This window comes from Nonomuraea sp. NPDC049269 (assembly GCF_043197155.1).
Classification (GTDB): domain Bacteria; phylum Actinomycetota; class Actinomycetes; order Streptosporangiales; family Streptosporangiaceae; genus Nonomuraea.
The window spans coordinates 56,974-281,226 of sequence record NZ_JBICSO010000012.1 but is presented as its reverse complement, the minus strand read 5'-3'; the positions used below and the strand labels follow the sequence as shown (position 1 = coordinate 281,226).

The window sequence follows — 224,253 nt, the reverse complement described above, 5'->3', positions numbered from 1 at the left end:
TGATTGTGCCGGATGCCGGGGTTGTCCGCTCGGACCGCGTCGATCCGTGAGACCAGCGCAGTGTCGCGCGCCACATCAACGCGAGAAGTCACTTTCACGTAATCCGCATATGTCATGATCCACGGGATTTGTGGACTTTGTGACAGGAGAAGGATGATCGCACTGGCACGTCGTACGCTGCACGCCGCCCTCGCGGGTGGTCTGGCCGCCGCGGCGGTCTGGACGGCGGGCGTACCGGCGGAGGCGGCCGTGGCCGCCACCGTCTCGGTGGACTTCACCAAACCGATCCGGACGATCGCACCCACTGACTTCGGCATCGGGATCACCGGCTACGGCGAGGGTTCGTACATCACCAACGACCCCAAGCACCAGGCCCGGCTGCGCGCTTTAGGCGTGGGCCGGATGCGGATCGAGCTCCACTACCAGGAGCCGGGCAACCATGACAGCCCGATCATCTGCGGCGGCTACGAATGCGCCACGGAGGTCTCGGGAGACGCCTGGATCAACGCGATCCGCGACCTCGGCGCCGAACCGGTCGTCATCCTCCAGGTGGACGGCCGGCAGAGCGCGGAGGTGAACCGCGGTGACGCGGTGGCCCTCTACAAGCACTTCGCGGCGACCGGAAAGCCGGTCCAGCGGTTCATTCTCGGCAACGAGCTCAACTGCGCGTGCACTCCCGACAAGCCGGAGATGACGGCGGCGGAGTACAGCAGCCGCTTCAACCTGATCACCGACGCGCTGCGGGCCGAGAACCCCGCGGTCAAGGTGGGCGGCCCCGCCACGGCATGGGACGACCACGACTACATCAGAACGTTCCTCCAAGGCTCCGGCAGCCGCGTCGACTTCGTCGACTACCACGACTACGGCAACGGCTTCGATGAGATCACCGACGAGGCGCTCCTCGGCAGCGTGATCCGCGACTACGAGAGCGACATCAAGGAGGTGAGCGCGCTCGCGGAGTCCGTACTGGGCCGGAAGATCGACCTGCAGATCGGCGAGTTCAACTCCGACTTCAACGACCCCGACGGCCACCGTACGCTCACCCACTTCAACACGCTGTGGGGCGCGGCGGCGCTCGGGCAGATCCTGCACGCGGGCGCCAGCGCCTACCAGTACGGCGACAAGAATGGGCAGCTCGGCCTGACCAGCACGAACGGCGAAGGCAACATTCCGCGCAGCGAGCCCCTGCCCATCTACCACGGCATCGGCATGTACACCGGTGAGGGGCTGTTCCGGCCCTTCGGCAAGACCGTCGTCCAGGCCAGCGCGAACAACGACAAGCTGCACGTCTTCGCCTCGGACCAGAGCAAGAACGTGGTCCTGGTCAACGTCGGCGCCGACCCGATCGAGGCCGGTCTCGCGCTCACCGGGCTGACGGCGGGGACCGCGGCGATCTGGCAGAGCACGTCGGACGCCTGGACCCCGCACCGGACCGGAACCGCGGCCATCGCCGGCGGCAAGGCCACGGTGACGCTGCCGGCGGGTTCGGCGACGACGCTGGTGATCGACCAGCAGGGGCTGTCGGCGACGTACTTCGACAACGCCGACCTCACCGGCGCCACGGTCACCAGGATCGACCCCACCGTGAACTTCGACTGGGGTTCGGCCGCCCCGGACCCGGCCATCGGCGCCGACACCTTCAGCGTGCGCTGGACGGGGAAGGTCGTGGCCGACAAGGCGGAGACCTACACCTTCGTCACCACCACCGACGACGGGGTACGGCTGTGGGTGGACGGCAAGCCACTCATCGACAACTGGACCGACCACTCCAAGCGCGACGACACCGGCCAGGTGGCGCTGAGCGCCGGGACGCACGACATCAAGATGGAGTTCTACGACAGCGGCTATGACGCCATCGCCGAGCTGCGATGGGAGAGCCCGAGCATTCCCCGCCAGATCATCCCCGCGGAGAAGCTGCTCACCGGGTGAGCAGGCCCGCGCCCACCCCGCTCCTGGGGTGGGCGTCCGGGCTAGAACCGGATCCCATGGGTATGGCCTTCTTACCCTTGAGAACAGGTATCCGGATGATCACCAAGTTGGCGCGGCTGTGCGGCTTCGGGGCCGAGGCCGTCGAAACGTTCGCCCGCAACGGTCTGCTGCGCCCTGTGCCGCCCGCGGACCTGGCGCGTATGGTGGAGGCGTTCCGCCACTTCCACGTCACCCCCGCCACGGGCGTGGCCATGGCCGCCGCGCGCTGGCCGGATCGCCCCGCCATCCTCGACGAGGACGGCTCCCTGACGTTCGCCGAGCTCGACGCGCGGGTGGCGGCGCTGGCCTCGGCCCTGTACGACCGGTTCGGCGTACGGCCGGGCCGGACCGTGGCGATCATGTGGCCCAACCACCGCGGCTTCGTCGAGGCCGTGGCGGCCGTTTCGCGGCTGGGCGCGGACTTGCTGCTGCTCAACACCGGCCTGGCCGGGCCGCGCCTGCGTGACATCCTGCGGCGCGAGGACGTGCACACCCTGATCGCCGCGCCGGAGCTGCCGCCCGTGGACTTCGCCGGGACCCGCGTCGGCGACCTGGATGAGCTGATCGCCTCCGCGACGGCCTCCGCGACCGCGACCGCCACCGGGCCCGAGCCGCCGGCGCCGCGTCGGCCGGGACGCCTGGTGCTGCTCACGTCCGGGACGACCGGGGTGCCCAAGGGAGCGACGCGACGGCTCTCACTGACCGCGCTGGCCGAGCCGTTCACCTCGATGCTGGCCACCGTGCCGCTGCGCAGCGGCGAGCCGATCCTCATCGCGCCGCCGCTGTTCCACGGTCTCGGCCTGCTCTGGTACGGCGTGGCGCTGGTGCTCGGCTGCCCGGTCGTGCTGACGCGGCGCTTCGACCCCGAGAAGGTCCTTCGCGCCCTCGACCGGCATCGGGCCACGGCCATGGTCGCCGTGCCCGTCATGCTGAGGCGGCTGCTGGCCCACGACGTCCAGCCGCTGCCGCACCTGCGGGTGGTGGTCTCCGGCGGGTCGGCGCTGCCGCCGGACCTGGCCACCGCGTTCATGGACGCCTACGGTGACGTGCTCTACAACCTCTACGGCTCCACCGAGGTCGGCTGGGCCACGCTCGCCACCCCGGCCGACCTGCGGGCCGCCCCGGACACCATCGGCCGCCCCACGCGCGGGACCACGGTGGTGATCGCCGGCCCGGACGGCCGCGAGCTGCCCCCGTACGAGGTGGGCCGCGTTCTCGTCGGCGGCGGGCTCACCTTCAGCGGCTACTCGGGCGGCGGCGGTGACGCGAGCACGGAAGCTGGCGGCCGGCAGAGCACCGGCGGCCTGCTGAGCACCGGCGACCTCGGGCACCGGGACGGCCGGGGGCGGCTGTTCATCGACGGCCGCGAGGACGACATGATCGTCTCGGGTGGTGAGAACGTGTTCCCGCAGGAGGTCGAGAACCTCCTCGGCCGGCATCCGGGCGTCGCCGACGTGGCCGTCCTGGGCGTACCGGATGAGGAGTACGGCCAGCGCCTGGCCGCCTACGTGGTCCGGGAGCCCGGCGCGAGACTGTCGGCCGACGAGCTCAAACAGGCTGTCAAGGCCGAGCTGGGCGGCTACAAGGTTCCGCGCGACATCGAGTTCGTGACGGCCGTGCCCCGCAACCAGACGGGCAAGGTGGACCGGCGGAGACTCGGTGGCACGATGAGCTCATGACGATCCCATCACTCGGTCTCGATGAGCTGCTCACCACCACCCGGAGCGTGCGCAAGCGCCTCGACCTCGACCGCCCCGTCCCGCTCGAACTGGTGCGGGAGTGCCTGGACATCGCGCTACAGGCGCCCAGCGGCGGCAACCGCCAGGGCTGGCACTGGATCGTGGTCACCGATCCCGAGCTCCGCCGGCAGATCGGGGACTACTACCTGCGCTCGGCGCAGGCGTACTTCGGGTCCGGCGCCTCGGGCGCGCACCTGTACAAGGACGACCCGGCCCGGGCCGAGGTGCAGCGGCGCGTCTCGGTGAGCGCCGTCCACCTGGCCGAGCACATGGGGGAGGTGCCGGTGCTGGTGATCCCGTGCATCCAGGCGTCCAAGCTCCCCGAGGGCAACCAGGCCGGGCTGTGGGGATCGCTGCTGCCCGCGGCGTGGAGCTACATGCTCGCCGCGCGGGCGCGCGGGCTGGGCACGGCGTGGACCACCCTGCACCTGGCCTACGAGAGCGAGGTGGCCGAGCTGCTCGGCCTCCCCGACGACGTCCGCCAGGGCGTGCTCATCCCCACCGCCTACTACACCGGCGACACCTTCAAGCCCGCCTCGCGCCTGCCGCTCGACGACGTCCTCCATCTCGACCGCTGGCGGGGCGCCATGTGACGGAGCCGGGGGCTTATCGGTGGCCTTAATTTATGCCTTGACATAAGTGGGAAACATAAGTTGTCTCGGTGTACACCCCCCAATGTCACCGAGGAGCCCCCCGTGACAACACCACACAGGCGCGCGGTCCAGGCCGCCCTGGCCGTATGCCTCGCCGCCGGAAGCCTGATGGCCGCCCCGCAGGCCTTCGCCGCCAACGAGCCGGTCAACATCTACCTGACCACCACCTCCGACGCCGGCGGCCGGACGGTGACCCGGGGCCTGCAGCAGCAGGCCCCGACCGCGTTCGCGGCGAGCAGCGGCGCCGCCACCCACACGATCACCGTGAACGAGGGCACCCGTTACCAGACCTTCGAAGGCGGCGGCGCGTCCATCACCGACACCACCGCGTACCTGCTGCGTGGCGGCGCGGTCAGCGCCGCCACCCGGGACGAGGTCATGCGCCGGCTGTTCAGCCCGGCCGACGGCATCGGCCTGTCGTTCGTCCGCAACCCCATCGGCGCTTCGGACCTGTCCCGGCCGGGCAACGTGTCGCTCGACGACACCTGCTGCGACCTGAACGACTTCGGCGCCAACGGCTATGACACGAACGTGCGCCTGCTGACCCAGCAGGCCAGGCAGCTCAACCCGCAGCTGCGCATCATGGCCGTGCCGTGGAGCTCTCCCGGCTGGATGAAGGACAACGGCCGGATGGACCAGATGGGCTGGCTCAAGTGGGAGTACTACCCCATGTACGCGCAGTACCTGGTGAAGTACGTCCAGTCCTACGCCGCGATCGGTGTGCCGATCGACTACATCTCCGTGCAGAACGAGCCGAACTGCTGCCAGGCCGGCAACCCGACCGCGATGAACTACCCGGGCATGAGCTGGAACCCCTCCGGGCTGGTCGAGTTCACCAAGAACCACGTCTACCCGGCCTTCCGCGCGGCCGGCATCTCCAGCAAGGTGCTCATCCACGACTGGAACTACGGCGACTACGCCAACAGCGGCGCCCCCATCCTCGGTGACGCCGGGGTACGCGATGACCCGCTGTTCGGGGGCATCGCGTGGCACGGCTACTTCGGCGACCCGGCGGTGGGCACCCAGGTGCACAACCAGTATCCGGCGGTACGGCAGTTCAGCACCGAGCACTCGGGCGGCACCTGGATCAGCAACCAGCACAACGAGGACATGGCCGACATCGTGACCTACGCCAGGAACTGGAGCGGCAGCCTGGTCAAGTGGAGTCTGGGCGTCAACCAGAGCATGGGCCCGCACAACGGCGGCTGCGGCACCTGCACCGGCCTGATCACCGTGCAGGAAGGCGGCTCGCGCGCCGGGCAGGTCGACTACACGATCGAGTACTACACCACCGGGCACCTGACCAAGTTCGTCCGGCCCGGGGCGCAGCGCGTAGACTCCACCGCCAACGCCACCGTGCAGAACGTCGCGTACCGCAATCCGGACGGCTCCAAGGCCCTGCTCGTCCACAACGGCGGCACGTCCGCCCAGTCGGTCAAGGTGATGTGGGGCGGCCAGTCGTTCACCTACACCATGCCGGCCCGTACGACGGCCACCTTCACCTGGAGCGGCACGTCGACCGGTACCCCGACCGGCACGGTCAGCGGGCTGGGCGGCCGGTGCCTGGACGTGACCGGCGGCAACAGCGCCGACGGCACGCCCGTGCAGATGTGGACCTGCTTCGGCGGGGCGAACCAGCAGTGGACCCGCGCCTCCGAGGGCACGCTCCGCTCGCTCGGCAAGTGCCTCGACGTCTCCGGCGGCTCCACGGCCAACGGCGCCCGCCCGCAGCTCTACTCCTGCAACGGGTCGGCCGCCCAGCAGTGGAGCTACACCACCGGCCGCGACCTGGTGAACCCGGTGTCCGGCAAGTGCCTCGACGTGGTCGACAACGCCGCCACCGACGGCGCCCGGCTGCAGATCTGGACCTGCACCGGCGCGGCCAACCAGAAGTGGACGGTCCCGGCCTGACGCCTCAGGGTTGGCCTCGTCCTCAGGCAGGGCGTGTACAACAGTGCGTATGTCAGAGGGTAATGCGGATCAGGCGAACCGGGAGGACTTGGCCGCCGTCGTCGCGGCCGTCCTCACCGGTTCGCGCCTGCTCGTCTCCATCGCCGTCCGCTCGCTCGGCGCGGTCGAGGACAAGGTCACGTTGCCGCAGTTCCGCATGCTGGTGGTGCTGGCCGGGCACGGGGAGACCAAGCTCGTCACCATGGCCGAGCTGCTCAACGTCAACCCCTCCACAGCCATGCGGATGGCCGACCGGCTCCTCGCCGCCGGGTTGATCGTGCGCGAGGTCAATCCGCGCGACCGCAGGGAGAGCCCGATGCGCCTGACGGACGAGGGTCAGCACATCGTGGACCAGGTCACCGCCCGCCGCGGCGAGGAGATCGCCGCGATCGTCTCGCGGATGCCGATCGAGCAGTGCCGGGCGCTGGTCACGGCGATGACGGCCTTCACCGAGGCGGGAGGTGAGCTGCCCGAGGACGCCCTGCACCCGCTCGGCTGGCCCGGCATCTGAGGGCCGATCTTTGCCTAGAGCAAATTTTGCATGCTGCCATGAACGCTCCCGCCCGGCGCTGCGTACCTCCTTCTGAACCGTCCGAGGACCCATGAAGGGGGTGACGGCGTGCGACTGCGACAGCGCCGTCCCGTTCTCGCCATCAGTGGCGTCGCCGTGCTCCTGGCTCTCGGCGCGTGCGCCGGCCTCCCCGGCGCGCAGCTCCCCAGCGCTCAGCTTCCCGCCGCGACGGTCGTGCCGGGCGTCAGCAGCGCGCCGCCCGCCGCGGCGGCGACGGCGGTCGACACCAGTACGTGGGCCACCAAGTGGGGCCCGTTGTCGGCGGCGGACAGGGAGCTGATCACCAAGGTCCGGCTCGCCACCCTGTGGGAGATGACCATGGCGCAGCAGGCCACCACGCGGGCGAGCACCGCGCGGGTGCGGAAGATCAGTGTGGAGATCGCGGCCCAGCACCACGTCCTGGACGAGAAGGGCCTCGCTCTGGCCGCCAAGCTCAAGGTGCAGCTGCCGATCAAGCCGACGGACCTGCAGCAGGAGTGGATGGCCGACATCTCCAGCCGGTCCGGCAAGCAGTACGACTCGACGTTCGTGAAGTGGCTGCGTCTGGCGCACGGGCAGATCTTCGCCCTGATCGGCGCGGTGCGCGGCAGTACGCAGAACAGCCTGGTACGGCGTTTCTCCGAGGAGGCCAACGCGGCGGTGCTGAACCATCAGCGGCTGCTGGAGAGCACCGGCCTGGTCAACCCGGACGCCTTCCCGTCCCCGCCGGCCGCCTGACAGCGGCCGGCGTTCCCGTTAGGGCAGGCGGCCCACCTGGGCGAGCGCCTGCTTCAGCAGCACTCCCTGGCCGCCGGTCATCTCCTGCTGGACCAGGGGGGAGGCGGCCTCCTCCGGCGTGAACCAGACGAAGTCGAGGGCGTCCTGGCGGGGGCGGCAGTCACCGGCGACCGGGACGATGTAGGCGAGCGACACGGCGTGCTGGCGCGGGTCGTGATAGGGCGTGACGCCCGGCGTCGGGAAGTATTCGGCGATGGTGAACGGCTGCGGCGACGCGGGCACCTGGGGCAGCGCCGTGTGGCCGAGATCCTTCTCCAGGTGTCGCAGGAGCGCGTCGCGGACCCGCTCGTGGTGCAGCACGCGACCCGAGACCAGCGCCCGGCTGACCGCTCCGTCTGGGTCGATGCGGAGCAGCAGGCCGACGCGGGTCACCACGCCGGTCTCGTCGACTCGCACCGGCACGGCGTCGATATAGAGGATCGGCATCCGCCCCCGCATGGACTCCAGCTCTTCCGGAGCGAGCCAGCCGGGCACAGTTTCGGTCTTTTCGGTCATCTGACGATCGTACGTCCCAGCGTCCCTTGATCCATCCGGACTCTCCAAGCTTCGGTAAAGCCTATCGTCACCGGCGTCAGGTGTCCGGCCGCCCGGTAATGAACCCCGCATGAGCGATGTGTGGCGCCGGACCCCGATCGCCGCCGACGGCACGCTCGGCGCCGCCGCCGAGCATCCTGGCCGGCGCGACCCGCTCTACCTCGCCCGGCGCCGCGCGCTCGCCGAGCTGGCCCGTGGTCACCAGGTGGGGGATCCGTCGCCGACGGTGGAGTACACCGAGGGCGAGCACGCCACCTGGAGCAGGGTCCATCGCGCGCTCGACGACGCGCATCGGGCGTACGCGTGCCGGGCCGTGCTCGACGCGCGGGAGGAGGTCCGCGTCCCCGCCGACCGCATCCCCCAGCACGCGGAGGTCGGGGCCCGGCTGCGGCGGTTGACGGGGTTCGACTTCACGCTGGCCGGGGGAGTGGTGGAGAACGAGCGCTTCCTCGGCTCGATGGCCCGGGGGTACTTCCATGCCGTGCAGTTCGTCCGTCATCCGGCCGTGCCGCTGTACTCGCCGGAGCCGGACATCATCCACGACGTGTTCGGCCACGGCATCCACCTGGCCGCACCGGAGTTCGCCGCGATCTACCGGCTGATCGGCCAGGCGGCGGTGCGGGTGGAGACCCCTGGAGCGCTGCAGATCATCAGTGATCTGTACTGGTTCACCCTGGAGTACGGGGTTCTGGAGGAGGGCGGGACCCCCAAAGCGTACGGGGCGGCACTCCTGTCCTCCTACGGCGAGCTCGGCCGGATCGACCGGAGCCGGATCCGCGACCTGAACGCGCTCGACGCGCTGGCCACCCCCTACGAGATCTCCGGGTATCAGCCGGTGCTGTTCGGCGCCCGCTCGCTGACCCACGTCGCCGACACGCTCGCCGACTTCCTGGACGCCTTCGACGACGACGCGGCCCTGCGACTGCGGCCGCATGGCTGAGAATCCGCCTATCGCCGCGCTGTGGCGTGGACCAGGGGCAGGAACACCTCGTCCACGATCTCGACGAGCGTGCTGTCGGGAACGGGGTGGCGGGCGAACAGGATCTCGTGGCGCAGCAGGTTGGTCGCCGTGGAGACGACTCGGGGGCTGAGCTCGGCGGAGGCGATCTCCCCCCGTCGGGCGGCTCGTTCCAGCACCCCGGTCATCACTTCGCTCATGATGGCGAACGGGCCCGGATCGAGGTCGGGGGCCTCGGCCAGCAGGCCGTGGATGACGTCCTGACCGATGTCGCGCTGCCGCTCGACCATCCGGCGCAGCACGGCGAGGACGTCGCCGCGTAGCTCGCCGGTGTCGGGGGGCTGGTCGGCGATGGATCCGGTGCTGTGGCGCATGGCGGCGACGACGAGCTCGGCCCGGTTGCGCCAGCGGCGGTAGAGGACCTGCTTGCCGGTGCGGGCCCGGGCGGCCACGCCTTCCATGGTCAGGCGGGCGTAGCCGACCTCGGCCAGCTCCGCCCAGGCGGCCTCGAGGATCGTCTCCTCCAGCGCCGCGCCGCGCCGGCGCTGGCTGGTCTGCTGCGGCACGAGAACCTCCGTTAGAGACGTTGCGTCTCCTGCTGTGATGAGCCTATCGTACGAATTGGAGACGGTTCGTCTCTAATCGACCGGGGAGACGGAACATGACCACGACCACCTCCGAACGGCTGGACCCCGCGGTGCTCAAGCTCGCCGGGATCCTCGTCCTCGGCGCGCTGGCGCCCCTGCTGGACAGCACCATCGTGAACGTCGCCCTGCACACCCTGGGCCGCGACCTGGACGCGCCGGTTTCGGCCGTCCAGTGGGTGAGCACCGGCTACCTGCTCGCCCTGGCGATGGCGATCCCGATCACCGGCTGGGCCGTGGACCGCTTCGGCGCCAAGCGGATGTGGCTGGGCGCGCAGCTGCTGTTCCTGGCGGGCTCCGTGCTGTGCGGCGTGGCGTGGAACCTCGGCTCGCTCATCGCCTTCCGCGTGCTGCAGGGCGTCGGCGGCGGGCTGATGCTGCCGATCCTGCAGACCCTGCTCATGCGGGCGGTGGACGGCAGGCAGCTCGGCCGCCTGATGGCCGTCGTCAGCCTGCCCGCCCTCGTCGGCCCGATCCTCGGCCCGGTCGCCGGCGGCCTGATCGCGGGCCACCTGAGCTGGCGCTGGATCTTCTACGTCAACGTCCCCATCAGCCTGCTCGCGGTGCTGCTGGCCTGGCGCGGCCTGCCCGCCGACGCTCCGCGCGACGGCCACCGCCTCGATGTGACCGGCCTGCTCCTGCTCTCGCCCGCACTGGCCGCCCTCATGTACGGACTGACCCGGGTGGGCACCGAGGGCGGGTTCGGCCACGCGGCGGTGCTCGGCCCGCTGGCGGCCGGGGCGCTGCTGCTGACCGGCTTCGCCTACCGCGCGACGCGCACCGCGGACCCGCTCATCGACCTGCGGTTGTTCCGCACGCGGGCGTTCGCCGTGTCCTCGGCGCTGCTGTTCCTGTCGGGGTTGGCGATGTTCGGGTCGATGCTGCTGCTCCCGTTGTACTACCAGCAGGATCGCGGCGCGAGCGTGGTGGCCGCGGGGCTGTTACTGGCGCCGCAGGGGCTGGGCAGCCTCCTGGCCAAGGGGCTGGGCGGCGTCACCGACCGCGTCGGCCCCCGGCCGGTCGTCCTCGCGGGCATCGCCATGACCGCACTGGGCACCGTCCCCTTCGCCTTCGCCGGCCGGCACACCGGCGGCCTGATTCTGGGCGCCGCGCTGGTCGTCCGGGGCGCCGGGCTGAGCGCGGCCAACATGGCCATCATGGTCGGCGCCTTCCGCGGCCTGGACCGGGCGCGGATCCCGCACGCCAGCAGCACCACCCGGATCATGCAGCAGCTCGGCGGCTCGTTCGGCACCGCCGTGCTCGCCGTCATCCTGCAACGGCAGTTGGCCGACCATCCGGGCGCCGCCTTCGGCCACACCTTCGCCTGGGCGTTGGCGTTCACCGTCCTCGCCGTCGTACCGGCTCTCTGGTATCAGCGCACGTGATCACGGCAGTGGCTTGTCGTACAGCCACGAGCAGAGCAGCGGCACGACCGACGGGTCGGCGTAGCGGCCCACATGGGCGATGAAGGCGTCGGTGGTGACGTTGCCGTGCCGGTGGGTGTCGGTCCAGGCGCGCAGGATCAGGAAGAACGCCTGGTCGCCCAGCTTCCGCCGGATCGCGTGCAGGGTCAGCGCCCCGCGCTTGTAGACGCGGTCGTCGAACAGCAGCGCCGGGCTCGGGTCCCCCAGCACGAAGTCCTGGGGGAGGATCTCCAGGCGGCGCCGCCAGCGGCCGGCCAGCTCGTCGGCCGTCGGGCCGCCCGACGCCTGCGACCACAGCCACTCGGCGTACGTGGCGAAGCCCTCGTGCAGCCAGATGTCCTGCCAGGAGGCCACGGTCAGGCTGTTGCCGAACCACTGGTGCGCCAGCTCGTGCGCGACCAGCCGCTCGTGCCCGCGCCGGCCGTCGACGTGGTTGCGGCCGAAGATGGCCATGCCCTGGGCCTCGATCGGGATGTCGAGGTCGTCGTCGGCCACCACGACGGTGCCGGCGGCGAACGGGTACGGCCCGAACCGGTCGACGAACAGCGCCATCATCTGGTCCTGGCGCCCGAAGTCGTGCCGCACCCGCGTCCCGAGCCGGGGCGGGTGGGCCAGCCGCGTGCCGCCCACGTCCGAGAACTGGTAGCGCCCGATCTGCACGCTCGCCAGGTAGCTCGCCATCGGCTCCGGCTGCTCGTACACCCAGGTCGTGGTGCCCGCGGACCGGTATTTGTGGACGAGCAGGCCGTTCGCGATCACCTGGTACGGCGAGGCGGTGGTCACCGTGATCCGGTAGGGCGCTTTGTCGCCGGGCTGGTCGTTGCACGGGAACCAGGAGGGCGCGCCGATCGGCTGACTGGCCACGAGCGCGCCGTCGGTCAGCTCTTCCCAGCCCAGGCCGCCCCACACGCTCCGCACCGGCCGGGGACTGCCCGTGTAGCGGACCTCCACGGCGGCGGTGGCCCCGACGTGCAGCGTCCAGGGCAGGGCGACGCGCAGCTTGCCGTCGCGGTGCGTGTAGCGGGCGCTGACGCCGTCGACGGTGACGCCCGCGACACGGAACTGGCCGAAGTCCAGGTCCAGGCCGTCGAGCGGCTCGTGCGCCACCACCGACAGCAGGGCCGTGCCGTCCAGCCAGTTCGTGGACACGCGGTACTTCAGCGTCAGGTCGTACTGCGCGACCCCGTACCTGAGGTCGCCGTGCGAGGGGAAGTACGAGGTCATCGCCAGGCCGCGATGGGATTGCCGAACCAGCGGGAGCCGTCGGGAACGTCCTCACCACGCATGACCAGAGAGGCGGGGCCGATCGTGGCGTCGGCGCCCACTCGTGCCGCGGGCAGGATCACGCCGTGCGGGCCGAGCGTCGCGCCCCCGGCCAGCGTGACGGTGTCCATGCTCATGACCCGGTCGTGGAACAGATGCGTCTGCAGCACGCAGCCCCTGTTGACGCTGGCGCCGTCGCCGACGCTCACCAGGTCCGCCTCGGGCAGCCAGTAGGTGTGAAGGGTGACCCCATGCCCGATGCGTGCCCCGAGTGAGCGCAGCCACACGTTCAGGGGCGCGGTTCCCAGCCACGGTTCGGCGAACCAGGGCGCCGCCAGCACCTCCACGAAGTTGTCCGCGAGCTCGTTGCGCCACACGAACGAGCTCCACAGCGGCCGATTGCCCACCGCGATCCGGCCGACCAGCGCCCACTTGGCGGCGGTCGCCACCGCCGCGGCGACCACCCCGGCGGCCAGCATCAGCACGCCGCCCAGCAGCGCGGCCACCCCGAAGCCGTACGACGCCGCGACCCACTCCATGGCCCCGGCGGTCAGGAGGGCCAGCGCCACCGTGCCCATCGCGGGCACCAGACGGCAGACCTCGACCAGCGCGCGGGCCGCCTTCAACCGCGCGGGCGGGTCGTAGGTGCGGCTCCGGTCGCCTTCCTCGGTGGTCCGGCGCAGCTCCACGGGCGGCATGCCCAGGTACGACGAGCCGGACTTCGCCTTCTTCGGCGTCGCCGACAACACGCCCACCAGGCCGTCCTTGGGCACCTTGCGGCCGGGCGCGGTCATCCCCGAGTTGCCGAGGAAGGCCCGCTTACCGATCCGCGCCGAGGCGATGCGCATCCAGCCGCCGTCGAGCTCGTACGGGGCGACCATCGTGTCGTCGGCCAGGAACGCGCCGTCGCCGACCGAGGTCATGGTGGGCAGCGCGAGCACGGTCGACAGCTCCACGCCACGGCCCACCCGCATGCCGAGCGCGCGCAGCCAGGCCGGCGTGAGGATGCTGGCGTACAGCGGGAACAGCCAGACCCGGGCCGCGGACATCAGCCGGCCCGTCGCCCACGCCTGCCACGCCTGGCGGCTGTGCACCGGATGGTTGCCGGGACGCATGCGGATGCCGAGCAGCCGCACGATCACCAGCGTGACCAGCGCGAACACGGCCATCCCGACGACCGTCGCGAGCGGCACACCGATCAGCGCGCTGGTGAGCGCCGCGCCGAGCGTGCGCGCGTCCTGGGCGTACCAGCCCAGGACCGCCAGGCCGGACAGGACGGCGACCGCCGGCAGCAGGCTGAGCACGACGGCCGACAGGCCGTACATCACGACCCAGAACCGGGAGCGGGCGGCCCGCTCGGCCGGCCGTGACCTCTTGCCCTGCCGGGAGGCCGGCGCTCCGGCCCAGCGCTGCCCGGCCGGCACCGCGCCCGCGATCGCCGAGCCCGGGGCGACCTGGGCGTTCTTTCCGATCTTGGTGCCGGGGAGCAGGGTCGACCGGGAGCCGACCGTGGCGCCCGCGCCGATCCGGATCTCGCCGACGCGCAGCACGTCGCCGTCGTACCAGTAGCCGCTGAGATCGACCTCCGGCTCGACCGAGGCGCCCGCGCCCAGCCTGAGCAGGCCGGTCACCGGGGGAGCGGAGTGCAGGTCGGCGTCGGCGCCCACCTGGGCGCCGAGCAGCCGGGCGTACAGGCCCATCCAGGGCGCGCTGGCCAGGTCGGGCACGCCGAGTCTGGCGGCGAGCTGTTCGGCGAACCACAGCCGCAGGTGCACGCCGCCGCCGCGCGGATGGCGGCCCGGCCGTACGCCGCGCAGCAGCAGCCGGGCCGACCCCGCGGCCAGGCCCATCCGCCCCGGCGGGGTGACGAACACCAGCCAGCCCAGTGCCACCCACCACCACGACAGGGTGGGCGCCCACGGCGGCGCGAGCAGGTTGCCGACCGTCGCGAGCAGCACGATCCAGCGCATGGCGCCCGCCGTGAGCAGCGGCACCATCAGCGTGGCCTGCGCGAGCGCGGCCCGCGCGGGCATCGGTTTCACCGCACGGCGCGCCGACTTTGCCGGGCCGCGGGAGGCGAGCAGCTTCGCGAGCCCGGCCAGGGTCGGGTGCGCGTAGACGTCGCCCACGGCCACGTCCGGGTAGTCGGTGCGCAGGAGCGACACGAGCCGTGCCGCGGCCAGGCTGGTACCGCCGTCGGTGAAGAAGTCGGCCTGCGGTCCGTCCGGCGCGACGCCGATGACGTCGGTCCACCGCTCGGCCAGCCACGCCTCGATCGGGCTCAACTCACCCTTCGCCGCGTCCGGCGCACCTGGCTCGGCCAGCGGCCAGGGCAGCGCGTCGCGGTCGATCTTGCCCGAGGTACGCGTCGGGAGCGCGTCGATCAGCGTCAGCCGGGGGACCAGGGCGGCGGGCAGCGATTCGGCCAGCAGCTCGCGGGCCTGCCCGACGTCGAACCCGTCGTCCGCCACCAGGTAGCCGACGAGCAACTGGTGGCCGCCGCCGGCGGTCCGCACCGCGGCGGCCGCGCCCGTGACGCCCGGCAGCGCCTGAAGGGCGGCGTCCACCTCACCGAGCTCGATCCGCCGCCCGCCCAGTTTCACCTGGTCATCGGCCCGGCCGATGAAGTAGAGCCCTTCCGGCTCGGCACGGACGAGGTCGCCGCTGCGGTAGGCGCGTTCCCAGCCGAGCGACGGCAGCCGCGGGTACTTCTCGGCGTCCTTCCCCGCGTCCAGGTAGCGGGCCAGGCCCACGCCGCCGATGATCAGCTCTCCGGTCTCGCCCATGGCCACCGGCTCGCCTTCGGCGCCGACGACGGCCAGATCCCAGCCGTCGAGGGGCAGCCCGATGCGTACCGGCTCCGCGCCGGTGAGCCGCGCCGCGCACGCGACGACGGTCGCCTCGGTGGGGCCGTAGGTGTTCCAGACCTCTCGTCCCGGTACGGCCAGCCGCTCCACCAGCTCGGGCGGGCACGCCTCTCCACCGAAGATCAGCAGCCTGATGCCGTCGAGCGACTCCACCGGCCACAGCGCCGCCAGGGTCGGCACGGTCGAGACGGCCGTGATGTCCTGCTCGGCGAGCCAGGGCCCCAGGTCCATGCCGGTACGCACCAGCGATCGGGGGGCGGGCACCAGGCAGGCGCCGTGCCGCCAGGCCAGCCACATCTCCTCGCACGAGGCGTCGAAGGCCACGGACAGCCCGGCGAGCACCCGGTCGCCGGGGCCCAGCGGCTGGTCCTGGAGGAACAGGCCCGCCTCGGCGTCGACGAACGCGGCGGCGGAGCGGTGCGTCACGGCGACGCCCTTGGGCTTGCCGGTGGAGCCGGAGGTGAAGATGATCCAGGCGTCGTCACCGGGCACGGGCGGCTGCGGGCGCGGGTTCCAGTCGTCGCCGGGGGTCAGCGGTTCCGGCGACATCGTCCGCACGATCAGGTCGCCGATCGGCCGGTCGGTCGCCGCGCCGGTCGCCTGGTCAGCCGGTCCGCCGGTCACGCCCGCGGCGTCGGCCGTCCGTTGGCCGGTCACGCCCTCAGGGCCGGCCGTAGGTTTGCCGGTCACGATCGCGGAGACGTTGGCTTCGGTGAAGACCAGCTCGGCGCGTTCCTCGGGGTCGTCGGCGTCGACGGGCACGTACGCGGCGCCCGCGGCGAGCACGGCGAGGATCGTGACGTACAGCTCGGCGGTGCCCGACGGCACCCGCACGCCCACCCGGTCACCACGGCCGATCCCGGCCTCCCTGAGCTCACCCGCGACCCGCGCCACCTCGGCACGCAGCCGCCGGTAGTCGAACCGCGTGGTCCCGTCGTCGAGCGCCGGCTCGTCCGGATGGACCCGCGCGGTCTCGTCGAGGACGTCGAGCAGGGTACGGGGCGCCGCCGCCAGCGGGCCCGCGGGATAGACCGCACGCGAGGCGAGCTTTAACGGCTGGAGATCGGCCATGTACGGACTCAAACGTTGCTCCTCGAGTCGGGCGGAGCTGGTCCTGTCGCACTGAAGAGCACACACTGCTTCCGCCGCCACCTGTGGCGATTACGCCACCGCGATACCAACAGCCGCATATCGGGCGTCTATTCCAACCTCTCCGAAGTCACCGAGTCGCGCCAGGCCCTTCGGCCGGTGAACTTCGGGGCGAAGCGGGCCAGGTGGCATCAACACCGTGTTACCGTCCCACACCTGGCAGTTGTCGATCGAGCGTTGGGGGATGCGTGGAACGCAGGTTCGCCGTGCGCGAGCAGTTGACGGGTGTGGTGCGAGCGGCGCTGGGTGCCGAGCACCGGCTGGTCGATGTGCTGCGGCTTCGGGGCGGCACCAAGAAGGGTGTGTACCGGCTCGTTCTCGACGACGGTTCGACCGCCATCGCCTATATCTGGGACGCGACCGAGAATTACTGGCCCGGTCTCCAGGTCGAGGATCACGCGGACGCGTTCTCGCCCGCTTCCGGTCTGGAGCTGTTCGAGGCCGCTCATCGGCGTCTGGAGGCCGCCGGGGTCCGGGTGCCACGGATCTATCTGGCCGACCGTGGCCGGGAGCTGTATCCGGCGGATGTCGCGGTGGTCGAGGACGTGCTGGGCGGCACCCTGGAGGCGCTGCTCCAGCGTGATCCGGCGGCGGCGGAGCCGGTTCTGGCGCGGCTGGCCGAGATGCTCGAGGTGATGCGGGGCCACACGGGGCCGGGTTTCGGCAAGGTGGCCCTGGTCGACGGTGGCGGGGTGGCCACGGGCCGGTCGTGTGAGCAGGTGGTCTTCGAACGAGCGCTCGTCGATCTCGAGGAGGGCGCCGCGCGGGAGCCGCGGCTCGCGGCCGCTCGTGATCGGCTGGAGGGGGTGCTCCGCGAACTGGCGGCGGGGGTGCGGCCGCGCTCGGCGCACGTGCTGGTTCATGGGGAGCTGGGGCCGGATCATGTGCTGGTGGACGGCGATGGGCGGCCGGTGCTGATCGATATCGAGGGGCTGCTGTACTTCGACGTCGAATGGGAGCACGCGTTTCTGCGGCTGCGCTTCCACGAGGATTATGCGCCGCTGAGCTGGGACGGGCTGGATGAGCGGCGAATGTCGTTCTACACGCTGGCGATGCGCCTGTCGCTGGTGGCCGGGCCCCTGCGGTTGATCGAGGGGGATTTTCCGGGGCGGGAGGCCATGCGGGGGATCGCCGAGCACAATCTGCAGCAGGCGCTGGCCTTCGTCGGCGGGTGAGGTGTCACGCGGACTTGTCGTGGCGTTCCGGTCGCCGGTCGGGGTGGTCACGGGGCACCAGGGTGGGGTTGACGTTGCCGAGCACGGTGTCGCGGTCGATGACGATCCTGGCCACGTCGTCGCGCGTCGGCATTTCGTACATGAGGTTGAGCAGCACTTCTTCGAGAAGGGCGCGGACGGCTCTGGCGCCGGTGCGGCGGGCGAGCGCCTGGTCGGCGATGGCGGCGATGGCCTCCTCGGTGAATGCGAGCTCGATGCCGTCGAGTTCGAAGAGCCGCTGATACTGCTTGACGATCGCGTTGCGTGGTTCGGTGAGGATCCGGGTGAGCGCGGTCCGGTCCAGCGGGTGGAGGGTGGAGATCACCGGCAGCCGGCCGACGAGTTCGGGGATGAGGCCGAAGGTCAGCAGGTCGGCGGGAGTGGCGTGGGGGTCGGGGGCGGGTTTCCCGGTCGTCGTGAAGCCGCTGCTGTTGTGGCCGGTGCGTTGCTCGATGATGTGGTCGAGGCCGGTGAAGGCGCCGCCCGCGATGAACAGCACGTTGGTGGTGTCGATCTGGAGGACTTCCTGGTGGGGGTGTTTGCGGCCGCCTTGGGGCGCGACGCTGACCGTGGCGCCCTCCAGGGTTTTGAGCAGTGCCTGCTGGACGCCTTCGCCTGAGACGTCGCGGGTGATGGACGGGTTGTCGCTCCTGCGGGTGATCTTGTCGATTTCGTCGAGGTAGACGATGCCTGTCTCGGCTTTGGCGATGTCGTCGCCGGCGGCCTGGATGAGCTTGAGGAGGATGGTCTCGACGTCTTCGCCGACGTAGCCGGCCTCGGTGAGCGCGGTGGCGTCGGCCATGGCGAAGGGCACGTCGAGCATTCTGGCCAGGGTCTGGGCGAGGTGGGTCTTACCGCTGCCCGTAGGGCCGATGAGCAGGATGTTGGACTTGCCGAGTTCGATGTCCTCGGTGTGGCGGATGCGTTTGTAGTGGTTGTAGACGGCGACGGCGAGCGTTCTCTTGGCGGCGTCCTGGCCGATGACGTAGTGGTCGAGACGTTCGTGCATGTCTCGTGGTGTGGGCAGGTCGCGGGGCGGGGCGATCTCGTCGGCGTCGATGAGTTCGGTGCAGAGTTCGACGCATTCGTCGCAGATGCAGATTCCGGCGGGGCCCGCGATGAGCTTGCGGACCTGCTGCTGGGTCTTCCGGCAGAACGTGCATGTCGGCTGGTCGCGGACCACGGAGGTAGCTCCTCGATGATCAGAGGGTGACGGTCAGGGAGGACAGACGCCAGGTGCCGGGGTCGGGTGCGCGCGGCGCGGGCTCGGCGAGCGCGAGGCCGGGGTAGCGGCGGAGCAGGGTGGCGAGGGCGACTTCGGTCTGTACGCGGGCGAGGGCGGCGCCGATGCAGAAGTGCGGCCCGTGGGAGAAGCCGAGGTGCCCGGGTTGTCCGGCGGGCCGGGTGATATCGAAGCGGTCGGGGTCGGTGTAGGCGCGGGGGTCGCGGTGGGCGGCGGCGACGGAGGCGGTGACGGCGTCGCCCTTGGCTATGGGGGCGCCGCACAGGTCGACGTCTTCGCGGGCGTAGCGGGGGATCGTCAGCAGGGCGGGGCCGCACCAGCGGATGAGCTCCTCGATGGCACGGGGCATGAGGCCGGTGTCGGCGCGCAGCGCGGCGAGCTGGCCGGGGTGGGTGAGCAGGGCTTCGACGGCGTTGGCGATGAGGTTGGTGGGTGTCTGGCCGGCCATGACGAGGTGCCAGATGAGGGTGACGAGCTCGGTGTCGCTGAGCCGGTCGCCGTTCTCCTCCTGAGCGTGGATGAGGTCGGAGATCAGGTCGTCGGCGGGTTCCGCCCTTCGACGGGCGACGGCCGCCTTGGCGCCGTCGATGATGGCCGGGATGGCGGCGGCGAAGGCGGGGCCGGCGCTGGTGACGACGGTGGCGCCGTACTCGCGCCAACGGAGGCGGTCGGCCTCGGGGATGCCGACGAGCTCGCAGATGACGTCCATGGGCAGTGGCCGGGCGAAGCGCGTCATCAGGTCGACGGCGCCGTGGCCGGGCAGGTCGTCGAGGAGGGCTTCGACGATGGACGCGATGCGCGGGGCGAAGTCGGCGGCGCGGCGGGCGGTGAAGGCGGGTGCGGCGAGCCGGCGTAGCCGCAGGTGTTCGGTGCCGTTCATCTCCGCCATGGTGCGCATGTAGGGCAGGCAGTCTTCGGGGACGTCGGGGCGCATGAAGCTGTCGGTCCTGATCTCGAACCGGGGGTCGCCGAGCATCGTCCTGATGTCGGCATGCCGGGTCACGACCCACATGGGGCCGAAGCCGGGGACGCCCACGCGGGCGATGGGGGCCAGCTCGCGGGCGCGGCCATAGGCGGTGAAGGGGTCGCGGGACACGCCGGGGTCGGTGAGGTCGATCTGCGGAACGTCGCTGGTCACGCATCCTCCTGGAATTTCAGATGTTTAGATCAGATGATCTCATCATACGAATGGTGACGGTATCTTGGTTGCCGATGTACGGCAAACGCCGGAGCGAGGAGGACGATGGGCCGGCTCACCAGGGCAGAGACGCAGGAGCGCAACCGTGCCAAGGTGCTGGCCGCGGCCAAGGACGAGTTCGCCGAGCACGGTTTCCGGGACGCGAAGATCGACAGCATCGCCGAGCGGGCGGAGCTCACGCGGGGCGCCGTCTACTCCAACTTCCCCGGCAAGCGGGCGCTGTATTTCGCGATGCTGGCCGATCTGGCCGAGCGCGCCCCCGAGCCGCCGCACCCGGAGCCGGGCCTGACCGTGGCGGAGGCGCTCAGCGCGTTCGCGCGCGCGTGGGTGACACGGCTGCCCCTGGCCACCGACGATCAGTACGGCGCCGGCCGGCTCGGGATGGATCTGCTGCCGGAGGTAGGCGCGGACGAGCGGATGCGCCGGCCGTTCGCGCAGCTGATGATGTTGGACGCGATGTTGCTCGGGCTGGCTCTGGAACGGTTGCGCCCGTCCGCCGGCCGGCAGGTGCGGGTGGCGGAGATGGCGCTGACGATGCTGCACGGCGCGAGCCAGCTGGCGGCCGTGGCGCCCGGTTTCGTGGACCCGTTCAACGTGGTCAGCGCGTGTGAGCAGCTGGCGGAGCTGGATCTGGGTGACCGGTGGCCGCAGCCGTCGATCGTGCCGCAGGCGCGGGTGGTCGATGAGCGGTGGGCGCCGCCGGTGGCGGTGGATCTGGTCCGAGGCGAGCCGGTGGAGCTCGCCGGCGACGGGGTGGTGGCGGTGCTCGGGCTGCACCGGTTGTCGGCGGCGGAGGAGGCGGTGCGCGCCGCCGCGCCGGCGGCCGAGGTCACGGTCGTGCTGGTCACGGGGGTGGTGGACGAGCTGGCGCCGCTGGCCCGGCTGGTGATCGCCGACCTGCGTTCCTGCCTGCGTCAGGCTTTCCCCGCGGCGGCGTTGCCGCGACTGCGGGTGGTGTGCGACGAGTCGGGAGCGCTCGCGGCGGCGGCGGGCGTGCCGGCGGTCAGTGACGCCACCGAGACGGCGGTACGCGTGGCGTCCGGGCGGATCGTGACCCGGGCTGACGGCTACGGCGCCTGCCACGCCGCCGCCTCGGCCGGTCCGCCGTTCGAGCGGCACGAGCAGGAGTCCGCCTAGTCGACGTCAGGTCCAGGCGATGCCGCCTCTGGTGGGGACATCCGGACCGGTGGCTGTTCCACCCGGCGCAGCCCGAGCTCCCGGCGGATGTCGGCGGCCGGGCGGGCCCGCGCGCGGGCCGCGAGGTCCTCGAAGAAGACCATGTAGCCCATGCCCCTGAGCTCGGCCTCCTTGCGGATGTAGGGCTGCAGGATCCGCCAGAACTCCGGGATGCTCTCGCCGAAGAAGCTGAGGACCAGGTCTTCCGGCACCGTCCGATGGGCGATGAGCAGCCCGGCGTTGTCGAACAGGAACCCGACCTTCCGCACCGCGGCGCGGGCCGGTTCCGGCAGCCCCGTGACCCCGCCGTCCGGCGGATGGTCGGTGGCCAGCCGCTGGAAGATGAAATCACGGGCCTCGAACCATTCGGTGCTGCGCGCCTCCTGGAAGGTCCCCAGCACCACGGGCAGCAGGGCGTGCCGGGACACCGCGCGGGCCTGCCGTATCGACAGCGCGACCGCCGCCACTGCCGCGACCGCGCTGGCGAGGCTCACTAAGAGGGAAACGTCCATGGTCCCTTCGATACGCGTGCTTTCGCCGTTACGCCACTCCGCCCGGGCGGCGGCAAAATCGGTTGCCCCGTTCGGCGGCCGTCTGTTGTACTCCCGGCATCTGTCCGTCGATCCCAGGAGCCTGAAATGCGTGAAGCGTTCTTGTCCCCCTTTACGGCAATTGCCACCTATCTAGAGGACAGAACGCTTGATGCGAACGTTGAACTTGGGGATCTTGGCGCATGTAGACGCCGGTAAGACCAGCCTGACCGAGCGGCTGCTCCACGCCGCCGGGGTCATCGACGAGATCGGCAGCGTCGACGACGGCAGCACCCAGACCGACTCCCTGGCCCTGGAACGGCAGCGCGGCATCACGATCAAGTCCGCCGTCGTCTCCTTCGCCATCGGCGACGTCACGGTCAACCTGATCGACACGCCCGGCCACCCCGACTTCATCGCCGAGGTCGAACGCGTGCTGAGCGTGCTCGACGGCGCCGTGCTGGTCATCTCCGCGGTGGAGGGCGTGCAGGCCCAGACCCGCGTGCTGATGCGGACGCTGCAGCGGCTGCGGATCCCCACCCTGCTGTTCGTCAACAAGATCGACCGCCGTGGCGCGCAGGACGAGGGGTTGCTGCGGGCCATCGCCGAGAAGCTGTCGCCCGCGATCGTGGCGATGGGCTCGGTGCGTGACCTGGGCACCCGCGATGCCGCCTTCGCGCCGTCCGGGGCCGTCGACGCCGCCTTCACCGCGCGGCTGGCCGAGCTGCTGGCCGATCAGGACGACGCCTTCCTGGCGGCGTACGTCCATGACGAGACGGCCGTCTCCTACCGGCGGCTGCGCGGCGAGCTCGCGGCGCAGACCGGGCGGGCCCTGGCGCACCCGGTGTTCTTCGGCTCGGCGATCACCGGCGCGGGTGTGGACGCGCTGACCTCCGGCATCGCGGAACTGCTGCCCGCGGCCGCGTCCCAAGGCGACCCCGTCTCGGGCACGGTCTTCAAGGTCGAACGTGGCCCGGCGGGGGAGAAGATCGCCTACGTCCGGATGTTCTCCGGGACGGTACGCGTACGGGACCGGCTGCGGTTCGGCGGCGGGACTCGCGACAAGGAGGGCGGGGCCCGCGACAAGGAGCGCGGGGCCCCTGACAAGGAGCGCGAGGCCCCCGACAAGGAGAAGGTCACCGCGCTGAGCGTGTTCGACCAGGGTGCCGACGTCCGGCGTTCCTCGGTCACGGCCGGTCAGATCGGCAAGCTGTGGGGCCTGGCCGACATCCAGATCGGCGACTCGATCGGCGAACCGCGCCAGAGCCCCGGCCGCCACCACTTCGCCCCGCCCACCCTGGAGACGGTCGTCGTCCCCGCGAGCCCCGCCGAGCTGGGCGCCCTGCGCGTCGCGCTCGCCCAGCTCGCCGAGCAGGATCCGCTGATCGACCTGCGCCAGGACGACCTCCGGCAGGAGATCTACGTCTCGCTCTACGGCGAGGTGCAGAAAGAGGTCATCCAGGCGACGCTGGCCGCCGACTTCGGCCTCAAGGTCGCCTTCCGTGAGACGACCACGATCTGCGTCGAACGGCCGATCGGCACCGGCGCGGCGGTCGAGTTCAACGGCAAGGCGCCCAACCCGTTCCTGGCCACCGTCGGGCTGCGCGTCGAGCCCGCCCCGACCGGCACCGGCATGCGATACCGGCTGGCGGTCTCGCCCGGGGCGCTGCCGCTGGCCTTCCAACGGGCGGTCGAGGACACCGTACGGGAGACCCTGAGCCAGGGCCTGCACGGATGGCAGGTCACCGACTGCACGGTCACCATGACGCACTCCGGCTATTCGCCCCGGCAGAGCCACTCCCATGCCGTCTTCGACAAGAGCATGTCGAGCACCGGCGCGGACTTCCGCAACCTGACGCCGCTGGTCCTGATGAACGCGCTGAGGCAGGCCGGCACCAGGGTGCACGAGCCGATGCACCGCTTCACCCTGGAAGTGCCGGCCGACACGATCGGCACCGTGCTGCCGGAGCTGGCCCGGCTGCGCGCCGTGCCGCGCACACCGGCCATGCGGGGCGCGTCCTGCCTGGTCGAAGGGGACATTCCAGCGGCGCGCGTACACGAGTTGCGTCAGCAGTTGCCCGCGCTGACCCGCGGCGAGGGCGTGCTGGAGTCGGCCTTCGACCGCTACCAGCCCGTCTCCGGCGCGGTCCCGGTCCGGCCGCGCACGGACCACAACCCGCTGGACCGCAAGGAGTACCTGTTGCACGTCATGCGGCGGGTCTGAGTTGGGTTTCCGGCATCCGGGAAACGGCGTTCCGCCGCCGGTATGACGGAGGTCACCATCGGTCTCACTCGCCTACCGAAGGAGCCGGCCGATGTCGAGCATTCCCCGCGATCAGTGGTACGTCGCCGCGTACGGGCGTGAGATCGGCCGGGAGCCGTTCGGGCGCACCGTCTGCGGTGAGCCGATCCTGTTCTGGCGCACACGCGCCGGGGCCGTCACCGCCATGTCCGACCGCTGCGTGCACCGGCGCTTTCCGCTGTCCCAGGCGCCGAGCCGGGTGGTGGACGACCAGGTGGTGTGCGGTTACCACGGGTTCACCTACGGCGCCGACGGCGTTTGCGTCGCCGTTCCGGGCCAGACGCGGGTGCCCCGGACCGCGCGGCTGACCGGCTACCCGGTCGTGGAGCAGGACTCGTTCGTCTGGGTCTGGATCGGCGACCCGGCCAAGGCCGATGCCGCGAGCATCCCGCGGGCGCGATGGCTGGTCTCGCCCGAGTACACCACGGTGTCCGGGATGGAGCCGCTGAAGGCGCGGTTCGGGCTGCTGGTGGACAATCTGCTCGACCTCTCGCACGAGACGTACCTGCACGGCGGCTACATCGGCACCCCGGAGGTCGCCTCCACACCGATCACCACCGAGGTGGACGAGGAGGCCGGGATCGTCTACGTCAGCCGGCACATGGACGACGCGGAGTGCCCGCCGTTCTACGCCAAGTCCACCGGGCTGAGCGGGCGGATCATGCGCTGGCAGGACATCGAGTACACGCCGCCGTGCCTGTACAAGCTGCACTCGCGCATCGCGCCGCCCGGCGTCCTGCCCCGCGCCGACGGCAGCGACCCGGACGCCTTCCACGTCGAGGTCGTGTACGCCATCACGCCGGAGACCGAGCACACCACGCACGACTTCTGGGCCGTGGCCCGCGACTTCGCCCTCGACGACCAGGGCGTGTCGGACTTCCTGGCCGAGCAGAACCGTACGGTGGTGCTCCAGGACGTGGCCGCGCTCGACGTGCTGGAACAGGTGATCGCGGCCGAACCCCCCGGCTACCAGGAGCTGTCGATCAACATCGACACCGGCGGACTGGCGGCGCGGCGGCTGCTCGCCCGCCAGGCCGGGCAGAGCGCGTCCGGCCGGGTGTGACCGGCATGGCACCCGACCGCATGCTCACCGGCCGCGAGGTGCTGAGGGTGGTGTGGCTGCCCGGCAGCGACCTGCTGGAGGGCACCTGTCACTGCGGCGCCACGCAGGTCGCCGAGGGGCCGATCGAGGTGTGGGAGTGGCTGCTCGCCCACCCGATCGGCCATACGGCGCAGGCTATTGAAGGAGCGGCGCGATGACCGAGCGCAAACTGACCGCGCGAGGCACGGGAGCGGCGCGATGACCGAGCGCAAGCTGGTCGTGGACGCGCGCGGGCAGGCGGCCGACGGCGTCGTCGTCCTGGACCTGCGTGACCCCGCCGGCGCCGAACTGCCCGAGTGGACGCCCGGCGCGCACATCGACCTCGTTCTCGGGGACGACCTCGTACGCCAGTACTCGCTGTGCGGCGACCCGGCCGAGCGCACGACCTGGCGGATCGCCGTCCTGCGCGAGCCCGCCGGCCGGGGCGGCTCGGCGTACGTCCACGACGAACTCCACCCCGGCACGGCGGTCCTGGTCCGCGGACCGCGCAACCACTTCCCGCTCCACCCCGCGCCCCGCTACCTGTTCATCGCCGGCGGGATCGGGATCACCCCCATCCTGCCGATGATCGCCGCCGCCGGCGCCGAGTGGGAGCTCGTCTACGGAGGCCGCACGGCCGCGTCGATGGCGTTCGCCGGCGAGCTGCGCGCCCGATTCGGCGACCGGGTGACCCTACGGCCCCAGGCCGAGCACGGCCTGCTCGACCTCGACGCCATCCTGGAACGCACCCCGCCCGAGACCCTCGTCTACTGCTGCGGTCCGGCCCCGCTGCTGGCGGCCGTCGAGCGCCGCTGCGCGAACCGCCCCCTGCACGTCGAACGCTTCTCGCCCCAAGACCCCGGCGATCCCGTACGTACGGCGTCGTTCGAGGTCGAGCTGGCCCGCACCGGCCGCACGCTCACCGTCCCACCGGAGCGGTCGGTCCTGGAGGTCGTGGAGGAGGCGGGCGTACAGGTCCTATCCTCATGTCGTGAGGGGACGTGCGGCACCTGCGAGACCACCGTGCTCGCCGGCACGGTCGACCATCGCGACTCGCTGCTGACCCCCGAAGAGCAGGCGGCCCACGACACCATGTTCCTGTGCGTCTCCCGCGCCGCCTGCCCGAGACTCGTCCTCGAACTCTGACAGGGGAGCCACCGATGCCGACGGGCGAACGGACCGGGCCCGTGGTGGCACGCGCGCTGCAGATCCTCGGCGCGTTCACGCCCGACCGGCGCGCGCTGACGCTCAGCGAGCTGTCCCGGCACTCCGGGCTGCCGGTCTCCACCGTGCACCGGCTGGTCGCCGACCTGGTGGCCTGGGGCGCGCTGGAGCGGGACCCGGCCGGCTGCTACCACATCGGCCTGCGCCTGTGGGAGATCGGCTCGCTCGCCCCGCGCGGCCTCGGCCTGCGTGAGGCCGCCCTGCCCTACCTGGAGGATCTGTCGCAGGTCACCCGGGAGAACGTGCAGCTGGCCGTGCGGGAGGGCACCGAGGTGGTGTTCGTCGAGCGGATCGCGGGCAGCAAGGCCGTCCCGGTGCTCACCCGGGTCGGCGGCCGATTCGCGCTCACCGCGACCGGCGTCGGACTCGTGCTGCTCGCCCACGCCCCGGACGACGTGCGGGAACAGGTGCTGTCAGCGCCCATCAAAAGCTATACCGAATGCACCATCACCAACCCGCACCGGTTGCGCGCCGCGCTCGCCGACACCCGCGCCCGTGGTTACGCCGTCAGCGACCGGCAGGTGACCATGGACGCCGTGTCGGTGGCGGCGCCGATCCACGGCGCCGGGGGCGACGTCGTCGCGGCGGTGTCCCTGGTCGTCCACCACGGCAGCGTCTCGCCGCACGCGCTCGCCCCGCTGGTGCGCACCAGCGCCCGCGCCATCTCCCGCGCGCTCATGACCGCACGTCCGTAACCTGCGGGCTCATCCCCGCCTCCCTCTTCGGCCGCATTGATGTTGGGCACATCTTTGACTGCAGTCATTGAACTGCCCTACATTTGACCAAACACCGTCCTTCCTTGGGGTGACATGGTGGATCTGTCAGGAAAAGTGGCTGTTGTTACCGGTGCTGGTCGCGGCCTCGGTCAGGCGTACGCACGTGCTCTGGCGCGAGCGGGCGCGGCGGTCGTCGTCAACGACGTGGACACGGAGGCGGCCGGCCAGGTCGTCGAGGGCATCACCGCCGAGGGCGGCAGGGCCGTCGTGGCGGCGGGCGCCGTCGGGGGGACCCAGATAGCCCAGCGGCTGGTGGACACCGCCGTCAAGGAGTTCGGGCGGCTGGACGTCATGGTCACCAACGCGGGCATCCTGCGTGACCGCGTGCTGTGGAAGATGTCCGACGAGGAGTTCGACGCGGTCGTCGAGGTGCACCTGCGCGGCACGTTCAGCTGCGCCCGCGCCGCGGCCGTGCGCATGCGCGAGCAGGGGCAGGGCGGTCGCCTGATCCTCATCTCCTCTCCGGCCGGCCAGCGCGGGAACTTCGGCCAGACCAACTACGCCGCCGCCAAGGCCGGGATCGTGGCGATGGCCCGTACCTGGGCGCTGGAGCTGGCCCGTTCGGAGATCACGGTGAACGCCGTGGTGCCGGTCGCGGCCACCGAGATGACCAAGACCATCCCCGCCTTCGCGCCCATCCTGGAAAGGGGGGAGCCGTATCCCGACTGGGTGCGCAAGGACGAGGGGCTCGGGACGGTCGAGGACGTGGCCGGGCTCATCGTCTACCTCGCCTCGGACGCCTCCGCCGGGGTCACCGGGCAGGCCATCGGCGTCGGCGGCGACAAGCTGGCCCTCTGGTCGCATCCGGCCGAGAAGGCCGTGGCGTACGCGGACGGCGGGTGGAGCGCCGACGCCATCGCCGCCTCCTGGCACACCACGGTGGGCGCCGAGCCGGAGACGTACGGCATCCCCGCTCCCAAGGGGGCCTGAGATGGACCTCGACGAGCTCGTCGCGATCGACGTCCACACCCACGCCGAGGTGTCCAAGGACGGGCACGGCTCGCTCAGCCCGGCGTTGTTCGGCGCCTCCGCGGACTACTTCGGCTCGCACGAGCGCCCGACGATCCCTCAGATGGCCGCGTACTACCGGGAGCGGAAGATGGCCGCGGTGGTGTTCACCGTGGACGCCGAGCACGCCACCGGCCATCCCCGCATCTCGAACGAGGAGATCGCCGAGAGCTGCGCCGAGCACCCGGACGTGCTGATCCCGTTCGCCAGCGTCGATCCGTGGAAGGGCAGGGCGGGCGCCCGCGAGGCCCGCCGCCTGGTCGCCGAGCACGGGGTGCGCGGCTTCAAGTTCCACCCCAGCATCCAGGCCTTCGCCCCGAACGACCGGATGGCCTACCCCCTGTACGAGGTGATCGAGGAGGCGGGTGCGGTCGCCCTGTTCCACACCGGCCAGACCGGCATCGGCGCGGGCGTCCCCGGCGGGGGCGGGATCCGGCTGAAGTACTCCAATCCGATGCTGGTCGACGACGTCGCCGTGGACTTCCCGCACCTGAAGATCATCCTGGCGCATCCGTCGTTCCCCTGGCAGGACGAGGCGCTCGCGGTCGCCACGCACAAGCCGTACGTCCACATCGACCTGTCCGGCTGGTCGCCGAAATACTTCCCGCCGCAGCTCGTCCGCTACGCCAACACGCTGCTCAAGGACAAGGTGCTCTTCGGCTCCGACTACCCGGTCATCACTCCTGACCGCTGGCTGGCCGACTTCGCCAAGCTCGACATCAAGCCCGAGGTCCGCCCCAAGATCCTCAAGGACAACGCCGCCCGCCTGCTCGGCCTCACCTCCAAGGAGCAGCCATGACCATCACCGCGCACGGCCTGGAGGAGCTGAAGGCGCTCGCCGGCCAGGACCTCGGCCACACCGCCTGGCTGGAGATCACCCAGGATCGGGTGAACACCTTCGCCGGCGCCACCAACGACTACCAGTGGATCCACGTGGACGTGGAGCGGGCGAAGGACGGGCCGTTCGGGGGCCCGATCGCGCATGGGTACCTGACCCTGGCCCTGATCATCCCGCTGTTCAACGAGCTGCTGGACATCCAGGGCGTGACGATGAGCATCAACTACGGCCTCAACAAGGTGCGCTTCCCCAGCCCCGTCAAGGTGGGCGCCAAGATCCGCCTGGCCGGGAAGGTCGCCGAGATCGAGGAGGTCCCCGGGGGCGGCGTCCAGATGCTCATGGACTTCACCGTCGAGATCGACGGTTCGGGCAAGCCCGCCTGCGTCGCCCAGGCCGTCTACCGGCACTACGCCTGAGGAGCACCGATGCGGAATGCCGGAACAGGCGCCTGGCCCGCCAAGCGGGCCCAGATGACGCCGGACCGTACCGCCTTCGTGTTCGGCGACCGCTCGCTGACCTACGCCGAGGTCCATGAACGGGTGACCAGGCTCGCCGACCGGCTGCGGGGCAGCGGGGTGCGGGCGGGAGACCGGGTCGCCTACCTCGGCCCGAACCACACCGCGTTCGCCGAGACCATGTTCGCGACGCACGTGCTCGGCGGGATCTTCGTCCCGCTGAACTTCCGGCTCGCCCCGCCCGAGCTCGACTACATGCTGGGCCACTGCGGCGCGAAGGTCCTCCTCTACGCGCCGCAGTGCGCCGGTACGGTCCGCGCGCTGCGGCAGACCGCGGCGCTGGACGAGATCGTCGCGCTGGACGGCGCGGCGCCGGGGGAGCGGGACTACGAGAGCTGGCTCGCGCAGGGCGACCCCACGCCCATCGACCTGCCGGTGGACCTGGCCGACATCGCGCTCGTCCTCTATACCTCGGGCACCACCGGCCGTCCCAAGGGCGCCATGCTCAGCCACGCCAACCTGGCGTGGAACACCTTCAACATCATCATCGGCGTGGACGTCGCCGCCGACGAGACGACGCTGATCAGCGCCCCGCTGTTCCACGTCGCGGCGCTGAACCAGACGCTGCTGCCCACCTTCGCCAAGGGCGGCCGCTCGGTCATCATGCCGTCGTGGGACGTGGACGCGTGCTACGACCTCGTCGAGAAACACGGCGTCACCTGGATGTTCGGGGTCACCACCATGTTCGCCGCGCTCGCCCGCTCGCCCCGCTGGAGCGGCGCGGACCTGTCCTCGGTCCGTACGCTGATGGCCGGGGGAGCGGCGGTTCCGCCCGCCCTGATCCGGGCCTACCAGGAGCGGGGTCTGGTGTTCTGCCAGGGGTACGGGCTGACGGAGACCTCGCCCGGGGCGACCTTCCTGGAGGCCAGCCAGAGCGCGCGCCGGGCCGGGTCGGCGGGCGTGCCCGTGTTGTTCGCCGACGTCCGGGTCGTCCGGCCCGACCTCACGGACACCTTGCCCGGCGAACCCGGCGAGGTTCTCATCAAGGGCCCGAACGTCACCCCCGGCTACTGGGACGATCCGGCGGCCACGGCCGCGGCCTTCGTCAAGGGCGGCTGGTTCCGCTCCGGCGACCTCGCCACCCGCGACGAGGACGGTCACCTGTACATCGTCGACCGGGTCAAGGACATGTACATCTCCGGTGGCGAGAACGTCTATCCCGCGAAGGTGGAGGCGGCCCTCTTCGAGCATCCGGCGGTGGCCGAGGCGGCGGTGATCGGCGTGCCGGACGCGACCTGGGGCGAGAGCGGCCACGCGTTCGTGGTGGTGCGCCCCGGGCGGGCGGTCACGGGCGAGGACCTGCGCCGTTTCCTCCGTTCCCGGCTGGCCGCGTACAAGATCCCCGGCCAGGTCACCTTGGTCGACGCCCTGCCGAAGACCGGCTCGGGCAAGATCCTGAAGCCCAGGCTGCGCGAGCAGGTCAGGTCCGGCAGACAGGAAACCCAGAAACATCACGGTGCGGCGCGTGATCGCGCCGGGAAAGCGAGCGCGCTATGACCGACTCCGGGCTCCAGGACGTCCCGGCCGTGAGCCGGCCGCACGTCGAGCCGGGCAGGCTGTACATCGACGGCCAGTGGTGCGAGGCGAACGCCAAGGGCCGCAGGGACGTCATCGACCCGTCGACCGGGAAGGTCGTCACCACCGTCGCCGAGGCCGGTGCCGCCGACGTGGACGCCGCCGTCACGGCCGGGCGCCGGGCGTCCGGCCCGTGGGCGCGGATGTCCGGCCGCGAGCGGGCCCGCGTGCTGCACCGCGTCGCCGACCTCGTCAGGCGGCGGGCGGACGAGCTCGTCGCGGTCGAGAGCCTCGACGTCGGCAAGCCGGTGAGCCTGTGCCGCGCCGTCGACGTCGCCACGACCGCCGAGATCTACGAGTACTACTCGGGACTGGCGCAGACCATCCAGGGCGCGACCCGGCAGATTCCGATCCCCTCGCACGCCTACACGAGCCGCGAGCCGCTCGGCGTGGTGGGCGCGATCACGCCCTTCAACTTCCCGCTGATCCTCAGCAGCGCGAAGATCGCCCCGGCGCTCGCCGCCGGCAACGCCGTGGTGCACAAGCCCGCGGAGGACACGCCGCTCAGCGCGCTGCTGATGGCCGAGATCCTGGCTGAGGCCGGCGTGCCCGACGGCGTGCTGAACGTGGTCACCGGCGCCGGCGCGGAGGCCGGCGAGGCGCTGCTGCGCCATCCCGGGATCGACAAGATCGCCTTCACCGGTTCCACCGAGATCGGACGGCACGCGGCCCGCATGGCGGGGGAGGCGCTCAAGCCCGTCACGATGGAGCTCGGCGGCAACGCCGCGCAGATCGTGTTCGAGGACGCCGACCTGGACAAGGCGATCGGCTCGGTGATCAAGGGCTTCGTGTTCAACACCGGCCAGTTCTGCATGGGCGGGCCGCGGCTGCTCGTCCACCGCTCCCTGTACGACACCGTCCTGGAGATCCTGGCGGGCGCCGTCGCCGGGGTGCCGGTCGGCGACCCCTTCGACCCGGCGACCGTCGTAGGCCCCATGGCCGCCGAGCGGCATCTCGCCAAGGTCGAACGCTACGTGGCGCTCGCCCGTGAACAGGGCGGCCGGATCGTCACCGGAGGCGAGCGTCTGGAACTCGGCGGCGGCTACTACTACCGGCCGACGATCATCGCCGGCCTGGACGACGACTCCCGGGTCGTGCAGGAGGAGATCTTCGGCCCTGTGCTGACCGTCCAGCCCTTCGGCACCGAGGACGAGGCCGTGGAGCTGGCCAACGGCACGCCGTACGGGCTGGCGGCGGGCCTGCAGACCACGGACCTGGCCCGCGCCCATCGCGTGGCGGCCCGGCTGGAGGCGGGCATCGTCTGGGTGAACGACTGGGCGATGCTCGACCCGGCGATCCCCTTCGGCGGCGTCAAGCAGTCCGGGTACGGGCGAGAGTACGGGCCCGAGGCGCTGGAGTCGTACACCAAGGTCAAGTCCGTCGTCATCGCCCTGTGAAAGGTATGCCATGACCACCACCACAGCAGCGGCCGTCGTCGAATCGGCGGGCGCGGGCTTTCACCTGACCCAGGTCGAGCTGGCCGACCCGCGCCCGGACGAGGTCCTGGTCCGGATGGTCGCCGCCGGAGTCTGCCACACCGATCTGGGCGTCGCCGCCGGCGCGCTGCCGTTCCCGCTGCCCGGCGTCCTGGGCCACGAGGGCGCGGGCGTCGTCGAGGAGGTCGGCTCGGCGGTGACGCGTGTCCGTCCCGGTGATCAGGTGCTGCTCTCCTTCACCTCGTGCGGTAGATGCGCCGACTGCCGGGACGGGCACCCCGCCTACTGCGCGGCCTGGCTGCCGCTGAACCTGCTCGGCGGCGCCCGCGCGGACGGCTCGCCCACCGTGACCAGGGACGGCGCGGCACTCGGCGGCCACTTCTTCGGTCAGTCCTGCTTCGCCAGGCATGCCCTGGTGGACGAGCGCAGCCTGGTCAAGGTGCCCGCCGGCGCGCCGCTCGACCTGCTGGCGCCCCTCGGCTGCGGCGTGCAGACCGGCGCCGGGGCGGTGTGGAACGTCCTGCACCCCCGCCCCGGCGCCACCCTCGTCGTGACCGGCGCGGGAGCGGTCGGCCTGTCCGCGATCATGGCGGCCCGGCTCACCCCGGCCACTCGCGTCATCGCCGTGGACCGAGTGCCCGCCCGCCTGGAGCTGGCGGCCGAGCTCGGCGCCACCCACACCGTGGACACCACCACGGCCGATCTCGCCGAGGCCATCGGCGAGATCACCGGCGGCCGGGGCGCCGACGGCGTGGTCGAGACGACGGGCAACGTGACGGTCGCGAGCGCCGCCGTCGGCGTCCTGGCCGCCCGCGGGACCGCGGTCCTGGTCGGCGCCCCGCCGTTCGGCTCCACCGTCCCCGTTGACGTCAACTTCATGCTCCCGGGCCGCCAGGTGGTGGGCCTGACCCTGGGTGACAGCGAGACCGAGTCGCTGATCCCGGTACTCGCGAAGCTGGTGTCCGACGGCCGGCTGCCGATCGACCGGCTGATCAAGCATTACAAGTTCGAGGAGATCCAGCGCGCGGCCGGCGACATCGTCTCCGGCGCCGTCGTGAAGCCGGTCCTTCGCTTCTAGGCGGTGAGGCGGGGTGCTTTAGGCGGATCGGTAGGGGCTAGACGCTAGATGTCGCTATTGTTATGGTGCGCGCCCCATTGCCACCTCTGGCGCCTCTGGTAACCCCGGTCACCGGGAGCGAGGCCCGAGTGGCGGGCGGACGGCCTGGGGGAAGGCGCGCTACGACGTTCTGTCCGTCGAACGGGGATCGGGGACGGGGTCGCTCGTCCCAGGCTTGGATCCACGAAAGACGGGATGATCATGGCCAAGCGGCGAGAGCGTCTGCGCTATTGGTTCGACAACACGATGTCGAGGGGCACTCCGGCCCTGATCGGCTGGCTCGCGCTGGTGACCGTCGTGATGGTCGTGAGCTTCGGCGTGCTCGTCTATGTGTTCGCCGGCGACGACCTGCCGCACGACAGCTGGAGCGAGGCGCTCTGGGGCATGCTCATGCGGGCGATGGACGCCGGCACCGTGGCGGGCGACAACGAAGGCAGCACGCTCTTCACCATCCTGGGGTTCACGATCACTATCGGCGGTCTGCTGATCGTCAGCAGCCTCGTCGGTGTGCTCACCACCGGTCTGGACAACAAGCTTCAGGAGCTGCGCAAGGGCCGCTCCAAGATCGTGGAGTCCGGGCACACGGCGCTGATCGGCTGGTCGGACCAGATCTTCACGATCATCCCCGAGCTCGTGGAGGCCAACTCGAGCGAGTCGAAGTCCTGCGTGGCACTCCTGGGGGACCGCGACAAGCTGGAGATGGAGGAGGAGCTGCGCTCGCGGCTGGGCGACACCGGCAAGACCCGGGTCGTCGTCCGCTCCGGCAGCGCCACCGAGCCGACCGACCTCGACCTGTTGAGCCTGGACACGGCGCGGGCGATCATCGTGCTGTCCCCGGCCGGTGACGATCCCGACGCGCACGTCGTCAAGACGCTGCTGGCGCTCACGAACCGCAACTGGCGCCGGCGTCGCCCGCCGATCATCGCCTCCGTCGTCGACACCACCAACCTGGTGGCCGCCGAGCTCGCCGGGGGCGGCCACGCGCAGGTGGTCGACACCGACGACATCGCCTCCCGGCTCATCGTGCAGTCCTGCCGCCAGTCGGGACTGTCGGTGGTCTGCACGGACCTGCTGGACTTCGGCGGCGACGAGATCTACCTGCGGCCCGAGCCGAAACTGACCGGCTTCCCGTACGGGGAGGCGCTGTTCGCCTACGACACCGCCTCGCTCATCGGCATCCGGCACGCCGACGGGTCGGTGGTGCTGAACCCGCCGATGAACACGGAGATCATGCAGGGCGACGAGATGATCGTGGTCGCCGAGGACGACTCCACCATCCGGCTCGTGCGCAGCTTCCCGCCGATCGTCGAGAGCGCGATCGCCCACCCGGTCCGCCAGCCGACGCCGCCGGAGCGGACGCTGCTGCTGGGCTGGAACAGCCGCGCCCCCAAGATCGTGCAGGAGCTGAACCAGTACGTGTCACCCGGGTCGTCCCTGCACGTGGCGGCCGCCGCCGTCGAGGAGAGCGACAGCCTGGAACGGCTGAAGATGGGCCTGCAGAACCTGGCGGTGAACGTCAAGGAGTGCGACACCACCGACAGGATCACCCTGGAAGCGCTGGACGTGGGCACGTTCGAGCACATCATCGTCCTGGCCGACAGCAACCTCGAACCGCAGCACGCCGACTCGCGCACGCTGGTGACGCTGCTGCACCTGCGCGACATGGCCGCCAGGTCCGGGCAGCGGTTCGCGATCGTCAGCGAGATGAACGACGACCGCAACCGCCGGTTGGCCCAGGTCACCAAGGCCGACGACTTCGTCGTCAGCGACAAGCTGATCAGCCTGCTGATGACCCAGCTGTCGGAGAACCCGCACCTCGGGCAGGTGTTCCGCTACCTGTTCGACTCCGAAGGGTCGGAGATCTACCTCAAGCCGGTGACGGACTACATCCAGCCGGGGGTACCGGTCAGCTTCGCCACCGTGATCTACTCCGCGCGGATGCGCGGAGAGACCGCGATCGGCTATCGCGTGCTGGCCGAGGCCAGTTCCCCGCCTGCCTACGGTGTCGTGCTGAATCCCGGTAAATCCGACTCTGTCACGTTCGGCCCGCGCGACCTGGTGATCGTCCTCGCGGAGGACTGAAGTCATCGGATGAGTCAAACCGCCATGGGAGCGGTATGTCTTGACTCTGGAGTTTTTCTCATGTATTCGTCGGATGTCTGAAGAGAGCAGTCTTGTTGGCGTAACCCCCCGACGAGAGAGCGATCGCCATGCCGCGCCACCGCACCTCCGCCAGAGTCTTATCCGCCTGCGCCGCCCTCCTCCTCGCCCTGACCGCCTTCATCGTCGGGGCTCCGGCCGCCGGCGCGGAGGTCGAGCACCCGCGGCAGCAGTGGCTGCGCGAGTCCACCGCGGGGCTGTTCCTGCACTGGGGCATGTTCACCGCCCCCCGGCACCTCGACTGCGCCGCCTGGGAGCGGGACGTCACCGGGGGCGGCTGGAGCCCCGACTACTGGGTGGACGAGGCCCGCAAACTGGGCGCCTCCTACATCGTGCTGGCGACCTTCCACAGCAGGCTCGGCTACGCCCGGCCGTGGCCGTCGAAGATCCCCGGCAGTTGCGCCACCCAGCGCGACCTGCTCGGCGAGCTGGTGAAGGCGGGCCAGGCCAAGGGCGTACGGGTGATCCTGTACATGACCGACGACCCGCAGTGGCACAACGAGCAGGGCGTCGAGACGCTCGATTCGGCCGCCTACTCCGCCTACAAGGGCAAGCAGGTCGACCTGACCACCAGGAACGGGTTCGGCCAGTTCAGCTATGACCTGTTCGTCGAGGTCATGGAGAACTATCCGGACCTGGCCGGGTTCTGGATCGACAACGACAACGAGTACTGGGAGCAGAACCAGCTCTACGAGCAGATCCGGCAGAAGCGCCCGTCCTGGTTGCTGAGCAACAACAACGAGGACACGCCGATCATGGACACGGTCAGCAACGAGCAGAAGACCGGCATGACGCCCGCCTACGACTACCCGCAGGCGGCGTGGACCCCGATGCCGCGCCTGGTCGAGGCCGACTACAAGCTGCCGACCACCGGCGACTGGTGGTACGACGGCGGCAGCCACCCGGTCGACTTCCGGCTCAGCACCGGCCGGTACGTCACCAACGCCGGCTCGTCGATGAAGTCGCTGATGGCCGAGACCCCGATGGTCAACGGCAGGTTCCCGGCGCAGCAGGAGGAGTTCAACTCCTTCATGGCCGGGTGGGTGCCGCCGATCCGCTCGGCGCTGCAGGCGACCGAGGGCGGCGGCTACATGTACGGCGGCATGCAGCCGGGCTTCTGGAACGACGGCGCGCACGGCGTCGTCACCGTCGAACCCGGCGCGAAGATCCAGTACGTCCATGTAGTGACCAGGCCCAGGACCGATCTGGTACGCCTGCGCGACAACGGCTACCGCGTGTCGGCGGTCACCGACCTGCGTACGGGCCAGCGGATGCGGTTCGCCCAGTCCGGCGGCTACCTGACGATCCTCGGCATCACCCGGTGGGACACCTACGACACCGTGTTCAAGGTCGAGACCCACGGCCAGGAGCACTTCTACCCCCAGGCCGGGCTCAAGGCGACCGCCTCCTCCGCCCGCGCGGACCACCCGGCGAGCGCCCTGGTCGACGGGAGCTTCCAGGACTACTGGGACTCCGGCGCCAAGCTGCCCGTCTCGCTCACGCTCGACCTCGGCAGGCAGCGCAGGACCGCCTACCTGGCGGTCAACCAGCGCGAGTGGTCGCCGTCGTACGCCCGAGAGACGTTCGGCCGGCCCGAGGACTCGGCCCGGATCAAGGACTATCGGGTGTACGCGAGCGACGACGGTAAGCACTGGGGCAAGCCCGTACGTACCGGGGCGATGCGCAGCGCACGTGGCGTCCAGTTCGTCGACCTCGGCGACACCAGCGCCCGCTACCTCAAACTGGAGGTGCTGAACACCTGGGCCGGACCGCAGGCGCCGCGCTTCTACCAGGAGCTGCAGATCGACGAGATCAAGGTGGCGTCGGACTACCCGGTGGGCTTCGGGGCGGCGGTGCCGCTGGAGGCGGAACGGCAGGCCAGGAGCGGCTCGGCTCGGCTGGACCTGTGCCGGGCGTGCTCCGGGCTGACCCGGGTGACGGGGCTCGGCGGCGGCCCGCGTAACGCGGTCACCTATCGCGAGGTCACGGTGGCGGCGGCCGGGACGTACCGGCTCGAACTCGATCACACCGCGGCCGCGGCCACATCACTGTCGGTGAGCGTCAATGGCGCCACGGCGGTGGAGGTGGCGGTGAGCGGCGACAACGCCGACATTCCCGCCGCCACGGCGCTGGCGGTGCCGCTGAACGCGGGCGCCAACACGATCACGCTGTTCAGCACGGCCCGGCAGGGCCCCGGGCTCGACCGGATCGCCGTCGCGCCGCTGCCACCGGCCGCGGAGGTTCCGAAGACGACCATGACCGTGGACCCGTCCGGCCTGCAGTGGGTCGGCCCCGGGCAGCAGTCCATGAAGGTGTCGGCGAAGCTGCGGCTCGACGTCGACGACGCGCTCGACCAGGTCGATCTGGCCCCGGTCGCGCCGGTCGGCTGGACGGTGACGGGCGGCGCGGCGACGGCGGCCACGTTGCGGCTCGGGCAGACGCTGGCGGGCTCCTGGACCCTCACCTCGCCGCCCGGCCAGGACGTCACCGCGGCGGACATTCCCATCACCGCGTCGTTCCAGGTGCTCGGCCGTGCCAACCAGGTCACCAGGCCGTTGCGGGTACGGCTGCGCCCGGCCGACCGGGTGTTCGTGCGCGAGGCCGAGGACTCGCGCAACGGGCTCGGCAGCGCGGGCATCACCGGCTGCTCGCTCTGTTCGGGCGGGCAGAAGGTACGCAACCTCGGCGGGGCGGCGGACGCGTACGTGCTGTTCGAGAACGTCACCGTCGACGCCGCCCGCGAGTACACGCTGTTCATCGACTTCACGGTCAACGGCGACCGGTCGTTCTTCGTCACCGTCAACGACGCCGCGCCGGTCGAGGTGAAGGTGAGCGGCGTCGGCAACAGCACCCCGTACACGACGTCCGTGCCCGTCACCCTGCGGGCCGGCGCCAACACCATCAAGATCCACAACGACACGGCGGCCGCGCCCGACCTGGACCGGCTGTCACTCGGCTGAGGCCGGGGCCGACTCCCTGCCGCCGGGCTCCCCGGTGGCAGGGGCCGGCTGCCAAGGCCAGCGGCCCTCCAGCTCGACCTGGAGCGAGAAGCTGAGGAACGTACGGACCGCCACGATGATGGCAAGCACCCCGAGGCTTTGGAAGGTGGGGGAGACCGCCACGGTCTTGATGATGTCGGCCGCGACCAGGAACTCCAGCCCCAGCAGGATCGACCTGCCCACGCCGCGCCGGTAGGCCTGGTAGAGCCCGCCCACCCGCCGGGTGCGCGCCAGGTTCAGGGCGAACGTGGCGGTGGCGATGACCAGGCCAACCGCGATCACGGCCACGCCCACGACGTCCAGCACCGTGCCGATGGTCTCGATGACGTCATTCACCTGCACGGTGTCCCTCCCCGGCCCGCCGACCCGTCCGGATCATGGTCGCACACGCCACACGGCCCGACCTCAGCGGACGAACCCCGCCAGAAAGGCCCATGGCGCGCCAGCGGGTCATGCGAGGAGCAAGGCCAGCGCGAGTGTGAGCAGCAGGGAGTCCAGCCGGTCCAGCAGGCCGCCCGCCCCTGCCAGCCACGACGCCGAGTCCTTGGCCCCGGCCCCGCGCTTGACCATCGACTCCAGCAGATCGCCCAGCGGCGCACCCAGCGCCACGGCGAGCGCGAGCGGGACGGTGAACGCGCCCAGCAGTGCCAGCGCGCCCAGCCCCGCGACGGCGCCGGCCAGCGCGCCGCTCCAGCGCTTGGCCGGAGACAGCGGTGACAGAGCCGGCCCGCCCAGCAGCCGCCCGGCGAACGAGGCCGCGATGTCGCCCACCGACACCGCGACGAACACCGCCAGCACGACCGGGCCAAGCAGCACCACCCCCACCAGCGGCAGCAACCAGACCACCCCGAACACCCCCAGCGACGCCCTCCTGAGCCCGCCCGCCGCGTCGCCGCCGAGCAGCGGGACGAGCGTGACGGCCAGGGCGGCGGCGATCAGCACGCGCGGCAGGTACGGCAGCGCCAGCCAGGCCACAAGCGGTAACGCGACCACGACCACCACAAGCGCCGCCCGGTCAGGCACGGCCAACCCCATCAGCCCGCCGTACTCGAGCGCGCACACGACCCCGGCCACAACGGCCAGCGCCGCCGCCCCGCCCGGCCCGGCGTACAGCGCGGCGACCACCACGGGCACGGCCACCGCCCAGACACACCAACGCAGGATGTACTCCCGCCTGCGCGACAGCGCGACGGCGATCCCACCGACAACAAGCGCGCCCGCGATGTACGGGATCGCCGTGCCGGGGGTGATCAGATCCGCGGTGTGCGGGATCGCCCTGCCGGAGATGGCCAGGGCTGCGATGTGCGAGATGGACGCGTCGGGAGCGACGAGGGCTGCGGTGTGCGGGAGCCGCGCCCCAGGGATGATCAGGCCGACAGCGTGCGGGACGGTCGCGTCAGGCGTGATCACGCGATGGTCCGCAGGTGGTCCAGCGTGGCGGCGACGGTGGCGGTGATGTGGTCGTTGGCATCGGGGTCGCGTACCGAGATCCGTACCGTCCTGCCCTCGAAGGCGGGTGACAGCGGCGACAGGTCGCGCAGGAACACCCCGGACCGCCGGCACGCTGCCACCAGGCCGGCCGCGCTCGGGCCGGACCGGGGCAGCGTCAGCAGGACGAAGTTGGCGGCCGACTCGTGGACGTGCAGGTCGTCGCCGATCGCGGCGAGCCGTTTGGCGAGGCCGGAGCGCAGGGCGCGGGTCTGGGCCCAGTGTTCGGCGTAGTGGCCGGGGTCGCGCAGGGCGTGCACGGCGGCGATCTGGGCGGGCAGGCCGAGCCCCCAAGGAGGGGTCCAGCGGCGTAACTCGGCCGCGAGAGCCGCCGGTCCGGTGAGGTAGGCGGCCCGCAGGCCCGACAAGGCATACATCTTGGACAGCGACTTGCACACCACGGTATTGCCGGACGCCGCGGCGAACGTCTCCAGCGATTGCCCGGCACCGGCGTACTCGACGTAGGCCTCGTCGATCCAGAACCGCGTCCCGCCAGGCGCGTCCGCGATCACCCGGCGCAGGTCCCCGGCGTCGGTGTGGACGCCGGTCGGGTTGTTGGGATTCACGATGACCACCAGGTCGTAGCGCTCACGCAGCGCGTCTCGCAGGCGGCCGGGGTCCGGCCGCCAGCCATCCGCCCGGCGCAGCGGGAAGCGGTCGGCGCGGCAGCCGATCACCCGCTCGACGACATGGGCGTACTCGCCGTAGACGGGGTCGGGCAGCAGCACCCTGGAGGAGGGGCTCAGCCAGCCGCGGAACGCGCGGAAGATCAGGTCCGACGAGCCCGCCCCGGCCGCCACGGCCTCCGGGGGCAGGCCGCGGCGTTCGGCGATCTCCTCGACGAGCCCTTCGGGGTAGGCCGGGGGAGAGGTACGGGCGAGCCAGCCCAGATCGTCGCCCAGCAGCTTGACCACGGCGGGAGCGGGCGGATACCACGCGTCGAGCACGTCGGCGGGAACGACGTCGCCGCGCGCCGGCAGCGTGTCGAACCGGCGCCCCAGCGCCCCTATCGAGGCGCCGCCGTGCTGGCAGGCGGGCGGGCCGGGCAGGAACGGCATCTCCAGACTCCAGCGCACCCTCGGCTCCAGGGCGCGCAGCAAGGGGCCGTGGTCCCGCAGCGCCCGTTCGGCCAGGTCACTCACCTGCCCGGACAGCACCTCGAAGGTGACGGCCCCCGCGCGTACCCGCGTCCCGGTGCCGGTCAGCCCGGCGGCCAGGTACATACCGAGGATCTCGGTCCGTCCCAGCGCCACGACGGTGCGGCCGCCGTGCGCGGCCACCCAGCGCAGCGCCGCGTGCATGAGCAGCGGCGCCGCCGCCGAACCCCGCCAGCCCGGGTCCACGGTCAGAATGCGGATCTCGAACAGGCCGTCCCCACCCAGGACCGGGTGCCCGTCGCGGCTGAGGTACTTGTCGATCGAATAGCGGCCCGTCCAGGGCGGTGTCACACTGATGAACCCCACGGGCCGGTCGCCGTGGGCCGCGACGAGGTAGACGTTGTCGTCGTCGAGCGCGTCGGTCAGCCGTTCGGCCTGGTTGGGCGGGTGCTGGCCGAGCTCGTGCGCGTAGACCTCGTGCCGCAGCCGGTAGATCCACTCTCTGTCGGACGCGGACCCGGGGCGGATCTCCAGCATGACCATGTCTATCGGACGTACCCCGCGACCGGTCGGTTTCCCCTCCCGGACGACAGAAGCCCCCGCCTGAACTGCGCGGGGGCTTCTCATGCTCGTGCTCGCGATCGGCTATGGCCGGCGCCCGATGCCCGGATCACCTGCCCGCTGTCGCGTCATCTTTACCAGTCGACCACGTCGACCGTGTCGTTGTGCTCCGGAGGCTCTTCGAGGGATTCGCCCGCGGGCAGGATGCGCCGGACGTCGTCGTCGTCATCGACCAGCACGGCATCGGACTCGGTGTTGTTGACCCACGATGAGACGTTGTTGGCGGCGGACCGGCCGCCCATGGGTAGCCAGCGAAGGTCCACCCGGTAGCCCGCGCCGATGCCGTACGCGGGTCCCCGGCGCATGTAGTGCTGGTACAGGCACAGGGTCGCGGGTGGGCAGGGCTCGCCGTCGCTGAGCTGGATCACGCCGGGCGGGAACGCCGCGGGCGCCGTCGTGGCGGCGTGCGCCGCCGGCGGGATGATGAGGGCCGCTACGCTCGCGACGGCCAGCGTCACCACGGTGCGCGCGACGCGCAGTTGAGGTGTCGAGCGGTTCTTCGCCGGGATGGTCTTGTGCTGTGGCACTCCACGCATTGGTTACCCTCCGCTGTCTATTGCTCACTCTCTGTAAGCAACAATCTCATTAGAGCAACGAAAGCCCTGCTTGGTCGAGGGTTGACCAAAGATGGGGCTCCAGGTGGTGCTCAGTGGGCGGCGAGCAGGCGGCTGCGGCTGTTGCCCAGGTGGACGCGGGCCGCCGCCCGCGCGCCGTCGCTGTCCTGGCGCTCGATGGCCGCGTAGATGTTCTCGTGCTCGACCACGATCTGCTCGAAGTGCCCCTGCCCGGCGGGCGACAGCCGGTCGCGCGGCACGATGATCATGGACGGGCCGAACGAGGTGATCAGGTCGGCGAAGTGGCGGTTGCCGGTCGCCAGGGCGACGCGGAGGTGGAACTGGTAGTCGGCGTTCACCGCCGCGCTGGGGTTGTCGGCGCTCGCGGCGAACCGGTCGAGCGCCGCCCGCAGGTCCTCCAGGCGGGGCCCGCCGCGCCGGCGGGCGGCGAGCGCGGCGGCCTCGACCTCGAAGGCCGTGCGGAACTCGAGCAGGGCGACCACGTCGTCGAGGGTCAGCTCGCCGCTCTGCCCGAACTCGAACCTGGTCGAGCCCGGCCGGGCCAGCACGAAGCTGCCGCGGCCGTGCTGGGTCTCGACGAGCCCGGCCGCCTGCAGCCGCGAGATGGCCTCGCGGACGACCGTCCTGCTCACGCCGTACGTCTCCACCAGGCTGCTCTCGGTGGGCAGCTTGTCGCCGGGGTGGATGACGCCTTCCTGGATGCGAGCCGTCAGGTCGTCGACGAGGGTCTGGGTCAGGCTCGCCATCGAGGGTCAGTCCTTCCTGGTGCCGAACTCGCACTGGTCCGCGGTCCACTTGGCGGCCTGCTCGCTCGGAGTGCACCCGATGCCGGGACGGCCGGGCACGATCATCCTGCCATCGCGGATCTCCAGGCGCTCGTCGAACAGCGGCTCCAGCCACTCGAAGTGCTCCACCCACGGCTCCAGCCCGTAGGCCGCGGCCAGGTGCAGGTGGATCTCCATCGCGAAGTGCGGGGCCAGCTGCAGGCGGTTGTGCTCGGCCAGTGCCGCCAGGCGCAGGAACGGCGTGATGCCGCCGATGCGCGGCGCGTCGGGCTGGATGACGTCGGCGGCGCCCACGCGGATGAGCTCGGCGTGCTCGGCGACGCTGGTGAGCATCTCGCCGGTCGCGATCGGCGTGTCGAGCGAGGCCGCGAGCGCCGCGTGGCCGGCGCTGTCGTAGGCGTCCAGCGGCTCCTCGATCCAGACCAGCCCGAACTCCTCCAGCGCCCGGCCCATGCGCTGGGCGGCCGGCCGGTCCCACTGCTGGTTGGCGTCCACCATGAGGGGCACGCCGTCGCCCAGGTGCTCGCGGACCGCGCGGACCCTGGCCAGGTCGACGCGGGAGTCGGGGTGGCCGACCTTGAGCTTGATGCCGCCTATGCCGCGTCCGAGCGCGGCGCTCGTGTTCTCCAGGACCTGCTCGATCGGGGTGTGCAGGAAGCCGCCGGAGGTGTTGTAGCAGCGTACGGAGTCGCGATGGGCGCCGAGCAGCTTGGCCAGGGGGAGCCCGGCGCGCTTGGCCTTGAGGTCCCACAGCGCGACGTCGAGGGCCGCGATCGCCTGCGTGGCCAGCCCGCTCCGGCCGACCGACGCGCCGGCCCAGACCAGCTTCTCCCACAGGCGGGCGATGTCACTGGGGTCCTCGCCGAGCAGCTCAGGGGCGATCTCCCTGGCGTGCGCGTACTGGCCGGGGCCGCCGGCCCGCTTGGAGTAGCCGAAGCCGAAGCCCTGGTGGCCGCTCTCGGCGCCGATCTCCGCGAACAGGAAGGCGATCTCGGTCATGGGCCGCTGCCGCCCGGTGAGCACCTTGGCGTCACTGATCGGGGTGGCGAGCGGCAGGTAGACCGAGGAGAGCCGGACCCAGGCGATGCGATCGGAGGAAGTCATGGCAGTCATCGTACAACTCGCCATGTCGTCATACAACCGCTAGAACTCGCCCAGGTCCATGGGGGCCATGCGCTCGATGGCCAGCCGGGTGCGCTCCATCGCCTCGGTGATCTCCTTCGCGCGCTCCTCGGTGAGGTTGGTGATGGGCACCGAGCAGCTGATCGCGTCGGTCGGCGGGCTGGTGTAGCGCAGCGCGAAGCCGAAGCACATCACGCCGACGTAGTTCTCCTCGTCGTCGATCGCGTAGCCGCGCTTGCGGGTCAGCTCCAGATCCCGTTCGAGGGACTCGCGGTCCACCAGCGTCTTGGGCGTCAGGGGAGTGAACTGCTCGGGGATCGGCACCTCCAGGCCGGTGCCGAGCCGCTCGGCCAGCAGCGACTTGCCCATGGCGGTGCTGAAGGCGGGGAGCCGGCGCCCGACACGGCTGAAGGGGCGCAGGTACTGGCTCGACTCCTTGGTGGCCAGATAGACGATGTCGCCCCGGTCCAGGCGGCCGAAGTGGATGGTCTCGTCGAGGAGCACGCTGAGATCGTTGATGTGCGGCTGCACGATGCGCAGATAGGGGTCGGTGTCGAGGTAGGTGGTGCCGGCCAGCAGGGCGCGGATGCCAATGCTGTACAGCGTCCCGCTCGCGTCGGTGCGCACCCAGCCGCGCTCGACCAGCGTCCGGATCAGCGCGTAGATGCTGCTCCTGGGCGCGCCGAGCGCGTCGCTGAGCTCGCGCAGCCGGGCCGGCCGGTTCTGCCGTGAGGCCAGGAGCTCGAGGAGTTCGACGGTACGGGCGGCGGACTTCACGCCCCGCACGCCGCCCTGCGCCGTACCCTCGGCCTCGTCTAGGGGGAGTGTCATCGCACCTCATCTGTCATGGGAACGGCCGGTTGACACATTACCAATTTGCGAGCAAGACTGCTCGCCACGTAACAGGCATCTACATATGGAGACAGGATGACCGCTACGTATACAGTTGATGATGTACGCGCCAGGCTCCGCCGGGGTATGGAGGCCGCCGTGTTGTCGTTCCCGCTCACGCCGTTCGACACCGGTGGCGCCGTGGACCTCGACTCCTTCCGCGCCCATGTCCGCGATCAGGTCGCGGCCGGACCGGGCGCCATCTTCCCGTGCTGCGGGACGGGCGAGTTCTTCTCCCTGGCCGAGGACGAGTACGAGAGCCTCGTCACGGCCGCGGTCGAGGAGGCGGCCGGGTCGGTGCCGGTGGTCGTGGGAGCCGGGTACGGCTGGGCCCAGGCCGCGCGCTTCGCCGCCATCGCCGAGCGGGCCGGGGCCGACGCGTTGCTGCTGATGCCGCCCTACCTCGTGGAGGCGCCCCAGGAGGGCCTGGTCGAGCACGTACGAAGGGTCGCGGCCAGTACGTCGCTGCCCGTCATCGTGTACCAGCGCGCCCAGGTGAAGGTGGCGGTGCGCAGCATCGCCGCGCTGGCCGAGATACCTAATGTGATCGGTTTCAAGGACGGCCACTCCGACCTCGACCAGTTGCAGCGGCTCAAGCTGGCCGCGCCGCCGGACTGGCTGTTCTTCAACGGCGCCGCGACGGCCGAGATGCAGGCCCGCGCCTACCGGAGCATCGGCGTGCCCGCCTACTCCTCCGCCGTCCACGCCTTCGCCCCCGAGATCGCGAAATCCTTCTTCCGCGCCTTCCACGCCGACGACCACGAGCGGGTCGACCTGCTGCTGAGCCGTTTCTACATCCCGCTGGTCGAGCTGCGCGACAAGGGGATCGGCTACGGCGTCTCGCTGATCAAGGCCGGGGCGCGGCTCCGCGGCGTCCCCGTGGGCTCCGTACGCGCCCCGCTCGCCGACCCCTCCCCAGAGCACCTCGAAGAGCTCCGTGCCCTGCTGGACACGGGCCTCGCCCTCGTCCGGTAAGGAAGGAATCCCCCTATGTCGCAACCCATCCCCCGGATTGTCAGGGCGACCGTCACGCCGATCCTGATCAGCGACCCGCCGCTGCTCAACGTCCTCGGCGTCCACCAGCCGTACACGCCGCGCACCATCGTCGAGCTCGAGACCGACACCGGCGCCACCGGGGTCGGCGAGACCTACGGCGACACCGAATACCTCGAGGTGGCGCGGAACCTCGCCAAGGCCGTCATCGGCCGGCCGCTCACCGCGCTGAACGGGCTGCACGACCTGGCCTACGACTCGGCGGGGCTCACGCCCGGCACGGTCAACGAGTTCGACCCGGCCGGACTGCGCGGCGCACGGACGAACGAGAAGATCGTCCGCAGCGTGGTCTCGGCGTTCGAGGTGGCCAGCCTGGACACCCTCGGCAAGGCGCTCGGCCTGCCCGTGCACGCGCTGCTCGGCGGCAAGGTCCGCGACCGGGTCGACTACAGCGGCTACCTGTTCTACCGGTGGGCCGAACACCCGGTGGAGGACGCCCCGCGCGACGACTGGGGCGCCGCCCTCGACCCCGAAGGCGTCGTACGGCAGGCGCGGCGGTTCACCGACACCTACGGATTCCGCTCCTTCAAGCTCAAGGGCGGCGTGTTCCCGCCCGAGCAGGAGATCGCGGCCATCAAGGCGCTGGCCGAAGCCTTCCCCGACCACCCGCTGCGCCTGGACCCGAACGGCGGCTGGTCGGTCGAGTCGAGCGTGCGCGTCGCCGAGGAGCTCGACGGCCGGCTGGAGTACCTGGAGGACCCGACCACGGGCATCGACGGCATGGCCGAGGTGCGCGCCAGGACCGGCGCGCTGCTGGCCACCAACATGTGCGTGACCACCTTCGGCGAGATCCCCGAGGCGTTCGCCAAGGACGCCGTCCAGGTGGTGCTGTCCGACCACCACTACTGGGGCGGCCTGCACGCCACGCGCGAGCTCGCGGCGCTCTGCCGCACCCACGGGGTGGCGCTGTCGATGCACTCCAACACCCACCTCGGCATCAGCCTCGCCGCGATGACCCACGTCGCCAGCGTCATTCCGGACCTGGAGTACGCCTGCGACAGCCATCGGCCCTGGCAGACCGAAGACGTCATCACCGAACCGCACCGCTTCACCGGCGGCGCCCTCGAGGTGTCCGACGCCCCGGGACTCGGGGTCGAGCTCGACCGCGACGCCCTGGCCACCCTGCACGAACGCTGGATCGAGCTCGACGGCTTCCGCGATCGGGACGATGTGGCCGCCATGCGACAGGCCGACCCCACGTGGGTCCAGCCCCCGCTTCCACGCTGGTGAAAGAGAGAACACCATGAGAATGCCCTCCACGATCGGCCTGCGCATCGGTGGCGCCCTGCTGGCGGTGGTCGCGCTGACCGCCTGCTCGGTCAAGGGCGGCGGTGCCGGCGACGGCGCCGCGTACCCCAGCAAGGCCGTGGAGTTCACCGTCCCCACGGAGCCGGGCGGCAGCACCGACCTGGTCACCCGCGCCCTGGCCAAGAGCATCGAGAAGCCGCTCGGCAAGCCGGCCGTGGTGGTCAACAAGCCGGGCGCCAACGGCAAGATCGCCGGCAAGGACGTCTTCAGCAGCAAGCCGGACGGCTACCGGGTGGCCGTGATGCCGCAGTCGCTGTTCGCCATCGGGCCGCTGATGGTCCAGGACCCCGACGCCATCAAGCTGGAGGACATGACCTTCGTCAAGGGACTGGCCGTCGAGGACTACGCCCTGGTGGTGCCGGCGTCCTCGCCGTACAAGACGGTCAAGGACATCCTCGCGGCCGACAACATCAAGTACGGCACCACGGGCGCGGGGACGGGCAGCCAGCTGTCCCAGGCCCTGCTGTTCGGGGTGGCGAAGGTGAAGGCGACGCCCGTGCCGTTCGACGGCGGCGCCCCCACGATCACCGCGGTCCTGGGCGGCAAGGTCGACGCGGCGTCCGTGCAGATCGCCGAGGCGGCCAAGCACGTCCAGTCGGGCAAGCTCCGGGCGCTGGCCGTGTTCGGGAGCAAGCGCGTCGAGGCGCTGCCCGACGTGCCGACCGCCACCGAGTCCGGCTATGACGTCGTGGTGGACCAGCGCAGGTTCGTGGCCGCGCCCGCCGGGCTGCCGGCCGATGTGCGCGACAAGCTGGCCGGCGCCATCGACAAGGCCATCGCGACGCCCGAGTACGGCGAACTGCTGAAGTCCAACTACATCGGCCGCTGGGAAGTCGGCGGCGACGAGGTCAAGACGCAGCTCACCAAGGCCCAGGGCGAGTTCGCCGCACTGACGAAGAAGCTCGGGATCGACCTCACGGGCGAGCAATGACCAGCGTCACGCCGGAGGAAGACCTGCCGCGGGAGGACGGGCCGGAGGAAGAGGGCCTGCCCGTCCCGCCGAGCCCGGAATACGCGCGCCGGCAGAACATCGTCGCGGCGATCATTCCGCTCGTCGTCGGTGTGATCGCCGGGATCATGTCGTGGAATCTCGGCATCGGCTCGCTGTCCAACCCGGGCCCCGGCCTGTGGCCGCTGGCCGTCTGCGTCGCCATGGTCGTGACCGCGGCGGTGCTCGTGCTGCGGTCCGGGCCGACCGGCGAGGAGGAGATGTTCACCCGGGAGACGCTGATCGTCGTCGTGGCGGCCGTCTCCCTCCTGGGCTACGCGTTCCTGTTCGAGCGGATCGGCTTCGAGATCCCCACCGTGGCGCTGCTGGTGCTGTGGCTGAAGGGGCTCGGGCGGGAGGGCTGGCGGATGACGGCGATCATCTCGCTCGGCACGACCGCCGCCCTCTACCTGCTGTTCGTCACCGGGCTCGGTGTGTCACTCCCGCACATCCTGCCCTTCTGAACGAGATCGGCTGACCATGGATTTCTTCTCCCCGGTGATCGCCGGGTTCGGGGTCGTCTTCCAACCGGAGAACCTGTTCTACTGCCTGCTCGGCGTCACGCTGGGCATGCTCGTGGGCGTGCTGCCCGGCCTCGGCCCCGCCGCCACGATCGCCATCCTGCTGCCGGTCACGTACAACATCGAGCCGACGGCCGCGATCATCATGCTCGCCGGCATCTTCTACGGCGCCCAGTACGGCGGCACGATCACCTCGGTGCTGCTGCGGCTGCCCGGCGAGGCGTCCAGTGTGGTGACGGCCATCGACGGTCACGAGATGGCCAGACAGGGCCGTGCCGGCTCCGCGCTCGGCATCGCGGCGATCGGCTCCTTCATCGGCGGCACGGTCGCGGTCCTCGCGCTCACCTTCGTCGCCCCGCTGGTGGCCGGGTTCGCGCTGGACTTCGGCCCCGCCGAGTACACGGCGCTGGCCCTGCTGGGCATCCTGCTGGTCTCCACGCTCGGCACCGGCTCCACGACCAAGAGCATCCTGATGGCCACCCTCGGCCTGCTGCTGGCGTCCATCGGCCAGGACCCGCTGGCCGGGACCTCGCGCCTGACGTTCGGCAGCGACCAGCTGCTCGACGGCATCGACTTCGTCATCGTCGCGATGGGCCTGTTCGGCGTCGGCGAGATCCTCTACAGCATGGAATCGCTGCGCGGCAAGAGCGCCCCCGCTCCCACCGTCGGCTCCGTCTACCCCTCGCGCAAGGACGTCAGCGAGTCCAAGGGCGCCATCACGCGCGGCTCGCTGGTGGGCTTCGTGCTCGGCATCCTGCCGGGCGGCGGGGCGACCATGTCGTCGATGGTGGCGTACGCGGTGGAGAAGAAGGCCGCCAAGCAGCCCGAGAAGTTCGGCAAGGGCGCCATCCAGGGCGTCGCCGGACCCGAGACCGCCAACAACGCCGCCGCCACCTCCTCCTTCATCCCGCTGCTCACCCTGGGCATCCCGGCGAACGCGACCATGGCCATCATGTTCGGCGCGCTGCTGCTGCAGGGCATCACGCCGGGGCCGCTGCTGGTGCAGGAGAAGCCGGACCTGTTCTGGGGCGTCGTCAACTCGATGTACATCGGCAACGTGCTGCTGCTGGCCATGAGCCTGCCGCTGATCGGGATCTTCGTCAGGATCCTGCGCATCCGGGCGGCGATCCTGGCCCCGCTGACGATCCTGATCACCATGATCGGCGTCTACACCGTCCGCATGAACGTCTTCGACATGTTCCTCATGGTCGGCCTCGGCATCGTGGGCTACCTGATGAAGAAGGTCGGCTTCGAGCCGGGGCCGCTGGTGCTCGCCTTCGTCCTCGGCAGCCTCCTGGAGTCGTCCTTCCGGCGCTCGATGCGCCTGTTCGACGGGCAGCTCACCGGCTTCTTCGGCCAGCCGATCGCCGCGACGCTGCTGGTGGCGATCCTGCTCATCATCGTCGTCCCGCCGCTGACACGCCTGCTGCGCAGGCCACGGAGAAAGGCCGAAGCATGACCGTCATCGTGGGATATCTGCCCAACAAGCTGGGCAGGGCCGCGCTCCAGCAGGCGATCGCGGAAGCAGTGCTCCGAGGGGTGCCGCTGAAGATCCTCAACGTCTCGCGGCCCGGCGCCTACGTCGACGCCTCGACCGCGGACGCGGCGGAGCTCGGGCGCCTGGTCGCGGAGCTGACTCCGGGCGGGCTGGTGCATGAGTTCGAGCAGGTGGCGGAGGACGACGTCGCCGAGGCCGTGCTCGCGGCGGCGGAGGCGGCCGCGGCGAGCCTGATCGTCATCGGGCTGCGCAGGCGCTCACCGGTCGGCAAGCTGATCATGGGCAGCAGCGCGCAGCGGATCCTCCTGGAGGCCAACTGCCCGGTGCTCGCGGTCAAGGAGCCTCAGGCCTGAGCCGTAGCTACTGGACCGGCACCTGAAGCTCGCGGAAGGTGGCGATCTTGACCTTCAGGGTGGCCGCCGCCGCGGGTAGCTCGAACAGGCCCCAGAAGTCCCTGCCCTGGCCGGGCCCGAACTTCCCGGTGCTCAGGCGGACCCCCGACATGTCGGTGCAGGCGCAGTAGGAGTCGGTGCCGCCGTCGTCCGCGGGGACCTGGAGGCGGCCGGGCAGGTACTGGCGGCCGGCGGCGGTCAGCGTGACGTCGGTGGCCGCCTGGTACTTGAACGACATCCAGTCCCGCGCGTGGTGCAGCTCGTTGAACCACGCCTCGGTGTCACCCTCGTTGGTGACGCGGTAGGTCAGCAGGCCGAGGCCGCCGGGCAGGCGCCGCAGGCCGGTCACCGCCATGGAGATCGGCTGGCCGTCCGCCCTGGCCGTACCCGTCAGCCCGGTCGCGTCCGGCGTGCTCGCCGTCGCGGGGGTGGGTGCCTCGGTGGGTTCAGGCCTGGTGAACGTCACCGTGACGCGGCGATTGCGGCGTTTGCCCTCATCCGTGTCGTTGCTGTACAGCGGGCGGCGCGAGCCGTACCCCCTGGCCTGGAAGGTGACGCCCTTCCTGGAGAGCTGCGTGGACAGCGCCCGCAGCACCGTCTGGGCGCGGCGCGTGGACAGCGGGTCGTTGATGGCGTCGGTGCCGGAGGAGTCGGCGTGGCCCTCGACCTTCACCGTGGCGCCGGGCGAGGAGTCGATCAGCTTGGCGGTGCGCGCCAGGATCGCCGCGGCCCCGCGGGTGAGCGCGGCCTTGTTCACCGCGAACAGGACGTCGGAGGAGAGGTTGACCCGCAGATCCTTGCCGTCGTCCGCGGTCTCCTCCGACTTGTCGAGCGACTCCGACGGGGTCACGATCCTTCGGGTGATGGTGGTGACCGGTTCGGCGTCCGGGTCGGGGATGTCCATGCCCGGCACGGTGACCGGCGGGTCGTCGCTGATGGGCACGTTCGTCATGGGCGGGCCGACGGGGGTGACGACGGTGGCGGTGGGCGGGTTGCCGGAGGGGGCGGGCGTGACCGCGTACACGGTGATCGCCTGTCCGGGGTCGATGAAGTAGCCGAGGCCGTCCCGCCTCTGGTCGGTGCACAGGCAGGGGAAGTCGGCGGGTTTGTAGGGCAGGATCCACGTACGGGCCGGCGCGTCGAGCACCCCGATACCGGAGGCCCACCGGATCTCGCCCAGCGGGCGGGTGGAGTCGCCCATCTCGCCCGTCCACGGCAGGTGCTTGTCGGTGCCCGTGTTGGTGAGCCGGACCTGGATGACCAGGTGCTTGCCCTTGACCCGGTTGAGGCCGACGACCTCGACCTTGAGGTTCTGGGTGAGCGTGCTGCGGGTCTCGGCCAGCGCGGGCCGCGTGTCCTGCCGGGAGACACCGGGGCTTGCCGAGGCGCCGGGGGAACTGGCGGGCGGGGCGGACGACGGCGCCACGGTCGGCGCCGGTGGCGCGGCCTTCTGCGGCACCCCGCAGGCCGTCACCAGGAGCACGGCGAGGGATGGGACGGCGATCCGGGACATCACCCGGTCGATACTGTCGTATCTTCCGCCCTAAATTCAGCATTTCGGGCAGTATCTACGTCGCGACTATCTGGTGATGGTCCCCGCCGCGACGAGCCAGTCGACCGCCTCGGCGATGGCCTCCAGCGAGGTGTGGCGCGGCCGGTGGCCGAGCAGGCGCTGGGCTTTGTCCATGGAGCAGTGGGGGCTGTGCGCGATGTGGTCGTAGGTGATGCCGGCCTGCTCTTCGGACACCGTGTCGCGCCACTGCTCCCACGGCAGGTAGGCGAGCCGGGCGTCCTGCCCGAACCAGCCAGCCACCGCCTCGGCGTAGCCGCGCAGCGTCAGGGCGGTGGTGGCGACGGAGTGGAAGTTCTCGCCGACGGAGCCGGCCGGGTTGGCCAGCGCGTCCATGAACAGGCGCGCCACGTCGTCGGCGTGGACGTGCTGGACGGTCTCCATGCCCAGGTTGGGCAGGGTCACCTCCGTGCCGTCGGCCAGGGCCTGGAACACGGCCGGGTCGAGGTTGCCCGCCGGGTTGACCGGCACCCATCCCGGGCCGGTGATGTGGCCGGGATGGATGACGGTGGCCGGGAAGCCGTCACGGTGGGCGCGGTCGAGCAGGTGCGCCTCGATGGCGGCCTTCTGGCGGCCGTAGTGGGCGATCGGCCGCCGTGGCCGATCCTCGGTCGTGGGCACCCGGGTGCTGGGGCCGTGCACCCAGATCGTGCCGCAGTGCAGGAAGTGCCGGACGCGGCCGGTCAGCGCGGCCGCCAGGCGGCGCGCGCTGGACTCCTCGAAGCAGATGAGGTCCATGACGACGTCCGGCTCCAGCGCGACCATGCGCTTGCCGAAGGTGTCATCGGCCTCCTCCGCCTCGCGGTCGGCGGTGATCGTGGTGACCCGCTGCCAGGCGCCGTGCGGGGTGTAAGGGTCGCGCCGGCCCCGGCTCACGGCGACCACATCATGCCCCGCGTCGACGAGACGGGGAATGAGGTAGGTGCCGATATGGCCGCTGGCGCCGATCACCACAACTCGCATGAGCTACACGTTAGTCCACGTACTCGTAGGCGCCGGCTTCGATGTTGCCGTCCGAGCCCACCGTTACCGAGTCCAGGTCGAGGGGGTTGAAGGCGGTGATGCCGAGACCGATCGCCGGGCTGCCGCTCAGCAGGTGCAGGGGGTTGTTCGGGTCGAACTTGGGGTCCCGGCGCACGTTGGCGGTGCCGGCCGTCATCTGGTACTGGCCGCCGTAGAAGATGTTGTGGTCGTTGGCGGTGAAGGTGGAGTCGCCGTACGCGCTCTTCCCCGCGGCCACGATGATGTTCTGCGACAGCTTGAAGTGCGCGTTCGTGCAGCCCGCGTAGCAGACGACGCCTTCGGAGTCGGCGTTGGGCAGGTTCATCGAGTTGTTGCGGAACACGGTGCCGAACACCGGGCCGTTCGTCTCGATCTCGCCGTTGTCCTTCGTCGGACCGCGGGTGACGATGCCCGACCGGGACCTGTCGCCGTAGATGCCGTTGTACTCGAAGACGTTCCCGGAGGTTCCGTCGGGGTCGTTCGTCGATCCGTCGTCGTTGCGGCTGGTGCCCAGTTCGGTGAAGGTGTCGACGTCGAACGCGAGGTTGTGGTGGACGTAGTTGCGGGAGCCCATGAAGATCTCCACGGCCGCGCCGTCCCACTCGTAGTCGTAGCTGAAGGCCACCGATCCGGTGATGGTGTTCCAGCCGATGTTGGAGTCGTCACCCTGCACCAGCATCGCGAACGCGCCGGAGTCGTCGTTGCTGTTCTCCTCCTGCGGCGTGAGCTTGCTCATGAAGTTGTTGTTGACGAATTCGTTGCTGGTCACCGCGGTGCCGTTGGCGCTCGTCTCGATGTAGACGCCCGCCGCGGCGCCGGTGATGTAGTTCTGCTCGATGACGTTGTTGCTGCCGCCTACCTTGATGCCCGCCCACGAGCAGCGGCCCTGGTTCGAGTCGACGCCGATCTGCAGGTTGTAGACCTCGATGTAGTCGCCTTCGAGGTACAGGCAGGCCTCGGTGTCGTTCTTGAGCACGGGGCGGTTGCCCGTGCCGTACGCGTCGACCACGATCGGTTGCCCGTCCGAGCCCGACCCCGTGATCCACAGCTGCCCGGACCAGGAGCTGCCGCGCTTCAGCATGAGTTTGGAGCCGGCGACCATCTCCGCGGCGTTCGCCTTGGCGAGGGTCTTCCATGGCGTGGTGTCCGAGAGGCCGTTCGCCGAGTCTCTGCCGTTGACGCTGTCGAGGTAGTAGGTGTGGGGGGTGTCGTCAGCAGAAGCGGGGGCCGACACGGCCCCCGCCATCACTAATGCGAGTGCCGCCGCACTCGCCGCGCACGCCACTAATTTCCGGGTGGGTAAGTTCCAGGCACGCAACTGAGTTCTCAGCCTCCTGATCGCGGTGACGAGAGCCGGATGCCGTCCTCTGAGGACGAAGATCATCTGACTTCGGGGGTCACTTTAACCGTGATGCCCGGTTAATTTCGACACCCAAAATGATCATTTTGTGTCCGGAACGTGTCAGGAGGCCGAAAATCATCCCCAAAGGGGCGTCAGCGGATCACCCTGCACACCAGGGCGTCGGACGCGCCCCGCAGGGCGCTCATGACGACGTCCGTGGTGAGGTACTTGCACGCGAGGTAGGGATCGCCGGATCCGGCGTACTGCGGCGCGCCACCGGTGCCGCTGACGTAGCAGCGCAGGCCGCCCGCCTCGTAGAAGCCGAGCCACGAGGCCGAGTTGACCTTGGCGTGGCAGTATTCGCCGATCGAGGACGGCCCGAACGGGATGTCCACGACGGCCGCCTGGGCGGGCAGGGCGACGGCGAGCAGGGTGGCGGCGACGACCGAGGTCAGGGTGAGGACGCGACGAAGCACAGCGACTCCAGATTCGGGGGGTGAACACGTCATTCGGAGTATCTGTTAAGAAAGTTTCCTATGCAATATGTCGCCTCAAGGGAAAAGTCCCGTCATTCGGCGGAAAACCGGTACCGTACCAGCCATCTCTGACGGATCACCGCAAGACGCAGGCCGACAAAAGCCGCCTGCGCATGGCTCGCCACCCCACCCCCGTGCGCGCCGTCAGAGCGTCTGAAGCGGCCCGCCCGCCTTTGTCGGTCGGGGTCGCTAACGTTCGGCGCAGCACGGCGGCAGGGGCTGGAAAACCCCTGCTCATTTGGCGATTCATGCATGGTGAAAGGCGGGGACCGTTGGGTTGGCTGGCAGCGGGCGACGGCTACGAAGTCGCCCTCATAGAGGGCCGGGTGGCGGCGCGAGCCACCTCCGGCAGGGCAGCGGGACGGCAGCTGAAGTCGCTGCCGAAGGCGTTGCGGGATCATCCCGAGGTGGACCGGCTGCGCCGCTTCGCCGAATGGCTCGACCGGCACGCCGCCGCGTGCGTGGCGCAGGTGGACCTCTGGATGGTCTCGTCCCTGCCCGTGCCGACCGGGCTGCTGGCCCGCGTGTGGCCGGACGAGGCGTGGCAGACGGCCCTGCGGGACCTGGCCGTGGTCGGTGACGATCCCGACGAGGTCGGCTTCCTGCGGGACGCCACCGACTCCGGCGAGCTGCGAGTGGTCAACCTCGACGGCGAGACCGTGCGGCTGTCGCCGCGGACGGTGACCCTGCCGCACCCCGTGCTGCTGCCCGACCTGGACGACCTGCGGGAGTTCGCCGCGGAGCTGGGCGTGGTCCAGAAGGTCGAGCAGATCCACCGCGCCACGTGGCGCAAGCCGGCCGACCTCAAGGCGGGCGAGACCACCGTGTCGGAGTTCTCCGGCGGCTCGTACGACTCCTGGTTCGGCCTGGCCGCGCGGGCCACCTCGCTCGGCTACCGCGTCTCCGGCGGCTACGCCACGTGCCGGGTCCGCGACGCGGGCAGCCTGGCGGAGGCGGCCGTCTGGATCGGCGAGCCCTACTGGGAGGACGAGGTGACGACGGGCGGCCTGAGCTGGCAGGACCTCGACGGCAGGACACTGCCGCTGCGCGAGGTCGGGCCGGTGGCCTGGTCGGAGGGGATGCGGATGGCCGCGGCGCTCTACGCCGGGCGTCGGGTCGAAGAGGGGAAGGACGCGTGAGCATGTCTCAGGCCGAAGAGCTGCTGAAGGCCGGGGCCGTGCTGCCGCCCGGCACCGAGGAGACGGGCGAGCGGGCCGTGCTGATGACCGCGCGGCGCTACCGCCATCCCGGGCTGGACGACCGGGTGGTCGTGCGGCTGGTCGCCGGGGAGCTCGGCCCGGCCGAGGACCTGGCCGCGAGCTTCCTTGGCCTGGCGCCCGACGGGGAGCCGGCCGTGGTCGGGCTGGGCTTACAGCGCTCGCTCGGCTTCCCGGAATGGGTGCTGGTCAACCACCCCGAAGACGGGCATCACGCGCTCGCCGTCGTACCGGAGCTGGAGCGTACGGCCCGGCAGGCCAAGTCCAAGCCGAAGGCCGCGCTCGACACCTACCAGCGGCTGGCCCGTGAGCTGGCCGCCTCCGTTCCCCACTTCCTGCCCACGTTCTACGAGCAGAACGGCCGGGTGTTCCTGGGCGTCGACAACACCGGCTACGCCGCGCAGATGTTCGCCGCCGCGCGCCGGGCCGAGGCGGAGCACGGGCTCGACGTGGACGAGGACCGGCTCGACGCGGTGTTCCTGGAGTTCGCGCTGGCGGGGGCGCTGCCGGTCAAGGTGCTGTCCGGCTACGCCAAGGAGCTGGCCGTCCGGGTGCCCGCCGAGGAGGCGCTGCGCCGGTTCGCGCGGCTGTGCGTGCGGCGTACGGCGGGCGGGCTGCCGCCGTCGGCGCAGATGGCCACGGACCTGCGCCGCCTGGCCAAGGCCGCCGGGACCGACGCGGACGCGGCGGAGCAGGCCTACCTGGCCGAGCTGCTCGCCCTGCCGGCCACCCACCGGGCCGCGACGGGTTGGTGGAAGGCCCACCGCACGGCGCTGGCGGCCCTGGCCGCGCGGACGCCCGAGGTGCGCACCACGCTGCTCGACATCATGCCGGAGTCCATGGACGACGACCTGTCGGGCTTGTGGCTGGAGATCCTCGAGACGTCCGGCGCCACCGCCGGGCTGATCTCCGGCGAGGTGCCGGAGCGCCCCGGCGACGGCACCGCCGGCTGGCTCCAGCGGTTCCTGAAGGCGCGCAACCACGGCTGGGGTTCCCCGCCGCGCCAGCCCGCCCTCTACACCCTGGTGGAGCGGGCGGCCGAGCAGTTGCGGTCCGAGCTCACCGGGCCGGGGCGGACACTGACGATCGTCTACGACGTCGACCTGCTGGACCTGCTGCTCGCCCACGACCTCGCGGTGACCGATCCCGAGGAGCACGCCTCGCTGCAACTGGAGCGCTGGGCGAACGGGGAGGGGCAGCGCGACCTGGTCGCCCTGGCCGCCGACGCCCGGTTCCGGCCCTCGTTCGAGCGCGCGGCCTACTCCTTCAGCAACGACGAGTCCGGCCGGCGAGCCATCCGCCTGCTGGCCAAGTCACCCGGCGGGCGGCCGATGCTGGCCGAGTGGGTGGCCAAGGTGGCCCTGCGGTCGTCGGCCGCCGGGCTGCCGGAGCTGCCCGACGCCCTGAGCCGGCTGGCCTGGCTGCCGGGCGAGGCGCTGGCCCTGGCCGAGGACGAGGTGCGCCAGGCCGCCGCGGCGCAGGTCGCGCCGGTGCTCGCCCGCACCCTGCGGGCCGGGCTGTTCGACGAGCTGGGCTGGCCGGCCTGGGAGGAGGCGGCCGCGACCCTCGTCGCCAAGAAGGACGTCGACGACATCGTGGTCGCCGACGCCTGGCCGCACCTGATCACCGCGGGCTCCGCGCAGGTCCGGGTGCTCGGCCTCGAGGGCGCCGTGCTCACCCACGACCTGCGCGTCCCGGACAGGGACACCTGGAGCGACATCGGCCTGCACTATGTGGACGGCGAGTTGCTCGTCTACTGGCAGTCCCGCGACCTCGAGGGGCGGCTGCGCGGATACTGGCACACCGCCGCCGACCGCCTCCACCCGATGGAGGGCCGCGGCACCCGCGGGACGCGCATGGACTGGTACCGCGGTGAAGACGCGGTCTCCCTGTCGCTGCCCGGCGGCGGGCGGGCCACCGGCGCGGGGGTGCTGCATCGCGGGGACACGGCCGTTCCCGAAGAGCGGTCGATGATCTCCGACGGCACCTCGTTCTGGGTATGGAGCTGGGACGGGTCCGACGGCGCCACCGCCGACTGGTACGAGTACGACCCGGTCACCGGGCAGGAGGGCAGGCGGGGCGGCCCCGCCTTCTTCGCCGACGCGCTCCGCGACGCTCCGGCCGGCAGCACGTTCCACGCGGGCTGGGTGCTGCCCGCGCCCTCGGACGAGGTCACTCCCGTGGGCGCTCCCGCGGGCGGGCTGTTCGGCTGGCGTGTGGTGCGGCTGCCCGACGGGTCGATGCGCGGTCAGGACATCTCCGGCCGTACGGTCACCTTGCCGCCCGACGCCGGGAACCCGGTGCGTGCCCTGACGTTCCCCGGGGACGACCGGCCGCGGACTGTCGTCAAGGGGAGTTACCGGCTCAGCCTGGTCGACCCGGACGGTGTCGTCACTGCCTGGGCCAGGACGGACGACGCCCCCGGCCACTTCGCCATGGGCAGCCTCATCCTGCCGCCGCTGCGCTACTGGTGCTACCTGCGCCCGAGGGACCCGCAGGGCTCCGCCGCCCTGCGGGGCCTGGACCTGGACACCGCGGCGGCCCTGCTGGCGGCCGGCGTGGAGAGAGCGGTCGGCGTGGAGAGAGCGGCCGGCGCGGAGAAGGACCTGGAGGCGCGGATACGCACGCTGCTCCCCGAGGTGAGCCATGACGCGCTCGTGGCCGGCATCGCCGGGGTCGTGCGCTTCGCCGCGACCCAGGTGACCGTGCTGGACGCCGTCGCGGCCCGGCTCTCCGAGGCGCTGGCCGGCGGCCACCGGGAGGAGGCGCCCGCCGGTCCCGCTGACCACCTCCTCGACCAGGCGCTCAGCGGGCTCGGCAGCACCGGCGGATACTCGTGGCTCCAGCACCTCGACGGCGCGTTCCGGCAGATCCGGGCGATCGGCCAAGGGCTGGCGTCTGGGGCGGCCACGGGCTCCTCGGGATCGGACTCGTCGGGATCGGGCTCACCGGGGCCGGGCTCGTCGAGGCTGGGTGGCACCCACCTCGACCGGCCGGGACTGCCGGACGTGGGCGTGCGCTGGGACGCCTTGCTCGACGACACCGCCGCCCTGGCGTTCCGAGCCGGATCGGCGTCGGCCGAGGAGGAGCACCGCACCACACTGCACGAGCTGCTCCACGAGCTCCACCGCCTCGGTCTGCCCGTCACGGCCGATCCGTCCCGCTGGCGGCGGATGTCGCTGCACCTCGACAAGCCCTTCCTCACCAAGCCCGACGGCGATTGGCGCGAGGGCAACTGGCTCGGCACCCTGCCGCTGGACGGCGGCGGGTTCCTCGCCTTCGTGAGCGCGGAGACCCGGGAGAACTCCGGCTGCGTGTGGACGGTGCTGTTCCACGACCCGGCCGGCCGCTTCGACGTCCCCCACCCGTACACCGTCCGGTCCTCGGACCCGGTCGGCGCGCCGCGCGAGACGGGCTGGCTGGAGGCGTTCTTCACCGAACTGGCGGCGCGTGGACCGGCACCCTGGCGACCCGAGGCGGCCGAGGAGTTCGCCCGGCTCACCGGCGTCTCCCCGACGCTCGCCCGGCTCATCGTGGCGGGCCTGCCGTCCGTGGACACGTACGAGCGCAACTTCCTCGCCAAGGAGACCCGCACCACGCTCGGCGTGAAGCTGGCGGACGCCGCCGTCGCCAGGGACGAGCTGCGCAAGCTGGACGGCGGCATCCGGCGAGCGGTCGTCGCGGCGCTCCTGCCCGGCGACCCGGCCCGGCTCTGGACGGACGGCCCGGACGTGGCCGCCGCGGCGGCGGTGTGGAACGACAAGGTCGGGCCGCAGGCGGCGATTCCCGAATGGCTGCTGGGGGAGATGTCCCGCGCGGTGCGCACCGGCTGGGACACGAGCCGGGCGCTGCGCGCCCTCATCGACCCGGCCGCCGCGCCGGAGCTGGGCCGCGACCTGGCCTGGACCGTACGCGGCGACCGGGTCAGGCCCGTCGACGACAACGCCACCGGGTTCACCGCGAACGCGCTGGTCATGTTCGTCGCCACCGCGGGGTGGCTGGCGTACCGGCTGCCCGCCGGAGACCCGATCCGGGCCGCGCTGCCGGCGGCGCTGGCCGAGGTGCGCGCCCGGCTGGCCAACCCGGACCTGATGCTCGACCTCGACAGCTATGTGGACCTGCCCGCGTTCAGGAAGGCCGCCGGAGCCCCGACCGAGACCGGCCAGGGCTACGAGCGGTACGGCGCCCTCATCATGCCCACCCATGATGACCGCCCCTCCCCGGCCATCCGCACCGCGTTGCTGGACGCGGCAGGCGAAGACCCCTACCTGCGTGCCCTGCTCGGGTCCGAGGCGCCGTTCATCGCCGAGATCGCGTTGCGGATCGCCCGCGACCCGCGGTTCACGGCGCTGCTCGCCGATCCGGGCGATCCGGCGCAGGGGGAGCGGGACGCGGACGGGACGTGGTGGCCGCAGGATCCCACCAGGTCCGTGCCCGATCTGGTCGTCGAGGTGGCGAAGGAACACGGGCTCGGCGAGGACGCCGCGGCCACGTACCTGATGCTGCTGGCCCTGCCCGATCCCACCGACCGCAACATGGCCCGGTGGACGGGCTGGAAGCCCGCCCGGCTCAAGGCGGCCCGCGCCGAGCTGGCCGGCAGCGGCCTCGTCATCGAGGCCAGCCGGAGCCGGGCGGCGCGCACGCTGTTCCTGCCCGGCGGCTGGGCGGAGCAGTCGTCGCCGCGCCTGCCGGTGGAGCAGTGGAAGCTGGCCCTGTACGACCTGGGCAGCTACGACGGCACGCCGATCGTGCCGATCCAGCCCGTCGCCGACCTGTACGCCAGGGCGTGGCAGCGGGTGCGGGACGGCGACGTTCCCCGCTTCGAGCAGCTCAAGGTCAAGCGCGGACGGCGACGCTGAACACGCGTCGCCCCGACTCTCCTAAGGACTTCACTTCATGACCCTGACCGAAGACCGGGCTCCGGCCCGGCAGGTAATCTCCGCCGAAGAGCGATACGCCGACGAGCTCGCCTTCCTCGCCGCCCACGACACCGGCCCGCGCCCGCCCGGCTGGGCGCTGACCCCGCGCGCCGTGGTGACCTTCATCTGCGGCAGCGGTGACGAGACGCTGGTGGGGCCGGCGTCCAAGATGAAGGTGGCCGCCAAGTTCGTCGGCGAGCGCGCCCTCGTCGAACGCTGCGTGGTGACCCTCGCCGGCGAACGCGGCCTGCTGCTGGTCGGCGAGCCCGGCACCGCCAAGTCGATGCTGTCCGAGCTGCTGGCCGCCGCCGTGTGCGGCACCAGCGCGCTCACCGTCCAGGGGACCGCGGGAACGACCGAGGACGCCTTCCGGTACGGCTGGAACTACGCCCTCCTCCTCGCCCAGGGCCCCAGCCCCGCCGCGCTGGTCGACTCCCCGGTGCTCACCGCCATGCGGTCCGGCCGCGTCGCCCGGGTGGAGGAGATCACCCGCTGCCTGCCCGAGGTACAGGACGCCCTGGTGTCCATCCTGTCCGACCGGCGGGTCAGCGTACCGGAACTGGCCGGCACCGAAGACGCCCAGGTGGCGGCCACATCCGGGTTCACCGTGATCGCCACGGCCAACCTGCGCGACCGCGGCGTCTCGGAGATGTCGGCCGCCCTGAAGCGCCGGTTCAACTTCGAGACCGTCGACCCCATCTCCGACGCCGGGGCGGAGACCGCCCTCGTACGCCACCAGGCCACCGCCGTCGTCCAGCGGGCCGGCGCCGCCTTCGGCGTGGACGACGCCGTGCTCGACGCGCTGGTCACCGTCTTCCGCGACCTGCGCTCCGGGCGCTCGGCCGAGGGCTGGGACGTGGAACGGCCCGGCACGGTCATGTCCACCGCCGAAGCCGTGCAGGTCGCCGCCTCGCTGGGCGTGGCGGCGGCGTACCTGCCCAGCGGTGATGTCCTTGACCTGGTGCCGGGGCATCTGCTCGGCGTGGTGCGCAAGGACGATCCGGCGGACCACGGGCGGCTCCTGGGCTACTGGGACGGGCCGGTGCGGCGGCGGGCCGAGGACGGCTCCGCCATGTGGCGCCGGCTCTGGGACCTGCGGGAGAACCTCCGTTGACCACCCAGAATCTCGACGCGCGGTCCGCGCAGGGTGCCGGTGACGCTGATCCCAGGCAGGCGGTCGCCGCGCTGGCGTCCTCCGCGCGGCCGTACCTGCTGGGCGTCCGTCACCACAGCCCCGCCCTGGCCGTCGCCCTGCCCGCGCTGCTGGACGCCGCCGACGCCGAGGTGGTCTGCGTCGAGCTGCCGGCGGACTTCCAGCAGTGGCTGGTGCACCTGGCCGACCCGGGGACCATCGCGCCGGTCGCCCTCGCGGGGGCTCGTGGCGACGGTGGGCTGGGCTTCTACCCGTTCGCGGACTTCTCGCCGGAACTGGTGGCCATCCGCTGGGCCTGGAAACGCGGCGCGGAGGTCCTGTGCTGCGACCTCCCGCTGTCCGACCCCGGCTGGCACGCCACCGACCCCGCCCCGCTGGCGGGCACGGCCGAGGACGCCGGCCCGCCCGCGGGAACGACGGCAGCCGCGCCGGAGGACTCCGGCACGTTGCCGGGGGCGTCGGTGGGTGCGGCAACGTCCCGGAGGAGGTCCTTCGCCGAGGCGTTGAGCGCGGCGGGGACCGGCCGCGAAGGGGACGACATGTGGGACAGGGCCGTGGAGGTCCTGGCGCCCGGATGCGAGCCGGAAGCGGTCCGCCGCGCCGCCCTCGGCGTCGGCTGGGCGTTGCGCCGAGACGCCGTGGCGGCAGGCGGCGTACCGGCCATGGACCTGGCACGCGAGGCGCATATGCGCCGCGTCATCACGGGCGCCGCGGCCAACGGGCGGCGAGTCGTGGCAGTGGTCGGCGCCTTCCACGCACCCGCGCTGACCGTGCCCGACGCGGACGGCCCCGCGCTGACCGTGCCCGACCCGGATGGAGCCACCGGTCCGTCCAAGGGCGGCCACACTGTCGCCTCGTCCGGGACTGTCGCCTTGTCCGAGAGCGACGGGACAGGCGATGGCGTCACCCGGCCGTTCGCGGACGACGGTTCGTCGTCGGTCACCTCGCTCGTCCCGTACGCCTTCGACCTGCTCGACTCCCGGTCCGGCTACCCGGCGGGCATCCGCGACCCGCGCTGGCAGCAGGCGGTGTTCACGGCGGACGGCGATCCCGAGCGGGTCAGGGACGGCGCCGCCCGCGCCATCACCGACCTGTGCCGGGAGCTCCGCGCGGCCGGGCACACCGCGGGCACCGGCGAGGCCGTCGAGACGTTGCGGCTGGCCTGCGACCTGGCCCGGCTACGCGGCCTGCCCGCCCCTGGGCGGGGTGAGCTGCTGGAGGCAGTGACGACCGTGCTCGGCCAGGGCGAGCCCCTGGGCCGGGGACGGGCCCTGGCCAAGGCGCTCGACACCGTGTTCGTCGGCACCGAACGCGGGCGGACCGCGCCGGGCACACCACGTTCCGGGCTCGGGCCCGCGGTCGAGGCGGATCTCGCCGCGCTCCGGCTCCCGTGCCCGGACGATCCCGAACGCCGTGAAGTACGCCTCGACCCGCTCCGCTCCGACCTGGACGCGCGCCGTGAGGTACTCCTGAAGCGCCTGCTGGTCTGCGGCGTCGGCTACGGCGAACCGATCGAGGTGGTGGGTACAGGCGATTCCACCGCACTCACCACCAGGTGGCGGCTGGCCTGGACCCCGGCGGTCCCGGCCCTGCTCGACCTGGCGGGCGTACGCGGCGTGACCCTCGCCCAGGCGGCGGCCGGTACGTTGCGTGAGACCTTCCGCCGCGAGTCCGCGGAAGGAGGGCCCACCTGCGGCCTGATCCTCGGCGGCCTGCGTGCCGCGGCCGGTTGCGACCTGCCCGACCTGGTCGCGGACCGCCTCGCCGACGCCGCCGTCACACTGCCCGCCACCGCCACGCTCACCGAACTGCTCGAAGCCCTCGACCTGCTGGAGGCGCTGCGCCGCCGGCATCTCCCCGGCACCACCCCGGAAGGCCGCGAGCACGCCGCCGAACTGTCCGGCACCCTGCTGGAGGCCGCGGTCCGCGCCCTGCCCGGCCTGGCCGGCAGCGACCAGCCGGAGGACGCGGTCGCCCTGGTCGCCCTCGCCTCCCGGGTCGGCGAAGAGCGACTCGGGCTGCGGATGGACGACGCCCTGGCGGTGCTCGCGCGTACGGCGTCGCCGCTCATCCAGGGCGCGGCCCTGGCCGCCCGTGTGCTGCTCGACCTGGACGGGCCCGACTCGCTCGGCGAGCGGGCCGCCGGCTGGGTCGACACCGCCACCGGCCCCGACGGCCGCCTCCGCCTGAGCCGCCTGCTGACCGGCGTGCTCACGGCCGCCGGGCCGCTGCTCCAGTCGGCCCCGGCGGCGCTCGACCCGCTCATGGATCGAGTCGACGGCCTGGCCGACAGGGAGTTCCTCGACCGGCTGCCGGCGTTGCGGGGTGGGTTCGACACCCTCAGCCCGGCCGGTCGTACCCGGCTGCTGGGGGCTGTGTCCGAACGGCTCGGAGACCGGCTCGACCTGGCACTGGACGCTCCGGCCGCGCTCCTCGCCCTCTGGACCGCCGCCGACTCCGCCGCTCTGGAGGCCTTGCGCGCCCTCCGGCTCCCCATCCCCGCGCTGACCACCTCCGGCGATCCGGAGGAACGGGTAGCCGAGGTGACTCGCACCGACAGCCGGGCCCTACCGGAAGGGGAAGCCCGCACTGAGCGCCTCTCCTCGCTGGACGGGGAGGCGGACGCGGCTCGCGCCGAGCGCCGGTCCGAGGTGGACGGTGACGGTCGTGTCGAGCGGAGGCTGCTGCCGGTTGACCGGTGGCGGTTGCTGCTCGGGCGGGAGTCGGAGCGGCTTCCGGCCGGTGCTCGTGCCTACGCGCGGGCCCTTGACGAGCTGTACGGATCGGGACGCGGGGAAGGCGCCAACGACTTCGGCACGGGAGGCGACGCCGGTGGCAGGGAGAACCCCTTCCCCACCGCCCGTGAGTGGGGTGAGGAGCTGGAGAACCTCTTCGGGACCGAGGTACGCGAGGAGGTGCTGGCCCGGGCCGCCGACGCCGGCCGGATCGACGTGCTCAGCGAGCTCGATCCCGCCTCGGTGCGGCCATCCGTCGAGCTGCTGACCTCCGTACTGTCCCTGGCCGGCGGCCTGCCCGAGCAGCAGGTCGCCAAGTTGCGGCCACTCGTACGCCGCCTGGTGGAGGAGCTGACCCGGGAGCTGGCGACCCGGATGCGGCCCGCCATGACCGGGCTGGCGACCCCACGCCCGACCCGCCGTCCCGGTGGGCGGCTAGACCTGCCGCGTACCCTGCGCGCCAACCTGTCGCACACGCGCCGCCTCGACGACGGCCGGCTGGTGGTGGTCCCGGAACGGCCGGTGTTCAGCACCAGGTCCCGGCAGGAGGCCGACTGGCGGCTGATCCTGGTGGTCGACGTGTCCGGGTCGATGGAGGCGTCGGTGGTCTGGTCCGCTCTCACGGCCGCCGTCCTGGCGGGCGTGCCGACGCTGTCCACCCACTTCCTGTCGTTCTCCACGCAGGTGATCGATCTGACGGACCGGGTGACCGATCCGCTGTCCCTGCTGCTGGAGGTACGGGTCGGCGGTGGTACGCACATCGCCGCGGGCCTCGCTCAGGCCCGGTCGCTGGTCACGGTGCCGAGTCGTACGCTCGTCGTGGTCGTCAGCGACTTCGAGGAGGGCTACCCGATCGGGGGCCTGCTCGGTGAGGTACGGGCGCTGGCCGGGTCCGGTGTTCACCTGCTGGGGTGCGCGGCCTTGGACGACAGCGGCGTACCCCGTTACTCGATCCCCGTCGCTCAGCAGCTCGTCGCGGCCGGCATGCCCGTCGCCGCCCTCAGCCCGCTCGCCCTCGCCCGATGGGTCGGCGACCGCCTTCGGGGAGAGAAATGATGAATTCCCCCACCACGACCTCTGTCTCCTCGGCTGCCGGGCAACTGCCGCCGGCGGCGCCGCAGGTGGTCGCCGCCGCCGTCGAGGGCCTCACGTCCCGGCTGCGTAAGAAGCTGGACGCGGCGATCGAGCAGTACGCCGCCGTGCCCGTTGCCGTCGACGACGAGGGCGTCCGGATCAGCTGTGGCGAGGACGCGGTGGTCACGCTCTCGCCGGGGCCGTCCGGTGCGATCGTCGACGACGGCCAGGCGCGGTGCAGTTGCCTCCTGGCGCCACGATGTCTGCATCGCGCGGCCGTACTGAGTGCCTGCCCGGTGGCGGACCTGGAGCCCATCGGGACCGCCGAAAGCTCCGGCGCGGGTGATGCCCCACTCGGCGCCGATACGGTCGCCGGGTCCGCGTCCGACGGGACGGCCACCGACCCGGGCGCGGCGCCCGCTGCCGCGCTGGCGACCGCGGGGTCTGGCAACGCTCAGGCGACGAACGCTGGGTCAAGCGCCACAGGGCAGGACGCCGCCAAGGGCGCAGCGCCGGATACCGCGCAGGCGCCGAGTGCCGCGCAAGTGGCGGCGGCGGCGAGTCTCTGGCGTGCCGCCGCGGCCATCCTGTCGACCGGGGCGCCCGCGGCTGGTGCGGTGCCTCAGGCCGAGCTGCTCAGGGCCGCGCATACAGCCAGGCTGGCCGGATTGCCCAAGGCCGAGGCCGCCGCTCTGCGAGTGGTACGCGGGCTGCGCGCGGCTCGGGCCCGCCACGACGGGCATCGCCTCGCCGACCTGGTGTCCGCGCTGCGCGAGCTCCTGCTCACCGCGGGGCGGCTGGCCGGGGCCGATCCCGATCCGGCGCTGGTCGGCAGCGTGCGCCGGAACTATCAGCCGGGAGGGGGCCTGCGGGTGTACGGCGTCTTCCGGGAGCCGGTGATCAGCGCCACCGGCTACGGCGGCGTCGTCACCCACCTGGTCACCGACGACGGCCGGTGGTTCTCGGTGGCCGATGTCAAGCCGGGTGGTCCGGCCCGTGCCCGTGGGGCCGCCACCGCGCCCGTCTCCATCGGCCCCGCCATGCTGAACCACGCGCAACTGGCGCGGGCTGGGCTGCTGATCACCGGGGCGACGATCTCGCCTGATGGGCGTCTGGGGGCGGGCGGTGGCGTGCGGGCCACCCCGGTCTCGGGGATGTCGTGGACGGCGGGGCCGATGGCGGCGCTGTTCGCCCGCCCGCTGGCTGAGGCGGTCGGTCCCCGGCTCTCCGGGCACGCCTGGAGCGAGGCGGACACAGAGGATAAGGCTCGCGAACCGGTTGGATGCGACCTGGTAATCGTCGGCGCCGCAGGCGACCACGTACTCGCCCGCGAACTACTACCCACAGATGACCAGTCGGCCGTCCCTGGCCCTGGACCGCAGCCTGCGGACGATACCTCGCGCGCTCTGCCCGCGGACGATCAGGTAAGGGCTCTGCCGTCCGCTGGAGCGCCGCAAGCCGATCCGCAGGTCCCGGTACGCCCGGTCGGCCCGCTGATCCGGCTCGTTCCGGCGGCCCATCACCCCGACCTGGCTCACGTCGCCAACCTGCAGCGGCTCGCGTCCCGGCCCGGTCTGGTGGTGCGGGTGGTCGGCAGGGTGGATCCCGATCGGGCGGCCACCCTGCGTCCGCTGGCGGTGGGACCGGTGCCGGGGGCCGAGGCGACGCTGCGGCTTCCCGCCGAATGGCAGGACCGGGCCGATCTCGGGTACGACCGTCTGCAGGGCTCCCACCTCCCGCCGCCGGAGGCGTGCTGGCCCGTGCAGACGGAGGCCGGAAGCGAGGTGGACCCGGTGGCGAGCGCACCGCTCTGGCGGGTTCGTCGGCTGGTCGAGCTGGGCGTCTCCGGCGGGCGGCGAGCGGTCGCCGAATCGGCGCGCAACGGCGACTCCCACGCGCCGCTGCGCCGGGCCGGGTTCCGGACCGCCGCCGAACTCGCCACCACGCTCACCGCCGAGGCCGACCGCAGGACGCGTGACGTGTTCGGCCGGTTGGCGGACTCCGGCCCCGACCGGTACGCGTGGGCGTGGCTGGCCGCGGCGACCCACCTCGCGGCCACGGAACGAGCCATGATCCAGTCCTCCTGGCAGGCGGACCATCTCCTGTGAAGGGCGACTCTCCGTGATGGGCGGGCCTCCGTGAAGAGCGGCTGATCGCCGAGAACGTCTCCCCTTGAGCTGGACCGTTGTTCAGTGGTGCCGGTCCGCAAGGCGTGGAGCCTTACCCAGGCGATCGTTGGGCCTCCGCTGATCCGGCGGGGGCGCCGATCACGGCCACGAAGGCCCGCTCTCTTACGCCGGGCCAGAGGAGTATGGACAGGGGAGGGGCGAAGAAGGCCGCTGCGGACGCAGGGATCGGCGGGGTTGACGCCGACCGCGTGAATGCGGACGCGGACCTGCCCGGAGCCAGGGCCGGAGACCGCTGTACGGTCTCCGGCTGCGCTGAGGCTGGTCAGGTCGTGAAGATCTGGCGGCGGGCGTGGTCCAGGAGGGTCTTCCTGGGCGGGGCGGAGGTGACGAAGCGGGAGGCGCCGTGGGTGCTGGTCAGTGCACTGTCGTGCGCGGATGGTGCACCCAGCCGTTCGGGTCGGGGGCCCGGCCGGTCTGTACGGCCAGGAGCTCCTCGCGTAACAAGAGGGTGAGGGGACCGGGCTGGCCGTCGGCCATCTGCCAGGCGGTGGTGCGTGTGCGGGCCCGGCCGACGGGGGTGATGACAGCGGCGGTGCCGCAGGCGAAGACCTCGGTGATCGAGCCGTCCGCCGCGCCCGTTCGCCACTCCTCCAGACTGATGCGGCTCTCGCTGACGGGGTGGCCGAGGTCGCGGGCGAGGGTGAGGACGCAGTCGCGGGTGATCCCGGGCAGCAGTGAGCCGGTGAGGGCCGGGGTGATGATCTCGGCGGCAGGGCCGTGGCCGCGTACGAAGAAGAGGTTCATGGCGCCCACTTCCTCGATCCAGCGCCGCTCGATCGCATCGAGCCAGACCACCTGGGCGCAGCCGTGCTCGGCGGCGTCATTCTGGGCGAGGAAGGCGGCGGCGTAGTTCCCGGCGAACTTGGCGGCGCCGGTGCCGCCCGGGGCGGCCCGTACATAGTCCTCGGCGACCCACACCGACAGGGGTCTGATGCCTTCGGGGAAGTACGATCCGGCCGGGGAGGCGATGAGCAGGAACAGGTACTCGGCCGAGGGCCGGACGCTGAGCGTGCTCTCGGTGGCGAACATCAGCGGCCGCAGATACAGAGAATGCTCAGCGGCGTCGGGCACCCAGCACCGGTCCTGACTCACGAGCAGCTCGCATGCCTTCATGAACAGCTCGACGGGCAGTTCCGGCATGGCCATCCGGCGGGCGCTCGCCTGGAAGCGGTGCGCGTTGGCCTCGGGCCGGAACAGGGCGACCGTACCGTCCGGCTGTCGATACGCCTTGAGACCCTCGAAGATCGACTGGCCGTAGTGCAGTCCTGTGGCGGCCGGGTCGATGGTCAGCGGGGCGTATGGGCCCAGTGCGGCGTCATGCCAGCCCGCCTCGCCGGTCCACCGGATGGTGACCATGTGATCTGTCATGTACCGGCCGAAGCCGGGCGCGGCCAGAATCTGCTGCCGCTCGGTGTCAGAACGCAGGTGAGGATGCGGTTTGATGGTGAACTGAGGGAGCGTGAGGGGCATCGGGGTTCCCTAAAGGGCGAGTGCTCACCGTGGTGCGCGGTCAGCGGGTGCGGAACGGGCTTCGGAGGACTGGCTACGGGCCAGGGATGCGGGCCGTCGAGGAGCCTGCGCAGGGCGCGGCGGAACTCGGTGAAGAACCGCTCGCGTGTCTCGGCGGTGGTGCAGCCCAGTAACAGGCAGGGGGGTCGAGATCTTCCAAAACCATGAGCAAGCAACTGCCCGTCGCCCGTGCGTACAGCGTAGACCCGCTTGATGCCGGGGTGAATGGCGTCGACGAAGGAGAACGGCGCACCGTATCGGATGGAGGTGATCGCGAGTTGACCTCGAGCTCGGTTGAGGTTGCATGCTGGGGACGACATCAGCCGAACAGGGGAGAGCAACGTGCGCGCGGTGTGGTTGAAGGAGTTCGGCAGGCCCGAGGTGCTCATACCTGGAGATGCCCCCGACCCGGTCCCGGGGCCTGGGCAGGTGTTGATCGACGTCGCCTACGCCAACATCACCTTTGTCGAGACCCAGTTCCGGTCGGGCGCGCCGTCGCCGTTCAAGCGGGAGCTGCCGATGATCCCGGGCAACGGCGTCGGGGGCATCGTCACGGCGGTCGGCGAGGGCGTCGACTCCGACCTGGTCACCCGTCGGGTGGTGACCTCCACGGGCGGCTCCGGCGGTTATGCAGAACGGGCCGCGGTGGACGTGTCCGGGCTCTACACCGTCCCTGACGGCCTCGAACTGGACGACGCGGTCGCGATCCTGGCCGACGGGCGTACCGCGACCATGATGATCCGGGCGACCGCACCGCAGCCCGGGGAACGGGTTCTGGTCGAGGCGGCGGCCGGCGGCGTGGGCTCGCTCCTCGTACAGCTGGCCAAGTCGGCGGGTGCCACCGTCGTCGCGGCGGCCGGGGGTTCGCGCAAGACCGGCGTGGCCCGCGACCTGGGCGCCGACGAGGTGGTCGACTACACGGCTCCGGGCTGGTCCGACGGGGTCGCCTCCGTCGACGTCGTCCTCGACGGGGTCGGCGGCGACATCGCCCGAGCCGCCTTCGAACTGCTCGGCCAAGGCGGCCGGATGGTCAGCTTCGGGCTGGCGAGCGGAGAGTGGGCCGGCATCGAGGAGGAGGCCGCTGTCGCGCGCGGCGTCACGCTCGTCCAGGCGAAGCCCACCCCGCAGACGATGCGCGAGTACACCGAGAGCGCCCTCGCCGAGGCCGCTGCCGGACGGCTGCGGCCGCTGATCGGGCAGCGCTTCCCCCTTGAGCGGGCCGCCGCCGCGCATGCCGCCATCGAGTCGCGCGCGAGCGTCGGCAAGACCCTGCTCGAAGTGCGCTGACGGTCCAGCCGGTCGCGCGGGCCCGCCGCGTATCCACCCTCGCCGTCAGCGGGACCAGCCGTAGCGCTCCCTCACGTCACATGCCAGATGCATTCTTGGGCGACCCGCTTGGGGGCCAGGCCGGCGCCGGGCGAAACGCCATCAACCTCTGAAACGAATGCGCCCGGTGAACGGCCCCGCAGCCCGTCAGGAGAGGCCGGCGAAGAAGGCCCGGATGTCTCCGGCGAGCAGGTCGGGCGCCTCCATGGCCGCGAAGTGGCCACCACGCTCGAACTCCGACCAGCGCACGATGTTGTGGACCTTGTCGGCGAAGACCCGGATGGCGTAGTCGGTGACGAAGACGGCGACCCCGGTGGGGACGGTGCCGCGCGGCTTGGGCGCCCACATGGCGTGGTCGTGGAAGCGCTCGTAGTACGAGTTGGCCGTCGAGCGCGCCGTCCCGGTCAGCCAGTACAGCATCACGTTGGTCAGTAGCCGGTCCCGGCCGACGGCGTCCTCGGGGAGCTTGGCCGCCGGATCGCTCCACTCCTGGAACTTCTCCACGATCCACGCCAGTTGCCCGACGGGAGAGTCGGTCAGCGCGTAGGCAAGGGTGTCCGGGCGGCTGCCCTGCACCTGCATGTACGCGGCCCCCTCGTCCTGGAACCGCTTCATCGCCGCCAGACGTGCCTGCTCGGCCTCGGTGAGGCGGGCCATGTCGTCCGGGTCGCCCGTGGGGAAGGCGAACATCGAGTTGAGGTGCACCCCGATCACCCGCTCGGGCTCGGCCCGCCCCACCAGCGGCGCGATCAGGGCCCCGACGTCGCCGCCCTGCACGCCGTAGCGCTCGTACCCCAGCCGTTCCATCAGCCGCGCGAACGCCGCCGCGGCGCGCCCGTCGGTCCAGCCGGCCTCGGTGAGCGGGCTGGAGAACGCGAAGCCGGGCAGCGAGGGGACGACCAGGTGGAACCGGTCGGCGAGCAGCTCGATGACGTCGGCGAACTCCACCACCGACCCCGGCCAGCCGTGCAGCAGCAGGAGTGGCGTGGCGTCCGGGGCCGCGGAGCGGACGTGCAGGAAGTGGATCACGGCGCCGTCGATCACTGTGGTGTACTGCGGGTGCTCGTTCAGCGCGGCCTCGTTCGCACGCCAGTCGTAACCGTCGGCCCAGTAGCCCACGAGGTCCTTCAGGTAGGCCGCGGGCACGCCCCGGCTCCAGTCGTCGGCGGGAGAGGCGTCCGGCCAGCGCGTCTGCGCCAGCCGCCGGCGCAGGTCGTCCAGTTTCTCCTGCGGAACGTCGATCTTGAACGGTCGGATGTCGGACATGGCGCTCAGCTCTCTCTCAATGGTGGGGCGGTGGTTACGGCGGTCAGAATGCGGCGGCGTGGTCGATCACCCATTCGCGGTAGCTCCGCGCGGGGTGGCCGGTGACGTCCTCGACGCCGGTGGTGGTCGGTGCGGTACGGCCGACGGAGTCGGACCAGGCTTTGAAGATGCCGTCAAGGATGGGAGCCGGGACGTGTGCGCTCATGGCCTGCCGCACCGACTCGGGGGGAAGATCGGTGAAGCGGATCGGCCGGCCGAGCACCTCGCCGATGATCCGGGCCTGCTCCGCATGGGTCAGTGACTCGGGGCCGGTCAGCTTGTAGACGCGGCCGGCGTGCCCGTCCTGGGTCAGCGCCGCGACTGCGACGGCGGCGATGTCGGCCTCGTGCACCGGTGCGGCCGTCGCCTCGGCGTAGGCACCGCGCACCAGGTCGCCGGACTTGGTCTGCCCGGTCCACATCAGGGTGTTGGCGGCGAAGACGTCCGGGCGCAGGAAGGTCCACTCCAGGCCCGAGGCGCGCAGGGCCTGCTCGATCTCGGCGTGGTACGTAGCGATCGGTCCGTCCTGGACCTCCGCGTCGTCATCGACCCCTCCGGAGGACAGCAGCACCACCTTGCGCACTCCGGCCTGCCGCGCCGCGGTGACGAAATCCGGTCCGCTGCCGGGGACGGCGAACAGGAACACCGCGTCGACGCCGGCCAGGGCCGGGCCCAGCGACGCGGCGTCGGCCAGGTCACCGGCCACGACGTCGACTTCCGCCGCCCACATCGCGCGCTGCGGGTCGCGGGTGAGGGCCCGGACGGCTCGGCCGTTCTCGACCAGCAGGTTCAGCACGTGGCGGCCGACGTTCCCGGTGGCACCGGTGATGAGGATCATGACGTTCTCCCGTGGATCGCGTGCCCCGTTCGGGCTTGCAGGACAGACACTAGGAACCGTTGAGGACAGGTATGGTCCTCGAGGAACGTCGCCTCTCAAGGAGTTTTCGGACATGCTGGAGACCTCGGCGCGGCTGCTGCGGCTGTTGTCCCTGATGCAGTCGCGGCGAGACTGGCCGGGGTCGGAGTTGGCCGACCGGCTGGGCGTGACCACACGTACGGTCCGGCGTGACATCGATCGGCTCCGCGACCTGGGCTACCCGGTGGAGTCCGCGACCGGCACGGCCGGTGGTTACCGGCTGGGTGCCGGCGCCGCCCTGCCACCGCTGCTGCTGGACGACGAGGAGGCCGTCGCCATAGCCGTGGGGCTGCGCGCGGCCGCCGTGGGATCGGTCTCCGGAATGGAGGAGACGTCGCTGCGCGCGCTGGCCAAACTCGAACAGGTCCTGCCCTCACGGCTGCGCCACAGGGTGACGGCGATGCAGTCCGCGATCGTGCCGCTGACCGGCCCCGGACCGGCAGTGGACGCGAACCTGCTGGCGGCCCTGGCCGCGGCCTGCCGCGCCCACGAAGGCATCCGCTTCGGCTATCAGAAACGCACCCGCCGCGCCGAGCCGTACAGCCTGGTCCACACCGGCCGCCGCTGGTACCTGCTGGCCTTCGACCTGGACCGCGACGATTGGCGTACCTTCCGCGTCGACCGTATCGACGCCCCTCCACAGCCCGGCCCGCGTTTCACTCCACGGCCGGCACCGGCGGAAGACCTGCGTGCCTTCATGTCTGACGCGTTGTCCTCGGCGCCGTACCGATTCCAGGCGAAGATCCTGTTCCGCGCGCCGATCGAAGTGGTCGCCGAACACACCTCACCCACTGCCGGAAGGCTGGAGAAGCTCGACGAGCAGTCGTGCCTGTTCTACGCCGGCGCCGGCTCACTGGATCAGATCGCCGTGTATGTCGCGCTCAAAGGCATCGACTTCCAGGTCGTGGACCCGCCCGAACTCCGAGCCCATGTTCGGGCGCTGGCGGCACGTCTGACCCGCGCCGGCGAAGAGCCGGGTGATCGACCCACCAGGAGCACGTCCCCTTGCCCTTGACGTGCGGGTCAAGGGTTAAGGTCGCGACGCCCTTTGGCCGAACATCTGAGGAGTGCGACGTGCCGACCCTGCCGCGAACGTCAAGAGAAGTCCAGCTCGCCACCGTGCCCGACGGGCTGCCCAAGGCAGAGCATTTCGTGGTCGCCGAGGTCCCCCTGCCGGCGCCGGACGACGGCCACGTGCTGGTCCGCAATCGGTTCTTCCACGTCTTCGCCGCCCTTCGCACGCTGATCGGCGGGAGCGTGAAGGACGCGCCCATGCCGCCGGTGCGCCCCGGCGACACGCTGTTCGGGCCCGCGGTCGGAGAGGTCGTGTCGGCCACCGGGGACAGCGGGCCGAAGGTCGGCGACCTGGTCTCACACTGGCTGGGCTGGCGCGAGTACGCGGTCGTGCCGGTCGGTCAGGTCACGCCCTTGGGCGATGCGCTGCCCGACCCCGTCGCGCACCTGGGCCAGGGTGGGCTCGCCTACGCGGCGCTGACCAGGGACGCCGAGGTCAGGCCGGGGGACACGGTGTTCGTCTCGGGCGCCGCGGGCGGGGTCGGATCGCTCGCCGGGCAGATCGCCCGCCTACTCGGCGCCGGTCAGGTGATCGGCAGCACCAGCTCGCGGGAGAAGGCCGATCGGCTGATCTCCGAGCTGGGGTACGACGCGGCCGTGATCCGCGGCGCGGCGCCGATCGAGGAGCAGCTCGCGAAGGTCGCCCCGGACGGCATCGACGTCTACCTGGACAACGTCGGCGGCGACCAGCTCCAGGCGGCGATCGCCGCAGCCCGCCCCGGAGCCCGGTTCGTCCTGATCGGCGCACTGTCCGGACAGATGTCACCCCGCGGAACGGGTGGGACGGCGCCGGTCGAACTCGACACCTACCAGCTCATCCTCAAGCGCGTCTCGATGCGGGCTTTCCAGGGCTTCGACGAGCAGGCGCGATCCCAGTGGCTCGAACGCTTCGGCGGCTGGCTACGCGCGGGCGACATCACGTTCCCGTACGTCCGGATCGCGGGCATCGATGACGCGCCGCGGGCGTTGCAGGAATTGATCGAGGGACGGCATTTCGGGACCGTCATCGTCCAGCTGTAGGGCTTCTGGAGGATCGATGCGCATCGGCGACGCGGCAGCAGCGGCGGGCACCACACCCCGGGCACTGCGGTTCTACGAGCAGCGCGGGCTGCTGACCGCGCCGCCGCGCACGGCGACCGGGCAACGCGAGTACGGGCCGGGCGAGGTGGCCCGTGTGCGCGTCATCCGCGAGCTGCTGTCGCTCGGTCTGACGATCGAGGACGTACGTAGCTGCGCCGATCGCCTGCACCTGTTGGACGGCGACACACTGCCGCCACGCGGCGGCCCCGGCTGCTCCACGGAGAACGGCGTGGTGGAGCGCAGGCTCGCCACCCTCGACTCGGAGATCACCCGCCTGTCCCGGCTGCGCGACCAACTCGCCGCGCGGGCCGGAGTGGAGGAGGACGCGAACAGCGCGCTGTAGGGGAAGGCATGTGGCCCAGATCACTGTCACATCGCATGACCGTGTCCCGTCCGGTTGGTGAATGATCCACCGACTGAAAGACACCGATATGTGGACTCTCCGTCAGGCTGCCGCCGCACTGCTCGCCGCAGGCGCGATGATCACGGCCACCGCGTCCCCCGGCAATGCCGCCACAGCGCTCAAGACCACCCCTTCCCTCAACCAGGCCGACGCGGTGCCATGCGACCAGTGGTGCCAGACCGCCTGGGAACAGCAGCGCGCCAACGCCCTGCCCAGAACCGGCTTCTACGACCCGCCCACCCCGCTGCGCTGGGCCCCGGCGGGCACGCTGATCCGCAAGGAGGCGGCCACCGGCTACGCCGTCCCGGCCACGCGTACGCTCTACCACTCACGTGACTCCGGCGGCCGCGACGTCGCCGCCTCGGCCGTGGTCCTGGTGCCGCAGGGCACCCCGCCGTCCGGCGGCTGGCCGGTGGTCGTCGACGCCCACGGCGCCAGCGGCATCGGCCGTGACTGCGCCCCCTCGCTGATGCGCGACCTCTACCACGGCGACCAGATGCGGCGCTTCCTGGACAAGGGTTACGCCGTGGTCGCCCCCGACTACGCGGGCCTGGGCGCCGCCGGGCAGCACGCGCTCGGGGACAAGACCGCCGTGGCCAACGACGTGATCGGCGCCCTGCGTTCGGCCCGCCGGGCCGTGCCCGCGCTGTCGTACCGCTGGGTGCTGTGGGGCCACTCCCAGGGTGGCGCGGCGGCGCTGAGCGTCGCGGAACGCCAGCTCGACCGGCCGGAGCCCGGCTACCTCGGCGCGGTGGTCACCTCGCCCGCCGCCGACCTCACCCAGATCGTCACGCACGCCGCCACGCAGCCGGGTCTCGGCGGCTTCGTCCCGCTGATCGCCGCCGGCGCCAAGGCCGGCGACGACCGCGTCCGCCTGGACCGGGTGCTGACGCCCCAGGCGCTGGCCGCGCTGGAGGTCACGCGGACCGGCTGCCTGGGCGTGGTGGCGGCGGTCTACCGCGAGCTGACCGGGCCCGACCTGGTCCAGCCCGGCTACCTGGCCGAACCGGGCTTCGCCCGCTTCCTGGCCCGCAACACCACCGGTGTACGACCGGTCGCCGGGCCGGTGCTGCTGTTGCAGGGCGACGCCGACAGCGTCGTGACCCGGGCGATGACCGACCAGGTGGCCGCGACGCTCTGCCGTACCGGATCCCGGGTGGACTACCGCACCTATCCGGGACTGGAGCACGACACCTATCCGGGTGTGGTGACGGGCATCGACGACGGCGCCATGCCCGACATCCTCGCCTGGACCGCCGAGCGGTTCGGCGGCGAGCAGGCCGCCACGGCCTGCTCCTGACCCGGGCCGGGCTATGCCCGTAGCCGCATGGCGGAGTCGGCCGAACGGACGAAGCCCAGCGACCGGTAGAGCGGCTCGCCCTCGGGGGAGGCGAGCAGGTCGATCGTCTTGATGCCACGGCCGCGATACCAGGCGAGCAGCGCCGTCATGCAACTCCGGGAATGGCCGCGCCGGCGGTGAGCCGGATCGGTCACGACATTCAAGACGTATCCCATCTCACCGCTGGGGTTGACCGGTCCCGGGAGCCGACGCTCGACGGTGCCCACCGCACAGGCGGCCAGCAGCCCCGCAGGGACCGGCCGGTCCGGTTGCTCCGGCTGGTCGGGTCGGTCCGGGTGGACCGGCTGGTCCACGACGAAGGCGACCAGCGTGGGGTGCGGCTCGGCCAGTCGCTCGCGCAGCGTCGCGGCCGCGGCCTCCCGCCAGCCGTCCCCGGCCCCCTCGTGCCTGGCCAGGTCGTTCATCAACACTCCGCGCAAGCGGACCAGCTCCGCGGCGTCCGCCGCGGTCGCCCTGCGTGCCTCGTTCATCGGCCAGAGCCTAGCCACCGCCCTGGCCGTCCGGGAACCAGTTCTTGACTGATCTGTACAAAAGTCGCTAGGTTCAGCTCATGGGCAGACCCCGCGAGTACAGCGATCAGGCCGTCCTGGACGCCGCGATGGAGGTGTTCTGGGAGAAGGGCTACGAGGCGGCCACCACCCAGGACCTGTGCGAGCGCACCGGGCTCGGCCGCGGCAGCCTGTACAACGCGTTCGGCAGCAAGCACCGCCTGTACGAGGAGGCTATTCGCCGCTACGCCGCGACCCGGGCCGATGCCCAGTTGGGGATGCTGGCGGACCCGGAAGCCGGGTCGGTGCGGGAGCGGCTGCGGGAGATGATGCTGGGCGTCATCGACGCCGACCTGGCCGACCCCGGCCGGCGCGGCTGCCTGGCGCTGAACGCCGCCACCGAGTCGAGCGGGCGCACCGAAAACGTCGCGGCGCTGGTGCGGCGGCAGTTCGTGGACCTGGAGCAGGCGATCTGCCACCTGGTGACGGTCGGCCAGAGCACGGGTGAGCTGTCCGCCGACCGGCCGCCGCTCCAGGTGGCGCGGGCGTTCCAGAGCGCCTACTACGGCCTGCGCGTGCTCGCGAAGGTGACCGACGACAGCAAGGCCCTGCTGGACGTCGTGGACGGGGCGCTCGCCGCCCTGTGAGCGCCGGTGGCCGAGCGTCGCGGGCATTGTGCTGCCCGTTTTTTGTACTGATCAGTCAACTATTAGAGGTGGAACGAGTGGCGGTACTCTCCCTGATGCTGTGCGTGTTCGGCATCACGACCGGCGAGTTCGTGATCGCCGGCATCCTGCCGGACATCGCCGATGACCTGGCCGTGTCGATTCCGGCGGCCGGACTGCTGGTGACGGCCTACGCGATCGGGATGATCATCGGCGGCCCGGTGCTGACGGCGCTCACCGCGCGCTTCGCCCGCAGGCCGCTCATCCTCGTACTGCTCGCCGTCGTGATCATCGGAAATCTGGCGTCGGCGCTCGCACCGACGTACGCCGTGCTGTTCGGAGCACGGATCGTCACCTCGCTGGTGACCTCCACGTTCTTCGCCAACGCGATCGTCATCGCGGCCTCGACCGCCCCGCCGGGCAAGCAGGCCTCCACCGTGTCCAAGCTGGTTTTCGGGATGAACCTGTCGATGATCCTCGGTGCGCCTATCGGCACCTTCATCGGCAACGGGCTGGGGTGGCGGTCCACGTTCGTGGCCATCGCCGGGTGCTGTGTGCTCGGGTTGCTGCTGGTGCTGCGGTTCGTACCGGACGTACAGAAGGCCACGCCCGGCACGTCCGCGCTGGCCGAGCTCCGGGTGTTGCGCGGCAGTGACGTGCGGCTCGCCATCGCGGTCACGGCGGTGGGCAATGCGGGGCTGCTCATCGTGTTCACCTATTTCGCGCCGCTGCTCACCGGCGTCACCGGATTCCCCGGCGACGCGGTCGCCGTTCTGCTGCTGGTGTACGGCCTCGGCGCGGCGGTCGGCAACTTCGCCGGGGGCTGGCTGTCGGACCGGGCGCTGATGCCGTCACAGGTCAGCCTGCTCGCCGCCCTCGCGGCGACGCTGGTGCTGATGTGGACGGTCAGCGCCGGGACGACGATCACCGCGGTCCTGGTCTTCGTGATCGGCGCGCTGGGCTTCTCCGTCATCCCCGGCATGCAGACCAGGGTCCTGACCGCCGCTACCGCGGCGCCGACGCTCGCCATGGCGGTGAACGCGTCCGCCTACCAACTCGCCGCGGCCTTCGCCGCCTGGCTGGGCGGCCGGGTCATCGACGGCGGGTTCGGGCTGCGGTCCCTCTACCTCGTCAGCGCCGCTGTCACCGTGGCCGGGATCGTCGTGAGCTGCTATGCGTGGTTCCGCGATCGGGGAGTGGTGGAGCCGGAGTCACGCGTCGAGCCCGTCTGACGCGAGCGCGGGTCGCGCGGGCTCCAGGTGGAACTGCTCGGCCCGCTGCGGCACGACCACCGCGATCAGCGCGCCCAGCACGGTGGTGCCGATCAGCAGCCCGAACGCGGCGGTATAGGAGTAGTTGTCGACCAGCCAGCCCATCAGCACCGGCGCGATGACACCCGCCACCTGCCCGCCGACGTTGACCACGCCCATGCCCGAGCCGATCACCTCCGGCGGCAGCGCCCGCACCGGCATGCCCAGGATGCCCATCATCGACAGCCCGCCCACCCCCATGGCCAGCGTCTGGAACAGGGTGAACCCGGCCGCGGTCTCCGCGCGCAGCATCAGCACCAGCAGCACGGCGGTGCAGAGCAGCAGCGGGATGACGTACAGGCGGGCCCGGTCGTGGAAGTAGCGGTCGAACAGCCAGCCGCCGAGGATGACCGTCACGGTCATCACCAGGCCGGGGATGGCCGCGTACAGGCCCGTCTTCAGCAGCGAGATGCCCCGCGCCTCCAGCAGATAGCTGGGCACCCAGGTGATCATCCCGTACCCGAGCATGTTGGTCGCGCAGAACAACGCCGCGAACTTCCACACCGACGGCGCCCGCAGCACGGACCCGAGCGGGGGAGCGGGGCGGGACAGATCGCCGGACCCGTTCAGCCCGGCGGGCAGCGGCGCGGGGAGCAGCGCCCACAGCAGCAGCCCGATCGCCACCCCCGCGGCGGCCGTCACCCAGAACGTGTGCCGCCACCCGAACGCCAGCAGCAGCGGCGCCACGACCAGCGGCGCCAGGCCCGCGCCCAGCTGGCTGGCGGCCAGCATCGCGCCCGCCGCGGTGGCCCGCCGGGCGGGGGTGGTCCGCTCGGACAGGGCCTTGAAGGACGCGCCGGGGAACAGCCCCTGCCCCACGCCGAACAGCGCCCGGATCACCAGCAACGCGACCAGCCCCCAGGCCAGGCCGGTCAGCGCGGTGAACACCGACCACAGCGCGAGCGACACCACGAGCAGCCTGCGCGAGCCGAACCGGTCGGCGAGCAGCCCGCCGGGGATCTGGCACAGCAGGTACACCAGGGCGAACACGGTGACCAGCGAGCCCTGTTCGGTCTTGGTGAGCTCGAAGTCCGCGCCGATGAAGGGCAGGGCGACCGCGATCATCACCCGGTCGACGTAGTCGACGACCCACACGCCCATGAGCAGGCCGGCGGTGAGGACGGCGGTCTTCCTGACATCGACGGTGTACGTGCTTCCCAAGGCGACCTCCGGTGATGCGGGCGTTCCGCACTCTTCTTACAGACCAACCGGCGGCACTTCGGGCGGTTCGCCGAATCGTGGGGAGACGAGAGCTATGTCGCTTCGGTGAGGCTTTGGGTCATCCGGCCGAGCGTACGGTGCAGATCGGCCAGCTCGCTCATCCGCAAGCCGGTGGCGTCCAGTACGTGCTCAGGCACCCGCAGGGCGGACTCGCGCAGCGCCGTGCCCGCCTCGGTGAGCCGCACCACCACGGACCGTTCGTCGCTGGCACTGCGTTCGCGCAGGACGAGCCCAGCCGCCTCCAGCCGCTTGAGCAGCGGTGACAGGGTGCCGGAGTCGAGCCGCAACGCCACACCCAGCTCCTTGACCGTCACCGGCTCGCGCTCCCACAGGACCAGCATCACCAGATACTGCGGATAGGTCAGTCCCAGGTCGGCCAGTTCGCGCCGGTAGAAGCCGTCGAGCGCGCGAGACGCGGCGTGTACGGCGAAGCACACCTGATTCTCCAGCAGCAACGCGTTCATGACACCAGCATACCCGGGGTTGACGGCGAGCAATTTAATTGTGCACAATTGAGTTACAGGCAACCGATTAGGAGCGATCATGAGCACCCTCTACACCGCCATAGCCACCGCGACGGGCCGCGAAGGCCGCGCCGTCGCCTCCGACGGCCGCCTGGACGTGGCCCTCTCCCGGCCGAAGGAGCTGGGCGGCACCGGCAGCGGCACCAACCCGGAGCAGCTCTTCGCCGCGGGCTACGCCGCCTGCTTCGCCAGTGCCCTCGACCTGGTGGCCAAGCGTATGAAGGTGGACGCCGAGCAGGCGTCGGTCACCGCCGAAGTGGGTCTCGCCGCGAACGGCGACGGCGGCTTCACCCTGGAAGTCGCGCTCCGCGTCGAACTCCCCGATCACCTGCAGGGCGAGACCGGCCGCGCCCTGGTGGAGGCCACGCACCAGGTGTGCCCGTACTCGAACGCCACCCGCGGCAACATCCCGGTGGCGCTCGTCATCGAGTAGTGCGTCTTGACGGTCCGCTGCGGTCGGCGGCCAGCGCCTTCGACGAGGCGGCCGCCGGCGCGCTCCGGCTCCGCCCCCATGAGTTGCGCAGATAGAGGACCCCGGCCCGCCCTGTCCCAGGATGGCCGGACCGAGGTCGCCTACCGCAGGCCCGGCACCGCCGAGATGGTCATCGGCTACCAGAAACCCGCGGCGAGCGCCGGGTAGCCCCCGCTCAGAGCCCGGCGGCCGCTTCCAGGGCGCTGATGTCGATCTTCCGCATGCCCATCATGGCCTTCATGACCTGCTGCGCCTTGGCCGGGTCGGGGTTGCCCAGCAGCTCGGGCAGCGCCTTGGGGATGATCTGCCAGGACAGGCCCCACCGGTCCTTCAGCCAGCCGCACTGCGACTCCTCGCCGCCTTCTGTGAGCTTCGCCCACAGCTCGTCGACCTCCTCCTGCGACGCGCAGTCGACGTACAGGGAGATCGCCTCGGTGAACGCGAACTGCGGGCCGCCGTTCAGCGCGAGGAAGCGCTGGCCCGCCAGCTCGAACGACACCATCATGGCCGTCCCCGCCGGTCCCGGCCCCGCGTCGCCGTAACGGTTGACCTCGAGGATCCGCGAGTCCTCGAAGATCGAGGTGTAGAACTCGGCCGCCTCTTCGGCCTGGTTGTCGAACCACAGGTACGTGGTGATCTTCTGCATCGTGCGCTCCTCCGCGTTCGGGACAGTGCGTCCCGTGCTGTCCTATCGCTGACGCGTCGAACGGGTCGACGGCGATTCGACACGACGGAGCAAGAATTTTCCGGTGGATTTCACGACGAAGATCCTTTGACCCCGGCGATGATCAATTCGAGTCCCTCGCGGAAGGCGTGGTCGCGGAACTCCCTGGGCTGGGTCCCGCGGGCCTGTTCCTCGGTCGTGTAGCCGTTGACGTAGGCCATGACGGTGTCCACGGCGACGGCGGCCGTGCCCGCGGGGACGCCCGCGTCCGTCAGGGTGGCGATGAGGGCATGGTAGAAGGCGACGGCCTCTTTGCCCGGGTTCTGGAAGGTGGACAGCAGGCGCGCGCCATCGCGGTGGGCCAGCATGAGCTCACGCGTGCCGATGGCGAGGCCGCGCAGCTGCTCGTCCCAGGGGCCGTCGAGTGGCGGGACGGCGTCGGCCGGTGGGATGACCAGGTGCGCGACCATGGCGTCCAGCAGGGCCTGCTTGCTGGGGTAATGCCGGTACAGGGCGCCTGCCTGCACACCGAGCCGCCCCGCCAGCAGGCGCATGGTGAGACCGTCCAGGCCGACCTCGTCGAGCAGCTCGATCGCCGCCTGAAGCACCTCGGCACGCCGCTGCCCCATCGAATCCTCCCAAAGTCCCGGTTGACAACCCGGCTCCGCGTACGTGAACAATGTACACGTGAACGTTGTTCACGTCGGAGACGGGAGGGTTTCATGACCGAGCAAGGCGTGGGACGGGTGCTGGTGATCGGGGCGGGCCTCGGCGGGCTGACGCTCGCGCACGCGCTCGTCCGTGCGGGCATCGACGTACGTGTGTACGAGGCGGATGACGGCAGCGGCGAGCGGTCCCAGGGATACCGGATCGGGCTGGCGGAGCCCGGGTTGTCCGCCCTGCGCGCGAGCCTGCCGCGGCGGCTCTACGACCTGGTCGAGGTCACCAGCGGGAGCCTTACGGGGCCGGGACTGCTGTTCGACGAGCAGCTCACGGTGCTCAGCCGCGACCTGGAGGGGCCGTCGGCGGAGACCAGGGCGGTGGACCGCCAGGTGCTGCGGCGGATCCTGCTCGGCGACCTGGGCGACCGGGTCGCGCACGGCAAGCGGCTGAGAGGTTTCGCGGAGAAGCCGGATGGGAGCGTGACCGCGAGCTTCGCCGACGGCACGCAGGCCACCGGTGCGGTTCTGGTCGGCGCCGACGGCGCGAACTCCGTGGTGCGGCGGCATCTGGTGCCCGAGGTGGGGTTCGTCGACTCGGACCTGTGCGGGGCGATGGGGCGCACGCCGATCACCGACCGCTTCCTGCGGCTGGTGCCGGGGCGCGGCACGATGGTCAAGGGTCCCGGAGTCACGCTGATGCTGGGCCGGATGCAGTTCGGCAGGGAACCGTCCGAGGCCGCCGCCGAGCTCGTTCCCGGGCTGGACCTGCCCTACCGGGACAGCTACGTACGGTGGGTGCTGCTGGTCCCGCCGGGGCACCCGGGGGCCACAGAGTCGGGGGACGCGCGCGAGCTGGTGCTGGACCTCATCGACGGCTGGCACCCCGACCTGCGGGATCTGGTGCGCTCGGCCGACATGAGCGCCGTAGGCCGGTCCAAGATCTACGACCGGCCGATGCCGTCCTGGCCGGTGGGCCGGGTCACGCTGCTCGGCGACGCCGCCCACCTGACCCTGGCCAGCGGCGGGAACGGCGCGAACACCGCCATGCAGGACGCCGTCCGACTGTCGGCGCGGCTGGCCGAGGTCGATCGGGGCGAGCGGGACCTGACGTCGGCACTGGGGGAGTACCAGGCCGATCTGCTCGACCGCGGGAACGCGGCAGTGGCGCACGGCAAGGAGGCGCTGAAGAGGTTCGTCCCTCCGCAGCCGCAGGAAACGCCGTGAAGGAGCCGGTTCACCGGCCGTGGACGCGGCGGCCGGTGATCTGGTGCGGGACGATGCGGATGTAGAGCCGGCGGTCGCCGCCGGCCCACGGGGTGACGTCGGAGTCGGCGACCCCGGCCGCCTCGTCCGGTGGCACGTGGTGGGCGGGGCCTTGGATGAGGACGCTCCAGCCCTCACTCAGTGCCTCGTCCATCCGGTCGACCTCGAAGCCGACCTTGATCTCCACGTCCCGCAGGCCGGTGCGCAGATCCTGGTCCATGGGGCCGCCGTGTGAGGTGCGGAACACGATGGCGCCGTCGTGGAGCCGGTAGTTGACGGGCAGCACCGTCGGCCCGTGCGAGCCGTTGAACGCCACCCGGCCGATGCCGCCCGGCGCGACCAGGCGCAGGCACTCCTCGGGCTCCAGCACTTCCAGGACCGGGTCGGCCGCGGCGGGGCCGCCACCGGACGGGCGGTCCCGGCCGCCGCCCAGCAGATCTTGGACGGTGGTCTCCAGCGCGGTGGCCAGGCGGGTCAGCGTGCCGGCGTTCGGGGGGCTCAGGTGCCCTTCGAGGTACTGGACGTACCCGGGGGACATCTCCGCGCGGTCGGCGACCTGCTCGCGGGTGAGACCCAGCCGTTCGCGGTGGTGAATCATCCGACGTGCGAAGTCACCGGTGCCGGTCATGATCGTCTCCTTGTCCTCATGCCCATGACGGTACGCACAGGTCACGGGGGCCAACAGGGTCCTTCGGCTCTTGCCTGACGGACTTCCGGCCCTGCACCGGCGGTCGGTGAGCGGGGTGCGATGGGAGGGAGGCGAAGGAGGACAGATCATGATCGTCGTAGGAGTGGACGGCTCGGTGGCCGCGCGGGCCGCGGTGGAGTGGGCGGTCAACGACGCCTTCCGGATGAAGGAGCCGCTGCGGATCGTGCATGCGGTGGCCCGTTCGCCGTACCAGATCGGTAGGTTCCCCAGCTCGGCGTCGCCCGACACGCTGCTGCGTGAGGGGCAGCGGATTCTGCGGGAAGCGCTGGCCTTGGCCCGTGAGCGCCGGCCGGGGGTCGAGGTCATGACGGCGGACATCGAGGGCGCGCCCGCGCAGGTGCTGCGTGAGCAGGCCGGGGACGCGACCGAGATCGTGCTGGGCAGCCGTGGGCTCGGCGGGTTCGCCGGTGCGTTGCTGGGCTCGGTCAGTACGCACGTGGCGGGGCGGGTGCGTTGTCCCGTCGTGGTGGTGCGGGACGATCATCGGCCGGTGCTCGGGGAGATCGTGGTCGGGGTGGACGACTCGCCGCAGTCCGAGCCGGCGCTGGCGTACGCCTTCCGGCAGGCCGAGGTGCGGGGCAGCGTGCTGAGGGTGGTGCACGCCTGGCAGCTTCCGGTGCACGCGTTCGCGCCAGAGGTGGTCTACGGCATGGACGAGGTGCGTATCGCGCAGTACCAGGTGGTCCGCGACCGGCTGGAAACGTTCAGGAAGGACTACCCGCTGGTGACGGTGGTCGAGGACGTCCAACAGGGGCAGCCGGTGGAGGCGCTCACCGACGCGTCCGCCCGCGCCGACCTGCTGGTGGTGGGCTCGCACGGTCACGGCGCGCTGGGCGCGATGCTGCTCGGCTCGGTCAGCCGCGGCGTCCTGCACCACGTCCACTGCCCGGTGGCGATAGTGCGCGCGTGAAGATCAGCGCCTAGTCGGTCAGGTAACGCAGCCACAGGTACGGCGTCGCCACCGCCACCGTGACCAGGGTGACGACCAGACCGTACTTGGTGAACGCCCAGAAACCGATCCGCACGCCGTTGCGCTCGGCGATGCCGAGGATGACGACATTGGCCGAGGCGCCGATCGCGGTGGCGTTGCCGCCCAGGTCGGCGCCGATGGCCAGCGCCCACCACAGCACCTGCGAACCGGGGCCGAAGGAGTGGGCGAGGTCGGCGACGATCGGGCTCATCGCGGCCACGTACGGGATGTTGTCGATGATGGCGGACAGGCCGGTCGACGCCCACAGCAGCACCATCGTGGCCAGGCCCAGCCTGCCCTCGGCGGCGGAGGCGGCGGCCTGGGAGACCCGGCCGACCACGCCGGTCTCGACGAGGGCGCCGACCATGACGAACAGGCCCATGAAGAAGGCCAGAGTAGGCCACTCGACCTCGCGTAATGACTCCTCGGTCGTCACCTTGGTGGCGGCGACCAGCAGGCCCGCGCCCAGCAGCGCGACGACGGCGGGTTCGTAGCGCAGCACCGGATGCAGGACGAACGCCGCGATCACCACCGCCAGGACGCCCAGGCTCTGCCACAGCAGCGGCCGGTCCCTGATCGCCTCCCGCTCGTTCAGCTCCATGACCTCCGCGACCCGTTCGGGGTGGTAGACGAACGCGTCGCGAAACAGCCACCTGCACAGCCCGGCGAACACCGCGACCAGGACGATGATCAGCGGCGTGAGGTGGATGAGGAAGTCGTTGAAGGTCAGCCCGGCGCGGCCGGCGATGATGATGTTGGGCGGATCGCCGATCAGGGTGGCGGTGCCGCCGATGTTGGCGGCCATCGCCTCGGCGATCAGATAGGGCGCGGCGGGCAGGGCGAGCCGGTCGCAGACCAGGTACGTGACGGGGGCGACCAGCAGCACGGTGGTGACGTTGTCCAGCAGCGCGGAGGCGCCCGCGGTGATGACGATCAGCATGACCATGAGCCGGAACGGCCGCCCCTTGGCCCGTTTGGCGGCCCAGATCGCCAGGTACTCGAAGACGCCGGTCTGCCGCAGCACCCCGACGATGATCATCATGCCGAGCAGCAGGAAGATGACGTTCCAGTCGATGCCGGTGCGTTCGGCGAAGAACGCCGCCCGGCCGTCCACGGCGTGGATCAGCAGCATCATCGCCGCGCCGCCCAGAGCGGCGGCCGTGCGGTGGATCCGTTCGGTCGCGATGAGGACGTAGGCCGCGATGAAGATCGCCACGGTTGCGATCGCGATCACAGGCGGTCCTCCGGGGGCGGTGCGGTCTCGCGAGCACCCTAGACCAGCCGTTCAGGCGGTAACGGTCTTGTTTACCTGCTTCTGCGGTCTTTTGCCCCCGGCTCGATTGCCTTTCTGGATCACTCCTGGTCGTGTGGAGATTACCGAATGTGGATATTGGCCATTGGGGGCTGAGATGGCGGACAACGTAATCGCGCGGAAGCCCGGGGGCGGGGATGCGTACTGGGTGATGGGCGGTCTCTATGCGATCAAGGCCGCGAGCGACGAGACGGGTGGCGGCGTGACGGTCGTCGAGATGACCGTCCCGGCCGGAATGGGTCCGCCGCCGCACACGCACCCGGGGTCGGAGATGATCTACGTTCTGGAAGGAACGGTCCGCATGCACATCGACGATCAGGTGGTGGAAGGCGGTGCCGGGTCCTTCTTCTACATCCCCCAGAAGACATGGGAGCGCTTCGAACCCCTCACCGACGTACGCCTTCTCGTGATCTATTCTCCCGGCGGCATCGAGCAGTTCTTCACCGAGGTGGGCGAGCTGGCGCCGACCCGGGACGTCCCGCCGTCGGAGCATCCGCTGCCCAGTCTGAGGGCGGTGACGGCGGCCGGGCTCCGCTACGGGCTGGAGATGAGACTTCCCGACTGAACCGAGCGTAGGAATCGCGTCAACGCCGGGACTTGGCGCGTATGGAAGCCGTCAAGAAACGAAAATCCACCCAAATCCCGAGATTCGCTTGCCTGGTGACCGCCTGTCCTGGTGGTTGAGAGCAATTTCCGGATTTGAGGAGCAGGGATGGCCGACGTCATCTTCGTCGTCCTGACGATCGCGGTCTTCGTGATCCTCGGGCTCGTCGTGAAGGCGGTGGAGCGCCTGTGAGCGCGATCAACGCCGCCGGTCTCATCGTCGTCACCGGTCTCGTGGTCTTCATGGTCGCGGCCCTGCTCTTCCCGGAGAGATTCTGATGGCCGGGGTTCTGTTCATCGGGTCCCTCATCCTCGCCTTGGCCCTCTGTTACCGCCCGCTGGGCGACTACATGTACCGGGTCTACATCGGAACCCGGCACAGCGCGGCCGAGCGGCTGATCTACCGGCTGATCGGCGTCAAGGCCGGCACAGAGCAGCGCTGGGCGGTCTACGCGCGCGGGGTGCTGGCCTTCTCGGTGGTGTCGATCCTCTTCCTGTACGGCCTGCAGCGCCTGCAGAACCACCTGCTCCTGAGCCTGGGCATGAAACCGGTCGAACCGGCGCTGGCCTGGAACACCGCGGTCAGCTTCGTCACCAACACCAACTGGCAGGCGTACTCAGGTGAGAACACCATGGGCCACGTGGTGCAGACCGCCGGCCTGGCCGTCCAGAACTTCGTGTCCGCCGCGGTCGGCATGGCGGTGGCCGTCGCGCTGGTACGCGGGTTCGCCCGCGCCACATCCGACACGCTCGGCAACTTCTGGGTCGACCTCGTGCGCGGCACGGTTCGCGTGCTGCTGCCGATCGCGTTCGTCGCGGCGCTCGTCCTGGTCGCGGGCGGCGCCATCCAGACGTTCGGCGGCCACTTCACCTGGGCCACGCTGACCGGCGGCGAGCAGACGTTCACCCCCGCGGCCGTGGCCAGTCAGGAGGCCATCAAGGACCTGGGCACCAACGGCGGCGGCATCTTCAACGTCAACTCGGCCCACCCGTTCGAGAACCCGACGAGCTGGACCAACTGGCTGACGATCTTCCTCCTCCTGGTGATCGCGTTCAGCCTGCCGCGCACGTTCGGCCGCATGGTCGGCGACGACCGGCAGGGGTACGCGATCGTCTCGGTCATGGCGGTCATCGCGATCATCAGCGTCGCCGTGACCAACTGGGCCGAGCTGTCGGCGAGCGGCACGGTGCCGCAGGCGATCGGCGCGGCGATGGAGGGCAGGGAGACCAGGTTCGGCGTGTCGAACTCGGCGATGTTCGCCTCCGCGACCACGCTCACCAGCACCGGTTCGGTGGACTCCTTCCACGACTCCTACACGGCCATCGGCGGCGGCATGCTGATCTTCAACATGCTGCTCGGCGAGGTGGCGCCGGGCGGCGTGGGCGCGGGCCTGTACGGGATCCTGATCCTGGCCGTGATCACGGTGTTCGTCGCCGGTCTGATGGTCGGCCGCACGCCCGAGTACCTGGGCAAGAAGCTCGGCGCCCGGGAGGTCAAGCTGGCCTCGATGTACTTCCTGGTCACCCCGGTGCTGGTGCTGGTGGGCACGGCCGTGGCGATGGCCACGGCGACGGGTCGCGCGGCGATGCTGAACACCGGGCCGCACGGGCTGTCGGAGATCCTCTACGCCTACACCAGCGCGTCGAACAACAACGGCTGCCGACCCACCGGCCGCAGTTCGTCGGCCTGGTCATCGGTGTGACGATCATCCTGGTCGCCCTCACCTTCCTCCCGGCGCTCGCGCTCGGACCGCTCGCGGAAGGACTCTCGTAGATGTCATCCCCAGTGCTGGACGCGCCGGGCCATACTCCCAAGGCACAGCGGAACGGCCGGGTCGGCGGCGGCCTGCTCGATCCGCGGCAGCTGCTCACCTCGCTGCCGGACGCGCTGATGAAGCTGAACCCGGCCACGTTGTGGCGCAACCCGGTCATGTTCATCGTGGAGGCCGGCGCGGCTTTCACCACGGTGCTCGCGGTCCTGCGGCCGTCGCTGTTCGCCTGGGCCATCGTGGTGTGGCTGTGGCTGACGGTGGTCTTCGCGAACCTGGCCGAGGCCGTGGCCGAGGGCCAGGGCAAGGCTCAGGCGGCCACGTTGCGCGCGGCCAAGCGGGACACCACCGCGCGCCGCCTGAAGAGCCGCACCTCTGCGGACTGGGACGTCGTCGGCGCTCCCGAGCTGAGGCAGGGCGACTTCGTGGTGGTGGAGGCGGGGGAGATCATCCCGGGCGACGGCGACGTGGTCGAGGGCATCGCGTCGGTGGACGAGTCGGCCATCACCGGCGAGTCCGCGCCGGTCATCCGCGAGTCGGGCGGGGACCGGTCCGCGGTCACGGGCGGCACCAGGGTGCTGTCGGACCGGATCGTCGTCGAGATCACCCAGAAGCCCGGCGAGAGCTTCATCGACCGCATGATCGCCCTGGTGGAGGGCGCGGACCGGCAGAAGACGCCGAACGAGATCGCGCTGAACATCCTGCTGGCCGCGCTGACGATCATCTTCCTGGTCGCCACCGCCACCATGCAGCCGCTGGCCATCTACTCCATGGCGATCAACCCGGGCGTGCCCGACTCGCTCGCGCTCACCGCGGACGGCGTGTCGGGGATCGTCCTGGTCTCGCTGATCGTCTGCCTCATCCCGACCACGATCGGCGCGCTGCTGTCGGCGATCGGCATCGCCGGGATGGATCGTCTCGTGCAGCGCAACGTGCTGGCCATGTCGGGGCGTGCGGTCGAGGCCGCGGGCGACGTCTCCACGCTGCTGCTGGACAAGACCGGCACCATCACGCTGGGCAACCGGCAGGCGTCGGAGTTCGTCCCGGTCGCGGGCGTCACCGAGGAAGAGCTGGCGGAGGCGGCGCAGCTGTCCAGCCTGGCCGACGAGACACCCGAGGGCCGCTCGATCGTGGTGTTCGCCAAGCAGCGCTACGGCCTGCGCGAGCGGGAGATCCACGGTGCGCAGTGGGTTCAGTTCACCGCGCAGACCAGGATGAGCGGCGTCGACCTCGGCGACCGCCAGGTGCGTAAGGGCGCGGCGACCGCGGTGATGAAGTGGGCGCGCGACCAGGGCGGGCATCCGACCGATGAGGTCGGCCATCTGGTGGACGGCATCTCGGGTTCTGGTGGCACGCCGCTGGTGGTGGCCGAGAAGGGCCGGGTGCTGGGGATCATCCATCTCAAGGACGTGGTCAAGCAGGGCATGCGCGAGCGGTTCGACGAGATGCGCCGGATGGGCATCCGGACCGTGATGATCACCGGGGACAACCCGCTGACCGCCAAGGCCATCGCCGACGAGGCCGGGGTGGACGACTACCTGGCCGAGGCCACACCCGAGGACAAGCTGACGCTGATCAGGAAGGAGCAGGAGGGCGGCCGGCTGGTCGCGATGACCGGCGACGGCACCAACGACGCCCCGGCGCTGGCCCAGGCCGACGTCGGCGTGACGATGAACACCGGCACGTCGGCCGCCAAAGAGGCGGGCAACATGGTCGACCTCGACTCCAACCCGACCAAGCTCATCGAGATCGTCGAGATCGGCAAACAGCTGCTCATCACGCGCGGCGCGCTGACGACGTTCTCGATCGCCAACGACATCGCCAAGTACTTCGCGATCATCCCGGCGATGTTCGCGGCGGTCTACCCGGGCCTGGACGCGCTCAACATCATGCGCCTGGCCAGCCCGCAGTCGGCCATCCTGGCGGCGGCCGCCGGTGTCGCCCAGGCCCTGTTCAACGGCAAGGCCAACGGCTCGATCGTCCAGCGGAACGGCAAGGACGTGGGCAGCGTGCTCATCGGCCAGAGCTTCACCGGCGAAGACGGCAAGCCGATCGGGAAGTACTTCCAGTCCCGCCCGTCGGCGGCCGGGGACGGCTATGACCCGACCTCGACCAGCGCGAGCAACCTGGGGCCCGGGGACGTCGTGGACGTCCCCGGGGGCAGGCAGTCGCTGCTCACCCAGGTCTGCGCCCGGTCCAAGGCGATCGGGGAACTGGAAGGCGTCAGCGGCGCCCGGCCGTACTGCACGGCGGACGGAGTCGGCGCGGTGCTGAGGGTCTTCCCCGGCCGGGCCGTGAGCGTCAACCAGGCCTGCCCCGCCACCCCCTTCATCGCCACCTACCAGGGCCGGGAGGTGGAGTGCGCGAAGCCGGGCGAGGACTACGCGGCCGGGCGGACCATACCGATCCGCGGCGACGTGGGTGTCGTGAAGGTACCCGCCGACGCGGTGACGGCCAGCGGCTCCGGGCTCGACCCGCACATCTCGCCCGCCTACGCCGAGCTCCAGGCGCCACGCGTGGCCAAGGAGCGCGGGATCGCTCTCGACCAGGTCAAGCGGCTCATCGAGGCGAACACCACCGGCCGGGCACTCGGCTTCATGGGCGAGCCCGCCGTCAACGTGCTCGAACTCAACCTGGCGCTCGACGGGTCATGACCAGAGGGCGGCTACGGGTCTACCTCGGCGCGGCGCCCGGGGTGGGCAAGACGTACGCGATGCTCTCCGAGGGCCGCAGGGCGCTGGAACGGGGGAGAGACGTGGTCGTGGGCCTCGTCGAAACCTACGACCGCCCCCGTACCGCCGCCCTGCTCGACGGCCTGGAACTGATCCCGCGCAAGACGCTCGTCTACCGCGGCGCCACGTTCACCGAACTGGACGTGGACGCGGTCATCGAGCGCGCGCCGAAGGTGGCGCTGATCGACGAGCTGGCCCACACCAACGTGCCCGGCTCGCGCAACGCCAAGCGCTGGCAGGACATCGACGACATCCTGGACGCCGGCATCGACGTCATCTCCACGGTCAACATCCAGCACCTGGAGTCGCTCAACGACGTCGTCCAGCAGATCACCGGCGTCCCGCAGCGCGAGACCGTGCCGGACGAGGTGGTCCGGCGGGCCGACCAGATCGAGCTGGTCGACATGTCGCCCGAGGCGCTGCGCCGCAGGATGGCGCACGGCAACGTCTACGGGCCGGAGAAGGTCAGCGCCGCCCTGTCGAACTACTTCAGGGTCGGCAACCTGACCGCGCTGCGCGAGCTGGCCCTGCTCTGGGTGGCCGGAAGAGTCGACGACCAGCTCGACCGCTACCGCGCCGACCACGGCATCTCCGCGACCTGGGAGGCGCGCGAGCGGGTGGTGGTCGCGCTGACGGGCGGCCCCGAAGGCGACACGCTGGTACGGCGCGCGGCCCGCGTCGCCGCCCGCACCAAGGGCGCCGACCTGCTGGCCGTCCACGTGACCAGCTCCGACGGGCTGGCCGGCGGCGACCCGGTCAACCTGGCCCGCCAGCGCACGCTGGTGGAGAGCATGGGCGGCAGCTACCACCAGGTCGTCGGCGACGACACCCCGGGCGCGCTGCTGGAGTTCGCCCGCGGCGTCAACGCCACCCAACTCGTGCTCGGCGCGTCGCGGCGGGGCCGGCTCGCGCACATCCTGTCCCGGGGCGTGGGGGTGGAGACGACGGCACGGTCCGGTTCGATCGACGTTCACATGATCACCCACGACGAGGTCAAGAAGGGCCGCCGCCACCCGACGCGTACGCGGGCCGCGCTCACCCGCAAGCGGCGGCTGAGCGGATGGGCCATGGCGGTGGCCGGGATGCCCGCGCTCACCGCGATCCTGAGCGTGTTCCGCGAGGATCTGAGCCTGCCGAGCGAGATCCTCATCTTCCTGCTGCTGACCGTCGGCGTCGCGCTGGCCGGCGGCATGTGGCCGGCCATCACGGCGGCCGTCGGCGGGTCGCTCCTGCTGAACTGGTTCTTCACGCCGCCCGTCGGCGGGCTCACGATCTCCGACCCGGAGAACTTCTTCGCGCTGATCGCCTTCGTGGTGGTCGCGGTCGCGGTCAGCACCATCGTGGACATCGCGGCCCGCCGCACCAGGGAGGCGGCCCGGGCCCGCGCGGACGCCGAGGTGCTCTCCACGCTGGCCGGGCACGTCCTGCGCGGAGAGGCCGCCGTGCCGTCGCTGCTGGCCAGGCTGCGGGAGACGTTCGGGCTGTCGTCGGTGACGCTGCTGGAGCGCGTCGGCCGGCCGACCCCGGACGACCAATCCCAGCCGAAGGACTGGCGGATCGTCGCCACCTCCGGCGGAGCGCCGTGCACGAGCCCGTCGGACGCCGACACCGATGTGGTCATCGACGACGATCTGGTCCTGACCATGCGCGGCCACCTGCTCGACGCCGCCGACCGCGGGGTGGTCGAGGCCTTCGCCGCCGAGACGGCCGTCGCCCTGCGGCAGCAGCGGCTGGAGGAGGAGGCCGAGCAGGCCAAGCCGCTGGCCGAGGCCGACAAGATGCGCACCGCCCTGCTCGCCGCCGTCAGCCACGACCTGCGTACCCCGCTCGCCTCGGCCAAGGCGGCGGTCGAGAGCCTGGGCAACACCGAGATCGCCTGGTCCGAGAGCGACCGTGCCGAACTGCTGGCGACCGCCGACGAGTCGCTGGTCAAGCTCGACCGCCTGGTGACGAACCTGCTGGACATGAGCCGCCTGCAGGCCGGTGTGCTCGGGCCCGCCCTGCAGCCGGTGGCGCTCGAAGAGGTCGTGCCCCGGGCGGTCGACGATCTCGGGCCGCTGCACGACCGCGTCGACGGCGACATCTCGATCGGCCTGCCCGAGGTGGTCGCCGACCCGGCCCTGCTGGAACGGGTGCTGGTCAACCTCATGTCCAACGCCGTACGCCACAGCCCACCGGATCAGCAGGTCGTGATCACCGCGAGCTGGCACGGCGAACACGTGCAGATCCGCGTCATCGACCGCGGCCCCGGCCTGCCGCCGGAGGCGTACGACCGGGTGTTCCTGCCGTTCCAGCGCCTCGGAGATCGTGACAACCACTCGGGTGTCGGCCTCGGCCTCGCGCTCTCCCGAGGGCTGGCCGAGGCCATGGACGGCACTCTCGTACCCGAGGAGACCCCAGGAGGAGGGCTCACCATGACCCTCACCCTGCCCATCTCGGCGAGCCCGGGTTGACGATCTCCTTTATCAGGTCAGTCCGGTCAGGCGGCACAGCGCGGCGAAGCCGTCGTCGGTGCCGGGCCAGTGGCGGCGCACGGCCGGCAGCCCGGCCCGTCGTACCACCGAGCGCAGGACGGCGGTGACGATGATGGCGTCGTCGGCGTAGCCGAGCACGGGGATGAAGTCCGGGATCAGGTCGATGGGGAAGGCCAGGTAGGCCAGCAGCAGCGCGAGCCGCACCCGTACCCCGCGGGGCAGGGCGGGATCGGCGGCCAGGCGGCGTACCAGGCGCAGCACGTCGGGCAGCAGCCGCAGCGCCTCGCGCAGCAGTCCACCGCGGGGCCGCACGATGGCCAGCATGGCGACGAGCGCCAGCCAGGTGACCAGCGACGCGACGGCGATCCCGATCAACAGATCCCATCCCCACGACCCGGTCATCGCTCCTCGCTCGGGCGCAGGCTCGCCACCTTCTCGATGGGCGTTTCGGCGGCCACCCTCGCCTCGCTTTCGATGGGCGTTTCGGCCGCCAGCGCGGCCTGCTCGAAGGCGGCCAGGTCGGCGGCCGCGTCCTCGACGGCCGCGCGGGCGGCCGCGCCGGTGGGGGCGGCGAAGTAGTCCCGCGCGGCGATCTTGGCCAGCCAGGAGCGGAAGCGCTCCAGATCGGCCTCGGACTCCTCGACCTCGGCGTAGGTGGTGCGACCACGGGCACGCTCGTGCTCGAGCTCCGCGCGGAAGGCGGGCAGGCGCTCCAGGACCTCGGCGTACTCGGCGTCACGCGCGGAGTCGAACTCGCCGATGATCTGCCGGCGTTCGGCCGGGTCGGTGATGGCCATGCGCAGGATCCGGCCGGTGCCGCCCTGCTGGTGCACCCGGTCGAGCAGCCGGCGCGCCTGCCGGGTGGTCTCGGCGCGTTCGGGCAGCAGGCACACCGACTGCTGCAGATACAGCGCGCCGAGCGAGCGCAGTTTGCGCCACACCTGAACGCGCAACGTCCCGGCGGCGCCGGCGGTGGACACGCTGATCAGCAACCAGCCCTGGTCATCCGTAGCGTCCGTCACAGACGTATGTTACATCCGTTACAAGTCAGCCTTGTGACCCTTCGGCAGCAGATACACCAGGACGGCCGCGACGATCGCGACGGTGCAGGTGAAGACCGAGGACATCGCCAGTGCGTGGGCCGCCGCGGCGGTCCGGCCGCCGTCGGCGGGGTCGAAGGAGTTGAAGAACACCACGCCGATGATGGCGACGCCGAGCGCGCCGCCCACCTGCTGCGCGGTCGACAGCACTCCGGAGGCGATGCCCGCGTCGTCGGGGTCTATGCGGGTCAGGACCGCGTTGAGCGACGGCGTGATGAGCAGCCCGCCGCCCACGCTCTGCAGCATGAGGGTCGGGATGACGACCCACGGCGTGAACGGCAGGCCGCACGTCAACACGGTCACGGTCGTGGCGTACCCGAGCGCGAGCACGATCGCGCCGATCTCCAGGACGCGGCGGCCGTACCTCGGCACCAGCCTGCCGGCGATCATGCTGAAGACGAAGAAGGTCACCGCGGCGGGGGTGTAGACCAACCCTGCTCCGAGGGCCGACAGGCCGAGTCCGTCCTGGAGCGCGATCGACAGGACGAGGTAGTAGGACGTGATGACGGCGTAGACGGCGAGGACGAGGACGATGCCGACGGAGAACGATCGCGTGGCGAAGAGAGAGATCCTCAGGAGGGGGTCGCCACCGAGCCTGCCGGTCCGGCGTTCGATGGCGACGAAGAGGGCGAGACCGAGCACGCTCGCGCCCAAACCGGCCCACGTCCACCAGGGCCAGCCCGCCTCGTGGCCTTGGATGAGCGGGAAGGCGAGCAGGAACAGCGCGACGCTGAGAACGACGACTCCCGGGAGGTCGAGCTTGCGGGCGAGCGCCGCCCTGGATTCCGGTATGCGCCCTGCGGTGAGCAGGATCGCGGCGAGCCCGATCGGGACGTTGATCCAGAACACCGGCCGCCAGCCGGAGCCGAACAGATCGGCGCTGATCAGCAGGCCGCCGACGACCTGACCGCCGATCGTGGCCAGTCCGAGGACGACGCCGAGGACGCCGAAGACGCGATGCCGTTCCTTCTCGGGGACGAGCACGGTGATGACGGCGTACACCTGGGGGAGCATCAACGCGGCGCCCAGGCCCTGGACGAGACGCGCCGCGATGAGTTCGGGCGCCGTCTGCGAGATGGCGCACGCGGCCGACGCCAGAGTGAAGAGCGCCAGGCCGGCGATGAAGGTCCGTTTGCGGCCGTGCATGTCGCCGAGGCGGCCACCGGTGATGAGGAACACCGCGAACGTCAGTTGGTAGCCGGCCAGGATCCACTGCAGTTCGCCGCCGGAGGTGCCGAGGTCGGCCTGGATCGCCGGTCCCGCGACGATGACGATGAACGCGTCGAGGGTCGCCATGAACGCGCCGACCAGCACGATCGACACCGCTCCCCACGGCGTGGCCGGTGGCGCGGGTGTCACGGATTCTTGGGTGGTGTCAGTCACGAAAGTGAGCGTACGATCGTTCGTACACTTATGGCAAGCGTGTGGCAGGATGGGGCCATGAGCGAGCTAGCACAACGGTCGGGTGCTGACGCGGACCCGGGCTCGGCCGAGCCGGAGCAGGCGGAGACCTCCGACCTGCGGCTCCTGCGCGGCGCGCGGACCAGGCAGGCGATCGCCCGTCACGCCGTCGACGTCGCGTCGCTGGAGGGGCTCAACGGGCTCAGCATCGGCCGGCTGGCCGGCGATCTCAAGCTCAGCAAGAGCGGCGTCGCCACCCTCTTCGGGACGAAGGAGAAATTGCAGGTCGCCGCCGTCGCGTCGGCACGCGAGACCTTCCTCGACGCGGTCGTCCACCCCGCGTCGGCCGCGCCCCACGGCGCCGCCCGGCTGCGCGCGCTGACCGAACACTGGCTCTCGTACGCCGAGACGCCGCTGTTCGCGGGCGGCTGCTTCTGGGCGGCGAACCTCGCCGACTTCGACAGCCGGCCGGGGCGGGTCCGCGACGCGCTGGTCCGGCATCACCAGGACTGGCTCGCTCTCCTGGCCGGCGAGCTGCGACGAGCCGTCGACTCCGGCGAGATCGCCGACCTGGACGCCGACCTGGCGGCCTTCCAGATCGACGCCGTGTTCACCGCCGCGAACACCGCTCTGCGCCTGGGTGACAAGGACGCCGGGGGCAAGGCCCGTCGCGTGGTCGACGGGTTCCTCACGCCTCGCCGCTGACCCGTTCGACGGGTTCCTCGCGTCTCGACACGGATCCCTTCGGCGGGTCAACACGTCGGTGGGTGGCGCTGGTCAAGCGACGATCTACGGGTTACGATCCGGGCACACATCCGATGTATGTGGCTCGCAGGAGCTCCCATGGCCGCGTTGATCCGTCTGTGCGTCGCTCTCCTCCTGGCTTTCGGCCTCCTCCCCGCGCTGCCCGCCCAGGCGGCCGCCCGGGGAAGCTGGAAGATCACCGGCTTGCCCGGCGGCCCCTCGGCGGAGCTCGTGCTCGACCCGCAGACGGGTACCCTCAGTCTCGCCGTGACCCGCGGTGGCGTCCGGGTGCTGGAGCCCAGCCCCGCGGGCATCGTCACCGAGCGGGCCGACCTGTCGCAGGGCCTGCGGTTCCTGCACCGCCGCGACCGTGTGGTGACCGAGCACTACACCACCACGGTCGGCAAGCGCCGCAAGCGGTGGGCTCTCATGCGGGAGGCCGCCTTTACCTTCGAGAACGCCGCCGGTGCCCGCCTCGACCTGGTCGTCAGGGTCGCCCACGACGGTGTCGCCTACCGTTACCGGCTGCCGGAGGACCACGGCGCGGTCCTGCGCGAGACGTCGGCTTTCACGCCCGCGCAGGACGCCACCGCCTGGCTGGCCCTGCATCGCCGCGACTACGAGAACCCGTTCCTGCAGTACCCGGCTCAGAGCGCGCCCGCGGCCGACTTCATGGTGCCCGCCCTGTTCGAGACCGACGGCACCTATCTCCTGGTCACCGAGTCCGACCTTGACGGCCGTTACTCCGGTCCCAGGCTCTCCCACGAGCTGGGCACCGGCACGTACCGCCTGCAGTTATGGGATCCGCAGGTCCAGGTCAGCGGGCCCCTGGCCACCCCGTGGCGCGTCATGATCGTCGGGGATCTGGCCACGGTCACCGAGTCCACGCTGGTGGACGACCTCGCGCCGGACGCCAAGGTCCGCGACACCTCCTGGATCGAGCCCGGCCAGGTGCTCTGGACCTGGCTCGCGGGCGGCAGGGAGGCCGGCCAGAGCCTGGACCTGCAGAAGGGGTTCGTCGACTACGCCTCGGCCCGCGGCTGGCCGTACGTGGCGGTGGACGCGGGCTGGTACTTCCTGAAGGACCAGTGGGACGTCACCGACCCGGAATGGCCGACCACGAGCTGGATTCCCCAGCTGGTCGAGTACGGGCGCGGCAAGGGCGTGGAGATCGTGGTCTGGATCCACTTCCGGGACCTGGACACGCCGGAGGAGCGCGCCCTGTGGCTGCCCACCCTGCGGAAGTGGGGCGTACGCGGCGTCAAGATCGACTTCATGGATGCGGAGTCGCAGGAGCGGCTGCGCTGGTACGACGAGATCCTGCCCGCCACCGCCGAGAACCACCTGATGGTCAACTTCCACGGCTCGACCATCCCCAAGGGCATCCACCGCACCTGGCCGCAGGTGATGACCATGGAAGGCGTGCACGGCGGCGAGAAGCGCACCCTCACCACCTCCCACCTGACGACCCTGCCGTTCACCAGGAACGTCGTCGGCTCGATGGACTACACCCCGATGGCCTTCCAGCGTCCGGCCCGGCCCACCTCCGACGCCCACGAGCTGGGATTGGCCGTGACGTACGAGTCCGGTCTGCAGGACCTGGCCGGCACCGTGGAGTCCTACCAGGCCCGGCCGGAGGCCGAACGCTTCCTGGAACAGGTGCCCACGGTCTGGGACGAGACGCGCCTGCTGTCCGGCCGCCCGGCCGACCACGTGGTGCTGGCCCGGCGCAGCGGCGACCGGTGGTTCGTCGGCGCCGGGATCTCCGGCGCGGCCCGGACGCTCGACGTCGCGCTCGGCATGCTACGCGGGAGGTGGCTGGTCGAGGTGGTCCGTGACGGTCCGACCGGCCTGGTGCGGGAGAGCCAGGTGGTCGACGGGCCGCGCGGCCGGCTCGCGGTGGCGGTGCCGGCCGAGGGCGGCTACGCGGCGATCGCCTGCCGCTGGCATCCGGGGATCACGACCTGCGACCGATAAACCTCCGCGGCGACCAATTCCGTAATTCGCTACTTTTACCTCGCCACCACCCGCGATACGCACGGGGCCATCGAGACGTACTGCATATTCGTGCGTGACTTCAGTGCTCTCGAAAAGGGAATGGCATGCTTGAGAACAAGAAGGTGCGCGCTTTTGTCTGGGTAAGTGCGGCGGCCGGCCTCGTCGTGGCGGTTGCGGGCGCGGGGGCAGCGGCGGCGACCATCGCCATGCCGACCAAGGTGACGGCCCCGTACGCGCAGGCGGCGGCCGTGGTCAACGCCGACGGAAGCATCAACCGGGCCAAGGGAATCGCGGCGGTCACGAAGCCCGCCACCGGACGCTACTGCGTCGAGTTGGCGAACAAGGAACTGGACGTCACGAGGCTTGTTCCGTCGGCCACTCTGCAGTACACGTCCTTCGAGTACGGGATCCGTGTGTCCATGTGGCCAGACCCCGCCTGCGGCACCCGGACGGACACATTCCTTGTCATTACTGGAAAGCCAAACGTGTGGGAAGACCGGGCATTTTCCATAGTCATTCCGTAATAACCTTCGGCGTCGACCCCGGCTTGCGGCGGCCGGGGAGGCGCATGGTGAGCAGCCTCGCGCGGGGCGCCACCCGTTCGGCCAGGTTGAACAGGGCCTCGGTCCGGGTGCGGTCGGCGTCGAGGTGGGTGAAGAGGTTGACGCCGAGGTAGAACGTGATCGCCGCGTACGCGAGGTCACGCGGGGGCAGCAGTTTGGCCAGCGGAGATCCCCCGATGACCCGGTCCAGGGCCTGCTCGATGAAGTCGATCCAGGGCTCGGACCGCGCGGTGATCTCCGCCCGGAGTTCGGGCCGGGCGATGCTCGCGCCGACCATCTCGGAGAACAGGGTGATGTGCCCGCCTTCGAGGTCGGCCCGGTAGATCTCGCTCGCGGTCTGGACCAGTTCCTCGAGGTTGCCGGTCTGCTCCACGGCCTGCCGATAGGTCGCCATGCGCTGCTCCGATGACCGGTCCAGCGCGGCGAGCAGCAGCGCGTCGACGCCGCCGAAGTGGTAGAAGACCAGCGCCGAGTTGACCTCCGCGGCCTTGGCGATGGCCCGCGCGCTGGTGCCGGCGTATCCCTGGCTCCGGATCGTCTCGGCCGCGGCGTCGATGAGCCGGTCGCGGGTCTCCGCACCCGACTGTTGCTTTCCGGCCACCCGCACCCCCGCTTGACAGAATCCCGTGCCCTCATCGTACAGTTTAATCGCCTGATTAAATCTCTCGATTAAGAGGTGCGCGTGGAGCCTGAAAGCCGGCCGCAGCTGAGAGCGCGGCGCACGCTGGCCGGAGTGCTGGGCGCGCTGTTCGCGGCGATGTTGCTCTACAGAGTTCTGCACGAGGGGCATCTGGAGCAGACGGCGTTGTTCTACGTCGGCATCCCGGCCGTGATCGCCATCACCGTCGCCCTCACCGCCCGGGCCCGCAGCACCACCGGCATGGTCATGGCGTCCATCACCGTGGCTCTGGCCCTGGCCGGTCCGCTGCTCGGCGAGGGGATCGTCTGTCTGGTCATGGCCGCGCCGCTGTTCTACCTCGTCGGCGCGCTGGTCGGGTTGTTCATCGATTCCGGCAGGCGCGGCGATGGCAACGGGCGGATGAACCTCTTCCTCGCGCCCCTCCTCATCGCCGCCATGCTGGAGGGCACCGCGGCCTCGCTGCCCCGTGACAACGAGGTCAGCGTCACCCGGCCCATCGGAACCACGGACGTCGAACGGGCGCTGGCCGCCGAACCACGATTCGGGCCGATGGAGTCGTGGTTCCTGGCACTCGGCTTCCCCCGGCCGTTACGCGCCGAAGGCACCGGACTGGCCGTCGGCGACACCCGGAAGATCTTCTTCACACCGCGCCGCTCCCTGGGCATCGGCGCTCCCCTCGAACCCCGATCCATGACCCTGCGCGTGAGCGAGCGCTCGCCCGGACGGGTCGTGTTCGCCGTGGTGGCGGACACCACCGTCGCCCGCTGGATGGACCTGCGCCGGGCGACGTTCGACTGGCGAGGCGGCGAGCTGAAGCTGACCCTCGGCTACCGCCGTACCTTCGACCCGGGCTGGTACTTCGGCCCGCTCCAGCGCTACGCGGTCTCCGAGGCGGCTGGCTACCTGGCCAAGACGTTCGCCCCATGAACGACCCCGCGCTGATCCGCGGCGTCGCGCTCTTCGTCCCGATGGCCGCCGTCTGGATCGCGGCGGCGGTACGGCGGCCGGGGCAGCGGGACCTCGCCGCGATGATCCTGGCCACGGCGTGGAACCTGCTCACCCTCGCGATCGTGAACGCCCTCGCCCCGTACGCGGGCTGGTGGCGGTTCGCCGCCGACGGCGCCGTCGTCGCGGGCACCCCCGTCGATCTGCTGCTGGGCTGGGCGTTGCTGTGGGGCGCGCTGCCCGCGCACACGGCGCGCGCCTACCCGCTCCCGCTGGTCCTGGCCGGGTTCGCCTGGGTGGACCTGGGCGTGATGCCGCTGGCCGAGCCGATCGTGGTGCTGGGTCACGGCTGGCTGTACGGCGAGGCCGTCGCGATCGCGGTCTGCCTGCTGCCCGGCGTGCTGCTGGCCCGCTGGACCGCCGCGGACCGCAGGCTCGCCTGGCGCGCGTCGCTTCAGGTGGTCCTCGCGGGCGGGCTCATGCTCGGCGCGCCCGTCGCGCTCACCGGCGTGTGGCGGCAGCCCTCGTGGGTGATCGGGCTGCTGGCCCAGCTCCTCGCCGTGCCGCTGCTGTTCGGTCTGGCCGCCGTCCGCGAGTTCGCCGTCGCCGGGGGAGGGACGCCGGTGCCGTACGACCCGCCGAAACGCCTCGTCACGAGCGGGCCGTACGCCTACGTGCGCAATCCCATGCAGGCCTCCATGGCGGGCGCCTACCTGCTGCTCGCGGTCCTCGACCTCCGCTTCGCCGCCGCCACGGCGATCTGCGTCGCCTACGGCGCCGGGCTGGCCTCCTGGCACGAAGGAGCCCACCTCGCCACGCGGTACGGCCGGGACTGGGCGACCTACCGTGACCAGGTACGCCCCTGGCTGCCCCGGATCCGCCCCTACCCCGGCCTGCCGCACGCCGACGTCTACGTGGCCGCGACCTGCGATCGATGCAGCGTGCTCGGCCGTTGGATCGCCCGCAGGCGGCCGGTCGCGCTGCGGATCCGGCCCGCCGAGGGCTGTCCGCACGGCCTGCGCCGGATGACCTACGAACGCGCCGACGGGCTGCGCGCCCAGGGAGTCGCGGCCTTCGCCCACGTGGCCCAGCACCTCCACCTGGGCTGGGCGCTCCTCGGCTGGCTGCTCCTGCTGCCGGGAATGGGATGGTTCGCCCAGCTGTGCGCCGACGCCTTCGGCGCCGGCCCCGCACGGGTCCCGGGACCTGATACGCAGCTTTTGTGACCGGGATCACAGTCGCCGCCTGTCCCCTGGAGACGTTCCGGCTCGTCCTGTGGCTGAGAAACCGGCTTCCAGGAGGTCCAAGGTCATGAGTCAGGTCATCGTCATCGAGTTCATCACCCTCGACGGGGTCATCGACGACCCGGACGGGTCGGACGGCTCGCCGTGGGGAGGATGGGCCTTCCGCTACGGGCCCGAAGCCGTGGCCGGCGACAAGTTCGAGCTGGGCGAGGTGCTGGACACCGGAGTCATGCTGCTGGGCCGCGTCACCTGGCAGCTCTTCTCCCGCATCTGGTCCGCCAGACAGGACGAGTTCTCCCAGAAGATGAACGCCATCCCCAAGCTCGTCGCCTCACGATCGCTGGACGACGTCGAGAAGTGGAGCAACTCCACCCTCCTGCCGGGCGATCTGGTCGACGAGGTGTCCAAGCGCAGGCAGAGCCAGGATGTCGTGGTAGCCGGCAGCGCTAGCATCGTCGATGCGCTGCGGGCGGCCGACCTGGTCGATCAATACCGGCTGCTGGTCTTCCCGACGGTGCTCGGCCAGGGCCGGCGCCTGTTCGACCAGCCCGGCCGGCCCGTCGGCCTGAACCTCGCGGGCGCCGAAAGGACGGGCCAAGCCGTCCGCCTCGTCTACAACCGCGATTAGGAGACCGCCGATGAAGTACGCATTGCTGATCAACGAACGCCCCGGCGCTTACGACGGCCTCAGCGAGGACCAGCGCGCCGCCATCAGCGCCGAGTACATCGCGCTGATGAAGGATGAACGCATCCTCGGAGGCGAACGGCTCCAGCCGGCCGACACCGCGACCACCGTCCGGGTCGAGCACGGCGAACCGCTGCTGACCGACGGGCCGTTCGCCGACACCAAGGAGATCTTCGGCGGCTACTACCTCGTCGAGGCGATCGACCTCGACTCCGCGCTGGAACTCGCCGCCCGGATCCCGGCCGCCCGCCTCGGCGGGTCGGTCGAAGTACGGCCGCTGGTGGAGCGGTAGGCCGTGCTCGAGGAGGTCTTCCGCGACCAGTGGGCGCGCGTGGTGGCCGCCCTAGTGAGCTTCCTCGGCGACGTCGACCTCGCCGAGGAGGCCGCGCAGGAGGCGTTCGTCATCGCCGCCGAGCGCTGGGCGCGTGACGGGCCGCCGGCCAATCCGGGAGCCTGGCTCGTGGTGACCGGACGCAACCGGGCGATCGACCGTCTTCGTCGCGACCGCACCCGCACGGAGAAGACCCGGCTGCTGGATCATCCGATACCCGCGGAGATCACGATGGACGGGACGACGACGATCCCCGACGAACGCCTCGAACTCTTCTTCATGTGCTGTCACCCGGCGCTGGCGACCGAGGCCCAGGTCGCGCTCACCCTGCGCGCACTGGGCGGCCTGTCCACGCCGGAGATCGCCCGGGCGTTCCTGGTGAACGACGAGACGATGAAGCGCCGCCTCTCCCGCGCGCGCAACAAGATCCGGGTGGCGGCGATCCCGTTCGCGATCCCGCACGACCACCTCCTGCCCGGCCGCCTGAGAGCGGTCCTCGCGGTGCTGTACCTGATCTTCAATCAGGGGTACGGCGACGGCCGGGCCGACCTCGCGGCGGAGGCGATCCGGCTGGGCCGGACACTGCTCGACCTCATGCCCGACGAGCCTGAGGCTGTCGCGTTGCTGGCGCTGATGCTGCTGCACGACTCGCGTCGCGCGGCCCGCGTGCGCGACGGCGAGATCGTCCTGCTCCACGAGCAGGATCGCCGCCTGTGGGACACCGCCCAGATCGAAGAAGGGCGGGCACTGCTCGACCGCGCCATCAGGTTCGGTGCTCCCGGCGTCTACGCGGTGCAGGCGGCCATCGCCGCCCTGCAGACCGAGGAACGGATCGACTGGCCGGCCGTCGCCGCGCTCTATGGCCGGCTACGGGAACTGACGGGCTCCGCGATCGTCGAGCTCAACCGGGCCGTGGCGATCGCCGAGGTCGAGGGGCCGCGGGCGGCGCTGGCGATCGTCGACGCGCTCCACCTCGACGACTACCGCTACTTCCACTCCACCCGGGCCGAGCTCCTGCGGCGCCTCCACGACACCGCGGCGGCGCGAGCGGCGTACCGAAGAGCGCTCGACCTCACCACCACCGAGGCCGAGCGCCGCTTCCTCAACCGCCGCCTCACCGACCTGTGACCCACCTCGCCTCGCCTCCCCGAGCGTCGGCGCGGTAGGGCGACGGCCGGGCGAGCTCACCAGGAGCGGTGGAGGGCGGTGGCGAGGTCGTCGAGGTGTCCGGAGACCGGGCCCAGGGTGAGCAGGCCGCTGCCCGCCCCCGCCAGCTCCGCCGCCGCGGGGAGCAGCTCGGTGTGGGCGCGTTCCATCGTCGCCCGGTCGCCGACGGCGATGGCCGCTCGCGCGGCGAGGCACCACAGCGCCTCGTACAGCAGGTCGCGGGGTGGTTCCGGGACCAGGCGCAGTGCCGATGCGGCCGCGCCTGGACGGTCCTGGGCCAGCAGCACCAGGGGACGGGCCCACGGCTCGTACGGTCCCCAGTCAATGCCCTCGTCGGTCTGGGCGGGCCGTGCGTGCCGCAGGCGCAGGCACAGCAGCGCGAGCGGCAACAGCCCGGACCGCAGTCCGGGCATGCCGGCGCCGTCCAGCCGCGCGGCGGCGTCGCGATAGGCCGCCTCCGCCACCGGTGCCTGCTCGGTGGCGGCGAGCCGCAGTGCCCGGTACCACTGGGCGAACACGCCTGCCAGCGGCAGTTCGTGCCGTTCGGCCAGGCGGTCGGCGGAGGCCGCGTGCTCGTCGGCGCCGGGGAAGTCCGCGAGCGCGCTGCGGGCCTGAAGGCGGATGAGGTGCCCGAGCACCTCGAAGGTGACCAGGCCATGCCGGGCGGACAGGGCGATCAGCTCGGCGCCGAGCTCGTCCCGGCGCGGCGCCAGACCGGCCCGGTGGAAGGTCTGCATGAACACGCCGTTGAGAGCGAACGCCAGCAGCGCCGGATCGTCCAGGCGGCGGGCGATCTCCTCCGCCTGCGCTGCTGCCCGGGGCCCGCGCTCCGCGCGGGTGCCGCGTGACTCCAGGGCGATCGTGGCCAGCAGCCGGGCCCGCGCCGCCTGGTGCGCGGCGGATGGGAGGGCGGCCAGGGCGCGTTCGGCCGCCGCGACGATCTGGGCCGCCTGTTCAGGGTCGTCCGACCGGGTCCAGATCGCCGGTACGTCGTACGCGCCGATCACGCGGGCGGTCAACTCCGCGTCACCCAGCTCTTCCGCCGCGGCGACGGCCGTCAGGCGGTACCGGCGGGCCGCCTCCAGGCCGCCGCCCCCGGTCACCGCCAGATTACGCAGCAGGCCCACCGTCGACTCCAGCCGCGCCCGCGCGCCGGACGCCACGGTCCGGTCATAGGCGGCGGCCGTCTGCGCCCACACCCGGCCCGCCGCACCTGCCGGGTCGAGGTGGCCTGACTGGTGCAGGATGTCGCTCTCCAGGCCGCGCAGCGCCGGGCCGGGATCCACCCCCAACTGCTCGACCAGGAGCGTTCGTGCCCGGCGCAGCACCGCCAGCGCGTCACCCTGGCGGCCGGTACGGTACAGCGCGAGGGCCAGCAGCCGCCAGGCGTTCTCCCGCCAGGGGTGCTCGGCCACGTGCGCGTCCAGATCCGGCACCGCCTCGGCGGCAAGGCCCAGGGCCAGGCGTGCCTCGGCCCGGCGTTCCACCGCCTGCAGCCGCAGCTCCGCCAGACGGGAACGCTCCGCCCGGGCCCAGTCCTCCTCGGCGAACTCGGCGTAAGCAGGCCCGCGCCACCAGCCCAGCGCCTCCTCCAGCCGGGCGAGCACGCCTTCGGGTGGCAGCGTCGCGGCCACCGCCTGCTCGAACCGCCAGGCGTCCACCGCGTCCGGCTCCGCGCGCAGGGCGTACCCCGGCCCCTCGGTGACCAGCAGCCGGGCCGCGGTGCGCGGCGGGCGCTCGGGCTCCAGCGCGCGGCGCAGCGCGGCCACGAAGGTGCGTACCGCACCCACCGCGCCCGGCGGCGGATCGAGCCACAGGTCCTCGACCAGGCGGGAGACCGGGACGACGCGGCGGCGGGCGACGATCAGCCGGGCCAGCACCGCGCGGTGCCGCGGCCCCTTCAAGGCGATCGCGCCCCCGGCCTCGTCCCAAGCCGCCACCGGCCCCAGCACCCCGAACACCTTCCGTGTCATCGCCACCCCGGCCACGCTATAGCGCGCTCATCCGATGCTCATCGGCGCCCGGCAGGCTGGAGACCCCCGCTCACCTACGGAAAGGGCTCGACCATGCCGCCCGCCATCGCCGGCTTCGACTACCGGCGCGTCCCCGTCGCCGACGGCGTGTCCCTGAACGCGGCCGTCGCCGGCTCGGGCACGCCGATCGTGCTGCTGCACGGCTTCCCGCAGACCCACCTGATGTGGCGGCACGTCGCCGCCGACCTCGCGGCCGACCACATGGTGATCTGCCCCGACCTGCGTGGCTACGGCGCCAGCGACAAGCCCGCCGAGACCGGCGGCACCACCTACGCCAAGCGCACCATGGCCGCCGACATCCTCGCCCTGGCCCGCGCGCTGGGACATGAGCGCTTCGCGCTGGCCGGGCACGACCGCGGCGCCCTGGTCGCCTTCCGCGCCGCCCTCGATCACCCCGAGACGATCACGCACCTGGCCTGCCTCGACGTACTGCCGACCCTGGACATGTGGGACGTGATGCACGGCACCAGCGCCGCCGTCGGTTTCCACCTGTACCTGATGGCCCAGCCGCCGGGCCTGCCCGAGCAGCTGATCGCCGCCGCGTCGGACGCCTTCTTCGGCCACTTTCTCGACATCTGGACCACCGACCCGCAGGCGATCCCCACCGAGGTCCGGGCCGCCTACCTGGCCGCCTGCCGCGACGCGGTCCCCTCGATCGTGGCCGACTACCGCGCCTCCGCCGGCATCGACGTCGTCCACGACCAGGCCGACCAGGACGCCGGCAACCAGCTGCGGATGCCGGTCACCGTACTCCAGCAGGACTGGGGCGCCGCCCTCGGCTTCGACGCGGCCGCCCGGTGGCGCGCCTGGGCGCCCGACCTGCGGCATGACACGGTCACCTGCGGTCACTTCATGGCCGAAGAAGCCCCCGCCGACATCACCAAGGCCCTCCGCGACCTCCTCATCCGCTGAACAGCCGATATATTTCGGCATTCGATATATGCTGCCCGCGTGACCAAGATGACAGAGGCGACGTATTTCATCCTCGCCGCACTGCTGGAGAAGCCGCTCCACGGCTACGGGATCATCAAACGCGCGGGCGAGCAGTCCTCGGAACGCGTGAAGCTCGCCGTCGGCACCCTGTACGGCGCGCTCGATCGGCTCGCCGAGGCCGGACTGGTGGTGATCGACCGCGAGGAGATCGTCGACGGTCGGGCCAGACGCTACTACCGGATCACCGAAGAGGGCACGGCCGCGGTGCGCGCGGAGGCCGTGCGGCTCCAGAGCGCCGCGGCCGTCGTGACCAGCCAGATGACGGTGATGGGCACGTGACCGTCCTCCAACAACGCTACCGCCGCCTGCTCAAGGCCTATCCCCGTACCTACCGCGAGCAGCACGGCGAGGAACTCCTCAACACGCTGATGGAGGCAGCCGCCCCCGATGCCCGCCGTCCGGCGACCCGCGAAGCGCTCGCGCTCCTGGCCGGCGGCTTCGCCGCCCACGCCAGAGACGCCAGGTCCCGCGCGCCCTGGTGGGCGGACGGCCTGCATCTCGGCGTGCTGGCCGTGGCGACGACCACCTACGCCATGAAGGTCGACGTCCTGCCCCACCTGATCCGGCCGATCTGGACCGCTCTCGCGATCCTTCTGCTGGTGGCGATCACCCGCGGCCGGCTGCTGCTGGCGCTGCCACTCGCGACTGTGGCTGCCTTCCAGACCAGCGGCCTCTTGGGTCGGATGGGCGTCCCCCGTTTCGGGCCGGCCTACGTCGAGATGTCGAACGTGGTCCCCCATGTGGTGATCCTGGCCGGGCTGGCCGTCCTCGTCATTGGACGACGCGGGAAGGAGCTGCCCGCGCGGTCGTGGCTGTGGCTGCTCATCCCGGTGTTCTGCTGGACGCTGCAGTACGTCTACTTCCCCTTCCCGGAAGAACTGCCCTGGTTGCTGTTCCGGGCGGGCGTGGAGGTGCTGGCGCTGGGTGCCGTGCTCTGGGCCACGGTGGCGGCCAGGGACGCCAGGTGGTCACTCGCCGCCGCCATCTATATGATCCCGGGCCTGGCCTATTTGGCGGAGAACCTGCCCGCGCACGGCAGGAAGGGCTTCGCCTACTGGGGGCTGCTCACCCTGCTGGTGGTCGCTTCGGCGGTGGCGGCTCGCCGTACCAGACGGAAGATCTGACGGTCTGGGTGGACCTTGCCCTTGGGTGAAGGCGCACCATCGTGGTGCCGGTCGCCTGGCCGGTGCGAGGAGGGTGGGCATGGGGCTGCTGACGATCGGGGCGTTCGCCCGAGCCGCGCGGTTGTCGCCCAAGGCGTTACGGCTGTACGACGAGCTCGGGTTGCTCCGGCCGGCCGCGGTGGACGGGGAGTCGGGATACCGCTTCTACGATCCGTCGCAGTTGGAGCGGGCCCGGTTGATCGCGTGGCTGCGTCGGCTGGGCATGCCGTTGGCGCGCATTCGCCAGGTGTGCGACCTGGACCCGGCGGCGGCGGCCGAGCAGGTCGCCGGCTACTGGGCGCAGGTCATGGCCGAAACCGCGGTACGCGAACAGCTGGCCACCTTCCTCGTCGACTACCTGTCAGGAAGGGGCAGCGCCGTGGAGGACGCGCAGACCATGACCGGGATCCGTTACGCGGCCCGATCGGAGTCGGGACTGGTTCGCACCAGCAACGAGGACACCGCCTACGCCGGCACCCGGCTGCTGGCGGTGGCCGACGGAGTACGCGGGCCCGGCGGGAACCTCGCGAGCGCGGCGGCCATCGAGGCGCTCAAGCCGCTGGAGACGAAGGCCGTACCCGCCGGCGACCTGCTCGGCGCTCTCGCTGACGCGGTTCGCCATGCCGACCGGGTGATTCAGGACATCGCCGAGTCGACAGTGTCCGGGGAGGCGGTCACGACGCTGACCGCGATGCTGTGGTCGGGCTCCCAGCTGGCGCTGGCGCACATCGGTGACACACGGGCGTATCTCCTGCGCGACGGTGAGCTCTTCCAGATCACCCACGACCACACCTACGTGCAGGCGCTGGTCGACGAAGGCCGCCTCAGCCCGGAGGAGGCCGCTTCGCATCCGCAACGCTCGCTGCTGGCCCGTGCCCTCACGGGCAGGGGCGGGGCCCAGCCTGACCTGTCGTTGCACCCGGCCGCGGCCGGTGACCGCTATCTGTTGTGCTCCGATGGCCTGTCCACGGTCGTCCCGGCGGAGTCCCTGCGCGCTGTGCTGAGTGGTACAGACGGCCCTGAGCAGGTACTGGACGAGCTGGTCAAGCTGGTGTACGCCGCGGGCGCACCGGACAACGTCGCCTGTGTGGTCGCGGATGTGGTGACGCTGTGACCGCCGGCCGGGTCCGGTCCGGCGCGTTGGTCGTACGTTCCTTCGGCGCGTACACGCTCGACCGGCGTCCCCTGACGATCCCCGCCTACCGGCGCTTGTGGGCCGCCTCGGCCGTTTGCGCGGTCGGTGGCTCGTTCAGCGTGGTCACGGTGCCGACGCAGCTGTACACGCTGACCGGCTCGTCCGCGACCGTCGGCGTGGCGGCCGCGGTGTCGTTCGGCGCTCTGGTCGTCGCGTCGCTGTGGATCGGCACCCTCGCCGACCTCGTGGACCGGCGGCGGCTGCTGCTGGCCGCGCACTGTGGCCTCGCGCTGACCTACTTGGCGCTGTGGGTTCAGGCGGCGCTGGGCAGCCGCTCTGTCGCGGTCCTGCTGGTGCTGGTGGCCTGCCAGGGACTGGCCTTCGGGGCGATCATGGTGACGATGGGCGCCGCGGTGCCCCGCCTGGTGCCCGCTGACCTGCTGCCGGCGGCGAACGGTCTCAGCTCGCTCGTCCGCTACACCGGATCGATCATGGGTCCGCTGCTGGCGGGGGTGCTGATTCCGGTGGCCGGGCTCGGCACGCTCTACCTGTGCGACGCCGTCGCGCTGCTGGCCGTCATAGGCGCGGTGGTCACCTTGCCGCCGATCCTGCCCGGCGCCCGCCCGGAGCCGCGTGCACGATGGGGCTCAGCGGCTCTGGGCGGATTCCGCTACCTGCTCTCCAGCCGGGTGCTCGTGGCCGTGCTGGCGGTGGACCTCGCCGCGATGGTCTTCGCCATGCCGGCAGCGCTTCTCCCTGAACTGGCGCAACGCGCCTACGGCGGGCCCGCGGGAGGGGGCGTGGAGCTGGGGCTGCTCTACGCCGCTTACCCGGCCGGTGTCTTCGTGGCCGGACTGATGTCGGGGACGTTCACGCGCGCACGCCGTCACGGCGCCCTGATGGCTGCGGCCGCCGCGGCCTGGGGAGGGACCGTCGTGGTCCTCGGGCTGGCGGGACGACTCTGGCTCGCGCTGACGGCGCTCCTGCTCGGCGGTGCGGTCAACTTCGTGCTCAGCACCACCCGCAACGCCATCTGCCAGGCCTATACCGACGACGCCATGCGCGGCCGGATCCAGGGATCACTCACCATCGTCCTCATCGGCGGCCCGCAGCTCGCCAACCTGCTGCACGGGACCGCCGCGGCGGCATACGGTCTTCAGATGACGATCTGCGCCGGTGGACTGCTCGCCGCGATCACCGTGGCCGTGATCGTACGGATGGCGCCTCAGCTCTGGCGCTACACGGCCCCGGCCTCCAGCGACTATAGTTAGTTAGGTGACTGACTCGAAAAGTTCCCGGGTGCGGGCCGCGTCCGCCAAGCGGGAGCGGCTGATGGCCGCCGCCGCCAGGGTCGTGCATCAGCAGGGCGCGGAGCGCACCACCATCGCCGACATCGCCCACGCCGCCGACGTCCCCGTGGGCAACGTGTACTACTACTTCAAGACCAAGGACGATCTGGTCGCGGCCGCGCTGACCGAGCACGTCCGGCAACTGGGCCTGCTCACCGGCCAACTGGATCACCTTGACGACCCGAGGGAGCGGCTCAAGGGACTCGTGGCGGCGTGGGCGAGCCAGCGCGAGGTCGCGGCCCGCTACGGCTGCCCGACCGGGACGCTGGCCGCCGAGCTGGACAAGCGCACCGAGGGCGGCCTGGACGTGGCGGCGGGCAACGCCATCCGGGTGCTGCTGGACTGGGCCGAACGCCAGTTCCGCGAGCTCGGGCTGCCCGATCCCGACGGGCTCGCCCTGACGCTGGTGGGCGCCTACCAGGGCATGTCGCTGCTGGCCAACGCCCTGCGCGACCCCGACGTCATGACACGGCAGTGCGCCCGCCTGGTCGGCTGGCTGGACTCCCTGTCCGCCGACGGAAGCGCCGTCTAACCGATGCGGTAGCCCACGCCGGGGGTGGTGGTGATGATCGGGGGGTCGCCGAGTTTGCGGCGCAGGCGGCCGATGGTGACGGTCACGGTGTTGGTGAACGGGTCGGCGTGCTCGTCCCAGACCTGTTCCAGCAGGTCCTCGGTGCTGAGGAAGGCCGGGGTCGCGCGCAGAAGGGCTTCGAGCAGGGCGAACTCCTTGACCGACAGATCGAGCCGGTCGCCGTCGCGGGTGACCGTACGGCGGAGCGGGTCGAGTTCGAGGCCCGCCGCTCGCAGGACGCGGGCGCGGGCGGCGGGCCGGCGGCGGGCCAGGGAGCGGATGCGCAGGACCAGTTCGGGGAAGTGGAACGGCTTGGCGAGGTAGTCGTCGGCGCCCAGGGTCAGGCCGCTGACCCGGTCGCCCGGCGAGCCGGCCGCGGTCAGCATCAGGACCATGACCCGGTCGTCACGCTCGGTGATCATCTGGCAGAGGGTGTCGCCGTGGATCCCCGGCAGGTCCCGGTCGAGCACGACCACGTCGTAGGTGTTGAGGTCGAGTTTGGCCGCCGCCTCCAGCCCGTCGTACGCCACGTCCACGGCCATGCCCTGATCACCCAGGCCCTCGACGAGGACGGCGGCGAGGGCACGCGCGTCCTCGACCACCAGCACCCTCACGCCGCGACCCCCGCCCGCGCCGGCGCCAGAGGCAGCGAGATGGCGACCCGGAGGCCGCCCTCGGGCCGGGCGCGCAGGTCCAGGCCGCCGCCGTGCGCCGCGGCGATGGCCGCGACGATCGACAGCCCCAGCCCGGAGCCGTCGCCGGAGCCGGTCCGGTCCGTGCTGAGCCGCTGGAACGGCTGGGCCAGCCGCGCGACCTGCTCCTGATCGAGCACCTGCCCGCCCGTCTCCACCACGAGCAGCGCGCTCGCGCCGTCGGCGGTGGCGGACAGCCGGATCCAGCCGCCGTCGTGGTTGTGGGTGATCGCGTTGTCGATCACGTTGTCGGCCATGCGGGTCAGGAGCGTCCGGCTGCCCTGCGTCCAGGCGTCGTCATGGAGGTCGCCGTCGTGGACGGTCAGGTTCTTGGCCGTGATGTCGGCGGCCCGGCCGACCAGGGCGGCGGACACCACGCGGCCGAGCGAGAGCGTCGCCCGGTCGGCCAGGGCGCCGTGCTGGGTGCGGGCGAGCATGAGGAAGCCTTCCAGAAGCCGGTCCACCTGGTCGAGTTCGGTGCGGATCCGGTCGGCCAGCGCGAGCGTCTGCGCCGGTACGGGCTCCGGCTTGGCCACGGCCACGTCCAGCGAGGCCCGCATGGTCGCCAGCGGGGTACGCAGCTCGTGGGAGGCGTTGGCGACGAAGCGGCGCTGCGCGGCGAAGGAGCCCTCCAGGCGCTCCAGCAGCCCGTCGATGGTGTCGGCCAGGTCCTTCACCTCGTCGGCGGGGCCCGGCGCGGCCAGCCGCTCGTGCAGGTTGTCGGCGGAGATCCGCCGCGTGGTCGCGGTGATCGTCCGCAGTGGTCGCAGCACCCGGCCCGCGACGATCCGGCCCAGCACGGCCGACACCACGGCCATGACGGCGAGCGCGACCGCCGAGCCGATCAGGAGCTGGCGCGCCTGGAGCGCCTGTATCTCCGACAGCTGGCTCTGGAGCCGGCCGATGAGCTCCTGGGCGGCCCCGAGTGTCAGCTGCTCGCCCGGCGGCGTCTCGGTGGGGGAGTTGATCCGCGACCCGAGGCTCACGAGGTTGGTGATGACCAGCAGCCCGACGCCGGACAGCAGGAACAGGGCACCGTACAGGGCGGTGAAGCGCAGCCGTACGGTGCGGCCGGTCAGTGCCAGGCGTCGCAGCTTCCTCATCGCTCCAGGATGCCGTGCCGGACCTAACAACGGCATGACAGCCTCCGTTCGGCCCACGTTATGGCCACGTCCGTAGAACCGAACCCATGCAAGCAACCATCGAAGTCGCCGGGCTGCGTAAGCGGTTCGGCCAGACCATGGCGCTGGACGGGATGTCCTTCGCCGTGACGCCGGGGCAGGTCACCGGTTTCGTCGGCCCGAACGGCGCGGGCAAGTCCACCACGATGCGGGTGATCCTCGGCCTGGACGCGGCCGACGCCGGCACCGCGCTGGTGGGCGGGCGGCCGTACACCGGTCTGCGGAACCCACTACGTCACGTCGGCGCGCTGCTGGACGCCTCGGCCCTGCAGCCCAGCCGTACCGCCCGCAACCATCTGCTGTGGCTGGCCCACTCCCAGGGCCTGGGCGCCGGACGCGTCGATGAGGTGATCGAGCAGGTCGGGCTCGGCTCGGCGGCCCAGCGCAAGGCGGGTGGCTTCTCCCTGGGCATGCGCCAGCGGCTCGGCATCGCCGCCGCGCTGCTCGGCGACCCGCCGGTGCTCATGCTCGACGAACCGTCCAACGGCCTCGATCCCGAGGGCATCATCTGGATGCGCGGGTTCCTGCGGTCGCTGGCCGCCGAAGGCCGCGCCGTGCTGGTGTCCAGCCATCTGATGAGCGAGCTCGAGGACACCGCCGACCACCTCGTGGTGGTGGGGCGCGGCCGGGTGGTCGCCGACACCAGCGTGGCCGGCCTGCTCGCGACCGCCTCCGGAGGCCGGGTCACCCTGCGGACCTCGGCGCCGTCGGAGGCGATGGCGGCGCTGACGCCGGCCGGGGCCACCGTGACCGCCACCGGCCGCGACACCCTGACCGTGACCGGTCTGGCGGGCGAGCACATCGTGGCGCTCCTCAACCGGTACGCCGTGCCGTTCTCGGAGGTGTCGGCGCATCGCGCGACGCTCGAGGAGGCGTACCTGGAGCTGACCCGGGACGCCGTCGAGTTCCGCGCCACCGGGCAGGAGGCGGCGCGATGAGCACCACCGCTCCTCACCGGGCCGGGCGTGGCGGCTTCGCGCGGCTGCTGCGCGCCGAATGGACCAAGTTCCGGACGGTCCGCGGCTGGGTGCTCGCCATGGCGGGCGCGGCGCTGGTCACCGTCCTGCTCGGGCTGCTGTCCGCCTCGGGCAGCCACCAGTCGTGCGGCGGTGTCTGTCCCGCCGTCCCGGTGGGGCCGGGCGGCGAAGCGGTGGAGGACAAGTTCTACTTCGTCCACCGGCCGCTGGAGGGGGACGGCAGCATCACCGTACGCGTGACCTCCATGACCGGCCAGATCCGCCTGCCCGACATCAACCCGGGCAACCGGCGCGTGATCTCCGGGGTCGTGCCGTGGGCGAAGGCCGGAATCATGATCAAGGAGAGCATGAAGCAGGGCTCCGCCTATGCGGCGGTGATGGTCACCGGCAAGCACGGGGTGCGGATGCAGCACGACTTCACCCAGGACGTGGCCGGCCGCCCGGGCGGCGTCTCGAAGCAGTCCCCGCGCTGGCTGCGACTCACCCGCTCCGGCGAGGAGCTCACCGGCTACGAGTCCACCGACGGCCGGCAGTGGACCGAGGTCGGCACCGCGCGCCTGACCGGACTGCCGGCCGCGGTGCAGGTCGGGCTCTTCGCCGCCTCTCCGGGCGACCTGACGGTGACGCCGGGCGATTTCGGCGGGTCCAGCGCGGCCTCGCGCTTCGCCGAGGCCACCGCGGTCTTCGACCAGGTCAGCCTCCAGGGGCCGGTCGGCGGCGATGCGTGGCGGCCCGACGATGTCGGAGTCACCCTGAATCCCGACGGGTCGGCGCACCACCCGGGCGGGTTCAAGGAGTCCGGCAGCACGTACACCGTGACGGGGGTCGGCGACATCGCGCCCCTGTCGGACGGCCAGCAGATCGAGAACACCCTCACCGGCGCGCTGACCGGGCTGATCGTGGTGATCGTGGTGGCGGTCATGTTCATCACCGCCGAATACCGGCGCGGCCTGATCCGCACCACCCTGCTCGCCGGGCCGCGGCGCGGACGGACGCTCGCGGCCAAGGCCCTCGCGATCGGCACGGTCACCTTCGTCACCGGACTGGCCGCCGCCACGGCCGCGGTCACGTTCGGCGGGCAGGTCCTGCGCGCCAACGGCAACTACATCCTCCCGGTGACCGCGTTCACCGAACTACGCGTCATCGTCGGCACGGCGGTGCTGTTCGCGGCCGCCGCCGTCCTCGCCCTCGCCGTGGGCACGCTGTTCCGGCGCAGCGTTCCCGCGGTCATCGCCGCCATCGTGGTGATCGTCGTCCCCTACATCCTCGCGACCGCCTCCGTCCTGCCCGCGAGCGCGGCGCAATGGCTGCTGCGGCTCACCCCGGCCGCCGGCTTCGCGATCCAGCAGAGCATTCCCGAGTACGCGCACGTGCTCGGCGACTACGCTCCGTCGGCCGGCTACTACCCGCTGGCACCCTGGGCCGGCCTCGCCGTGCTCTGCGGCTACGCCGCGCTCGCGCTCGGCCTGGCCGTCTTCCAACTCCGTCGGAGGGACGCATGAGACAACAGCTTTACGCGGAGTGGACGAAACTCCGTACCGTGGCGGGCACCGGCTGGCTGCTGCTCGGGCTCGTCACGCTCACCGTCACCGTGAGCGTCGTGGCCGCCGCCGCGGTGTCCTGCACGTCGGCCGGGTGTGACTACGACCCGGCCAAGATCAGTCTTTTCGGCGTCCAGGTGGGCCAGGCGATGGTCGCCATCCTGGCCGTACTGGCGATCAGCGGCGAGTACAGCACCGGCATGATCCGCACCACTCTGACGGCGAGGCCGCGCCGGGTCACCGTCCTGGCCGCCAAGGCGGCCGTCGTCACCGGGCTGACGCTGGCCGGGGGCAGCGTCGCCGTGCTCGCCTCGATGGCGGTCGGGCGGCGGGTCCTGCTCGACAACGGCTTCACCCGTGGTCCCGGCACTCCGATGCTGTCGCTGGCCGAGGGGCCCATGCTGCGCGCCGCTTTCGGCTCGGTCCTCTACCTCGCGCTGATCGCCCTGCTCAGCCTCGGCGTCGCCGCCGCCGTACGGGACTCGGCGACGGCGATCGGAGCCGTGCTCGGCCTGCTCTATGTCCTGTCGATCCTGCCCTTCATGATCGCCGACCCGGCCTGGCAGAAGCTCCTCTGGCAGCTCTCGCCGATGAACGCCGGGCTCGCCATCCAGGCCACCACCCACCTGTCCACCCTGCCCCTCAGCCCATGGGCGGGGCTCGGCGTACTCGCCGCATGGGCCGCCGCCGCGCTCCTGGGCGGCGGGTTGCTGCTGCGGCTGCGCGACGCGTGACCTACTGATCGGCGGCGCCCGGCAAGGTCACGCGCGGGAACTTGCCAGGGTAGCGAGCCAGCTTCCGGCTCTGCCCAGTGTGGACGTCCACGGCATAGGTGATCATGAAACCCTTGTCGGAAAAGGCGATGGTGACCTCGGATCCGCTCTCCCAGATCGAGGTGCCGGCGAGGCCGCCGTTCTTCGGCAGGCCACGGATGGCCACCTTCCGCAGGGTCCGCCCGCTCTTGGCGTCGAGGAGGGTGAGCGTGCGCTTCTTCATGTCCCGATACTCCATGGCGGCCACCGTACGGCCGTCCGGGGCGAGCTCGCTGAACATGATGAACACGCCGCGGAAGCGCACCGGGGCGCCTCCACCGGTGACGGGCATCAGCCACAAGTCGGTCTTGATGTACCGGACCAGCTCGGCGACACCGTCCTTGATGCTGACCGCCTCGTACTTGCCGGGCACCGACACCGTCTTGCCCGTGCGGGTGTCGATCAGCAGTCCCGGGTCCTTGCTCCCCTCACGCGGGTCGAAGATCACGTAGCGGCCGTCGTCGGAGACCACGAACATGGAGCCGATGCCGATCCGTTCCTCCTTCACCGTGACCGGTGAGGTCACCTCGGATCCGGTCATCAGGTCGCGGACCACATGCGCCTGGGCTTGCCGGCTGTAGTAGGCGAGCATGCGCCCGTCCCGGCTGATCGCGACGGGCACGCGCCGCTGCTTGGTGGTGTTGACGAGCGCCTGCGGCACCCGGTAAGTCGTGCCGGCGCGGGTGACCACCCGCCACTCGACGGCACTGCAGTCGGCTTGCCGCTCCGCGGCGTCGAGCTTGCAGGGGGTCTGGTACGCGCTGCCGATCAACCCCACCTTGCCGTCGGGCAGATCGGGCACCGTGTCGGCGGCCCGCGGCGCTGCCGTGTGGTCGCCCCACGACCACGGCAGCGCCGCGGCGGTGGTCCCCACGCCCAGCAGCACCACTGCGGCGACTGCGGCCACTGTCCGGTTGGTGCGCCGCCTGCGCCGGTGGCCCGCGATGGCCACGTTCACCAGGCTCACCATGGGGGCCTCGTCGGCGAGGTCGTTCAGCGCCTCACGCAGCCTCGTCATCGGATCACTTCCTCGATCTCGGAATCGGACAGCAGGTGCGCCAGCTCGGGCGCGACCATGCGCAGACGGGCCAGCGCGTGATGGACCTGGCTTTTCACGGTGCCGACCGCGCAGCCGAGCACCTCGGCCGTCTGCGCCTCGGTGAGGTCCTCCCAGAAACGCAGCACGACCACGGCACGCTGCTTGGGTGTCAACTTGGCCAGCGCCTGGCGCAGCACGATCCGGTCGAGCGCGGCTCCGTCATAGGAGGCGCCGCGTTCGGGCGGGTCGGCGCTCGGTGACTCCGGACGGGGGCGGCGTCTCCAGGAGATGTACTGGTTGACCAGCGCCTTGCGCGTGTACGCCTCCGGGTTGCCGCCTTTGGACAGCTTGGGCCACTGCCCGACAACCTTGATGAGGACGCTCTGGAGCAGGTCCTCGGCGAGGTGGGCGTCTCCCGTGAGCAGGTACGCGTTCCGCATCAGCGCTTGCTGGCGGGCGAGCACGAACTCGCGGAAGCCGTCGTGACGATCCAATGTGATCTCCTCTCGCCCGTTGAACGCCACTCGTCGCGCGAAAGGTTGCAGTCCCTCCTGAACTTCTCGTCAGACCGCAGATGGAACGGGATGGCACGCCTACCGGGTGTAGGCCCATCGATTTCTGAGGAGTCAGTCGTGTCCATCCGGTTGTCCACGCGCGTGGGCGGTGCCTTCCTGGCCGCCGCGTTGCTCGCCGCCCCATCCCTCACCCCGGCCCAGGCCGCCGCCGGCCCGGTCTTGCCGCCGTCCGGTGGCGTGCTCTACGTCACGAACGCGGGCTCCAGCGATGTCTCCTCCCTGGCGATCGGCCCGAGGGGCACCCTCAGGCTCCTCGGCAAGCCGGTGCCCACCGGCGGCGAGACCCCCCGGGGCATCGCCCTCACCCCGGACGGGGCCACCGCGTACGTCGTCAACAGCGACTCCGACACGCTTTCGGTGTTCCGGGTGGGGGCGCAGGGCGCGCTCCAGCCGGACCCGCGGATCGTCAAGACCGGCGACGAGCCGTGGGGGGCGACCATCTCCCCGAACGGGCGCACCCTGTACGTGACCAACACCGGCGTCGGCGACGCGACGATCTCGGCGTACCGGATCGGCCCGGACGGGACGCCCACCAGAATCGGCGACTTCAAGACCACCTCGGACCATCCCAAGCAGACGGTGCTGTCCCCGGACGGGCGCTTCCTCTACCTCTCCTACGCCGACACGGACGAGACCGCCGACAGCCCGCCACGGGTCGTCACCAGATTCGCCGTACGCGCGGACGGCACGCTCGGACCCGCGCAGGACGTGGCGAAGGTCGGGCCGGCCAACTTCGGGATCGCGATCAGCCCCAACGGTGCCTTCGTGTACGTGACCTCGGTGGAGCCGCAGCACGTGTGGGGGTTCCGGCGCGGCGTGGACGGCTCGCTGACCCCCGTGCCCGGATCGCCGTTCCCCGCGGCCGAATTCCCGGTCGGTCTCAAGGTCACGCCCGACGGGCAGCACCTGTACGTCGCCGGCCAAGACTCCGACACCGACTCGCCCCCCGGTGGCCTGCTCGGCTTCACGATCCTCGCGGACGGCTCGCTCCGGCCGACCTCCGACTCCCCGGCCCCCACTCCCGACCACGCCGAGGTCGCGGCGGTCGCGATCACCCCGGACGGCCGGGACGTCTTCGCCGCCGTCCGGGATACCAACCAGGTGGCCGCGTTCGAGATCGGATCCGGCGGCACACTGAAGGAAGCCCCGAACTCACCGTTCGCCACGGGAGGGCTGAGCCCGCGGAGCCAGTCCATCGCCGTACGCCCGGTCCCCGCGACCCCACGGTAAGGAGAGGCGCGGGCGACCCGAGGGGCATCAAGACGCCTGCCGGGCCGCCCGCCACTCCGGCGCGAGCACCGACCAGACCTCGACGTCGTTCCGCTTCCCCCGGTGCCAGTAGCTCTCCCGCAGCACGCCGTCCTTGGTCATCCCGAGCCGCCGGGCCACCGCGATGCTGGCCGCGTTCGCCGCCGAGACCTGCCACTCCACGCGGTGGATGCCCCGCTCCTCGACTGCCCAGTCGATGATCACGCGGATGGCCCTGGTCACCAGGCCCTTGCCCGCGGCCGACGGCTCCAGCCAGCAGCCCGCCTCCGCGGTGCCGTGGCCGAGGTCCATCGTCCGGAAGATGACTCCGCCGACCAGCGTGCCGTCCGTCCAGATGCCGTGGATCCGCCCGGTGTCGGTCGCGGCCTTCTCCGCGTACGCCCGCAGGAACGAGCGGCTCGACTCCAGGTCCGTGACCGCGTCCGGCATGGCGACGTACTGCCCGATGAACTCCCGTCCCCGATCTATGTGGGCCAGGAACTCCTCGGCCTGCCACGGCTCCAGCGGCCGCAGCTCCGCACCGTCGTCACCCAGGGATATCGCGTACATTTCCCTCTTCCATCGTCTAAACCATCACATACCGCCAACGGATCTTCTCACGGGTAGCCGGCGCCTCATCTGGGCGGTGGTCGCGTGCCAGATGCCGGAGGCGGGATCGATGACGGCGAAATGGTCGCCTCGCTGCTCGACATGGACCAGCTCGTCGCCGGCCCGCTGCCCCCTGGCGGCGTAGCGGCGGTTGAAGTCGACGAGGTCGAGGTCGTCGTCCAGCCCTTGCACGATCAACTGCGGCACGCCCAGCGGGAGCCGGGTCAGCGGGTCGGCGGCCGCGTACACCTCGGGAATCTCCTCCGGAGCGCCGCCCAGGGCGGCCGGGACGGCGCCCGAGCTGATCCGCCGCCGGGCGCCTTCGCCGAGGTCCAGCACCCCGGCCAGCGAGACTGCCAGCGCGACCCCGGCCACGTCGGCGGCCAGCCGCAGGGCGAGCTGGCCGCCCGCCGAGTGGCCGATCACCGCGGTCCGGCCGAGGTCGAGCGGGTGCTCGCGGGCCGCGGTGGCCAGCGCGGCGAATCCGGCGGCGACGTCCGAGGTGGTGGCGTCCCAGCCGTGCCGGTCCGGGCGGCGGTATTCGAGGTTCCAGGCGGCGTAGCCATGCCCGGCCAGATCGATGCTCAGCGCGTCCATCAGGTCGGCGCCCCAGATCGAGCGCCAGTATCCGCCGTGCAGCAGAACGGCGACCGGCAGCGGCCGGGCGTCGTGATCGGGGGGCAGGCGGAGCTCGGCCCACTGGTCGGCGTGCGGGCCGTAGGGGATCCGGCGCGTCGGGTGGCGCAGCCGGTGCACGGCGTGCCGGATCGCCCAGGTCAGTCCCCCTATGCCGCGGCCGAAGAGGTGAGCGGAGCCGGCGGCGACCTCGGCCGGCCCGGTGTCGGTCACGTCGTACCACACCGTCCGGGAAGCGTGGGCTCCGGGCCGCGTGAGCATCGACCGGAGCGCAGGGCCGGCTCCCGGCAGCACCACGAACGCGCGGGTGTCGTCACGCCCGCCGTCGAGGAGCAGGCTCGCCAGTGCCTCGCCGTCGGCGGCGGCCTCCAGGCGGCCGGGCAGCCCGAGCGCGTCGCATTCGGTCGCCACGATCTGCCGGAGCAGCGCCGGGTCGGCGACGAGCCGCGGGCCGGTGACGACCACGAGACGAAGGTCCGTCACGGTTTCTCCAGACAAGGGCGAGGAAGCGCGGCAGGTTGCCGGACACCAGTCTGCCGCGCTGCTCGGCCGTACGCACGACGCGCCCGTTCAGGACCAGAGGTAGCTGAGCCTGACCCGCAGCGGCCCGTTGAACTCGATGGTGACCCGGGTGTCGACGCCGTTCTCGAAGGCGCGGACGTTGTGCACGGTCATCCGGGCGCCGCCGATGAAGGGGTGGCCGTTGGCGTCGACCTCCGTGATCGAGACGGTGACCGGGGTGAACGGCGTGACACCGGACAGCGCGGCGCGGAGGATGACCTCTCCGCCGGCGTTGAAGTGGACGTTCCGGGCGTTGACCTGGTCGGTGGCGGGCGGGTCGGTGTCGGCTTCGATGGTGGGAATGACGCCGACGGCTTCCGTGGACATGGGGGGTCCTTTCGCTGGCTCCCTCCCATCGTCGGTAGCCGCCTGGTCTTCCACATCCCCCCTGATCTGGGGGGTCAGTGGCGGCGCGGGTGCTGATGGATCTGCCGCAGTTCCAGCGGTGCGGGCGGCGCCAGGGGTTCGGCGTGGTCGGCCCGGAAGGACTGCAGGAGGTAGGTGACCAGGCGCCGGGACGCGGCCGGCGAGACCTGCTGGGACCCTTCGACGACGCCGCAGTTGGCCAGGAGCAGGAGAGTGATGTCGCTGGGGTCGAAGTCGTCGCGCAACTGCCCGGCGGCCTTGGCCCGCCGTACCAGCTCGGCGATGCCGTTCTCGGCGCGGGTGCGTTCGCGGTCGTAGTCGATGGCGTCGGGGAACTGGGAGAGGAACGCGCCGGTGAAGCCCCGGTCGGTGGCCTGCATGGCGCACACCCTCTCGATGACGGAGCAGAAGCCGCGCCAGGGATCGGGGTCCGCCAGCGCCTCGTCGAGGATCGCGACGCAGTGGGCGAACTGTTCGGCGAAGGCTTCGTTGATGAGCACGGCGCGGGTGGGGAAGTGCCGGTAAAGGGTGGCCGCGCCGACGCCGGCCCGGCGGGCGATCGTGGTGACGGGCACGTCGATTCCGCGGGTGGCGTATGCCTCGCGGGCGGCTCGCAGGATGCGCTCGCGATTGTGCCGGGCGTCGGCACGCATGGCTTCAGGGGGTTTTTGAGAGGTCTGAGCAGGCATATCTCTCACTTTACCGTAAATGGAATGTGTCATCCGTTTAACGCCTTAGCGTGGGCGAGCAAGCGGAACATCCCTCCGCTCGCGGCTCCGGTGACAGAACAGGACGAGATCGTGAACGAGATGCGCGCGGCCCTCTACGACCGGTACGGGCCCCCGGAGGTGCTGTACGAGGGCAAGGTCCCCGTGCCGGCCGTCAAGCCCGACCAGGTGCTGGTCCGCGTCCACGCGGCCAGCGTCAACGGCGGCGAGCTGTACGGCCGGGCCGGGCGGTTGCGGTTGGTGACCGGGCGCCGCTTCCCCCAGCGCGCCGGGATCGACTTCGCCGGCGAGATCGCCGAGGTCGGCTCCTCGGTGACCGGATCGCGGGAAGGAGAACGGGTGTGGGGGGCCTTGCCGAGGCGGTTCGGCAGCGCGGCGGAGTACGTGGCCGTCCACCCACGGCAGATCTCCCTCGCCCCCGCCAACCTCACCCCGGTGCAGGCCGTCTCCCTCCCGGCGGGCGGAACGACCGCGATCACGGCCCTGCGCGTCAAAGCCCGGCTCAAGCCCGGCGAACGCCTGCTGGTACGCGGCGCCAGCGGCGGGGTCGGCAGCGTCGCGGTCCAGGTCGGCAAGATCCTCGGCGCTCACGTCACCGCTCTCGCGGGGTCGAGGAACCTGGACTTCGTCCGCGACCTGGGTGCCGACGAGGTTCTCGACTACCGGACGGCCCACCCGTCGGAGCTGGGCCGCTTCGACGTCATCATGGACACCGTCGGCACCCAGCACTCCGTCTACCGCGGGCTGCTGGCCCCGGGCGGCCGCATGGTGGCCATCGCCTTCGATGTGGAGCACACCGTCGCCAGCCTCTCCTACATCCTCGCTTCGACCGTCCACGGCTCCCGGCGCGTGCGGTTCTTCAGCGGCAACCCCCGGCGCGAGCTGTTCGCCGAGCTGACCCGGTACGCGGAGAACGGCGACCTCCGCCCCGTCGTCGACACCGTCCACCCCCTCGCCGACATCGCCGCGGCCCACCGCGCCCTGGAGGCTGGGGGCGTACGCGGAAAGCACATCATCCAGATCGTGTGACAGGACTTGGGACCAATGGCACCCGAATTCGGGACTTCGTCCTCCGGTGGCCGGGTGCCCGCTCCGCGAGCCTGGAGGTGGAGAGCGAGCTCGCGAAGGGAGCCAGGCGATGAACGGACGGATCGCGGTCGGGGTGGACGGCTCCGCGCCCGCGACGGCGGCGGCGGAGTGGGCCGCCGTCGACGCGCGGCGCAGGGGGCTGGACCTGCGCATCGTGCACATCTGTGAGCAGTGGCCGCACGGGGTCGGCGACTTCAGCACGGAGTACTGCGCGGGCGCGCTGGAGGCCGCCGCCGATCGGGCGCGCGAGCTGGCCGGTGAGGTCGAGGTGACGACGGACCTGCGCGCGGGGAACGTGATCGAGGAGTTGATCGCCGAGTCCGCGTCGGCTGACAGCCTGGTGCTGGGCAGCCGGGGGCTCGGCGGTTTCGAGGGTATGGTGCTCGGCTCGGTCAGCACGGCCGTCGCGGGCCATGCGCGGGGTCCGGTGGTGATCGTACGCGGGGGCAGGCGGGAAGAGCACGGCCGGATCGTCGTCGGCTACGACGGGTCGGAGCATTCCGAGGCGGCCATGGAGTACGCCATCGAGCAGGCCCGCGCGTCCCATGCGCGGTTGCACGTCCTGTACGCCTGGCAACTGCCGGTCTTCGCGCCGTACGCGGCCGCCTACAACAGCCTGCTGGAGACGGCCTTCCAGCACGAGGTCCGGGTGGCGGCCGAGCGGGTGGTGCCCTGGCGGGAGAAGAACCCGGACGTCGAGATCACCGATGAGCAACTGTGCGAGCACCCGGCCGGCGCCCTGATCAGGGCCGCGACCACGGCCGACCTGGTCGTGGTCGGGTCGCGGGGGCTGGGCGGCTTCGCCTCGGCGGTGCTGGGCTCGGTCAGTCGCGCCGTGCTGCACCATGTGACCTGCCCGGTCGCGGTGGTACGGCGCCGTCAGGAGGGGCCATGAACCTGAGCGTCGAGTCGCTGACCGCCGAGCTGGTGATGAGCCGCATCCTGGTGGCGGTCAAGTCGGATGAGTCGCCGCTGATGGCCTGGGAACTGATGCGCCGCGCCGGCGTCCGCCATCTGCCGGTGGTCGAGGGGCAGCACGTCCTGGGCATCCTGTCGCGCGAGCAGCTCGCGGCGTCCTGGTCGGGCGGTCCGCAGGAACAGTCGAACCGCCAGGTGGGCGAGCTGCTGGCCGGCGAACGCAGGCCGCGCGTGCAGCCCGGCGACCTGCTGACCCGGGTCGCGGCCGTCATGACCGACGCCGGCTGTGACGCCGTCCCTGTGGTGTCGGACCGGGGACTGGTCGGGATGATCACCGCTTGCGATGTCGTGTCGGCGGTGGCGGGCCGTACCCGGCAGGTGAAGGAGCACGGCGAGGTGGTGACCGGCATGTTCCACCTCGAGCCCGTCATACCGGCACGCTAGTGAGGTCGGTGCGTCGCTGCGACGTGCCCGGTCAGCCGTTCCCAGTTGCCGGACCCGATCGCGGCCTTCTCCTCCTCGGTGAACGGCGCTCGCTCGAGGAACGACCGCGCGACCCCGCCGCTGGTGTCGAGGTACGGGAAGCCGCCGGGCCGCGTCCCATAGGTGTAGGGGTAGTCGGTGGAGTACAGCATGCGCTCGGTCCCGACGACCTCCGCGGTCCACCGCAGGTAGCGCTCGCTCACCGTGCCGCTGCCAGCCACCCAGAAGTTCTGCCGGAAGTAGTCGGCGAGGGGCCGCTCCAGCTTCGCGTCGGGTGCCAGGATGCCCGTGTGGTCGAGGTAGAAGAGGATGACCTCGCCCCAGTGCCCGGCGATCACCTGGAGCTCGGGGTGGCGGTCGAACACCCCGGAGAAGATCATCCGTAGGTACTGAACGCCCAGGTCGTAGTACCAGCCCAGCCCCGCGGTGGCCAGCCCCATGCCGACACTGCCCAACCCCGAGTAGTACGCGTCCAGGACGGGCTGCGCGGGGGTCTGCGGGTGGAAGTGCAGGGGCACCCGGAGTCGCGCGGCGGCCGCGTAGAGGTCGTCGAACTCCGGCGCGTCGGCCAGTTTGTCCCCGGTGCGCCCGTACAGCATCGCGCCGCGGAAGCCGAGCCGCGTGACCGCGCGTTCCAGCTCCTCGACGGCGGCTTCGGGGGCCGGCGTCGGGATGGCCGCGAGCGCCTGGAACCGCTCCGGGTTGCCGGCGACGACCTCGGCGAGCGCGTCGTTCGCCTCGCGCGCGACGCTCACGGCGTCCGCCGCCGCGAGGTTCTGCACGCCCGGTGTGGCCAGGGACAGCACCGCGACGTCCACGCCCTGATCGTCCATGTCGGCCAGGCGCAGATCGGAGACGTCGCGCAGCCGCCGCGCGATCGGGTCGTCGCCGAAGCCGCGCTGGGGGATCTGCGGCAGCCCCGCCCGCTTCCAGGCGTCGAGCACTACCGGCAGGACGACGTGTTCCTCAAGTCCGACGATTCGCATGGCATACTCCTTCTGAATGGCGTTTCCAGTGGAAACGTCTGAACGGTATCACTGATACTAGCGACAGTACAGCGATGGCCGTATCATTGATTCATGGCTCCAGGGGCGAAGGACGAAGCGGCTTCGGTCGGCGGGCGCGAGCTCATCCGCCGGCGCGTGATCGAGGCGGCCGCGGACCTGCTCGCGCGTGAGGGCCGCGACGCGGTCACCACCCGCGCGGTCGCGGCGGCGGCCGGGTTGCAGCCCCCGGCGATCTATCGCCACTTCGCCGACATGGACGCGCTGCTCGAAGCGGTGGCCGAGCACGGTTACGCCACGTTCCTGGCGGCCAAGCGCGTCGATCCCCACCCGGCCGACCCGATCGAGGATCTGCGCGCGGGCTGGGACCTCGCCGTCGAGTTCGGCCTCGCCAACCCCGCGCTGTACGTGCTGATGTACGGCGAGCCCCGACGTGGCACGACGTCGGCCGCCTTCCAGGCCGGCATGGAGATCCTGCTGGGGCGCATCCGGCGCCTCGCCGCCGGTGGCTGGCTGCGCGTCGACGAACGGCTCGCGGCCGCCCTCATCCACGCGACGGCGCGCGGCGCCGTGCTCACCTGGCTGTCGCTGCCCGCCGATCAACGCGATCCGGCTCTGCTGACCGCCATGCGGGAGTCGATGGTCACCGCCGTCACCAACGAGAAGCCCGCCGTGCAGGACGCGGGCCCGGCCGGCGCGGCCCGGGCCTTGCGTGCCGCACTGCACGAGCAGACCACGCTGAGCGGCGCGGAGCGGCACCTCCTCGGCGAATGGCTCGACCGCCTGGCCGCCGACGGGTAGCTCGTGTCCGCGCGCGTGCGCTAGAGGTTCAGAGCAGCCGTCTCTGTACGACGTCGGCCATGACCGTGGTCACGACCTTGTCGACGGCTCCGGCCTCCGGCGGGGTGCCTTCCCGGCCGGCGAACAGCAGGTGCCCGGCCCCGATCAGCGTGAGCGCGAGCGTGTCGACGTCGGCATCGGCTGCGATACGGCCCATGGCCCGCTCGATGGTGAGATAGGAGGCGATCATGGTCGTGGCCTCCGTCAGTACGGGGACGCCGGTCGGCGTGGTCTGGCGCAGCCGGGCGCGCAGGTCGTCCCGGAAGGTGATGAGGCCGACGATCGCCACGGCGACCGACCCGAACAGGTCCGTCAGCGCGCCGGTGAGGTTGCCGGCGACGGTGCCGGTCCCGGCCGACTCGCGCAGGGCGGCGGCCTGGGCGCCGATCCGGCCGATGCGGTCCAGCACGAGCTCGGCCAGAAAGGCGTCGAAGTCGGCGAAGTGCCGGTGCAGAACCCCCTTGGCGCAGCCCGCCTCCGTGGTGACCGCCCGGCTGGTCAGCGCGTTCGGGCCGTCCCGCAGCAGGACGCGTTCGGCGGCGTCGAACAGCTGCTCGCGCGCGTCGCGCATGGCCACTCCTGTCGGCATACCGAAGATCCCTCCATGTCTCGCCGAGCCCGCCCGTTGACGAGTGGGCACGTGCCCACTATGGTGGGCGCATGCCCACTATACCTTCGGAGCAATCGCATCCGCCCAGGCACGAGCCTCATCGACACCGACAGGTAGCCGAGTCGTACGGCGCGGACACCGAACGCTACGACCGGACCCGCCCTCGCTACCCCGACGCCATGGTGGAGCGGATCGTCGCCGCCACCCCCGGGCCCGACGTCGTCGACGTCGGCTGCGGCACGGGCATAGCGGCCCGGCAGTTCCAGGCGGCCGGCTGCACGGTCCTCGGCGTCGAGCCCGACGCGCGGATGGCCGAGTTCGCGCGGCGCGGCGGACTCGAGGTCGAGGTGGCGACGTTCGAAGCCTGGGACCCCGCCGGCCGGACCTTCGACGCGGTCATCGCCGGGACGGCATGGCACTGGGTGGACCCGGTCGCGGGCACGGCCAAGGCCGCGCAGGTGCTGCGGCCCGGCGGCCGGCTCGCGGTGTTCTGGCACGTGTTCCAGCTTCCGTCCGACGTGATCGACGCCTTCGCCACGGTCTTCCAGCGGGTGGCGCCCGACTCGCCGTTCAACGCCCAGTCGATGAAGCCGGCCCTGGAGCTGTACCAGACGATGTTCGACAAGCCCGCCGACGCGATCCGGGAGGTGGGCGGGTTCGGCGAGCCGGAGCAGTGGCGGTTCGACTGGGAGCACACCTACACCCGGGACGCGTGGCTGGACCAGATGCCCACCCAGGGCCCCCTCACCCAGCTCCCGCCGGACAAGCTGGCGGAGGTGCTGGACGGCGTCGGAGCGGCCATCGACGCGATGGGCGGCAGCTTCACGATGCCCTACATCACGGTGGCGGTCACCGCAGTGCGTACCGACTCGCCCTGAGTCGCCGCCGGCCAAGCACGAACGGGTGGCCACGGGTCTTTCGCGTGGTCACCCGACCACCTTGTCCAGGAAACCGGCCACGTTGGCCGCGGTCCGCTCGATCTGCTCCGCCAGCGTGAGCGACTCGTGCAGCCGCCCGCCGGGCCCGACCTCCTTCTTCCCGCGCAGATAGAGCGAGCAGGCCAGATCGGTGCAGATGTAGGCGCCCACCGAGTTGCCCTGCTGCCCGGTCCGCCCCGCTCTGCGCGCGGTCATCAGCGAGACGCCGTCTCCCGTGTGCATGGTCAGGCAGAACGAGCACATGCTGCGCCGTACATGCCCGGCATGCGGCGCGGCCCGGCGCAGCGCCACCCCCACGAACCCGTCGCCGGACTCGGCGACCAGATAGGCCCGCTCCGGCGAGGCGGGGTCCCGCCAGCCGAGGAAGTCCAGGTCGTCCCACGGCCGCGCGGCCAGATCCCTGGGCACGGCCAGGCGCTTCGCCTCTCCCTTGGTGCAATTGACCAGTGACGCGCGGATGTCACGCTCGGAAACCACTCTCATAGGTGGGGAAGCTAGCTTCCCTAGGAGTATTATGCAAATACTTAATACCTCTAGGCAAGCGAGAAGGGCGGCCCATGCCACGTGCGGGGTTGACCGCCGAACGCCTGACCCAGGCGGCGGCGGAACTGGCCGACGAGGTCGGCTTCGAGAACGTGACCGTCTCGGCGCTCGCGCGCAGATTCGGCGTCACGGACCCGAGCCTGTACTCCCACATCAAGAACGCGCGGGACCTGAGGGTACGGGTGGCGGCACTGGCCCTGACGGAGCTCGCCGACCGGGCCGCCGCCGCGCTGGCCGGCCGCGCGGGCAAGGACGCGCTGAAAGCCTTCGCGGGCGCGTACCGGGACTATGCGAAGGAGCATCCGGGCAGGTACGCCGCGGCGCAGATCGAACTCGACCCGGAGACGGCGGCCGGCGACGCCGCGCGCCGGCACGCGGAGATGACGCGGGCGATACTGCGCGCCTACGAGCTCCAGGAGCCCGACCAGACAGACGCGGTACGGTTGCTGGGCAGCACGTTCCACGGGTACGTGAGCCTGGAGCGGTCGGGCGGGTTCAGCCACCACCCGCGCGACGTGGACGCCTCGTGGTCCAGAGCCCTGGACGCCCTCGACTCCGTTCTCAGAAACTGGCCGCCGGCTGACGTGTGAGCGTGTTTCAGAGCTGGGCGGCGAGGTGGGTCAGTGTCGCGCCGAGGGGTGCGTCCAGGGTGAGCACGGCTGCGGCGTCACCGCCGGTCGGCCCCTGGTTCACGATGGCGATCGGGATGCCGAGCGCGGCGGCCTTGGTGACGAACCGCAGGCCGGATCGGACCGTCAGCGACGACCCGAGGATCAGCAGCGCCCGCGCCGCCGCGACGAGCGCGAAGCACTCGTCCACCCGTGCCCTGGGCACGTTCTCGCCGAAGAACACCACGTCGGGCTTGAGCAGCCCCCCGCACGTCGCGCAGTCCACCACCCGGAACCTCTCGACCTGCTCGTCGTCGAGCACGGCGTCACCGTCGGGATTGATGCGGGCCTGGCCTTGCCCGCTGGCCTCCCAGCCGGGATTGGCCGAGCGCAGGCGGTCCTCCAGCTCCGTACGGGAGGTCCGCTCCCGGCAGGTCAGGCACACGACCCGGTCGAGCCCGCCGTGCAACTCGATCACCCGTCGCGCGCCGGCCGCCTGGTGCAGGCCGTCCACGTTCTGCGTGACAATCCCTTCGATGAGCCCGCGCCGCTCCAGCTCGGCCACCGCCCGATGCCCCGCGTTGGGCGCGGCCAGGCCGATCTGCCGCCACCCGACGTGACTGCGCGCCCAGTAGCGCTGTCGCGCCGCCGCGCTGCCGACGAACCGCTGGTACGTCATGGGCTCCGCCCGCCGGGCCCGGCCTGTCGGCCCCCGGTAGTCAGGGATCCCCGACTCCGTCGACAACCCCGCTCCGCTGAGCACCGCCACGCCGCCCCCGGCCACCAACTCGGCCAGCGACGCGAGCGGAGAACGGCCGAGCACGCTCCTGGTTTCGGTCACAGCACCATGGTGCCCGACGCGCCACGATGCCCGAGTACGAGCCTGCCTCGGTGGATGAAATTCCACAGAAATGGCCTTCTACTGTATAGAGTCACACCGTGTTCACGCTCCAATCCCTGGTCGATCGCTCCGCGCTCGAACTCGGCGTGCTGGTGCCGGGCCGTCCGGGCGCGCTGGACGAGCCCCTCGCCTGGGTGCACAACACCGAGCTGCCCGACCCGTCCGCTTACGTACGCGAAGGCGAGCTCGTGCTGACGAACGGGGTGTGGCTCGACCGGGTGGATCCGGCGCGGTTCGTCCGCCAGGTCAAGAAGGCCGGAGCGGGCGGCATCGTGTTCGGCCTGCGTGCCGAGCTGCCCGCCACTCCGCCCGCGCTGGTCGAGGCCTGCCGCGACGAGGAGCTGCCGCTGCTGGAGATCTCCATCGCGGTGCCGTTCACGGCGGTCTCGGAGGCGGTCGCCGACATGCTGGCCGACGAGCGCAAGCAGTCGCTGGTCGGCATGGTGCACCGGGGAGACGCCCTGGCTACGGCGATCTCCCGGGGCGCCGGCGCCTCCGGCGTGCTCGACGTCGTGCGGCGCGAGCACGACCTGCCGCTCGCGGTGGTCGACAGGATGGCCCGCTCGCTCGCGGCGGCCGGCGTCGACCTCGGGGCGGACCAGTTGCACGCCGTGGCCGCGGGGCTGGCCAGGCATCCGCCTGCCCTGGAGGTGGATCTGGGGGACGCAGGACGCGTGGCGCTGTTCCCGGTGGGCGCCGTCGGCGACATCGACGCGGCCCTCATCTGCCTGCGTCCCTTGCGCGAGCTCGCGGCGGCCGAGCGGGAGGCGCTGGAGCAGACGGCCCGGTTCCTGAGCCTGGAGGTCGCCAAGCAGCAGGCGGTCCAGGCGATCGAGATGCGCTTCGCGAGCGAACTCCTGGAGATGATCCTGTCGGGCGGCCGGCGCGCCACGGAGGTGCCCGGCCGGCTGCGCGCCTTCGGCGTCGATCCGGGCGGCCCGCTGGCCGTGTGCGCCGTGGCGTTCGCCCAGGGGGAGGCCGCCACGATGCACGGGCTCGCCGAGGTGATCGGGGAGTTCTTCGCGGCCGAAGGCGTGCCGGCGGTCGTCGCCGGCGGCACACAGGACGTCGTCGCCGTGCTGCCCTGGCGCCATCCCGAGCGCGAGCTGCCGCTGCTCGCCCAGCGCCTGGTGCGCGGCGTCGAGCGGCGCTTCCCCGGCCGCCGCCCGGTCGCGGGGCTGAGCGGCCTCGCCTCCCAGGCGGCCGAGCTGCGACCCCGGCTCCTGCAGTCCAGGGAGGCCTGCCGCGTGCTGCGGCGGACCTCGACGGGACCTTCCGTACGGGCCTTCGCCGAGCTGGGGACGCATCGGCTGCTCCTCGGATCGCTCGACGCGGAGACCTTGCACCAGTTCTCCGGCGAACTCCTCGGGCCGATGAAGGACCATGACGTGCGGCGGGGCGGTGAACTCGAGCTGACGCTACGGACGTTCCTCGATCACGATGGGCAGTGGGGGGCGACAGCCGGCGCGCTGCACGTCCACGTCAACACGCTGCGCAACCGGCTGGCCAAGATCACCGAGCTCACCGGCCGGGACGTGGGCCGCACCGAGGACCGGGTGGACCTGTTCCTGGCGCTGACCATCGACGCGATGGACTGAGCTCAGGGCGCCGTGTTCAAGCGGTCACCCTGGTGCTCTGCCGCCACTGGCGGGCGTTGCTCAGCGTCGCCATCGGCTGGAGCATCTGGTGGTCGAAGGGTGTCATGGGCAGCCCTTGGGCCAGGCGCCGCGGGAAGTCCGGGTTGGCGAGTGCGCCCCGGCCGACGGCCAGTACGTCGGCGTGGCCGTCCTCCAGCACAGTGGCCGCCCGGGTCGTGTCGTGCATGCCGCCGTTGGCCAGCACGGGCAGCCTGGTGACCTTCCGGGCCAGGCCTGTGATCGTCATCCCGCCGTCCAGGGTCGCCGTCTCCACCCAGTCCCGGCCTTCGCTGGCGATGTGCAGGTAGCTCGCGCCTGCCTCGGCGAGCGCGGCGAAGATGGTCTCCGCGTCCCTGGAGCCGCCCGCCCATCGGTGCGTGAAGTCGTTGACCTTGCCCTGCGACAGCCGGATGCCCACGCAGAAGTCCGGGCCGAGCTCCGCGCGGATGGCGGAGACGATCTCCGCCGCCAGCCGCACCCGGTGGGCGACCGGGCCGCCGTAGCGGTCGTCACGCCTGTTGGTGTAGTCGGTCAGGAACTGGTCGACCAGGTAGCCGTTGGCGCCGTGCACCTCGACCCCGTCGAAGCCGGCCCGCCTGGCGCGGACGGCCGCGGCCACGAAGCCCCGCACCGCGCGGTCGATGTCGTCCTGGTCCATCGCCCGGGGCGTGGGCCACGGACCGTGCCCGCCGTATTCGGGCATCTTCTCACCGCGCGGCCGGACGGCCGACGGCGCGACGGTGTCGTCGCGGTAGTGGTTGCCCTGCGACAGCGCTCCCGCGTGCATGAGCTGGAGGACGAAGGCCGCGCCGGCCGCGTGCACCTGGCCGGCGATCTCCCGCCAGGCGGCCTCGTGGCCATCGGTGACGATGCCGGGCTGGTTGGCGTACCCCTGGCTGTGCCAGGTGTCGGTGTAGGTTCCCTCGGTCACGACGAGGGAGAAGCCACCGCGGGCGTACTCCGCGTAGTAGCCGGCCATCTCGTCGGTCGGTGTGCCGTCTGCGGTGGCGGACACCCTGGTCATGGGGGAGACCGCCAGCCGGTTGGCGAGGCTGAGATCGCCGATGCGCTCCGGGCGCAGAGCGGGGTGCGGGACGTCGTTCATTGTTCACTCGTTTCTGTTGGTGTATCCAGGTCGATCGCCAACGCCGTCGGGTGGTGCCCGTTGATCCCCACCAGGTCCTGCGGGCAGGCCGAGACCACGAGGACGCAGTCCATCGCCGCCTCGAACGTGATCGCGTCACCGGGACGGCTGATCGAGCTCAGCCAGCTCAGCCGGCCGTCGCCGGCCACCGGGATCCGCATGAACACGTTGACGGGCTGCGGGATGACCGGGACGGACAGGCCGAGCGCGGCCAGGCTCGTGCGCAGATTGTCCGTGCACGAGGCGTGGCCGGGCACGCCCAGGGCGCGATAGCGCTCCTGGTCGCAGGCCGCGATGAGCATGTCGTGACAGCCGGGGGAGGTGTCCTCCACCAGGGTGAGGATGGGCCTGCGCCGGGTGGTGACGAACTTCTCGCCGGCCACCGGGAACAGGCGGTTGGTCGCGGCCCGGGTGTGCGAGGCGCTGAGGTGCTCGTTGACGTCATCCGCGGCGACCGCGAACACGTCGCCGACCTGACCTCCTTCAAGGTCTGTGACGCGTACGCGGCGACCGGCGCCGACCCTTACCGCCCGCCCTTGGGTGGCGGGCACGATGACTCGCATGCCCACAGCCAACCAACCGGGACACGACCCGGACCATGGAGATTGCCACCGCATTCAGCGCTGCCGATAGAGGAATCTCCATCATGGAAGGTCCATGGCGAAGCGCCTTGCCACACTGACCGTTATGGGCTATCCGCGAGTTCGGTCACCGTGACGGCGCGCAACAGGTGCGGGCGCAGGAGTTCCGCCCGCTGCCTGCGCACACCGGCGGCGAGGGCCGCGTCGGTGAGCGCGGCGCCGATCCACTCGGCATCCACGCCCCGGCCGTCGCCCCGGCTGATCAGCGGCTCTCCACCGGCCCGGCTGCCGCACACCGCGCGCAACAGGTGGCGGACCTCTGGCGACACCGGGAACGCGACGATGCCGTCACGGCCGCCGCGCAAGGTGATCAGGGTGAGCCGGCCGTCGCTCGCCAGGGGGTGGACATCGTGGGCGGTCAACGCGGCCAGCGCCTCCACGGAGGTGCCGGTGGCCTCCAGCAGCGCGACGGCGAGAGCCTCGGCCCACCGGCCGTCGTCGGCCAGCCGCATGACCCCTTTCCGCAGCAGGCGCCGCTCGGCCGGGGTGGGCGGAGGCGTGCGGGTCACCTCGCGGCGGGGCCGCACCGCGCCGTATCGCCAGGCGAAGGCGTAGAAGGAGGCCAGCGTGGCGCGTCGCCTGATCACCGTCGCCCTGGCCAGGGGCTTGCCGGGCGTGCCCACGCCGGTGATGAGGGCGGCATAGCAGTACGCGTCCAACTGGGCGTCGGTTGCCGCGAGCAGTTCGAGGGCTGGTTCGGTCGCGTACAGCCAGCGCAGGAACGAGGCCAGGACCCGCAGCCGGGTCTGCCGCTGGGGAGCGGAGGAGTTGTCGCGCAGCCAGGCCGTCACCACCTGCCGCGTCAGCGGATCCAGCGCGTCCACGAGCTCGACGTCGGCTCCAGGGACGTCGCCCCCGTCACGGGGGCGCAGGCGCGGCCGCAAGCCCGCGATCTGGCCGACGCTGGCCGGCTCTGGATCGCTCTCCGGCCACATGGGAGCGGAAGCGAGGGCGCCCCCGGACGTGTGGGGGACCCGCTTGGCGGTGTCCGCTTCGACCATGCTCAGCACGCGACCGACGCGGCGACCAGGGCGGCGTTGAACATCGCGGAGGCCCCGCCGGCCGACCCGGAGGCGTGAAGGACGTGGCGGCCCATGCCTGACAGATCCATCATGATCTAGATGATCTCATGAAGCATCACCAACAATCCTCGCCACTGGAGTTGTCACCTTCATCGAGTACTTCAGCGCGGAATGACTTCCGCTGTTACTGCGCCCCTTGGCGGGCCGGGAGCTGTTCGGCGTGTTCGACGTGCTCAGGGGTGGGCTCCGGGCTGGAGCACTGTCCTTGGCAGTAGCCATTGGTCACGATGAGCCGCCCACGAGCCGGCGTGTAGGAAGCTTGGGAGGAGACGATCACGCCCTGGCAGGTCGGGCAGACGATCGGGTGGTTGGCAGTCATGAAAGCCCTTTCGGCACCATGGTAAGAGCGCTGAGTACGCGTCCCGGGGGGAGGCTTCTATCCTGGAAACGAGTGTTCACACGCTTCGCAGGACACATTGCGTGGGCCGCCGAGATTGTTGTCTCTCACGCACGGTGCGGGGATGCCACTTGGGCGCGAGACCGCTGAGCATATCTCGGGTACGCACCGGCGTGGTCAGGGGGGATCGCCCGGATTCGAGGGCATCGGTCCGGCCCGTCTAGGCTGGCTGTCATGGCCACCGACGATCTGATGACCAGGGCGCTGGAAACGCTCGGGGACGACGGCCCGCTGTCGGTCGAGGCGATCCACCGCCTGGCCGATCTGGCCGACGCGCCCGAGTCGATGATGATCCACGAGGTCGCCGACCTCCTCGACGTCTCCCCTCACACGCTGCGCTACTACGAGCGGGCCGGGCTGGTCGAGGTGGCCCGCGACGGCAACGGTCATCGCGTCTACGACGCCGCGGCGGTGCGGCGCCTGGTGTTCCTCACCCGGATGCGGCTGTCCGGCATGCCGATGCGTGACCTGCAGCACTACGTCTCGCTCGTCGACGCCGGGGAGCGCACGGTGCCCGAGCGGCTCGACATGCTGCTCGAACATCGCGACACCATCCGCCGCCGGATCCGTGAGCTGACCCTTTCCCTCGCGGCGACGGAGTACAAGATCGCCACGTACGGAGGCTCGACCGGATCGAACGTCCGGCACACCGCCGCCGGCATCGACCGCACGACGCTGCCGCACCAGCCGACGCGCCGGGCACTGCCGGCGGAATGAGGGACACCGGAAGCCTCAGGCAGGTCAGGCGCGCATGTTCGCGCCGCCGTCGATGGCCCACACCTGGCCGTTGATCCATTCGGCGTCGTCGGACAGCAGGAAGGTCACGACCGCGGCCAGGTCGCTCGGGCGGCCCAGCCGGGTGGTGGGGACGTGCTCCAGGAACATCTTCTGGAGCTGGACGTCGTTCTGCGCCTCCTGCGTCTCGCCCATGACCAGGCCGGGCATCACTCCGTTGCAGCGCACGCCCTTGGGGCCGAAGCTGCCGGCGATGTGCCGGGTGAGCGCGTTGACCGCCGACTTCGATGCCCCGTAGGCGGGGCGCTTGCGGTCGCTGGCGCTCACCGCGGCGCCCGAGGAGCAGTTGACGATGCTGCCGCCGCCGCCCGCCAGCAGGTGCGGCAGGACGGCGCGGGCCGTACGGACATAACCCAGGACGTTGACGTCCAGAGTCCGCTCCCACACATCCAGGTCGGTGTCGAGCAGTGACCTGTCGCGCCCGAGGTTGCCCGGCGACAGGTCCGCGCCGACGTTGAACAGGCCGTGTACGGTGCCGAACTCCTCGACGGTCCTGGCGACCATCGCGTTGACGGAGTCCTCGTCGGCGAGGTCGAAGCGGAGCGCGATCGCCGAACCGCCGGCCTCGGTGATCTTGGCGGTGGTGGCCTGCGCGCCGGACAGGTTGATGTCGCCGACGACGACCTTGGCACCTTCCTCGGCGAGCCTGATCGCGGTGCCCGCGCCGATGCCGGTCGCCCCGCCGGCCACGATGATCGTCTTCTCCGTCAAACCACGCATTGTCCGCTCCGATCGATGGGGTCCGCCGAACCGTACATGACTGTACGTTTCTAGCGCGGCTAAACGTACAGTCATGTACGGTTCATCGCAAGTAGGGTTGGACCGTGCGTGAGAGTGGGTTGCCCGTGACACGGAAGGACGCCGCCCGCAACCGGGACCGGCTGCTCGCCGCGGCCCGGCGGATGTTCGCCGAACACGGCCACGACGTCGCGCTGGAGGAGATCGCCAAGGTCGCCGGGGTGAGCCGCACCACGATCTACCGCAACTTCGCCACCCGCGAGGAGCTCGCGGCGACGGTCTTCGCCGACAACGTCGCCCAGATCGAGGACCACGCGGCCGGACTGCGGGAACAACCTGACGGCGCGGCCAAGCTGTTCGACTTCGTCCTGGACATGCAGCTGGACAACCGCGGCCTGGCCCAGGTCCTGTCCGGCGCCGACCTGCGATGGTTCATGGAACATCACCGCCGCATCGCGGCCTGCTTCGAGCCGCTCCTCGACCACGGCCGCGCGGCCGGCGTCGTTCGCCCGGTCGTCGACGTCGGCGACCTGATGCTCGCCATCTCCATGGGCGAGGCCGCCGTCGCCGGCCGCGACACCGCGCAGCGTGACGACCGCCACAAACGCGCACGGGAAATGCTGCACCGTGCCCTTTTCACCCGCTGACGTCGGCCGCTCTGGGGGCTTTGTCGCAGACCTTACGTGCGACAGCGGCCGGGCGGTGTGGCCCGGAAGGCATTTTGTAGGTTCCCTACAACGAAGCGGGCTCGGCACGCGTCATGTGGACCATTGGTTAACCACTCGGCAATCGAGCAGGGTATAGAAACAGGTACAGGCGACGCTCCGGGACCCGGACGTCGCCTTCTGTGCGGGTACTTGGGAGGCTCAGCCGGTGTTCAGTCGTGTCGCCATCGTCAACCGTGGAGAGGCCGCGATGCGGCTCATCCACGCCGTCCGGGATCTTTCTGCGGAAACCGGGACACGGATCGAGACGGTCGCCCTCTACACCGACGCCGACCGCAACGCGACCTTCGTCCGGGAAGCGGACGTCGCCTACGCGCTGGGCCCCGCCTCGGCCCGCCCGTACCTCGACCACGCCGTCCTGGAACGGGCGCTGGTGGAGACCGGGGCCGACGCCGCGTGGGTCGGCTGGGGGTTCGTCGCCGAGGATCCGGCGTTCGCCGAGCTGTGCGAGAAGATCGGCGTCACCTTCGTCGGGCCGAGCGCGGAGGCGATGCGCAAGCTCGGCGACAAGATCGGCTCGAAGCTGATCGCCGAGGAGGTCGGCGTCCCGGTCGCGCCATGGAGCCGCGGCGAGGTCGCCACCCTTGAGGACGCGCTGCGCGCCGGCGACGAGATCGGCTACCCGCTGATGCTCAAGGCGACCGCGGGCGGCGGCGGGCGCGGCATCCGCATGGTCGCCTCGGCGGAGGACCTGGCCGACGCCTACGAGCGCACCAGCCAGGAGGCGCTGCGCGCGTTCGGCTCCGGCGTGGTCTTCCTGGAGCGCCTGGTCACCGGCGCCCGGCACGTCGAGGTTCAGGTCATCGCCGACGGGCAGGGCACCGCGTGGGCGCTGGGCGTGCGGGACTGCTCGGTGCAGCGGCGCAACCAGAAGATCATCGAGGAGTCCGCCTCCCCGGTCCTGGCGATCGAGCAGATCGACGAGCTGAAGGCGGCGGCCGAGCGGCTCGCCGTGGCCGTCGAATACCGCGGCGCGTGCACCGTCGAGTTCCTCTACCACCCCGGCGAGAAGCTGTTCGCCTTCCTCGAGGTCAACACCCGGCTGCAGGTCGAGCACCCGATCACCGAGATCACCACCGGCACCGACCTGGTCCGGCTGCAGTTGCACGTGGCGGGCGGCGGGAGGCTCGAAGGCGCCCAGCCGGCCGAGGCCGGCCACGCCATCGAGGCCCGGCTCAACGCCGAGGACCCCGACCGTGACTTCGCGCCTGCTCCGGGGCGCATCGCGCGCCTGGTGCTGCCCGCCGGGCCCGGCATCCGCGTGGACACCGGCGTCAGTGAGGGCGACACCATCCCGGCCGACTTCGACTCGATGATCGCGAAGATCATCGCCTACGGCCGCGACCGCCGGCAGGCGCTGGGCCGGCTGCGCCGCGCGATGGCCGAGACCACGGTGATCATCGAGGGTGGCGCGACCAACAAGAGCTTCGTCCTCGACCTGCTCGACCAGCCCGAGGTGATCGACGCGAGCGCCGACACCGGCTGGATCGACCGCGTACGCGCCGAGGGCCGCCTGGTCAGCCACCGGCACTCCGCGGTCGCCCTGGCCGCCGCCGCGATCGAGGCGTACCAGGACGAGGAGGAGGTCAGCCGCCAGCGGCTGCTGTCCACCGCGCACGGCGGCCGCCCGCAGGTCCAGCACGACTCGAGCCGCCCGCTGAACCTCAAACTCCGCGGCGTCGGCTACCGGGTGAGCGTGGCCCGGGTCGGGCACAAGCGGTTCCGCGTCGGCATCGCCGGCGGCGGTGACACCCCGGCGGACGTCGAGGTGGAGCGGTTCGACGAGCACAGCGGCCAGATCGTGGTCAACGGGCGCCGCTTCCGGCTGGTGTCGGCCACGCACGGGCCGATCCACCTGGTCGAGGTCGACGGCGTCACACACCGGATCAGCCGCGACGAGGGCGGTGTCGTCCGCTCGCCCGCGCCCGCGCTGGTGGTCGCGACGCCGGTGTCGGCCGGCGACGAGGTCGAGTCGGGCGCGCCGCTCCTGGTGCTGGAGAGCATGAAGATGGAGACGGTGCTGCGCGCGCCGTTCCGCGCCCGCGTGCGTGAGTGCCCGGTGTCGGTGGGCAGCCAGGTCGAGACCGGCGCGCCGCTGATGCGGCTGGAGCCGCTGCTCGACGAGGGCGCCGAGGAGGCGGAGTCCGCCGCCGAGACCGTGGAGATCGAGTTTCCCGCCGAGCCCGCGGCGGCATCCGCGGCCGAGCGCGTCGAGCGCGGCCTGCAGGACCTGCGCAGCCTGCTGCTCGGCTTCGACGTCGACCCGCACGACCACAAGCGGGTGCTGTCGGCCTACCTGGCCGCGCGCGCCGAGCTGGGCGGGCGGCTGCTCGAGGGCGAGCTGGACCTGCTCACCGTGTTCGCCGACCTGTCCGAGCTGAGCCGCAACAGGCCGCGCGGCGAGCTCGACGTCGAGCCGGACAGCCAGGTGCACAGCCCGCGCGAGTTCTTCCACAGCTACCTGCAGAGCCTCGACGTCGAGCGCGCCGGCGTCAGCGAGAGCTTCCAGACCAAGCTCGCCAAGGTCCTCGCCCACTACGGCATCGCCGACCTCGACCGCACACCGGAGCTGGAGGCCGCGGTCTTCCGGATCTTCCTGGCCCAGCAGCGGATGAGCACCGACGTCGCGATCGTGTCGGAGCTGCTGCGCCAGTGGCTGGCCGGCGCCCCGCCGCTCGAGTCGCTCAGCGAGCGCGCCGGGCTCACTCTTGAACACCTGGTCGAGGCCACGCAGGTGCGCTTCCCCGTGGTGTCCGACCTGGCCCGTGGCGTGGTGTTCCGCTGGTTCGCCCAGCCGTTGCTGCGCCGCAACCGAGCCAAGGTCTACGCCGCGGTCCGCGACGACCTGCGTTACCTGGACCGCGAGCCGGACGCGCCGGACCGCGCCGAGCGGATCCAGGCCATGGTGGCCAGCGCCGAGCCGCTGGTCCGCCTGATCGGCCAGCGGATCGGCCGGCCAGGGCGGGACCACGCGCCGCTGCTGGAGGTGCTGACCCGCCGCTACTACGGCAACCGCGGGCTGTCCGGGGTCACCACGCGGGAGAGCGCGGGCTGCCGGTTCGTCACCGCCGAGCACAGCGGCTCAGGCGGCGTGACCCGCGTGGTCACCACCGCCGTCGACATCGCCGCCCTGCCCGACGCCATCGACGCCGTCGCCACGTTCGCCGCCGACGTCGCCGAGCGCGGGCTGGTCGCCGACCTCTACGTCACCTGGGAGGACCAGCCGGACGCCGACGAGATGGCGGTACGGCTCGGACGGCTGCTCGACGAGCACCCGCCGCCCGCCGGCGTCCGCCGGATCACCACCACCGTCGCCGGCACCAGCGGCGCCGTGATGCACCACCACTTCACCTTCCGGCCCGACGGAGCCCGCGAGGCGGGCTTCGCCGAGGACCGGCTGATCCGCGGCCTGCACCCGCAGATCGCCCGGCGCCTGCAACTGCAGCGGCTGCGCGAGTTCGATCTCACCCGGCTGCCGTCCGCCGACGAGGAGATCTACCTGTTCAAGGCCGTGGCGCGCAGCAACCCGGCCGACGAGCGGCTCATCGCGATGGGCCAGGTCCGCGACCTGACGCCGCTACGCGAGGCGGACGGCAGGCTGGTCGCGCTGCCCGCGGTGGAGGACGCGATCACCGCGGGCCTGGACGCGATCCGCAACATCCAGGTGCAGCGCCCCCAGAACAAGCGGTTCGATACCAACCGGATCATGATGTACGTCTGGCCGTCGACCGAGTTGTCGACCGATGAGCTGAACATGCTGGTCCAGCGTATTCTGCCGACCACGGCGGGCGCGGGGCTGGAGGAGGTACTGTTCGTGGCCCGCCAGCGCACGGCCGCCGGTGAGCTGAGCGAGGTAGCCGTGCGGATCGCCCTCGACCCGGGCCACGGCGCGCACCTGGATGTCGGCAAGCCGTCGGCGGAGCCGGTGCAGCCGCTGGACGACTACCGCCAGAAGGTGCTGCGGGCGGCCCGCCGCGGCAACGTCTACCCGTACGAGCTGACCGGGCTGCTCACCGGGCCGGCGGGCGGCTTCGTCGAGCACGACCTCGACGAGCACGGCGCGCTCGTGCCGGTGGACCGGCCGAAGGGGAAGAACTCCGCGGCGCTCGTGGCGGGCGTCGTCACCACGCCGACCGAGCGGCACCCTGAGGGCGTCACCCGCGTGATCCTGCTCGGCGACCCGACGAAGTCGCTGGGCGCGCTGTCCGAACCGGAGTGCGCGCGGGTGATCGCCGCGCTCGACCTCGCCGAGCGGATGCGGGTCCCGCTGGAGTGGTTCGCGCTGTCGGCGGGCGCGCGGATCTCGATGACCTCGGGCACCGAGAACATGGACTGGGTCGCGGCCGCGCTCAAGCGGATCGTCACGTTCACCCAGGCGGGCGGCGAGATCAACATCGTGGTCGCCGGGATCACCGTCGGCGCCCAGCCGTACTGGAACGCCGAAGCGACGATGCTCATGCACACCAAGGGCATCCTGGTGATGACGCCGGACTCGGCGATGGTGCTCACCGGCAAGCACTCGCTGGACTTCTCCGGTGGCGTGTCGGCCGAGGACAACTTCGGGATCGGCGGCTACGACCGCGTCATGGGGCCGAACGGCCAGGCGCAATACTGGGCGCCCAATCTGCAGGCCGCCCGCGACGTGCTGATGGCGCACTACGACCACACCTACATCGTGCCCGGCGAGACGGCGCCGCGGCGGGCCTGCACCACCGACCCGGTCGACCGTGACGTCTCCGAGTTTCCGCACGCGATCACCGGCAGCGACTTCACCACCGTCGGCCAGATCTTCTCGGCCGAGCACAACCCGGACCGCAAGAAGCCGTTCGACATCCGCACGGTGATGCGCGCCGTGTCCGACCAGGATCACGCGGTGCTGGAGCGCTGGGCGGGCATGGCCGACGCGGAGACGTCCGCGGTGCAGGACGCGCACATCGGCGGCTGGCCGGTCTGCCTGGTCGGCATCGAGTCGCGGTCGGTGCCGCGGCGCGGCTTCCCGCCCACGGACGGGCCGGACACCTACACCGCGGGCACGCTGTTCCCGCGGTCGTCGAAGAAGACCGCGCGGGCGATCAACTCGGCGTCCGGCAACCGGCCGCTGGTGGTGCTGGCGAACCTGTCCGGGTTCGACGGCTCGCCGGAGTCCATGCGCAAGCTCCAGCTCGAGTACGGCGCGGAGATCGGCCGGGCGATCGTCAACTTCGACGGGCCGATCGTGTTCTGCGTGATCTCCCGCTACCACGGTGGCGCGTTCGTGGTGTTCTCCAAGGCGCTCAACCCGAACATGACCGTACTGGCGCTGGAGGGCTCGTTCGCCTCGGTGCTCGGCGGTGCCCCGGCGGCCGCCGTGGTGTTCTCCGGTGAGGTCAACAACCGCACCGCGACCGATCCGCGGGTGACCGAGCTGCAGACGCAGGTCTCGGCGGCCAGCGGCGCCGCGCGGGCGGCGCTGAACGCCCAGCTCGCCGAGGTGCAGTCCGCCGTCCGGGCGGAGAAGCTCGGCGAGCTCGCCGCGGAGTTCGACCGGGTGCACAGCATTCAGCGCGCGGTCGAGGTCGGCTCGGTGGACGCGATCATCAGCGCCGCCGAGCTGCGGCCGCGGATCATCGAGGCCATCGAGCACGGCATGAAGGGCTGACGCTTCCAGAGGTTCAGTACGCCTGGTCCTGGTCGGGCCGGGCGGTGCTGTGGCGCAGCACCAGATCGGCGCAGAAGTAGCACTTGTAGATGATGGTCGCCACCTCGCGCCAGTCCCGGCGCAGCACCAGCAGCCGCAGCACGACGTACGGAACGCGCGCGTCCAGCTCGTCCAGCAGCACCGCCCACTCGTGCCTGTCGGGCAGGGCCACCCGCTTGCGCGCCAGCGCCCGGAGCAGGTCCGCGTCGATGCCGGGAAACTCCCGCGGTACGGAGTCGGCGAGGGCGCCGATCTCCCGGTCGCAGCGTACGTGGATGTCGTGGATCTCCTCGCGCAGGTCGTGGAGGCCGGAGAAGTAGAAGCGCAGGAGATCCCCCGGCTGGTCGGAGTCCGGCATGGCGCCGTCCAGCAGTTCCGCCAGCGCGTCCGGCAGCGCCTGGAACCGGGCGACGCGGTCCGCCTCCGTCCCTTCGGGGTCGAGCCTGGGGACGTGCCCGAACGAGCGCCGGCGCGCGGGCGGGGAGGCGAAGAACATCACGAGCACCGCGGCGATGACCGCCAGCGAGATCACGACCACCGCGACGATGAGCCAGATCAGGACGGTCCCGGCGACCTGGAACGCCGACGAGACGATTCCGCCCACCGCCGAGTAGCGGATCGCCGCCCACACCAGGGCGGCGACCGCGCCGCAGAACGCCAGCAGCTTGGTCAGCCGCCACCCCGACTGCGAGCCGATGAACGCCAGCAGCACCGCGAGCACGAGGGCGACCAGCGGCCGCTCCAGGAAGGACACCACCCCGTCCCATTTCAGCTCGCGCAGGAGTTGCCCCGGGGACTTGCCCAGGGACGCGTACCTGATGCCCGTCCACACCAGCTCCGCTATGGCGAGGCCGAGCAGGACCGCGCGGAGCAGGCATGATCTGCTGACTGACGCCAGCACCGTGAGGAGCACGACGACGACCATGGCTGTGAGCGGGTCGGCCAGCGCATCCCACATGAGGGCACCACCCCGTAGACGGCTTGCTCGCATTCTCGGGCGGACGGTACGCGGTGGCAAGAGAATGGCCCGCCCCGGGGCGGCGGCTCGGTCACGGCAACGTCACCGTCCGACTACAGCTACGGAGAGTAATTGATCGCATGCTTTCTGTGATGCCGCTGCTGGGCCGAAAACCGTCCAGCCGGCTCATCGGACCCGAAGGAAAGAGAGAAGACATGCGGATGATGCGCACCCGTCTGGCCGTCCTGGCCGCGACCCTGGCTGTTGCCCTGACCCCCTGGCTCGCTGACGCCTCCTGCGCCGCCGTCCGTCAGGCCGCGTCGCCCATCAGCGGTGTGGTGATCCTCAAGATCGGCGGGGGGCACGTGGTGAACATCGGCGACAAGCTCTTCGCGGCCCTGCTGCCCGTCCCTCGCGCCGCGAAGTTCCGTGTCGTCGACACCGCCGAGGGCGTTCGGTTCCGGGACGAGAGAACCGGTGGCGTGGTGTACGCCGACCCCAGCCTTGAGCCCTTCTCCCAACTCTCCGTGAGCGCGCCCGGCGAGATCCCGCCTTACTCGACCTGGACCGTCGAATCTCCGGAGGACGGCGCGGACTCCGCCGACGCGAAGGTCGTCACCATCAAACTGGCGGGCACCGATCAGTACATCGGACGGCACTTCGTCGAGGACCGCAGCCTGCTGCCCAAGCGGGTCCTGCTGCTTCCTCCAGGGGTCCAGGCCCCGCTGTGGACCATTGAGCCGGCCGGCTGATCTTGCGCGTCTCCCCGCGCGCTCCTGCGGCGCGCGGTAGCGTCGGATCAGGTCCGCTGGGCGGCAATGCCACCGCCTACGCCTATCACCTGTTCGGTTATGGCGATGGGGGCCGGGAGCGATACTCCTTCCGGCGTGAAGGCCGCCGCAGCCGTCGCCGGGCACGCCGCGAACTGCGTGCTTATCACCGCGAAGACTGAACGAAGGCAAGGGCCCGCCGCACGCCGCGCGGGCCCTTTTCTTTCTAACGCGGAAATGGCCGGATGTTCGGGCCGAAACTCCATGGATATCGTTGTGGCAAAAAGGGGTCACACGCCTTGTCCGACCGCACTTATGGGCGCACAGTCGAGGCACCGCCAATAGAAAAGGAGTCCTTTATGGACGGCACGGTCGCGCCACATCGCCGCGCGAAAAACCTCGTACGACGTCTCTTATCGGCCGGACTCGCAATGTTCACGGTAGCCTTTCTCGTCGCGCCGCCCGCCCAGGCCCAGGCACTCCCGACGCCGAAGGAATTCGTGACGAACCTCGACCTGGAATGCTTCAGGACCACCCTGTACCAGCCGCCGGCCGTCACGCTGGCGTTGCGGCACCTCAACCCCGTACTCGCCAACCAGCCGACCGTGCAGGTCACGCTCGGACAGCGCGAGCAACTGTGCGTCCCGGTGGCCAAGAACGGCGTGATCCCGCCGCCGAACGTCATTGATTTCATCAGGTTCGTCGACCTGTCGTGCTACCGGGTCACCGGCCCCTCGATCAACCTGCCCCTGGCGCTGCGCCATCTCAACCCGGTCCTGCAGAACGTGCCGGGCATCCAGGTCACCCTGAACACGCCTCAGCACCTGTGCGTCCCGGTGGCCAAGAACGGCGTGATCCCCGCCCCGGATGTCCTGCGGCTCATCTCGCACATCGACCTGTTGTGCTACGCGCACACGCCGAACCCGGCCATGAACGTAGGCCTCTCCCTCACCCAGCTCAACCCGGTCCTGACCAACCAGATCCCGCCCGCGGACGTCCGGGTCGCCAATGCCCGCCAGCTCTGCGTACCGGTGCAGAAATCCGGTGACGACATCCCGGCGGACGTGCTGCCCGTCGTGCGATGGGTCGATCTGGAGAAGTTCGACATCGTCGCCCCGACCATCTCGACGGTGGGGCTGACCCTCACCCACCTCAACCCGGTGCTGGCGAGGGTGCTGCCGGCCGAGGACGCGAGACTGACCGGTGCCCTGCAGTTGGCCGTACCGGTTTCCAAGAACGGGCTGATCCCGCCTGGCTGAACCACTCCGGCCGACCTGGATCGGGATATCCCGATCTAGGTCGGCCGGCGCTTATCGCCATTCTTGTGTCCGTATTCTCATTGCCGCTCGATATATTCGGGGCTTTTCTTTTTCCGTGGGGTCATCTGTCGCAGCCGCCGTCCCTGTTCGGGCGGATCCGCGGCCAGCGTACCTCCCGCAGGCCTTTGTACGCGTACGGGTCGGCGCCGGCGACCAGGACGATGTCGCGGTGGTCCGCCTGCGCCATGGGCGTCCCCGCCGGGGGAGTGTCCCAGGGCAGCAGCGACTCGGCGCTCATGTAGTGATTGACCAGGGCTCGCCGATAGCCGCTCCTGGCGGTGTTGGGCAGCGACTTGTGCAGCAGATAGCTGTTGAACACGACCGCGGAGCCGGCCGGGACCTCCACGGGCACCGCGTCGGAGTCGTCGAACGGGAAGCCGTAGGACTCCACCGTGCAGTCGTAGCGCGGATCATCGTGCTCACGGTTCGGGTACACCACGCCGGACCGGTGCGAGCCGGGCAGCGCCCAGAGGCGGCCGTTCTCGACGGTGGCGTCGTCGAGCGCGAGCCAGACCGCCGTGAGCGAACGGTCGCGGGTCGGGATGAACATCTCGTCCTGATGCCAGGCCTGTCCCGGCTCCCCTTCGGACTTGATGAACAGCATCGACTGCATGGCCTTCACGTTCGGGCCGATGATCGTGGTGAGCGGCGAGACGATCGCCGGATGGCGCATGGCGGCGAGCATCACTCCGGAGAGCTTGTGCGGGTAGTGGACGCAGAGGAAACGGCGAAGGACGTCGTCGTCGGTGTCGGCGGGCCCGGCGGGGAGCGCCCCCTGGACGTCGCCGAGTTCGCCGCGGCAGATGCGGACGGCCTCTTCGACCAGCTTGCCGACCTCGCCGGGGCTGAACGCCTCCCGGAGGACGAGAAAGCCGTCGCGCTCGTACGTGGTCTTCAGTTCGGTGTTCGTCACGCCGCACCGCCTTTCTCGAAGAAGCCGACCTCGCCGCGTTCCAGAAGTTCGACTCCTCAGGGACGCTCGTCCTGGTGCCGAACCCCGAGCACTTCGGCGGCGCGCCCCGGCTCGGCCGGGTGACCATCCGCAAGATGCCCGAGCTCGCGGCCCGGATGACCGCGCTGCGGACCGGCGAGGTGGACATGATCTGGGGCATCCCCGACGATCAGCTCGCGGAGCTGCAGCGCGACTCCAACCTCACGGTCGGGACGGTGCCCAGCACCGCCGTGTTCACCATGTGGTTCAACTCCTCCGCACCGGCGCTGAAGGAGGCCAAGATACGGCGGGCCCTGTGGCAGGCGGTCGACTTCGCGACCATCATCAAGCGGCTGTACCCGCAGACCGGCACCCTGGCCGACGCCCCGGTCTCGCCCGTCACCCTCGGCTACGTCCCCCAGGAACCCGTCCGCTACGACCCGGCCGCGGCGAAGGCCGCGCTGACCGCCGCCGGCTTCGACTTCTCTGCCAAGCTGCGGCTGCAGTTCGCCAACGCCGAGTTCCGGCCGTTCAACCAGGCGATCGTCTCCGACCTGCAGAAGATCGGCGTCCAGGTGGACCTGCTGGAGAAGGAGCAGGCGGTGTTCACCAAGGACCTGCTCGCCCTGAACTGGGACGTCAACTTCCAGCAGCTCTCGAACCCCACCTTCGACGCGGCCAACACGCTCGGCCGGCTGTACCCCTGCGCGGCCAAGCGCAACGGCTACTGCAACCCCGACCTCGACAAGCTGCTCGCCGCCGCCGGAGCGAGCGCGGACAGCGGCGAGCGGGTCAAGCTGTACGGCGAAGCCAGCAAGATCATCTGGCATGACGCGGTCGGCATGTTCCCGATGGCGGTCAAGTACGCCTATGCCTGGAACCGCCGGGTCACCGGCGTCACGCCGGATCCGAACGGGCTGCCCAACTTCGCCGGTATGCAGGTCGGCGGCTCATGAGCCGAACACGGGACGCGACAACGCCGGTGCGGGACGACTCGGTGCCGATCGACCCGCTGCTCGAGGTGGACGGGCTGGTCGTCGACCTGCCCGTCGCCGGAGGCAGCGTCCGCGTCGTCGACCGGGTGACGTTCGACATCCCGCAGGCGACGACGGTCGGGCTCATCGGCGAGTCCGGCAGCGGCAAGACGATGACCGCGAACGCCGTGATCGGCCTGCTCCCGAAAGGAGCGGCGACCGGCGGGGAGCTGCGCTGGCAGGGCGAGGACCTCCTCCGGGCGAGCCTCGCCCGGCGGCGCCGGCTGCGTGGCCACGAGATCGCGATGATCTTCCAGGATCCGCTGGCCGCGCTCAACCCGACCCAGACGATCGGCCGCCAGGTGGGCGAGATCCTCCGCCGCGCCGGCCGCCCGCGCGCCGAGGTGGCTCAGCGGGTGCTCGAACTGCTCGAGCGGGCGGGCATCCCCGAGCCGGCCGCGAGAATGCGCAACTACCCCCACGAGTTCTCCGGCGGGATGCGGCAACGGGCCATGATCGCCCTCGCCCTGGCGGGCAGCCCGGCGCTGCTGCTCGCCGACGAGCCCACCACCGCGCTGGACGTGACGGTGCAGGCGCGCATCCTGCGCCTGCTCCGCTCCATCCAGCAGGACCAGGGGCTGGCGATGCTCCTCGTCAGCCACGACCTGCGGGTCGTGGCGCACGTCGCGCACCAGGTCGTCGTCATGTACGCCGGCCGCGTCGCCGAGCGTGGCCCCACCACGGCGGTGCTGGCCCGCCCGGCCCACCCGTACACCCGGGCACTGGTCGACAGCGTGCCCGCGGTGCGGACCCGTGCCGCCCTGGCACACCCTTTGCCCGGCACGCCGGCCGCTCCGGCGAACCGCCCACCGGGCTGCGCGTTCCACCCTCGGTGCCCGCTGGCGCGTGACCGGTGCCGCACCGAGGAGCCGGAGACGAGACCCGTCGCGCCCGGCCGGTGGGCCGCGTGCCACTTCGCCGAGGAGCTGCTGCAGCGATGAGCCTGCTGGAGGTGAACGACCTGCGGGTCAGCTTCGCCTGCCGTAACACCTGGTTCCGGTCGCGCTCGGGGGACTTCGTCGCGGTCGACGGCGTGAGCCTCACGGTGGCTCCCGACGAGATCGTGGGACTGGTCGGAGAGTCGGGGTCGGGCAAGACCACGGTGGCCCGGGCGATCGTCGGCCTGGTCCGGCCCGGCTCCGGCAGCGTCCTGCTCGACGGCGTGCCCCTGGGACCGGTCGGGCGCCGGACCACGGCGCAACAACGTGCCGCGCAGATGGTCTTCCAGGATCCCCGGTCGTCGCTGAGCCCGCGCATGACCGTCGCCGCGATCATCAACGAGGCATGGCGCACCCATCCGGAGTCGGCCCCGCCGGGCGACCGTACCGCCGCTCTGCACCGCCTGCTCGACGACGTCGGGCTTGACGCGAGCGTCGCCCGGCACCGGGCCGACGAACTCTCCGGCGGACAGTGCCAGCGGGTCAGCATCGCCCGCGCGCTCGCCGTCAGACCGCGGCTGCTGGTGTGCGACGAAGCGGTGTCCGCGTTGGATGTCTCGGTCCAGGCGCAGATCCTCCGGCTGCTGGTCGACCTGCGCGAGCGCCACCATCTGGCGATGCTGTTCATCTCCCACGACCTCGGGGTGGTGCATCAGATAGCGGACCGGATCGCCGTCATGCGCCGCGGTGTGGTGGTGGAAGAAGGGCGGACGACAGACGTGCTCGGTGCGCCGCGGCACGAGTACACCCGCAGCCTGCTCGATGCCGCCCTGGAGTTGTCCACCACGGATGCCCAAGACGGGTGACGGTGTCAAATGATCATTTGATTGATACATGTTAATGATTGATAACATCAGGCGTATGTATAGTCCCTTCCATGCCTCCGTCGAAACCTCGCAGGTCGCCCACACCACAGGACCGGCAGCGCGATCCCGAACGCACCCGCAAGCTGATCCTGGACGCGGCATCGGCCGAGTTCGGCGCGCACGGCTACGCGGGCGCCCGGGTCAGCGCGATCGCCGCCAGAGCGGGCGTCAACGTGCAGCTGATCTCCTACTACTTCGACGGCAAAGAGGGCCTGTACGAGGCCATGTCGCAGCAGTGGCAGCAGCGGCAGCGCGAGCTGGCGCCACCGGGCACGCCACTGCCTGAGCAGTTGCACCGATACGCGATGGAGGCGGCGCACAACCCGGACGGGCCCCGCTTGCTCGCCTGGAGCGGCCTGGAATACACCGGTCCGGACAACGACCCCGACCACGCGCCCCGCGCCCGGCTGCTCGCGGAGAGCGTCGACCAGTTGCGCGCACTGCAAGCGGCCGGCCACCTTCCGGCCGAAGTGGACCCTGCCTGCCTGTTGATCATGCTGATGGCCGCCGCCATGGCGCCCACCACGCTGCCGCACGTCATCGAAGGCGTCTGCGGCACCGATCCGAGTTCCCCCGACTTCATCGCCCACTTCGCCGACCAGGTCGCCGTCCTCGCCCGGCTCATCGGACTCGAACCCGCCTGACGCCCCCGGCCGTCAGGCACGACAGCCGTGAGCGCATCACGTCTTACTGCGTGTCGTGAACGGGTGAGACGTCGATCCGCGCGGGCTCGTCGGAGAAACGCGCGGTGCGCGGGTCGCGTTCGTCGCCGAAACGCTCGGTGAGAATGCCGTACAGCTCGGGCCTGCGCCCCATCATCCAGCGCCGCCCGGTGGACATCGGCAGGAGATCCAGGTCGAGGTCGGCGACCACCATGGTGTCCTCAGGGGAGGTCGTCTCGACCAGGATCCGGCCATAGGGGTCGAGAATCATGGCGTTCCCGGTACGCACCTCGTCGTCGTCACGCCCGACGCCGTTGCTGAAGACGACACAGAGGCCGTTGTCGTGGGCGCGCGCCGGCAACCAGCGGAGCAGCCATTCGCGTCCGCTGGGCCCGCGGAACCGCTCTTCGATCGTTTTCCGATCCCGATATCTGGCCTGCCAATACTCCAACGGGATCGGCTTCATCGAGTGCGGACTGCGTGATGCCGTCCCGCCGGTTTGATGCGGAGCCAAAAGTACGGAGGCGCCCATGAGAGCGGTGGCGCGCACGTTCTCCACAAGATTGTTGTCCCAGCAGATGAGCACCCCGAGTCGAACACCCCAGGGAGTGTCGAAAACGGTGTACTCCGCGCCGCTGGATATGGCCTCGTGCTCGAACGCGTGCAGCTTGCGATGGCGGTGCACGTGCCCGTCCGGAAGGCATACCGCGTACGAGTTGAACAGGCGGCCGTTCTCGTCCACCTCCAGGAATCCCACACCGACGGCCATGCCGTTCTCCATCGCGAGGCGACGTACCGCGGTCGTCGATGGCCCGGAAATCGGCTCCGCGAGCTCGTGCAGTTTCTTGGCCGAATGATTGCGGAGATGCCAGTAGCCGAGCAGGCACATCTCCGGAAAGGCGATGACCTGTACGGAGTCCGCGGCGGCCTCGCGCACGAAGTGCGCTATTCTCGCCAAATTATGTTCTTTGGCGTCCGGCCTTGCCTCGAACTGCACCGAAGCGCATCTCAGGATATTCGTCCGCTCTTTATCGCCGGTCGATGGTGACAATGGTTCTCCTTGGACTGGAATCGATGGGCTCCATCACACCCGACAGGAGGTGGGCCGGTCCAATGAAACTTTCGACGGGTTCCATAGACTGCGGGAATGGAAATCCGGCTGCTGCGTGCGTTCATCGAGACGGCCAGGGTGGGTGCGTTCGGCCGGGCGGCGCAGGCGCTCGCTGTCACGCAGCCTGCTCTGACCAAGCAGATCCAGGCTCTGGAGGCCGAGGTAGGCGGCCCGCTGTTCGACCGGGGACGGCACGGGGCCACCCTGACCCCCCTCGGCCAGCTGTTTCTCCCCGATGCCCAGGACCTCGTGCGCCGCGCGGACCTCCTGGCCCGCCGGGCCCGCCAGACGGCACTCGGCGAATCGGGCTTGTTGAGCGTCGGCTTCGGAATGTCCACCATCGACCTGGCCCCGCGCGCCGTGGCGGCGTTCCGCCGCCGCTACCCGCACGTCGAAATCACCCTCGACGACATGTCCACCGCCACCCAGGTGGACCTCATAAGGGCGGGCAGGCTGCAGGTCGGTTTTGTCAGGCTGCCTGTGGACGACGACCTGGGGAGCATCGCCCTGAGCACGGACACGCTCGCCGTCGCCGTGTCCTGCGACGAAGGGCCCGCGCCTCCGGGTGACGAGAGCGTCGTGTCATGGCTGGACGACCACCCGCTCATCCGGCTCGCGGCGGCGAAGGGCCCAGGACTGGCGGCCCAGCTCGACGGCTTCCTCAAGGCCTACGACCTGAGGCCGCACATCCTTCAGGAAGCTCACGATCTTCAGACGGTCGTGGCCCTGGTGGCCTCGGGCGTCGGCATCGCCATCGTGCCGGCCAGCGCCGCCAAGATCGCGTCCCCCGCCGTCACCATAGTGCCCATGGAACTGCCTCCCGCGAGATGGCAGGTGGGCGCCGTGTGGGATCGCGCCCACATGAGGCCGGTCACGGCCAACTTCCTTGCCGTCGTGCGCGAGCTCACTGCTGGAGGATCTGACTCCGCTCGATGAGCTCCAGTACCGCCTCCCGGACTTGGCGCAGGACGACGAGGATCTCCTCGGCGGCTGCGGCGATGGCCTGCTCGCTGGGGGCGACGGGGGGTTCGAGCAGCCGGGCCACGGTGTCGGCGAGGACCTGGTCAGGGTCGCCGACACCGAACTCGGCGGTGGCCGGGTCGGACAGTGCGACACCGAACCCGGTGAGCACGGCGTGTGTGGCGTAGGTCAGTTCGGGCAACGGACGGTCTCGGGGGATCAGTCCGTGGCGGTGATGGATCGGCATGACCGTCTCGCACATGGCGCTCGGTGTGGTGCGGGCGAACAGTTCGCGGTCGCCGGCCTGCTGGGTGAGCAGCCGCAGCAGGTCGGCGTCGCCGCTCTGCACGCGGCTTGCCAGGGGGAGCCGCAGGCCGGTGCGGATCAGCAGCGGGGCCAGGCGGCGCGGCAGCACGGTGGCGGGGTCGGCGGTGATGCGGGCGATGATCTCATCCAGGAAGGTCAGCAGTTCGCGGGCGAACAGTCCGAGGATGAGGTCCTCCTTGGCGGGCCAGTACAGGTAGACGGTGCCCTTGCCGACCCCGGCCGCGCGGGCGATCTCGCTGACGGTGACCTTGTGGGCACCATGGTCGAGCACCAGTTCCCGTGCGCTGTCCAGGATGCGGGCGGCTTTGCGTGAGTGGTGTTCGATCAGCTGGCTCACCTGGGCTGTCCTGTTCTTTCGTGCTCGGGGCGCGTCAAACGGCGGCGACGTCGAACTGTTTGTTCTGCATGTCTGCGCCGTTCATTATTCTGCCCATCGCCGGCCCGATGACCGGGGCGCGCATCAGGCGCAGCATCGCGGCGCGCAGGAGCTGCTCCTTGCGGTCGTGGGGGGTGAAGATCCTGCGCATGATCAGCGCGGTGTCCTGCTCGGTCTGGATGAACGGCCGCATCCGCGCCTCCCACGCGTGCAGCGCGGCTGGCAGGTCGCCGTGGCGCTGCAGCATGGTGCCCAGCAGCTCGCCTCCGGCCATGGCGCTGGAGGCGCCCATGCCCGCGTACAGGGTGACGCACCAGGCGGCGTCGCCGACCAGCACGACCCGCCCCTGATGCCAGCGCGGCATCTTGACCTGATTCACCGAGTCGAACAGGACCTCCGGAGTGTGCTCGAACGCGGTGAGCAACCTCTCCAGCAGGGGCCCGGGGGGCTGCGGGCCGAAGGCGGCGCGGATGGACTCGATCGGGGGGCGGGCGAACTCGTCGTCGACGTCGTCGGTGCGGTAGGAGAACAGCAGGCCAGGAGCGTGGTCGGAGAAGGGGAAGATCCATGCCGAACGTCCGGCCTCGGCCAAGATCAGGCCCTGCTCCTGGTCGAGGCCCTCGATCGGCTTGTCCAGGACGGTGGCGCCGATCATGTAGTTCAGCGGACTCAGGCGATCCTCGGGGCCGAAGGCCAGCCCGCGCACGGTTGACCGCATTCCGTCGGCGCCCACCACCAGGTCGAAGCGCTCGGTGACGGTGGTGTCGGCGGCGGTGTCGTGCAGGGTGACCTCCGCCGCGGAGTCGTCCTGGACGATGCGGGTGGGCACGGTGGAATAGCGGATCTCCACATCGGCCGGCAGCGCGGAGAACAGCGCCTGCTCGATGTCGCCACGCAGCACCACCCGGGGTTTGCCGGGCAGGTTGGCCAGGCTCATGCCGACGCTGCGGCGTCCGGCCCGGTTCACCTCGTACGGGGCGGGCCCCGGGGTACGGTCGCCGATCGCCTCCAGCACGCCCAGCCGGCGCGCGGAGGCGGCACCGGTGCCGAACAGCATGATGAAGTACCCGCCTGAGCGGCGGGCCGGGGCCCGCTCCACCAGCACCGGCTCCCAGCCGACCTGCCGTAGCCGTAGCGCGGTGGTGATGCCCGCGATCCCGAGCCCGACCACCAGCGCTCGGCTACGGCCGACTGCGTCCTTCATGGCAACTCCCCTCCTGTCGAGTCACCACCACCCTAGCCGACGAACTGACCAAATGGGTTCAATTGGTCAGTTTGAGCTCCTAGCGGGTTCGTCCCAGGTGAGGTGATGTTCGTAGATCCAGCGGCTCGGGTCGTTGCCGGTCCTGGCCATATGTCTCATGGCCAGGCCCATGATCACGTCGCGCGGCACCCTGGCCAGCGGGCTCAGCGCCTTCCAGCCGCCGGTACGGTTGCCCTGCTCGACGACCCGCTCGACGCGTCCGCGCCGCGCCCGCTCGTAGTCGGTGAACGCGGACTCGGTGTCGGGGCCGTCGCGCAGGCATGTGGCCAGGACGACGGCGTCCTCGATGGCCATGGCCGCGCCCTGCCCGATCGATGGGGCGGTGGCGTGGGCCGCGTCGCCGATGATGATCATCTGGTCGCGGTGCCAGACTGGCACCGTGGGGACGTCGTAGGTGTTCCAGCCCGCGAATATCTCATCGGTCGCCGCGATGATGTCGAGCGCGGGCCCGTGGTCGCGCCTGAACAGCTCGCTGAGCCGGGTCCGCCACTGCGCCGGTGTGATCGCCGCCACGTCGGCGGGGGTGAGCTCGGTGGCCTGCGCCGGGTTCGCCGCCCACCACACCTCGCCGTCCGGGTGCACGGTGTAGGCGAAGAAGCAGCGCTTGCCGAAGATGGCGTGCATCATGCCGGGCTCCCCGGCGGCGGGGACGGCGCGGGCGTAACCGCCGGTGTTGAGCAGCCCGGCGTACCGCGCGCCAGGGGCCGCCGGGTCGATGATCTCGCGCGTGCGTGAGCGCAGGCCGTCGGCGCCTATCAGCAGGTCCGCCTCGGCCACGCTCCCGTCGGCGAACCGCGCAGCCACCCCGCCGCCGGTGCTCCTCGCGTCCACGAGCCGCTTGCCGTACTCGATGCGCACCCCTCGGCTGACGGCCTGCTCGCGCAGGAACCGGTACAGGTCGGCGCGCTTGACGGTACGGCTGACCAGGCCGCCCGGTACGCCCGTCCCGTAGGGGAGCTCGCCGAGCCGCCGGCCGGAACCGCTGGTGATCGTGATGCGCGGGGTGTCGAAGCCGACCTTGCCGGTGTCGAGGTCGATCGCCTGTAAGGCGTCGAGCGCGTTCACCGCCAGTGTGAGGAACGCGCCCACGTTGTCCGCGGTCCTGTCGTACGCCTCGTGGACCACCGCGTCGATCCCCGCCTTGCGCAGGGCGATCGCCGCCGCCGTACCCGCGATTCCGCCGCCCGCGATCAGTGCTGTGTATGTCATACACCGAGTGTATGACATACACTTGGGACAAGCGCGAGCAGGAAAGCGGGAGACGATGAACGACAAGCTGCCGGCCGGGCTCGACCTGCTCTGGGAACGGCTCCACCGGCCCGCGCCCGAGCCCAGGACCGGGCTGAGCCTCGGCCGCATCGCGGGGGCGGCGGTGGATCTGGCGGACGCGGGCGGTCTGGAAGCGGTGTCGATGGCCAGGGTCGCCGAGCGGCTGGGGTTCACCACGATGTCGCTCTACCGGCACGTCAAGAGCAAGAACGAGTTGCTGTTGCTGATGCTGGACTCGGTCGCCGCCGTGCCCGCCGAGCTGGACCGGCCCTGTGAGGGCTGGAGGCCGGGCTTGGCGCGCTGGTGCCGCGCGCAGTGGGAGATGCTGCGCGCCCACACGTGGATCGTCCACCTGCCCGTCACCGGGCCGCCCGTCACGCCCAACCAGCTCGCGTGGACCGACCGGGCGCTGGCCGTGCTGCGCGGCACCGGGCTCAGCGAGAGCGACAAGGCCGGTGTGGTGCTGCTGGTGGCCAACTACATGCTCACCACCGCGCGGCTGACCGCGGATCTCGGCCAGGCCGCCTCAGGGGAGTCGATCGCCGCCTACAGCACGCTGCTCGGCTCGCTGGCCGACGAGCGGCGCTTTCCCGCGCTGCGCCAGGCGGTCGACGCGGGGGCGTTCGACTATCCGGCGGGCACTCCTGAGGAGGAGCGGCATTTCGACTACGCGTTCGGCCTGGACCGGATCCTGGACGGAGTGGAGGTCCTGATCAGGTCGCGCCTCGACGGGGCCGAGTGATCGACCGCCGCGATCTCAGCCGGAGACGGCACGGGCGAGGCTGTCCTCGATCTGCTGGAGGACTTTGAGGGCTTCGGCCTGCTGGTCGGGGGTGAGGCCGGCGGTGGTGGCGGTTTCGAGCTCGGCCCAGATGCCGTCGATCTGCCGGTGTACGGCCTGGCTGGCGGGGGTGGCCTCGATGATGGTGGCGCGTTTGTCGGTGGGGCTGGGCTTGCGGCGGACGAACCCGGCGTGCTCCAGGCGCTGGATGGTGCGGGTCATGGTGGCGGCGTCGGAGCCGAGCATCCGGACCAGGTCGACCTGACGCTGGGGACCGTGGTCCCACAGCTGCATCATCACCAGTTCCTGGGCGGGGTGCAGGCCGACGCGGCGCAGGAGCTGGGCGGCGAGCATGCGGTGCAGGCGTGCGACGCGGACGATCGCGTGGTTCATCGCCCCTGCCTGGGCCGAGACGGGCAACGGCGTACGCGCGACATCCGCGGTCTCGCCGTAATCCTTCGGTCTGCCCACGCGGGTTCCTCGCAATCGCTGATAGGTGCTCGAACAAGTACAAGTCTAGCCCCACTCCCACGCTCCGAGCGGAGCAGCCCGCGGAATGAACTACCGTGATTACTTGTTCGGACAGTCAATCGCGGCGGCTGAGCTGCCGTATGTGAGGACAAGGAACGTGATCATGACTTCGGCATTCGACCCCTACGAGCTCGGCGGCACCCGTCTGGCCAACCGCATCGTGATGGCGCCGATGACGCGCAGCCGCGCCTATGGCCCCGGCGCCTCCCCAACCGAGCTGATGGCGACCTACTACGGCCAGCGCGCGGCGGCGGGGCTGATCATCACCGAGGGCACCCAGCCGTCGGTGATCGGCCAGGGCTACCCCGACACTCCCGGTCTGCACTCGCCGCAGCAGGTGGCGGCCTGGCGGAAGGTCACCGACGCCGTCCACGCCCAGGGCGGTGTGATCTTCGCGCAGCTCATGCACACCGGCCGGGTCGGGCACACCGACTTCCTGCCCGAGGGGATGTACCCGGTCGGGCCGTCCCCGATCGCCGCGGCCGGCCAGGTCTACACGCATGAGGGACCGAAGGACTTCATGACGCCGAAGGAGCTGTCGCAGGAGGACATCGCCGAGACGATCGGGGACTTCGCCACCGCCGCCCGCAACGCGATCGACGCCGGCTTCGACGGCGTGGAGATCCACGGCGCCAACGGCTATCTGGTCCACCAGTTCCTCGCCTCCGGCGCCAACCAGCGCACTGACGACTGGGGCGGCACCCCGGCCAACAGGATCAGGTTCGCGGTCGAGGTCGCCGCGGCGGTCGCCGACGCCATCGGCGCCGATCGGACCGGTATCCGCCTGTCTCCGGGCAACCCCTACAACGACATCACCGAGGAAGACCTGGAGGAGACCTACGGCGCCCTGGCGGCGGAACTCGCCCCGCTCGGCCTCGCCTACCTGCACCTCATGGAAGCCCCTGGCGTCCGGGAGCTGGTGCTGCGGCTGCGCGCGGATTGGCCCGGCGCCTTCATCCTCAATCCCTTCACCGGGATGGAGCCCACCGGCCCCGACGCCCTCGGCCTCATCGAGGACGGTACCGTCGACCTCATCTCCTTCGGGGCGCTGTTCCTGGCCAACCCCGACCTGCCCGCCCGCCTGGCCGCCGGGGGCCCGTACAACGCCCCCGACCGCGGCACATCCTTCGGCGGCGACCACCGTGGCTACACCGATTACCCAACCCTCGGCTAATTGTCCGGACATGTATCTGAGAGTGGAGGACATATGAGCTTCAGCACCGGCAAGGGCACCCACGGCACCCGCCAGCCCTCGGGGCCGCTGTTCCGGCTGTTCAACAAGTTCGCGGCCCGCCGCATCCGCAAGGGCAAGGGCCAGATGATGGGGTTCAACGCCCTGGTCCTCAAGACGGTGGGCGCCAAGAGCGGTGCCGAACGCGCCAACCCCGTCGGCTGGTTCCCCGGCCCCGACGGCAGCTATCTCGTCGTCGCCTCCGCCATGGGTGCCACCGGTAACCCCGGCTGGTACTACAACCTCGCCGCCCACCCCGACAAGGTCACCATCGAGGTCGACGGCCGTACCGTCCCCGTCACCTCCGAACAACTCGCCGGCGCCGAACGCGAACAGGCCTGGCAGCAGATCACCACCGCCGCACCCCGCTTCGCGCAATACCAGGAAAAGACCGACCGGGAGCTGCCGATCATCCGCTTGACCCCCGCCTGACCCGAGCTACGACCGGTACGTACTGACGGCGATGTGGGCGAACGAGCGGACCAGGGGGCTCTCGTGCTCGGTCGCCCAGGCGACGACGAGGCGGCTCGGGGGCATGTCGGTCAGGGGCGCCCAGGTCAGCCCCTCGGGCAGGGTGTGGATGAGCGGTGCGATGCCGACCGTACCGTTCCAGAGGACGGCCTGCATGCATTCGTTGACGGTGCGGACCACCGGGCCGGCCGGCCGCTCGCCGACGGGCGTCGCCCCGTTCCAGTAGGCGCGCCAGATCGGGTCGGTGCCTTCTGGCAGCTGGAACCAGGGACGGTCGACGAGCTCGGCCAGGCACACGGTGTCGCGGCCGGCCAGCGGGTCGTCCGCGCGCAGGACGACCCCGATCGGATCGGTACGCAACACCCGCGTGCTGATGCCGGTGTCGTCGAAGGGCAATCGGGTCAGCGCCACGTCGGCCAGGCCGTTGCGCAGTCCCGTGGTGGGGTCGGTGAAGTCCGCCTCACGGATCCGGATCGAGACCTCGGGATGGCGGCTGCGGAAGGTCGCGGCCAGGCGCGTGCCGGCCTCTTCGGCGCTGTCGGCGAGCGTGCCGATGGTGAGCGTCACGGCGCCGGCGGCCGCCGTCACTCGCGCGCGTGCCTGCTCGGCGTGTTCCAGCAGCGTACGCGCCTCGATGTACAGCGCGTCGCCGGCGGGAGTGGGCTCGACACCGGTGGCCGAACGGTGCAGCAGCACGACGCCCAGGTCGGTCTCCAGCTGCTTGATGGCCCGGCTCAGCGGCGGCTGCGTCATGTGCAGCCGGGCGGCGGCCCGCCCGAAGTGCCGTTCCTCGGCGATGGCCACGAAGTAGCGCAGCAGGCGGAGCTCCATCATCAGCGAAGATACCAGGACGGTATCGGGCTTGCGGGATCGGTGTTGGACGCCGGGCACGCACCGGCGGCAGGGTCGGAGCATGTCTTCCGAACCACTCATCCACGAGCCGATCGTCGAGATCACCCAGGTCCGGGAACTCGCCCGCGACCTGGTGGTGATCCCGAACCGCCGGGTCGGGCTCGTGCCCAACATCGGCGTCATCGGCGGCGACCACTCCGTGCTGGTCGTCGAGACCGGCATGGGCCCGCGCAACGGCGAGACGGTGCTCGCCTTCGCGACCGAATACGCCAAGGGCCGCAAGCTCTACCTGACCACGACGCATTTCCACCCTGAGCACGCGTTCGGCGCGCAGGCCTTCGCGGGCGAGGCGACGTACCTCGTCAACGGCGCGCAGGCAGCGGACCTGGCCGGAAAGGGGCCGGGCTACCTCGAGATGTTCCGCGGCCTGGGCGCGCCGATCGCGCGGCAACTGGAAGACGTCGAGCTGGTCACGCCGGACGCGGTCTACGACGGCGCGTACGAGCTCGACCTGGGCGGCCGGGTCGTGCGACTGCGTGCCACCGGCCGCGCCCACAGCAAGGGCGACCAGGTGGTGACCGTGCCCGATGCGGGCGTGCTGTTCACGGGTGATCTGGTCGACGCCGGACAGTTCTCGATCTTCCCGTGGTTCCCGCCGTACGACACCGACGTCTCGGGGCTGCGCTGGATCGAGGTGATGCGCGGCCTGGTCGCGAGCGATCCGACCGTGGTGGTGCCCGGCCACGGTGACATCTCCGGCCGGCAGTTGCTGGTCGATGTCCGTGACTATCTCGAGCTGCTGCGCGATGAGACCTGGGTACGGCGCGACTCGGCGATGACCCAGGAGACGATCGTCGAGGAGGTCAAGGCGCTGATGGTCGCACGGCACCCGGAGTGGGCCGGCCAGGAGTGGATCGAAAAGGGCGTGGGCTGCTTCTGCGCGGAGCACGCCTGACCCCGGCGCATCGCTTGTTGGTCTTCCTCTCCTGAGGTCGAGCAGACCCGCAGGGCTTGACAGGGGGTCCGACAGGAAGTGAATGAACGAGGTGAAATGGTGGACTGGTAGAGGCCGCTCCGTAAGGCGGCTGCTTTCCGTAAGAAAAGGAGACGGCCATGTCTTCTTCCGCAATGCACCGTTCCATGCAGGTCGCCCAGCCTGGCGGGGACATGTCGCTGGTTCAGGTCGATACTCCGGAACCGGGGCCAGGGCAGGTGCGGGTCACCGTCGAGGCGTCCGGGGTGTGTCACTCCGACGCGATGATCATCGCCGGACACCTTCCGGGCACCACCTTTCCCGTCACGCCGGGGCACGAGATCGCCGGACGCATCGACGCGATCGGCGACAACGTCACCGGCTGGGCCGTGGGTGATCGGGTCGCGGTCGGCTGGTACGGCGGCAGTTGCGGCCACTGCGACGCTTGCAGGGAAGGAGACGGAGTCCTCTGCCCCGAGATCCAGGTGCCGGGGGCCGCGTACGCCGGAGGGTTCGCCGATGCCGTCGTGGTGCCGGCCGTCGCCCTGGCCGCGATCCCGGACGGGGTGACGGCGGTGGAAGCCGCGCCCCTGGCCTGCGCCGGCGTTACCGTGTACAACGCGCTGCGCCGCAGCTCCGCGCGTTCAGGCGACACCGTCGCGGTCCTTGGCCTGGGTGGTCTGGGGCACCTGGGCGTTCAGTTCGCTTCGAAGATGGGCTTCGACACCGTCGCGATGGCTCGCGGTCCGGAAAAGGCGCCGCTGGCTCACAAGCTCGGCGCGTCTCACTACATCGACAGCGCCATCGAGAAGCCGGCCGACGCGCTGCAGGCCCGCGGGGGAGCCAAGGTGGTGCTGGCGACGGTGACCAACGCCGCGGCGATGTCCGCGACGGTCGATGGGCTGGGGCGCCGCGGTGAGCTCATCGTCGTCGGCGTCGCCATGGAGCCGCTGGACATCACGGCCCTGCAGCTCGTGGGCGGGGCCAAGCGGGTGTACGGGCATGCTTCCGGCAACGCAGTCGACATCCAGGACACCATGCGGTTCGCTGCCCAGAGCGGTGTTCGGGCGTGGACCGAGGAGGTTCCGTTGGAGGAAGCCGGTGCGGCGTTCCAGAAGATGCTCTCCGGCCAGGCCCGCTTCCGCATGGTCCTGACCACCGGCAACTGATCGTGGGGCACCACAGCCGCCGGACTCGGCCGGTTCTCAGTTGTTGAGGAGCCGCCATGTGGTGAGGGCGAGTCTGGCGCGGGTCAGTCCGGTGGGTTCGGTGAGGTCGATGCGCAGGGTCTTCGCGAGTTGCTCGATGCGGCGGGCGACGCTGCTGTGGTGCAGGTGGAGGAGGTCGGCGGCCTGACGCAGGGAGCCGGTGGCGCAGTAGGCGTCCAGTGTCTCCAGGTCTTCCGGGTTGTCGGCCATGCGGGCGATGGCGGTCACGTCGGTGTTGTGCCGGGCGGTGTCGGGGGGTATCTCGGTCAGGAGTGTCAGGGCGCCCAGGTCGTCGTAGTGGATGACCGGCTGGCGTGCGGTGGTGAAGCGGAGGGCGGCGCGGGCTTGCTGCCAGGATCGGCTGGGGCTGTCGGTGGCGCCGATGCCCGCCCGTACGCCCGATGGGAGCCGGGCCGGGTCGATGGTGGTGGCCAGGATGACGCCCGCGTCGGCGAGTGGCGCCGCTTTCACCGGGCGGGTGGGGCAGAGCCGGCCGGCGATCTGGTCGAGGGGAAGCTGTGAGCGTACGGCGAGGACGTGGATGGGCAGGTCGGCGGCGAACCCCAGCAGGCGTAGTGCCCGGGCGGTGGCGGCGTCGTCGCTGTCGGTGCTGATCGCGAGTTCGACGAGCGCGGGGTCGGCCATGGTGGTGCGGGCCGGACCGTACTTCTCGGCGGCGGCCGCGGCGGCGATGGCGAGCCGGTCCAGGAGCAGTTCGTCGAGGGGGACGGGTGGGCCGGGGCGCTCCAGCCATACCGTGCCGATCTCCTCCTCGTCGAGGGTGATCGGCATCGTGGTGGACGCGGGAGCAGGCGGGGTGGAGGCGTTTCTGCCGTCGGGCGCCATGCGGATCGCCCGGCCCGTGCCGTGGAGCCGCAACCCGGCCACGCACTCGGCGAGGACCGCCGAAGCCCGGGCGAGCGCGGGGAGGTCCACCCGGCGGCGCATCAGCGTGTCGTAGAACTGGACGACGCGAATCGCGCCTTCGGCCTGCGCGTCCAGGTGCGACAGCCGTTCGGCCAGTGCCTCCATAGCAGGAGGATAGCGCCGATCGGTGCGCGGCCAGGCGGGGATGTCCGACGGATGGCGGGTGATCTCGGGAATGGCGACCGTGAGAATGGTCGACATGAATCCCGAACTTGAAGCGTTCCTCCCGTTGATCCCCCGGGTCGAGCTGGCCGACCCGGTCGCCGCCCGCGCGAACTACGCCAAGGCGGCCGCCGCGAGGCCGGCAGCGGACCTCGCGGACCTGGAGGTCGAGGACCGGATGGTGCCCGCCGATCCGGACGTGGCGGTGCGGATCTATCGCCCGCGCCAGGCCCAGGGCGCCGTCGTCTGGCTGCACGGTGGCGGATTCGTCATGGGTGACCTGGACACCGAGCACCTTTGGGCCGCCCGGCTCGCGGATGCCTCCGGTGCGGTGGTGATCTCGGTGGGCTACCGGCTGGCTCCCGAGCATCGGTTCCCGGCCGCGCTGGACGACGTCTACGCCGTGGTGTCCTGGGCGGCCGAGCACGCCGCCGAGCTCGGCATCGACGCCGGGCGGATCGCGGTCGGCGGCCACAGCGCCGGCGGGGGGCTCGCGGCCGCGGTGGCGCTGCGGGCGCGCGATGAGCAGGGGCCGCCGATCCGCTTCCAGTTGCTCAACGAGCCCGAGCTCGACGACCGGCAGGAGACCTGGTCGGCACGGAACTTCACCGACACGCCCTGGATAAATCGCGATGTGGTCACCGCATCGTGGCGCTACTACCTGGGCACCGCCGTGGCCTCGCAGTACGCCGCCCCGGCACGGGCCACCGACCTGTCCGGCCTGCCACCCGCCTACATCGCCACCGCGGAGTTCGACCCGAACCGCGACGAGGACATGGGCTACGCGCTGCGCCTGCTGCAGGCCGGTGTGTCGGTCGATCTGCACCAGTGGCCCGGCACCTTCCACGGGTCGCAGGCGATCCTGTCCGCTGACGTGTCACAGCGGCAACTGGCCGAACTCGCCGCCGCCCTGCGCCGTGGCCTGGCCGACTGAGGTCGTAGCGGCCGATCTACCTCATGGGGTGCCCGCACCCGGCCGTCGCACCATGAAGACGTCGACCGGGTCCTGCGCCTCCACGGTGAACCCGTGTCGCTCGTACAGCCGCCGGGCGGCGCTGCCCTGCAGGACGTTCAGGCGGACGAGCACGTCGTCGGCATCGGTCCGCTTCAGCAGCGTCCGCAGGACAGCCGATCCGAGCCCCCGGCCCTGGAGGCCGGGATCGAGATAGAAATGTTCCAGCCACCGCCCGTCCTCGGCCGGGCGCACTGCGACGGAGCCCGCGAAGGCGCCGTCGGCCACGATGACCGAGGTGTGCTGAGGAGAGAAGGCATCCCGCAGCCGCTGCCGGACCCGATACTCGTCGAACCGTCCCAACCGCTCCAGGTCCGGGCGCATCACCGTCGCTCGCAGCTCCACGATCGCCTCGAGATCCGCGGGCTCCGCGGAACGCAGCGCCCATTCCACGGGACGGCCCGTCCTCGTGCTTGTCTCCATGGGCGGAGTATCTCAATGGCCCGCTTTAGGGCACAAATCGGGCGTCGTCACGGCGGTCGAGTCCGCAGGGACCCGAGAACGGCTGCCCGCGACAGGCGTGCGAGCAGCCGTCCAAGCAGGTGCCACTACAGCGTCAGGGTCCATCCGTTGATGAAGCCCTTGTCGCCCTTGGCGAGATCTTCCGCGCGGAGTTTCCAGGTGCCGTTGGATGGTGAGGCGCTGGCGTTCACCCAGTAGCTCTCGTCGATGTTGTCGGTGCCGTCCTTGGCATCGGCGGCACGTAGCGCGTACACCTTGCCGTCCGGCGCGACCAGGTCGAGCTTCAGGTCACCGCGCCAGGTGTGGTCGATCTCGACGTGGACATGGGTGCGGGTGGGGGCGTTGCCGTTGAGCCAGGCCAGGACGATGCTGGATTGGGCGACGCCGGGATCGGGGATGGCGGTGTCGTCCCAGTTGCCGAAGCAGGGCAGCCGGAGCGACCAGCCGTCGATGAAGCCGGTGTCGAGCCATTCGACGTCCTGCACGCGGAGTTTCCAGGTGCCGTTGGCCTGGGACGCGCTGGCGTTGACCTGGTAGGTCTCGTGCAGGATGTCGGCGCTGTCGTTGGGGTCGTTGGCCTGCAGCGGGTAGACCTTGCCGTCCGGCGCGATCAGGTCGATCTTCAGTTCGCCACGCCAGGTGTGGTGGATGTCGACGTACACCTCGGTGGTGGCGGGCGCGGTGCCGAGCAGGCCGGCGACCGCGATGGAGGAGGTCACCGTGCCGTGGTCGGGGATCGCGGTGTCCTTCATGTTCTCGTAGTACGGGGTGGGCCAGGCGCCGGGGTCGGGGGACTTGCCCAGTACGGCGGCGTCGACCTGGATGCGGGGGGTGGTCACGCCGCTGTAGGTGATGGCTTTGCCGGTGGTCTTCAAGGCAGTTTCGAGCTGGTCCAGCGTGGCATCGGGCATGGCCTGGCGCAGTACGGCCAGGGCGCCGGTGACGTGCGGGGCGGCCATCGAGGTGCCGCTCATGTCGGCCCACTTGCCGCCGGGGACTGAGGAGACGATGGACACGCCGGGGGCGAACAGGTCCAGCAGCGCGCCACGGTTGCTGAAGGCGGCCACGCCGTCCTGGTCGGTGGTGGCGCCGACGGTGATGGCCGAGGACACGCAGGCGGGGGCGGCCACGGCGGCGCCGTAGCCGTTGTTGCCGGCCGCGATCACGGTGGCCACGCCGGCGGCGCGCAGGCTGTCGATGACCTTCTTGCGCAGGTCGTCGTCGCAGGCGGCGCTGTGCAGGCCTTCGCCCAGGCTGAGGTTGGCGGCCACCAGCGGCACGCCTTCGTCCTTCAGTTCCAGCACTTTCTCCAGGCCGGCGATCTGGTCGCTGGTGAAGCTGGCCACGCACGGGGCGGCGCCCGCCCCGCACACGCTTTCGGAGCTGAACTTGGTGAACACCTGGATGGCGACGACCTCGGCGCCGGGCGCGACTCCGGCAGGCGGGGCGCCGGTCACGCCCGTGCCGTCACCAACCGCGATGCCGGCCACGTGCGTGCCGTGGGCGCAGCCCAGCGCGACGACGGCGCATGGGCCCTGGTCGGTGTCGGCGGAGCCGGGCCCTTCCTGCGCGATGGTGCCGTCGGGACACAGGCTGGTGGCGGAGTAGTTGTCGTCGATGGTGGAGAAGCAGGCCTCCTCCAGCACCCGGTCTTTGAGGAAGGGGTGGTTGACCGCGACGCCGGTGTCCAGCACGGCCACCACGCTGCCGGCGCCCGTCTTGCCCGCGGCCCTGGTCTTGTCCGCGCCGATCAGCGGGATGCTCTCGGCCAGTGACGGCCGCGCCAGTTTGTCCTCGCTCACGCTGATCACGCTGGGCAGCTTGGACAGCCGGTCCAGGCCGGCCTGGTCGACGTGCAGGGTGGTCAGGGGGAAGCGGGACAGTTGCCGGACGACCTGGCCGCTTGCGGCCGCGTCCGGCATGTCGGCGCGGGTTTTGCTGAGCACGTTCACTCTGATCTTGCCGGTGGCGGCCACCCGCGCGCTCAGCTGAGGCTCGATATAGGGAGCGGCCGAAGCGGCGGCTGTGGGAGTCGCTGTAGAAGCCGTTGAAGGGGCCTCCGCCGCGTAGGCCGGCCCGGTCCCGATCGCCGTGGCCGCCAGCGCCACGATGAGACAGTTTAAGACTCGTAATTTCATGACGTACCGCGCCTTACATAAAGGAGGTGCAGGGAAACGACACCGGCATGAGGGGTGGCCGGACGGCGGCCGATGCCGCCATCCGGCCTGAGGAAGGGTTCCCGAGGAAAGGTCCCTAAGGAAGGTCCCCCGAGGAAAGGTCACAGCGCAGGTTTACGTTCTGCTCGCGCCGTTCTTAGGGCCTACCGAAAGTAAGGACGGCCGCGTAATAGACTGCCGCGATCCTCTTGCAGCTGGGCCGCACCAGGAAGAAGTAGCCCCCGCACACCTTGTCCTTCAAGGTGATGAAGAAGCGGGTGTCCACGTCGGCCTTTCGGAACCACGTGCGGTCGAGATAGTACCTGTAGTGCATCCTCTGGTTGGTCATCAGGCCATACCCGTAGTCATGGGAGTCACAGGCCGGTCGGAAGTCGAACCCGAGGGGGCGGTCCGCTCCCGGCTTCGTGCAGTGGTCGTAGACGATGCCCCGGACCTTGAAGCCGCTGGCGGTACGCTTCCAGCCCGGCTGCCGCCATTTGCCGCCGTGGTATGCCCAGGCCGAGCAGCCCGACTTCGTGTACCACATCCAGGTCTTGGCCGTGTCACACTTCTTCGGGTAGGACTGCGCAACGTCCACGCCGTCCGGCAGGAAGTCGCTGGCCGGCGGCTCGGTGGCGTTCGGGTCCTCGCTCCCGGCCGCGCCCTCGGTCGTCCCGCCGTTGGCCGGCGTGTCGGTGCCGATGGCGGTCACCTGGGGAGCGGCGACGCCCGCCGGGAAAGTGAGCTGCCATGCGCCGTTGATGGCGGACTCGATCGATGACAGGCGTCCCACCGAGTCGTAGGCATAGGTCCCCTGGGTGGCGCCGACGCTGGGGTCGGTCACGTTGCGCAGGAGGCCGTTCAGGTCGTAGGCGTAGCTGGCCTCGGTCTGCGGCGCCTCGGTTCCGGAGGTGACGGTGACTTCCTTGAGCCGGCCCGCGAAGTCGCCGAGGGAGGTGCCGGCGGCCGTGGTGGTCGCGGCGTAGGTGAACTTGGTGACGGACGCAGGGTTCTCGCCGCGCGCCGGTTCCTTGACGGTGCTGACCCGGCCCTGGGCGTCGTAGGCGACCGTGGACTTGCCGAGGGCGGCGGTGCCCACGCTGATCACCCGCCAGGGGTCGGCGCTCGGCGCCCCGGACTCCCGTGACCAGGTGTAGGTGAACTGGAGGTCGGCGGCGCTGACGGGCGTGCCGTCGGGGTTGGTCAAGGGCTCCTTGCCCTCGTCCACGGGACCCAAATCTGTCGTGAACGACTCGACTGTCGTGGTGCGCATCACTCCGATGAGCGCGTCCCACTTGGTGGTTTGGGTGATCTTGGATCCGTCGGTGGCCTCGTACGTCTGGACGCCGCCGCCGTCGGGGAAGGAGACGCTGCTCTTCAGGGGGTAGCTGGTCGACGTCCCTTCCTCGAGGTCAGTGACGACGAACGTGCCGTTCTGGCTCTCCAGTTTCCGGTTGATCTGCCCACCGGCGAACTCGGCCTGCCAGCCCGGCCCGAAGACCCCCAATTCGGGGCGGGTGGCCGGGGCCGACTGCGGCCGGGCCAGGTCGCCGGTGGTCATAGCCACACCATGCTTGCGGCTGATCGCGCCGGCGGACACGTCCAGTTCGGTGAGCTGGAAGGTTTTGGTGTCGGCGGAGTACTGGCCGGGGCCGATCTCCTGAACGTTGGCCAGCGGCGGATCCGCGGTCACGGTGGCGGCCGTGGCGGCGGAGGCGGCGACGGCGACCTCAGGGGCGAGGAAGGGGAAGAGCATTGACGCCGTGAGGGCGACAGGAAGCGCTAATCGGCGCAAGTGGTGCCTCCAGGTAAAGACAGTAAGTGATTTGATCACCTGGAGAGTAAGTGTTGGTAAATCGTTTTGACAAGAGCTCCATTGGAACGAGGTTCGAATCGCCTGTGCGGCCATGTCCCCGGGGGTGATTTATTTATGCGTTCACGCAGGTCGAGGGGTTGTATGGCGAGTTTATGGTGAATTTATGGCGACGGTGTGGAGGCTTCGATAATAATGACCTCGGGGGCATGTGTGAGGGCTTATTCGGCCATTCACAAAATGCGAGACCGTGGGAAACGCGGCGGGCGCGGGTCTGCTGACCGCAGCCGTTCGCGCCCGCCGCTCAAGGGTGCCGGCTACTTCCACACGGCCTTGCCGAGGATGGCGCCCAGGCCCGGCGTCTTCCAGTGGTCGACGACGATCACCTTCTTGGCCTTCACGTACCAGACGCGCTGGGTGTAGGAGGCGACCTTCGTCCTGCTGCCGTCGCAGGACACCTTCCACTCGGTGAACCGCGCCCGCTGCCCGGTCCCGAACGCCACCGTCGAGGTCCTTACGCGGGTGGCCTGCCCGCTGTAGTACTTCTTCATCGGCACGCACTCGATCACGCCGCTGCTGGGATGGTAGGGCCGGCCAAGCCGGTACGCGCTGCCCTCGGAGGCGTACTTGACCGCCTGGGGGCCGCCCAGCAGGAAGCCCTCGCACTCGGCGGCCCGAGCGGAGCAGGCGCCGGTGACGACGCGCAGATCGACCCCCTCCTTCTTGACCTTCCACTGGGCGGGGACCTGGAGGGTGAACCCCTGGAACATGACCGGCTTGGTGGCGACATGAGCGGGCGAACCGCTCAGAGCGAGAGAAGCGCTGAGCGCGATAGTCGTGATCATGGGCGGCGATCCTACGGCGACCACGCTCCGCGTCGTCAACCCCGGTCGTGTTGATCACGAAAGGGTGCCGAGGCCGGGGACTTCATTCCATCCCGCTCGCCGGCGTGGCGATACTGGCAGGCCATTTGTCGGTCCCGATCTTTGAAGGGCGCCCCATGTACCCGCCACCGTTCACACCGCCACTGCCGTTACGTCCGGTACGCCTCCTGGCCAACCTCGCACTCGGCGCGCTGGCGCTCGACTGCCTCACAGGCCTCGCCGTCGCCGTGGTCGACTTACGGGAAGTGGCGCTCATCAACCGGCTGATCAGCGACCCCGACGCCGTCAGCGAGGCGGAGATCAACACGAGCGACATGATCTACGCCACGTCTGGATACGTGGAGACGGCGGTCTACTTCGTGGCCGGCCTGGCGTTCCTGATGTGGATGTTCCGGGTCCGGGCGAACGCCGACGTGCTGGAGCCCGACGGACACCGCCACCGCAAGCACTGGCTGATCTTCGGCTGGATCGCCCCGATCCTCGCCCTCTGGTTCCCGAAGCAGATCATCGACGACATCTGGCGCGCCTCCCGGCGGATCGACCAGCCACCGCGCTCCGGAGTGATCATCGCCTGGTGGACGGCCTGGCTGCTCAGCTCCTGGGTGTCCTACGTGGTCGTCAGACTGATCATCAAGACCGACGACCTGGAAGGGATCGCCGCCGCGGCCAAGTTCGACCTGGTGAACCTCGCGATGTGGATGGTCGCCGCGGCACTCGCCGCCGCGGTGATCCTGCGGATCACCAACGCGCAGGAAACGCGGCGGCTGGCGCCCTCCGTCGAGCCCGCCCAGCCCGCCTAGGCCGGGGAAGGGCGTCTGATCTGCCGTGAGATGCTGCATTCGTGACGACGAGCGAGCCCGCCGAACCGACTCCGCGCCGTGGTCGTGGCCGTCCCGGCTACGACCAGGCGGCGATCCTGCGCGCCGCGGTGGAGCTGTTCAACCGCAAGGGGTACGACGCCACGAGCATGGGAGACCTGGCCAAGGAGCTCGGGCTGACGAAGCCGGCCATCTACCACCACGTCACGAGCAAGGAGCAACTGCTCGGCCAGGCCCTCGACGACGCCCTCGACGAGCTCACCGCGGCCGTGACCGCGGCCTCCCGCGACCAGGCCGAGGCGACCGCCTACGAGCGGCTGCGCGAGGTGGTGCGGCGCAGCGTCGAGGTCCTCGTGGCGCATCAGCCCTCCGTCACGCTCCTTCTGCGGGTACGTGGCAACAGCGGGCTCGAACTGGCCGCCCTGGAGCGGCGCCGCTGGCTCGACGACCGCCTCGCCGCGCTCGTCGCGGACGCCGTCGCGGAGGGCTCCCTGCGTGACAGCGTGCCGCCGGCGCTGGTGAGCCGGCTGCTGTTCGGCATGGTGAACTCGCTGGTCGAGTGGTACCGCCCCGACGGCCTGTACGACCTGGCGACGGTCGCCGACGCCATCACCGTCATCGCCTTCGACGGCCTGACCAAGCACGAGCCCTGAACCCACCTCTCACCACGCGTAGAAGCCCTGGCCGGTCTTGCGGCCGAGGTGCCCGTCGGCCACGAGGTCGCGCAGGATCCGCGGTGGCTCGAAACGGGGTCCGAGCTCGCGGGCCAGATGTTCGGCGATGGCGAGCCGTACGTCGAGTCCCACCACGTCGGTGGTCCGCAGCGGCCCCATCGGGTGCCGGTAGCCGAGGGTCATCGCCGTGTCGATGTCGGCCGCGCTCGCCACACCCTCCTCGAGCATCCGCATCGCCTCGAGCGCCAGGCAGACGCCGAGGCGGCTGCTCGCGAAACCCGGCGAGTCCGAGACCGTGATCGGTGTCTTGCCGAGCGCGGCCACCCAGTCCTGGGCTTGCGTCACGAGCGCGGGCGTGGTGCGGCGCCCGGTGACGATCTCGACGAGGTCGCTCACGGGGACGGGGTTGAAGAAGTGCAGCCCGAGAAAGCGGTCCGGTGCGGCCAGGCCGGCGGCCAGCCCGTCGATCGACAGGCTGCTGGTGTTGGAGGCGAGCACCGTGCCCGGCGCCCGCTGCTCGGCCAGGGCGAGCACCTGTGCCTTGAGCGCCGCGTCCTCCGGGACCGCCTCGACGACGAGCTCGCAGGGGGCCAGCTCGCCGGGGTCGGTCGTCGTCCGCAGCCGGGAGACGGCGTCCTGGAGCGGAACCCCGAGCCGGCCTTTGTCGTGGGCCTTGGCCAGACTGCCGGTCACCCGGGTCCTGGCCCGGTCAGCCGCCTCGGGGTCGTTCTCCACGACGATCACGTGGCTGCCCGAGGCGAGGAACGCGTGCGCGATCCCCGACCCCATCCGCCCACCGCCGAAGACGCCCACCGTACGTGGCAGGGTCATGAGCGCCGGTCCAGGAATGCTGTCATGCGGGTGTGTTTCTCCTCTGTCTCGAACAGGATCGCCTGGGCGACGTCGTCGATGAACGGGTGTGCGGCTCGCGGGGCGTGGAAGACGGCCTTGGTCAGCCGGGTCGCCAGGGGCGCCCGCGCGGTGATGCGATCGGCGAGCCGATGGCCGGCGGCGAGCAGGTCGTCGGGCTCCACGACGTCGTTGAGCAGGTGTACGGCCCGTGCCTCGTCGGCCGTGAGGATGCGGCCGGCGAGCAGGATCTCCTTGGCCAGGGGTTCGCCGACGAGTTCGGCCAGGCGCCAGGCCGCGCCGGCCGCCGCGATGATGCCGAGGTCCGTCTCCGGGTTGCCGATGCGCGTACGCGGTGTGCCGATCCGGAAGTCGCAGGCGTAGGCGAGCTCGGCGCCGCCGCCCAGGGCGTACCCGTCGACGAGGGCCACGGTCGGCATCGGCAGCCGGTGGATCCGGTCGAAGATCTTCGAGTTGATGCCCCGCAGCGCGTCGTCCCGGTTGCGTTCGCGGAGCTGGGCGATGTCCGCCCCGGCCGCGAAGGCCGGCCCTTCGCCGGTGATCAGGACGACGCGCGGCTCCTCTTCGACGGCGGCGCACGCCTGGTGGAGCGCGGAGACCAGCTCGCGGTCGATCGCGTTGCGGACCTCGGGTCTGTTGAGCCGCCACACGACCCGGTCGGCCGCTTCTTCGATGATCAGCGTCATTTCGGGTGTCCTGTCGGCGTCCGTACGCAGGAGTGGGTCACGAAGGGCTCCTATCCATCAAGGAACAAGATCAGGCGTCGTAGTCGACGGTGACACTCTCGCCGACCGGGAACGTCTGGCAGGTGAGCACGAACCCGGCGTCCACCTCGGACGGTTCGAGGGCGTAGTTGCGGCGCATGTCGACCGCACCCTCACGGACGACGGCCCGGCACGTTCCGCAGACGCCGCCCTTGCACGCGAACGGCAGGTCGGCGCGCGTGGCCTGGGCGCCGTCGAGGAGCGTCGTCTCCCGGGACACGGTCGACGTCGCCCGCAGCCCGTCGAGCACCGTCGTCAGGACGCTGGTCGCGCCGGCCGGCACCTCGTCGGCCCGCCGCGGTCGCGGTGGCGGCTCGTCGACGTAGAAGAGTTCGACGTGGACGTTCCGCGCGGGGACGGCGAGGTCGGTCAGCACCGCCCGCGCGTCCTGGATCATGCGCAGTGGTCCGCAGAGCCAGACATGATCGAACACCTCGACCGGCACCAGATCGGTGAGCAGGCGGCGCAATCGGTCACCGTCGAGCCGGCCCGAGAACAGCTCCACCTCGCGCGGCTCCCGCGACAGGACGTGAACCAGCTGGAACCGGGCACCGTAGCGGTTCTTCAGGTCGCCGAGTTCCTCGGTGAACATCACGGTGCGGCTCGTGCGGTTGCCGTACAGGAGCGACACCTGGGCGCCGGGGTGGGCCAGCACCGTCGAGGCGACCGACAGCATCGGGGTGATGCCCGACCCGGCGGCGATGCACAGGTGCCGCTCTCCCCGTGCCGGGTCGGCCCGCCAGGAGCCGGTCGGAGTCTGCACGTCGATCCGCGTTCCCGGCACCACCTCGCGGACGAGCCAGGAGGAGAAGAGCCCGCCCGGTATCTCGCGGACCCCGATGCGCGGCGCGGCGCCGGCCGGCGCGCAGATCGAGTAGGACCGCCGGTGCTCCCGCCCGTCCACGACGCGGCGAAGGGTGAGCGACTGCCCCGCCTGGAAGGTGTACGCCTCGCGCAGTTCGTCGGGCACGGCGAACGTGATCGCCGCGGCGTCCTCGCACAGGTGGTCGACCGCCGCCACGGTCAGCGGCCGGAAGGTGGCGGACGCCCGGGTCGGCGCCGGTCCGGGCGCGAGCGTGGTCATCTCATATCTCCTTGACATGCTCGAACGGCTCAAGGCAGTCGGTACAGGTGTAGAGGGCCTTGCAGGCGGTGGCGCCGAATTCGGAGGTCAGCCGGGTGGCCGTCGAACCGCAGCGCGGACAGGTCGGGGCGGACCGCGCCGGTCCGAGCGTGAGCGCGATGGGCCCGGACGTCCGGCGGGCCGGGCCGGGCGCCGACAGGCCGGCCTCCCGCAGGGCGGTGCGGCCGCGTTCGGAGATCCAGTCGCTCGACCAGGGCGGGTCGAGCACGACGCGTACCTCGACGTGGGGGAAGCCCGCGTCGTTCAGGCGGTGGACGAGGTCGTCGCGCATGGTGGCCATGGCCGGGCAGCCGGTGTAGGTCGGGGTGATCGAGGCGATGACGAGCTCGTGGCCGTCCGCCGTCCGCTCCACATCGACACCGCGCAGGACTCCGAGGTCGGCGAGGGTGAGCATCGGCATCTCGGGGTCGCGTACCTGCCCGGCGACCTCGACGGCCCGCTCTCGGATCCTCGCCGGCGCCCGCTCGGCCCCGGCGGGCTCCCGGACCGTCAACGGCGCTCGCTCGGCCTCGGCGGCCTGCCGGACTGTCAACGGCGCTCGCTCGGCCTCGGCGGCTTGCCGGACTGTCAGCGGCGCTCGCTCGGCCCCGGCCGGCTCGGCGCCGTTCACCAGCGCCCGCTCGGGTGTGCGCGGGCGACCACCTGCATCTCGGCGAGCAGGTCGGCGAAGTCTTCGGTGTGCGTGCCGGTCCGACCGCTGCCCTCCAGGGGTGGGTGGTCCGGGCGGGCGACGCCGCTCATGGCGAGTACCTGGTCGAGGAGGGCGTCCACCTCGCCGCGCGTGGTGGCGGGGTCGACGCCGACGCCGGCGCGGGCGAGCGAGAGCTCGACGGGGTGCGTGGCGACCAGCTCGGGCTGGAGCGGCCACAGGGCGTCGAGCGCTGTGACGAGCCTGCGGCGCGACTCTTCGGTGCCCTGCGCCAGGGTGAGGAACCAGCGGGCCGCCCAGTCCCGGTGGTAGGTGACCTCCTTGACGCCCTTGGCCGCCACCGCGGCCAGCACCGTGTCGCCGCTCGCGCGCAGCCGCTCCAGCAGCGCGAGCCGAGCCACCGCGAACAGCAGCAGGCGGACGACGACGTGCCCGAAGTCGCCGTTCGCGACCTCGGCCAGGCGCACGTTGCGGAACTGTCCGGCGTCACGGAAGAACGCCAGCGCGTCCTCGGCGGGCACGGGCGAGCCCTCGGGGAGGGCGGGCAGGAGGCCGGGGTCGGCGGCGGCCGCCCGCGCCAGGAGCAGGCGCGCCTGCCCGAGCAGGTCGAGGGAGATGTTCGCCAGCGCGATGTCCTCTTCGAGGTCCGGTGCGCGGCTGCACCACTCCGTCAGGCGCTGCGACATGATCAGGGCGTCGTCGCCGAGCATGAGGCAGTATTCGGCGAGTTCGGTGTGGTCGACGCCGTCGGGCACCGTCGTGTCGATGCCGGCCAGCGGGTCCTCGAAATCGGTGCCGAACGCCCACTGGGAGGAGTCGCCGCCGAGCAGGCCGTCGTAGACGCTGCCGTGTTCGTCGCTCATGGTGATGAGTGTTCCGATCGTGTGGTGCTCACATGTGCGGGACGTTGTCGGGAATGTCGTAGAACGTCGGGTGCCGGTAGACCTTGTCGCCGTTCGGGGCGAACAGTGGGTCCTTCTCGTCCGGGCTGGAGGCCGTGATGGCGTCGGCCCGTACGACCCAGATGCTCACGCCCTCGTTGCGCCGCGTGTAGACGTCGCGCGCGTGCCGTACGGCCATCGCGTCGTCCGGGGCGTGCAGCGAGCCGACGTGGACGTGGTTGAGCCCGCGCTTGCCGCGGACGAACACCTCATACAGCGGCCACTCCCGCCGGTCGGCGCTCACCGGGCACCCGCCTCGCCGGACAGGCTCGCGCCCGCCTCGGCGGACAGGCTCGCGCCCGCCTCGGCGGATCGGCTCGCGAACGCCGACGCCGCCTCGCGTACCCAGGCGCCGTCCTCATGGGCGGCGCGGCGGTGGCTCATCCGCTGGGCGTTGCACGGACCGTCCCCGCGGATGACCGCGGCGAGCTCCTCCCAGTCCGGCTCGCCGAAGTCGTGGTGTCCGCGCTCGTCGTTCCAGCGCAGGTCGGGGTCGGGCAGTGTCACCCCGAGAGCGTCGGCCTGCGGGACCGTCATGTCCACGAACCGCTGGCGCAGCTCGTCGTTGGAGTTGCGCTTGACGCCCCACGCCATCGACCGCGCGCTGTTGGTGGACTCGGCGTCCGGCGGGCCGAACATCATCAGTGCCGGCCACCAGAACCGGTCCACTGACTCCTGCACCATGGCCCGCTGGGCGTCGGTGCCGCGCATCATCGTCATGAGCAGCTCGTACCCCTGGCGCTGGTGGAAGGACTCCTCCTTGCAGATGCGGATCATGGCGCGGCCGTACGGTCCGTAGGAGGTGCGGCAGAGGGGCACCTGGTTGCAGATCGCGGCCCCGTCGACCAGCCAGCCGATCGTGCCGACGTCGGCGTAGGACAGCGTGGGGTAGTTGAAGATCGAGGAGTACTTCTGCCGGCCGGCGAGCAGCAGGCCGGTCAGCTCGGCGCGGGAGACACCGAGGGTCTCGCACGCCGAATACAGGTAGAGGCCGTGCCCGGCCTCGTCCTGCACCTTGGCCAGGAGGATCGCCTTGCGGCGCAGGGACGGGGCACGTCCGATCCATTCGCCCTCGGGCTGCATGCCGATGATCTCGGAGTGCGCGTGCTGGGCGATCTGGCGTACGAGCGTCCGGCGGTAGGCGTCCGGCATCCAGTCGCGCGGCTCGATCCGGTCGTTGCGCGCGATGGTCGCCTCGAACCCGGCAAGCAGCCGCTCCTCCGCTTCAACTGTCATCTTCCCTCCAAGACCTCGGTCGTATTTACTTATCACTCGGTCAGTAATACGGTTGCACGGGTCGGGGCTCCTGCGCAATAGGTCCCCAGGGAGGAGACAAGGTGAGCGCGATTCTGGAGAGCTACGCCGCCGGACGCTGGTTCCGGGCAGCGGACGACGGGGAACCCCTGCTCGACGCCGCCACGGGCGAGGAGGTCGCGCGCATCTCGAGCCGGGGCCTGGACGTCGCCGCGATGGTCCGGCACGCCCGGGACACCGGCGGACCCGCGCTGCGCTCCCTGACCTTCCACGAGCGGGCGGCCCTGCTCAAGGCGCTCGCCAAGCACCTGTCCGAGCGCAAGGAGGAGCTGTACGCACTGTCCGTACGCACCGGCGCTACCTCGCGGGACACGATGATCGACGTGGACGGCGGCATCGGCACCCTGTTCAGCTACGCGAGCAAGGGGGTCCGCGAGCTGCCGAACGACACCGTCGTCCTCGACGGCGGCCTCGAACGCCTGGGCAAGGGCGGCACCTTCGTCGGCCAGCACCTCTACACCTCCCGGCCGGGTGTCGCGGTGCAGATCAACGCCTTCAACTTCCCGGTCTGGGGCATGCTGGAGAAGCTGGCCCCGGCCTTCCTCGCCGGGCTGCCGTCGATCGTCAAGCCCGCGAGCCAGAGCGCCTACCTCACCGAACTCGCCGTCCGGCAGATCATCGAGTCGGGAATCCTGCCCGAGGGAGCGCTCCAGCTCGTCGCCGGCGGCGCGGGCGGACTGCTCGACGAGCTGACGGTGCAGGACTCCGTCGCCTTCACCGGCTCGGCGCACACCGCGGGCATCCTGCGCCGCCACCCGAACGTGCTCGACGGCGGCGTCCAGCTCGGTGTCGAGGCCGACTCGCTCAACTGCTCGATCCTCGGGCCCGACGTGCGGCCGGACGATCCGGAGTTCCACCTGTTCGTCAAGGGCGTCGTCACCGAGATGACGGTCAAGGCGGGGCAGAAGTGCACCGCCATTCGCCGGGTGCTCGTTCCCGAGACGATGGCCGGGCAGGTGACCGAGGCGCTCGCCGCGCGCCTGGCGGAGGTGACCGTCGGTGACCCGCGCGATCCGGACGTGCGGATGGGCCCGCTCGCCAGCCTTGGCCAGCGCGAGGAGGTACGCAAAGCCGTCGAGGCGCTGAGGGCGAGCGCCGAGGTGGTCTACGGCGCGTCCCTTCTCAACGGGGTCCCCGGCTCGACCTTGCTGGATGGAGACCCCGAGCGCGGCGCGTTCATGACCCCGCTCGTGCTGCGCGCCCGCCCCGGCGCCACCGAGCCGCACGACGTGGAGCCGTTCGGCCCGGTCGCCACCGTGCTCGGCTACGACGGCATCGAAGCGGCGGTCGCCCTGGCCGCCCGGGGCAAGGGCAGCCTCGTCGCCTCCGTCGTCACCCACGACCCGCAGGTCGCTCGGTCCGTCGTCCTGGGTCTGGCGCCATGGCACGGCCGGGTCCTCGTCCTGGACCGGGACGACGCCAAGGAGTCCACCGGGCACGGCTCGCCGCTGCCCGTCCTCGTCCACGGCGGCCCCGGGCGGGCCGGCGGCGGGGAGGAGCTCGGCGGCGTCCGCGGGGTCCTGCACCACATGCAGCGCACCGCCGTCCAGGGCTCCCCGGACCAGCTCACCGCGATCACCGGACGGTGGACGACGGGCGCCGCGCGTGCCGAATCCGGCGTTCACCCCTTCCGCAAATCGCTGGCGGAGCTGCGCGTGGGCGACACGATCGGCTCCGCGCCGCGGACGGTGTCGCTCGCGGACATCGAGCACTTCGCCGAGTTCACCGGAGACACCTTCTACGCGCACACCGACGCCGCGGCCGCCGCGCGGAACCCGCTGTTCGGCGGCATCGTCGCCCACGGCTACCTCGTCGTGTCCCTGGCCGCCGGGCTCTTCGTCGACCCCGCGCCAGGACCGGTCCTGGCGAACTTCGGCGTGGACGGGCTGCGCTTCCTCACCCCGGTCAAGGCCGGCGACGCCATCGACGTGACGCTGACCGTCAAGCAGATCACCCCGCGGGCCGGCGCGGACTACGGCGAGGTCCGCTGGGACGCCGTCGTGACCAACCAGGACGGCCAGGCGGTCGCCACCTACGACGTACTGACCCTCGTGGCCAAGACCTGGCCCGCGACGCCCGCCCAGGAGGCCTGACATGGACGCCGCCTCGACCACTCCGGGCGCCTCGACCGCTCCGGGCGCTTCGGCTGCTCCCGGTGCGTCGGCCTCTCCGGGCGCTTCGGCTGCTCCGCGCGCGTCGATTGCTTTCGGTGCGTCGGCCACTCCCGGTGCGCCGACCGCGCTCGCTGTCCCGGCGGCCCCGGTCGTGTTCGAGCGTGACGGGGCCGTGGCCGTACTGACGCTCAATCGCTCGGATCGCCGCAACGCGCTCGACGCCGCACTCAAGACGGCGTTGCGCCGGGCCCTCGAGGAGGTCGCGTCCGATGCCGCCGTCCGTGCCGTGCTGCTGACCGGCGCGGGGAACGCCTTCTGTGTCGGTCAGGACCTCGCCGAGCACGCGGCCGCGCTCCGTACCGACGCCGACCATGCGTTCGACACCGTCGAGGAGGACTACGCGCCGATCATCCGGCTCGTGGCCACGATGGGCAAGCCGGTCGTCGCCGCCGTCAACGGCACGTGCGTCGGCGCCGGGCTGGCCCTCGCGCTCGCCTGCGACCTGCGGGTCCTGGCCGAGGAGGCGGTTCTCGCCACGGCGTTCACCGCGATCGGGCTGACGTGCGACTCCGGGTTGTCCACGACGCTCGCGCGGGCGGTCGGTGAGGCCCGGGCCAAGGAGCTCGTCCTGCTCGGCGAGTCCTTCAGCGCCCAGCAGGCGGTCGCGTGGGGAATCTCGGGACGCGTCGTCCCCCGCGCGGACGTCCGTACGGCGGGCCGCGAGCTCGCGGCCCGGCTCGCGGCCGGGCCGACCGCCGCCTACGCCGAGTCCAAGCGGCTGATCGCGCAAGCCTGGGACCAGGACCTCGGGACGGTGCTGACGGCCGAGGCCCGCGCCCAGGCGCGCCTGGGCCGGACCGCCGACCACGCCGGAGCGGTCGAGGCGTTCCTCACCAAGCAGCAGCCCGTCTTCGAAGGGCGCTGAACTCCCGCCCCTCGGTACGGTCATCGCCCCGGCCACCTGCGTGGTGACCGGGGCGAACGGCGCACGCCGCCACTTTCCTGGACGCCCGGCTTTCCTGGACGCCCGGCTTCTCTGGACGGCTGGCTTCTCTGGACGGCTGGCTTCTCTGGACGGCCGACTTCTGTGAACGGCCGACTTCTGTGAACGTCCGGCGGGGGCTCAGCCGTGGGACGCCCGCTGTGCCGACGAGGCGCGGGCGAGGTCGACGGCGGTCCACGCCATGGCCGTGGCGCCGTCGAGGACCGCCCTGTCGGCGGCCGGGGTGACGCAGGCCGCGGTGAACTCGGGCTGATGGTTGACCGCAGGCAGGCAGTCGAGCCCCAGCATGGGATGGATGCTGGGCACGGCGTGGGAGACGTTGCCCATGTCGGTGGCCGCGCCGGCCGGGGGACCGCCGGGCAGATCCGGGAAGACCCGCCCGAGCGCCTCCGCATTGGCCCGGTACATGCCCAGCATGACCGCGTCGGGCCGCAGGTCGGCGTAGTCGGGGGCCGGCGGAGTGACCACCAGGTCGCAGCCGGTGGCCAGCGCCCCGGCCTCGAAGCAGCGCCGCACGCGTGGCTTGAGCTCGGCCAGTGCCTCCACAGTGGAGGATCGGATGATCCACCGGCCGTGGCTCACGTCGGGGATCACGTTCGCGGCCGTACCTGCCTGGGTGACGATGCCGTGGACGCGGTCATCGGCGCCCGTCTGCTGGCGCAGCAGCCCGATCGCCACCTGCGCGACGGTCATCGCGTCGGCGGCGTTGACGCCGAGCTCGGGGTACGCGCCGGCGTGGGCCGGCTTCCCCCGGTAGGAGACCTCGAACTGGGCGACCGCCGAGCCGGGCATCGCCGCCATCTCGACGGCGGCGGGGTGGACCATCATGGCGGCGTCGAGGCCCTCGAACGCGCCGCGTTCCAGCATGAGGATCTTGCCGCCGCCGCCTTCCTCCGCCGGGGTGCCGAGGACGGTCACGGTCAGCCCGAGATCGTCGGCCAGCCCGGCCAGCGCGGCTCCCGCGCCGACCGCTGCGGCGGCGATGACGTTGTGCCCGCAGGCGTGCCCGATGCCGGGCAGAGCGTCGTACTCGGCGCAGATCGCGATGTGCAGCGGACCGGTTCCCACTGTCGCGCGTACGGCCGTGGGCAGGTCGTAGCAGCCGTGCTGGACGTCGAAACCGGCGGCGCTCAGCGCGTCCGCCACCCACGTGCTCGCCAGCGTCTCCTCGAAGGCGAGCTCGGGGTGGGCGTGGATGCGATGGGACAGGTCGATCAAGCGGGCCGCCCAGGCGCCGACGGCGTCGGCGGCCTGCCGCTTGGCGCCCTGGGCCGCGGGCGTCACGCGCCCGGAGCGCCAGCGGCGCCCGGAGCGCCCGGGGTGGCCGGAGCGTCCGGGGTGGCCTGAGTGTCCGGGGTGGCCTGAGTGTCCGGGGTGGCCGGGGCGGCGGGGGCGGCGGGGGCGGCGGGGGCGACGTGGACAGAGACGGGGCGGGTGGCCGCGTCGTAGGCGGCCCGGGAGCCGGTAGCGCCCATGCCGCTGTCGCCGGCCGGCTCGTACAGCCGCTCGGGACCGCCGCCCTGCCATTGGTTCACCCACACCACGCCGGCGGGGATGCCGCGCGCCGCGATCATGTGCGCGGGGTCGTTGGTGTACACGGTGGCGGCGAGGCCGAAACGCGTTCCGGCCGCCTTCTCCAGGCCCTCCTCGAAGGAGGAGACGACGGCGACCGGGGCGAGCGGGCCGAAGGTCTCCTCGGTCATGACCAGCATGGAGTCGTCCACATCGGTCAGCACGGTGGCGGGGTAGAAGAAGCCCTTGCCCTCGGGCACGGTTCCGCCGGTGCGGACGGTCGCGCCGCGCTCGACCGCATCGTCGACGTGCCGGACCACGATGTCGCGCTGACGCCGGTCGACCAGCGGGCCCAGCACCGTGGTCGCGTCGTGCCCGTCTCCGAGGGCGAAGGTGCCGGCGACGTCCACGAGGGCGTCGATGAACTCCTCGGCGATCTCGCGGTGCACGTAGATCCGTTCCATCGAGGTGCAGATCTGGCCCGTGTTGACGAACGCGCCGAACGCGACCGCCGCGGCGGTGGCGACCGGGTCGACTCCCGCGTCGACGACCACGGGGTCCTTGCCGCCGAGTTCGAGGATCGAACGGTGCAGCAGGGCCCCGCTCTCCGCGCCGACCCGGCGCCCGGCCTCGACGGAGCCGGTGAAGTGCACGAGCCCGATCCGTTCGTCGGCGACCAGCGGCGCACCGGCCCGGGAGTCGCCGAGAACGAGGTTCACCACGCCGGCCGGCGGGTCCATCAGCTCCAGCAGCCGCACCGCCGACATCGGCGAGCGTTCGGACGGCTTGAGCACCACGGTGTCGCCCGCGGCCAGCAGCGGGCCGAGCGCCCCCAGTGCCATGGGCACCGGGAAGTTCCACGGCACGATGACCGCCGTGGCGCCGAGCGGCCGGCGCAGGATCGTGGTGCCGCCGGTGACGGTCTCCTCGAATGGGTAGTCCAGGGCCTCGGCCACCGCCGCCTTGAACCCCTGTGCCGCGCCGGCGATGAAGGTCCGGCCGAGGGTGACGGGCTTGCCCATCTCACGGCATTCGATCTCCGCCAGTTCGTCGGCGTGCTCGGTGATCGTGTCCGCCCACCGGCACAGGCGCGCCACGCGTTCGGCGACCGGTAGCGCCGCCCAGGCCGGCTGGGCCCGGACGGCCGCGTCCACGGCCTGGCGGGCGTCCTCCGGTGAGCCGCTGGGGCAGCGGGCGACGACCTCTTCGGTCGCCGGATTGATCACCTTGTGGAAGGCGTCACCACGGGAGTCCTCCCAGATGCCGCCGATCAGGTTCTGCAGGGTCTTCACGGAATGGTGCTCCTTCGCCGGATTCGGCTCAGTCGAGACGGTCGGCCATGAGCTCGCCGACCATGATCGATGCCAGGTTGGTGTTGGCCCGCGGTACGGACGGGAAGGTCGACGCGTCGACCACGCGCAGACCGTCGACCCCGAGGACACGGCAGGCCGGGTCGACGACCGCGCCGGCGTCGCCGGGCGCGCCCATCCGGCAGGTGCTGGTGCCGTGCTGGGCGTCCACCGCGGTGGTGAGGAGGTGGTCGTCGAGTTCGGCGTCGTTGTCCAGCACCGCGAACAGCCGGCTGTTACTGGTCTCGATGGAGCCGGCGACGATCGAGGCGACCTCGGGGCCGCGCGCCAGCTCCACCAAGGCGCGTACCCCCTGGCGCAGCCGCTCCAGGTCGCGGACGTCCGACAGCATCCGTTCCCGGACCTCGGGCTGGGCCTCCGGGTCGGCGGAGTTGAGAGTCAGCACACCGCGCGAGTGGTTCTGGTTCAGCCACACGCCCAGGCCGCCCGCCGGGAACCGCGTGTCGGCGGCCTCCATGGACAGCACGTTCTGGTTCAGCGAGACGAACATCATGTCGTGGGGGAGACCCCCGGGCCCGCTGGTGTAGCGGACGCAGACGTTGGTGTGGCGGTCGCCGGCCGTCTTGATGGCGGCGTCCGCGGTCAGCGGCAGCTCGACGACGACCATCGGATGGTCCTGCATGCCGAGGCCGACCGGCAGGTCCCGCCGTACCGTGATCCTCAGCCGGCGCAGGTCGGCCGCCGGGCCCACCCCCGACCGCATCAAGATCGCGGGGGAGTGGATCACGCCCGCGCTGAGCACGATCTCGTCCGCGTACTCGGTCGTCGCCGTCCCGTCCACGATGACCCGGACGCCGACGGCGCGGTCACCGGAGAAGACGACCCGGTCCACCAGCGCCTCGCCGCGTATGGTGAGGCCGGGCAGCGACCGGGCCGGTTCGAGGTAGCCGTCGTTGACCGTGACCCTGCGCCCGGCGCGCGAATTGATCGGATACGGCGAGACCCCGCTCGCCTGCGGCGCGTTCACGTCAGGAGCCCAGGAGTGGCCGGCGGCGAGCGCCCCGGCGCACAGGGCGGCGTCCACACCGCCCCACTGTTCCTGCGGCATGCGGAAGATCGGGGTCGGACCGCCCTTGCCGTGGTACGGCTCGTCCCCGAACTCCTCGTCGTCCTCCAGCTTCGCGAAGTAGGGCAGCACGTCCTGCCACGACCAGCCGGCGCAGCCCGCCGCGGCCCAGTCGTCGAAGTCCTCCATCGGCGGACGGATCGCGATCTGCCCGTTGATCGACGAACTGCCGCCCACACCCCGGCCCCGCCAGTACGGGCCCTGCGGCTGCTTGTCGGTCCGGGAGGAATGGACGCCGGCCCAGACCAGGCCCTCGGTGGCACTGGGGTCCAGCAGCGCCCGGACGGGGTTCGGCGACCGCCACGCCTCGTGCATGTGCGCTGAGCGGTAGTCGGGTCCGGCTTCCAGAAGCAGGACGCGCTTCCCCCGCTCGGCGGAGCGGGCAGCGAGCGCCGCGCCTGCGGAACCCGCACCCACGACGATGATGTCCCAGCCCGTGCCTGTCACGGCGAACCTCCTGCGTTCGGCTCAGGGAGCGGCTTCGAACATGTCCGGGCCGCTGTTAGCCGGTAGACTGCCCCCAGCAGGAAGTTCAGTCAATAGTGAAAGTTCATTTTTTTCTGAACGGATGGTGCCCCGTTGGTGCTCAGCCCCGTCGGTGACGAAGCTCGCGGCGCTGCGAATCCGCTGATCGACGACTTCGGCCTGCACATCGGCCGCGCCATGGGATGGCCGCCGATGGCGGGGCGGGCCGCGGGCGTCCTGATGCTCAGCCAGGCGCCCATGACGATGCTGGACCTGCAGAACGCCCTCGACGCGAGCAAGGGCTCGGTCTCCGAGATGACCCGCCTGCTGGTGCTCAGCGGAACCGTGCGGCGTTTCAAGGAGCCCGGCTCCCGGCAGTACGTGTACGAGTGGCGCGACGACGCCTGGATCGGCTGCCTGCAGCACCAGCTGGAGCAGACGGTCGAGCTGCTGGCGCTGGCCGAGAACGCGCAGACGCACGCGGCCGACCTCCCCGAGCCGCAGCGCGGGCGCCTGCGGGAGATGCGCGACTACTACACCTTCATGGTGCGGCACATCGAAGCGATCCTCGAGGAGTACAAGGCGGCCCGGGAGAGCTGACCGGCGCCGCTCAGCTCTCCCGTGCGGCCCACTCCGTGCCCAGACCCCGGGCCTCCTCGAAGACCAGCCAGGTGCGGGTGGCGCGGATGCCGGGGATGTCCTGGATGCGCTCCAGCACCACGTGCCTGAGCACCTCGTTGTCCGGCGTCCTGACCAGCACCAGGACGTCGTAGTCGCCGCCGACCATCGCGAAGTGCTCGACGTACGGGGTCTCGCGGAGCCGGGCCGAGACCGTGCGCCAGGAGTTCTGCTCGATGGTGACCGAAACGTACGCGCTGGTGCCCAGGCCCGCCTTGTGCGGGGCGAGTTCGGCGGTGAAACCGGTGATCACCCCGTCGTCCATCAGCCGGGTGATCCGGGCGTAGACGTTGGCGCGGGAGATGTGGACGCGCTCGGCGAGGGTGCGCATCGAGATCCGGCCGTCGCGAAGCAGTTCGGCGATGATCGCGCGGTCCACCCCGTCCAACTGGCTCGCCGAACGTCCCGGCCAGCCACCCTCAACGCCCCCATTTGCTGACAATTGGCCCCCCTCAAGTCCTGATTTAACCCATTTGTCGCTCATCATGCCTGATGTCTTGAACGAATGGCTCCAGAAGTACACGCTGTGGCTGTCAAACGTCCAGCATCAAGAGAAAGGGAGCGTTGCCATGTCTGTGAGGACGAGTCGCCAGACGGTCGACGGCCTGCTGCCCTCACCGGTGCCGGTGCGCTTCGTGGCCGAGGACGGCACGGCCGTCCAGCCGCCTGCCGGATACTCGGCGCCGGCGGACGAGCGGTTGCTGGAGGCGTACCGCCGGATGGTCCTGGGCCGCCGCTTCGACCGTCAGGCGACCGCGCTGACCAAGCAGGGCCGGCTCGCCGTCTACCCGTCCAGCCGCGGGCAGGAGGCCTGCCAGATCGCCGGCGTCCTCGCGCTGCGCGAGGACGACTGGCTGTTCCCCACCTACCGCGACTCGGTGGCCCTGGTCTCGCGCGGGCTCGACCCCGTCGAGGTGCTCACCCTGCTGCGGGGCGGCTGGCACTGCGGGTACGACCCCGCCGCCACTCGGGTCGCGCCTCAGTGCACCCCGCTGGCCACCCAGACCGTACACGCGGTGGGCATGGCCGAGGCCCTGCGCCGCAAGGGCGAGGACGGCGTCGTCATGGCCTTCATCGGCGACGGCGGCACCAGCGAGGGCGACTTCCACGAGGCGCTCAACTACGCCGCGGTCCTGCACGCCCCCGTCGTGTTCTTCGTGCAGAACAACAAGTACGCGATCTCGGTACCGCTGGCGAAGCAGAGCGCGGCTCCCGCGCTGGCGTACAAGGGGATCGGCTACGGCATCCCGTCCGAGCAGGTGGACGGCAACGACCTCGTGGCGGTGCTGTCGGTCCTGACCGCGGCCGTGGAACACGCGCGGGCGGGCGGCGGCCCCTTCCTGGTGGAGGCGCACACCTACCGCATGGACGCCCACACCAACGCCGACGACGCCACCCGGTACAGGCAAGCCGACGAGGTCGAACGGTGGCAGTCGGCCGACCCTCTCGCCCGCCTGGAGACCTACCTGAGTGGGCGCGGCCTGCTCGACCCGGAGGCCGTCGCCTCGGCGCACCAGGCCGCCGAGGAGTTCGCCGCGCGCGTCCGCGACGAGATGAACGCCGACCCCGAGACGGACCCGTTCGAGTTGTTCGACCACGTCTTCGCCGAGCCCACGCCCCAGTTGCGCGAGCAACGGGCACTGCTGGCGGCCGAGCTGACCGCCCCGGAGGACTGAGATGACCGCGATGACGATGGCGCAGGCGCTGAACGCCGCGCTGCGCGACGCACTGCGCGAAGACGAACGCGCTCTCGTCTTCGGCGAGGACGTGGGCCCGCTGGGCGGCGTCTTCCGCATCACCGACGGGCTGACCAAGGAGTTCGGCGAGGAGCGCTGCTTCGACACCCCGCTGGCCGAAGCGGGGATCGTGGGCCTCGCCGTGGGCATGGCCATGGGCGGCTTCCGTCCGGTGGTCGAGATGCAGTTCGACGCCTTCGCCTACCCGGCCTTCGAGCAGATCGTCTCCCACGTGGCCAAGCTCCGCAATCGCACGCGCGGGCGGCTGTCGCTGCCGATGGTGATCCGGATCCCGTACGCGGGCGGCATCGGTGGCGTCGAGCATCACTGCGACTCCAGCGAGGCCTACTACGCGCATACTCCGGGTCTGAAGGTCGTGACCCCCGCGACCTCCGACGACGCGTACTGGCTGCTGCGCGACGCCATCGCCGACCCCGACCCGGTGATCTTCATGGAGCCCAAGCGGCTGTACTGGTCCAAAGGCGAGACCACGCTGGGGGATCGGCGCGCCGCCGGGTTCGGGCAGGCGGCGGTGCTGCGCGAGGGGCGTGACGCGACGCTGATCGCCTACGGGCCGAGCATCCCGGTGGCGCTCCAGGCCGCCGAAGCCGCGGCCCAGGACGGCCTCGCCCTGGAGGTGGTGGACCTGCGGACGATCGTCCCGTTCGACGACGCGACCGTGGTGTCCTCGGTGCGCAAGACGGGTCGTTGTGTGGTGATCCAGGAGGCGCAGGGGTTCGCCGGGGTGGGGGCGGAGATCGCGGCGCGCGTACAGGAGCGGTGCTTCCACTCGCTGGCCGCGCCGGTGCTGCGCGTCTCGGGGTTCGACATCCCTTACCCGCCGCCGATACTCGAGCATTCGCATCTGCCGGACGTCGACCGGGTTCTGGACGCGGTCGACCGGCTCCAGTTCGGCGACGAGCCCGATGTTTTCCACCTGGCGGGGGAGGCGTCATGACGGCCACCGTTTCTCGGCAGGTGTTCCGCCTGCCCGACCTCGGCGAGGGCCTGACGGAGGCCGAGATCGTCGAATGGAAAGTCGCCGTCGGCGACACGGTCGAGATCGACCAGATCGTGGTCGAGGTCGAGACCGCCAAGGCGGCGGTGGAGGTGCCTGTTCCCTACGCGGGCACGGTGCTGATCCTGCACGCTTCGGCGGGGGCCGTCCTGTCGGTGGGCGCACCTCTCATCGAAGTCGGCCCGGGCATGGAAGTCGGTCCGGCGGGCGTGACGGTACCCGCCGCAGAGCGCGATGTGGACCCGGACGCGGCCCGTTACCGCGAAGAGGAGCGGGCCGGCTCCGGCAACGTCCTGATCGGGTACGGCACTGGCCACAGCTCCGGCACGCGCAGGCGGCGGCGCGGCGGCTCTCGGACCGGCTACCGGAAGGCTTCCGATTCAGCGCGGCAGGCATCCACGACCGCACCCCAGGTGCCCGTCTCCCAACACGCAACCGAACCGGAGCCCGCGCCCCGCGTGATCTCTCCGCTGGTCCGCAGGATCGCCCGCGAGCACGGAGTGGACCTCGCCGCCCTCAGCCCCACCGGACCTTGCGGAGTGATCCTTCGCCGCGACGTCGAGCGGGCCATCGCCGACACCGACGCCATGGACGGCGACGTCAGTGTCGGCGTAGGCGTCGGCATGGCGGCGGAGGACTCCGTGGCACCGCCCGCGCCCACGCCCACGCCCAAGTCCCTGCCCACGCCCAAGTCCCCGCCCGCGCCTGCGTCCACGCCCAAGTCCCTGTCCGCGCCCGCGTCTCCGCCCTCAGTGACCGGAACGGCATTGACCGCGGAGCGCATCCCCCTGCGCGGACTACGCCGGGCGGTGGCTGACAAACTGACCCGCAGCCGCAGCGAGATCCCCGACGCCACCACCTGGGTGGACGTCGACGCCACCGGCCTGCTCACGATCAAGGACGCACTGCGACAGGCCCGCCCGGACCTGGGCATCGGGTTGCTCGCGATCCTGGCCCGCATCTGCGTGGCCGGCCTGCGCCAGTTCCCCGAGCTGAACTCCTCGGTCGACACCGGCCGTGCCGAGATCGTCCGGCACGGCCACATCAACCTCGGCTTCGCCGCGCAGACCGATCGCGGCCTCGTCGTGCCGGTGGTCCGGGACGCGCATCTGATGACAACCGCACAACTCGCCGCCGAACTGACCCGGCTCACCGGCCTCGCCCGCTCAGGCGGGCTGCCTCCTACGGCGCTGACCGGGGGCACGTTCACGCTCAACAACTACGGCGTCTTCGGCGTGGACGGATCCACCCCGATCATCAACCACCCCGAAGCGGCACTCCTCGGCATGGGCCGCATCATCGACCGGCCCTGGGTGACCGACGGCGCGGTCGTACCCCGCAAGGTCACCCAGCTGTCCCTCACCTTCGACCACCGAGTCTGCGACGGCGGCGCCGCCGGCGGCTTCCTGCGCTACGTGGCCGACTGCGTCGAGAACCCCGCCATTCTGCTGGCCCACGTGTAGCGAAAGGACATAAGCCGAACTGGGACAGGGAGGACAGCGGCCTTTACATGCTCAAATGCCGATGAGCCGGACACGATGGCCGCACAGTTGAGCCATGTCATCGACATCCGAGGTGAGCATGGCCACAGGCCCGGGCTGGCGTAGCGCCATCTCGGCGATCGTCGCGTCGATCGCGTACTTGTGGCCGTGCAGACCTGCCGTCTTGAGCAGATCCGCGGACGCCTTAGCGGCGCCCTCGGTAACCGGCTCGACCTTGACGCGAGAGAGCACCCACTGCAGCCGAGGCATGTTCACCCGCGTGTGGCTGACCTCCACGATGGTATTGGCGCCGATCACGAGATCGGCGCCCATGGTGTGAAAACATGGAACATCGCGAGAATCTTGCGGTCCTGCGCGATCCAGGCGGAGAGTCCCCGGGAATCCAGAACAACGGTTTAGACGTGCTCGATCACACCGTGCTCGCCGAACCGCAGGGGCCCGTCTCCCCGAAAATTCTGGTGTGAGCTTCGATCAGCTCCTCGTCGGTAAACTCCCCGTGCTCCTCCTGGTGACGCACGAGTTCGGCACCGAGAAGTTGGTGCCGCAGTTGGCGTGCTACAGCCTCGGCGACAAGGGCGGGCCCGCCGTACCTCGGGCGGTAGTTTGGCACGCAGGGGATCAGGACGGGTGCGATGCGGATCGAAGCGAGCCAGGCGGAGACGGCGGGGTTGCTGGCCGCAGCGCGGGTGGGGGACCAGCAAGCGTTCGCCCGGTTGGTGGGGCCGTTGCGGGAGGAGCTGCGGGCGCACTGTTACCGGATGCTGGGGTCCATGCACGACGCGGAGGACGCTGTGCAGGACACGCTGGACCGGGCCTGGCGCAATCTGGGGCGGTTCCAGGACCGCGGGTCGATCAGGCCGTGGCTGTACAAGATCGCGACTAACCGGGCGCTGACGGTCATCGAGCGGCGGGGGCGGCGCGAGTTGCCCATCGACCTGAGTCCCGCCGGTGCGCCGGTGACGGAGGTGGTCTGGCTGGAGCCGTACCCCGATCGGCTGATGAGCTGGACGGCGGAGCTGGGCCCCGAGGAGCGCGTGGTGGCGCGGGAGAGCGTTGAGCTCGCGTTCGTCGCCGCGCTGCAGCACCTGTCGGCCCGGCAGCGGGCGGTCCTGTTGCTGCGCGAGGTGCTCGGATACCCCGCGTCCGAGACCGCCGACTTGCTGGACACCACGGTGGCGGCGGTCAACAGCGCCCTGCAGCGGGCCAGGAAGGTGCTCGACGGGCTGCTGCCCGAAACCAGCCAGCAGCGGACGCTCGGTCAGGCGCAGCGGGAGGTGGCCCGCCGGTACGCCGCAGCCTGGGAGGCCGGCGACATGGACGCCATCGTGGCCATGCTGACCGAGGACGCGAAATACTCGATGCCGCCGCTCACGGCCTGGTACCAGGGCCACGACCGCATCCGCGCCTTCCTGGCCGAGGGGCCGATGGCGCGCCGCTGGCGGTTCCTGCCGGCTCGGGCGAACGGGCAACTCGCGTTCGGCACGTACATGTGGGACGAGGAGCGGGGCGTCTACGTGCCGGCGGGCCTGGACTTGCTCGTCCTGCGCGGTACGCGGATCGCCGAGGTGGTCTCGTTTCTGGAGGCCGATTTCGCGGACTTCGATCTGCCGGTCGAGCTGGCGAGCGATGAGTTTCCGGATCGGCCCGGGTTGTAGTCCTGACGGACACATCAACCCGGAAGGACTGTAGCCATGCTCACCGACGAGGAGCAGATCCGTACGCTGATCGAGCGCTGGGCCGAGGCGGTGCACGCCGGCGACCTGGAAGGCGTCGTCGCCGACCATGCAGAGGACATCGTGATGTACGACGTGCCACCGCCCCACCAGGGCGTTCGCGGCATCGAGGCCTATCGGAAGACGTGGCCCGGCTTCTTCCGGTGGCAGGCGCAGGGGGCCCTGTTCGAGATCGAGACCCTGGACGTGACCGCTGGCGGCGACGTCGCGTACGCGTACGCGCTGCTGCGCTGCGGCACCCCTGAGGAACTGGCCGGCGAGCCGGACATCCGGCTGCGGCTGACGCTCGGCCTGCGCAAGCAGGACGACCGATGGGTCGTCGCGCACGAGCATCACTCATTCCCGATCATGGATCGGGGCGCAGCGGAGCAGGAGGTGCGCCGGGTGCACGAGCGCTGGTACGACGGCACCGCGGCGAAGGACCTGGACGGCCTGATGGCCGCCATCGCCGACGACATCGTCTCGTACGAGCACGAGACACCTCTCCAGCACGTCGGCGTGGAGGCGGTGCGGGCAGTTTGCGCGAGCGGTCTGGAGGCGGCCGGTGACGCCGTGGTCAGCCTGGACGTGCCGGACCTGAAGATCCTGGTACGCGAGGACCTCGCGGTGGCCTGGGGCCTCAACCGGGTCCGGGTGGAGCCGGCGAACGGGCAGGGCTTTGACAGCTGGTCACGGGGGACGCGGGTGTTCGAGCGGAGGGGCGGCGAGTGGATGATGGTTCACCAGCACCTGTCTGTCCCGCACGACCCGGTCAGCGGTAAGGCCAAGACCGACCTGCGCCCCTAAGGTCGGCCTACTCATCGATCGGCGTGAGGATCAAGCGGGCGTTGTCCCTCGATGGACGGGTCATCGCATATCGGGCCGCCTGGCCGCTATGGCCGTCCGGGCGGCGAAAGGCGGCAAACCGCTGCGCCAACATAGCCAGGATGAGGAGCCCGGTCATGGTGGCCATGTCCTCACCGATACATTTCCGCTTTCCCTCGCCGAACGGCAGATGAGCCGCCCGTCGCGCGTGGTCGAGCCTGCCGGCGAATCGGCCGGAGTCGAAGCCCGCCGGATCCGGCCATCGGGCTGGATCGCGGTGCGTCGCATAGGGGGCGACGATGATCTGGTCGCCCACGGCGAGCCGGTGCCTGCCAAGTCGAGTCTCCGCCTTGACGTTGCGGAAGAACATGGGGAACGCGGGATGCAGGCGCAGCGACTCCTGCAGCAGAGCCTGCGCGGTGACGAGCCGCGGAAGGTCCTCCAGCGTAGGGGTGCGGTCCGCGCAGACATCGGCCACCTCGGCCCGTAGCCGGTCCAACAGATCCCCTCGCTCGGCCATCAGGACGCACGCCCACGACAGCACGGTTGCCGTGGAGTCGAATCCCGCCATCAACAGCGTGAAGACCTGGTCTCGTACCTGCCGGTCGCTCAGGCGGTGACCGGTCTGCGGATCGGTGGCGGTCATCAGCTGCCCGAGCAGGTCCCCGGCCTCGGTGCCCTGATCCCGGCGCGAGGAGATGATTGACCTAACTCTGCCATCCAGCGCCGCGATGGCCTTTCGATAGCCGCTCGCCCCGGGTGCCCAGTGCGGGAGGAAGATTCGTCCCGCCATGCCGTCGAAGACCGGCAGGGCGAGCCGCGTGAGCTCGGCCGTATCGACTGCGTTCCCCAGCGCATGCCGCATCAACACCTCGACACTCAGCAGCTTCAGCTCGCTGAAGAGCTCTATCGGACCGCGCAGATCCCATGCGTCCATTCGGCTCCGCCAGGCATCGGCCGTCAACTCCATTACGGTGCGCAGTTCGGCTCGGCGAAAGGCGGGATTCATGATCTGGCGCAGCAGGCGCCAGGTCGCCTCATCGTTCACCGTGAATAGGCCATCCTCGCCCAGGGCATCGGCGATGATCCGATAGATGGGCCCGCCCTTGTCGAACTGCATCGCGTCGGTGACCAGGATTCGATGCAGGCACTCGGGATCGCTCACCACCCAAAACTTCCGGCGCCCCGGGATCGGCAGCCGGGCAACTCCTTCGTGTGTGAGCGCCAGCCGGGTACACAGCACGACCGGGTCTCGGCGTAGCAGCGCCGCGACCACCTCGGGCAGGGACGGCTTCGTGGGCATGCGCTGCCTCCTTGTACTCCAGGGGGGAGCTGCTGACACGCTCACCGTGAGACATGTCCGATCGGGCGTCTCGCAGGTCCAATGGCAGGCACCCTTCGTGATCAACGTCGCGTGTTGGACGCTACCGCGCGGCCGGGGATGTCAAAGCCCAATACGGCATAGCCGGTTCGTGCCAATCTCACGGCGTCGGCTTGCCGACCTCGGCACCATAGGCCACTGGAACCGCGCATCCCGTTGCCGCCTTGTCGGTGTCGGCGCGTACGTTCACCACCGAAACCACGTTCGAGATGGTGATGACCATGACCACGATCGACGAGCAGGCCGCCGTTCTCGCCCTCACCAAGGCCACCCACGACAAGCCCTGGTTCTACACCGCGCGCGTCATCCTCGACGCCGGCAGCGCTCTGGAGCTCCTCGACGGCGGCTACGCGTGCCGGGACGAGGACGACCAGGCGCACGCCGCCGCCATCGCCGCCCGCGTCGAGCCCGGCGACCTCTCCCAGGGCCGTGACCTCATCACCGACATGCGCGCCGAGGGCGTCCATCTCGTCACCGTGCTGGACGACGCCTACCCCGGCAACGCGATCTGGGCCTACGACCGCCAGCCGTTCCTGTGGACCCGCGGCCGCTTCCAGGCCGGGGACCATCGGGCGGTCGCCGTGGTCGGCGAGTACGACGTCGACCACGCGACCGCCGCAGCGCGAGCCCTGGCCGAGGCCGGGCTGACCGTCGTCGCGCCGCTGCGCACCGACCTGGACGCGGCCGTCCACCAAGCCGCGCTCGCCGCCGCCGGTGGCCGTACCAGCCGTACCCTGGCCGTCCTCGCGGGCGGCATCACCGAGCCGGCCACGGTCGGCGAGTACGCCAGTGTGGCCAAGCAGATAGCCGACTGCGGCGCGGTCGTCTCCCCGTTCTGGCCCGGCACCGCCCCCACCGACCGCACCATCACGAAGGCACGCGTCGTGACCTGCGGATTGGCCGACTGCCTGTACGTCGTCGACGGCGCCGATGGCGGGCCCGCCGCAAGCCATGTCGAGGAGGCGCTGCGGACCGGAAAGCGTGTGTTCGTGCCACAGCGGCTCCAGCAGGAACAGCCGTGGGTGGACAGGGCGGGTTCCCGGGGAGGCATGACTGGCGTCCAGGACATTGACGACCTGTGCCAGCAGGCGGTCAATCTCGTAGATATGACCCCTCGAACGCACACCTGCTGACCATGGGTGACGCCGAGGCGTTCACCCGCGAGTTCCTGCCGCTGTATCGCCCGGTTCCACCGGCACGGCCGGGCGTATGCCGGATCTGTCATTCGGGCCCGAACGACTCTGAGGCCACCGGCGGGCCCTGGGCGACCTGCGCGAGCTGCAAGCGCACCACGGAGAACCTGTACGGGCACACCGAGCACGTGGTGCCGATCTCGCTCACCGCCAAAGACACGCAGCTGTACGACATCGTGGTCCGCAAAAGAGATCCTCCGGGCAGGCGGAAGCGATCGGACTTTCTCGCCGCGACGGTGGCCTGCTTCTACCGGCGGCACGCCGACTGCCTGCAGAGCCTGGCCCACGGACCCTTCACAGTGGTGGCCACCATCCCGAGCACCCGCACCGAGCGGCCCATCGAGGCGTTCCACACCATGCCGCAGGTCGTCGGCAAGGTGGGCGCGCTGGCCCGCCTGCATCGGCCCCTCCTCCTGGAAGCCGATGACAGGCTGGCGCCGGTGTTCGCCGGCCGCCGGTCGCATCGGGAGGCGTTCCGCGTCCGAGGCGACGGCTTGGCCGGCGCACGGGTGCTGCTGGTGGATGACCTGTTCGTGTCCGGCGCTCACGTGCAGAGCGCCGCGTCCACGCTGATCGAGAACGGCGCCGTGGCGGTGGTGGCGCTCGTCGTCGCCCGGTTGATCAACCCCGCGTCCAAGGATCCGTACAGCGCCCGGATCTGGCAGGAGTCGCACGACCGGCCGTTCTCTTTCGACCGCTGCTGCGTCAGCGACCACCAAGGCGCGCAGGCCGCTACCGGCGCCGGGCGTGCCAGTTGAGGTAGGCGACGCAGCTCAGGTAGGAGCCGTACTGCGGCTCGACGGCGCGAGCGTCATAGATCGAGCGCGAGTGTGTGAACACCGCGTCGTCCCACTGCGCGACCGCCATCCAGCGCGGCGCCTGGAGGTACTGCCCAGGGGTGGTGGTGCTGCCCGTCCCGTCGACGCGCAGGTAGGCGGTCGGGGAGCCGTCCGTGCCAACAGGGGCGATCAGGTTCTTGCTGTACGTCCGCGCGAACCTGGCCATGTCCTGCCCCGTGAAGGACAGCTTGTCGCGGAAGGCCGCGGCGGCGAACTCGACGTCGATCGCGCCATGGCTGAGATCCTCGATGCTGCGGACCGGCGTGCTGGACGGGGTGTACTCCGAGACACCGTCGGTCTTGGCGAAGCCCTGGTACGTCTTGCCGAACGCGGGCCAGTACGTCCACACGTAGGCGTCGTCGGCGTCCACCGTGAGCTCGCGGGCGAACATGCGGGCCATCCGCCGGGTCCGGTCCCGGTAGAACGGGTCGCCCGTGGCCGCCGCCAGTTCGGCGTAGGTCTGGCCGAGCGCCAGGCCCTGGTTGGTGGGCTGCTCGGTGCCGTCGTAGGCGAGCGGGGTGCCCTTGTTCCAGACGAAGTAGCCGTATCCGTCGTCGGTCTGGCGCCACTCGTCGTCGTGCACGGCCGCCGCGTCCCGCGCCGCCTTCAGGTACTCGACCGCCTTGTGCCGGTACTTCGCCACGGCCAGCAGGCGAGGGGAGCGCAGGACGATCTTGGCGAACGACGCCATCGGGTAGGTGATCATCCCGGTGTGCACGGTGAAGACGACCGGCTGCGAGACGAACGGGGTCGCCCCCAGCACGGGCACCGCGTAGGGGGCGGACGGCGACGGCCGCAGGTCCTTGGCCGTCACCCGCGTCGGTGTCGGGAAGGCGTCCAGGATCCGGCGCACCGCGTAGTCCGCCGCTGACGGATCCAGCGACAGGTCGGGGAAGGTGGCGACCACGTTGGTCCGGTTGTTCTTCACCTCCAGGGTGAAGCGGCCCTCGGATGTGCCCGCCGTGACGGTGGCGACCGCGTCGTCGGCGTAGGTGAGCGAGGTGCGTACCTCCAGCAGCGGGGTGCCGTCCGCGCCTTTCAGCGTGACGGTCCCGACGGTGTACGGCGCCGCCGCCCGCCAGGCCGGCAGCGAGCGACCGCGATAGTCGGTCACCCCGCGCGCCGAGTCGCGGCCGGCCAGCACCAGGTCGATGTTGGTGATCAGCCGGTCCAGGTAGTGGGTGTCCTTGTACGCCTCGTACATGCGGATGAACCCGGCCAGGACGTACGACTGCCCCCAGGCGAGCCCGCCGGCCTCGTTGGTGTCGGTCGGCTGCCCGCTGCCGCCGCTCGCGTGGAACGTCCGGTCGAACAGGTCGAACGTCTCGCGCGCGGTGTAGTCGTAGCCCGCCGTGGCGCGGGCGGTTCCGGTGAGGGGCGCCAGGATGCCCATGGCCAGGGCGCCGGTGGTGAATTGCCTGCGGGACAGGTGCATGGCACTACCTTCCGAGGGGGGTGGGACGCGGTGTCAGCCCTTGACCGCACCGCGCATGCCTTCGAGGACGTGGCGTTGCATGAGCATGAAGAAGACGATGACCGGCAGGATCGAGATCACCGTGCCGGCGGCCAGGCTGCGGACGTCGGTGCCCGTGATGCCCGCCAGGTAGGCGATTCCCAGCGCGATGGGGTAGAGCGAGGAGTCCTTGAGCACGACCATGGGCCAGATGAAGCTGTTCCATACCGAGATGAAGCCGAAGACGCCGAGGATGGCCAGGGTGGGCCGGGCGGCGGGCAGCATGATGTGCCAGAAGATGCGCAGTTCGTGGCAGCCGTCAGTCCTGGCGGCGTCCACCACCTCGCGCGGCACTCCGGCGAAGGTCTGGCGGAGCAGGAAGATCCCGAACGCCGAGAGCACCCCGGGCAATATGACGCCCAGATAGCTGTCGGCCATCCCGAGCTGGGAGACCACCAGGAACCTGGGCAGCAGCATGACCTCGCCCGGCATGAACATCGTCGCCAGGATCGCGAAGAAGATCAGGCTCCGGCCCCGGAAGCTCATCTGGGCGAGGGGGTAGGCGCACAGCGCCGACACCAGGATGTACAGCGGCACCGTCACCCCGACCAGGAGCACGGAGTTGAGCAGGTAGCGGAGGAACGGGATGGCCGTCCACGCCTCCTGGGCCCAGGTGAGCACCGGCGGCCGGGGGATGATATCGGGCGGGAAGGAGAAGACGGCCTGTCCGGCGGGCTTGAGCGCGGCCGACAGCAGGATCAGGAAGGGGCCGACGAAGACCAGGGCGATCGCGACGAGCACCACGTACATGCCCGCGCGGCGCGCGTGGAAGGCAAGTCTGTGGGTCAACGTTCCGCCTGCTTTCCGCCGGTGAGCCGATAGTTGAGCAGGGCCATGACGATCAGCAGCACCCATAAGACGAGCCCGACGGCGCTGGCGTAGCCCATGTCGTACTTCTCGAACGCCTCGGACCAGATGTAGTAGCCGAGCATGAGCGTGGCGTCCTGCGGCCCGCCCTTCGTCATGACGAACACCGTGGTGAACGCCTGCATGGCGTCGAGCATGGCCATCGTGATCGCGACCGCGATGTAGGGCATCATCAGCGGCACCGTGATGCTCCGCATGCGCCGCCAGGTGCCCGCCCCGTCGACCCGCGCGGCCTCGTACAGGCTGGCGGGGATCGTCTGGAGGCCGGCGAGGTAGATCATCATGTAGACGCCCATGCTCTTCCAGCCCTCCACCAGGATGAGCGCGGGCAGCGCCCAGGTGGGGTCGAGGAGGAACTGGACGGGCTCGTCGAGCAGGCCGAAGCCGGTGAGCAGCCAGTTGAGGACGCCCTGCTGGTGGAAGACGTAGTTCCAGGCCACCGCCACCGCGACCATCGAGGTCACGACGGGCAGGTAGTACAGCATCCGGAACGTCTTGATCCCCGGCAGCTTCTGGTTGACCAGCGCGGCCAGCGGCAGCGGCAGCACGACCAGCAGCGGGAACAGCCCGAGCAGGAACAGCAGCGAGTTGCGCAGCGCCGTCCAGAACCGGGTGTCGCCGAGGATCCTGACGAAGTTGTCCACGCCGGCGAAGACGGGCGGGCTCACCCCGTCGTAGTCGGTGAAGGAGAGCTGGAGGGCGGTGAACGCCGGCCAGGCGAAGAAGACGCCGAACAGCACGAGGGCCGGGATCGGAAAGAGGTACGGCGTGTACCAGCGCTGTCCTGGGATCCGGCTGATGGCCATCGGCATCACATCCAATTGTGCTGGCCGAAGTAGGGATAAAAACTGGCCAGAATTTGGGCGGAGCTTATAGACAACGCCCGAAAGCCGTCAAGGTCCAAGACTTGACGGCGCAAGCAGCGGACTGCCATGGTGCCGAAAGAAGCATTAAGGACGGCCATAAGAGCCAGGAGGTCCCGCGGTGATGAGAAGAGGCGCCTTAACGGCAGGAGCGCTCGCCCTGGCGCTCCTGACCTCCGGCTGCGTCGCCGGCACGTCGGGCGGCACCGCCGGAACGGGCGACGACCAGCCGTTCGAGGGCGAGGTCGAGTTCTGGACGATCAACCTGAAGAAGAACTACGGCGCCTACATCGACGGCCTGATCGCCCAGTATCAGAAGGACCACCCCAAGGTCACCGTGAAGTGGGTCGACGTGCCCGGTCAGGACATGGCGACCAAGCTGCTCGCCGCGGTGGCCAGCGGCGACGTCCCCGACGCCGTCAACCTCGCCTCCAGTGACCTGGGCAGGTTCGTCAAGTCGCTGGCCCCGCTCGACACCCTGTTCAAGCCCGCCGACCTGGCCGACTTCCAGCCGAACCTGGTCGAGCCGCTGCGCGTGGACGGCAAGCTCTACGCCGTGCCCTGGTACAACGGCGGCACCCCGGTGGGCATCTACCGCAAGTCCGTCGTCACCAAGGCCGGCTTCGACGAGAAGGCGCCGCCGAAGACGTACGACGAGGCGCTGGCCCTGGCGGACAAGGTCTACGCGGAGACGAAGGTCTACGGCACCAACGACATCCCCGGCATCAACGCCGCCTCCGTCCTGCGTTACTACGGGGTCGAGCTGCTGTCGGCGGACAAGAAGAAGGCCGCGTTCAACACCCCGGAGGTCGCCGAACTGCTCGCCGGCTTCAAGAAGAGCTACGACAAGCACGGCATCGCGCCCGGCGCGGTCTCCAAGGACGTACGCAACTTCCCGCAGAGCCTGGACAACGGCCAACTCGCCCTGTCCGCGAGCACGTTCGCCGCCACGCTGCTCAACATCCAGAAGAACGCGCCCGACGTCTACAAGGACCTCGCCATCACCGAGCCGGTACGGACCAAGACCGGCGGCTACCTGCTCCTCGCCCAGCAGACCTTCGCCATCCCCAAGTCCTCGGCCCACCAGCGGGCCGCGGCGGAGTTCATCAAGTTCTTCGCCAACGGCGCCAACCAGCTCGCCTTCTGCAAGCTGGTGCCGATCTACCCCTCGACGATCTCCTCGACCAAGGATCCCTTCTTCGCCGGTCAAGGGGGCGACGACCCGATGGACGTGGCCCGTGGCCTCATCGTGAAGGGGCTGCCGAAGCTGGAGTACTCCCCGCTCGGCACGCAGAAGGACATGGAGCTGTCGGAGTCGCTGGCCGAGGAGCTGAGAGCCTTCCTCCAGGGTTCCAAGACCGCCGAGGAAGCGCTCCAGGCCGCCGAGAAGCAATGGAATGACGCACTTGCCTAAGCTCAGCTTGCCCAGGCTCAGAATCGGGATCGTCGGGGCCGGGATCATGGGTCGCGGCCACGCCGAGGTCCTGGCCGCCCACCCGTACGCCGAGATCACCGCCGTCGCCCGCCGCCCCCTGGACCAGGCCCCGCAGGCGGCGGTCTACCCCGGCTACCAGGAGCTGCTCGCCTCCGGCACGGTCGACGCCGTCTCGATCACCACCCCCGACCACCTGCACGCCGACGTGATGGTGGCCGCCGCTGAGGCGGGCGTGCACATTCTGGTCGAGAAGCCGTTCACCACGACGGTCGAGGACGCCGACCGCTCCGTCGCCGCGATCCGGCAGGCGGGCGTGACCGCGATGTGCCTGTTCAACCACCGCTGGGTGCCCGCCTACGCGCAGGCCAAGGAGCAGATGCCGCTCATCGGCGAGCCCGTCGTGGGCTACGCCCGCAAGGACGACACCATCCACGTGCCCACCGAGATGATCGGCTGGGCCGACCGCACCACCTGCGCGTGGTTCCTGTCCAGCCACGACATCGACCTGGTCACCTGGCTGTACGACGACCGCGTCGTGGAGGTCTTCGCCACCGCCCGCTACGGCAAGCTGCGCGGGCTCGGCATCGAGACCCCCGACGCCATGCAGATCCAGGCCAGGTTCGCCGGCGGCGCGGTGGCCACGTTCGAGTCGGCCTGGATCTACCCCAGCACCTTCCCGACCATGGTCGACAGCTACGTCACCGTGGTGGGCGAGTCGGGTGTCATCCAGCTCGACCGGCAGAAGGAGAACATCCAGCTCGCAACCGAGCAGGCCTACTCCTACCCCAGGAACATGCTCCAGCGGGTGGTGCACGGCGTGCCCGCCGGTGCCTACCGCGACGCCATCCATCACTTCGTCGACTGCGCCCGTACCGGCGCCGAGCCTCTCGTCAGCGTGGAGAGCTCGCGGCACGTGACCGCCGTGCTCGCCGCCGCCCACGAGTCGGCCCGTACGGGGCTGCCGGTGAAGCCCGCATGAGCTATATCGAGAAAGCGCCGCACGTCGACCCCGAGCGGATGCGGCACATCAGCGACGAGGCGCTGCTCGGCGCGCTGGGCGCCGCGAGCGTCGCCGAGGCCAGGCGCTGGCGGCGGCCCCGGCCGGTGCCCGCCGCGCTCGCCGCCGCCGGCGCGGACGAGCTCCTCGGGGCCGAGGTCGACTTCCTCGACAAGGGCCACGGCCGCTCCCGGCTGTACGGCTTCCACTACCTGCGCTGGATGACCCCGCTGGTCACGGCCTACGCCGAGACCCGCGACCCGCGCTACGCCGCCGAGTGGGACCGCCTCTTCCGCCAGTGGTACGACGGCCGCGACCTGGTCCGGGGCGACTGGCCGGGCCTCGACGTCATCTGGTACTCACTCGGCGTGCGGGCCCGCGCCATATACGTCACCGAGGCCTTGGCCGTCTTCGCCGACGAGCCCGCGCTGAGCGACGGATGCTGGCTGCGGATGATGAAGACCGTGCTCGGCGGCGCCCGCTGGGCCGCCGAGGAGCACGACGAGTTCAGGTACGGCAACTGGCAGTTCGCCACCGCCTGCGAACTCCTGCACACCGCGAGAATCTTCGCCGACCTGCCCGAATCGGCCGACTGGGCCGCCGTCGCGACGGCCCGCGTGCTGGAGCACCTGGAGCACGACGTACGGGCCGACGGCGGCCACCACGAACGCTCGCCCGGCTACCACGGCATGTGCCTCGAAGGGCTCGGCCGGGCCGCGGCCGTCGAACCCGGCCTCGACGCGCACCCCCGCTACCAGGCCATGCGCCGCTGGCTGGCGGTCCTCGCGACGCCCGCCGGCTGGGTGCCGCACCTCCAGGACAGCGGCGTCGTCTGGCTCGACGGCTGGCTCGACGGCGTTCAGCCCGCCGCAGGCTCGCACAACCTGGCGGCCAGCGGCTACGCCACCTTCCGGCACGACCACTTCCACACGGTGATCAACTACGGCCCGTACGTCGGCCATGAGCTGGAGCCGCACAGCCACCACGCCGCGCTCGACTTCGTGCTGTCCGGCTGGGGCGTGCCGCTGGCCTGGGAAGGGGGCGGCCCGCCGTCCTACGACGACCCCGGCTACTACGACTGGTACCAGGCGACCAGGGCCCACAACACCCTGCTGGTGCCCGGCCAGGAGTACACCGAGGACCGCCGCGCGGCCTGCGACCTGTTCTCCGTCTCGCCGGAGGCCGACGTCTTCGCCGGGCACCACCACGGCTACAGCGCCCGCCACGACCGCGAGATCCGCTTCGTCAAGGAGCCGTCGCCGTACTGGGTGATCACCGACCGGATCGACGACGAGGCGATCTGGCAGGTCCACGGCCTGTCGCCGTGGACTCAGCGGGCCGGTGGATACGCCGGCGAGCGTGGCCCGGGGATCCTCGTCGTCCCCCTCGAACCGCCCGACGAGGTCCTGTACGGGACCGGTCCCGCCAGGATCCCCGACCCGCTGACCCGCACCGCGGAGTACGGGGAGATCCACTCACTCGGCCTGCGCCGCCGCGACGGCCGCTTCACGGTGGGCGTCTTCCCCTACCGCGACGAGCCGCCCTCGATCCCCGACAGATGGATGGTTCATGCTCATTGACGCAGACGCCATGCTCGGCCGGTACCCCCGCAGGGACGCCGGCCCGGGCACGGTCACGGGGGCACTGGCCGGGATGGACCGCTTCGGCATCGCCGAAGCCGTGGTGAGCCACACCCTGTCATGGCTGCACGACCCCGGGACGGGCAACCGGGAGCTGCTCGGCCTGGTCGCGGCGGAGCCCAGGCTCCACCCGTGCTGGGTGATGCTCCCCGACACCTGCGGGGAGACGGGCACGCCCGCCCAGTTCGTCGCCGCCGCTCTCGACGGGGGCGTCCGCGCCGTCCGCGCCTATCCCGGCGACCACGGCTACGACCTGGCGGGCAGGGACGCGGCGCCGATGCTCGGCGCGATCGCCGAGGCCGGGCTGCCGCTGCTCGTGGACGCGCCCCAGATCGGCTGGCCCGCCGTGGAGTCCATCGCGGCCGCGCACCCGGGCCTGCCGATCGTCGTCGGCTCGCTCGGCTACCGCCTGCTCAGGCAGGCGGCCGGGGTGCTGTCGCGTACCGGCAACGTGTACCTCGGGCTGGCCAACCTGTCCTCGCACCGCGGGCTCGAATGGCTCGTCGAGCGGTACGGCGCGCACCGCCTCGTCTTCGGCACCGGGGCCCCGCTGCGGGACCCGGCCGAGGCCGTCACCCGGCTGCTCTGGGCCGAACTGGACGACGACGCCGTGGCCACCATCGGCTCCGGCACCCTGCTGGGCCTGCTCAAGGCGGAGGCCGCGTGAACCCGCTCATGTCCGCTCAAGGCGGAGATCGCGTGAACCCGCTCGTGTCCGCGCTGTGGGAGCGGCGGCCACAGACCGAGGTCCGGATCGTCGACGCGCACGCGCACGCCGGCCCGTACAGCCTGTTCTTCATCCCCGACGCGGGACCGGAGGCGATGGTCCGGGTCATGGACCGGTGCGGGGTGTCGCACGCCGTCATCTCCAGTCACCTGGCGATCCAGCTCGACGCCGCCGCCGGCAACGCCGCCACCGCCGCGGCGGTCGGCCTCGCGCCCAGCCGCTTCACCGGCTACCTGACCGTCAACCCCTGGCAGGACCCGGTGGGGGAGCTGGAGAAGTGGGGCGCCGACGAGTGCTTCGGCGGCATCAAGCTCCACCCCGACCTGCACGACTACCCGCTCACCGGCCCGCGCTACGCCCCGGTGTGGGAGTTCGCCGAGCGGACGGGCTGTCCCGTGCTCACCCACACCTATGACGGTTCGCCGTACAACGACCTGCCCATGGTGGATCATGTGGCGGCGGCCCACCCCGGCGCGGTGATCCTCGCGGGGCACTCGGGGGCCACCCCCCTGGGCTTCGAGGCCGCGATCGAGGTGGCGCTCCGGCGCCCTGGGGTGATACTGGAGCTCTGCGGGTCGTTCAACACCGGCGCCGACATTTCCAGAATGGTGCGTGAAGTGGGCGCGGACCGGGTGGTGTTCGGGTCCGACTTCCCGTTCATTGATCTCCGGATGTCGCTCGGCCGGGTAATCTTCAGTGACCTTGCCGAGGACGACCGGGCGGCGGTGCTCGGCGGAACGATGACCCGCCTGCTTCGATGGCGTTCGGGACTGGGGTGATCAAGAACATGGATCGGTTGCGTCCCGAGACACGGTCCAGGGTGGGGATCGGGGTGGTCGGCCCGCACGACCTCGTCGAACAGATCGTGATGGTCGGCGCCGACCTACCCGCCGCCGCCGACTGGCGGCTGGTGGGCGCTCCGCTCGCCGGGGAGCACGAGACGTACGAGAAGTTCTCGCGGATCGCCGACAGCATCGACGTCGTGCTCTTCACCGGCCCGCTCCAGCACGACCTCGCCAGGCAGGGGGGCGAGCTGCCCGTCCCCGCCACGCACGTCCCGATGAGCGGGGCCGCCCTGTACGCCACCCTCCTGCGCGGGGTGCTCACCCACGGCATCGACCCGGCCAGGGTGAGCATCGACTCGCTGCCCGCCGCCGACGTGGACGAGGCCTACGGCGAGATCGGGGTGAGCACCGCCGGCGTCCACCTGTCGGAGTACGACGAGCCCGAGTCCGTACGCGGCTTCATCGGCTTCCACGAGCAGCTCTACCGGCAGGGCGCCACCACCGCGGCGCTGACCACGATAAGGAGCGTCGCCAAGGCGCTGAACACCGCCGGAGTGCCCGCCCTGCGGATGATGCCGACCACCCACACCCTGCGGCTGGCCCTCAACACCGCCGCCCTGCTCGGCACCGGCAGCAGACTGGAGGAGGCGCAGATCGCCATCGTCGTGGTCGAGCTCGCCACCTCCTCGCGGCCCAGCTACTCGGGGCCAGGCAACTACTGGCAGCAGGAGCTCAAGCTCAAACTGCACCAGGCGCTGCTGGCCGATGCCCGCCTCATGGGGGCGACCGTGGCCCCCCGGGACGAGAACAGCTACGTCGTCACCGCCACCCTGGGCGCGCTCGGCCAGGCAACCGACGGGTTGCGGGCGGCGCCGTTCATGGACCGGATCCGCTCCGACACCGGCGCCGAGGTCGAGGTCGGCATCGGCCTGGGCAGCACCGCCAGGGACGCCGACGCCAATGCCCTGGTGGCGGTCGAGAAGGCGCGTAACGCGGGCGCGGCGGCGGCCTACCTGGTGGGCGTCGACGGCTCGGTGCTGTCCCTGCCGGTCCGCCGACGCAAGCGCGTCGAGGCCGAGCCCGCCGTCACCACCAAGGCGGCCAAGCTGCTGGAACGGCTGATCGAAGGGCTCGACGACGGGCCGGACGCGATGGTGGTGGACGCCGAGATCGTCGCCGACGTACTGGCCATCGCGCCGCGCAGCGCCCGCCGGGTGCTGCAGAGCCTCGCTGAGGAGGGGCTGGCCTGGCCGATACCTCCGGTCAAGGGCGCTCAGGCCGGTCGGCCGCGCCAGCCGTACCGGCTTGTTCGGGTTTAGCCGCGTCTGGGCATCGCAGGCCCATTCTGGGTACACGCCTTTAGTCGAAGGTAATCGAACGCACATCGGCCCACGTCTGAAGCGTCGGCCGTCTCGTATATCCACCCGGCCGCCGGTCGGTTCCATCGGCCACGGCCCCGGCGGAAAGGACCCGCCACCATGAACCACGAACCGGACACACCCAGCGGCCACTCCGGAGACGACAACGGCGCACGGCGTCAGTCCATGTCCCCACTCCTCAGGGACCGGCTCGACGCCGCCGCCAGCGCGGCCCGCGCCGAGTTGATCAGCGCCATCGAGAAGAGAGCCGGCCTGTTGCTGTCCTGGGCGGGCGTCGCCTACGGCGTGATCGTGACTCTCATCCTCACCGGTCCGGCCCGCTTCCCGGGACTCGCTCGCTTCGGCGTCATCCTGGCGCTGATCCTGCTGTCCGCGGCGGTCCTGCTGATCCTGATCACCATCCGCCCGCTGTCCCCCGAACACGGCGGAATGAGAATCCTCACCTACGCCGATGAGCCCACACCTCAAGCGCTGATCGCGCGGATGAACGCCGAGATAGAGGACTACGAGCTGTTCCTGGCCACCGACGCCCTCCGGGTCGCCCGGATCGCGCGCGCCAAACAACGCAGCCTACGCTGGGTCGTCGACCTGATCGTCGCCGGAATCACGGTCATGTCGGTCATGGTCTTCCTGGAACGCCTGCTCTGACACCGTCCAGAACCGATGGCTCCACCCCCTCTCAAACGGCTCGCCTCGCGCTCCGCAGGCCGTCACCTCGGCGGCACCGCGCATCTCAGGCGGCACCGCGCATCTCAGGTGGCGCCGTCGTCTTGGGCGGTGCCGTCGTCTCGGTTGTGGCCGAGCACCGCGGCAATCGGCAGGGCCGCTGCCAGGCCGCTGATTAGCACTGCGGCGAGCGCCCCCAGAACGGCCTGCTCATCGCCGAAGGCGATTCCGATGGCGGCCAGCGGAGGTCCCACGTTGCGTACCGCCGCTATGCCTCCCATGGTGGTACGGCGCGTGCGCGGTCCGGTGGCCAGCAGCGTGCCAACGGCGAACGCGACGACGGACAGGACGAACCCCGCGAGCAGCGTACGCGAGCCGAGCAGTATGACGACGTCACGCCAGCTGCCCAGAAGCATGCCCGTCAGCACCATCATGAACGTCACGTTCGACACCGTGGCGGCGGCCGGATGCCATGAGAGTGCCGTCGACCGTGCGTAGTGGCGCACCATCAACCCAATGGCGAACGGCACGAGCTGCAGGATGGCCATGGTCCGCACCAGCGCGGCGACGTCGAAGGAGATTCCCGCACCGACCTCGGCCGTGATGAGGATGCCGCTGCTCATCGGGCCGAAGGTGAGGCTGGCCACGGCGGCCAGCAGCACCTGCATCGCCGTGCCCGCGGCCACATCCCCCTTCTGCACCATGCTCAGCTTCGCCCCGAACGGCCCGCCCGGTGAGGAGGCGACCAGGACCAGGGCGATGAAACCCGCGGCCGGCAGGCCGAACAGCGCGGCGATACCCCAGCCGAGCAGCGGGACGACCACCAGATTGGCCAGCACCGTCAGCAGGAGCAGCGGCAGGTCGGTGAAGACGGCACGCAGCGCCGGCAGCGTGGTGCCGAGACCGGCGGCGAACATGGTGGCCGCGATGAAGATCACGGTGATCGCGTTGAACAGCAGCTGCAATGCGTTCATGAAACCTCCACCCTCGGCGGCGACCCGTGTCCAGGCGGTGCCTGGCGCCGCGCGTCAGTCTCTGAGGTCGCCGTGCCGGCGCCGGGCGGGTAGAGAGGGCACGAGGGGGTATTCGCCGCCGCGTGCGACCGCGAATCGTGGCAGTGCCCGCAGGCACCGCCGTCGTCCAGGACGCCCCCGGGCAGCAGCGGGCCCTAGGCGGTGCCGTGTCTGATCATTCGGTGCAGCTTCGGCACTCCGGCAACCGCCGCGCCCCGGAGGTTGCCCGGATCGTCCTGCCCAGCGTCTTGGCGCGCGGGTAGACGGGACCGTACTTGTGCTGCTCGAGGTGCTCCCCTTTCACAAGGACGAGTGAGGGACAGAACTTAAAATTACCGGCGAAGGAGCAAGTATCCGCCCACCCTTTCGCTGGCCTCATATCAAAGAATCGGCGACATTTATCAGGAACATTTCTTGTGGATCAAAACAACAGCAAAGAGAGGGAACGAACGTAACAAAACCCCAAGTCAGGTGTGCTCATCGAAAGGGGCGTCACATGGACCCCACCGCAGAGCGCACCGAGGCGCCCGAGCGTGAGACCGATCAGCACTGACTCGCGCCGTGTCCGCATCCGGACAGCGAACGATGGCAACTTTCCGTGAGCAAGAGGAGTCTGACTGTCACCAGGCGAAGAAGCGAAAGGGGAATCCGAGTGGCGAACATCCGGCGTCGCACAGCACTGCGGCTGGTCACAGGGGCATCGCTCGCTGCGCTCGGCGGGCTTGCCATCACCGCGCAACCCGCCCAGGCTCTACAACACCTGTGGGGGACCTGTACGCGGTGCAGGACCCTCTGGTTCACCGGGAACGGCACCCGGGGTGGCTGCCCGGCGGGCGACGTCCTCGACGGCGGACACCACTACCTCGGGATCGACTGGATGGTGAAGACCGTCGAAGACGGCGGAGCCGGGCAACCCGGCTGGCGGTGGTGTGGGCTCTGTCAGGCGCTCTGGTTCGAAGGCAACGGTGGCGATCCGGGTGCGTGCCCCTCCGCTTACGGCGGCAACCCCGGACATCTCCCCTTCACACGTCCGGTGGCGGGCACGCCGGGAACATCGTCGGCGCACTACGTCCTGGAGGACATCACCAACAGAGACCGGCCCGGCGGTTTCTCCGGCTGGCGCTTTTGTGGCAAATGCAAAGGGCTCTGGGACGCCGTCAATAACAGCCTGTACACCAACAACGTCTGCCCGAGCGACCACCAGCCGCACAGCCTCTGGGGGAGCGGCAACTACGTCCTGCGCCGCTTCGGCAGCACACGATGATCCATGGTCGTTAATCCCCGACGTCGGTTGGACATAGTTCGAGGCGATCAGCCGGAAGGGGAACGCACCTCGTGTTTGATGCCGGCCTTCATGATGAACTGCTGCGACGCATGCGACGTGACCAGGAGGTACGCCTGAGCCTGCCCAAGGACGGACCTGTGCCGGGTGACCTGATGGAGAAATGGAGGAGCGTAGACGACGACAACACGACGTACCTCAAGCAGGTGGTCGACGAGTACGGCTGGCCGGGTCATGACCTGGTCGGAGAGGAAGGCGCGCAGGCAGCTTGGCTCCTGGCGCAGCATGCCGATCACGACCTGGACTTCCAGCGGCGGTGTTTGGCGCTCTTGCAGGACGCCGTAGACCGGGGCCAAGCGGCGCCGGGTAACCTCGCGTACCTGGTCGATCGCGTTCGTGTCAACGAGGAGCGGCCGCAGGTGTACGGCACGCAGTACCACGCTCCTGACGGCGTTTTCCAGCCGCGGCCGATCGAAGATCGTGAGCGGCTCGACGAGCGCCGAGCCGGGGCTGGGCTGGGACCGCACGCCGACTACGACAGATCCATGAGGCAGCAGTACGGGTGAGAACCTCTCGTGAAGTGGACCTGTCGCCGACGTGAGAATGGCACTGTCCTGCTTCGGTGGGCGCATGCTGAGCGACGAGCCGATACGGGGGCGTGTCCAAGAGCGCGTCCAGCCGGGCCATGACCTCGTCGGGCTGGCCGGCGTCGGCCAGCAGGTGAGCGGTCAGTCCGGTCTGGCGAGTGTCGAAGGTGGTGACAGGCACGTCGGGCGGCGGTGCCATCAGGGCCTCGAATCGCCAGAGCTCCGCCAGGTCGCCGTTCTTGACGGTGAGTGCCAGCGCGGCCACTTCGACCGGGACGGCGGGTCGGCCGGCCGGGGTCAGTGCCTCGAAGTCGATCACGACGTAGGTGTGCCTGGACACATCGGGGTCGTTGAGGAGATCGCCGGCGGGTGAGGATGCGTGGGGTGGCTGCCCGGTGGTTTTCATGTGGTCGCCTCTCCCTGGGTGATTTCGGCGCGCGGGCTCAGGCGTCTCCTAGGCGCACTCGGCCGCCGTACGCGGACAGCAGGGCGTCGTTGTGCGCGTCGCCCCCAGGTGTGTTGGCGGACCTGTAAACGGGCGGCGCTTGCCCGGCGGCCAGGAACCGGCCCACCACGTCGGCGACCAGGAGCTGGGCGATCAGGACGCCGGTCAAGTTCGACACGGGACAGACGGCGCCGCCGCCGGGCAACGGAAGGGCCGCGTCCCCGTACGGTGCGCCGTTGTCGATGACCACGTCGGCCAGCCCAGCCAGCCGCTCCCGCCCACCGGGGACGCGCCCGGCACCGCCACCGGCATCGGCATCGGCATCGGAGTCGGCCCGTTCGCGCGTGGCGGCCTCGGCTGTGTGCGTCCTCGAGGTGATCGCGATCACCGGGTGCCCGCGTTCGGCCGCCAGACGGGCCATCTCGACGATCGTCGCGTTGCCGCCGGAGTTCGAGATGATCACGAAGACGTCGTTGGGTCCGATCTCGGCCAGTTCCCAGATGCGCAGGGCCAGTCCCGGCTCCCGTTCGATCTTCGGGTCGAGGATGTCCTGCGGAGAGGTGTCGCCGTAGTAGGCGAGGTCGCGGATGCCCAGCTGGTTCGCGGGCACCAGCCCACCCGCCCGGCCGACCAGCTCCAGCGCGACCGCCCTGGAGTGCCCCGTGCCGAACGCCTGCACCACCCCACCGGCCCGCAACCCGTCGTAGACCAGGCGCCCGGCCCGCCCGATCGCCTCCCGCTCCGCGTCGAGCACCCGCTCGACGGCCGCCCTGGCGACGTCCTCGTACCCGCTCTGGCCGATCACATGTCCTCCAGCAGTTCGATCACATGTCCTCCAGCAGTTGGCGCGCGGCCCCGGCCAGTTCCTCGGCGCTGCCCGGAGCCACCTGGCTCACCAGCACTTCGTACTCGGCCCGCCCGTACGCCTCGGCGGTCGGCAGGTAGCCGGGATACCCGTTGGCGTATCCCAGTACTATGACCGGCCCCCCTGGGGTGATGCTCTCCGCCACGGCGAGGAACGGCTCGCCGGGTAGCCCCACCACGGACAACTCCCCGAGACGGGCGGCATGCACGTGCACACCGATCGGGCCTTCCCGCCCGCTGCGGTCCAGCCGGGCCCGGACCCCCTCCAGCCTGCTGCGGGCAAGCCGGACAGCGACCGGATCGCCGCTCGCCTCGGCCGCGCGTAGATCAGCGGCCAGCGCGCCCGGATCCACGGCCGGACCTACCGTTGGATCCCCGCGCCGATCCGCGACCGGACTCACGGCTGGATCCCCGCGTTGACCTCCGGCCCGATCCGCGGCCGGACTCACGGCCGGATCTCCGCGCCGATTCCCGGCCCGATCCGGCACCGGACTCACGGCCGGACCCCTGGCCCGATCCCCGGACAGATCCATGGGCACGGAGCCGTGGCTTTCGCCGAGCTGTACCGGGGCGAGCTCCAGTCGTCGCGCCGCCCACGTGATTCTGGAGCTCGCCGACCAGGCGCGGGCCGGGGGTTCTCGCAGCAGCTCCAGGCAGCGGTCGGCGACTGTCGCGGCGAGGCGGTCCAGCTCGGCCGCGTCCTGGCCGCGGCGGGTGTGGCGGGTGCTGATGTCGCCCGCCGCGCCGGTGGCGACCAGTGCCCACACGTCCGGACCGAGCCTCGCGCGCAGGGCCCGTCGTACGGCACCGACCAGGTCGGCGCTGACCAGGCGGCTGGCGGCGGGCAGCACCGTGGGATGAACGGGCAGCACCACCAGCACACCGGCGAGCTGCCCGTTCTCGCCCGCTTCGTTACGGCCGATGAGTCGCCCGTTCTCATCCGCCCTGTGGCGGACGGCGATCACGGTGAGGGGGACCACTGCCGGGGCGGACGGGCGGCTGCGGTCGGCGCCGATGCCGTGCAGCTCGCCGTGGTGGGCCTCCCCGTCGCAGCGGCGCTCGCACTCGATTGCCTCGCGTACGGCCGTGCCCACCGCATCGGTGAGCCGGTCGAGCCATGGGGCGGGTGTTGGCCCTCCGCCAGGTACGCAGCCGGTCTCCGGGCCCGAGTGGGTGTGGCTGGCCGCTAGCCATAACTCGCAGCCGAGTGAGCGGGCCTCCGATCTGACCCGGTGGGCCAGGTCCTCGTTCACGCAGATGACGTCGGCGGTGGCCAGTGCGAAGCGGCGTTCGCCGTCGAACCAGGTGATCGCGTTCACCGTCAGCGGGTCCAGCAGGCCCGCTGACGGGCCGGGGCGGTCGAGGTAGCCGCCCATCGGTGTGCCGTCGGGAACGGGGAGGTTCGCCCTGCCGTGGCCCACTCTCATCGCCGCACCGTCCTGATCATCGTTCCGTAGAGTCCTGAGTCTTCGGTGGCGGCCAGAAAGGCGGCGCCCGCGAGGCTGTCGCCGGCTGGTGGCCGGAGGCGGGCCCGGGGGAGGAGGTCGGCCAGTTCCGCCTCGAACCCGGCCCGCAGCGCGGGGTCGCGTAACAGCCGGCCGGTCCACGCCACGGGCACCTCCGCATCACCGGGGAAGGCGCGGGCGGCCGCCGCCGCGGTCGCCGCCAGCTCGCGGGCCGCCTCGTCGACGATGGCGCGGGCCGTGTCATCGCGGGCCGTGTCGCCACGCGCCAGTTCGAGTACGTGCACGGCGAAGCCCGCCACCTGCGCCACGCCGTCCGGTGACAAATAGAGCCGGGCAGGCAGGCCGGCCAGGTCGCCGAAGACGGCGCGGGCCCGCCGGGTGAGCGGGCCGCTCTGAGCGCGGCCGTCGAAGCCCCGGGCCGCCGCCTCCAGCCCGCGCCGCCCGATCCAGTAGCCGCCGCCCGCGTCGCCGTACAGGAACCCCCACCCGTCCACCTGCCGGACGACGGCCGGTCGTGAACCGCTCACACCGAGGGCGATCGCGCCCGTGCCCGCCGCCAGCACGACGCCGGGGCCGCCGGAGAACGCGCCCGCGTGCGAGGTGACGACGTCCGTGGTGATCATCACGCGCCGGGCCGTCACGAGCAGCCGGGTGGCCAGCTCTTCCGGGGCGTCGAGGAGGGTGGTCAGGCCGAGGCAGACGGTGCCGAGGTCGCCCCAGCCGTCGCCGATCCGGGACAGCACCGCCTCCACCGGCGAGCCTTCGGCATAGGACAGGCCGGGTCGCTCGTACACCTCCCGGATCCGGCCGCCGCTCGCGAGGCCGAGGCGCAGGCCCGTCTGGCCGCCGTCGATCGCCAGGTCCATGTGCCCTCCAGGACGAATCACGAGCCGGGCCGGAGCCCGGCCCTTCGGTATTCGGTCGGGGAACATCCGACGTACCGGCTGAACGCGCCGCGCAGCGCCTTCGCGCTCAGGTAGCCGGTACGTGCGGCGATCACGTCGACGGGCAGCGGCGAGGTGGTCAGGAGGCGGCGCGCGTGCCGTAACCGCAGGCCGGTGAGGTGACGCAGGAAGGTGGTGCGGCGCTCCTCGGCGAACAGGTGCGAGATGTAGAACGGGCTCGCGTTCACCGCCTCCGCCACCGTCGTCAGGCGCAGCCCGGGATCGGTGTAGTGCTCGGCCAGGTACGCCTCGGCCAGCGTGAGCACGTCCCGGCGCGGCGGCGGCGGCATCAGCCGGCCGAGCGTCTCGCGCAGCCAGATGTGCAGGTAGGAGCGCTCATGGATGTCGCCGACCGAGACGATGTCCTCGATCGGCAGCCGGGCGCACGCCTCCACCCAGTCGGTCGAGCCGTCGCTCAGCCTGGACCGGTTGGCCACGTCCACCACGAACAGCAGTTGCCCGATGAGCCAGTTGCGCAGCGTCCGGGGGTCCACGTCCCGCTCGCGGGCGCATCGGTCCACCCAGCTCGCGAGCAGCCCGGCGGCACCGTTGCGGTCGCCGGCCCGTACTCGCCTGGAGAGTTCCCGCTCGATGCGTACGGGCGGCGCGAGTGTCACCCGCGCGGGCGGCGGCGGGGCGATCACCCGGTCGCCGCCGAGCACGAGCTTGTAGTCGTTGGCCAGCCTGGCGTCGCGCTCGGCCGCCCCGCGGCCGTCCAGGCTCGGCGAGCCGAGGCTGACGGTGGCGGTCCAGGCCGTCTCGCGCACCATGTGCGCGCGGACCTCCTCCGCCAGCGCCGCCGCGTCGCTCATCAGGGCGTCGGGGTCGGCTCCGGTCAGCAGGACGAGCCACTCCTCGGGCGGCTGCGGGCGGCAGGTGGCCCCGGGGCGGCCGCGGGTGGCCGCCCGCACCACCTGGTCGGCCTGCCGGAGCTGGCGGCGCGCCCACGGTCTTCCCCGAGCCTGCTCGGACGCCATGTAGTCGTCGATGTCCACCAGTGCGGCCACAGCGTAGTCCATCCCCCTACTTTAGGCGGACCGAAATTTGACCGTATTTACCAGCGTGCCGACTCCCGCCACCGTCGCCCTCATGGTGTCGCCGTCCTTGAGCGGCGCGATTCCGGCCACGGTTCCGGTCGCGATCAGGTCTCCGGGCATCAGTGTCATCCCGTCGGACAGGTCCTCGATCAGCCGGGGGAGGCCGAAGACCATCTGCTTGGTGTTCGCCCGCTGCCTGACCTCGCCGTCCACCTCCAGGACCAGCTCCAGCCCCTGCGGATCCGGCACCTCGTCCACCGTCGCCAGAAACGGCCCGACCGGGGCGAAGGTGTCGAACCCCTTTGACTGGTCCCAGGGGACGTTCCTGGCGATGTTCGCGAGTTGCAGGTCGCGGGCCGTCATGTCGTTGATCACGGTGTAGCCGGCCACGGCCTCCTGCCACCGTTCGGCGGGCAGGTCCCTGGTGGCCTTGCCGATGACGACCGCCAGCTCCACCTCGTGCTCCAGGTGGCGGGTACGGGCCGGCGCCACCACCGGCCGGTTGTGGCCGGTGAGCGCGGACGGCGGCTTGAAGAACAGCACCGGCTCGGGCGGCACCTCCATGCCGCTCTCCTCCGCGTGCGCCCGGTAGTTCAGGGCCAGACAGCAGATCTTCGTACAGGTGGCCACCGGCGGTTCGAAGAGCACCGCGCTCTGGTCCAGCAGGGGGCCCGCCGAGCGCTCGTCCACCAGTTCGGTGAGCCAGTCGAGACCGTGTACGCGCAGGGCGGCCACCGGGTCGTCGCCGAGGTCGGCCAGGCTGAGCAGGCCGTCGCCGCTCGGGTGCAGGGCCACCAGCTCGACGGGGCCTGCGGGGGTACGCCGAATACGTCCAAGGAACATGACCGCAACCCCATCAAGGGCCCGCGACCACCACAAGCACCGAAATTTGCGCTGACAACCCGCTTCTTGCCCTCTTTCTTGTGGCCAGGCGACATTTCACCGTTTGATGGCCGACATGACCCGGACACTGGACGTCAGCCGCGACCTGTACACCACCGCCCAGCGTTACATCGCCGGCGGCGTCTCCAGCGACGCCCGCCGCATGGCGGGCGTTCCGCTCTACGTGGACCGGGCGGCGGGCGCGCGGCTCTGGGACGCCGACGGCAACACCTACCTCGACTACGTGCTCGGTCAGGGACCGGCGCTGCTCGGCCACTGCCCGCCCGCGGTGGTCGAGGCGGTCACCGCGCAGGTGGCCCGCGGCATCGTCTACTCCGCCCAGCACGCGGCGGAGGCCCGCGTGGCCGAACGGCTCTGCGCCATGGTGCCCTCGGCCGAGCGCGTCCGGTTCAACACGGTGGGCTCGGAGGCCGTGCACGCCGCCTGGCGGCTGGCCCGCGGCTTCACCGGCCGGCCCAAGATCCTCAAGTTCGAGGGGCACTACCACGGCTGGCTGGACCCGGTCCTCTACAGCGTGCACCCGCCCCTGGAGGCGGCCGGGCCCGCCGACCGCCCTGCCGCCGTCCCCGGCACGGCGGGCCAGCCCGAGGCCGCCGACCTGGTGGTCTGCCCGTGGAACGACCTCGGCGCCCTGTCCCGGCTGATGGACGAGCACGCGGGGCAGATCGCCGCCGTGGTCACCGAGCCGGTGCTCTGCAACACCGGAGCCATCGAGCCCGACCCCGGCTACCTCCAGGGTGTCCGCGAACTCTGCGACAGCCACGGCAGCCTGCTCATCTTCGACGAGATCATCACCGGTTTCCGGCTCGCTCCCGGCGGCGCCCAGGAGTACCTCGGCGTCTCCCCGGACCTGTCGGTGTTCGGCAAGGCGATGGCGGGCGGGATGCAGGTGTCGGCGCTCGCCGGACGCGCTCGCGTGATGGACGCCATCTCCTCCGGCAAGGTCGCGCACGCCGGCACGTTCAACTCCCAGCCCGTCGGCATCGCCGCCGCCGAGGCGACCCTGCGCATCCTCGACGAGCAACGGGACGAGGTGTACGGCACGCTGTACGCCCGGGGCCGGGAGCTGATGCGCGGCCTGGCGGAGGCGGCGGCCAAAGCGGGGGTCCCGATGCTGGTGGACGGGCCGGGACCGGTCTTCCAGATCTGCTTCACCGAGGCGTCCGCCGTGCGGAACTACCGCGACTTCGCGGCGACGGACCGGGCCATGATGGGCCGCCTGCACGCCGCGCTGCTCGACCAGGGGGTCAACATGGTGCCGCGCGGCCTGTGGTTCCTGTCGACCGCGCACACCGAGGCGGACGTCGCCGCGACCGTCGAAGCGTTCTCGGCGGCGCTGAGCTCGCTCTGACGCTCACAGACCGTGGGCCGCGTAGTCGTAGCGGTCGTTGTAGCGGACGTATGCCTTCTTGCCCACGAAAGGCTCGAAGGGGTCGGGCTGGGCGACCTTCTTGTCCTTGAGGAAGTAGTTGTCGCTGGGGCAGTTGCCGCGCGCCCAGAACGACGAGATCTTGTCCCGCCAGTAGCGGGTGAATTCGAATTTCTTGCACTTCGCGGGGGATGAGCGCCACTTCGCCATCGCACCGCGCCAGTTGCTGTGCTCGTACACGCAGTACCAACCGGACGGGCAGGATGCCTGGGTCGCCGACATCAGCAGGCGGACCGTGCCGCCCTCCCAGGAGATCTCGTTGTCGCTCAGCTTCGTACCGTTGGGAATCGCGGCCAGGTAGGTGTCGATCCGGGCCGCTTGGGCCGGGGCCGCGGCGAATCCGCTGACGACTATCGCACCGGCACCGATGGCGATGGCGGTCGTTCTCACTGCCTTCATCATGTCTCCTTCGATCGGCTGGGAAGAAGGTAGGCAGCGCGGTGTTGAGCATGTGTTGAGTCGGTGTTGAGTCCCCTCTTGCGGATCTGCCGCGCCCGCGGCCATGCTCGATTTCCGAGCACGAGTCGATCTCGGGGGGCGCGGTGCACACTCACGATCCTGGCCTCTCCCGCCGGAGTCTGTTATGACGGTGACGGCGACGCCTCCGGTCCGGCGCAAGGAGTCGGTCTCCGGGCGGGTGCGCACGCTGGCCGGGCTGTCCCTGCTGACGCTGGCCCTGCTGCTGGCCGCGATCCTGGCCGGCGCGGCGAGTACGGGCTCCAGCCTGCGCACCACCGGGCATGACGCCGGGCCGCAGGTGCTCGCCACCGCGGGCCTGTATCGGCAGCTGTCGGAGATGGACGCGCTGGTGGCCGAGGCCCTGCTGCTGGGCAGGGAGTACGGCCCGCAGCAACAGGCCGACCTGACCAGCTATGACCAGCGGCGGCTGGAGATCTCCGAGAGCCTGCTCAGGGCCTACCGGCTGGCCCTGGACAACCCGGCCGAGCAGCGCACGGTCGAGTCGCTGATCGAGGGGCTCGGCCGCTACGAACGGCTGGCGGCCCAGGCCCGGCTGCTGGACACGCAGTCCAAGCACACCGCGGGACAGCCGCCCGACAACGTGGTCAGGGCCTATCAGCAGGCCACCGACCTCATGCACCGCGAGCTGCTCCCTCAGGCGTACAACCTGACCCTGGAAACCGGGACGATCGTCAGACGCGCGCACGCCGCCGAGCGCTCGACCACCTCGCTGGCCCGCTTCGCCGTCATCGTCATCGGGCTGCTCGCGCTGGCCTGCCTGCTGGGCCTGCAGGCCTATCTGACCCGCAGGTTCCGGCGGGTCTTCGCGCCGGCCCTGGTGGTCGCGACCGTGCTCACCGCGGCCGGTCTGGTGACCGGTACGGCTCTGCTCAACCGGCAGGGCCAGGCGCTGGAGGAGGCCAAGCGCGATGGGTTCGACTCGGTGCTCACCCTGACCAGAGCGCGGGCGATCAGCAAGAGCATGTACGGAGACCAGAGCCGCTACCTGCTCGACCGCTTCCGCAAGGACACCTACGAACACACCTTCCTGGACAAGTCCCAGACGATCGCGGCCGTCGAGTCGACCAGCCTGCCCGACTACCAGAGCAAGCTGCGCGCCGACTTCCAAGGACTGCTCGGCAGTCTGACGGGCCAGGACCGGCAACGACTCTTCACCGTCTACCAGCGGTTCCAGCAGGCCGACGGGCGGATGCGGACCATGTCGGCCGAGGCGGCGATCAAGTTCTGGGACGGCGAGCTCACCCAGACCTACGAGAGCTACGACAAGGTGCTGGAGGAACTGGTCCGGCGGCACGAGTCCGACTTCGAGCGCGCCATCGACAGCGGCGACGGGGCCCTGGAGACGCTGTGGCGGTCGATCCCCGCCGGGCTGGCCGCCGGCGCCCTGCTCATCCTGGTCGGCGTCTGGCCACGACTCAGGGAGTACCGGTGAGAAGACTGCTGATCTGCCTGATCCTGCTGGTCAGCGCCTGCGGCGCCGCACGGCCGGCCTCCCTCATGGACCACGACGAGCTGATCGTCGCCATCCGCTCCGACGTCCCGCTGATCAGTTTCAAGGGGGCGGACGGCTCCTACGACGGCTTCAACATCGACGTGGCCGAGGATCTCATCTCCCGGCTGGGCAAGCGGATCCGCTGGCTGGAGATCAAGGCCGGCGACCAGCTCACCGTGCTCACGGACGGGCGTGCCGACCTGGTCTTCGCCCACATGTCGGTCACCCCGGAGCGGAAGAAGGTGATCGACTTCGCCGGGCCGTACCATGTCGACTTCCAGGACATCGCGGTACGACCGGCCGACAAGGGCGTCATCCGCGACGTCCGCGACCTGGAGGGCCGCAAGATCTGCTGGGTGCGCGGCACGAACATCGCCCAGCGGATCGTCGACGAGCGCCGGGTCAAGGCGATCGTCGTCCCGGCACCCGACTACAACGCCTGCCTGGAGATGATCAAGGACGGCAGGATCGACGCCATCTCCACCAACAGCCAGATCCTGGCCGGGCTGCTCACCAGGCCGGGCGTCGACCTGCACCTGGTCGGCGCGACCTTCAACGAGCAACGCACGTCGATCGGCGTGCGCAAGGGCGACGTCGACGGCTGTGAGGAGCTCAACCGGGCCATCACCGAGATGTACCAGGACGGCACGGCGAACATGCTGCTGGACAAGTGGTTCGGCAAGTCCGGCATCGACCTGTCGGTGGTGGCGGTTCCGCAGTTCGAGGGCTGCTCCTAGGCGGGCGGCCTGGCGATCTCGGCGCTGAACCTGTCGACGAGCGCCTGCTTGGCGCGCCCGGCGACCTCCACGTCGTAGGAGACCAGCTTGACCGTCGCGGGGTCGGCCGCCTTGGAGTGCGCCGGCACCTTGGTGTTGGTGGGCAGGGCGTAGAACTTCGCCAGCGGCCCCAGCCGCTGGGACGCTCCGCTCAGCGCCCAGTCGACGTACTTGCGCGCGCTGTCGGGGTTGTGGGCCCCGGCCAGCACCGCCAGGCCGCCGAGCTCGTAACCGGTGCCCTCCGCGGGGAAGGTCACCTGCAGGTTCGGATAGCCCTGCTCCTGGGCGGCGACGCAGTCATGGGAGAACACGACGCCCACCGCCGCTTCCCCCTTGGCCGCCTGCACGGCGGCCGCACTGCCGGAGGAGTTGTACCTGAGCACGTTCGGGTGGAGCTTGCGCAGGTAGCCGAGCGCCGCGTCCTGATCGCCGCCGTTGAGCTCCACCTGCGTCCACAGGGTGGTGTAGGCGGTCCCGGAGGTGGCCGGGTGGGCGATGGCGACGCTGCCGCGCAGCCGTTCGTCCAGCAGATCCTGCCAGGAGCTGATCGGCTTCAGGCCGCGTTCGGCCAGCTCCTTGGTGTTGTTGCAGAAGGCCAGCACGCCGGCGTAGATCCCGCTCCAGGCGTTCTCCGGATCAGCCCACCCCTGCCGGATTTCAACGGATTTTTCGGATTTGTACGGCTCAAGCAGGCCCTGACTCTTGGCGGCCACGTAGGCGTCGGCCGGACCGCCGTGCCAGACGTCGAACTCCTGCCGTGCCCTGGCCGCCTTGATCCGCTCCAGCGCCTCGCCACTCGACAGCCGGACGAAGTCGGCCTCCACGCCGGTGGCGTCGGAGAACCTCTTGACCATCATCGCGCACCATTGCTCGCTCGCGCCGCACGCGACCGTGATCTTGTCCCTTCTCGACGTCGAACAGCCCGCGACCATCAGGACCGCTACCAACGCGATGGCTAACGGCCTCATGGCCTCTCCAAGGGGTCGCCCGACGTCTCGCCCGTGCGCTCCCATTCGACACTCCGCCATGAGAGTCACGCAACCGATCTCCACCCACCCATGGCCTACTGGCCGGTGCGGTAAACGGCGCGGCGCCGACGGCGGCGGCGTGAGCGTCTACATGGCGCACGGCGGGACCAACTTCGGGCTCTGGGCGGGCGCCAACGAGCACGAGGGCCGGTTGCAGCCCACCGTGACCAGCTACGACTCCGACGCGCCGGTCGCCGAGCTGCGGGACCGCCCCGAGCTGGGACCTCCGGAGGAGTACGTCGAGGAGTTCGGCTGACCCGTTTCACCCTTGGAGCCGAGCGTCGGCCGCGGCGAGGAAGACGTCGAGCACCCCGTCCCCGACCTGGGGCTGGGCCGCGCCCCAGCGGTTGCGCGGCGGGCTGACCCGGACGGCGCGGGCCTGCCGCTGCAGGTCACGCGACTCGGCGAGCAACGCGGCGGCCTTGGTCTCGTCTCCGGCCTGCTTGGCTTGGAGCGCGTCGAGCATGGTCACCATCGCCCTGCCCCACAGCTCGGTGGCGTCCAGCCAGGACGCGGCGTCGTCGGTGAAGCCCTTCTCCACCGATCCGCCGCGGATGGTGGCCGGCGCCGTGGCGACGGCCTTCGCGTACGGACGCAGCGCGGCGATCGCGTCGCCGGGCCGCCCGCCGTTCCACACTCGCCAGAACTCGGCCACGCGCGCGGCGAGGACGGGTGCCTGAGGCTGCCAGGGGGTGCCGCCGAAGGTGGGAGCCACGTGCTCCAGGTCGCCGAAGACCAGCAGGGCCTCGGTGGCCGCCTTGTCGCCGCGGGCGAGATAGGACATCGCCCGTGGCCAGCTCCTGCTCGCGTCGTACGCTCCGTCGTTCCAGGTGAAGTCCGCGGCGCCGAAGACCGCGACCTTGCTCGCGTACGGCTGGTTCATCGGGTTGGCCACGATGCCGGACAGGTGCGCGGCCAGGCCGCCCTCACGCTTGTCGTAGGGCGCCAGGAGCAGCCGGCCACTGGTGTTGCCGTAGTCGTTGACCGGGTAGTTGTCCCAGACGAAGACCTTGCGGCCGAACAGCTCCGCCGCCTTCTCGGCCTGCGCGTTGGTGATCTCCGGCGGCACCGTGTCGGTGCCGGTCCACATCACCTCGATCGCGGGATCCAGGGATTCCCGCAAGGTCTGCTTGTACGTGGTGTCGGTCAGATCGCCGTACTCGGTGGGCACCATCTGCAGCCGCTGGGCGCCGTCGTGGCCGGCGATGAAGGTGCGCTGCACGTCATTCAGCAGATCGACCTGGGCTTTCGCCGCGGCGGTGCGTCCGGCCGCGCCGTACGCGGCCTCATCCGCCGCGCAGTTCCAGCGGGTGTAGCTGATGTCGTCCAGCGGGATGGAGAACGCCCTGGCGCCCAGGTCGTAGAGCGCCTGCAGCTTCCGCTTGAGGGTGTCGCGGTCCGCGGGGTCGGAGTAACAGATCGACACGCCGGGGGAGAGCGCGAAGGTGAAGCGGACATGGTTCGCGCCGGCCCGGGCCACCAACTCGCCCAGTTCGGCGAGCTTGGCCGCCGGGTAGGGGTCGCGCCACTTGTCGCGGTGGTAGGGATCGTCCTTGGGGGCGTAGATGTAGGTGTTGGCCTTGACGTCGCCGTAGAAGTCCATCTGGTCGAGGCGTTCGGCGTGTGTCCACGGTGCGCCGTAGAAGCCCTCGATGGTGCCGCGCAGCGGCATGGACGGGAAGTCGCTGACCCGGACTCCCGCCACCTCCCAGCCGCCACCCGAGCGGACGAACAACTGGCGCAGCGTCTGCACGGCATAGAACTGGCCCCCGGCGTCCTTGCCGCCGAGCGCGATCTGGCGCGACCGGCCGCCCGAGACTCGTAACGCGTATCCCTCGGCCTTGTCGGGCACGACCACGTCGCCGAGCGCCCGCGCGATGTCCGGGCGGGCCGCGGGGCCGAGCCGCACTGTGAGCAGCCCGGCGGCGGGGGTCCGGTCAGGGGCGACGATGTCCACCCGGGTCGCGCCGTGTGCCTTGAGCTCCCGTACGAGGCGGTCGCGGGCGGCGGGGTCGGTCTGGTCGTCGGCGATCACTTGCACCCGGCTGGTGACGACGGCGGCCGCACCGACGCCGCTCAGCGACTGCGGAGTCGGCGACACCGAGGGTAAGGGAGGAGCGGCATGGGCGGCGGGGGTGGGCAGGAGTGCCCCGGCGCACAGGGTCGCGGCCAGCGCGAGGGCTGCTGTGCGGGTTGGTTTCCTCACGAAACTCTCCATTCGTCTAT

The 224,253-nt window shown here is 71.0% G+C and carries 205 protein-coding genes and 3 pseudogenes (1 of these 208 only partly in view); 118 read left to right on the top strand and 90 right to left on the bottom strand.

The genetic code is table 11. The features are described 5' to 3' along the window. Positions 1–153 precede the first annotated feature (153 nt). The 6 genes from ACGFNP_RS53420 (at position 154) to ACGFNP_RS53395 (ending at position 7,598) form a co-directional block, all read left to right on the top strand. Positions 154–1,929: a PA14 domain-containing protein gene (locus ACGFNP_RS53420; protein ID WP_393331695.1), complete on the top strand. Its 1,776-nt coding sequence runs from the start codon at positions 154–156 to the stop codon at positions 1,927–1,929. A 95-nt stretch (positions 1,930–2,024) separates the two neighbouring features. Continuing rightward, positions 2,025–3,647 carry an AMP-binding protein gene (locus tag ACGFNP_RS53415; RefSeq protein ID WP_393331692.1) on the top strand — a complete coding sequence of 541 codons (1,623 nt, stop codon included), beginning with the start codon at positions 2,025–2,027 and terminating at the stop codon, positions 3,645–3,647. Beyond that, on the top strand, positions 3,644–4,300 hold the full coding sequence (locus tag ACGFNP_RS53410) for a nitroreductase family protein (RefSeq protein WP_393331690.1): 657 nt from the start codon (positions 3,644–3,646) through the stop codon (positions 4,298–4,300). The genes ACGFNP_RS53415 and ACGFNP_RS53410 overlap by 4 nt, the downstream gene beginning before the upstream one ends. A 102-nt stretch (positions 4,301–4,402) precedes the next feature. Further along, complete coding sequence (locus ACGFNP_RS53405) at positions 4,403–6,271, top strand: ricin-type beta-trefoil lectin domain protein (protein WP_393331687.1); 1,869 nt, start codon at positions 4,403–4,405, stop codon at positions 6,269–6,271. Between the two features lie 49 nt (positions 6,272–6,320). Next, positions 6,321–6,821, top strand: coding sequence for a MarR family transcriptional regulator (locus tag ACGFNP_RS53400; RefSeq protein WP_358321466.1), 501 nt, complete (start codon positions 6,321–6,323; stop codon positions 6,819–6,821). A 108-nt stretch (positions 6,822–6,929) separates the two neighbouring features. Continuing rightward, positions 6,930–7,598, top strand: coding sequence for a DUF4142 domain-containing protein (locus ACGFNP_RS53395; RefSeq protein WP_393331683.1), 669 nt, complete (start codon positions 6,930–6,932; stop codon positions 7,596–7,598). Positions 7,599–7,616: 18 nt separating this feature from the next. Here the strand turns inward: ACGFNP_RS53395 and ACGFNP_RS53390 are convergent, their stop codons facing one another. Next, complete coding sequence (locus tag ACGFNP_RS53390; RefSeq protein WP_219538811.1) at positions 7,617–8,153, bottom strand: NUDIX hydrolase family protein; 537 nt, start codon at positions 8,151–8,153, stop codon at positions 7,617–7,619. 109 nt (positions 8,154–8,262) lie between these two features. Between ACGFNP_RS53390 and ACGFNP_RS53385 the strand changes: the two genes are divergently transcribed. Then, on the top strand, positions 8,263–9,132 hold the full coding sequence (locus ACGFNP_RS53385; RefSeq protein WP_393331680.1) for a phenylalanine 4-monooxygenase: 870 nt from the start codon (positions 8,263–8,265) through the stop codon (positions 9,130–9,132). Between the two features lie 8 nt (positions 9,133–9,140). Here the strand turns inward: ACGFNP_RS53385 and ACGFNP_RS53380 are convergent, their stop codons facing one another. After that, positions 9,141–9,716, bottom strand: coding sequence for a TetR/AcrR family transcriptional regulator (locus ACGFNP_RS53380; protein ID WP_393331678.1), 576 nt, complete (start codon positions 9,714–9,716; stop codon positions 9,141–9,143). A gap of 95 nt (positions 9,717–9,811) precedes the next feature. Here ACGFNP_RS53380 and ACGFNP_RS53375 point away from each other — a divergent pair, with 95 nt between their 5' ends. Continuing rightward, complete coding sequence (locus tag ACGFNP_RS53375) at positions 9,812–11,179, top strand: MDR family MFS transporter (protein WP_393331674.1); 1,368 nt, start codon at positions 9,812–9,814, stop codon at positions 11,177–11,179. On the opposite strand, the gene ACGFNP_RS53370 is transcribed toward ACGFNP_RS53375, so the two are convergent. Then, a complete protein-coding gene (locus ACGFNP_RS53370; RefSeq protein WP_393331671.1) occupies positions 11,180–12,442 on the bottom strand; it encodes a M1 family metallopeptidase in 1,263 nt (420 codons plus the stop codon). After that, positions 12,439–16,431, bottom strand: a complete 3,993-nt coding sequence (locus ACGFNP_RS53365) for a Pls/PosA family non-ribosomal peptide synthetase (RefSeq protein ID WP_393331668.1) — start codon at positions 16,429–16,431, stop codon at positions 12,439–12,441. Before ACGFNP_RS53365 ends, ACGFNP_RS53370 begins: the two co-directional genes overlap by 4 nt. A gap of 254 nt (positions 16,432–16,685) precedes the next feature. Here ACGFNP_RS53365 and ACGFNP_RS53360 point away from each other — a divergent pair, with 254 nt between their 5' ends. Next, the gene (locus tag ACGFNP_RS53360) at positions 16,686–17,672 is read left to right on the top strand and encodes a phosphotransferase (protein ID WP_358321446.1); all 987 of its coding nucleotides are present in this window, start codon (positions 16,686–16,688) and stop codon (positions 17,670–17,672) included. Between the two features lie 4 nt (positions 17,673–17,676). Here ACGFNP_RS53360 and clpX read toward each other — a convergent pair whose 3' ends face one another. Both clpX and ACGFNP_RS53350 read right to left on the bottom strand, forming a co-directional pair. Beyond that, positions 17,677–18,894, bottom strand: coding sequence for an ATP-dependent Clp protease ATP-binding subunit ClpX (gene clpX / locus ACGFNP_RS53355; RefSeq protein ID WP_393331664.1), 1,218 nt, complete (start codon positions 18,892–18,894; stop codon positions 17,677–17,679). A gap of 19 nt (positions 18,895–18,913) precedes the next feature. Continuing rightward, positions 18,914–20,092 (bottom strand): cytochrome P450, encoded by a 1,179-nt coding sequence (locus tag ACGFNP_RS53350; protein WP_393331661.1) that lies wholly within the window; start codon positions 20,090–20,092, stop codon positions 18,914–18,916. A gap of 105 nt (positions 20,093–20,197) precedes the next feature. Here ACGFNP_RS53350 and ACGFNP_RS53345 point away from each other — a divergent pair, with 105 nt between their 5' ends. Further along, a complete protein-coding gene (locus tag ACGFNP_RS53345; RefSeq protein ID WP_393331658.1) occupies positions 20,198–21,289 on the top strand; it encodes a TetR/AcrR family transcriptional regulator in 1,092 nt (363 codons plus the stop codon). Here ACGFNP_RS53345 and ACGFNP_RS53340 read toward each other — a convergent pair. Further along, on the bottom strand, positions 21,286–21,840 hold the full coding sequence (locus tag ACGFNP_RS53340; RefSeq protein WP_393331655.1) for a hypothetical protein: 555 nt from the start codon (positions 21,838–21,840) through the stop codon (positions 21,286–21,288). The genes ACGFNP_RS53345 and ACGFNP_RS53340 overlap by 4 nt on opposite strands. Before the next feature lie 190 nt (positions 21,841–22,030). On the opposite strand from ACGFNP_RS53340, the gene ACGFNP_RS53335 reads away from it, so the two are divergent. The 13 genes from ACGFNP_RS53335 to ACGFNP_RS53275 all read left to right on the top strand — a co-directional run bounded on the left by ACGFNP_RS53335 (position 22,031) and on the right by ACGFNP_RS53275 (position 38,850). After that, positions 22,031–24,082 carry a GTP-binding protein gene (locus ACGFNP_RS53335; protein WP_393331652.1) on the top strand — a complete coding sequence of 684 codons (2,052 nt, stop codon included), beginning with the start codon at positions 22,031–22,033 and terminating at the stop codon, positions 24,080–24,082. 91 nt (positions 24,083–24,173) lie between these two features. Further along, complete coding sequence (locus tag ACGFNP_RS53330; RefSeq protein WP_358321430.1) at positions 24,174–25,223, top strand: aromatic ring-hydroxylating dioxygenase subunit alpha; 1,050 nt, start codon at positions 24,174–24,176, stop codon at positions 25,221–25,223. A 5-nt stretch (positions 25,224–25,228) separates the two neighbouring features. Further along, the gene (locus tag ACGFNP_RS53325) at positions 25,229–25,420 is read left to right on the top strand and encodes a hypothetical protein (RefSeq protein ID WP_358321427.1); all 192 of its coding nucleotides are present in this window, start codon (positions 25,229–25,231) and stop codon (positions 25,418–25,420) included. Between the two features lie 40 nt (positions 25,421–25,460). Beyond that, the gene (locus ACGFNP_RS53320) at positions 25,461–26,387 is read left to right on the top strand and encodes a PDR/VanB family oxidoreductase (RefSeq protein WP_358321424.1); all 927 of its coding nucleotides are present in this window, start codon (positions 25,461–25,463) and stop codon (positions 26,385–26,387) included. A 14-nt stretch (positions 26,388–26,401) separates the two neighbouring features. After that, on the top strand, positions 26,402–27,160 hold the full coding sequence (locus tag ACGFNP_RS53315; protein WP_393331648.1) for an IclR family transcriptional regulator: 759 nt from the start codon (positions 26,402–26,404) through the stop codon (positions 27,158–27,160). A gap of 135 nt (positions 27,161–27,295) precedes the next feature. Beyond that, on the top strand, positions 27,296–28,171 hold the full coding sequence (locus ACGFNP_RS53310; protein ID WP_393331644.1) for an SDR family oxidoreductase: 876 nt from the start codon (positions 27,296–27,298) through the stop codon (positions 28,169–28,171). 1 nt (position 28,172) lies between these two features. Next, positions 28,173–29,048, top strand: coding sequence for an amidohydrolase family protein (locus ACGFNP_RS53305; protein ID WP_358321415.1), 876 nt, complete (start codon positions 28,173–28,175; stop codon positions 29,046–29,048). Further along, the gene (locus tag ACGFNP_RS53300) at positions 29,045–29,503 is read left to right on the top strand and encodes a MaoC family dehydratase (protein ID WP_358321412.1); all 459 of its coding nucleotides are present in this window, start codon (positions 29,045–29,047) and stop codon (positions 29,501–29,503) included. Before ACGFNP_RS53305 ends, ACGFNP_RS53300 begins: the two co-directional genes overlap by 4 nt. A 9-nt stretch (positions 29,504–29,512) precedes the next feature. After that, positions 29,513–31,099 carry a long-chain fatty acid--CoA ligase gene (locus ACGFNP_RS53295; protein ID WP_393331641.1) on the top strand — a complete coding sequence of 529 codons (1,587 nt, stop codon included), beginning with the start codon at positions 29,513–29,515 and terminating at the stop codon, positions 31,097–31,099. Then, positions 31,096–32,574 (top strand): aldehyde dehydrogenase family protein, encoded by a 1,479-nt coding sequence (locus ACGFNP_RS53290; protein ID WP_393331638.1) that lies wholly within the window; start codon positions 31,096–31,098, stop codon positions 32,572–32,574. The genes ACGFNP_RS53295 and ACGFNP_RS53290 overlap by 4 nt, the downstream gene beginning before the upstream one ends. Before the next feature lie 10 nt (positions 32,575–32,584). Next, the gene (locus ACGFNP_RS53285) at positions 32,585–33,691 is read left to right on the top strand and encodes an NAD(P)-dependent alcohol dehydrogenase (RefSeq protein ID WP_358321405.1); all 1,107 of its coding nucleotides are present in this window, start codon (positions 32,585–32,587) and stop codon (positions 33,689–33,691) included. A gap of 240 nt (positions 33,692–33,931) precedes the next feature. Beyond that, positions 33,932–35,812 carry a potassium transporter TrkA gene (locus ACGFNP_RS53280; protein ID WP_358321402.1) on the top strand — a complete coding sequence of 627 codons (1,881 nt, stop codon included), beginning with the start codon at positions 33,932–33,934 and terminating at the stop codon, positions 35,810–35,812. Positions 35,813–35,940: 128 nt separating this feature from the next. Beyond that, a complete protein-coding gene (locus tag ACGFNP_RS53275) occupies positions 35,941–38,850 on the top strand; it encodes a CBM35 domain-containing protein (protein WP_393331634.1) in 2,910 nt (969 codons plus the stop codon). Here ACGFNP_RS53275 and ACGFNP_RS53270 read toward each other — a convergent pair. The 7 genes from ACGFNP_RS53270 to ACGFNP_RS53240 form a co-directional block, all read right to left on the bottom strand. After that, entirely contained in the window at positions 38,839–39,231 is a 393-nt protein-coding gene (locus ACGFNP_RS53270; RefSeq protein ID WP_358321397.1) for a DUF1622 domain-containing protein, read from the bottom strand. The two genes, ACGFNP_RS53275 and ACGFNP_RS53270, sit on opposite strands and share 12 nt — an antisense overlap. 108 nt (positions 39,232–39,339) lie before the next feature. Then, a complete protein-coding gene (locus ACGFNP_RS53265; protein WP_358321394.1) occupies positions 39,340–40,299 on the bottom strand; it encodes a phosphatidate cytidylyltransferase in 960 nt (319 codons plus the stop codon). After that, positions 40,296–42,011, bottom strand: a complete 1,716-nt coding sequence (locus tag ACGFNP_RS53260; protein WP_393331630.1) for an aminotransferase class I/II-fold pyridoxal phosphate-dependent enzyme — start codon at positions 42,009–42,011, stop codon at positions 40,296–40,298. The genes ACGFNP_RS53265 and ACGFNP_RS53260 overlap by 4 nt, the downstream gene beginning before the upstream one ends. Positions 42,012–42,169: 158 nt before the next feature. Next, entirely contained in the window at positions 42,170–42,631 is a 462-nt protein-coding gene (locus ACGFNP_RS53255) for a peptidase inhibitor family I36 protein (RefSeq protein WP_358321389.1), read from the bottom strand. 110 nt (positions 42,632–42,741) lie between these two features. Further along, positions 42,742–43,416, bottom strand: a complete 675-nt coding sequence (locus tag ACGFNP_RS53250; protein ID WP_393331627.1) for a FadR/GntR family transcriptional regulator — start codon at positions 43,414–43,416, stop codon at positions 42,742–42,744. Positions 43,417–43,422: 6 nt separating this feature from the next. Then, entirely contained in the window at positions 43,423–44,559 is a 1,137-nt protein-coding gene (locus ACGFNP_RS53245) for a mandelate racemase/muconate lactonizing enzyme family protein (protein WP_393331624.1), read from the bottom strand. Positions 44,560–44,598: 39 nt separating this feature from the next. Further along, complete coding sequence (locus tag ACGFNP_RS53240; RefSeq protein ID WP_358321380.1) at positions 44,599–45,408, bottom strand: IclR family transcriptional regulator; 810 nt, start codon at positions 45,406–45,408, stop codon at positions 44,599–44,601. 96 nt (positions 45,409–45,504) lie between these two features. Between ACGFNP_RS53240 and ACGFNP_RS53235 the strand changes: the two genes are divergently transcribed. Genes ACGFNP_RS53235 through ACGFNP_RS53210 form a run of 6 tightly spaced genes read left to right on the top strand, consistent with a single transcriptional unit; the run spans position 45,505 to position 51,189 of the window. Beyond that, on the top strand, positions 45,505–46,443 hold the full coding sequence (locus ACGFNP_RS53235; RefSeq protein ID WP_358321377.1) for a 5-dehydro-4-deoxyglucarate dehydratase: 939 nt from the start codon (positions 45,505–45,507) through the stop codon (positions 46,441–46,443). 15 nt (positions 46,444–46,458) lie between these two features. Next, positions 46,459–47,751 carry a glucarate dehydratase family protein gene (locus ACGFNP_RS53230; protein ID WP_393331620.1) on the top strand — a complete coding sequence of 431 codons (1,293 nt, stop codon included), beginning with the start codon at positions 46,459–46,461 and terminating at the stop codon, positions 47,749–47,751. Positions 47,752–47,764: 13 nt separating this feature from the next. Then, entirely contained in the window at positions 47,765–48,760 is a 996-nt protein-coding gene (locus ACGFNP_RS53225) for a tripartite tricarboxylate transporter substrate binding protein (RefSeq protein WP_358321372.1), read from the top strand. Next, on the top strand, positions 48,757–49,281 hold the full coding sequence (locus ACGFNP_RS53220; RefSeq protein WP_358321369.1) for a tripartite tricarboxylate transporter TctB family protein: 525 nt from the start codon (positions 48,757–48,759) through the stop codon (positions 49,279–49,281). The genes ACGFNP_RS53225 and ACGFNP_RS53220 overlap by 4 nt, the downstream gene beginning before the upstream one ends. A gap of 16 nt (positions 49,282–49,297) precedes the next feature. Next, the gene (locus ACGFNP_RS53215; protein WP_358321367.1) at positions 49,298–50,797 is read left to right on the top strand and encodes a tripartite tricarboxylate transporter permease; all 1,500 of its coding nucleotides are present in this window, start codon (positions 49,298–49,300) and stop codon (positions 50,795–50,797) included. Further along, on the top strand, positions 50,794–51,189 hold the full coding sequence (locus ACGFNP_RS53210; RefSeq protein ID WP_358321364.1) for a universal stress protein: 396 nt from the start codon (positions 50,794–50,796) through the stop codon (positions 51,187–51,189). The genes ACGFNP_RS53215 and ACGFNP_RS53210 overlap by 4 nt, the downstream gene beginning before the upstream one ends. Before the next feature lie 7 nt (positions 51,190–51,196). On the opposite strand, the gene ACGFNP_RS53205 is transcribed toward ACGFNP_RS53210, so the two are convergent. From ACGFNP_RS53205 to ACGFNP_RS53190, 4 genes are all read right to left on the bottom strand, one after another. Continuing rightward, entirely contained in the window at positions 51,197–52,741 is a 1,545-nt protein-coding gene (locus ACGFNP_RS53205; RefSeq protein ID WP_393331614.1) for an OmpA family protein, read from the bottom strand. A 66-nt stretch (positions 52,742–52,807) separates the two neighbouring features. Then, a complete protein-coding gene (locus tag ACGFNP_RS53200) occupies positions 52,808–53,761 on the bottom strand; it encodes an NAD(P)-dependent oxidoreductase (RefSeq protein WP_358321358.1) in 954 nt (317 codons plus the stop codon). A 10-nt stretch (positions 53,762–53,771) separates the two neighbouring features. After that, complete coding sequence (locus ACGFNP_RS53195; RefSeq protein ID WP_358321355.1) at positions 53,772–55,034, bottom strand: hypothetical protein; 1,263 nt, start codon at positions 55,032–55,034, stop codon at positions 53,772–53,774. Positions 55,035–55,294: 260 nt separating this feature from the next. After that, on the bottom strand, positions 55,295–55,618 hold the full coding sequence (locus ACGFNP_RS53190; RefSeq protein ID WP_393331609.1) for a hypothetical protein: 324 nt from the start codon (positions 55,616–55,618) through the stop codon (positions 55,295–55,297). 332 nt (positions 55,619–55,950) lie between these two features. Between ACGFNP_RS53190 and ACGFNP_RS53185 the strand changes: the two genes are divergently transcribed. From ACGFNP_RS53185 to ACGFNP_RS53165, 5 genes are read left to right on the top strand one after another with little or no spacing between them, the layout of a single operon-like run. Next, the gene (locus ACGFNP_RS53185; protein ID WP_393331606.1) at positions 55,951–56,817 is read left to right on the top strand and encodes a DUF4132 domain-containing protein; all 867 of its coding nucleotides are present in this window, start codon (positions 55,951–55,953) and stop codon (positions 56,815–56,817) included. 2 nt (positions 56,818–56,819) lie between these two features. Continuing rightward, positions 56,820–61,754: a DNA-binding protein gene (locus tag ACGFNP_RS53180; RefSeq protein ID WP_393331603.1), complete on the top strand. Its 4,935-nt coding sequence runs from the start codon at positions 56,820–56,822 to the stop codon at positions 61,752–61,754. Positions 61,755–61,791: 37 nt separating this feature from the next. Next, positions 61,792–62,928: an AAA family ATPase gene (locus ACGFNP_RS53175; RefSeq protein WP_358321344.1), complete on the top strand. Its 1,137-nt coding sequence runs from the start codon at positions 61,792–61,794 to the stop codon at positions 62,926–62,928. Then, positions 62,925–66,758 carry a DUF5682 family protein gene (locus tag ACGFNP_RS53170; protein ID WP_393331600.1) on the top strand — a complete coding sequence of 1,278 codons (3,834 nt, stop codon included), beginning with the start codon at positions 62,925–62,927 and terminating at the stop codon, positions 66,756–66,758. Before ACGFNP_RS53175 ends, ACGFNP_RS53170 begins: the two co-directional genes overlap by 4 nt. Then, a complete protein-coding gene (locus ACGFNP_RS53165) occupies positions 66,758–68,884 on the top strand; it encodes an SWIM zinc finger family protein (RefSeq protein ID WP_393331597.1) in 2,127 nt (708 codons plus the stop codon). Before ACGFNP_RS53170 ends, ACGFNP_RS53165 begins: the two co-directional genes overlap by 1 nt. A 435-nt stretch (positions 68,885–69,319) precedes the next feature. Here ACGFNP_RS53165 and ACGFNP_RS53160 read toward each other — a convergent pair whose 3' ends face one another. Beyond that, positions 69,320–70,435, bottom strand: coding sequence for a branched-chain amino acid aminotransferase (locus ACGFNP_RS53160; protein ID WP_393331594.1), 1,116 nt, complete (start codon positions 70,433–70,435; stop codon positions 69,320–69,322). 381 nt (positions 70,436–70,816) lie between these two features. On the opposite strand from ACGFNP_RS53160, the gene ACGFNP_RS53155 reads away from it, so the two are divergent. After that, the gene (locus ACGFNP_RS53155) at positions 70,817–71,761 is read left to right on the top strand and encodes a zinc-binding dehydrogenase (protein ID WP_393331591.1); all 945 of its coding nucleotides are present in this window, start codon (positions 70,817–70,819) and stop codon (positions 71,759–71,761) included. A 186-nt stretch (positions 71,762–71,947) separates the two neighbouring features. Here ACGFNP_RS53155 and ACGFNP_RS53150 read toward each other — a convergent pair whose 3' ends face one another. Both ACGFNP_RS53150 and ACGFNP_RS53145 read right to left on the bottom strand, forming a co-directional pair. Then, positions 71,948–73,066: an epoxide hydrolase family protein gene (locus ACGFNP_RS53150; protein ID WP_358321330.1), complete on the bottom strand. Its 1,119-nt coding sequence runs from the start codon at positions 73,064–73,066 to the stop codon at positions 71,948–71,950. Positions 73,067–73,109: 43 nt separating this feature from the next. Beyond that, complete coding sequence (locus tag ACGFNP_RS53145; protein WP_393331588.1) at positions 73,110–73,943, bottom strand: NAD(P)H-binding protein; 834 nt, start codon at positions 73,941–73,943, stop codon at positions 73,110–73,112. A gap of 112 nt (positions 73,944–74,055) precedes the next feature. Here ACGFNP_RS53145 and ACGFNP_RS53140 point away from each other — a divergent pair, with 112 nt between their 5' ends. The 4 genes from ACGFNP_RS53140 to ACGFNP_RS53125 all read left to right on the top strand — a co-directional run bounded on the left by ACGFNP_RS53140 (position 74,056) and on the right by ACGFNP_RS53125 (position 77,878). Then, the gene (locus ACGFNP_RS53140) at positions 74,056–75,036 is read left to right on the top strand and encodes a helix-turn-helix transcriptional regulator (protein ID WP_393331585.1); all 981 of its coding nucleotides are present in this window, start codon (positions 74,056–74,058) and stop codon (positions 75,034–75,036) included. A gap of 59 nt (positions 75,037–75,095) precedes the next feature. Beyond that, positions 75,096–76,115 (top strand): MDR family NADP-dependent oxidoreductase, encoded by a 1,020-nt coding sequence (locus tag ACGFNP_RS53135; protein WP_393331582.1) that lies wholly within the window; start codon positions 75,096–75,098, stop codon positions 76,113–76,115. A 16-nt stretch (positions 76,116–76,131) separates the two neighbouring features. After that, positions 76,132–76,518: a MerR family transcriptional regulator gene (locus ACGFNP_RS53130; RefSeq protein WP_358321319.1), complete on the top strand. Its 387-nt coding sequence runs from the start codon at positions 76,132–76,134 to the stop codon at positions 76,516–76,518. A gap of 88 nt (positions 76,519–76,606) precedes the next feature. Then, entirely contained in the window at positions 76,607–77,878 is a 1,272-nt protein-coding gene (locus ACGFNP_RS53125) for a lipase family protein (protein WP_393331578.1), read from the top strand. An 11-nt stretch (positions 77,879–77,889) separates the two neighbouring features. On the opposite strand, the gene ACGFNP_RS53120 is transcribed toward ACGFNP_RS53125, so the two are convergent. Next, positions 77,890–78,408 (bottom strand): GNAT family N-acetyltransferase, encoded by a 519-nt coding sequence (locus ACGFNP_RS53120; RefSeq protein WP_393331575.1) that lies wholly within the window; start codon positions 78,406–78,408, stop codon positions 77,890–77,892. Positions 78,409–78,488: 80 nt separating this feature from the next. Between ACGFNP_RS53120 and ACGFNP_RS53115 the strand changes: the two genes are divergently transcribed. Continuing rightward, positions 78,489–79,073 (top strand): TetR/AcrR family transcriptional regulator, encoded by a 585-nt coding sequence (locus tag ACGFNP_RS53115; protein WP_393331572.1) that lies wholly within the window; start codon positions 78,489–78,491, stop codon positions 79,071–79,073. Between the two features lie 77 nt (positions 79,074–79,150). Next, positions 79,151–80,323, top strand: coding sequence for an MFS transporter (locus tag ACGFNP_RS53110; RefSeq protein WP_393331569.1), 1,173 nt, complete (start codon positions 79,151–79,153; stop codon positions 80,321–80,323). On the opposite strand, the gene ACGFNP_RS53105 is transcribed toward ACGFNP_RS53110, so the two are convergent. Together ACGFNP_RS53105 and ACGFNP_RS53100 are read right to left on the bottom strand one after the other, a co-directional pair. Continuing rightward, positions 80,303–81,562, bottom strand: coding sequence for an MFS transporter (locus ACGFNP_RS53105; protein ID WP_358321305.1), 1,260 nt, complete (start codon positions 81,560–81,562; stop codon positions 80,303–80,305). The genes ACGFNP_RS53110 and ACGFNP_RS53105 overlap by 21 nt on opposite strands. 92 nt (positions 81,563–81,654) lie before the next feature. Continuing rightward, positions 81,655–82,086, bottom strand: coding sequence for a MarR family transcriptional regulator (locus tag ACGFNP_RS53100; protein ID WP_358321302.1), 432 nt, complete (start codon positions 82,084–82,086; stop codon positions 81,655–81,657). A 79-nt stretch (positions 82,087–82,165) separates the two neighbouring features. Here ACGFNP_RS53100 and ACGFNP_RS53095 point away from each other — a divergent pair, with 79 nt between their 5' ends. Beyond that, a complete protein-coding gene (locus ACGFNP_RS53095) occupies positions 82,166–82,579 on the top strand; it encodes an organic hydroperoxide resistance protein (protein WP_358321301.1) in 414 nt (137 codons plus the stop codon). 214 nt (positions 82,580–82,793) lie between these two features. Here the strand turns inward: ACGFNP_RS53095 and ACGFNP_RS53090 are convergent, their stop codons facing one another. Both ACGFNP_RS53090 and ACGFNP_RS53085 read right to left on the bottom strand, forming a co-directional pair. Continuing rightward, positions 82,794–83,264, bottom strand: coding sequence for a VOC family protein (locus ACGFNP_RS53090; RefSeq protein ID WP_358321298.1), 471 nt, complete (start codon positions 83,262–83,264; stop codon positions 82,794–82,796). A gap of 110 nt (positions 83,265–83,374) precedes the next feature. Beyond that, complete coding sequence (locus ACGFNP_RS53085; RefSeq protein WP_393331563.1) at positions 83,375–83,911, bottom strand: TetR/AcrR family transcriptional regulator C-terminal domain-containing protein; 537 nt, start codon at positions 83,909–83,911, stop codon at positions 83,375–83,377. A gap of 93 nt (positions 83,912–84,004) precedes the next feature. Between ACGFNP_RS53085 and ACGFNP_RS53080 the strand changes: the two genes are divergently transcribed. After that, positions 84,005–85,168: an NAD(P)/FAD-dependent oxidoreductase gene (locus tag ACGFNP_RS53080; protein WP_358321293.1), complete on the top strand. Its 1,164-nt coding sequence runs from the start codon at positions 84,005–84,007 to the stop codon at positions 85,166–85,168. Positions 85,169–85,178: 10 nt separating this feature from the next. Here the strand turns inward: ACGFNP_RS53080 and ACGFNP_RS53075 are convergent, their stop codons facing one another. Beyond that, positions 85,179–85,835 carry a pyridoxamine 5'-phosphate oxidase family protein gene (locus ACGFNP_RS53075; RefSeq protein ID WP_358321290.1) on the bottom strand — a complete coding sequence of 219 codons (657 nt, stop codon included), beginning with the start codon at positions 85,833–85,835 and terminating at the stop codon, positions 85,179–85,181. 148 nt (positions 85,836–85,983) lie between these two features. Here ACGFNP_RS53075 and ACGFNP_RS53070 point away from each other — a divergent pair, with 148 nt between their 5' ends. Continuing rightward, positions 85,984–86,826, top strand: a complete 843-nt coding sequence (locus ACGFNP_RS53070; RefSeq protein ID WP_393331559.1) for a universal stress protein — start codon at positions 85,984–85,986, stop codon at positions 86,824–86,826. A gap of 10 nt (positions 86,827–86,836) precedes the next feature. Here ACGFNP_RS53070 and ACGFNP_RS53065 read toward each other — a convergent pair whose 3' ends face one another. After that, positions 86,837–88,120, bottom strand: coding sequence for an ArsB/NhaD family transporter (locus tag ACGFNP_RS53065; protein ID WP_393331556.1), 1,284 nt, complete (start codon positions 88,118–88,120; stop codon positions 86,837–86,839). Positions 88,121–88,295: 175 nt separating this feature from the next. Here ACGFNP_RS53065 and ACGFNP_RS53060 point away from each other — a divergent pair, with 175 nt between their 5' ends. From ACGFNP_RS53060 to ACGFNP_RS53035, 6 genes and pseudogenes are all read left to right on the top strand, one after another. Further along, entirely contained in the window at positions 88,296–88,763 is a 468-nt protein-coding gene (locus ACGFNP_RS53060; RefSeq protein WP_358321282.1) for a cupin domain-containing protein, read from the top strand. Positions 88,764–88,990: 227 nt separating this feature from the next. Continuing rightward, the gene (gene kdpF / locus ACGFNP_RS53055) at positions 88,991–89,080 is read left to right on the top strand and encodes a K(+)-transporting ATPase subunit F (RefSeq protein WP_358321279.1); all 90 of its coding nucleotides are present in this window, start codon (positions 88,991–88,993) and stop codon (positions 89,078–89,080) included. After that, positions 89,080–90,575, top strand: a pseudogene (gene kdpA, locus ACGFNP_RS53050) (potassium-transporting ATPase subunit KdpA). The gene kdpF and the pseudogene kdpA overlap by 1 nt, the downstream one beginning before the upstream one ends. Beyond that, positions 90,576–92,498 (top strand): annotated as a pseudogene (gene kdpB, locus ACGFNP_RS53045) (potassium-transporting ATPase subunit KdpB); the annotation flags it as partial. It abuts the pseudogene before it with no gap. Next, the gene (locus ACGFNP_RS53040) at positions 92,487–93,224 is read left to right on the top strand and encodes a potassium-transporting ATPase subunit C (protein WP_393331901.1); all 738 of its coding nucleotides are present in this window, start codon (positions 92,487–92,489) and stop codon (positions 93,222–93,224) included. The pseudogene kdpB and the gene ACGFNP_RS53040, both read left to right, overlap by 12 nt. Continuing rightward, a complete protein-coding gene (locus ACGFNP_RS53035; protein ID WP_393331552.1) occupies positions 93,221–95,755 on the top strand; it encodes a DUF4118 domain-containing protein in 2,535 nt (844 codons plus the stop codon). The genes ACGFNP_RS53040 and ACGFNP_RS53035 overlap by 4 nt, the downstream gene beginning before the upstream one ends. A gap of 12 nt (positions 95,756–95,767) precedes the next feature. Here the strand turns inward: ACGFNP_RS53035 and ACGFNP_RS53030 are convergent, their stop codons facing one another. From ACGFNP_RS53030 to ACGFNP_RS53020, 3 genes are read right to left on the bottom strand one after another with little or no spacing between them, the layout of a single operon-like run. Next, on the bottom strand, positions 95,768–96,178 hold the full coding sequence (locus ACGFNP_RS53030) for a DUF1232 domain-containing protein (RefSeq protein WP_358321270.1): 411 nt from the start codon (positions 96,176–96,178) through the stop codon (positions 95,768–95,770). Further along, positions 96,175–96,798 carry a Chromate resistance protein ChrB gene (locus ACGFNP_RS53025; RefSeq protein WP_393331549.1) on the bottom strand — a complete coding sequence of 208 codons (624 nt, stop codon included), beginning with the start codon at positions 96,796–96,798 and terminating at the stop codon, positions 96,175–96,177. The genes ACGFNP_RS53030 and ACGFNP_RS53025 overlap by 4 nt, the downstream gene beginning before the upstream one ends. 18 nt (positions 96,799–96,816) lie before the next feature. Continuing rightward, positions 96,817–98,259 (bottom strand): MFS transporter, encoded by a 1,443-nt coding sequence (locus tag ACGFNP_RS53020; protein ID WP_393331546.1) that lies wholly within the window; start codon positions 98,257–98,259, stop codon positions 96,817–96,819. A gap of 57 nt (positions 98,260–98,316) precedes the next feature. On the opposite strand from ACGFNP_RS53020, the gene ACGFNP_RS53015 reads away from it, so the two are divergent. From ACGFNP_RS53015 to ACGFNP_RS53005, 3 genes are all read left to right on the top strand, one after another. Beyond that, entirely contained in the window at positions 98,317–98,982 is a 666-nt protein-coding gene (locus tag ACGFNP_RS53015) for a TetR/AcrR family transcriptional regulator (RefSeq protein ID WP_393331544.1), read from the top strand. A gap of 138 nt (positions 98,983–99,120) precedes the next feature. Beyond that, positions 99,121–100,998 carry a glycoside hydrolase family 97 catalytic domain-containing protein gene (locus tag ACGFNP_RS53010; RefSeq protein WP_393331543.1) on the top strand — a complete coding sequence of 626 codons (1,878 nt, stop codon included), beginning with the start codon at positions 99,121–99,123 and terminating at the stop codon, positions 100,996–100,998. A gap of 125 nt (positions 100,999–101,123) precedes the next feature. Then, positions 101,124–101,543 (top strand): hypothetical protein, encoded by a 420-nt coding sequence (locus ACGFNP_RS53005; protein WP_358321256.1) that lies wholly within the window; start codon positions 101,124–101,126, stop codon positions 101,541–101,543. Here the strand turns inward: ACGFNP_RS53005 and ACGFNP_RS53000 are convergent. Then, positions 101,533–102,183 carry a TetR/AcrR family transcriptional regulator gene (locus ACGFNP_RS53000; RefSeq protein ID WP_393331541.1) on the bottom strand — a complete coding sequence of 217 codons (651 nt, stop codon included), beginning with the start codon at positions 102,181–102,183 and terminating at the stop codon, positions 101,533–101,535. The genes ACGFNP_RS53005 and ACGFNP_RS53000 overlap by 11 nt on opposite strands. A gap of 81 nt (positions 102,184–102,264) precedes the next feature. Between ACGFNP_RS53000 and ACGFNP_RS52995 the strand changes: the two genes are divergently transcribed. From ACGFNP_RS52995 to ACGFNP_RS52975, 5 genes are all read left to right on the top strand, one after another. Next, complete coding sequence (locus tag ACGFNP_RS52995; protein ID WP_393331538.1) at positions 102,265–103,149, top strand: hypothetical protein; 885 nt, start codon at positions 102,265–102,267, stop codon at positions 103,147–103,149. After that, entirely contained in the window at positions 103,146–104,393 is a 1,248-nt protein-coding gene (locus tag ACGFNP_RS52990; RefSeq protein WP_393331535.1) for a methyltransferase family protein, read from the top strand. The genes ACGFNP_RS52995 and ACGFNP_RS52990 overlap by 4 nt, the downstream gene beginning before the upstream one ends. 85 nt (positions 104,394–104,478) lie before the next feature. Continuing rightward, entirely contained in the window at positions 104,479–105,039 is a 561-nt protein-coding gene (locus ACGFNP_RS52985; RefSeq protein ID WP_393331533.1) for a dihydrofolate reductase family protein, read from the top strand. A gap of 10 nt (positions 105,040–105,049) precedes the next feature. Further along, the gene (locus tag ACGFNP_RS52980; RefSeq protein ID WP_393331531.1) at positions 105,050–105,388 is read left to right on the top strand and encodes a YciI family protein; all 339 of its coding nucleotides are present in this window, start codon (positions 105,050–105,052) and stop codon (positions 105,386–105,388) included. Between the two features lie 3 nt (positions 105,389–105,391). Beyond that, positions 105,392–106,555, top strand: coding sequence for an RNA polymerase sigma factor (locus tag ACGFNP_RS52975; RefSeq protein WP_393331528.1), 1,164 nt, complete (start codon positions 105,392–105,394; stop codon positions 106,553–106,555). A gap of 56 nt (positions 106,556–106,611) precedes the next feature. Here ACGFNP_RS52975 and ACGFNP_RS52970 read toward each other — a convergent pair whose 3' ends face one another. After that, the gene (locus ACGFNP_RS52970; protein ID WP_393331898.1) at positions 106,612–108,567 is read right to left on the bottom strand and encodes a BTAD domain-containing putative transcriptional regulator; all 1,956 of its coding nucleotides are present in this window, start codon (positions 108,565–108,567) and stop codon (positions 106,612–106,614) included. 93 nt (positions 108,568–108,660) lie between these two features. Between ACGFNP_RS52970 and ACGFNP_RS52965 the strand changes: the two genes are divergently transcribed. The 6 genes from ACGFNP_RS52965 (at position 108,661) to ACGFNP_RS52940 (ending at position 113,799) form a co-directional block, all read left to right on the top strand. Further along, positions 108,661–109,539: an alpha/beta hydrolase gene (locus ACGFNP_RS52965; RefSeq protein ID WP_358321238.1), complete on the top strand. Its 879-nt coding sequence runs from the start codon at positions 108,661–108,663 to the stop codon at positions 109,537–109,539. Between the two features lie 48 nt (positions 109,540–109,587). Continuing rightward, positions 109,588–109,899 carry a PadR family transcriptional regulator gene (locus ACGFNP_RS52960; RefSeq protein WP_358322194.1) on the top strand — a complete coding sequence of 104 codons (312 nt, stop codon included), beginning with the start codon at positions 109,588–109,590 and terminating at the stop codon, positions 109,897–109,899. Further along, on the top strand, positions 109,896–110,744 hold the full coding sequence (locus ACGFNP_RS52955; protein WP_393331524.1) for a hypothetical protein: 849 nt from the start codon (positions 109,896–109,898) through the stop codon (positions 110,742–110,744). Before ACGFNP_RS52960 ends, ACGFNP_RS52955 begins: the two co-directional genes overlap by 4 nt. Positions 110,745–110,823: 79 nt before the next feature. After that, positions 110,824–111,897: a MerR family transcriptional regulator gene (locus ACGFNP_RS52950; RefSeq protein ID WP_358321233.1), complete on the top strand. Its 1,074-nt coding sequence runs from the start codon at positions 110,824–110,826 to the stop codon at positions 111,895–111,897. Next, entirely contained in the window at positions 111,894–113,189 is a 1,296-nt protein-coding gene (locus ACGFNP_RS52945) for an MFS transporter (RefSeq protein ID WP_393331521.1), read from the top strand. Before ACGFNP_RS52950 ends, ACGFNP_RS52945 begins: the two co-directional genes overlap by 4 nt. 4 nt (positions 113,190–113,193) lie before the next feature. Next, positions 113,194–113,799: a TetR/AcrR family transcriptional regulator gene (locus ACGFNP_RS52940; protein WP_358321227.1), complete on the top strand. Its 606-nt coding sequence runs from the start codon at positions 113,194–113,196 to the stop codon at positions 113,797–113,799. Here ACGFNP_RS52940 and ACGFNP_RS52935 read toward each other — a convergent pair. Continuing rightward, positions 113,796–114,452, bottom strand: a complete 657-nt coding sequence (locus tag ACGFNP_RS52935; RefSeq protein WP_358321224.1) for a response regulator transcription factor — start codon at positions 114,450–114,452, stop codon at positions 113,796–113,798. The two genes, ACGFNP_RS52940 and ACGFNP_RS52935, sit on opposite strands and share 4 nt — an antisense overlap. Beyond that, positions 114,449–115,633: an ATP-binding protein gene (locus ACGFNP_RS52930; RefSeq protein WP_393331517.1), complete on the bottom strand. Its 1,185-nt coding sequence runs from the start codon at positions 115,631–115,633 to the stop codon at positions 114,449–114,451. Before ACGFNP_RS52930 ends, ACGFNP_RS52935 begins: the two co-directional genes overlap by 4 nt. An 86-nt stretch (positions 115,634–115,719) precedes the next feature. Here ACGFNP_RS52930 and ACGFNP_RS52925 point away from each other — a divergent pair, with 86 nt between their 5' ends. The 3 genes from ACGFNP_RS52925 to ACGFNP_RS52915 are packed head-to-tail and all read left to right on the top strand — an operon-like array spanning position 115,720 to position 118,963. Then, positions 115,720–116,649, top strand: coding sequence for an ATP-binding cassette domain-containing protein (locus tag ACGFNP_RS52925; RefSeq protein WP_358321219.1), 930 nt, complete (start codon positions 115,720–115,722; stop codon positions 116,647–116,649). Next, positions 116,646–118,190 carry an ABC transporter permease subunit gene (locus ACGFNP_RS52920; protein ID WP_393331513.1) on the top strand — a complete coding sequence of 515 codons (1,545 nt, stop codon included), beginning with the start codon at positions 116,646–116,648 and terminating at the stop codon, positions 118,188–118,190. The genes ACGFNP_RS52925 and ACGFNP_RS52920 overlap by 4 nt, the downstream gene beginning before the upstream one ends. Further along, positions 118,187–118,963, top strand: coding sequence for an ABC transporter permease (locus ACGFNP_RS52915; protein ID WP_358321214.1), 777 nt, complete (start codon positions 118,187–118,189; stop codon positions 118,961–118,963). The genes ACGFNP_RS52920 and ACGFNP_RS52915 overlap by 4 nt, the downstream gene beginning before the upstream one ends. Position 118,964: 1 nt before the next feature. On the opposite strand, the gene ACGFNP_RS52910 is transcribed toward ACGFNP_RS52915, so the two are convergent. Together ACGFNP_RS52910 and ACGFNP_RS52905 are read right to left on the bottom strand one after the other, a co-directional pair. Beyond that, complete coding sequence (locus ACGFNP_RS52910; RefSeq protein WP_393331510.1) at positions 118,965–120,059, bottom strand: hypothetical protein; 1,095 nt, start codon at positions 120,057–120,059, stop codon at positions 118,965–118,967. Beyond that, positions 120,056–120,574, bottom strand: coding sequence for a SigE family RNA polymerase sigma factor (locus tag ACGFNP_RS52905; protein WP_393331507.1), 519 nt, complete (start codon positions 120,572–120,574; stop codon positions 120,056–120,058). The genes ACGFNP_RS52910 and ACGFNP_RS52905 overlap by 4 nt, the downstream gene beginning before the upstream one ends. Positions 120,575–120,712: 138 nt before the next feature. On the opposite strand from ACGFNP_RS52905, the gene ACGFNP_RS52900 reads away from it, so the two are divergent. After that, a complete protein-coding gene (locus tag ACGFNP_RS52900) occupies positions 120,713–121,885 on the top strand; it encodes a lactonase family protein (RefSeq protein ID WP_393331504.1) in 1,173 nt (390 codons plus the stop codon). A 27-nt stretch (positions 121,886–121,912) separates the two neighbouring features. On the opposite strand, the gene ACGFNP_RS52895 is transcribed toward ACGFNP_RS52900, so the two are convergent. The 4 genes from ACGFNP_RS52895 to ACGFNP_RS52880 form a co-directional block, all read right to left on the bottom strand. Then, on the bottom strand, positions 121,913–122,473 hold the full coding sequence (locus tag ACGFNP_RS52895) for a GNAT family protein (protein WP_358321204.1): 561 nt from the start codon (positions 122,471–122,473) through the stop codon (positions 121,913–121,915). Between the two features lie 24 nt (positions 122,474–122,497). Continuing rightward, entirely contained in the window at positions 122,498–123,631 is a 1,134-nt protein-coding gene (locus ACGFNP_RS52890; RefSeq protein ID WP_358321201.1) for an alpha/beta hydrolase, read from the bottom strand. A gap of 87 nt (positions 123,632–123,718) precedes the next feature. Next, on the bottom strand, positions 123,719–124,036 hold the full coding sequence (locus ACGFNP_RS52885; RefSeq protein WP_358321198.1) for a hypothetical protein: 318 nt from the start codon (positions 124,034–124,036) through the stop codon (positions 123,719–123,721). A 74-nt stretch (positions 124,037–124,110) separates the two neighbouring features. Beyond that, positions 124,111–124,728, bottom strand: a complete 618-nt coding sequence (locus tag ACGFNP_RS52880; RefSeq protein ID WP_358321195.1) for a helix-turn-helix domain-containing protein — start codon at positions 124,726–124,728, stop codon at positions 124,111–124,113. A gap of 156 nt (positions 124,729–124,884) precedes the next feature. On the opposite strand from ACGFNP_RS52880, the gene ACGFNP_RS52875 reads away from it, so the two are divergent. The 3 genes from ACGFNP_RS52875 (at position 124,885) to ACGFNP_RS52865 (ending at position 127,254) form a co-directional block, all read left to right on the top strand. Continuing rightward, the gene (locus tag ACGFNP_RS52875) at positions 124,885–125,832 is read left to right on the top strand and encodes an NAD(P)-dependent alcohol dehydrogenase (RefSeq protein ID WP_358322191.1); all 948 of its coding nucleotides are present in this window, start codon (positions 124,885–124,887) and stop codon (positions 125,830–125,832) included. A gap of 109 nt (positions 125,833–125,941) precedes the next feature. Next, complete coding sequence (locus tag ACGFNP_RS52870; protein WP_358321193.1) at positions 125,942–126,787, top strand: universal stress protein; 846 nt, start codon at positions 125,942–125,944, stop codon at positions 126,785–126,787. After that, positions 126,784–127,254 carry a CBS domain-containing protein gene (locus ACGFNP_RS52865; protein WP_358321191.1) on the top strand — a complete coding sequence of 157 codons (471 nt, stop codon included), beginning with the start codon at positions 126,784–126,786 and terminating at the stop codon, positions 127,252–127,254. The genes ACGFNP_RS52870 and ACGFNP_RS52865 overlap by 4 nt, the downstream gene beginning before the upstream one ends. Here the strand turns inward: ACGFNP_RS52865 and ACGFNP_RS52860 are convergent. After that, positions 127,251–128,279, bottom strand: coding sequence for an amidohydrolase family protein (locus ACGFNP_RS52860; RefSeq protein WP_358321188.1), 1,029 nt, complete (start codon positions 128,277–128,279; stop codon positions 127,251–127,253). The two genes, ACGFNP_RS52865 and ACGFNP_RS52860, sit on opposite strands and share 4 nt — an antisense overlap. Positions 128,280–128,372: 93 nt before the next feature. Here ACGFNP_RS52860 and ACGFNP_RS52855 point away from each other — a divergent pair, with 93 nt between their 5' ends. Then, entirely contained in the window at positions 128,373–129,098 is a 726-nt protein-coding gene (locus ACGFNP_RS52855) for a TetR/AcrR family transcriptional regulator (protein WP_393331498.1), read from the top strand. Between the two features lie 28 nt (positions 129,099–129,126). On the opposite strand, the gene ACGFNP_RS52850 is transcribed toward ACGFNP_RS52855, so the two are convergent. After that, positions 129,127–129,726, bottom strand: a complete 600-nt coding sequence (locus tag ACGFNP_RS52850; protein ID WP_358321182.1) for a TetR family transcriptional regulator — start codon at positions 129,724–129,726, stop codon at positions 129,127–129,129. Between the two features lie 71 nt (positions 129,727–129,797). Between ACGFNP_RS52850 and ACGFNP_RS52845 the strand changes: the two genes are divergently transcribed. Further along, positions 129,798–130,625 carry a class I SAM-dependent methyltransferase gene (locus ACGFNP_RS52845; RefSeq protein ID WP_393331495.1) on the top strand — a complete coding sequence of 276 codons (828 nt, stop codon included), beginning with the start codon at positions 129,798–129,800 and terminating at the stop codon, positions 130,623–130,625. 48 nt (positions 130,626–130,673) lie between these two features. On the opposite strand, the gene ACGFNP_RS52840 is transcribed toward ACGFNP_RS52845, so the two are convergent. Next, entirely contained in the window at positions 130,674–131,168 is a 495-nt protein-coding gene (locus ACGFNP_RS52840; protein WP_393331493.1) for an FBP domain-containing protein, read from the bottom strand. A gap of 74 nt (positions 131,169–131,242) precedes the next feature. Here ACGFNP_RS52840 and ACGFNP_RS52835 point away from each other — a divergent pair, with 74 nt between their 5' ends. Further along, positions 131,243–131,818, top strand: a complete 576-nt coding sequence (locus ACGFNP_RS52835) for a WHG domain-containing protein (RefSeq protein WP_358321174.1) — start codon at positions 131,243–131,245, stop codon at positions 131,816–131,818. Positions 131,819–131,825: 7 nt separating this feature from the next. On the opposite strand, the gene ACGFNP_RS52830 is transcribed toward ACGFNP_RS52835, so the two are convergent. Further along, entirely contained in the window at positions 131,826–132,677 is an 852-nt protein-coding gene (locus ACGFNP_RS52830) for an NAD-dependent protein deacetylase (protein ID WP_358321171.1), read from the bottom strand. Between the two features lie 98 nt (positions 132,678–132,775). On the opposite strand from ACGFNP_RS52830, the gene ACGFNP_RS52825 reads away from it, so the two are divergent. Beyond that, complete coding sequence (locus ACGFNP_RS52825) at positions 132,776–134,335, top strand: PucR family transcriptional regulator (RefSeq protein ID WP_393331488.1); 1,560 nt, start codon at positions 132,776–132,778, stop codon at positions 134,333–134,335. A 16-nt stretch (positions 134,336–134,351) separates the two neighbouring features. On the opposite strand, the gene ACGFNP_RS52820 is transcribed toward ACGFNP_RS52825, so the two are convergent. The 4 genes from ACGFNP_RS52820 to ACGFNP_RS52805 form a co-directional block, all read right to left on the bottom strand. Next, complete coding sequence (locus tag ACGFNP_RS52820; protein ID WP_393331485.1) at positions 134,352–135,479, bottom strand: tRNA-dihydrouridine synthase; 1,128 nt, start codon at positions 135,477–135,479, stop codon at positions 134,352–134,354. After that, positions 135,476–136,081 (bottom strand): DUF1989 domain-containing protein, encoded by a 606-nt coding sequence (locus tag ACGFNP_RS52815; protein WP_393331482.1) that lies wholly within the window; start codon positions 136,079–136,081, stop codon positions 135,476–135,478. The genes ACGFNP_RS52820 and ACGFNP_RS52815 overlap by 4 nt, the downstream gene beginning before the upstream one ends. A gap of 122 nt (positions 136,082–136,203) precedes the next feature. Further along, positions 136,204–137,160 (bottom strand): hypothetical protein, encoded by a 957-nt coding sequence (locus ACGFNP_RS52810; RefSeq protein WP_393331479.1) that lies wholly within the window; start codon positions 137,158–137,160, stop codon positions 136,204–136,206. Positions 137,161–137,365: 205 nt separating this feature from the next. Next, positions 137,366–137,560, bottom strand: a complete 195-nt coding sequence (locus ACGFNP_RS52805; protein WP_358321164.1) for a hypothetical protein — start codon at positions 137,558–137,560, stop codon at positions 137,366–137,368. Positions 137,561–137,812: 252 nt separating this feature from the next. Here ACGFNP_RS52805 and ACGFNP_RS52800 point away from each other — a divergent pair, with 252 nt between their 5' ends. After that, positions 137,813–138,355, top strand: a complete 543-nt coding sequence (locus ACGFNP_RS52800; protein WP_358321162.1) for a MerR family transcriptional regulator — start codon at positions 137,813–137,815, stop codon at positions 138,353–138,355. A gap of 24 nt (positions 138,356–138,379) precedes the next feature. Here ACGFNP_RS52800 and ACGFNP_RS52795 read toward each other — a convergent pair whose 3' ends face one another. Then, positions 138,380–139,153, bottom strand: a complete 774-nt coding sequence (locus ACGFNP_RS52795; protein ID WP_393331474.1) for an SDR family NAD(P)-dependent oxidoreductase — start codon at positions 139,151–139,153, stop codon at positions 138,380–138,382. 125 nt (positions 139,154–139,278) lie between these two features. Here ACGFNP_RS52795 and ACGFNP_RS52790 point away from each other — a divergent pair, with 125 nt between their 5' ends. Further along, entirely contained in the window at positions 139,279–139,818 is a 540-nt protein-coding gene (locus tag ACGFNP_RS52790; protein ID WP_358321159.1) for a helix-turn-helix domain-containing protein, read from the top strand. Between the two features lie 226 nt (positions 139,819–140,044). Beyond that, positions 140,045–145,534: a carboxyl transferase domain-containing protein gene (locus ACGFNP_RS52785; RefSeq protein ID WP_393331469.1), complete on the top strand. Its 5,490-nt coding sequence runs from the start codon at positions 140,045–140,047 to the stop codon at positions 145,532–145,534. Between the two features lie 13 nt (positions 145,535–145,547). Here the strand turns inward: ACGFNP_RS52785 and ACGFNP_RS52780 are convergent, their stop codons facing one another. After that, positions 145,548–146,531 (bottom strand): hypothetical protein, encoded by a 984-nt coding sequence (locus ACGFNP_RS52780; protein WP_358321157.1) that lies wholly within the window; start codon positions 146,529–146,531, stop codon positions 145,548–145,550. A 221-nt stretch (positions 146,532–146,752) separates the two neighbouring features. Between ACGFNP_RS52780 and ACGFNP_RS52775 the strand changes: the two genes are divergently transcribed. Then, positions 146,753–147,283, top strand: coding sequence for an I66 family serine proteinase inhibitor (locus tag ACGFNP_RS52775; RefSeq protein WP_358321155.1), 531 nt, complete (start codon positions 146,753–146,755; stop codon positions 147,281–147,283). Positions 147,284–147,732: 449 nt separating this feature from the next. Further along, positions 147,733–148,560: a hypothetical protein gene (locus tag ACGFNP_RS52770; protein ID WP_358321154.1), complete on the top strand. Its 828-nt coding sequence runs from the start codon at positions 147,733–147,735 to the stop codon at positions 148,558–148,560. 121 nt (positions 148,561–148,681) lie between these two features. Here the strand turns inward: ACGFNP_RS52770 and ACGFNP_RS52765 are convergent, their stop codons facing one another. Further along, positions 148,682–149,533: a phytanoyl-CoA dioxygenase family protein gene (locus ACGFNP_RS52765; protein ID WP_393331464.1), complete on the bottom strand. Its 852-nt coding sequence runs from the start codon at positions 149,531–149,533 to the stop codon at positions 148,682–148,684. A 50-nt stretch (positions 149,534–149,583) separates the two neighbouring features. On the opposite strand from ACGFNP_RS52765, the pseudogene ACGFNP_RS52760 reads away from it, so the two are divergent. From ACGFNP_RS52760 to ACGFNP_RS52745, 4 genes and pseudogenes are all read left to right on the top strand, one after another. After that, positions 149,584–150,507: pseudogene (locus ACGFNP_RS52760) on the top strand (ABC transporter substrate-binding protein); the annotation flags it as partial. Beyond that, positions 150,504–151,526 (top strand): ABC transporter ATP-binding protein, encoded by a 1,023-nt coding sequence (locus ACGFNP_RS52755; protein ID WP_393331459.1) that lies wholly within the window; start codon positions 150,504–150,506, stop codon positions 151,524–151,526. The pseudogene ACGFNP_RS52760 and the gene ACGFNP_RS52755, both read left to right, overlap by 4 nt. Then, positions 151,523–152,329, top strand: coding sequence for an ATP-binding cassette domain-containing protein (locus tag ACGFNP_RS52750; protein ID WP_393331456.1), 807 nt, complete (start codon positions 151,523–151,525; stop codon positions 152,327–152,329). Before ACGFNP_RS52755 ends, ACGFNP_RS52750 begins: the two co-directional genes overlap by 4 nt. Before the next feature lie 71 nt (positions 152,330–152,400). Next, on the top strand, positions 152,401–153,033 hold the full coding sequence (locus ACGFNP_RS52745) for a TetR/AcrR family transcriptional regulator (RefSeq protein ID WP_393331453.1): 633 nt from the start codon (positions 152,401–152,403) through the stop codon (positions 153,031–153,033). Between the two features lie 43 nt (positions 153,034–153,076). Here the strand turns inward: ACGFNP_RS52745 and ACGFNP_RS52740 are convergent, their stop codons facing one another. Then, complete coding sequence (locus ACGFNP_RS52740) at positions 153,077–154,048, bottom strand: nitrilase family protein (protein ID WP_393331450.1); 972 nt, start codon at positions 154,046–154,048, stop codon at positions 153,077–153,079. 150 nt (positions 154,049–154,198) lie between these two features. On the opposite strand from ACGFNP_RS52740, the gene ACGFNP_RS52735 reads away from it, so the two are divergent. Beyond that, on the top strand, positions 154,199–155,098 hold the full coding sequence (locus tag ACGFNP_RS52735; RefSeq protein ID WP_393331447.1) for a LysR family transcriptional regulator: 900 nt from the start codon (positions 154,199–154,201) through the stop codon (positions 155,096–155,098). On the opposite strand, the gene ACGFNP_RS52730 is transcribed toward ACGFNP_RS52735, so the two are convergent. The 3 genes from ACGFNP_RS52730 to ACGFNP_RS52720 form a co-directional block, all read right to left on the bottom strand. Next, the gene (locus tag ACGFNP_RS52730) at positions 155,067–155,786 is read right to left on the bottom strand and encodes a TetR/AcrR family transcriptional regulator (RefSeq protein WP_393331444.1); all 720 of its coding nucleotides are present in this window, start codon (positions 155,784–155,786) and stop codon (positions 155,067–155,069) included. The genes ACGFNP_RS52735 and ACGFNP_RS52730 overlap by 32 nt on opposite strands. A gap of 34 nt (positions 155,787–155,820) precedes the next feature. Then, positions 155,821–157,029, bottom strand: a complete 1,209-nt coding sequence (locus ACGFNP_RS52725; protein ID WP_393331442.1) for an FAD-dependent monooxygenase — start codon at positions 157,027–157,029, stop codon at positions 155,821–155,823. A 66-nt stretch (positions 157,030–157,095) separates the two neighbouring features. Further along, positions 157,096–158,298, bottom strand: a complete 1,203-nt coding sequence (locus tag ACGFNP_RS52720) for an FAD-dependent monooxygenase (protein ID WP_393331439.1) — start codon at positions 158,296–158,298, stop codon at positions 157,096–157,098. Positions 158,299–158,353: 55 nt separating this feature from the next. Here ACGFNP_RS52720 and ACGFNP_RS52715 point away from each other — a divergent pair, with 55 nt between their 5' ends. After that, positions 158,354–159,100, top strand: coding sequence for a TetR/AcrR family transcriptional regulator (locus tag ACGFNP_RS52715; RefSeq protein WP_358321133.1), 747 nt, complete (start codon positions 158,354–158,356; stop codon positions 159,098–159,100). 15 nt (positions 159,101–159,115) lie between these two features. Here the strand turns inward: ACGFNP_RS52715 and ACGFNP_RS52710 are convergent, their stop codons facing one another. Next, positions 159,116–159,610: a MarR family winged helix-turn-helix transcriptional regulator gene (locus ACGFNP_RS52710; protein ID WP_393331437.1), complete on the bottom strand. Its 495-nt coding sequence runs from the start codon at positions 159,608–159,610 to the stop codon at positions 159,116–159,118. Between the two features lie 163 nt (positions 159,611–159,773). Here ACGFNP_RS52710 and ACGFNP_RS52705 point away from each other — a divergent pair, with 163 nt between their 5' ends. Both ACGFNP_RS52705 and ACGFNP_RS52700 read left to right on the top strand, forming a co-directional pair. Further along, on the top strand, positions 159,774–160,844 hold the full coding sequence (locus tag ACGFNP_RS52705; protein WP_393331434.1) for an alkene reductase: 1,071 nt from the start codon (positions 159,774–159,776) through the stop codon (positions 160,842–160,844). Between the two features lie 33 nt (positions 160,845–160,877). Further along, a complete protein-coding gene (locus ACGFNP_RS52700; RefSeq protein WP_358321126.1) occupies positions 160,878–161,333 on the top strand; it encodes a nitroreductase/quinone reductase family protein in 456 nt (151 codons plus the stop codon). 6 nt (positions 161,334–161,339) lie between these two features. Here ACGFNP_RS52700 and ACGFNP_RS52695 read toward each other — a convergent pair whose 3' ends face one another. Then, the gene (locus ACGFNP_RS52695) at positions 161,340–162,206 is read right to left on the bottom strand and encodes a LysR substrate-binding domain-containing protein (RefSeq protein ID WP_393331431.1); all 867 of its coding nucleotides are present in this window, start codon (positions 162,204–162,206) and stop codon (positions 161,340–161,342) included. Positions 162,207–162,285: 79 nt separating this feature from the next. Here ACGFNP_RS52695 and ACGFNP_RS52690 point away from each other — a divergent pair, with 79 nt between their 5' ends. Then, positions 162,286–163,179 carry an MBL fold metallo-hydrolase gene (locus tag ACGFNP_RS52690; RefSeq protein WP_393331428.1) on the top strand — a complete coding sequence of 298 codons (894 nt, stop codon included), beginning with the start codon at positions 162,286–162,288 and terminating at the stop codon, positions 163,177–163,179. 158 nt (positions 163,180–163,337) lie between these two features. Then, on the top strand, positions 163,338–164,366 hold the full coding sequence (locus ACGFNP_RS52685) for an alcohol dehydrogenase catalytic domain-containing protein (protein ID WP_393331427.1): 1,029 nt from the start codon (positions 163,338–163,340) through the stop codon (positions 164,364–164,366). 36 nt (positions 164,367–164,402) lie between these two features. On the opposite strand, the gene ACGFNP_RS52680 is transcribed toward ACGFNP_RS52685, so the two are convergent. Next, a complete protein-coding gene (locus ACGFNP_RS52680) occupies positions 164,403–165,533 on the bottom strand; it encodes a PucR family transcriptional regulator (protein ID WP_393331424.1) in 1,131 nt (376 codons plus the stop codon). Here ACGFNP_RS52680 and ACGFNP_RS52675 point away from each other — a divergent pair. Continuing rightward, positions 165,532–166,428 carry an alpha/beta hydrolase gene (locus ACGFNP_RS52675; RefSeq protein ID WP_393331420.1) on the top strand — a complete coding sequence of 299 codons (897 nt, stop codon included), beginning with the start codon at positions 165,532–165,534 and terminating at the stop codon, positions 166,426–166,428. The two genes, ACGFNP_RS52680 and ACGFNP_RS52675, sit on opposite strands and share 2 nt — an antisense overlap. 21 nt (positions 166,429–166,449) lie before the next feature. Here ACGFNP_RS52675 and ACGFNP_RS52670 read toward each other — a convergent pair whose 3' ends face one another. The 4 genes from ACGFNP_RS52670 to ACGFNP_RS52655 all read right to left on the bottom strand — a co-directional run bounded on the left by ACGFNP_RS52670 (position 166,450) and on the right by ACGFNP_RS52655 (position 171,782). Further along, on the bottom strand, positions 166,450–166,929 hold the full coding sequence (locus ACGFNP_RS52670; RefSeq protein ID WP_393331417.1) for a GNAT family N-acetyltransferase: 480 nt from the start codon (positions 166,927–166,929) through the stop codon (positions 166,450–166,452). A gap of 125 nt (positions 166,930–167,054) precedes the next feature. Continuing rightward, complete coding sequence (locus ACGFNP_RS52665; protein ID WP_358321106.1) at positions 167,055–169,076, bottom strand: S8 family serine peptidase; 2,022 nt, start codon at positions 169,074–169,076, stop codon at positions 167,055–167,057. A 205-nt stretch (positions 169,077–169,281) separates the two neighbouring features. Beyond that, positions 169,282–170,880 carry a phospholipase A2 gene (locus ACGFNP_RS52660; RefSeq protein WP_358321103.1) on the bottom strand — a complete coding sequence of 533 codons (1,599 nt, stop codon included), beginning with the start codon at positions 170,878–170,880 and terminating at the stop codon, positions 169,282–169,284. Between the two features lie 374 nt (positions 170,881–171,254). Next, entirely contained in the window at positions 171,255–171,782 is a 528-nt protein-coding gene (locus ACGFNP_RS52655; protein ID WP_393331414.1) for a hypothetical protein, read from the bottom strand. A gap of 155 nt (positions 171,783–171,937) precedes the next feature. Between ACGFNP_RS52655 and ACGFNP_RS52650 the strand changes: the two genes are divergently transcribed. Both ACGFNP_RS52650 and ACGFNP_RS52645 read left to right on the top strand, forming a co-directional pair. Beyond that, positions 171,938–172,621, top strand: a complete 684-nt coding sequence (locus ACGFNP_RS52650) for a DUF4328 domain-containing protein (protein WP_393331411.1) — start codon at positions 171,938–171,940, stop codon at positions 172,619–172,621. A gap of 41 nt (positions 172,622–172,662) precedes the next feature. Further along, the gene (locus ACGFNP_RS52645) at positions 172,663–173,292 is read left to right on the top strand and encodes a TetR/AcrR family transcriptional regulator (protein ID WP_358321094.1); all 630 of its coding nucleotides are present in this window, start codon (positions 172,663–172,665) and stop codon (positions 173,290–173,292) included. Between the two features lie 9 nt (positions 173,293–173,301). Here ACGFNP_RS52645 and ACGFNP_RS52640 read toward each other — a convergent pair whose 3' ends face one another. From ACGFNP_RS52640 to paaA, 7 genes are all read right to left on the bottom strand, one after another. Then, complete coding sequence (locus ACGFNP_RS52640) at positions 173,302–174,144, bottom strand: 3-hydroxyacyl-CoA dehydrogenase family protein (RefSeq protein WP_393331408.1); 843 nt, start codon at positions 174,142–174,144, stop codon at positions 173,302–173,304. Further along, positions 174,141–174,869: an enoyl-CoA hydratase/isomerase family protein gene (locus ACGFNP_RS52635; protein WP_393331405.1), complete on the bottom strand. Its 729-nt coding sequence runs from the start codon at positions 174,867–174,869 to the stop codon at positions 174,141–174,143. The genes ACGFNP_RS52640 and ACGFNP_RS52635 overlap by 4 nt, the downstream gene beginning before the upstream one ends. A gap of 70 nt (positions 174,870–174,939) precedes the next feature. After that, positions 174,940–176,031: a 1,2-phenylacetyl-CoA epoxidase subunit PaaE gene (gene paaE / locus ACGFNP_RS52630; protein WP_358321087.1), complete on the bottom strand. Its 1,092-nt coding sequence runs from the start codon at positions 176,029–176,031 to the stop codon at positions 174,940–174,942. 1 nt (position 176,032) lies between these two features. Next, positions 176,033–176,701 carry a 1,2-phenylacetyl-CoA epoxidase subunit PaaD gene (gene paaD / locus ACGFNP_RS52625; protein WP_393331402.1) on the bottom strand — a complete coding sequence of 223 codons (669 nt, stop codon included), beginning with the start codon at positions 176,699–176,701 and terminating at the stop codon, positions 176,033–176,035. Continuing rightward, the gene (gene paaC / locus ACGFNP_RS52620) at positions 176,698–177,603 is read right to left on the bottom strand and encodes a 1,2-phenylacetyl-CoA epoxidase subunit PaaC (protein WP_393331399.1); all 906 of its coding nucleotides are present in this window, start codon (positions 177,601–177,603) and stop codon (positions 176,698–176,700) included. The genes paaD and paaC overlap by 4 nt, the downstream gene beginning before the upstream one ends. Positions 177,604–177,631: 28 nt before the next feature. After that, positions 177,632–177,925 (bottom strand): 1,2-phenylacetyl-CoA epoxidase subunit PaaB, encoded by a 294-nt coding sequence (gene paaB, locus ACGFNP_RS52615; protein WP_219538030.1) that lies wholly within the window; start codon positions 177,923–177,925, stop codon positions 177,632–177,634. Continuing rightward, complete coding sequence (gene paaA / locus ACGFNP_RS52610; protein ID WP_393331397.1) at positions 177,922–178,917, bottom strand: 1,2-phenylacetyl-CoA epoxidase subunit PaaA; 996 nt, start codon at positions 178,915–178,917, stop codon at positions 177,922–177,924. Before paaA ends, paaB begins: the two co-directional genes overlap by 4 nt. Positions 178,918–179,018: 101 nt before the next feature. On the opposite strand from paaA, the gene paaZ reads away from it, so the two are divergent. Beyond that, positions 179,019–181,088 carry a phenylacetic acid degradation bifunctional protein PaaZ gene (gene paaZ / locus ACGFNP_RS52605; RefSeq protein WP_393331394.1) on the top strand — a complete coding sequence of 690 codons (2,070 nt, stop codon included), beginning with the start codon at positions 179,019–179,021 and terminating at the stop codon, positions 181,086–181,088. A 1-nt stretch (position 181,089) separates the two neighbouring features. After that, positions 181,090–182,034, top strand: a complete 945-nt coding sequence (locus tag ACGFNP_RS52600; RefSeq protein WP_393331390.1) for an enoyl-CoA hydratase/isomerase family protein — start codon at positions 181,090–181,092, stop codon at positions 182,032–182,034. Positions 182,035–182,232: 198 nt separating this feature from the next. Here the strand turns inward: ACGFNP_RS52600 and ACGFNP_RS52595 are convergent, their stop codons facing one another. The 3 genes from ACGFNP_RS52595 to ACGFNP_RS52585 are packed head-to-tail and all read right to left on the bottom strand — an operon-like array spanning position 182,233 to position 186,507. Continuing rightward, positions 182,233–183,396, bottom strand: a complete 1,164-nt coding sequence (locus tag ACGFNP_RS52595) for a M20 family metallopeptidase (protein WP_393331386.1) — start codon at positions 183,394–183,396, stop codon at positions 182,233–182,235. After that, a complete protein-coding gene (locus ACGFNP_RS52590) occupies positions 183,393–184,916 on the bottom strand; it encodes an aldehyde dehydrogenase family protein (RefSeq protein WP_393331383.1) in 1,524 nt (507 codons plus the stop codon). The genes ACGFNP_RS52595 and ACGFNP_RS52590 overlap by 4 nt, the downstream gene beginning before the upstream one ends. 28 nt (positions 184,917–184,944) lie before the next feature. Then, positions 184,945–186,507, bottom strand: a complete 1,563-nt coding sequence (locus ACGFNP_RS52585) for a GMC family oxidoreductase (protein ID WP_393331380.1) — start codon at positions 186,505–186,507, stop codon at positions 184,945–184,947. A 135-nt stretch (positions 186,508–186,642) separates the two neighbouring features. On the opposite strand from ACGFNP_RS52585, the gene ACGFNP_RS52580 reads away from it, so the two are divergent. Further along, positions 186,643–187,125, top strand: coding sequence for a hypothetical protein (locus tag ACGFNP_RS52580; RefSeq protein ID WP_358321061.1), 483 nt, complete (start codon positions 186,643–186,645; stop codon positions 187,123–187,125). Between the two features lie 10 nt (positions 187,126–187,135). On the opposite strand, the gene ACGFNP_RS52575 is transcribed toward ACGFNP_RS52580, so the two are convergent. Continuing rightward, positions 187,136–187,645 (bottom strand): Lrp/AsnC family transcriptional regulator, encoded by a 510-nt coding sequence (locus ACGFNP_RS52575; RefSeq protein ID WP_358321056.1) that lies wholly within the window; start codon positions 187,643–187,645, stop codon positions 187,136–187,138. 127 nt (positions 187,646–187,772) lie between these two features. On the opposite strand from ACGFNP_RS52575, the gene pdhA reads away from it, so the two are divergent. From pdhA to ACGFNP_RS52560, 3 genes are read left to right on the top strand one after another with little or no spacing between them, the layout of a single operon-like run. Beyond that, on the top strand, positions 187,773–188,879 hold the full coding sequence (gene pdhA, locus ACGFNP_RS52570; RefSeq protein WP_358321053.1) for a pyruvate dehydrogenase (acetyl-transferring) E1 component subunit alpha: 1,107 nt from the start codon (positions 187,773–187,775) through the stop codon (positions 188,877–188,879). 1 nt (position 188,880) lies between these two features. Then, positions 188,881–189,897 (top strand): alpha-ketoacid dehydrogenase subunit beta, encoded by a 1,017-nt coding sequence (locus ACGFNP_RS52565; RefSeq protein WP_358321050.1) that lies wholly within the window; start codon positions 188,881–188,883, stop codon positions 189,895–189,897. Then, the gene (locus ACGFNP_RS52560) at positions 189,894–191,420 is read left to right on the top strand and encodes a dihydrolipoamide acetyltransferase family protein (protein WP_393331375.1); all 1,527 of its coding nucleotides are present in this window, start codon (positions 189,894–189,896) and stop codon (positions 191,418–191,420) included. The genes ACGFNP_RS52565 and ACGFNP_RS52560 overlap by 4 nt, the downstream gene beginning before the upstream one ends. 51 nt (positions 191,421–191,471) lie before the next feature. Here ACGFNP_RS52560 and ACGFNP_RS52555 read toward each other — a convergent pair whose 3' ends face one another. Beyond that, positions 191,472–191,771 (bottom strand): DNA-binding protein, encoded by a 300-nt coding sequence (locus ACGFNP_RS52555; RefSeq protein ID WP_393331372.1) that lies wholly within the window; start codon positions 191,769–191,771, stop codon positions 191,472–191,474. An 11-nt stretch (positions 191,772–191,782) separates the two neighbouring features. On the opposite strand from ACGFNP_RS52555, the gene ACGFNP_RS52550 reads away from it, so the two are divergent. The 3 genes from ACGFNP_RS52550 (at position 191,783) to ACGFNP_RS52540 (ending at position 193,978) form a co-directional block, all read left to right on the top strand. Continuing rightward, positions 191,783–191,923 carry a hypothetical protein gene (locus ACGFNP_RS52550; protein WP_358321043.1) on the top strand — a complete coding sequence of 47 codons (141 nt, stop codon included), beginning with the start codon at positions 191,783–191,785 and terminating at the stop codon, positions 191,921–191,923. A 168-nt stretch (positions 191,924–192,091) separates the two neighbouring features. Further along, on the top strand, positions 192,092–193,114 hold the full coding sequence (locus ACGFNP_RS52545) for a sigma-70 family RNA polymerase sigma factor (protein WP_358321040.1): 1,023 nt from the start codon (positions 192,092–192,094) through the stop codon (positions 193,112–193,114). A gap of 36 nt (positions 193,115–193,150) precedes the next feature. After that, the gene (locus ACGFNP_RS52540; protein WP_393331367.1) at positions 193,151–193,978 is read left to right on the top strand and encodes a YybH family protein; all 828 of its coding nucleotides are present in this window, start codon (positions 193,151–193,153) and stop codon (positions 193,976–193,978) included. Positions 193,979–193,985: 7 nt separating this feature from the next. Here ACGFNP_RS52540 and ACGFNP_RS52535 read toward each other — a convergent pair whose 3' ends face one another. Both ACGFNP_RS52535 and ACGFNP_RS52530 read right to left on the bottom strand, forming a co-directional pair. Next, on the bottom strand, positions 193,986–195,299 hold the full coding sequence (locus ACGFNP_RS52535; protein WP_393331364.1) for a cytochrome P450: 1,314 nt from the start codon (positions 195,297–195,299) through the stop codon (positions 193,986–193,988). 178 nt (positions 195,300–195,477) lie between these two features. Next, a complete protein-coding gene (locus ACGFNP_RS52530; protein ID WP_358321032.1) occupies positions 195,478–195,600 on the bottom strand; it encodes a hypothetical protein in 123 nt (40 codons plus the stop codon). On the opposite strand from ACGFNP_RS52530, the gene ACGFNP_RS52525 reads away from it, so the two are divergent. Together ACGFNP_RS52525 and ACGFNP_RS52520 are read left to right on the top strand one after the other, a co-directional pair. Continuing rightward, complete coding sequence (locus ACGFNP_RS52525) at positions 195,599–196,510, top strand: DNA-processing protein DprA (RefSeq protein WP_393331360.1); 912 nt, start codon at positions 195,599–195,601, stop codon at positions 196,508–196,510. The genes ACGFNP_RS52530 and ACGFNP_RS52525 overlap by 2 nt on opposite strands. Positions 196,511–196,512: 2 nt before the next feature. Next, positions 196,513–197,328, top strand: a complete 816-nt coding sequence (locus ACGFNP_RS52520) for a hypothetical protein (protein ID WP_393331357.1) — start codon at positions 196,513–196,515, stop codon at positions 197,326–197,328. On the opposite strand, the gene ACGFNP_RS52515 is transcribed toward ACGFNP_RS52520, so the two are convergent. The 3 genes from ACGFNP_RS52515 to ACGFNP_RS52505 are packed head-to-tail and all read right to left on the bottom strand — an operon-like array spanning position 197,303 to position 200,601. Further along, positions 197,303–198,844 (bottom strand): hypothetical protein, encoded by a 1,542-nt coding sequence (locus ACGFNP_RS52515; protein WP_358321024.1) that lies wholly within the window; start codon positions 198,842–198,844, stop codon positions 197,303–197,305. The two genes, ACGFNP_RS52520 and ACGFNP_RS52515, sit on opposite strands and share 26 nt — an antisense overlap. A 33-nt stretch (positions 198,845–198,877) precedes the next feature. Further along, positions 198,878–199,711, bottom strand: coding sequence for a carbohydrate ABC transporter permease (locus ACGFNP_RS52510; RefSeq protein ID WP_358321021.1), 834 nt, complete (start codon positions 199,709–199,711; stop codon positions 198,878–198,880). Then, positions 199,708–200,601, bottom strand: coding sequence for a carbohydrate ABC transporter permease (locus ACGFNP_RS52505; protein WP_219539685.1), 894 nt, complete (start codon positions 200,599–200,601; stop codon positions 199,708–199,710). The genes ACGFNP_RS52510 and ACGFNP_RS52505 overlap by 4 nt, the downstream gene beginning before the upstream one ends. Positions 200,602–200,776: 175 nt before the next feature. Here ACGFNP_RS52505 and ACGFNP_RS52500 point away from each other — a divergent pair, with 175 nt between their 5' ends. From ACGFNP_RS52500 to ACGFNP_RS52470, 7 genes are all read left to right on the top strand, one after another. Continuing rightward, complete coding sequence (locus tag ACGFNP_RS52500; RefSeq protein WP_358321018.1) at positions 200,777–202,066, top strand: sugar ABC transporter substrate-binding protein; 1,290 nt, start codon at positions 200,777–200,779, stop codon at positions 202,064–202,066. Further along, on the top strand, positions 202,050–203,066 hold the full coding sequence (locus tag ACGFNP_RS52495) for a Gfo/Idh/MocA family protein (protein ID WP_393331354.1): 1,017 nt from the start codon (positions 202,050–202,052) through the stop codon (positions 203,064–203,066). The genes ACGFNP_RS52500 and ACGFNP_RS52495 overlap by 17 nt, the downstream gene beginning before the upstream one ends. Beyond that, positions 203,063–204,664 (top strand): heparinase II/III family protein, encoded by a 1,602-nt coding sequence (locus ACGFNP_RS52490; RefSeq protein ID WP_393331351.1) that lies wholly within the window; start codon positions 203,063–203,065, stop codon positions 204,662–204,664. Before ACGFNP_RS52495 ends, ACGFNP_RS52490 begins: the two co-directional genes overlap by 4 nt. Continuing rightward, complete coding sequence (locus ACGFNP_RS52485) at positions 204,654–205,391, top strand: amidohydrolase family protein (protein ID WP_393331349.1); 738 nt, start codon at positions 204,654–204,656, stop codon at positions 205,389–205,391. The genes ACGFNP_RS52490 and ACGFNP_RS52485 overlap by 11 nt, the downstream gene beginning before the upstream one ends. Before the next feature lie 32 nt (positions 205,392–205,423). After that, a complete protein-coding gene (locus tag ACGFNP_RS52480; RefSeq protein WP_393331347.1) occupies positions 205,424–206,230 on the top strand; it encodes an amidohydrolase family protein in 807 nt (268 codons plus the stop codon). Then, positions 206,209–207,555 carry a transcriptional regulator gene (locus tag ACGFNP_RS52475; protein ID WP_358321003.1) on the top strand — a complete coding sequence of 449 codons (1,347 nt, stop codon included), beginning with the start codon at positions 206,209–206,211 and terminating at the stop codon, positions 207,553–207,555. Before ACGFNP_RS52480 ends, ACGFNP_RS52475 begins: the two co-directional genes overlap by 22 nt. A gap of 159 nt (positions 207,556–207,714) precedes the next feature. Then, the gene (locus ACGFNP_RS52470) at positions 207,715–208,263 is read left to right on the top strand and encodes a Pycsar system effector family protein (RefSeq protein WP_393331344.1); all 549 of its coding nucleotides are present in this window, start codon (positions 207,715–207,717) and stop codon (positions 208,261–208,263) included. 104 nt (positions 208,264–208,367) lie between these two features. Here ACGFNP_RS52470 and ACGFNP_RS52465 read toward each other — a convergent pair whose 3' ends face one another. Continuing rightward, positions 208,368–209,255 (bottom strand): bile acid:sodium symporter family protein, encoded by an 888-nt coding sequence (locus ACGFNP_RS52465; RefSeq protein WP_393331341.1) that lies wholly within the window; start codon positions 209,253–209,255, stop codon positions 208,368–208,370. A 691-nt stretch (positions 209,256–209,946) separates the two neighbouring features. Here ACGFNP_RS52465 and ACGFNP_RS52460 point away from each other — a divergent pair. The 3 genes from ACGFNP_RS52460 (at position 209,947) to ACGFNP_RS52450 (ending at position 211,536) form a co-directional block, all read left to right on the top strand. Further along, a complete protein-coding gene (locus tag ACGFNP_RS52460) occupies positions 209,947–210,558 on the top strand; it encodes a hypothetical protein (protein ID WP_393331339.1) in 612 nt (203 codons plus the stop codon). Between the two features lie 71 nt (positions 210,559–210,629). Then, positions 210,630–211,142, top strand: coding sequence for a DUF6624 domain-containing protein (locus ACGFNP_RS52455; protein WP_358320994.1), 513 nt, complete (start codon positions 210,630–210,632; stop codon positions 211,140–211,142). Positions 211,143–211,206: 64 nt separating this feature from the next. Beyond that, positions 211,207–211,536: a hypothetical protein gene (locus ACGFNP_RS52450; RefSeq protein ID WP_393331336.1), complete on the top strand. Its 330-nt coding sequence runs from the start codon at positions 211,207–211,209 to the stop codon at positions 211,534–211,536. 70 nt (positions 211,537–211,606) lie between these two features. On the opposite strand, the gene ACGFNP_RS52445 is transcribed toward ACGFNP_RS52450, so the two are convergent. Genes ACGFNP_RS52445 through ACGFNP_RS52425 form a run of 5 tightly spaced genes read right to left on the bottom strand, consistent with a single transcriptional unit; the run spans position 211,607 to position 216,762 of the window. After that, positions 211,607–212,413, bottom strand: coding sequence for a sugar isomerase domain-containing protein (locus ACGFNP_RS52445; RefSeq protein ID WP_393331333.1), 807 nt, complete (start codon positions 212,411–212,413; stop codon positions 211,607–211,609). A gap of 19 nt (positions 212,414–212,432) precedes the next feature. Continuing rightward, on the bottom strand, positions 212,433–213,899 hold the full coding sequence (locus ACGFNP_RS52440; protein ID WP_393331330.1) for a hypothetical protein: 1,467 nt from the start codon (positions 213,897–213,899) through the stop codon (positions 212,433–212,435). Further along, entirely contained in the window at positions 213,896–214,804 is a 909-nt protein-coding gene (locus ACGFNP_RS52435) for an N-acetylglucosamine kinase (protein WP_393331327.1), read from the bottom strand. Before ACGFNP_RS52435 ends, ACGFNP_RS52440 begins: the two co-directional genes overlap by 4 nt. A gap of 17 nt (positions 214,805–214,821) precedes the next feature. Beyond that, positions 214,822–215,901 (bottom strand): helix-turn-helix domain-containing protein, encoded by a 1,080-nt coding sequence (locus ACGFNP_RS52430; protein WP_393331324.1) that lies wholly within the window; start codon positions 215,899–215,901, stop codon positions 214,822–214,824. Between the two features lie 9 nt (positions 215,902–215,910). Next, positions 215,911–216,762, bottom strand: coding sequence for a fumarylacetoacetate hydrolase family protein (locus ACGFNP_RS52425; protein ID WP_393331321.1), 852 nt, complete (start codon positions 216,760–216,762; stop codon positions 215,911–215,913). A gap of 115 nt (positions 216,763–216,877) precedes the next feature. Between ACGFNP_RS52425 and ACGFNP_RS52420 the strand changes: the two genes are divergently transcribed. Further along, a complete protein-coding gene (locus ACGFNP_RS52420; RefSeq protein WP_393331318.1) occupies positions 216,878–218,173 on the top strand; it encodes an aspartate aminotransferase family protein in 1,296 nt (431 codons plus the stop codon). A 3-nt stretch (positions 218,174–218,176) separates the two neighbouring features. Here ACGFNP_RS52420 and ACGFNP_RS52415 read toward each other — a convergent pair whose 3' ends face one another. Then, the gene (locus tag ACGFNP_RS52415; protein WP_393331316.1) at positions 218,177–218,650 is read right to left on the bottom strand and encodes a peptidase inhibitor family I36 protein; all 474 of its coding nucleotides are present in this window, start codon (positions 218,648–218,650) and stop codon (positions 218,177–218,179) included. Between the two features lie 184 nt (positions 218,651–218,834). On the opposite strand from ACGFNP_RS52415, the gene ACGFNP_RS52410 reads away from it, so the two are divergent. Together ACGFNP_RS52410 and ACGFNP_RS52405 are read left to right on the top strand one after the other, a co-directional pair. Then, the gene (locus ACGFNP_RS52410) at positions 218,835–220,163 is read left to right on the top strand and encodes a hypothetical protein (protein ID WP_358320973.1); all 1,329 of its coding nucleotides are present in this window, start codon (positions 218,835–218,837) and stop codon (positions 220,161–220,163) included. Then, positions 220,160–220,960 (top strand): transporter substrate-binding domain-containing protein, encoded by an 801-nt coding sequence (locus tag ACGFNP_RS52405; protein WP_358320970.1) that lies wholly within the window; start codon positions 220,160–220,162, stop codon positions 220,958–220,960. The genes ACGFNP_RS52410 and ACGFNP_RS52405 overlap by 4 nt, the downstream gene beginning before the upstream one ends. Here ACGFNP_RS52405 and ACGFNP_RS52400 read toward each other — a convergent pair. Further along, positions 220,957–221,967, bottom strand: a complete 1,011-nt coding sequence (locus tag ACGFNP_RS52400; protein WP_393331313.1) for an ABC transporter substrate-binding protein — start codon at positions 221,965–221,967, stop codon at positions 220,957–220,959. The genes ACGFNP_RS52405 and ACGFNP_RS52400 overlap by 4 nt on opposite strands. 58 nt (positions 221,968–222,025) lie before the next feature. Between ACGFNP_RS52400 and ACGFNP_RS52395 the strand changes: the two genes are divergently transcribed. Beyond that, positions 222,026–222,283, top strand: a complete 258-nt coding sequence (locus ACGFNP_RS52395) for a beta-galactosidase (protein ID WP_393331311.1) — start codon at positions 222,026–222,028, stop codon at positions 222,281–222,283. Between the two features lie 6 nt (positions 222,284–222,289). Here ACGFNP_RS52395 and ACGFNP_RS52390 read toward each other — a convergent pair whose 3' ends face one another. Next, on the bottom strand, positions 222,290–224,233 hold the full coding sequence (locus ACGFNP_RS52390) for a beta-N-acetylglucosaminidase domain-containing protein (protein WP_393331309.1): 1,944 nt from the start codon (positions 224,231–224,233) through the stop codon (positions 222,290–222,292). Further along, positions 224,230–224,253, bottom strand: partial view of a LacI family DNA-binding transcriptional regulator gene (locus ACGFNP_RS52385; protein ID WP_393331307.1) — the end only. Its footprint extends 1,080 nt past the window's final position; only the last 24 of its 1,104 coding nucleotides appear in the window; its start codon lies beyond the right edge, outside the window — the gene reads right to left on this strand; it ends in the stop codon at positions 224,230–224,232. Before ACGFNP_RS52385 ends, ACGFNP_RS52390 begins: the two co-directional genes overlap by 4 nt.

Bases quoted from the DNA above. Each gene is read 5' to 3' on its own strand.
- ACGFNP_RS53235 (WP_358321377.1), top strand. From the start codon at position 45,505: ATGACCGCTACGTATACAGTTGATGATGTACGCGCCAGGCTCCGCCGG.
- ACGFNP_RS52895 (WP_358321204.1), bottom strand. From the start codon at position 122,473: ATGTACGCGATATCCCTGGGTGACGACGGTGCGGAGCTGCGGCCGCTG.
- pdhA (WP_358321053.1), top strand. From the start codon at position 187,773: ATGTCTGTGAGGACGAGTCGCCAGACGGTCGACGGCCTGCTGCCCTCA.
- ACGFNP_RS52505 (WP_219539685.1), bottom strand. From the start codon at position 200,601: ATGCCGATGGCCATCAGCCGGATCCCAGGACAGCGCTGGTACACGCCG.
- ACGFNP_RS53080 (WP_358321293.1), top strand. From the start codon at position 84,005: ATGACCGAGCAAGGCGTGGGACGGGTGCTGGTGATCGGGGCGGGCCTC.
- ACGFNP_RS52550 (WP_358321043.1), top strand. From the start codon at position 191,783: ATGGAACATCGCGAGAATCTTGCGGTCCTGCGCGATCCAGGCGGAGAG.
- ACGFNP_RS52660 (WP_358321103.1), bottom strand. From the start codon at position 170,880: ATGCTCTTCCCCTTCCTCGCCCCTGAGGTCGCCGTCGCCGCCTCCGCC.
- ACGFNP_RS52540 (WP_393331367.1), top strand. From the start codon at position 193,151: ATGCTCACCGACGAGGAGCAGATCCGTACGCTGATCGAGCGCTGGGCC.
- ACGFNP_RS53375 (WP_393331674.1), top strand. From the start codon at position 9,812: ATGACCACGACCACCTCCGAACGGCTGGACCCCGCGGTGCTCAAGCTC.
- ACGFNP_RS53165 (WP_393331597.1), top strand. From the start codon at position 66,758: ATGAATTCCCCCACCACGACCTCTGTCTCCTCGGCTGCCGGGCAACTG.
- ACGFNP_RS52600 (WP_393331390.1), top strand. From the start codon at position 181,090: ATGGACGCCGCCTCGACCACTCCGGGCGCCTCGACCGCTCCGGGCGCT.
- ACGFNP_RS52745 (WP_393331453.1), top strand. From the start codon at position 152,401: ATGCCTCCGTCGAAACCTCGCAGGTCGCCCACACCACAGGACCGGCAG.
- ACGFNP_RS53095 (WP_358321301.1), top strand. From the start codon at position 82,166: ATGAGCACCCTCTACACCGCCATAGCCACCGCGACGGGCCGCGAAGGC.
- ACGFNP_RS53150 (WP_358321330.1), bottom strand. From the start codon at position 73,066: ATGTCCGACATCCGACCGTTCAAGATCGACGTTCCGCAGGAGAAACTG.
- ACGFNP_RS52535 (WP_393331364.1), bottom strand. From the start codon at position 195,299: ATGCCCACGAAGCCGTCCCTGCCCGAGGTGGTCGCGGCGCTGCTACGC.
- ACGFNP_RS52720 (WP_393331439.1), bottom strand. From the start codon at position 158,298: ATGACATACACAGCACTGATCGCGGGCGGCGGAATCGCGGGTACGGCG.
- paaA (WP_393331397.1), bottom strand. From the start codon at position 178,917: ATGACAGTTGAAGCGGAGGAGCGGCTGCTTGCCGGGTTCGAGGCGACC.
- paaC (WP_393331399.1), bottom strand. From the start codon at position 177,603: ATGAGCGACGAACACGGCAGCGTCTACGACGGCCTGCTCGGCGGCGAC.
- ACGFNP_RS52690 (WP_393331428.1), top strand. From the start codon at position 162,286: ATGTCTTCCGAACCACTCATCCACGAGCCGATCGTCGAGATCACCCAG.
- ACGFNP_RS52715 (WP_358321133.1), top strand. From the start codon at position 158,354: ATGAACGACAAGCTGCCGGCCGGGCTCGACCTGCTCTGGGAACGGCTC.
- ACGFNP_RS52525 (WP_393331360.1), top strand. From the start codon at position 195,599: ATGACCACGATCGACGAGCAGGCCGCCGTTCTCGCCCTCACCAAGGCC.
- ACGFNP_RS53330 (WP_358321430.1), top strand. From the start codon at position 24,174: ATGTCGAGCATTCCCCGCGATCAGTGGTACGTCGCCGCGTACGGGCGT.
- ACGFNP_RS52515 (WP_358321024.1), bottom strand. From the start codon at position 198,844: ATGCACCTGTCCCGCAGGCAATTCACCACCGGCGCCCTGGCCATGGGC.
- ACGFNP_RS52450 (WP_393331336.1), top strand. From the start codon at position 211,207: ATGCTGAGCGACGAGCCGATACGGGGGCGTGTCCAAGAGCGCGTCCAG.
- ACGFNP_RS53030 (WP_358321270.1), bottom strand. From the start codon at position 96,178: ATGACCGGGTCGTGGGGATGGGATCTGTTGATCGGGATCGCCGTCGCG.
- ACGFNP_RS53060 (WP_358321282.1), top strand. From the start codon at position 88,296: ATGGCGGACAACGTAATCGCGCGGAAGCCCGGGGGCGGGGATGCGTAC.
- ACGFNP_RS53215 (WP_358321367.1), top strand. From the start codon at position 49,298: ATGGATTTCTTCTCCCCGGTGATCGCCGGGTTCGGGGTCGTCTTCCAA.
- ACGFNP_RS52775 (WP_358321155.1), top strand. From the start codon at position 146,753: ATGATGCGCACCCGTCTGGCCGTCCTGGCCGCGACCCTGGCTGTTGCC.
- ACGFNP_RS53305 (WP_358321415.1), top strand. From the start codon at position 28,173: ATGGACCTCGACGAGCTCGTCGCGATCGACGTCCACACCCACGCCGAG.
- ACGFNP_RS52685 (WP_393331427.1), top strand. From the start codon at position 163,338: ATGTCTTCTTCCGCAATGCACCGTTCCATGCAGGTCGCCCAGCCTGGC.
- ACGFNP_RS52870 (WP_358321193.1), top strand. From the start codon at position 125,942: ATGAACGGACGGATCGCGGTCGGGGTGGACGGCTCCGCGCCCGCGACG.
- ACGFNP_RS53400 (WP_358321466.1), top strand. From the start codon at position 6,321: ATGTCAGAGGGTAATGCGGATCAGGCGAACCGGGAGGACTTGGCCGCC.
- ACGFNP_RS52910 (WP_393331510.1), bottom strand. From the start codon at position 120,059: ATGACGAGGCTGCGTGAGGCGCTGAACGACCTCGCCGACGAGGCCCCC.
- ACGFNP_RS53390 (WP_219538811.1), bottom strand. From the start codon at position 8,153: ATGACCGAAAAGACCGAAACTGTGCCCGGCTGGCTCGCTCCGGAAGAG.
- ACGFNP_RS52885 (WP_358321198.1), bottom strand. From the start codon at position 124,036: ATGTCCACGGAAGCCGTCGGCGTCATTCCCACCATCGAAGCCGACACC.
- ACGFNP_RS52755 (WP_393331459.1), top strand. From the start codon at position 150,504: ATGAGCCGAACACGGGACGCGACAACGCCGGTGCGGGACGACTCGGTG.
- ACGFNP_RS53160 (WP_393331594.1), bottom strand. From the start codon at position 70,435: ATGCCCCTCACGCTCCCTCAGTTCACCATCAAACCGCATCCTCACCTG.
- ACGFNP_RS52950 (WP_358321233.1), top strand. From the start codon at position 110,824: ATGGGGCTGCTGACGATCGGGGCGTTCGCCCGAGCCGCGCGGTTGTCG.
- ACGFNP_RS52675 (WP_393331420.1), top strand. From the start codon at position 165,532: ATGAATCCCGAACTTGAAGCGTTCCTCCCGTTGATCCCCCGGGTCGAG.
- ACGFNP_RS53075 (WP_358321290.1), bottom strand. From the start codon at position 85,835: ATGACCGGCACCGGTGACTTCGCACGTCGGATGATTCACCACCGCGAA.
- ACGFNP_RS52415 (WP_393331316.1), bottom strand. From the start codon at position 218,650: ATGAAGGCAGTGAGAACGACCGCCATCGCCATCGGTGCCGGTGCGATA.
- ACGFNP_RS53210 (WP_358321364.1), top strand. From the start codon at position 50,794: ATGACCGTCATCGTGGGATATCTGCCCAACAAGCTGGGCAGGGCCGCG.
- ACGFNP_RS52800 (WP_358321162.1), top strand. From the start codon at position 137,813: ATGGCCACCGACGATCTGATGACCAGGGCGCTGGAAACGCTCGGGGAC.
- ACGFNP_RS52865 (WP_358321191.1), top strand. From the start codon at position 126,784: ATGAACCTGAGCGTCGAGTCGCTGACCGCCGAGCTGGTGATGAGCCGC.
- ACGFNP_RS52815 (WP_393331482.1), bottom strand. From the start codon at position 136,081: ATGCGAGTCATCGTGCCCGCCACCCAAGGGCGGGCGGTAAGGGTCGGC.
- ACGFNP_RS52970 (WP_393331898.1), bottom strand. From the start codon at position 108,567: ATGACACGGAAGGTGTTCGGGGTGCTGGGGCCGGTGGCGGCTTGGGAC.
- ACGFNP_RS52395 (WP_393331311.1), top strand. From the start codon at position 222,026: ATGAGAGTCACGCAACCGATCTCCACCCACCCATGGCCTACTGGCCGG.
- ACGFNP_RS52770 (WP_358321154.1), top strand. From the start codon at position 147,733: ATGTTCACGGTAGCCTTTCTCGTCGCGCCGCCCGCCCAGGCCCAGGCA.
- ACGFNP_RS53415 (WP_393331692.1), top strand. From the start codon at position 2,025: ATGATCACCAAGTTGGCGCGGCTGTGCGGCTTCGGGGCCGAGGCCGTC.
- ACGFNP_RS52430 (WP_393331324.1), bottom strand. From the start codon at position 215,901: ATGGACTACGCTGTGGCCGCACTGGTGGACATCGACGACTACATGGCG.
- ACGFNP_RS53035 (WP_393331552.1), top strand. From the start codon at position 93,221: ATGACCAGAGGGCGGCTACGGGTCTACCTCGGCGCGGCGCCCGGGGTG.
- ACGFNP_RS52695 (WP_393331431.1), bottom strand. From the start codon at position 162,206: ATGATGGAGCTCCGCCTGCTGCGCTACTTCGTGGCCATCGCCGAGGAA.
- ACGFNP_RS52795 (WP_393331474.1), bottom strand. From the start codon at position 139,153: ATGCGTGGTTTGACGGAGAAGACGATCATCGTGGCCGGCGGGGCGACC.
- ACGFNP_RS52750 (WP_393331456.1), top strand. From the start codon at position 151,523: ATGAGCCTGCTGGAGGTGAACGACCTGCGGGTCAGCTTCGCCTGCCGT.
- ACGFNP_RS52400 (WP_393331313.1), bottom strand. From the start codon at position 221,967: ATGAGGCCGTTAGCCATCGCGTTGGTAGCGGTCCTGATGGTCGCGGGC.
- ACGFNP_RS52435 (WP_393331327.1), bottom strand. From the start codon at position 214,804: ATGGACCTGGCGATCGACGGCGGCCAGACGGGCCTGCGCCTCGGCCTC.
- ACGFNP_RS52925 (WP_358321219.1), top strand. From the start codon at position 115,720: ATGCAAGCAACCATCGAAGTCGCCGGGCTGCGTAAGCGGTTCGGCCAG.
- ACGFNP_RS52490 (WP_393331351.1), top strand. From the start codon at position 203,063: ATGAGCTATATCGAGAAAGCGCCGCACGTCGACCCCGAGCGGATGCGG.
- ACGFNP_RS52420 (WP_393331318.1), top strand. From the start codon at position 216,878: ATGACCCGGACACTGGACGTCAGCCGCGACCTGTACACCACCGCCCAG.
- ACGFNP_RS52855 (WP_393331498.1), top strand. From the start codon at position 128,373: ATGGCTCCAGGGGCGAAGGACGAAGCGGCTTCGGTCGGCGGGCGCGAG.
- ACGFNP_RS53290 (WP_393331638.1), top strand. From the start codon at position 31,096: ATGACCGACTCCGGGCTCCAGGACGTCCCGGCCGTGAGCCGGCCGCAC.
- ACGFNP_RS52810 (WP_393331479.1), bottom strand. From the start codon at position 137,160: ATGGTCGAAGCGGACACCGCCAAGCGGGTCCCCCACACGTCCGGGGGC.
- ACGFNP_RS53085 (WP_393331563.1), bottom strand. From the start codon at position 83,911: ATGGGGCAGCGGCGTGCCGAGGTGCTTCAGGCGGCGATCGAGCTGCTC.
- ACGFNP_RS52960 (WP_358322194.1), top strand. From the start codon at position 109,588: ATGACAGAGGCGACGTATTTCATCCTCGCCGCACTGCTGGAGAAGCCG.
- ACGFNP_RS52670 (WP_393331417.1), bottom strand. From the start codon at position 166,929: ATGGAGACAAGCACGAGGACGGGCCGTCCCGTGGAATGGGCGCTGCGT.
- ACGFNP_RS53280 (WP_358321402.1), top strand. From the start codon at position 33,932: ATGGCCAAGCGGCGAGAGCGTCTGCGCTATTGGTTCGACAACACGATG.
- ACGFNP_RS53100 (WP_358321302.1), bottom strand. From the start codon at position 82,086: ATGAACGCGTTGCTGCTGGAGAATCAGGTGTGCTTCGCCGTACACGCC.
- ACGFNP_RS52565 (WP_358321050.1), top strand. From the start codon at position 188,881: ATGACCGCGATGACGATGGCGCAGGCGCTGAACGCCGCGCTGCGCGAC.
- ACGFNP_RS52425 (WP_393331321.1), bottom strand. From the start codon at position 216,762: ATGTTCCTTGGACGTATTCGGCGTACCCCCGCAGGCCCCGTCGAGCTG.
- ACGFNP_RS53325 (WP_358321427.1), top strand. From the start codon at position 25,229: ATGGCACCCGACCGCATGCTCACCGGCCGCGAGGTGCTGAGGGTGGTG.
- ACGFNP_RS53420 (WP_393331695.1), top strand. From the start codon at position 154: ATGATCGCACTGGCACGTCGTACGCTGCACGCCGCCCTCGCGGGTGGT.
- paaE (WP_358321087.1), bottom strand. From the start codon at position 176,031: ATGACCACGCTCGCGCCCGGACCGGCGCCGACCCGGGCGTCCGCCACC.
- ACGFNP_RS52555 (WP_393331372.1), bottom strand. From the start codon at position 191,771: ATGGGCGCCGATCTCGTGATCGGCGCCAATACCATCGTGGAGGTCAGC.
- ACGFNP_RS53005 (WP_358321256.1), top strand. From the start codon at position 101,124: ATGCTTGAGAACAAGAAGGTGCGCGCTTTTGTCTGGGTAAGTGCGGCG.
- ACGFNP_RS53145 (WP_393331588.1), bottom strand. From the start codon at position 73,943: ATGATCCTCATCACCGGTGCCACCGGGAACGTCGGCCGCCACGTGCTG.
- ACGFNP_RS53230 (WP_393331620.1), top strand. From the start codon at position 46,459: ATGTCGCAACCCATCCCCCGGATTGTCAGGGCGACCGTCACGCCGATC.
- ACGFNP_RS53125 (WP_393331578.1), top strand. From the start codon at position 76,607: ATGTGGACTCTCCGTCAGGCTGCCGCCGCACTGCTCGCCGCAGGCGCG.
- ACGFNP_RS53240 (WP_358321380.1), bottom strand. From the start codon at position 45,408: ATGACACTCCCCCTAGACGAGGCCGAGGGTACGGCGCAGGGCGGCGTG.
- ACGFNP_RS53175 (WP_358321344.1), top strand. From the start codon at position 61,792: ATGACCCTGACCGAAGACCGGGCTCCGGCCCGGCAGGTAATCTCCGCC.
- ACGFNP_RS53140 (WP_393331585.1), top strand. From the start codon at position 74,056: ATGCTGGAGACCTCGGCGCGGCTGCTGCGGCTGTTGTCCCTGATGCAG.
- ACGFNP_RS53295 (WP_393331641.1), top strand. From the start codon at position 29,513: ATGCGGAATGCCGGAACAGGCGCCTGGCCCGCCAAGCGGGCCCAGATG.
- ACGFNP_RS53255 (WP_358321389.1), bottom strand. From the start codon at position 42,631: ATGCGTGGAGTGCCACAGCACAAGACCATCCCGGCGAAGAACCGCTCG.
- ACGFNP_RS52655 (WP_393331414.1), bottom strand. From the start codon at position 171,782: ATGATCACGACTATCGCGCTCAGCGCTTCTCTCGCTCTGAGCGGTTCG.
- ACGFNP_RS52835 (WP_358321174.1), top strand. From the start codon at position 131,243: ATGCCACGTGCGGGGTTGACCGCCGAACGCCTGACCCAGGCGGCGGCG.
- ACGFNP_RS52850 (WP_358321182.1), bottom strand. From the start codon at position 129,726: ATGCCGACAGGAGTGGCCATGCGCGACGCGCGCGAGCAGCTGTTCGAC.
- ACGFNP_RS52735 (WP_393331447.1), top strand. From the start codon at position 154,199: ATGGAAATCCGGCTGCTGCGTGCGTTCATCGAGACGGCCAGGGTGGGT.
- ACGFNP_RS52725 (WP_393331442.1), bottom strand. From the start codon at position 157,029: ATGAAGGACGCAGTCGGCCGTAGCCGAGCGCTGGTGGTCGGGCTCGGG.
- ACGFNP_RS53015 (WP_393331544.1), top strand. From the start codon at position 98,317: ATGAGCGAGCTAGCACAACGGTCGGGTGCTGACGCGGACCCGGGCTCG.
- ACGFNP_RS53200 (WP_358321358.1), bottom strand. From the start codon at position 53,761: ATGCGAGTTGTGGTGATCGGCGCCAGCGGCCATATCGGCACCTACCTC.
- ACGFNP_RS52820 (WP_393331485.1), bottom strand. From the start codon at position 135,479: ATGAACGACGTCCCGCACCCCGCTCTGCGCCCGGAGCGCATCGGCGAT.
- ACGFNP_RS52530 (WP_358321032.1), bottom strand. From the start codon at position 195,600: ATGGTCATCACCATCTCGAACGTGGTTTCGGTGGTGAACGTACGCGCC.
- ACGFNP_RS52805 (WP_358321164.1), bottom strand. From the start codon at position 137,560: ATGACTGCCAACCACCCGATCGTCTGCCCGACCTGCCAGGGCGTGATC.
- ACGFNP_RS53180 (WP_393331603.1), top strand. From the start codon at position 56,820: ATGTCTCAGGCCGAAGAGCTGCTGAAGGCCGGGGCCGTGCTGCCGCCC.
- ACGFNP_RS52990 (WP_393331535.1), top strand. From the start codon at position 103,146: ATGAACGACCCCGCGCTGATCCGCGGCGTCGCGCTCTTCGTCCCGATG.
- ACGFNP_RS52470 (WP_393331344.1), top strand. From the start codon at position 207,715: ATGAACCACGAACCGGACACACCCAGCGGCCACTCCGGAGACGACAAC.
- ACGFNP_RS53335 (WP_393331652.1), top strand. From the start codon at position 22,031: ATGCGAACGTTGAACTTGGGGATCTTGGCGCATGTAGACGCCGGTAAG.
- ACGFNP_RS53090 (WP_358321298.1), bottom strand. From the start codon at position 83,264: ATGCAGAAGATCACCACGTACCTGTGGTTCGACAACCAGGCCGAAGAG.
- ACGFNP_RS52485 (WP_393331349.1), top strand. From the start codon at position 204,654: ATGCTCATTGACGCAGACGCCATGCTCGGCCGGTACCCCCGCAGGGAC.
- ACGFNP_RS53205 (WP_393331614.1), bottom strand. From the start codon at position 52,741: ATGTCCCGGATCGCCGTCCCATCCCTCGCCGTGCTCCTGGTGACGGCC.
- ACGFNP_RS52680 (WP_393331424.1), bottom strand. From the start codon at position 165,533: ATGTCGACCATTCTCACGGTCGCCATTCCCGAGATCACCCGCCATCCG.
- ACGFNP_RS53130 (WP_358321319.1), top strand. From the start codon at position 76,132: ATGCGCATCGGCGACGCGGCAGCAGCGGCGGGCACCACACCCCGGGCA.
- ACGFNP_RS52915 (WP_358321214.1), top strand. From the start codon at position 118,187: ATGAGACAACAGCTTTACGCGGAGTGGACGAAACTCCGTACCGTGGCG.
- ACGFNP_RS52560 (WP_393331375.1), top strand. From the start codon at position 189,894: ATGACGGCCACCGTTTCTCGGCAGGTGTTCCGCCTGCCCGACCTCGGC.
- ACGFNP_RS52500 (WP_358321018.1), top strand. From the start codon at position 200,777: ATGAGAAGAGGCGCCTTAACGGCAGGAGCGCTCGCCCTGGCGCTCCTG.
- ACGFNP_RS52650 (WP_393331411.1), top strand. From the start codon at position 171,938: ATGTACCCGCCACCGTTCACACCGCCACTGCCGTTACGTCCGGTACGC.
- ACGFNP_RS53300 (WP_358321412.1), top strand. From the start codon at position 29,045: ATGACCATCACCGCGCACGGCCTGGAGGAGCTGAAGGCGCTCGCCGGC.
- ACGFNP_RS52495 (WP_393331354.1), top strand. From the start codon at position 202,050: ATGACGCACTTGCCTAAGCTCAGCTTGCCCAGGCTCAGAATCGGGATC.
- ACGFNP_RS52410 (WP_358320973.1), top strand. From the start codon at position 218,835: ATGACGGTGACGGCGACGCCTCCGGTCCGGCGCAAGGAGTCGGTCTCC.
- ACGFNP_RS52700 (WP_358321126.1), top strand. From the start codon at position 160,878: ATGAGCTTCAGCACCGGCAAGGGCACCCACGGCACCCGCCAGCCCTCG.
- ACGFNP_RS52520 (WP_393331357.1), top strand. From the start codon at position 196,513: ATGGGTGACGCCGAGGCGTTCACCCGCGAGTTCCTGCCGCTGTATCGC.
- ACGFNP_RS52965 (WP_358321238.1), top strand. From the start codon at position 108,661: ATGCCGCCCGCCATCGCCGGCTTCGACTACCGGCGCGTCCCCGTCGCC.
- ACGFNP_RS52985 (WP_393331533.1), top strand. From the start codon at position 104,479: ATGAGTCAGGTCATCGTCATCGAGTTCATCACCCTCGACGGGGTCATC.
- ACGFNP_RS53275 (WP_393331634.1), top strand. From the start codon at position 35,941: ATGCCGCGCCACCGCACCTCCGCCAGAGTCTTATCCGCCTGCGCCGCC.
- ACGFNP_RS52705 (WP_393331434.1), top strand. From the start codon at position 159,774: ATGACTTCGGCATTCGACCCCTACGAGCTCGGCGGCACCCGTCTGGCC.
- ACGFNP_RS53245 (WP_393331624.1), bottom strand. From the start codon at position 44,559: ATGACTTCCTCCGATCGCATCGCCTGGGTCCGGCTCTCCTCGGTCTAC.
- ACGFNP_RS53385 (WP_393331680.1), top strand. From the start codon at position 8,263: ATGAGCGATGTGTGGCGCCGGACCCCGATCGCCGCCGACGGCACGCTC.
- ACGFNP_RS53285 (WP_358321405.1), top strand. From the start codon at position 32,585: ATGACCACCACCACAGCAGCGGCCGTCGTCGAATCGGCGGGCGCGGGC.
- ACGFNP_RS53320 (WP_358321424.1), top strand. From the start codon at position 25,461: ATGACCGAGCGCAAGCTGGTCGTGGACGCGCGCGGGCAGGCGGCCGAC.
- ACGFNP_RS52640 (WP_393331408.1), bottom strand. From the start codon at position 174,144: ATGACCCTGCCACGTACGGTGGGCGTCTTCGGCGGTGGGCGGATGGGG.
- ACGFNP_RS52840 (WP_393331493.1), bottom strand. From the start codon at position 131,168: ATGAGAGTGGTTTCCGAGCGTGACATCCGCGCGTCACTGGTCAATTGC.
- ACGFNP_RS53070 (WP_393331559.1), top strand. From the start codon at position 85,984: ATGATCGTCGTAGGAGTGGACGGCTCGGTGGCCGCGCGGGCCGCGGTG.
- ACGFNP_RS52860 (WP_358321188.1), bottom strand. From the start codon at position 128,279: ATGCGAATCGTCGGACTTGAGGAACACGTCGTCCTGCCGGTAGTGCTC.
- ACGFNP_RS53410 (WP_393331690.1), top strand. From the start codon at position 3,644: ATGACGATCCCATCACTCGGTCTCGATGAGCTGCTCACCACCACCCGG.
- ACGFNP_RS53120 (WP_393331575.1), bottom strand. From the start codon at position 78,408: ATGAACGAGGCACGCAGGGCGACCGCGGCGGACGCCGCGGAGCTGGTC.
- ACGFNP_RS52635 (WP_393331405.1), bottom strand. From the start codon at position 174,869: ATGACGCTGATCATCGAAGAAGCGGCCGACCGGGTCGTGTGGCGGCTC.
- ACGFNP_RS53010 (WP_393331543.1), top strand. From the start codon at position 99,121: ATGGCCGCGTTGATCCGTCTGTGCGTCGCTCTCCTCCTGGCTTTCGGC.
- ACGFNP_RS52780 (WP_358321157.1), bottom strand. From the start codon at position 146,531: ATGTGGGATGCGCTGGCCGACCCGCTCACAGCCATGGTCGTCGTCGTG.
- ACGFNP_RS52880 (WP_358321195.1), bottom strand. From the start codon at position 124,728: ATGCGTGCCGACGCCCGGCACAATCGCGAGCGCATCCTGCGAGCCGCC.
- ACGFNP_RS53345 (WP_393331658.1), top strand. From the start codon at position 20,198: ATGGGCCGGCTCACCAGGGCAGAGACGCAGGAGCGCAACCGTGCCAAG.
- ACGFNP_RS52980 (WP_393331531.1), top strand. From the start codon at position 105,050: ATGAAGTACGCATTGCTGATCAACGAACGCCCCGGCGCTTACGACGGC.
- ACGFNP_RS52440 (WP_393331330.1), bottom strand. From the start codon at position 213,899: ATGAGAGTGGGCCACGGCAGGGCGAACCTCCCCGTTCCCGACGGCACA.
- ACGFNP_RS53220 (WP_358321369.1), top strand. From the start codon at position 48,757: ATGACCAGCGTCACGCCGGAGGAAGACCTGCCGCGGGAGGACGGGCCG.
- ACGFNP_RS53250 (WP_393331627.1), bottom strand. From the start codon at position 43,416: ATGGCGAGCCTGACCCAGACCCTCGTCGACGACCTGACGGCTCGCATC.
- ACGFNP_RS53370 (WP_393331671.1), bottom strand. From the start codon at position 12,442: ATGACCTCGTACTTCCCCTCGCACGGCGACCTCAGGTACGGGGTCGCG.
- ACGFNP_RS52465 (WP_393331341.1), bottom strand. From the start codon at position 209,255: ATGAACGCATTGCAGCTGCTGTTCAACGCGATCACCGTGATCTTCATC.
- ACGFNP_RS52475 (WP_358321003.1), top strand. From the start codon at position 206,209: ATGGCGTTCGGGACTGGGGTGATCAAGAACATGGATCGGTTGCGTCCC.
- ACGFNP_RS53315 (WP_393331648.1), top strand. From the start codon at position 26,402: ATGCCGACGGGCGAACGGACCGGGCCCGTGGTGGCACGCGCGCTGCAG.
- ACGFNP_RS53225 (WP_358321372.1), top strand. From the start codon at position 47,765: ATGAGAATGCCCTCCACGATCGGCCTGCGCATCGGTGGCGCCCTGCTG.
- ACGFNP_RS53340 (WP_393331655.1), bottom strand. From the start codon at position 21,840: ATGGACGTTTCCCTCTTAGTGAGCCTCGCCAGCGCGGTCGCGGCAGTG.
- ACGFNP_RS52875 (WP_358322191.1), top strand. From the start codon at position 124,885: ATGCGCGCGGCCCTCTACGACCGGTACGGGCCCCCGGAGGTGCTGTAC.
- ACGFNP_RS53260 (WP_393331630.1), bottom strand. From the start codon at position 42,011: ATGCTGGAGATCCGCCCCGGGTCCGCGTCCGACAGAGAGTGGATCTAC.
- ACGFNP_RS53115 (WP_393331572.1), top strand. From the start codon at position 78,489: ATGGGCAGACCCCGCGAGTACAGCGATCAGGCCGTCCTGGACGCCGCG.
- ACGFNP_RS52920 (WP_393331513.1), top strand. From the start codon at position 116,646: ATGAGCACCACCGCTCCTCACCGGGCCGGGCGTGGCGGCTTCGCGCGG.
- ACGFNP_RS52845 (WP_393331495.1), top strand. From the start codon at position 129,798: ATGCCCACTATACCTTCGGAGCAATCGCATCCGCCCAGGCACGAGCCT.
- ACGFNP_RS52545 (WP_358321040.1), top strand. From the start codon at position 192,092: ATGCGGATCGAAGCGAGCCAGGCGGAGACGGCGGGGTTGCTGGCCGCA.
- ACGFNP_RS52930 (WP_393331517.1), bottom strand. From the start codon at position 115,633: ATGAGGAAGCTGCGACGCCTGGCACTGACCGGCCGCACCGTACGGCTG.